This is a genomic window from Bradyrhizobium sp. AZCC 2230 (genome assembly GCF_036924495.1).
Taxonomy (GTDB): domain Bacteria; phylum Pseudomonadota; class Alphaproteobacteria; order Rhizobiales; family Xanthobacteraceae; genus Bradyrhizobium; species Bradyrhizobium rifense.
Genome location: NZ_JAZHRS010000001.1, coordinates 2,049,396 through 2,274,669, shown reverse-complemented (window position 1 = coordinate 2,274,669; position 225,274 = coordinate 2,049,396). Strand labels below are relative to the sequence as shown.

Here is a 225,274-nt window from a genome sequence, read left to right as displayed (position 1 = left end):
ACCGAGGGACAGCCTGTGCCGACAGGAGAGTCGGGACGACTCCTGGTTCGCGGCGCCCAGATGTTCAAGGGGTACTACAAGCGGCCCGAGTTGCCGACGTTCGACGGCGATGGCTGGTTCGATTCCGGCGATCTCGCCTACATGGACAAGGACGGCTACATCCGTATCTCCGGCCGCGTGAAGGACATTCTGGTACGGGGCGGGGAGAACGTGCCCGTCGTCGAGATCGAGAACCTGCTCTACAAGCATCCGGCCGTGTCCGCGGTCGCCGTCGTCGGCTTTCCGGATGCCCGGCTCGGCGAGCGCGGCTGTGCCTTCATCGTTCCGCGCGCGGGAAGCACGATCGACCTGGCAGCGGTGCAGAGCTATCTCAGCGAGGCCAGGATGGCCAAGCAGTTCTGGCCCGAGCGGATCGAAATCGTGGCCGAGTTGCCGCGCACGGCGAGTGGCAAGATCCAGAAGTTCAAATTGCGCGAGTTCGCCGCCGCGTTTACCGACGCCAAATAGTCATTGATCGAAATAGGTCGGATCCCGCCGCTCGCGAAACGCGGCGACGGCCTCCGCGTGGTCATGGGTCTCCAGCAGGATAACCTGCTGCCGGTCTTCGATCATCAGTGCCGCATCGAGGCTCGGCGCGTCGATCAGCGTGTTGAGCGCCTGCTTCGTCATGCGAAGCCCCATCGGGGAGACGCCTAGCATGTCTTCGGCGAACGCAATTCCCTTCGCCAGAAGCTCATCAGCCGGCGTGATGTCGCTGACCAGTCCGATCGCTTTGGCGCGTTCGGCCTTGATGAAGCGCCCCGTGAGCAGAAACTCCGAGGCCACGGACAGTCCAACGAGACGGGGCAGAAGATAGCCCGAGCCCATGTCGCAGCCGCCGACGCCGATGCGGATATAGGCGGCATTCATGCGCGCGTCCGGTGCTGCGAACCGGACGTCGCAGGCGAGCAGGAAGGAAAAGCCCGCGCCGCAGGCTGCACCATGCACGAGCCCGACGATCGGCTGGGGACACGACCGCATCAGCCGGATCACGCCGGAGTAGCTTTGCTGCATCTTGAGTTGCCGCTGCGGCCGCCCCTTGCCGGGTGCAGCAAACGCATCCGATCCAAGTTCGGCGCCCGCGGAAAATTGAGGCCCGTTGCCGCGCAGGACCACAACGCGCGTGGTCGGCCGATCGTGCAGGTCGGAGAAGTAGGCGGTCAGTTCCGCGATCATGTCCGGGGAGACGGCGTTGAGCTGGGCCGGGCGGTTCAATGTCAGGATATCGATCGCGCCGCGGCTCTCGATCGTGATGGTGTTCGGTTGCGTCACGTTCGCGCTCCCATCGTTCATTGCCCTTGATGGCATATAGTAATATAGTGTACGATCATCGAGCGCAATGCTCGTAAAGCTCCGACCGATCGGGGCTGCGGCTTCGCCAATAATCTTCAGGGAGCCGAGAATGCCATATCAATCAGTGTTCAGGCCGGATCTGTTCAAGGGCCAGACGATCATCGTCACCGGCGGCGGCAGCGGGATCGGGCGCTGCACCGCTCATGAACTCGCCGCCCTCGGCGCCAACGTGGCGATCCTCGGCCGGACCGTGGAGAAGCTCGTCGAGGTGCAGCGCGAGATCGAGGAGGATGGCGGGCAGGCGATGAGCCATGCCTGCGATATCCGCGATGAGACCATGGTGGTCGGCGCCGTCGACGCGGTGCTGGCGCGCTATGGCCGTATCGATGGCCTGATCAACAATGCGGGCGGACAGTTTCGGGCGCCCTTGAAGGCGATCTCGACCAAGGGATTCGAGGCGGTGGTGCGCAACAATCTGACCGGCGGCTTCATCTTCATGCGCGAGGTCTATAACCGCTGGATGGAGGCCAATGGCGGGGCGATCGTCAACATCATCGCCGACATCTGGCACGGCTGGCCCGAGTTCGGCCACTCGGCCGCCGCCCGCGGCGGCATGCTGACCCTGACCGAGACGGCCGCCTGCGAATGGTCGGCTTCGGGTGTTCGCGTCAACGCAGTCGCGCCCGGCGGCATCGTGTCGAGCGGCTTCGATACCTACACGCCGGAGATGCAGAAGAAGCTGCATGACTTCACCGAGCGCGTGCCGCTGCAGCGGTTTGGAACGGAAGCCGAGATATCGGCCGCTATCACCTACCTGCTGTCGCCGGCAGCGGCCTATATCACGGGTTCCTGTCTTCGCGTCGACGGCGGTACACCCAACGCGCGCACGACCTGGAAGCTCGAGCCGCACAGCCGCAGCGCGCCGTTCGAGGGATTCCATCGCGCGAAGCTGCCGGAGGTGATGAAGCATAAGGCCAGCGCGTAGCTGGCTGATGCCTAGTCGACCGCGATGATCAGCTTGCCGTGGTTCTCACCACGGTAAAGTTGCGCGATGGCGCCGGGCGCGTGTTCGAGACCCGGCAGGATCTCTTCGTCGTGGACGATCTTGCCGGCCAGCGCCAGTTCGGCGAGGCGGGCCGCGGCCGCCTCGAACTCGGCGAGATGATCGAAGATGATAAAGCCGGACCAGCGCAGACGGCGGGTGAGAATTTCGCGCTCGGGACGCGGACCGGTGGGGACGGGGGTCCAGGACGCATTGGCGGCGGTGCCGCACTGGATCACGCGCCCGCGCAGCCGCATGGTGCGGATGGCGGCGTCGGCGATCGCTCCGCCGGTGTTGTCGAAGAAGATGTCGTTGCCGTCAGGACATGCCGCGCGGATGGCCGCGCCGAGATCAGTCGCCTCGCGGTAATTGATCATGTCCTGATAGCCGTAGCGCGCTTTTGCGTGCGCCGCCTTGTCGTCCGAGCTGGTCAGCCCGACCGCGCGGCAGCCTGCGATATGCGCTAGCTGACCGACAAAGCTTCCGACGCTGCCGGCCGCGGTCGATACCAGCACATGCTCGCCCGGCTTGGGATCGCCCAGGCCATGAAAGGCGAGATAGGCCGTGACGCCGTTCATGCCGAGCACGCTCAGATTGGCGCTGAGCGGCAGGCTGGACGGCACGACGCGGCGCAGCACCGATTCCGGCGCCGTGACGCAATAGCGCTGCCAGCCAAACCATCCGTAGACGTGCTCACCGGGGCGATATTCCGGCACGTTGCTCTCGAGGATTTCGCCGACCGCAAGTGCACGCATCGGCGTGTCGAGCGGCACGGGTGCGCTATAGTTCCCCTCATCATTGGCCCATCCGCGTTGCGCCGGATCGACCGAGAGGTAGCGATTTGCAATCAGCATCTCGCCCTTGCCGGGCGTGGCGGCCGGTTCCGTGACCAGCGAAAAGTGCTCGCCTTGCGGGATCCCGCGCGGCCGGGTCACGAGCCGCACCTGCCGATTTTCACGAAGGGCCATGAGCGATCCTCATAGTTAGTACGCTTGTGTACGATATGACTATACGGTAGAAATCGGGCGGGAGACAAGGACGTCCCGGCCGGCTGAAAGCCTCGGGATCCCGGCAAGACACAAAGAGGAAAGCAAAATGGCGGGGCTCTATTTCGAGCAATTTTCGGTCGGGCAAACCTTTGTCCATGAAATCCGGCGCACCGTGACCGACATGGACAACATCCTGTTCTCGTCGCTGACCTACAATCCGGCGGCGGTGCATATCGACCACGACTATGCCAAGGGGACCGAGTTCGGAAAGCCCCTGATGAATTCGATCTTCACGCTCGGCCTGATCATCGGTCTGTCGGTCCAGGACACGACGCAGGGCACCACCGTCGGCAATCTCGGCATGGAAGACACGCGATTCCCGCGCCCGGTGTTTGCCGGCGACACGCTGCGCGCCGAGACCAAGGTCGTCGCGGTCAGGGACAGCAAGTCGCGTCCGACGCAGGGCATCGTCACTTTCGAACATCGCGGCTTCAATCAGCGCGACGAAGAGGTGGTCTACTGCCGCAGGAATGGATTGATGATGCGGAGGCCGGCATGAAACTACGCTCGCTCCTGTTCGTACCGGCCGACAGCGAACGCAAATTCGCCAAGGCAGGCGGCGTCGGTGCCGATGCACTGATCCTCGATCTCGAGGACTCCGTTGCGCCCGGCCGCAAGGCCTTTGCCCGTGACGCCGTCAAGGCGTTGCTGGGCGGCGGGACGCGCAATTGGTCCTTCCTGGTCCGCATCAACCCGTTTGGCACGGGATTGCCGCTGGAAGATCTGGCCGCCGTGGTTCGTCCGGGTCTCGACGGCATCCTGATTCCCAAGGTCAACGGCATCGAGGATGTCGATCTCGTCTCGCATTATGTTGATGTGCTGGAGGTCGCGGCCGGCGTTGCGCCCGGTCACGTCAAGCTGCTGGTCGTGGCAACCGAGACGCCGGCCGCGATGATCGGCTTCAATGGCTATGCGCGCAAGAACAAGCGCCTGGTGGCGATGACCTGGGGCGGCGAAGATCTGAGTGCAGCGCTCGGCGCGCTGACGCCGCGGGAAGCCGATGGAAGCTGGACCTTTCCCTATCAGGTGGCGCGTGCGCAATGCCTGTTTGCCGCCGGCGCTGCCGATGCTGCGGCGCTCGAAACCCTGTACGTCGACTTCAGGGATCAGCAGGGGCTGGCCGAAAGCTGCAAGATCGCGCGGCGGGACGGATTTGTCGGCCGAATCGCGATCCACCCTGATCAGGTCGCAACCATCAATGCCTGCTTCACGCCGTCGGACGCCGATATCGAACATGCACGCCAAGTCGTGGCTGCGTTCGCGGCGAATCCGGATGTCGGGACCGTCGGCATCGACGGCAAGATGTACGACATGCCGCATCTGATTGCAGCACGAAGAACCTTGGCGTCGATCGGGGAGGGCATCTCTCATGGATAGGTCGTTTGCCAACCAGCTCGATGTGCCGGACGATCATGCCGCGATCCGTGAAGGCGTTCGTGCCGTCGTCTCGCGTTTCGACGACGAGTACTGGCTTGCCCGCGACGAGGACGGCGAGTTTCCGCGCGCGTTCCACCGCGCCATGGCCGATGCCGGCTGGCTCGGCATCACCATGCCGGAGGAATATGGCGGCTCCGGTCTGGGCGTCACCGAGGCGGCGATCATGATGCACGAGGTGGCGAGCCATGGCGGCGGCATGACGTCGGCATCCGCCGTGCATATCAACCTGTTCGGACCGCACCCGATCGTGGTGAAGGGAACGGACGACCAGAAGCGGCGCTGGGTGCCACGGCTGGTCGCTGGCGACGACCAGTGCTGCTTCGGTTTCACCGAGCCGGACGCCGGGCTGAACACCACGCGCATCAAGACGTTTGCCGAGAAGGTGCCGGGCGGATATCTCGTCCACGGGCAGAAGGTCTGGACGTCGACGGCGCAGATCGCCAACAAGATCATGCTGCTGACCCGCACCACCAAATTCGAGGATTGCAGGCGGCCGACCGACGGTATCACCATCTTCTACACCGATCTCGACCGTTCGAAGATCGAGGTGCGCCGGATCCCGAAGATGGGACGCAAGGCGGTCGATTCCAACGCCATCTTCATCGACGGTCTATTCATTCCCGAGGCCGACCGGATCGGCGAGGAAGGCAAGGGCTTTTCCTACATCCTGCACAGCCTCAATCCGGAACGTATCCTGATCGCGGCCGAAGCCATCGGCATCGGTCAGGACGCCCTGCGCCGGGCGACGCGCTATGCCAGGGAGCGCGTGGTGTTCGACCGTCCGATCGGCCAAAATCAGTCGATCCAGCATCCTCTCGCCGAGAACTGGATGTATCTGGAGTCGGCGTGGCTGATGGCGATGCGTGCCGCCTGGCTGTACGATTCGGACAAGCCGTGCGGCGCCGAAGCCAACAGCGCCAAATTGCTCGGCGCGCGCGCCGGCCACGACGCGGCCTGGCAGGCCATCATGACCCATGGCGGCTTCGGCTATGCCAAGGAGTATCATGTCGAACGGCTGTTCCGCGAAGTCTCGATCACGCGGCTCGCGCCGATCACGGAGCAACTCATCCTGAGTTTCATCGCCGAGAAGGTGCTCGATCTGCCGAAGAGCTATTGAGCCAGGCTGCGGCGTGCGTCAGAGGTTGCGCGAGATCAGCTCTCGCATGATCTCCGACGTGCCGCCATAGATGCGCAGCACGCGCGCATCGGCAAACAACCGGCAGATCTCGTACTCGCGCATGAAGCCGTAGCCGCCGAAGAATTGCAGGCACTGGTCGACGAGACGCCCGTGCATTTCGGTGACCCAGAGCTTTGCCGTCGATGCGGCATAAGTGCCGAGTTCGCCGCGGACGTGCTGGCTCAGGCACTGATCGACATAGGCCCAGCCGACCTGGAGGTCCGACTTGAGATCAGCCAGCTTGAAGCGCGTGTTCTGATAGGTTCCGATCGCCTGTCCAAACGCCTTGCGCTCGAGCACATAGGCCTTGGTGATGTCGAACGCCTTTTGTGCCGACGCGATCGAGTGAAGCGCGATCGTCAGGCGCTCCTGCGGCAACTCGCTCATCAGCGCGCCCATCGCGCCACCTTCGGACCCCAGCAGATTGCTCACGGGAACGCGGACCTGATCGAAGAACAGCTCCGAGGTGTCGGAGGAGAGATGGCCGAGCTTGTCGAGGTTGCGGCCGTGCCGGAAACCCGTGCGCTCGGTCTCGACCAGGATCAGGCTCATGCCGCGTGAGCCGCCGTCCGGGTTGGTGCGGGTGACCGCGATGACGAGATCGCACATCTGGCCGTTCGAGATGAAGGTCTTCTGACCGGAGATGACGTAGTCCTCGCCGTCCCGAACCGCGCGCGTGCGAATGCCTTGCAGGTCGCTGCCGGTGCCGGCCTCGGTCATCGCGATCGCGCAGACGATCTCGCCCGAGACCATGCGCGGCAGCCACTTTGTCTTCTGCTCCTCGGTCCCGTAACTCAGGAGATAGCCGCAGCAGACGTCGTTATGGACCGAGAAGTCGGTCGCCGGCCCTGCAAAGCCGGAATAGGCCAGCTCCTCGATGACGACGGCGTTGTGGCGGAAGTCGCCGCCGATGCCACCATATTGTTCGGGCACTTGCGGGCAGAGCAGGCCGGCATCGCCCGCCGCCGGCCACAGCGCGCGATCGATGATCCCGGCCTTCTCCCACTCCTGGAAGTGCGGCGCGATCTTCGCCGCGGCGAAGCGGCGGACGCTTTCGCGCAGGAGTGCGTGTTCTTCGTCGTAGACCGGGCGATGTGGCAACATGTTTGTCGAGCCGTCGGTTGAGCCCTAGAAGGCGACCTTGTCGCCGCCCTTGAGCTGGAGGATCTCGCGTGCTTCGTCCGGGCTCGCGATCTCGAGCCCGAGGCCTTCGATGATCTTGCGGACCTGCGTCACTTGCGCCGCATTGGTTTCGGCGAGACGGCCGGAGCCGATCCACAAACTGTCTTCCAGACCGACACGGACGTTGCCGCCCATCGCCGCCGCCATGGCCGCGACCTGCATCTGGGCGCGGCCGGCGCCGAGCACTGACCAGCGGTAGTTGTCGCCGAACAGCCGATCGGCGGTCCGCTTCATGTGCATGACATCGTCCGGATGGGAGCCGATGCCGCCGAGCAATCCAAAACAGGTCTGGATGAACAGCGGCGCCTTCACCAGGCCCTCGGTCCAGAAATAATGCAGATTATAGAGATGGCTGGTGTCGTAGCATTCGAACTCGTATCGGGCGCCGGAGCTGTTCAGCGTTTCCAGCGCATAACGGATATCCTTGAACGAGTTGCGAAAGACGAGGTCGTGGGAGCCTTCGAGCATCTGCGGCTCCCAGTTATGCTTGAACGATTTGTAGCGCTTCAGCATGGGGAACAGGCCGAAATTCATCGAGCCCATGTTGAGGCTTGCGACCTCCGGCTTCCAGGTCGCCGCCGGGCGCACGCGCTCTTCCACCGTCATGTAGGGCGAGCCGCCGGTCGTCAGGTTCACGACGACGTTGGAGCTCTGCTTGATTACGCGCAGGAAGGGCTCGAAGGCCTCCGGCGATTGATCCGGCCTGCCGTCGACCGGATTGCGGGCGTGCAGATGCACGATCGCGGCTCCCGCCGCCGCGGCGCCGAGCGCGGACTCGGCGATCTCCGCCGATGTCACCGGCAAATGCGGTGACATCGAGGGCGTGTGGATCGATCCCGTGACCGCGCAGGAGATGATGACCTTGTGGGGCGCCATGGCCGCTCCCTCAGATTGCTATCACTGTCGGCACATGGGCCATCATGTGAACTTGTGGAAGTCCGGATCGCGCTTCTCGTTGAAGGCCGCGACGCCTTCCTTCGACTCCGCCGTGTCGTAGAACATCTTGACGGCGTGCAGCGCGAAATTGCTGATACCGCGGATGTTGTCGGAATCGGCGTTGAATGATCGCTTCGCGAGCGCGATCGCGGTCGGCGATCGCTGCGCGAGCTTGTCGGTCCAGTCCTTCACGGCGGCGTCAAGCTGCGCCATGGGCACGACCTTGTTGACGAGGCCCATCTCGCGCGCCTGCTCGGCCGTATAGCGCTCGTTGAGGAACCAGATCTCGCGGGCCTTCTTGTCGCCGACGTGACGGGCCAGAAAGGCCGTTCCCCAGCCGGCGTCGACTGAGCCGACTTTGGGGCCGACTTGACCGAATTGGGCATGATCCGCAGCAATGGTGAGATCGCAAAGTGTCGCGAGCACGTTGCCGCCGCCGATCGCAAAGCCGTTGACCCGGGCGATCACCGGTTTCGGCACGTCGCGGATCAAGCCCTGGATTTCGTCGATCGGCAGTCCGACCACGCCGCGGCCGTCATACTGGCCCTCATGTGCAGACTGATCGCCGCCGGTGCAGAAGGCTTTTTCGCCGGCGCCGGTCAGGACGATGCTTGCGACCTGTCGATCATTGGCAGCGAGATGGAAGGCCTGGATGAGCTCCTCGAGCGTCTGGCCGCGGAAGGCGTTGTAGACCTTGGGCCGGTTGATGATGATCCACGCGGCGCGGTCGCGGACTTCATAGATGACGTCGGTGAATTGCTTGGGGTCGGTCATGACGTTTCCTTGGCGTTTCCTTGGCGTTTCCTGGCGCGATTTAGATCATGTTCATTCCGCCGGAGACGGAAATGGTTTGCCCGGTGATGAATTTGCCGTCGTCGGAAGCGAGCATCGCGACGATCCCGCCGTAGTCATCCGGCTCGCCCATCCGCTTCAGCGGAATGCCCCGGACCATGGCGTCCTTCCATTTCACGGCGTGCTCGCCTTCGCCAAGGACCGACGCCATCATCGGCGTGTTGGTCGGACCGGGGCAGACGGCGTTGAGCAGCACGTTCTTGCGTGCCAGCTCGCGCGCCAGCGACTTGGTGAAGGAGATCAACCCGCCCTTGCAGGCGGAATAGACCGCCTCGTCGCTGGTGCCGACGCGCGCGGCGTCGGAGGCGATATTGACGATGCGGCCGCCGCCGCGCTCGGCCATCAAGGGCGCAATCGCCTTGTGGGTGTTGAGCGGTCCATAGAGATTGATCCGGATGATCTTGTCCCAAAGCTCCTTGTCGGTCTTCAGGAACGGCATTGGGCGGTCCCAGCCGGCATTGTTGACCAGGAGCCAGATCGGGCCGAGCTCGGCTTCGACCTTGCCGACGGCCGCCTCGACGGAAGCGGCATCCCCCACGTCGACCGCGTAGGTTTTGATGACAGCCTGCGGCGCGAGCTTTGCGGTTTCTTCGCCGCCCTGCGGATTGATGTCGAAGATCGCGATCTTGCAGCCTTCTTCGGCAAGCCGCAGTGTCAATCCTCGTCCGATGCCCTGTCCGCCGCCGGTCACGACGGCTACTTTTCCAGATAGGCCCTTCAACGCTGATCTCCCTTGTCGTTTGTATTTTTGCCGGCGACCTTCGATGCCCTCGAAGGAGATGGGAAGGCTTATGAGGCCGACCCGTTTCTCTGAATGTCGTATCCGCGCTGCGAGTACATCTGCCGCGCGATGATCGTCTTCATGATCTCGATCGACCCGCCGGCGATCTTCACCACGCGCGCATCGGCATAGGCCCTGGCGATCGGATATTCCCACATATAGCCCCAGCCGCCGAAGAGCTGCAGACATTCATCGACGGTCTCGCAGTGCAGCTCCGAGGTGAACATCTTGGCCATGGCGGCATCGACGGGATCGAGCTTGCCCTCCATGAACAGGGCAATGCACTTGTCGGTGAAGACGCGGGCGACTGTCGCCTTGGTCTTGAGCTCGGCGAGCTTGAACTGGGTGTTCTGGAAATCGGCGAGCTTCTGGCCGAACGCGCTGCGTTCGGAGGTATATTGCAGCGTCCAGTCGATCACGGTCTCGGTGACGGTCGCCGAGCGAATGGCCTGCGCCAGGCGCTCCTGCGACAGTTTGGTCATCATCTGCGCAAAGCCCCTGCCTTCCGCACCCAGCATGTTGCTGGCGGGAATGCGGACATTGTCGAAGAACAGCTCGGACGTATCTTGCGCCCTCATGCCGAGCTTCTCCAGATTCCGGCCGCGCTTGAAGCCGTCCCGGTTGCTCTCGACGATGAACAGCGTCACGCCCTTGGCGCCAGCCTGGCTGTCGGTCTTGGTCGCCAGCACGATGAAGTCGCAAAGCTGGCCGTTGGAAATGAAGACCTTCTGGCCGTTGATCACGAAGTCATCGCCGTCACGCGAAGCGCGAGTCCGGATCGCCTTGAGATCGCTGCCGGCATGGGGCTCGGTCATGCCGAGCGAGCCGATGGCTTCGCCCGACACCATCCTGGGCAGCCATTTGCGCTTTTGCGCCTCGCTGCCGAACGACAGCAGATAGGTCGCGACGAGGTCGGTATGGATGAGAAAGCCGGGGCCGCTCGCGCCCGCGCGCCAGAGTTCCTCGAACACGACCACGTCGAAGAGATAGTCGAGGCCCATGCCGCCATATTCCTCGGGCACGGTGCAGCACAAGAGGCCGGCGGCGCCAGCCTTCAGCCAGAGGTCCCGCGGAACAATGCCGTCCTCTTCCCATTGGGCGTGGAAGGGCACGATCTCGCGGTCGACGAAGCGACGTACCGTCTGCCGGAAAATCTCATGTTCTTCGCGAAAGATCGTGCGCTCGATCATTGTCAAAAAGCGTCCCGTCTGATTTAGTTTGCTAGTGTACAGTATTCGGTTTGGGTATACAACCTGAAAACCGCCGAAGGCAAGTACGATCGTACACCAATGAACTGTTACGGGAGGAAGGAGCAATGGTGATCGGAGCGCAGCTGAAGCAATTTCGAATCGAGATGTCGACGAACCGCGTCCTGCACCTGATCTTCGACATGCCCGGCCGCTCGATGAACGTGTTCTCGAACGCCGCGATCGACGAAATTGGTCTGTTCGCAGACTGGCTCAAGCAAAGCGATGTGACCGGCGTCGTCATCAGCTCCGGCAAGCCCACGGCGTTCTGCGCAGGCGCGGATCTCGCCGAGCTGGAGACTGCCTATGACATGATCATGGAAGCGCCATCCGCCGAACGCGATCGTCTCGCTTTTGATCATTTCTTCCGGCTGAGCCACGGTCTGCGCCGGCTCGAGACCGCCGGCAAGCCGGTTGCGGTGGCGGTTGCCGGCCTTGCCCTCGGAGGCGGCTGCGAGTTCGCTCTTGCCGCGCATCATCGGGTGATCGCCGATCACCCGCAGGCGACCTTCGGTCTTCCGGAGTCGCTGGTCGGCTTGCTGCCGGGCGGTGGCGGAACCCAGCGGCTGCCGCGCCTGATCGGGATTGAGGCTGCGCTGCCGGTGTTGCTCGACGGCGCACGCATCGGCGGGCAGGCGGCTATTGCAGCCGGACTTGCTGATGAATTGGTGGGACCGGGCGAAGAGGTGGCCACCGCCGAGTGCTGGGTCCTGTCGCAACCAGCGGCCACACAGCCGTGGGACCGGCCGGACTGGCGTGCGGCTGACAGGTCGCGCGTCGCGGCAATCATCGGCGCAAGCCGGAGCAAGATGTTGGCAGAGACGCTCGGCCACTATCCGGCACCGTCGTCCATTCTCGACTGCGTCGAGCAAGGCATTCCGCAAGACTTTGATGGCGCGATCCGGACCGAGATGCAGATCTTCGCAAGACTGATCCAGCGGCGCGAGCCACGCAACATGATCCGGACGCTGTTTCTCGGAAGGCTCGATTATGAGCGGCTGAAGAAGAAGGGCATGAATCCCCGGATCACGGAAGCTGTCGCCGCGATCTCGAACGTGCTTGGTGCTCATTCCGAGCGCGGCAAGGAACTCTCCGACGCCTTCGCGCGGGCAGGTTTTCGCGTCGAGCAGCCGCGCCGTGCCGACTTGGACGGCCGTGTCACCAATGCGGTGTATTGGCACGACGACGAGCCGCGAACGTGGGGCAAGGACCTCTTGCGCGCGCGGCTGGCGGACGCCGAAGCCGCAGCCGCGGGCTGGCGCACGCAGCTTGACGAGGCGGAGCGGCGGGCCGCCGACTATGTCCTGGTCACGCAGGCAGGCTTTCCCGCCTATCTCGGCGGATTGTTCGCCGCCGGACTGAATTAGTCGAGCCTTCGGCAAGGAGAGAAATCGTGCCAAAACCTCTTGACGGTATCAAGGTTCTCGATCTTTCGAAGGTGCTCGCAGGTCCACTCTGCGCGCAATATCTCGGCGATCTCGGCGCCGAAGTCATCAAGGTCGAAGCGGTGGGGCAGGGAGATGAGACGCGCGGCTGGCCGCCCTTTCCCGCGCCCGGCCTCGGCACGGTGTTCCTGAGTGCCAATCGCAACAAGCGAAGCATTGCGATCAATATGAAGTCGGACAAGGGGCGGAAGCTCGTGCACGAACTCGCGCGATCCTCCGACGTCGCCATTGAAAGCTTCGGCACCGGCGTTGCCGAGCGGCTGGGCATCGATGCCGCAAGCCTTTGCGCGCTCAACGACCGGCTGGTCCATTGCAGCATCTCCGGATTCGGCCGGACCGGACCTCTGAAAAATTCGCCCGGGTACGATGTGATCCTGCAGGCCTTCGGCGGCATCATGTCGATGACCGGCGACGAGGGCGGCGGTTATATCCGTAGCCCCATTTCCCCGATCGATCAGATGACAGGCGTGCACGCTTTCAGCGGCATACTCGCCAGCCTGTTTGCGCGTGAGAAGTCGGGCAAGGGCGCGGCGATCCAGGTGTCGCTGTTCGATACTGCGCTTGGGATTCTGGGCTACAATCTCCAGACCTTCTGGGAGCGGGGGACGCAACCCGCCAAGTGTGGCTCCAGCCATGAGTCCCTGTGCCCATACCAGGCGTTTGAGGCTTCGGACGGACCGATCATGATCGGGGTGGCCAACGACAATCTCTGGCGCAAGTTCTGCGGGGTCGCCGGCCTGAATGCCATCGTGGATGAGCCGAAATTCCGGACCAATGCGGAGCGGGTCAAGCATCGCGCGGAGACGCTTCAGCATGTGCAATCGGTGATCGCCACCGACACCGTTGCGCACTGGAATGAGGTGCTGAATGAGGTCGGCATTCCCTGTTCACCGATCAATACGCTTGCCCAACTCCTGGACCATCCGCATACGAAGGCGGACAAGCTGATCATGCAGTATGATCATCCCGCGGCTGGCCGCCTGAATTGCGTCGGCCATCCCGTGACATTCGTCGGAGAGGAGCGCGCTCCCGGGCTGCCGCCGCCTACCCTTGGGCAACACACCGATGATGTCCTGAAGGAAATGGGCATCTCCGACGCGAGCATCGCCGAATTGCGCCGGGACGAGATCGTCAGTTGATGATCCATGTGCCGCGGCGGTGCTTCCTGGTGTCAGACGGGTGTGAAGAACGGCAGCGGCGCGCCGTCGGTCGGCTTGAACACCAGCTTCACCTTCTGGCCGATCTTCAGCTTCTCCAGATCGCAATCGACGAAATTGGTCTGGAGTGACGGGCCTTCCTTCAGCGTGACGTAGCCGATCGCATAGGGCCCGGTCGGCGACTTCCGCATCAGGCTCCAGGTGTAGATCGTGGCCTCGCCCGAACTTTCCTCCCACACCGTCTTGTCCGAATAGCAGAACGGGCAGATCGCGCGCGGGAAGTAGTGCGCTTCGCCGCACGCCGTGCAGCGCTTGATCATGAACTTGCCCTGCTTCGCGGCGTCCCAGAACGCAGCAGTCTCCGGATTGGTTACGGGAGCCGGATATTTCTTCGCTTCACTCATTACAGGCGCTCCAGAATGGCGGTCGAGGCAGCGTGGCGGACGCCCAAAAGGCCGCCGGTGCCATGGGCGACGGCGAGATCGCAATTCTTGACCTGCACCTTCGGATGCGCCTCGCCGCGCAGCTGCCGCACGGCCTCGATGATCTTGGTCATGCCGCCGCGATTGACCGGATGGTTGCTGCACAGCCCGCCGCCGTCGGTGTTGAACGGCAGCTTGCCGACGCCCGAGATCAGATTGCCGTCGGCGACGAACTTGCCGCCCTCGCCCTTCTTGCAGAAGCCGAGATCCTCGAGCTGCATCAACACCGTGATGGTGAAGCTGTCGTAGATCGAGGCGTATTTGATGTCCTTCGGCGTCACGCCGGCCTCCTCGAAGGCGCGTGGGCCGGACCAGATGCCGGCGGAATAGGTCAGATCGAGATCCTTGCCGCCGTTCGGCCCTTTCATCGCTTCGCCGTGACCGATCAACCGGACCAGCGGCTTCTTCAGGCTTCGGGCGATGTCTGGAGAGGTGACGATCAATGCGCCCCCGCCATCGGTGACGACGCAGCAATCGAGCCGGTGCAAGGGATCGGAAATCATCGGCGAGTTCACGACGTCTTCGACGGTGACGACGTCTTTCAGCATCGCATGCGGATTGTATTGGGCGTGATGCGAGGCCGCGACCTTGATCCAGGCGAGCTGCTCTGAGGTGGTGCCATAATCGTGCATGTGACGCATCGCGCACATGCCATAGGCATTGTGGGTGGTCGCGCCATAGGCCGTCTCGAAATCGGCCTCGGCGCCAGGTGCGCGTGGTGGGGTGTGGCTGGTGCGCGGCTTGCCCGCGAGCGTGATCAGGGCAACCGAGCATTTGCCCGCGGCAATGGCTTCGGCCGCATGGCCGAGCTGGATAATGTAGGAGGAGCCGCCGGTATCGGTGCTGTCGATATGGCGGAGTTTCTTGGTGTTGAGGCCGAGATAATCGACCATCGGCCAGGCGCCGCCCGGTGCGTCGCCGGACAGAAAATACCCGTCAATGTCGTCCTTGCTCAGCCCGGCGTCCTCGATCGCGCCCTTGGTGACCTCGGCATGGAGCTGGGCGGTGGATTTGTCCGGCGCATGCCGGGTCGGGTGTTCAAAAATTCCGGCAATGTAGGCCTTGCCCTTGATGCTCAACTCGCTCTCCGCTGGCGTTTGCTGCTCGGTTGGACCTGCCGGGCGATGCCCGACAGGCCAGGAATTGGTCCCGACGCTACTCTTCGAGCAGCTTCCAGGACGTCTTTTCGAAGATCGCCATGCGCAGGGTGCGGTAGGGCGCGTAGTTCTCCTTCGAATTGGTGAGCTCAATCCCCGGAAGCAGCATGCCGACGCGCTCCTTGTTGGAACTCGTTGCCTGGGCGAGCAGGTTCTCACGTGTCAGATTGTCTCCGCACCGCTCGAGGCCCTTTGCGATTGCCTGCGCGTTGATGTAGCCGGACAGTGCGATGAAATCGTTCGGGCTGTCGTTCGGCACCCATTTCTTCATGAAGGCGACGTAGTCCTTCACGTCCGGGTCGTCGGCCCAGGCCGGATCGCCGGCTTGCTTGGTGAACTGGGTGGTGTAGGCACCCTGGACGTTCTCGAGTCCGGCGGGGGTGAGAACGCCCTGGATCGAGTTGACTGGGCTGGCCAGGAACTGAGCCGGCTTCCAGTTCAGCTCATTGGCTTTCTTGATCGCCTGCGCCGCGAATTTTGGCGTTGCGAAATAGACGATCGTATCGGCGCCGGCGGCCTTGAGCTTGAGGACTTCGGAATCGACGGTCGGATAGCTCAGCTCATAGGATGCCTCTGCGACGATCTTCGCCGTGCTGTCGAGGCCGAGGCCAGCCTTGAAGCCGGTAAGGTAGTCCTTGCCGTAGTCGTCATTCTGATAGAGCACCGCGATCTTTGCGTTCGGTATCGTCTTGACGATGAACTTGCCGAATGTGGCGCCCTCCATCTCGAACGCCGGATAGAACGGGACGGTCCAGGGGAAATTGTGCGGGTCGTTGAAGCGCCGGCCGCCGGCTGAAATGAAGATCTGCGGCACCTTGTTCTGGTTGAGGTACTTCTGGACGGCGATGTTGGGGACGGTGCCGACCGTTCCCACTTCGGCAAGAACACCGTCGTCGTCGACCAGCTTGCGGGTCTGTTCGATCGCCTTTGGCGGGCTGAACGCATTGTCCTGCGAGATCAGGTTAACCTTCCTGCCGTTGATGCCGCCCTTCTCGTTCAACATCTGAAAATAGCCGGTCATGACGCGGCCATAGCTGGAAAATGCCGAGGCCGGCCCACTGTAGGGGATGGTCTGGCCGATCTTGATTTCCGTGTCGGTGACACCCGGGCCATACTGTTTTTCACCGGCGCGAGCGCCGAAGACGCTGAGGACAAGGGCCGACACGCCGGCCAGTATCGCGATCCTCATGTTTTCTCCCATGTCGTTCTTTTTGGTGCAGGCCGCACGCAGGCGCGCAATACGTACACTTGTATATCATATCGTATGAAACGAAAATAGGCGGGCGCCGAAAATCAGCGACCCTGCGCCGCCGCATTGCTGAATTGCCGCGCACGAAGACCAACGTGCCGTCTTGAACCCGGGCTCGATTGTGCTATAGATCGTACATAAGTGTACTAATTATCGGCTGCGCCTCATTCGAGACTGGCTGCCGCCGGCGAAGGGAGGAACCATGGCTGCTTCGGGCGCAACGGCGCTGGCCGCGCTGAAGATCGGCGGACGCGTTGCCTTTGAGCGGCTGGTCCGGCCGAAGGCGCGCCGGCTCGAGGATGTTCCATGCTCGCCCGACGCCATCACGCCCGAGTGGCTGACGGCCGTGCTCTGCCAGAAGGTCCCTGAAGCCGTCGTGACGGGTGTCGTCGTCAAGCCGGCCAGCGCGGGGACGCACGAACGCCATCAATTGCTTGTCAGTTACAACGAGGCCGGCCAGCGTGCAGGCCTGCCGAAGTCGATGTTCACCAAATCGCTGCCGAGCGTCGTCACGCGCATGATCGGCGGGTTCAACGGCACCGCACGGGTCGAAGGCCGGTTCTACATGCAGCTGCGGCCGCAGCTCGAGATCGAGGCGCCGATCGGCTATCACGCCGCGTCGGACCGCCAGACGTTTGCCTCGATCCTTCTTCTTGAAGACATGGTCGCAACAAAATCGGCGACGTTCTGCAATTACCGGACCTACGTCTCTCGCGAGACGGCGGAGGATATGGTCGACGTTCTTGCCTCACTGCACGCGCGTTTCCACGGCGATGCTGAGCTCGCGACGCAATACCGCTTTGTCGCGAGCTATCCGCGCTGGTTCACGATCGGTGCGGAAAAGATGAGCCTCGAATACTATACGCGCAAGGCGTTCGACGCCGCGTCTCACGTCATTCCCGAAAGTATCCTGGCGCAGCGCGATGCAGTCTGGCCGGCTGCCGTGCAGGCTCTGGCCGTGCACGACAGCGAGCCGCAGGGATTGATCCACTCCGATGTGCATATCGGCAACTGGTACCGCACTGGAGCGGGGAAGATGGGTCTGTGCGACTGGCAATGCCTTGCGCGCGGCCATTGGTCGCGAGACTTTGCCTATGCCGTGACTGCGGCGCTCACCCCCAACGACCGCCGCAAGTGGGAGAAGGATCTGCTGCTTCGCTATCTCGACCGGTTTGCCACATTGACCGGCACCGGGCCGGACTTTGATCGGAGTTTCCTGCATTATCGGCAGCAGATGGTGCACGCGCTGTTGATGTGGACCATCACCCTATGTCACTCCCCGCTATTGCCGAACATGCAATCGGAAGAGACGACGCTGGCGATGATGGAGCGGATCTCGACCGCGATGGCTGACCTGGATTCGCTTCGCAGCTGATGTGCTCCTTAAGCCGGCGCGACGCTTCAGGTTGTCGCAAGCCGGCATTCGCCGCGATCGAGCACCATCACTTGCCGCTCGACCGCCCACGCTCTGAAGCGAACGGTTTCGCCGTCCTCGAACAGCTCGACCCGAATGGTGTCGCCGGGGAAGGCGGGCGAGACAAACCGCACCGCCATTGCGATTATCCGCTCCGGATGTCCCGGCGCGTAGCGCTTCAGGATCGCGCGGCAGGCCAGGCCCATCGTGTTCAAGCCGTGCGAGATCGGCCGGTCGAAGCCGGCTTCGCGGGCCACGATGGGGTCGGCGTGGATCGGCATGTAATCCCTGCTGACAAGTCGATACAGCAGCGCCGCCTGCTGTGGCGTGCGGTACGTGATCGCGGCGCTCGGCCTTGCATCGGCGCGGATTCCGGTGATTTCGTCAGGCGACGTGCCGTAGCTGCCGCAGCCACCGTCGCCACGCAGGAACTCCGTCGCGCGCAGGCTGGCCAATCGTTCGCCGCTAACCGCGTCAAGCAGCTCGGTATCAAAATAGACCAGCGCGCCGCGTCCCGGCCCCTTGTCATCGATGGCGCTGACCCGATGCTCGGCTCGGACAGATCCGCCGGCGGGGAGGGGGCGATGCAGCGTGAATCGTTGCTCCCCGTGCAGCGCCTTGGTCCAGGCGATCCCGGTCTGCGGTTCAGCGATCCAGAGCGGCGGCCAGCCAAGCGTCACGCACATGCTGGGCACCGCCCGCTGATCGCGGCCCTCGTAGACGTAAGCCAGTTCGTCCTCGTCCAGGGGATCGTCGCCGATGCCGAGCCCGAGCGCATACAGGGCGCAGTCGCGCCAATCGTAGGATTGATGGATCGGCGCGAAGCGCCGCGAGACGACGTGATCCAGATTCATGGCAGGTGCTCCCGACATTGCCCGGTACGGCGCGTAAGCGGCCGCGTCCGCCGAAGGTCTGAAATATCGTTGCGGTGCGTACGAGTTTCGTCAAGGCGATCATGGGGGCGGGATGCCCGGAGGCGCGCGATGCCGCAGCATGCCAGTTCGATTAGGGTTTGCGGCGAACATCAGTATATGATAAGCCAGTGTACTAATCGGGCGTCGAACCCGAAATCGTCCGGCAGGACGGGGAAATGCTGAAGGCCGGCGTTGCGCCCGATTTGAATATCGGCGGCGGACGCCGGGCAATGGCGGGAGGGCCGTTTGCGAGGTCAGGCGCGCGGATTGGCGGTGCACCGGAGGGCTGCGTGCCGTCGTGCGATGCAACGTGACAGGGGAGCGCTAACGTGATCGCGCTGCTGATCGCGAATTCGCTGGCACTCGCCTCGCTGCTGATCATGCTGTCGAGCGGACTCGCTCTGATCTACGGCCTGCGCGACGTCATCAATTTCGGCCACGGCGCGATCTATATGTTTGGCGCCTATCTCGGCTACACCATTGCCCTCGTCGGCGGGTTCTGGCTGGCGCTGCTCGTCGTTCCGATCCTCCTCGCGCTTCTCGGCATCGCATTCGAATATTTGGCGCTGCGGCCGCTGCAGAGAAGGTCGCACATCGAGGTGGCGCTGGTCACCCTGGGCTTGGGCATCATCCTCGGGCAGGTCATCATCTATCTCTACGGCGGCGAGGCGCGCAGCGTGGATGCGCCGAACATCCTCTCCGGCTCGATCACCGTCCTGAACCTCTCTTACCCCGTCTATCGCCTCTTTCTGATCGTGATGGGGCTTGGCTCGTGCGCGCTGCTTGCACTCTGGCTCCGGTATACGCCGTCCGGACTGTATGTCCGCGCCGTGAGCCAGGATCCGTCGGTGGCGCGGATGATGGGCATCGATGCCGATCGTCTGAGCCTGCTCGTCACGAGCCTCAGCACGGCCTTCGCCGGCATCGCCGGTGTGTTGGCCGGGCCTTATCTGTCGATCGATCCGGGGATGGACGTCGCGATGATCGTGAACTGCCTGATCATCGTAGTCATCGGCGGTACCGGCAGCATCGGGGGCGCGATCGTCGCGGCGTTGCTGTTCGGCTTCGTTCAGGTGGCGGGATCGGTCTTCCTGCCGAACCTTGCGGCGCTCGTTCCCTACATCCTGCTGATGGTCGTGCTGCTCGTCGCGCCCGGCGGCATCGGACGCGGGAGGGTTCTGAGTTGAGCAATGGCACGATGACCGGTGACTTGCACGGGATTGCGACCGGGATGTTCGGCCGCCATATCTCGCGCATGTCGTTCGCGATTGTCGCCGGCGCAATCGGGCTCGGGGCCGGTGCTGTTGTCCCGACATACCTCGCCAGCGACTTCGTGCTTCGCCTCGGCAGTGAAGGTTTGCTGCTGGGTATGCTGGCGCTCAGCGTCGCCTTCCTGATGAGCCAGGCGGGGCTGGTCGCGCTCGGCGCGGCCAGCATCTATGGCGGCGCCGGATATCTGTTTGCGATCGGCATCAGCGAGTGGGACCTGACACCGACCATGGCGTTGTGCGCCGCGTTCCTGATCATCATCGCTTACGCGACCATCCTGGGCGTATTGATCGTGCGGACCAATCCGCTCGCCTTCATGATGCTGACGCTCGCAGCCGGCGAAATGCTCAGCCATGCCGTCCTGCTCGAGGGATTGCGCGACTATACCGGGGGCGCTGACGGGCTGGTTGTCCGCATGAAGGGTTCGATCCTGGGCATCGACGTCGCCGCGTTTGCCGATCCGGCGCGGTTCTGGACAATGGCCTGGATCGTGGCAGTCCTTGTCGGCGTGGCGTTCTGGGTCATCGGGCGCTCCCGTCTCGGTGCGATCCTCCGTGCGGTACGGGAGAACGACGAGCGCATGCGCTTCTCCGGTTTCAACACCTTCGTGCCGCGGCTGATCGGCTATGTGCTTGTCAATGTCGTGGCTGCGGTCGCCGGCTTCCTGCATGTGCTCAACGCCGGTTTCGTCTCACCCGAGAGCCTGGGCCTTTCGGTCAGCACCAACGCTTTGGTCGCAGCGTTGATGGGCGGCATTTCAGGGGCGCTCGGACCGATCCTGGGTGGGCTGATCTTCTCCTTTGCGCAGGATGAATTCGGGGCACGCGGGCTGACGCAGCTTCTGACCGGTATCGCCATCGTCGTGTTCATCGTTGTGTTTCCGCGCGGCGTCGTCGGCGGGCTGTCGAGCGCGTTACGGCTGCTCGGCTGGCGCGGGGAGGCCCCCTGACATGCTCAGGATCGAGAAGCTTTCGGTGAGCTATGGCTCGGTGCGGGCGCTGACAGACGTCGATCTCGATGTGCGCGGCGATGGCGTGCTTCACGGCGTCATTGGGCCCAATGGTGCGGGGAAGTCCACGCTGCTCGATGCGATCTGCGGCCGCCGGCGTCCGACCGCGGGAAGCGTTCGCTACTGCGGCGAGGATATCACGCGACGTTCGATCAGCTGGCGCCGTCGGCAGGGTATGGCGCGATCGTTCCAGCGCACCAGCATCTTCCAGGACCTCACCGTCCATGAACAGCTCCAGTTGGTTGCGCGGCATCTCGGCGACGACAGGCTCGACGACGTGATCGAGGTCATGGACCTCGGCGGCTATCTTGGCCAGAAGGCGGGGCGCATTGCCTACGGCGTGCAACGGCGGGTCGATGTGGCACTGGCCTTGATCGGGCGGCCACGGCTTCTGTTGATGGACGAGCCGGGCGCGGGCCTGTCTGCCACGGAGACGCTGCGCCTGTTCGAGCATGTGCGCGACCTCGTGCGCGAGCGCAGGATCTCGGCCATCGTGGTCGAGCACGATGTCGACGCGGTGTTCGCCTGTTGCGGCATGGTCACCGTGCTCGATCTCGGCCGGCATCTCGCGACAGGCGCGCCCGAAGCCATCCGGGCCGATCATCGGGTCATCGCGGCGTATCTGGGGACCGCAGCATGAGCGCATTGCGGATCGAATCCCTGTTTGCCGGCTATGGCGCATCGACCGTGCTGCGCGGCATCGACCTCACGGTCGAAGAGGGGGAATCGGTTGCCCTGGTCGGCCGTAACGGCGCCGGCAAGTCGACGTTGCTGCTGTCGGTCTTTCGCGAGACCAACATCATCTCGGGTGCCATCTGGGTGCATGACCGTCGGATCGATGGCCTGCCCGGCTACATGGCCGCCAAGCTGGGCCTATCCATTGCGCCGCAGGGTCGCCGCATCCTGCCGAATCTCACAGTCAAGGAGAACCTGCTGCTCGGCAGGGCGACCGGCAGGGCAGGGCACTGGAGTCTGAAGACAATCTTCGATCTTTTCCCGGTGCTGGAGGAGCGTGCCGACCGGCTCGGCACCATGCTCAGCGGCGGTCAGCAGCAGATGCTGGCGATCGGCCGTGCCTTGATGGCCAACCCCAGTCTCATTCTTCTCGATGAGCCGTCGGAAGGTCTTTCGCCGGTGCTGATCGATGGGCTGGTCGAAACGCTCAACCGCATCCGCGGTGCAGGCACCGGCGTGCTCGTGGTCGAGCAGCACTTGAGTCTCGTGAAGCGTGCGACGGATCGATTCGTGATCCTGGCGAAGGGAGAAGTCGTCGGGGCAGGCGCAATCGGCTCCATCGGTGAGCCGGAGAACCAGGCCTTGATGGCCGTATAGCCGAGCATCAGAAAAAAGCGGAGGGGAGTGAGAAATGAAGATATCGTCCATCGGTCCAGCATTAGGCGCGTTGTGCGCGGTGACGATCGGCGCCGCAATGTCTATTGCAGTTACGACGGCGGCTTTGGCGGAGGACACCGTCAAGATTGGTGTTCTGCTGATCGACAGTGGACCGCTCGCCGGGCTGAAGGACACCCAGGTCAAGGCGGTCAACCTTGCGATCGAACAGATCAACGCCGCCGGCGGGGCGGCGGGCAAGAAGCTGGAGGCGACCTTCATTTCCTATCCGGGCACGCCCGACACCGCCGTCGACGGCGCTACCCGTGCGGTCCAGAAGGATGGCGCGATGTTCATCACCGGCATGGACACGTCGGCTGTGACGCCGGCTCTGCAAGCCAAGCTTCCCGCGCTGAAAGTCCTGATGCTGGAGGTGATGGCCAACGCCGACGGTCTGACCGGAAAGAACTGTTCGCCAAACTTCTTCCGGGTCAATGCAAATGACTCGATGATCATGGGCGCCTTCAGGGAGTTCCTGAAGGATCAGGGCATCAAGAAGTGGGACATCCTTGCCGTCGACTATGCCGCCGGGAGAGACTCCGCAGACAAGTTCAAGGGGTTGGTGACCTCCCAGGGCGGCACCGTCGGCAAGGTGCTGTTTTCTCCGTCTGGCACGCCTGACTTCGGTGCCAAGATTTCGGAACTGGGGGCAGACCCCGCTGACGGTTTATTCGTGACGATCTTCGGCAGCGACGCCATCAATCTCGCTAAGCAGCAGCAGCAATTCGGCCTGTTCAAGAAGTACAAGATGGTGCTGGGCAATTCCTTCGTGATCCCGCAAACGCTGCCCGCGCAAGGCGAGACGGTCCTGGGCGTCTATCAGAACATCGGCTTCGTCGCCGGTTTTCCCGGCGCTGAAGCCGAAGCTTTCGTGAAAGCCTACAAGGAAAAATACAACGGCGAACTGCCGCCTTACACCAGTGCTGACCAATACGCGGCGATCGAGCTCATGGCTGCCGCGCTTCGGAAGGCCAATTCGACCGATATCAACGCGGTGCGCGCCGCGCTGTCAGGCCTCAAGACTGAAACGGTTCTCGGCGATGTCGAAGTCCGGGCGGGCGATCATCAGACCGCGCGGCGGATGGCGATCAGTCAGATCGCAATCGGGCCGGACGGAAAGCCTGGTTACCAGATCAAAAAGCTTGAGCCAGGGCAGGACATCATTCCTCCGGTGGATCCCGCCTGCAAGATGTGACCGTCTCGGCGCCGTTGCCGATCCTGTTTCCGCGCGGCGCCGAACGCTCGAGTGGCATAGAGACTCGGTGCGATGGGGCTAGGCCACGAGCGACACTTTGCCGAACTGTGCGCCGGAGGCGAGGCGCGCGAGGGCAGAGCTGACATCGGCCATTGCAAACGATGAATCGATCACGGGCTTGGTCAGGCCGCGATTGAATATATCGAGCAGCTGCCGGAATTCGCTGACGCTGCCGCCGGTCGAGCCATAGATTTCGAGCTGGCGAATGAATACGCGTTGCAGATCGGCTGGCGGATTGGAGCCGGTCGTGGCACCACAGGTGACAAGCCGCCCGCCACGGCGCAACGAGCGCAAGGATTCGCCCCAGCTCGCTTCGCCGACGCTGTCGATCACCATGTCGACACCGCCGCCACTCATCTCCTGGACGGTAGCGGAAACCCGATCGCGTCGGTAATTGACGCCGCCGTCTGCGCCCAACGCCTTCGCCCTGGCGATTTTCTCGTCGCTGGAGGAGGTGACGAAGACACGGGCACCCGCGATTTTCGCCAATTGGAGGCAGGCGACTGCCACCCCTCCGCCAATGCCGACGATCAGGACGCTTTCGCCGGGTTGGAGCGCCCGCTTGCCGAACAACATCCGCCAGGCGGTGAGGTGGCCCGTCATCAAGGCGCCCGCCGTCACAAGGTCGGCATCATCGGGAAGAGGAAAGAAGCAGGTGCTGGGCATTGCGATGTAATCGGCAAACCCGCCATGCCGATGCTCGCCCATGATCTTCACATTCTCGCAGAGCGGCTGGTCGCCCGCCAGGCAGTAGCGGCATTTGCCGCAATAGGCCTCGGAGAAGAGAACAGCCTTCATGCCAGGTTTCAGTCCGGTACCGGGGGCGGCCTCGACGATCTCGCCGGCGGCTTCGACCCCCATCACCTGTGGCAACGCATGGGTGATCCCGTTGCCGTTGTCGCGCATGTAGAGATCGACGCGATTGACAGAGGAGGCGGCGACCTTGAGTACGGACTCTCCCGGAGCGGGCGCGGGATCCCGAAAATCGCGCCAGGTCACGCCGTCTGGGCCACGTCGTTCCAGAACTGCCGCCTTCATTGCCGTCCCCCCCTGCTGGTGCTGGCCGGTCCTCATGCCGCGTTGTCTGAACTAATGCACTAGCACACGAAACATGACCCAGACCGTCCGTGGAACGCATAGAAGATCGTCAATTTTAGTATTGAAGTCCATTTCAAATATAATACACTAGTGCACGAACACGCCATCAAGTGCGCGATCAAACGTCATGGAGGCGACGTCATGAGCGAGAATCGTTTCGATCCCGTGGCGCATGCGCGCGCGATGCGTGCGACCGGATTCTGGGTCGACAAGAGCTTCGACGAGTTCCTGCAACAAACGATTGCCGCGACGCCCGAAAAGCTGGCGCTCATGGCGGACCGCGCCGACCGGGCCGAGCCGAAGCGTCTGACCTACGCGGAACTCGGCGATCTGATTTCGCGTGCGGCAGCCGCCCTGCGCCGTCTCAATGTCGGCCCAGGGGACGTCGTATCGGTCCAGTTGCCGAACTGGTGGGAGTTTGCGGTCATCGCGCTCGCGGCCTTCCGCGTTGGCGCGGTCGTCAATCCGCTGATGCCGATCTTCCGCGAGCACGAACTCACCTACATGCTTGGCTTCGCCGAAACGAAGCTGCTTGTCGTTCCGAAACTGTTCCGCGGTTTCGATCACGAGGTCATGGCCCGCTCGCTGCAGCCCGGGCTGCTGAGGCTCAAGCATATCATCGTCGTCGACGGCGAGGGACCCGCGAGCTTCGATCAGGCGCTGCTGTCCGGTGATGAGCGTCTCGGTCCGCCGCCGGTCGGCGAGATCGGCGCGCTTCCCGCCGATCAAATGGCCGTGCTGATGTTCACCTCGGGAACGACGGGCTCGCCCAAGGGCGTCATGCATTGCCTGAATACGCTGATGGGCTGTTGCATCGGGCTCGCGGGACGATTTGGCCTCGACGCAAGCGACACGATGCTTGTTTGCTCGCCGCTGGGCCATATGACCGGGTTTGCCGCTGGAATGCTGCTCGGCCTGAAAATTGGCGCGACCGTGATCTTTCAGGACATCTGGGAGCCCAAGCGCGGCGTTTCGATCATGGCCAAGGAAGGCGTCACCTATTCCGCCGGCGCGGCGACGTTCCTCGCCGACATGTGCGAGGCCGTCGCAGCCGGTGTGCCCCAGCCGGCCGAACTGCGCAAGTTCCTCTGCGCAGGCGCGCCGATTCCGCCGGCGCTAATCGATCGCGCCTATCGCGAGCTCGACCTCAAAGTATGCTCGCTGTGGGGCATGACGGAATCGCTGTCGAGCACGCTGACCGAGCCAGAGCGGGCGCTGGAGAAATCGTCGAAGACGGACGGGCGTCCGGTGGAAGGCGTGGCAGTCAAGGTGGTGCGCATGGACGGATCGCCGGCTCCGGTTGGAGAGAAGGGCCTGCTCAAGGTCCGCGGCGCGCAGATGTTCCTTGGCTACTACCAGCGCGAGGACATGGAGCCGTTTGACGCGGACGGGTGGTTCGACACCGGCGACATGGCCTACATGGACGATGAGGGCTACATCCGGATCGACGGTCGCATCAAGGACATCATCATCCGTGGTGGTGAGAACGTTCCCGTCTTCGATATCGAGAATCTGCTGTTCAAGCATCCGGCCGTGCTGTCCGTCGCGATCGTCGGTTATCCGGATCCACGGCTCGGAGAGCGGGCCTGTGCCTTCATCATGCTGCGCCCCGGCGAGAAGCTCGATCTGGCGGCCGTGCAGGCCCACCTGGCTGATCACAAGGTCGCCAAGCAATACTGGCCGGAACGCGTCGAGATCGTCACCGACCTGCCAAAGACCCCGGCCGGCAAGGTCCAGAAGTATCAACTGCGCGAGATTGCCAAGGCATTCGCCGAACCGCCACACAAGGCGAGCGCATGACCCCCCGTCTCAAGGATCGCGTCTGCGTCGTCACAGGCGCGGCGCGTGGGATCGGTCTTTCGATCGCAGAGCGCTTCGGCCAGGAGGGCGGGCGCCTTGCCTGTGTCGATGTCAGCGCGCGACGGCTGGAGCCTGCGGTCAGCCAGCTGAAGGATATGGGGTTCGAGGCGAGAGGATACGAGGTCGATATCGGCAAGCGCGATGAGGTTCACGGGCTGTTTGAACGCGTCGAGCATGAATTCGACGTACCCGTGGCCGTACTCGTCAACAATGCCGTGTGGGCGCGCTTTGAACCGTTGCAGCAGATCGAGGTGGGCACGGTCGAGCGGATGTTCGCGGTCGGCGTGCACGGCTTGATCTGGGCGACGCAGGCGGCGGCCCCGCAGATGGAGCGGCGGGGCGGCGGATCGATCGTGAATCTCAGCTCGGTGTCGGCGTTTCACCCCGCCAAGGACTCGATCGCCTATTCCGCGCTGAAGGCTGGCGTCGTCGGTCTCTCGCGGGCGTCTTCCATCGAGCTCGCCGCGAAGAAGATCCGCGTCAACGTGATCGCGCCAGGCATGATCGGAACACCTGCCTCCATCGCGCAGTTCGATGAAGCGACCATTGCGGCGCGGCAGGCCGAGATGCCGGCCGGTCGTTTCGGCGCTCCGGAAGAGATAGCCGCGCTCGCAGCGTTCCTTGCGAGCGATGACGCGAGTTACATCCAGGGCGCGGTCATCACCGCCGACGGCGGTTGGACGATTCCTGCCAGATAGGAGAAGGCGCATGAAGCGGCTCGAGGGCAAGCGCGCGGTCGTCACCGGCGGCGGAAGCGGCATCGGTCGCGCCAGCGCCATTCGTTTCGCGCGCGAGGGTGCGGCTGTCCTGGTCGTCGGCCGGGCCGGCAATGCCGAGGAGACCGCCGCGGCCATCAGGGGCGAGGGTGGGGTGGCATCCGCCCTGATCACGGACGCCTCAATCGAAGAGAACGTAGCGGTGATCGTGTCACGATGCCTCTCGGAGTTCGGGGGGATGGAGATATTCTTCGCCAATATCGGCGTCACCGGAACCAACACGCCGTTGCTGGAACAGACCGTAGAAGAATGGTCCGAAGTCTACCGGATCAACACAATAAGCTACTTTCTCGCCGTCAAATATGCCGGCCGTCACATGACGGCACAGGGTTATGGCTCCATCATCCTGACCTCATCGGCCGCATCACTGCGCGCCAACGCCGGTGCGATCTCCTACAGCGCAAGCAAGGCGGCCGTAAACAATCTGGCGCAGACGGCGGCCAACGCCTTTGCCGGGACCGGAGTGCGCGTCAATGCAGTGCTGCCGGGACTCGTCGAGACGCAACTGACTCGCAAGGTGTTCGAGGACGCCCGCGCCCGCGGCGTCGAATCCAAGCTCGGGCACGTAACGCCGCTGAAGCGTCCGGGGCGTCCCGAGGAGATCGCGGCTGCCGCGGCATTCCTGGCCAGCGACGATTCCTCATACGTGGATGGTCAATTGCTGTCCGTCGATGGCGGCGTCAGCAGCACCCATCCCTATGGCCGGATCGCGCTCTAGCAATGCCAGCTGCCCAACCAATAAGAACAGAACAGGAGAGGCGCCGTGGATTTCGAACTGCCAAAGGACGTCACCAACAAGCTCGCCGAACTCGACGCCTTCATCGAGGCGGAGATCAAGCCGCTCGAGCGCGACAATAAGAAGTTCTTCGACCATCGTCGTGAGAACGCCCGCACCGACTGGGACAACGACGGCCGCCCCCGCGACGAATGGCGGGCCCTGATCAGCGAAATGGAGCGCCTTGCCGACAAGGCCGGGCATCTGCGCTACGGCCTGCCCAAATCGTGCGGCGGGCAGGGCGCCTCGAACCTCGCGATCGCCGCGATCCGCGAGCATCTGGCCGCCCGGGGACTGGGGCTGCACAACGACCTCCAGGACGAATCCTCCATCGTCGGCAATTTTCCGATCATCCCGGCGCTTGCCGACTACGGGACGGAGGAGCAGAAGACCTACATCGAGGGCATCATCACCGGCAAGAAGCACCTCTCCTTTGGTCTGACCGAACCGGGGCATGGCAGCGACGCGACCTGGCTCGAGACCACCGGCGTGCGCGATGGCGGCCATTGGGTCATCAACGGCCGCAAGCGCTGGAACAGCCAGGTCGCACGCGCGCATGCCAATCTGGTGTTTGCCCGCACCTCGGGCAAGCCGGGCGAGGCCAAGGGCATCACGGCCTTCATCGTCCCGACCGACACGCCCGGCCACAACGTGCTCTACAATCACTGGACCTTCAACATGCCCAGCGATCATGCAGAGACGGAGCTGTTGAATGTGCGCGTGCCCGATAGCGCGATCCTGCACCGGGAAGGCGAGGGCCTCGTCGTCGCGCAACGTTTCGTGCACGAGAACCGCGTCCGGCAGGCAGCGGCCAGCGCCGGGGCGGCGCGCTATTGCATCCAGGATGCGGTCAAATACGCGAAATCGCGTGTTGCCTTCGGCGAGCCGCTGGCCAAGAAGCAGGCCGTTCAGTTTCCCCTGGTCGAGCTCTGGGCGGAGTACCAGATGCTGCGCAATTTCATCTTTCGGACCGCCTGGCAGATGGATCGCCGGAATCCGCTCGAGATCAGCGACATGGTGTCGATCTGTAATTTCCGGGCCAACCGGCTGTGCTGCGAGGCAGCCGATCGTGCGATGCAGGTGCATGGCGGCATGGGCTACAGCCGCGCATTGCCGTTCGAGCACATCTACCGCCATCACCGCCGTTACCGCATCACCGAAGGAACCGAAGAGGTGCAGATGCGGCGTGTCGCGCAATATCTGTTCGGCTTTAGTGGCAAGAGCGCGAGCTGAGCGCGATGAGCATGCGGACGAGCGACGGCGATCTGGATTTCGACCTTCGTCGGCTCGAAGCATACCTGAAAGAATGGCTGGGCGGGACCGCGGAAGCGCGGGTCACGCGCACCAGCGGCGGCATGTCCAATCCCACTTACTTCGTGACACGGGGCGGTTGGCGCGCCGTGCTGCGCAAGCAACCGAACAGCGTGCTGATGCCGTCAGCGCACGCGATCGACCGTGAATATCGGGTGCTCACGGCCCTTGAGGCAAGCGACGTCCCGACGCCCAGGCCTTACCGCTATTGTGAGGATCGGGAGGTCCTTGGCACACCCTTCTATCTGATGGAATGGCTGGAGGGCCGCGTCGTCTATGACTACGCCCTGCCGGGCTTTGCCTGCGAGGAGCGCGCCGCTTGCTATCGCTCGATGTGCGCGACGCTCGCCGCAATCCACAAGCTCGATTACACGAAAATCGGACTCGGTGACTACGGCAAGCCGGGAAACTATTTTGCACGCCAGCTCAATCGCTGGTCCAGGCTGTGGGGCGAGTATCGCCGGGGTGATGACGATAACCCCGCACTCGACAGAATGGTGCGCTGGCTGGCGGAACGCGTGCCCGCGAGCGAGACACTTGTCCTTTGCCATGGCGATTTCCGCATGGCGAATGTGGTATTTCATCTGACCGAACCGCGTGTGATTGGTGTGCTCGACTGGGAATTGTCGACACTGGGCCATCCGCTGGTCGACCTCGCGTTCAACAGCCAGGCCTGGCGCATGGGGCCCGACGAGAACGGCGGGCTCCGTGGCCTGCCGCTTGACGAGATGGGGATTCCGAGTGAGCAGGATTATCTTGATCGCTACTATGAATGCGCGGGGGCAACCGAGCGCCTGACAGTCTTCCACCGGGTCTTTGCGATGTTTAGGGGCGCCGTCGGAAGCGCCGGCGTAGCGGCGCGTGGCGATCTCGGCAACAATGTGTTGCCAGACGCGGCAAATGTGGGCCGACGGCTCGCGCGTGCCTATGCGACGCGCGGCATGGCATTGATCGAGAGCGAGCCATGAGCCTCGTGGAGCGACCTATGATCAATGTCGACCAAGCGATCCGCCTCCGGCGGTCCGTGCGCGGGTTCCTTCCGCGCGAGGTTCCCGAGGCGACGCTGCACGAAGTTTTCGCGCTCGCACAATACGCGCCGTCCAACTGCAACGTGCAGCCATGGACCCCGCACGTCGTGTCAGGCGAGAAGCTCAAGCGACTGCGTGAGGCGCTCGTGGGGGCGGGGATGCGTGATGATCCGATCAAGCCGGACTGGCCGGCCGACGGCAAGTTCACCGGAATCTATCGGGAACGCCAGGTCGGCGCAGCGCAGGCGCTCTATGGGGCCATGGGGGTTGCGCGCAGCGACGCGGTCGGACGCAAGCTCGCCTATATCCGCAACCATGCGTTCTTCGATGCGCCGCATGCCGTATTGATCTTCATGCCGGAGCCGTTCGATACGCGCGAAGCGGCCGACATCGGCATGTATGCGCAAACCCTCATGCTTGTGCTGACCTCGCGTGGAATCGCTTCCTGCGCGCAGGGCGCGCTCGGGCTGTTTCCAGATATCGTTCGAGAGCAGCTCGATGTGCCCGGCAATTACAAGCTGCTGTTCGGCATCTCGTTTGGCTATGAGGACCACGACGTCAGGGCCAATGCGGCACGTGTCGGCCGGGCCAAGATCGATGACGTCGTGCCCTTTCATCGCTGAGGGCGATCGGGCAGCGAACTTCATCGTCACACGTCGCGATCCCACCGATGTCCGAGAAGAGGAGAGTTCCATCGTGACCGGCCCCCTGCAAGGCTTTCGCGTCGTGGAAATGGGCGGGATCGGCCCGGCGCCATTTGCGGGCGCGTTGCTCGGCGATCTCGGCGCCGACGTACTGCGCGTCGATCGCATCCCGAAACCCGGTGTCGAGCCGGATCTGCCCGCGCAGTTCGACTTCTACAATCGCAACAAGCGCTCGGTCGCGCTCGATCTCAAGCAGCCGCAGGCCATTGCAACGGTCTTAAAACTGCTGGTGCAGGCGGATGCGCTGATCGAAGGGTTTCGTCCCTCGGTGATGGAGCGGCTCGGACTTGGTCCCGATGCCTGCCATGCCGTCAATCCGCGTCTGGTCTATGCGCGCATGACGGGATGGGGGCAGGAGGGACCCATGTCGCAGGAAGCGGGACACGACATCAATTACCTGGCACTGACCGGTGCGCTGCATTGTCTGGGCGATACCGATCGCCCGCCGCCGCCGCCGCTCAATCTTGTCGCCGATCTGGGCGGTGGAGCACTCTACCTGACCGTCGGCCTGCTTTCGGCGGCGATGGAGGCGCAGCGATCGGGGAAGGGACAGACGATCGACGTCGCCATGATCGACGGCGTGACGCATCTGATGTCGGCCTTTCAGGCCTTCCGGCAGCAAGGAAGCTGGACGGAACGACGTGCGGAGAACGTCGTCGACGGCGGCGCGCCGTTTTATCGCAGCTATGCGACGAAGGACGGCAGATTTATTGCCGTCGGGGCGATTGAGCCGCATTTCTACGCCAACTTGCTGAAGGTAATGGGCCTCAGCGACGATCGGCTGCCGGATCAGAACGACCGCGTTGCGTGGCCGCAGATGCGTGAGCGCTTCGCGAACATCTTCGCCGGGCGTACGCGTGATGAGTGGGTGGCCGCCGCCACGGGGCACGACGCCTGCCTCGCGCCGGTCCTGACGATCGACGAGGCGCCGTCGCATCCGCAGATGCAGGCACGAAGCGTCTATGCGATGTTCGACGGGGTGCGGCACCCGGGCCCGGCTCCAAGGTTTTCGCGCACACCATCCGAACTGCGCACGCCGCCGCCATCGCCGGGGCGGGACAGCCGACAGGCGCTCGCTGATTGGGGCGTCCTGCCGGATCACATCGATGCGCTCGAGACGGCCGGCGCAATGGCGGCGGAGTGATGCTACCTGTGAGGCGAGGTGCTAAGAGAGCTTCCTAGTCGGCCGATACCGGATCGCCCGACAGCGTCCAGCTCGTTCCGTCGAATCTCGCAATGCGCAGGATCTTGAAGGGCGTGTAGTCCCCGGGCGCCGTGCTGATCGAGATGCCCGGAAGCATCAAGGGCATCCGCTCGCCACGGAGCGAGGTGGCCTGGCGGATCAGGTTCTCCCGCGTCAGCTCGTCTCCGCATTTCCTCAGCACGGTCGTGAGCGCATTCACATTCATGTAGGCGACCAGGACCGAATAGTCGTCCGGATTGGCCGAGGGTGCGTACTTCTTGAGGAAGCCGTGGTAGGCCTTGACCTCCTCGTCGTTGGCCCAGGCGGGATCGCCGGGCTGCTTGAGGAATAGCGTGGTCACGAGTCCCTTTGATGCCTCGAGCCCGGCGGGCCTCAGCACGGTCTCGACGGACGCGGTCGATCCGCCGATGACGTGCAGGGGATTCCAGTTGAGCTCGCGCACCTTGCGAATGGATTGCGCGGCCGCCTTTGCGGAGGACTGCTCGACCAGTGTATCGGCGCCGGCGGCCTTGAGCTGGACGATCTGGGAGTCGATGGTCGGATCGGCCAGCTCATAGGAGGCCTCGGCGATGATTTGCGATGCCTTCGGCCCGAGGCCCGCGCGCAGTCCCTTCATGTAGTCCCGGCCGAAATCGTCATTCTGGAACAGGATGCCGATCTTGGCGTCCGGCCTGGCGTTCAGGATGTAGTGAGCGATGACGCGGCCCTCGGTTTCGAAGTCCGGATAGAGCGGCACGGTCCAGGGGAAGGTTTTTGGGTCGTTGAAGCGGCGTCCGCCGGCGGTGATGAGAAGTTGCGGCACCTGCTTGCCGTTGAGATATTTCTGGATGGCGACGTTTGGAACCGTGCCGATGGTGCCGACCTCGGCGAGCACGCCGATATCCTCGACCAGCTTGCGCGATTGCTCGACCGCCTTTGGTGCACTGTAGGCATTGTCGAGCTGCGTGAAGTTGATCTTACGGCCGTTGATGCCGCCCTGTTCGTTGATCATCTCGAAATAGCCGACGACGGCGCGTCCCGCTCCCGCACCGAAGGCCGATGCCGGCCCGCTGAGCGGCGTCGATTGCCCGAGCTTGATCTCCGTATCGCTGGCGCCCGGACCATAGGCCTTTTGTGCATGCAGCGGCGCAGTGGCAAGCGCGGCGGATACGGCCACAGCGCCCAGAGTCCGGCTTATGATGGTGTTCAAGACGTGTCCTCCCGGTATCGTTTAATTTTTGCAGTCTTATCGGAGAAGCTCGCGAGCAATGACCATGCGTTGGATCTGGTTGGTGCCCTCGAAAATCTGCGTCAATTTGGCGTCGCGCATCATGCGTTCGACCGGGTAGTCCATCGTGTAGCCATAACCGCCGAAGATCTGCACGGCGTCGGTCGTCACCTTCATGGCCATGTCGCTACCGACGCATTTGGCCATGCTGGCGAGGACGTTCAGGCGTTTCCAGTCGCCGGCATCGCCGGCGCGCGCGCATTCATAGACGAGGGCGCGGGCCGCCTCGATCTGCATCGCCATATCGGCCAGCATGAACTGGACGCCCTGGAATTCGGAGATCGACTTATTGAACTGCTTGCGTTCCTTCGCATAGGCGATGCAGGCGTCGAGCGCGCCCTGGGCCAGTCCGACGGATTGAGCGCCGATGGTCGGGCGATTGAGGTCGAGGGCGCGCATCGACGCCCGAAATCCCTTGCCCTCCTCGCCGACGAGATTCTCGACAGGCACCCGAACGTTGTCGAAGAAGATCGGCGTGTTCGGCGCGCCGCGAAAGCCCATCTTGCGTTCGTGCCGGCCGAAGGTGATGCCCGGCATCGTCTTCGGCTCGACGATGAAGGAGCTGATGCCATCCGCTCCCGGACCGTCGCCCGTCCGCGCCATCACCACGATGAAATCCGCCGCAACGCCATAGCTGCACCATTGCTTGCGGCCGTTGAGGACATAGCAGTCGCCGTCCTTCCTGGCGCGGGTGTTGATCGCGGTGACATCGGAGCCGGCCTGCGGCTCGGAGATCGCGATCGCGGTCACGACGCCGCCTTTGGCGATGATCGGGAGGTACTTCTTGCGCTGTTCCTCCGAGCCGAAATGCAGGAGGGGTATGATGAACATGGTGTTGAGTGCGGCAATCGAGGCGCAGGCGGGTGAGATCTTCGAGATTTCCTCGCGCGCGATGCAGGCCAGGGTCAGGTTGCCGTTCGGCCCGCCATATTGCTCGGGGACCCAGAGCTGCATCAGCCCCATTTCCCCGAACAGCTTGACGATCTCGAGAGGGAAGCGATCGGTCTCGTCGATCTCGGCCGCGATCGGCGCCACATGCTTTGCGGCCATCTTCCGGACGTTATCGCGGAACGCGATCTGCTCTTCCGAGAAGCTCATGGACATCCCCGTTTGCTTTTTTGTCAGAAGGCCCAAAAAGGGGCTTCCATTGAATGGGTGATCCATTTAATAATTCACCTCATGTCGAGCAAGTCAAGCCCCCGCCGTTCTGCCAGTCCGCGCCCGGCCTCGCCCACGCGGCGCGACCGGACCTCCGATCACCGTGCGGCCGGCGCGCCGGCATCGCCGACGTTTCGGCCCATTCACACCCGCCGTGCCTTCGAGGAAATCTGCGCGCGAATTCGCGAGCAGTTGGCGCTCGGGGTCCTCAGGCCCGGCGACAAGCTGCCTCCGGAGCGCGACCTCGCGCAGCAGCTCGGCGTCAGCCGCAACGTCCTGAGGGAGGCTCTGCGCAGTCTTGAAATGGCCGGGGTGCTTCGGCTGCAAAAGGGCGTCAAAGGCGGCGCCTTCGTTCAGGCCGGCGACACCAGCCGCATGAACGTCGTGATGCGCGACATGTTGAGCCTGGGCACGATCTCGGTCAGCGAATTGTCGGAGGCCCGGGTCCATGTTCTGGATCTCGGGGTGAGGCTGGCGTGCGCGAACGCGCGCCAATCCGATTTCGAGGCGCTGGAGGCGAATGTCGAGCGCACTGACCTCGCCACGCGCGAGGGGCGACTGCTCGATCGGGTCGAATGCGCCAGGGAATTCTACAAGCTGCTGGCCGAGGCGAGCGGCAACAAGGTGATCGCCATGATCATGGATTCGGTCACCGAGATTCATATGCGGTTTGTCTATGCCAAGGTGGCGTCGAGCGGAGTTGCGATGGCGCGACTGGTCGAGCGGCGCCGGCAGTTCCTGTCGGCGCTGCGAGAGCGGAACGTGTTGTCCGCGACGCGGCTGATGCGCAGTCACCTGGCGGCGGTGCAGCGGATGCTGGAGCAGGATCCCGGCGCCATGTCGCTTCAGGTCGCGCTCGCCGAGATGCAGCCGGGCATGAGACGGTGAGAGGTCGTCCGGCGACAAAAGAGATCGTGCGTAAACAAGAAGATAAATGGAGGAAGTCGTGTCCCAATACGCAAAATATGAGTGCCTGAAGGTGGACGTCGCGGACAAGGTCGCGACCGTCACGTTGAACCGGCCACATGCGCGCAATGCGATCAATCAAAAGCTGATCCGCGAACTGCGGACGATCTGGGACGATCTGGCCGACGATCACGCCGTCAACGTCGTCGTGCTGACGGGGGCAGGGGAGTTCTTCAGCGTGGGCGGCGACGTCAAGGCGATGTCCGAGCGCCCGGGTGGTGACGTCCTCGAAGAGGGCGAAGTGCACGATCCCATGATCAGCCGGCGCGGCGTCACCCGCCAGCTCGAGCTCGACAAGCCGATTATTGCCGCCATCAATGGCGACGCTATCGGCCTTGCGGCGACGCATGCACTTCTGTGCGATATCACGGTGATGGCCGAGGACGCGCGCATTGGCGACACCCATGTGTCGCGCGTCGGGCTCGTCGCCGGCGATGGAGGCACCGTGATCTGGCCGCTGCTTGTCGGCATCAACAAGGCCAAGGAATTCCTCATCCGCGGAACGCTGCTGAAGGGCAATGAGGCGGAGCGGATCGGTCTGGTCAATCATATCGCACCGCGCGCGGAGGTGCTGGCAAAGGCCCGGGAAATCGCAATCGAGCTCGCCAACGGTCCGACCTGGGCCATTCGCTGGACTAAGCTGTCGATCAACCAGATCATCAAGGACCGCGTGAACATGATGCTGGAAGCCTCGATGGCGCTCGAGCAGGTGACATTCGGAACCGCCGACCACAAGGAAGCGACGATGTCGTTCAAGGAAAAGCGCAAGCCGAGGTTCGGTCAGGCCTAGTACCTCCCATGGATGCAGCAGAGCTTCCAGGCGAAGACATCAGGGAGATGCTCCGGGGTTCCCTGCGCGGGTTTCTCGGCGAGCAGTGGAACGCCGATTGCGTCAGACACGGACCGGCCCCGCACGACATCGTGGCGATGTGGAGCGGGCTCGTCACGCAGGGGGTCGCAAATCTCGGCTGCAATCGCGCTGAAGGCGGGCTCCGAGAGGTCGCTGTCGTGCTCGCAGAGCTCGGCCGCGCGGCCTGTCCCGCCCCGATGTGGTCCGCCGCGCTTGCCAATTTTGCGCTCTCCACCTCGCAATCCGGAGCGGCTGTTGATCTTCTCAAAGGGCTGCACGCGGGCGCGGCCCGGGTCGCGTTCTCCTTTGGGGCGCTCGACCCAGATCAGGGCACCGGCTCGATCCAGGTCAGGGATGAACGTGGGCGCGGATTGCTTCGTTTTGTGGAGGCGGCGGGGAGTTGCACGCATCTGCTCGTCGCAATCGACCGGACAGTCCTGGGACTTGTCGCGCTGGATGCGGCAGGCGTCGAGGTCATCCCGACCCGTGCCATGGGCGCCTGGGGTTTTTATGAGGTCCGGCTGAATGCGACGCCAGTCACTCTTATTGCGCTGGACGATGGTCTTTTCGACGATCTCCTGCTCAAGGGCAAGCTGGGGCTGACGGCGCGGGCGCATGGCGCTGCCCGACGCGCTTTCGAGCTGGTGACGGACTACGTCAAGCAGCGTCACCAGTTCGGCCAGCCGATCGGAAGATTCCAGGCGATCCAGCACAAGCTCGCCAATGGCCTCATTGCCCTCGAAGGCGTCCGTCTGGTTCTCGACCATGCGACGAAGCTGCACGATCTGGACGACGGCGATTGGCGCTACTTCGCCAGTTGCGCCGTCGTGTTCGCAAGTGACGCGTTGCGGCGGGTTTCGCTCGAGACCCACCACGCGTTCGGTGCCATCGGCTACGCCGACGAACATGACGCGCCGCTGCATTTCAAGCGGGTCCACCTTGATACGATCGCGCTGGGTGGATCGCTGCACGCGAAGCGCCTCCTGGCGTCGTCCTTGCTGGATCCCGCTAGTTCCGGACTGCCTGAATACGATCTCGGTCCCGCCGGCAATGCGCTGCGCGAACAGGTTCGGCAATGGCTCGAGGAAAGCTGGTCGGGCGACCGGAAGGCCGAATTCGGTCGCAGGCCGTTCTCCAAACGGGAGTTCGATGCCGACTTCGCGCGCGATATCGGCAAGACCGGTTGGATCGGGCTCGGCTGGCCCAGCGAGTTTGGCGGCCAGGCGCGGTCGCCGCTCGAACAGATCGCCTTCATGGAGACGATGGAGCGGGGCGAGGCGCCGCGGATCGGAGCGGCGATCCAGGCCAATGCGTTGATGATGTTCGGGACGCCCGAGCAGCAGCAGAGGTATCTGCCAGAGATCCTCCGTGGCGAGGCCATGCATGGCATGGGATACAGCGAGCCGCAGGCCGGCTCCGACCTCGCGGCGCTGCGCACCAGCGCGGTGCGCGACGGCGATCACTGGGTGATCAACGGCCAGAAGATCTGGACCACGACGTGGTGGGGCAAATACATGTTCCTCGCTGCGCGAACGGACAGGGATGCGAAGCCGCCCCACGCCGGCATCAGCATGTTCATCGTACCGATGAATGCGGAGGGGGTCACGGTTCGGCCGGCCACCACGATGTATGACGGCTCCTTCGCCAACATCTTCTATGACGACGTCCGTATTCCTCAGGAGAACATCGTCGGCGAGGTCAACGGCGGATGGAAGGTACTGACCGGAGCGCTCGCCTTCGAGCGCGGGCTGGTCGGCGGCGGTATCGTTCTGAAGGTTGCCCATGCCTTCGAGGAACTGCGCAGCCATGTCATCGCGAAAGATGATGGCGGCGCGGCGCTGGGCGATGATCCCATGGTCCGCGACAAGATGGCGACGCTTGCCGCCGAGATTGAAGTCGGGCGCCAGTTGATGATGCGATGCGCAGAGCTTGCCGTCGACGGCGTGACGCCGCCGGAATATGGCGCCATCAGCAAAGTCTTCTCCGGCGAATTGATGGAGCGTTTCGGCGAGGCAGCGCTCGACATCCTCGGCATGCGCGCGGCGCTGTCCGAACAGATGCCGGGTACGATCGACAATGGCCGGTTCGAGCAGAACCTGCGCCATTCGCTGATGTGGGTCATCAGCATTGGCACCAATGAAATCCAGCGCAGCCTGATCGCGCAACGGGCGCTCGGGCTGCCCAGATAAAGGAGTATCGCATGCAAGAGCGGCAAACGGCGAGCCTGCCTCTCGAAGGTGTACGCGTGCTCGACTTTTCGATCATGCTCGCGGGTCCCTATTGCGCACGTCTGCTCGCCGATGTTGGTGCCGAGGTGATCAAGATCGAGCCGCCGGAAGGCGACGACATGCGGCTCCGGACGCCGCTCCGCGACGGCCACAGTGCCTATTTCGGCCAGCTCAATGCTGGAAAGCATAGCCTTGCCCTCGACCTGAAGAGCGCCGATGCCATCGAGCTGGTGCACCAGCTGGTCAAGGAAACCGACATTCTGGTCGAAAATTTCCGGCCCGGCGTCATGGACCGTCTTGGCCTCGGCCACGAGGCGCTTCGCGCGATCAATCCGCGCCTGATCTATTGCTCGATTTCCGGCTATGGGCAGTCCGGCCCCGCCGCGGAGCGCGCGGCTTATGCCATGATCGTTCATGCCGAAAGCGGCTTCGATCGCTCCTTGATGCGATATGCAGGCGATCGGGATCGGCCGGCGGCCGGCGCCGTCTTCGTTGCGGACGTCCTCGGTGGTATCTTCGGTTACTCTGCAATCCAGACGGCACTGGTTCAGCGCACGCGGACCGGGGTGGGGCAGCGGATCGACGTTGCGTTGATGGACTGTATGCTGAACCTGCTCGTCTACGAATTGCAGGAAGCGCAGTTCCCGATCAGCTCGCCGCGCGCGGCCTACGGTCCGGTGCGGGCCCTCGATGGCGACGTTCTGATCGCGCCGATTACGCCGAGAAACTTTACCGCGCTCTGCGAGGTGACGGGGCAGAGCGAGCTCGCCGATGATGCGCGATTCAAGACCGTGCCGGCGCGGGGCGCAAATTGGACTGCGATGATGCAGATCGTCGAGAAGTGGACCGAGCAGCATACGGTGCGCGAGTGCATGGCCGCACTCGACAAGGCCGGCGTTCCCAGCGCCGAGTATCGCGACCCGGGTGCGACGTTGACCGACCCGCATCTCCTGCAGCGCGGTGCCTTTGCCACCATCGCGGACGGAGCGGGAGAGTTCACGGGCGTGAACGCGCCCTGGAAGATGTCGGGCGCGCCGACATCCATGCAGCGCGACATTCCCGCGATCGGCGCGCATCGCGATGAATTGCTGTCGCGGGTGCTGGGCCTGTCTGGCGAGGCGATCTCTCGCCTCGCCGAAGCGGGAGCGTTCGGAAGCCGCGGCGATCGAAAAAGCGGGCGGCAGACATAATTCGAAGTCGGCTCGACGGTGATACCGCTCGGGGAGCGCGTCTTGTCTCCGCCCGTCGTAGTGCGAGCGTGGTGGGCGGCAGCGCCGTGCTGCTGATACAGGCGCTACCCCCATCGCTTTACGGATTTCCCTAGAGCTGCAAAACGGGTTTGACTGCGACCATGGGGCTCGCAGCTGCCATTCTGACAACGAGAAATTCTGTAACGATCTCAATGGGCCAAAACTGCCGAAAATGTCAGAACGGCCTTTGAAAACACTGCAGTTTTTCGAGCCTTCCAAGCTGAATACGAGGGTTCGATTCCCTTCACCCGCTCCACGATTTTGTGCGCCACGATACGATCTAGTGCGATTTGGCACGCCTTTATGCGCGCGTCCCCTCGCCGTCGATCCGGCGCGCCGATTGAGATCAACCTCTCCTAGAAACTTATCCCGCTGTCCGCTTCGCCTTCCACGGCGGGAATAAGGTTCGCGGCGAGAAAGTCCACGAAAGCTCTGAGCTTGGGAGCGAGATGCCGGCTCGACGGCCACAGCACCCGAAGCGGTCCGGAGCGGTCGGTGTAGTCGTCGAGCACCGTGACGAGCAGGCCTTCACGAAGTTGCCGGCCGATGGCGAAGTCAGGCAAATAGGCGATGCCCAGGCCTTGCTCGGCCATATAGATCAGCGGCTCAAGCGTGCTTGCGACCGCCGTTTTCGGCAGCTCAATCTCGACGCCGGCCTGCTCAGGCGGCAAGGGCCATTGCTCGAACCTTCTGCTGGTCGGAAACCTGTGGTGCAGACAGGCATGAGCCTTGAGGTCATCGGGGGTTTTGGGAACACCTTTGGCCGCGAGATAAGCCGGGGCCGCCACCAGGCGCCGGCGATAGGTGCCCAAGGCCCGCGACATCAAGCGCGTGTCGCCGGCGTCGGCGAAGCGCACCACGGCGTCAAAACCCTCCTCGATCACATCGATGATCCGATCGCTGAAATCGAGATCCAGCATGATCTCGGGATAGGTCCGCATGAACGCCGCGAGCGTCGGTATCATCAGCATGCCGACCAATGGCAGACCGACACGCAGCGTGCCGCGCGGGGCCTCGTGTGTCTGCGACAGCTCAAGCTCCGCTGCTTCGATTTCAGAAAAGATGCGCCGGCACCGATCGAGGAACAGGGCGCCTTCCGCGGTGAGTGTGATGCTGCGCGTGCTGCGATGGAAGAGGCGCACGCCGAGCCGTTCCTCCATCCGCGCCACGGCCTTGCCGATCGCCGATGACGACACGCCAAGCTGCCGTCCCGCAACCGTGAAGCTTCGGGTTTCGGCGGCCCGAACGAACGCATTGAGCGATCCCAGACTGTCCATCCGCGAACTCCATATCGGACACCTATGTCCGATATGTTTGGAATTATGGCCTGTTTTTCAATTGGTCGAGAACGCTCATCTTGGGGCCAACGCCGCAACCGACCCCTCTCACAACACCCGGTTGGATACGGCGGCCAGAGAAATCTTTTCTTATCAAGGAGATAAATCATGCCATCATCAGTCGTTCTCATCACTGGGGCCCTCACGGGCATCGGCCGCGCTGCGGCGGTCTCGTTCGCGAAAGCGGGCAATCGCGTTGTTGTTTCTGGGCGCAAGCCGGATGCCGGCGAGGCACTGGTTCGCGAGCTCCGTTCGTTCGGTGCCGAAGCCGAATTCGTCCAGGCCGATGTGCGCAAGGAAGACGATGTCCGTCGTCTCGTCGACCGCACCGTCGAGCGCTTCGGGCGCCTCGATATCGCGGTCAATAATGCCGGCACCGAAGGTAAACCCGGCCCGATCACGGAGCAGACCGCGGAAAGCTATTCCGCGACGTTCGACACCAATGTTCTCGGCGTACTCCTGAGCATGAAGCACGAAGCGCGCGTCATGCAGGGACAGCGCAGCGGGACCATCATCAACATCTCCTCGACCTATGGGCACGAGGGCGCGGCGGGGGCCCCGATCTATGTCGGCAGCAAGCACGCGGTCGAAGGCATTACCAAGTCGGTGGCGCTCGAGCTCGCGAAATCAGGGATACGTGTCAATGCGGTGGCGCCTGGCCCGATCGACACCGGCATGTTGACCCGCTTCACGGGCACGCCGGAGAACAAGGCGGCGCTGACGGCGACCGTTCCGATGGCGCGTCTCGGCCTCTCGGAAGAAATCGCCAACGCGATCGTCTTCATCGCGTCGGAGGGAGCCTCCTACATCACCGGCCATGTCCTCCACGTCGATGGTGGCAAGAGCCACTGACTCTAAGGGCTTTCTCGTTCGCGCTTCATCGATCGGGCTTGGTCACGGTAGTCGATTGTTGCGACCAAACCCGATTGGCGCGCAACGCATTTCAAATAGTGGGAGGAGCCCGATGGGCAACGTAGTGACGAAGCACAGCATTTCTTCCGAACTGGCACAGAAGATGATCGATCAAGCGGTGGCAAAAGCCAGACAAATGGGGGTCGCCGAGAACGTCGCGATCCTCGATGACGGCGGCAATCTCAAGGCCTTTGGCCGGATGGATGGGGCCCCGATCCTTTCCATCGAGATTGCGCAGAACAAGGCGTACACAGCTCTGTTCGGCGTCTCCACCCAGGACTTTTTCGACTTTATCCAGCGCGACCCGTCGCTTCTGGCTGGGATCCCCACGCTTGCGCGTGTGGCGGCGTACGGAGGAGGTTTTCCTATCAAGGTGGACGGAGAAGTCGTCGGGGCAATCGGTGTGAGTGGGGCTCCCACGGTGCAGCACGACGTCGATTGCGCGAAAGCAGCCCTTGCGCTCGTGGCCGATGTGATGCGAGCCGAATAATTGGAGCTCAGATCACGATGATTCACGGCCGTCCAGAAGAACAAGCCCTATGAGCACACCTTCGGAGAGCGCGATAGTGACCACCCGCACCTGCCAACACGGAGACAAGTCATGACTGACAAGCCAGTGAAGATTCCGGGGCCGGACCACCCGATTTCGATCGAGGCGAACCCGTCTCGCATCGTGGTCAAGGTCGGCGGAAAAATCATCGCCGACACAAGCGCTGCGTTGACACTTCGCGAGGCGTCGTATCCGCCCGTTCAGTATATCCCCCGTCGGGACGTCGATATGGCCGCGCTTATGCGCAGCGAACACACTTCGTATTGCCCCTACAAAGGCGACGCTTCCTACTACAGCATTCCTGCTGGCGGTGCTCGCTCACGCAACGCGGTGTGGACTTATGAGGCTCCTTTTGAAGCGATGGCGCAGATCAAGGATTATGTCGCCTTCTACCCGGACCGGATCGACGAGATAAGTTAACCGGCGAGAGGAAGGAGCATAAGAGATGGCGTCGATGGAAGAAAGGAACAGGCGCTTGTCCTCGAAGCATTCAATACACTCTTCAACAAACGGGATTATGCGTACAGGAACCGACCAGAGGCCGGTCTCGACATCTTCAGCTAAGCGATAAACAATGGTTCGTCGGGCCCAGCTGCGTCCAATGAAACGTCCAAACAAAGCGTCCAACACAAAAACTGGCTGCGCGTCTAAGCTTATGGTATGCAATTGAAAATCCGATCGGATAATTCGAGTTGGCGCGCTTCACGCGCTCCAGCCGTTTCAAAGAGAGGGTCGGATTTTCATTCTGACCAATGGACTGCTTTACACGTTCTGATGCTCGCCTTCCGATCGCATGTTTCACGTGTCTCTTAATACGCTGTCGTATTTCCCGCACTGCTCTGCTTCTTCGCTGATCACTATTGCGCAGTGAGGCTGCGCGGAGGCTGGAACCTGGTCTGTCCGGGGTTCGTCGTCTGGGTAAGTGCTCAGACCTTTCCATGTTAGCGTCATCAAGTTCTTCTGATCAGACATTTCGATTTGCGCTTCAATGTGCCAGGTCGGAGTCGGGCGCTCTTTCTTGCGGGAAGGTGGTGACGCCGTTCTGCACTAGCGGATCGCTGGGAATAACATGCCCGCCGGAATGCCTCAGCATAAGGGGGGCCTTGAAGAAACCCGCAAGATGTTCGGAATGGCTGCTCGGGACTATCAAGTCCGATTTGCCGATGATGTGAACCGAGGGCAAATCGTATTGCGATTTCCGTTGATATAGATCTGCGTGACTGCCGTCGTTGCTGGCAAACCCGCCGACCATGATTGCGAAATCGAACGAGATCCCGCCTTCCGCACGGTGATTTCTTAAACCGACAAGAAGCGACGTGAGCGTAGCTCCCTGGCTAAAACCGAACACGCCGTCGAACGGACCGCTTTGCTCAAACAGCGAAATCATCCAATCTTTCGTTTCGGTCCACCCTTCGTATCGCCTCGCCGATCCGACAACGCCGACGTGCTTCCGATTACGATCCTCGGTCGAAACAGCGTGCCACCAGCCGAAGCGCCCGGTCGAGAGGGACGGCGCGTCTACGCAGACGAACTCGGCGGACAGCTCCAATCCTTTCGTAAGGGGTGCCATCTGCGTCTGAAGCATTTTGGCATGCCCGTGATATCCGTGAAGGCAGAGAATCCGAAGCCTGCGCATATGAGTCCGGAAAGTCAGTTATGGCGTCAATACTTGCGCAATAGATTTGACGGCATTTACTACATGTCATCGATTACAGGAATCACAAGTTTTACATCGCAGATGAAGATATCGGACCGGGCGGTGACGGTTCGCTCGTTGCCATCGGATGGGCGCGTCTCTCGACGACCTCATCCCGGTGGAACGCTGCAACTCGTTCCGCCGTTGCCTGCCAAAGTGCTTGCAGCGCTTGGGGATCGTCGCCTGGCGCCACAGCGGCGAGCCGTGACGCGTCACTGACGGAAAAGTAGCCGCCTGTCACACCAGCGAAGGCGGGATCGCTGGCGAGGCTGACGATGATTCCCGCGCCGCGTTCGGGATTGCCGACCTTTAGCCAAGTCAATAAACGCTCGAGTGGTGCTGCGAACCAAAGTTCGCGCCCGAGATCCGTCACGTTGAATCCGGGACAGAGGCAGTTTACCGCTACTCCGGTCCCCGTCAGCCTGCGCGCCAGTTCCATCGAGAACATGATATCCAACAACTTGGTCTGACCGTAGATCACCGAGGAGCCTCGAGCGGAGAACTGGCGTTTGTCGACGAGGGCGGCGAGTGGGTCAAAGCCGGCGCCTTGCCGGGAGGCTTCCGATGCGACGGTCACGATGCGTGAGGGCGCTGACCTGACAACTGTCTCAAGCAGGATATTCGTGAAAAGCCAGGGCGCTAGATAATTGACCGCGACCATCTCCGGATAGCCGTCCTTAGTGACGCGGGGTTTGAACGCATGAATCCCGGCATTGTTGATCAGCACATCGATCCGGCTGTGGCGTGAGGCGATCTCGCGTCCGAGTGCGGCAACCGAGGCCAGATCGCCGAAATCACCGTAGTGTATATCGACCTTTGTTCCGGGCGCGGCGCGTTCGATGATCTCTATTGTGGAGTCGGCCCTGGTTTTGCTGCGGGCAGTGAGAACCAGATCTGCGCCTTTCTCCGCAAGCGCAACCGCGGTGCGTTGGCCGATGCCGCTGGTTCCGCCGGTTAGCACGACGGTGGGACGAGGCGGCGACATAGGCGCTCCTATTTTGGTGGATATATATCCACTATGTAATGATGGTGGCTATTTGTCAACTAATCTGGCAATGATTAGGGAACCGATAGGCAGGCGTGGAATCATGATTTCGCATTCGAGCAAAGCACCACGGGATGGAGGCAGGCGAGAAGAGCGCATTCGGGGGCTGGGTGCCGTATTGAACGCGCTGGTGAGCCAGTCCCGTGCTCTGACGGCACAGGCGTCGGAAACATTTTCCGCCGGGCTGCAGCCGGCAGCGTTCCATATCGCGCTCTGGCTCAAGTCGTACGGCCCGGCCAAGCCGAGTGCCGTAGCGGAGGCAGTGGGCATGGACCGCAGCGCGGCAAGCCGCCTTACTCGCGAGTTGGTGCGCTTGGGGTTGGCTGCGACGTCGACTGACCCCTCCGATCGAAGAAGCATTGTGCTGTCGTTGACCGCCGATGGCCGTCGGCGGATGGAACTCGCGACGCAGGCCAAAGGCGCTGCGTTCCGGACGAGGGTCGCATCCTGGAGCGAGGAAGACCTGCTGCTGTGTACTGATCTACTGCGAAGGTTGCTCGACGTGCCAGCAAACGCGGGTGGCGAGTCGAGATGAGGTTCAACGGTCGGCGACGAAGGAGACTGCCAAAATGGACGACACGACACTGGGCGCCTATAATCGGGATGCCAAGGCTTTCGCGGATGATTGGGCCGCCCAACCGGCACCGATCGATCTGCACAACGTGGTGGTTCGGTTTTTCATCCCCGGTCCCACTGCGGATGTCGGTTGCGGCAGCGGTCGTGACGCCGCCTGGCTCGGCGCTCGAGGCTATCCGACCGTGGGCTTCGATGCGTCTGACGGACTTCTGGCCGAAGCGCGAAGCCGCCATCCGCAGATCGAGTTCAAACGGGCAGTCCTTCCAGCTCTTGATGGGATTCCGGAGGCAAGCTTCACCAACGTCCTCTGCGAGACCGTCATCATGCATCTCGAGCCCGAAGCCATTGCGCCAGCGGTCGAGAGGCTTCTGGCCATCCTTGTCCCAGGTGGCGTGCTCTACCTAAGCTGGCGAGTGACCGAGGGGGCCGACAGGCGGGACGAGCACGGGCGCCTTTACGCTGCTTTTGATCCGGAGCGCGTGCTTCGTGCGTTGGAGACGACGCAGATATTGCTGGACGAACAAGTAGGCAGCGTCTCGTCGGGGAAGTTGATTAGGCGCATCGTGGCGGCAAAGAGCAGCGTGCATTCTTGACCGGATTCGACGGTTCGAGATCCGTTTCCCCTTCATTTCGGACCGATTGTCGTCAAGGACCGGTCGGAGATAGCCAGTCAAGGAGATAGCCAGTCAATAGGGGAGGTGAAAAGGACGTACATGGGCTCGCAGCCGCCATTCTGAGAAGGAGAAATTCTGTAACGATCTCAATGGGCCAAAAACGCCGAAAATGTCAGAACAGCCTTTGAAAACACTAGAAGATTTCCCGACTTCCAAGCTGAATACGAGGGTTGGATTCCCTTCATCCGCTCCACGATTTTGTGCGCCAATCTACGATTTTGTACGATGTGGCAAGCCTTTTAGCGACGTCCTGGTGCCCAGAATTGGTTTCGAGGCATGCGCGGGGTCAAAGGACTTCGCGTCGCAGACGCATCGATCATGCCACGCCTGGTCTCCGGGAATACCAACGCGCCGACGATGATGATCGGCGAGCGGGCCGTTTCATTTTGGGCAAGGAAACCGTCTTAGCCCAATGCGGCAGGTTGGCGGTTCAAGAGGGACTCCTCCGCGGCGGGCGCGTGCTGTCACGCAGCATCAGCGTGGCGGGAAGCTTGATGTCCTTCCGCGGCCCCACTCTGCCGTTCGTCATCAGCGAGATCAGTTCGGCCGCGGCGGTGGCTCCGAGGTCGCGACGGGGCTGGACGATGGTCGTCAAGGTCGGCTCGCAATAGTCGGCATAGGCAATGCCATCGAAGCCCACGACGGAGAGATCGTCCGGGATCTGGAGGCCGGCGGTGTGCACCGCCTTGATCAGGCCGATTGCCATTTCGTCATTGGCCGCAAACAGCGCGGTGGGACGCGCTACGGGCTCGAGCGCCAGCAGCGCCCGGCCGGCCTCGACGCCGGCGCGGAAGGTGAAATCGCCGCGCAGAATCAATCCCGCATCGGCCGCAATCCCCGCCTCGCGCAAGGCCTCCCGATAGCCTTCGAGACGCTGCTGCTCGAGGATGTTGGATTTGGGCCCGGACAGATAGGCGATATTTGTGTGGCCCAGTTTGATGAGGTGTTCCACCGCCTCGCGCGCAGTGTCGACGTTGTCGATCGTGACCTGCGGGAACTTTTCGCCAGGAATATACTCGCAGGCCGCAACCAGCGGCACGCGCGCATCGCGCAAGTCGCGGGCGGGGCTGCGCATCACATGGCCGCACAACAGCAGCACGCCGTCGGCCTGACCGGCGCAGACCAGATCGACGTAGCGTGCCTCCTTCTCGGGCGAGCCGGCCAGATTGGCGATGATGAGTCCGTAGTCGGCGGCCGATAGGGTATCGTCGATGCCCTGGAGAACCTCGGCAAAGAACGGGTTGGCGATGTCCGGCACCGCCACCAGCACGACCATGGTCTTCCGGACGCGCAGGTTCCTTGCGGAAATGTTCGGCATGTAGCCGGTATCACGCACCGCAGCGAGCACGCGCAGGCGGGTTTCCTCAATCACGACTTCGGGGCGGGCAAGCGTCCGGCTGACGGTCGCAACCGAGACTCCTGCCAGCTGTGCAACGTCCGCGATCCTGGCCGCCTTTTGGCGTGTCACTCTGGTTCGCTTGGCCATATCGAGGTTCGCGATTTCGGCGTCATGACGGGACTTGCAAAATCTCGACGTTCTGCTAGCGTGACGATGTAATCGATTACATGCGGCATGTAAAGCCGTAGCGAGCCCATAAGGGCCGTAAGACGAATTGCACAGGTCTGCAAAAGGCCAATCCGGGAGGGAATGATGAAGCGCACGTTGTTCGCATCGGTAGCGATTGTCGCCACGGCCTGGGCCTCGGCGCCAGTTTCCGCAGAAGAGATGAAGGCGGAGGTCATCCACTGGTGGACCTCCGGCGGCGAGGCGGCCGCCGTGAAGGTGTTTGCCGATCAGTTCACCAAGGCCGGCGGCACCTGGATCGACAGCGCGGTCGCCGGCGCTGCGAATGCGCGAAACGCCGCGATCAGCCGCACCGTCGCCGGCAATCCGCCGACCGCCATGCAGCTCAACACCGGCAAGCAGTTCGACGAGTTGGTGGAGGGCGATCTGCTCGCCGATGTCGATGCGATTGCAACCGAAGGCAACTGGAAAGGCGTGATGCCCGCCGCAATCATTGCCGCGGCGACCCGCAAGGGCAAGATGTATGCGGTGCCGATCAACATCCATGGTCAGAATTGGCTCTGGTACAACAAGGCTGTGCTTGCCTCCGTCGGCGCCGACGAGCCGAAGACCTGGAATGACGCGATTACCATTCTCGACAAGCTCAAGGCCGAGGGCAAGGTGATCCCGCTGGCCTTCTCAGGCCAGAAGAACTGGGAACAGAATCTGTTCAACGCGGTCATGATCGGCGCTGGTGGCGCGCAGATGTGGACCGGCATCCTCGGCAAGCGCGACACCTCGCTGGCGCAGAGCGCCGAGTTCAAGGCGGTCGCCGTCACTTACAAGAAGCTCAAGGACTATGTCGATGCCGGCGCGCCCGGCCGCAACTGGAATGACGCGACTAACCTCGTCATCCAGGGCAAGGCCGGAATGCAGATCATGGGCGACTGGGCCAAGGGCGAATTCATCGCGGCGGGCAAGGTCGCCGACAAGGACTATGGCTGCACGGTGCTGTCCAATGGCAGCGGCGGCTATGTGATGGGCGGCGACGTGTTCGTATTCCCGAAGGCGAAGGACCCGTCTACCACCAAGGCGCAGATGACGTTGGCGAGACTGATGCTGACGCCCGAGACCCAGATCCAGTTCGCGCTGAAGAAGGGCTCGATCCCGGTGCGTAGCGACGTCGATACGTCCGCACTCGACGCTTGTGCCCAGAAGGGCATGCGCTATGTCGCAGACAAGGCCCAGCAAATGCCGTCCGGCGACATGCTGGCGCCGCCGGCGCTGATCGGCGCGCTGCAGGATGCGATCTCGCAATATTGGAACACCAGTATGAGCGCCGATGAATTCTCCGCCAAGGTCGCTGCGGTGCTGAAGTCCCAGGAGTGATGCATCACAATAAGGGCGGCCGACGAACTGCGGCCGCCTTTCGTGCCCGTCGACCTCTCCTCAATCCGGCGATGCGATGCGTCTTTCGCTGAACTCCCGACTTTCCGCGATCTCCGCGCTCCTGCCGGCGCTGCTGGTGATGCTCGTCGTCTATATGGGCGCCACCAGTTGGACCGTGTGGATATCGCTGACCAATTCGCGCATGCTGCCGAACAACAATTTCATCGGGCTCCGGCAGTACGAGACGTTGTTCAACAACGATCGCTGGATCACCTCGGTCCACAACATCGTCATCTACGGTGTGCTGTTCGTTTCGCTCGCGCTTCTGATCGGCTTCCTGCTGGCCGTTGCGATCGATCAGCGGGTGCGCGCCGAGGACACGATCCGTTCGATCTATCTTTATCCCTATTCGATGTCCTTCGTCGTAACAGGCCTCGTCTGGCAGTGGCTCCTCAATCCGACGCTCGGCATCCAGCATGTGTTGCGCAGCTGGGGCTTCGAAGGCGCGACGTTCGACTGGATCGTGCGGCCGGAGACCGCGATCTATTGCCTGGTCATCGCGGGCGTCTGGCAGGCTTCCGGCCTCGTGATGGCGATCATGCTCGCTGGCTTGCGTGGCGTCGACGAGGAGATATGGAAGGCCGCGCGGGTCGACGGCCTGCCGAAATGGCGTGTCTATGTGTCGATCATCATTCCGATGATGGGCGCAAGCTTTGCGACCGCCGCGGTGCTGCTGTCGACCGGCGTGGTGCGCCTCTACGACCTCTCGGTCGCGATGACCAATGGCGGGCCAGGCATCGCCTCGGAGGTACCCGCCAAATTCGTCATGGATCATTTGTTCGAACGCGCCAATATCGGGCTTGCGACGGCGGCGGCCACCACCATGCTGATCACGGTGATCGCGGTGGTCGCGCCCTATCTCTACTGGCGCGCGCGCAAGGGAGAGCTGCGATGACCGCGGTGGCGCAGCTCTTGCCCGCCTCTCGCCGGCCGAAGCGCATGACCCCGGCGCGCTGGGGCCTCTATGCCTTCATCTTCATTACCGCGCTCTACTTCCTGCTGCCGCTGTATGTGATGGTCGTCACCTCGCTGAAGCCGATGGCAGAGATCCGGCAGGGCAATCTGTTGGCCTTGCCGGCGGCTCCCAGCATCGACGCATGGGTCAAGGCCTGGACGTCGGCGTGTACCGGCCTGACTTGCCAGGGCATCAAGATCGGCTTTTTCAACTCGCTGCGCATCCTGGTGCCGTCGGTCGGCATCTCCATTCTGATCGGCTCGCTCACCGGCTATGCGCTATCGCTATGGCGTCTGCCCGGCGCCAACATCCTGTTCGGCGCGATGATGGTGGTCGCCTTCATCCCCTATCAAGTGTTCATCTATCCGTTGGTGCGCGTGTTCTCCTTCACCGGGCTCGGGCAGTCGCTCCTCACCATCGTGATCATCCACACGATCTTCGGCCTTCCGACCATGACGCTGCTGTTCCGCAATTATTTCGCGTCGCTGCCGGTCGAGTTGTTCAAGGCGGCCCGCGTCGACGGCGCCGGCTTCTACCAGATCTATGCGCTCATCATGATGCCAATGGCCACGCCCATGATCGTGGTCGCGGTGATCCTGCAGACCACCGGCATCTGGAATGACTTCATCCTGGGGCTCATCTTCGCCGGCCGCGACAATTTGCCGATGACGGTGCAGCTCAACAACATCGTCAATTCGACGCAGGGTGAGCGCGCCTACAATGTCGACATGGCGGCGACGCTGTTGACCGCGCTGTTGCCGCTCGTCGTCTATTTCGGCTCCGGGCGTTGGTTCGTGCGCGGCATTGCCGCCGGCGCCGTGAAAGGCTGACGCACCATGCAGAAATCGAGCGTCGATATCAGGAGCCTGCAGATCGGCTTTGGCGGCCTGAAGGTGCTGGAAAATCTCGATCTCCACGTTGGTGCGTCCGAGTTCCTCGTGCTGCTTGGGCCGTCCGGCTGTGGCAAGTCGACTTTGCTCAACGCCATCGCCGGGCTGATCGACGTCAAGGGCGGCGAGATCCATATCGGCGGTCGCGATGTCACCTGGGCAGAACCGAAGGATCGCGGCATTGCAATGGTGTTCCAGAGCTACGCGCTCTATCCGCGCATGAGTGTACGGCGGAACATGTCGTTCGGGCTGAAGGTCGCGGGCACGCCGCAGGGCGAGATCGAGCGCCGCGTCGGCGAGGCCGCGCAGATGCTGCGTCTCACCAGTCTCCTCGAGCGCCGTCCCAGCGAGCTCTCCGGCGGCCAGCGTCAGCGTGTCGCAATCGGACGGGCGCTGGTGCGTCATGCCGGTGTCTATCTGTTCGACGAGCCGCTATCCAATCTGGATGCCCAGTTGCGCGCGGAGCTCAGGGTAGAGATCAAGCGGCTGCATGCACGGCTCGGCGCCACCATGATCTACGTGACGCACGACCAGATCGAGGCGCTGACGCTCGCAGATCGCATCGCTGTCATGCAGGGTGGCGTGATCCAGCAACTCGATACGCCAAAGAAGATCTATCGCGAACCGGTGAACCGCTTCGTCGCTTCCTTCGTCGGCTCGCCCGCGATGAACTTCATTCCCGGCAGGCTCGAGCGCGGCGGCGAAATGGGGTTCGTCGCCGGCGTAAACCGGCTTGGCCTGAACGGCTACGTCTTTCGGAGCCAGCCCACCGACGCACCGGTCGTTCTTGGCATCCGCCCCGAGCATATCGAGATGACGGGGGCCGACGATCCATCCTCGGTGCCTGCCCGTGTCGAGATGGTCGAGCCGATGGGGGCCGACACGCTCATCTGGTGTCGTCTTGCCGACGGCACCGCCTTTTCCTTCCGCCGCGACGCCGACGCGCAGGTGCGTGCAGGCGACGCGCTCGCCGTCCGATTCCCTGCCGACGCCCTGTCGCTGTTCGACGAGGCAAGCGGACAACGCCTCTAAATCCTCCACGCAGCCGAAAGCGAGACATGACCACACCGATCGACCGATTTTCCATCCAGCTCTATTCCGCCCGCTCCATTAACCCGCTCGAGGCACAATTCGCGCTGCTGTCCAGCCTCGGCTACACAATGGTGGAGCCCTGGGGCGGACTGTTCAACGATCCCGAGACGCTGAAGAAGCTCCTCGATGTCCACGGGATGACTGCGCCGAGCGCCCACGTCGGCCTCGACCGGCTGCGTGAGGATACGGTCGGTACGGCGAGGATGTGCAAGCAGCTGGGGATCGAGACCGTCTTCGCGCCGGCCCCGCCATTGGGTGAGCGTGAGGGTGGCGAAAAGGAATGGCGCGGGATCGGGCGCCAGCTTGCGGAGATCGGCAAGGCGGTGACCGGCGAGGGGCTCAAGTTCGGCTGGCACAATCATCATTGGGAATATGGCCGCACCGGAAGCGGCCAGACCTATCTCGAATGTCTTTTCGAGGAGGCTCCCGACCTCGTCTGGGAGGCTGATCTCGCATGGATCGTGCGCGGCGGTGGCGATCCGGTCGCCGAGATCAAGAAGCATGCGCAGCGCCTGGTCGCCTGCCACATCAAGGATCTCGCACCATCGGGACAATGCGCCGATGAGGACGGCTGGGCAGATCCAGGCCACGGCATCATGAATTGGGTTGCGCTGCTCGCGGCGATGAAGGAGGCCGGGGTCTCCCTGTTCGTCGCTGAACACGACAAGCCTAACGACGTCGCCCGTTTCGCGCGCCGGGCGCGCGAGACCGTGTCGTCATGGACGTGACGGGGGATCGGATCATGGGTAAGCTCGGTGTCGGCATCGTCGGATGCGGCAACATCTCGACGATCTACATGCACAACATGCCGAAATTCCGCGATCTCAAGCTGGTCGCCTGTGCCGATCTGCGGCCGGAGGCGGCACAAGCTCAGGCAGCGCAGTTCGGCATCGAGGCGTTGTCGATCGAGGCGCTGCTGGCGCGTCCCGACATCCAGATCATCGTCAATCTCACCACGCCGAGTGCGCACCACGGCGTGAGCCACGCAGCGCTCGGCGCCGGCAAGCACGTGTTCGGCGAAAAGCCGATTACGGTGGAGGCCAACGACGCCGTGACCTTGGTCGCGGAGGCGTCGCGCCGCGACCTGAAGCTCGGCTGCGCACCGGATACTTTCCTTGGCGGCGGCGGACGGACGGCACGCCAGTTCGTCGATACGGGTCGGATCGGCAAAGTGCTCTATGGCACCTGCTTCCTGATGTCGCATGGCATGGAGCATTGGCATCCCGATCCAACCTTCTTCTTCAATCCGGGCGGCGGGCCGATCCTTGACATGGGGCCGTATTACCTTGCGGCCCTCATCAACCTGTTAGGGCCGGTTGCTTCGGTGCAGGGACGTGCGAGCGCAGGTTTCGCCAATCGGCTCGTTACCTCGAAGGGGCCGATGAACGGCAAGACCATCGCGGTGGAAACGCCAACGACAGTGATGTCGCTGCTGCATTTCGAGTCTGGCGCCGACATCATCTTTGCGATGAGCTGGGACGTCTGGAAACACGGACATCCGCCGATCGAACTTTACGGCACCGAGGGCTCGCTGCGCGTGCCGGATCCCAACTTCTTTGGGGGCGCGGTGCAGTACACCGAGAAAGGCGGCGACTGGATCTCGGTCCCAGCCGACGACCGGCCGTTCGGCAAGCCCAACTGGCGCTCGCCGAATTGGGCCGATCATATACCGAACCAGGCGAACTATCGTTGCCTCGGCATCGCCGAACTCGCAAGTGCGGTGCTGCGCGGCACGCCACACCGCTCCTCCGGCGCGTTGGCGAGTCACGCGCTGGAGGTGAAGCATGCGATCCTTAAGGCCGGTGCCGAAGGCGGGGAGATCGCAGTGCGTTCGCGCGTCGAGCGACCGGCGCCGCTGTCCGACGTCGACGCGATGGCGTTGTGGGGCGAGGAGACGTTCTGAATCGCGTCAGTCCCTCAGATGATTGCCCGGCGACAGACATTGGGTGAAATGCCCGCTCTGTCTCCTGGAACCAGCGAGGGGAGGCGGGTTTTGGTGGAATATCGAGCTCGGCGGGCGCGTGCTGCCGGAGCGTCGACGGCAGAAGGAAGCATTCGATGAAGATGATCAAGGGACCAGCGATATTCCTCGCTCAGTTCGCCGCCGACGCGGCGCCGTTCAACTCCTTCGACTCGATCTGCGGATGGGCCGCCTCGCTCGGCTACAAGGGGGTTCAGATTCCGAGCTGGGATGGGCGGCTCATCGATCTAAAGAAGGCCTCGGAGTCGCAGACTTATGCCGACGAGCTGAAAGGAATCGCAGCCCGCCACGGCCTTTCCATCACCGAGCTCTCGACCCACCTCCAGGGTCAACTCGTCGCCGTCCATCCGGCTTATGACGCGGCGTTTGACGGCTTCGCTGCACCTGAAGTCCGCGGCAATCCCAAGGCGCGTACCGAGTGGGCCGTCGATCAGGTCAAGCGCGCGATCGTTGCCTCCAAGCGTCTCGGGCTCACCGTGCACGCGACCTTCTCTGGCGCGCTTGCCTGGCCCTACATCTATCCATGGCCGCAGCGTCCGGCCGGCCTCGTCGAGGCCGCCTTCGACGAGCTCGCAAAGCGTTGGCGACCGATCCTTGACCATGCCGACGAGCACGGCGTTGATCTCGCCTACGAAATCCATCCGGGTGAGGATTTGCACGACGGTGTTTCCTACGAAATGTTCCTCGAACGTGTGAATGATCACAAGCGCGCGAACCTGCTCTACGACCCGTCGCATTTCGTGCTGCAGCAGCTCGACTACCTCGACTACATCGACATCTACCACGCGCGTATCAAAGCCTTCCATGTCAAGGACGCCGAGTTCAATCCGACCGGCCGCCAAGGTGTTTACGGCGGGTTCCAAAGTTGGGTCGACCGTGCCGGCCGCTTCCGCTCGCTGGGCGATGGACAAGTCGATTTCGGCGCCATCTTCTCGAAGTTGACACAGTATGACTACGGGAGCTGGGCGGTGCTCGAATGGGAATGCGCGCTGAAGCATCCTGAGCAAGGTGCGCGCGAGGGCGCGGAGTTCATCAATAACCATATCATCCGCGTCACCGAAAAAGCGTTCGACGATTTCGCAGGTTCCGGTGCGGACCAGCAGGCGAACCGCAAGATGCTGGGCATCTCCTGAGCGAGGGGAACAATATGGCTATCGAAGCAAGCAATGAGGCTGGCGGTCATCGTCGTATCCGGCTCGGCATGGTCGGTGGCGGCCAAGGAGCCTTTATCGGCGCTGTGCACCGCATCGCGGCGCGTATCGACGACCAGTTCGAGCTCGTTGCGGGCGCGCTTGCTTCCGATCCGGTTCGGGCCAAGGCCTCGGCGAAGGAACTCGGCATTGCCGACGATCGCGCCTATGGCTCCTTCGAAGAGATGGCGAGGGTCGAAGCCGCGCGAGCGGACGGCATCGAGGCGGTCTCGATCGTAACTCCAAACCACATGCACAGCCCGGTCGCGAAGAGCTTCCTTGAAGCCGGAATCCACGTGATCTGCGACAAGCCGCTGACGACGACCGTCGCGGAGGCCGAAGAGCTGGTGGCGCTCGTCAAGAAGAGTGGCAAGGTGTTCGTGGTGACGCACAACTATACGGGCTATCCCATGGTCCGGCAGGCCCGCGCCATGGTCGCGAATGGCGACCTCGGGGAGATTCGGCTGGTCCATGCCGAATATCTCCAGGATTGGCTGACCGAGCGATTGGAGGCGAGCAGCCATAAACAGGCGGCGTGGCGCACGGATCCGGCCCGGTCCGGCGCCGGCGGATGCATCGGCGACATCGGCACCCACGCCTACAATCTCGCCTGCTTCGTCACCGGGCTCGAGCTCGACGAATTGCTCGCGCAACTGTCGACTTTCGTCGAGGGGCGGCGCCTCGATGACGATGTCCAGATCCTCCTCAGGTGGAAAGGCGGCGCCAAGGGCATGCTCTGGGCGAGCCAGGTCGCCGTCGGCAACGAGAACGGTCTGACGTTGCGTGTTTACGGCAGCAAAGGCGGCCTCGAATGGGCGCAGGAGAATCCGAACCAGCTCTGGTTCACGCCTTACGGCCGGCCGAAGCAGCTCCTGACCCGGGGCGGCGCCGGCGTCTTGGGCGACGCGGGTCGGGTCACCCGCATCCCCTCTGGCCACCCTGAGGGTTACCTTGAAGGTTTCGCGACCATCTATGCTGAGGCGGCGCGCGCCATCTACGCGGCGGAGACCGGCGAAAAGCCGGATCCCGACGTGATCTTCCCAACTATTGAGGACGGCCTGGAAGGCGTGAAGTTCATCGAAGCTGCCGTGAAGTCCGCGACAGGCAAAGGCGCTTGGGTTCGGATGACGTAACTTCCGCCATTAGACTGTTCCCCGCACGTCTCGAACTCAGGCACCGGCAACAGCATTGGCGTGGCAACGCAATCAGCAAAGACAGCACCATCACCGCATTCCGGCTCAACTAGAGCACCGTTCAAGCGTCGTGTGGCCTCGGCTTACCGGCCAGCGCATGGATATTTTCAGCGTCAAGCAGCGCCGGTACCTTACCGTGGTCGCGGTAGAGGACGGCCAGCGGCCCAACCCTCCGACAATTATCGACGGTGCATGCACGCCTGCACATACTCTCTGATGGCGGGATCAATGTTGCTCCTACTAAGACCCATAGCGCGGGCCTCGTCTTTGCACCTTTCCAATTTGGCTGCGAACGCTGGATTGTTCGCGACCGCGCACTGACGGCGCTCCGGACCGGGGGGATATTGCTTGCAGTTTTGCGCATGAGCACTTGAGCTGCCGAGAACCAGTGAGACGGCAATCAGCGTTCGGAGCAGCACCATGTCATTTCTCCTCGGCGGTTTTCCACTAGGCAGAGGCTCCAATAACGGCAGAGCGCGCGCAAGCGCGTTCAGTTGCTCGGCCTCGTTCTCCAACCATATTCCTGATGCGGAATCGTTGCGGTGATATCGACGTCTTTGTCGGCAGACTGGCGCCACGCTGCCACCCCGAGACATACGGTCAACGTCAAGGCCGTCGCCAACAGCAGTACGGATAAGAACTGGCTCACGCGCACCCCCGATAGGATCGCGGCGCGACAGCCGCGCATGGCAAGTCGATTCGGAAAATGCAGGCGCGCTGACCTAAGGTACGTTTTCCCCAGGTTGAAATTCGTTGGCCGCGCCATTGACCCGCCGCGACTCAGGCAGAACTAGCTTTCGCCATTTTGGATGCCCGAGTGTTCGAGTGATTTTGATTTCATTACGTTCAGGCGGACTAGCGCGAGCGCAAGGGTCAAAAGGTGGTTCAATCTTGCCTGCCATCCCCAGGAGCAATACTGTGCCTTTGCGAGAGATGGCACATATCTCCATGGACGATTCGCCTATGTTCATTCCGCCGCGAATTCCCATCGAAGAATTGGCCGAGGCCGACCAAGAGCAGGCGAGGCACGTCGACCGTCTGCTCATGATGTTAGGCGCCTACGTGGATCGATTCAGCGCCGCGCTTGAGTTGATCGATTCCAGTGCGGAGCACCGCAAGATTGCCAAGCAAAAGCGCGATCTGGATCGAAAAGATCCGGAACTCATCAAGCGCGATCCTAACACGCCCGAGAAAGTTCAGGACGCCTATAAAGCAAAGGACAATCTTCTCAGTACGTGGCAATCGATCGACCAACGCGACGCCATCATGACGATCTGGGACTTTGCCAAAACGGTTTACGAAATTCGTCGATCCCTCGAACGCTGTAAAAGCCTCGACGACAAGGTCAGTAAGCCACAACTAGAAAAGGTCATGGCTGGCCTATCCAAACACTTTCCAGATCGGAAGGAGGCGCGAGATACAGCAGCGCATCCGGCCGACTTCACTAGCGAGAATCCAAATGCGATTGAGAAGCACAAGCTAAAGACTGATTTTACAGCGCCGGGCCTAAGCACTGTGGCCGGTACCTTCCTGTTCGGAGCAACCTTTGAAGATGGCTCGGTCGTGTTCTCGCACGAGGGCTCAACGGTGCAGGCCAAAGTCAACAGGGAGAGTCTGGACGCACTTACGTCCCTCCGGGACGAAATGTACGCTTGCTTCAAGGAGGCTGCAGAGCCGGCCGTTGTTAAGAACCTGAAGGCCATGACGGGCCGGGACCAAGACGAGAGCCATCGTCGCTAACCCGCCCGCGACTCAGGAGCCGGCTCCTCGGTAGGAGTGGCGACCAACTAAGGGCCGCGAGCAAGACAGGCTCTTGACCGCCGTCATCAACGTCAACATCGTGTATCCGGCGAGCTAGGACCGGTGGATCGTGACACCGCGGCGGCGAATGAAACGTGCCCTTCCGAGCTAGAAAAATCTTCTCGATTTTAGCAGAACGATTGGCTTGCTTGGATCAAAGAGCAAGGTCGGCTCCGCGTCTACTTCTAGGAAGGTCAAGATATAGAGAGGGATCTGTTGTGCGCTTGAGGTATTGTCCGGTGTCACAACGTTGACGTTCAAGCAAATCAAGACTTGGTCCCCGACCTTGGCAGAGAACACGCTCTTCGGAATGCGAAAGGGCGCTCCGCGGCGATCCTTTTTACTTGCCATTGTTGGAGTGGTGACGACAATTTCGCTGGGCTTCAGGACGAATGGCTGCGCGTCTAAAATTATCGGAAACTCCTGAAATTGCAGGGGGCTTGCGCATGTCTTGTTCGCAGCAGGGTTCAATCTTCTAGATAGGCCGGACACGGTGGTAACCGCTGCGCTGCGATTTCCGGAATTGATGAAGGAAAATTGTTGGCCTCCTTCTATCAGCGTATCGCCATTTGTGTCCGTTGAGACGTACGGAGGATCGCCAATCATGACTCTAACGTCATCAACCTGAAGCAGTGCATTGATGTAAAATGTGACCAGCGAGACGGCCAGCGAAATTACGGAAATACCAACCGGCAGCCAATCGCGACCAGCCGGCTTCACCGGTTCAAGTCGGGATTTATTTTTTTGAAAGCGTCCAGCAGACGGTCGCGGTCTGCGCTCATGGAGTGTCTGACGGCATGTTTTTTTGCCCGTGAGCTTGATGGTGTTATTGACCAGCGCTGGGGGCGATCTGCAAGATTGTTAGAGCGTCCCCGGTCTGGATCAGGATCTTCCTTTCAGGCGCAGGAACGGCCATTCCGATTGTGTCGCGAGTGACGATGCGAAACCCATGAGAGCCGAGGTACGATCCAAACTGATCAGTGACGGCCTGATCGCTTACTGATCCTATCCCGCGAAGCACTATCGGTTTGCCCTTGGGAAGCTGCTGCGCCAACTGTTCGGCAGTTGTCTCTGAGAAAACGAGGCGCTGAGGTCCATTGAACACGTTGTTGATGGTGCCGCTGTTCACCGCAGCACCGCCGGGGCCGACAGAAACCGGGCCGTTGACGCAGTCGGTCGATGCGGCGCTCGCCTTCCAACGCCACAGCGCCGCCGGTCCGATGAGAGGCCAGCGGCGGATTCCGGCTGCATCGTCAACTTTCGAACGGGGCTGCGTGGATGATGTCGCATACGTTCGGAATCTCAAGACCATGCACGAGACGCCGCCCGATGTCGGCCAGGCCAGTACCAATCGCCGTATGCGGCTTCTTTCTCGCGACTTCGGCCAACGCTTCCGTGAACGCTGCTTTCATTCCGATCCGCGGATAGAGAGCGAGGGTGTCGTCGATCAGGGATGGTGTGATTTCCTCCATACGAAGTCCCATGACGTCGACATGGGCGCCGAAATGGACGAGCGCGACTTCCGATTGCTTGCGGTCGGCGATGTCGGCGAGGGCGTGGAGTGCGATGGCATCCCAGACGATCTCGGCTTTCGCCTTCGGGCAATCGTTCGCAAGCAGGAAACGGGTTGCGGCGTCAGCACCATCCACTTCAAATCGCTTGTCGGCGGCGTGCGACGCCGAAAGGCCGAGGTCATGGAGCAGCGAGGCGATGTAGAGAAGCTCGCGATCGTACTTCATCTCTCTTTTTTGGCCGAGGAACTCGGCAAACCACCACGTCCGATGCACATGATTGAGCAGCACCTGGGAATGGGCCTGCTTTGCCAGCGCAGCGGCTTTGCGAGCGAGATCTGAATCCGGAGCGATAATCCCTCCGATGGCGACAGGTTTACTCATATATCCTCCTTAAGATTTAAGCCTCACAGGTTTGCAAGCCGGCTCAGGTTCGCTGATGGGCCGGCTGCTTGGTTTTGCCGTCCGTCCGGTTCGGCTCGTCTGCGACCTGTGTGGCGAATGCGTCGATCAGATCGCCAAGCTCCTGCGGAGACTCCAGCGGCGAGAGATGGCCGGTACCCGGCAAGACGTGGAGCACGGCGTGCGGAACGCGCGACAGCAGCTCCACTTTGAGCAAATCCACACTGTCGACCCGGTCGAGTTCGCCCGCGATGACGAGCGTGGACACATCGATGGCAGCGACATCGCGGGTGATGTCCTCCAGGCTGGTGGACCGCGGCCACGCCGCCTTTGCTTGTGGGGCGCCACGCAGGCTGTCTTCGATCACCTGCTCTCGGTCCTTCGGGTTGAGAACCTTGGCAGTCAGCATTTGGTCGATCGCCGCGCCGATGCTCTCGCGTGTCGCATAGACACTTGCCATCGCCTCACGTGCCTCGGGGGGCATAGCCATGGGCTGAGGAGGCGAGGGGGCGACGAGAACGAGACCAGCCAAGCCATTTGGACGGCGCGAAGCCATAAGCTGAGCGACCTTGCCGCCCATCGAATGGCCGATGAGGACGTATCGATTGAGCTCCAACGCCTCGATCACGCCCTGCGCGTCGCCGGCGAGATCGGCCAAGCCATAGCCGCTGGCAGGAGCGTCGGATTCGCCCCAGCCGCGATGGTCCGTCGCAAAGGTGCGGTGCGACTTCGGTAAAGCCGCAATGACTTTGCCCCAGGTGCGCGACGAGCCTCCATAATAGTGAAGAAACACGAGGGCGACGTCGCCACTGCCCTGCTCCTCAACGTGAATCCGAATGCCGTTCGCGGCGATTTTCATGGCGATCTCCTTGACCTTCGCAGGGCCGGCGGGTGTCCGGTCGGGCTTAAAGGCGAAGGTAGATCGCGTGGCTTTGGTCGATAATCTTCATATTTCTACCAGGATATGATAACCTGATTATCGAATGGAGGAACCATGGATCGCTTCACCAGCATGGCCGTGTTCGTTGTCGCCGCCGAGGAGGGCAGCCTGATCGGAGCCGCACGGCGCTTCGGCCTGTCGGCCTCCATGGCCGGCAAGCATGTCTCCGCGATCGAAGCCGACCTTGGCATCCGGCTGATGCAGCGGAGCACCCGTCAGCTCAGCCTGACCGATGCGGGCCGTGCCTATTACACGCGCTGCAAACGTATCCTTGAGGAAGTCGACGATGCGAACCGCGAGGCCAGCGATGCGCAACAGGTCGTTCGCGGCGTGCTGCGTGTCGCTGTGCCCTTGACCTTCGGCGCTATGCATCTGGGCGGCGTCCTGGCCCGCTATCTCGAGCAGCATCCTTCAGTCGCTGTCGAAGTCATGCTCAGCGATCGCTACGTCGACCTTCTCGGCGAGGGGATCGACGTCGCGATCCGGATCGGCCGGCTGCTCGACTCCGATCTCGTCGCCAGACGCCTGGCGCCTTGCCGCATGGTGTTCTGTGCATCGCCCGATTTTCTCAATCGATACGGCACCCCGAGGAACGTTGAAGAGCTGCGCCGAGCGCCTCGGCTGGCTTTCAGCGAAGCCGTCTCGGCGGGCGATTGGATGCTGACGGACCCTGAGGGCCAGTCTCATCTGATTGACGGACCGGTTCGCATGGCCGCGAATAACACGCAAATGCTTCTTGCAGCTGCCCTCGCCGGAGCCGGTCTCGCCTATGGCCCGACCTTCGTCTTCGGGGAGCAAATTGCGGACGGAGACCTGATCGCTTTGCTGCCTGACCATCGCACGTCCGAGCTGGCGATCCACGCGCTGTATCCGTCCGCGCGCAATATCTCGCTGAAAGCGCGCCGCTTCATCGACCACCTGATCGCGAGCTTCGGAGCTGATCCGCCCTGGGATCGTGCGTCAGCAACGTCAGGCCGGACCAGGGTCTAGATGGCCGCCACGGCTGTGGATTGCCAACACTGTTCGTCTAAGGGTTGCGATCTCGGTTCGGCGAAGCGGGACGCTGCAGGTGAGATCCGCAGGAGTCCCGGACAATGAGCGAGGTCTGGAGCCGCGTCGTGCTCGGTGGCTTGTCCGGATCCTTGATGCGCTCGAGCAGCAGATTGGCTGCGACCCGGCCGATATCGAGGCAGGGCTGGGCGACGACCGTCAGCCGCGGCTCGAAGCTGTCGGCCCAATCGAAGTCGTCGAAGCCGACAAGCGCGACGTCGCGCGGCACCGCGAACCCGCCGCGACGCAGGCCCCGCATCACCCCGATGGTCGCGAGGTTGTTGCCCGCGAGAATGGCCGTCGGCCGGTGCGCGACCCGCATCAGACCTTCGGCCGAGTCCGCGGCCGAGTCGATGTCGATCGAGCCGGGCGCGATCAGATCATCCTCGGCGTCGATGCCGTGCCGGGCGACCGCCGAACGGTAGCCGGCAATGCGTTCGAGGGTCGTGGCGAAGCCCGGCTGGCCCGGCACCATTCCGATCCGCCGATGCCCCAAACCGACGAGATGATCGACGAGCCGCTCGACCGATTCCGCGTTGTACACGCCGACCTGATCGAATTCCGCCGACACGAGTCGGTCGACGAGCACGGCCGGTATCTTGTTCTCCCTGAGGTAGGTGACGGAGCGTTCGCTCGACGTCGTCGACGGCGCGAGGATGATGCCGTCGACGCGGTGCTGATGCAGCGCCTGCACGACCTGCAGCTCCCGTTCCGGAATGTCGTGGGTGTCGGCAACGCGCGGCTCCGCGCTGACCGAGGCTGGTGTCACGTTCCGCGACCACGCTGCCCGGGTCTGCGCCGAAATCGATGTCGCGCGGGAGACGATCCTGCCCGCAGGAGACCTGCGCGGTCGCCTTCGTATCGCAGCGCCGCTGACCTTCGGCCCGACGCTGTTGGCGCCGGTGTTTGCTGAGCTGGCGCGGCGCCATCCGCTGCTCCAAGTCCATGCGAGCTACAGCGATCGCTTTGTTGACCTTGTCGGGGAGGGCTTCGACTGTGCGGTGCGCGTTGGCTATCTCGGCGATTCAAATCTGGTGGCGCGGCGCGTCGGGCCGATCCATGGCGCCCTCGTGGCAAGCCCGGATTATGTCAGGGAGCATGGAGCGCCCGAGACGCCGGACGATCTCCTCGCGCATCAGGCGCTCATGCAGGGTACGGAAACCTGGCAGTTCATCGACGGGAAGAAGACAATCTCCATTCATCCGCAGGGGCGCTTCAAGGCGGACAATGGCACCGCTCTTGCCGTTGCCGCGGTCGCAGGGCTCGGAATCGCCTGGCTTCCGCACTGCCTCGTCGAGGATCCTTTGGCTTCTGGCGCTCTCGTGCCGGTGATGACACACTATCCTCCTCCGACAGCCGGATTGTTTGTCGTCCGGCCACCGGGACAACACCCCGCGCGAAAAGTCCGCGTTCTCACTGAACTGCTGATCGAGCATTTCGGATAGTTGAGGGTTATTCAGCTGCGATCTGCGACCGCCATGGGCTGCGGCGCGTTCAGACGATCACTGCAAAATGACCGGGTTGGCCAATCCGGCAAATGGATTTGTGGATCGCAATCCTTGATTGAAGTTGATTGATACCATAATACCGTCATCGGCGGAAGCGATGCATGTGGTGGGCTGGTGAAGACGATCATTGCTGACGATCACGCCGTGGTTCGGGAAGGTCTGAAGCAGCTTCTGTCGACCGTAGATCAGCTTACAATCGGTGGAGAGGCCGCGGACGGTGAAGCCGTTCACCGGTTGCTGAACGAGAACGCGGCCGATCTTCTCATCCTCGATCTCGGCATGCCGGGCGTGGGCGGGTTTCAGTTCATCGCGAAGCTGAAAGCCGAATGGCCGGAGCTGCGCATTCTCGTTCTCACCGCCAATGTTGAGCCACGTTCGGTTCGGGCCGCGTTTTCCGCTGGCGCGAACGGCTATTTGACCAAGAGCGGCGATCCATCCGAACTCATCGCTGCAATCGATGCTATCAGAAAAGGCAACCTCTATGTGGCGGAGGAGGTTCGCTTTGCGGTGGACCAGCATGACAACCTGAAGGAAACCCCGGAGCCCACGACCGCGATCATATCTCCGGTCACGCTGACAAGGCGTGAGCGGCAAATCCTGGGGATGATCCCTCACGGCGCCACCAGTCGCGACATCGCCAACCGTCTCGGCATTAGCCCGCTGACCGCGCGGAAACATCGCGAGAATCTGATGCGGAAGCTTGATCTGCACAGTGGTGCTGAGTTGACGGCTTACGCAATTCGTCTCGGCCTTCCAGCAGGCTAGCAACGGCAACTCGCGAACGAAGCCGCCGCACGCAACCGGCGTGCGGAGAGGTTTCGATGCAGGAAGACAAGATCCGCGAGGCGCTCGTCGAGCTCCTGTATCGCAATTCCTATGGCGTCGTGGTCGCCAACATTCTCATCTCCCTGGCGGCAGCTTACGTTCTGAGGAGCACTGTATCGGCGAGCTGGCTGGTCGGATGGCTCGGCGCATTGTATCTGCTCACCGCCATTCGCGTCCTGGCGGCGCGCCGGTTCTTCAGCCGAGAGAGAGAGCCTGCGTCCGCGTCGCGATGGGCCTGGCTTGCGGCGGCGTTTTCCTGCGTGTCCGGCCTGCTGTGGGGAGCGCTCGGCTGGGTTGGCTTCCTTCCTCAGGAGCCCGTTCTTTTTTCATTCACGGTCATTGTCTTGACCGGTCTGATCTGCGGCACGGTTCCGTCGCTCTCGGCCTTTCCGCCTGCGCTCGTTGGCTCGATCATCGCGACGGTGCTGCCGATCACGGTGCGCTCGATCACCAATGGAGGTGATATCTCCGGCGCATATCTCGCCTTGCTGGCGGGGCTCGTGGCGATCAATCTCTATTACTGCCGCACAACCTACCAGATGCTGCGTGAGACCATCAGGTTGCGCCTGGAAAATGTCGAGCTGGTTGGCCACCTGGAGCAAGAACGCGACCGCGCGCAAGCCGCCGATCGTGCGAAAACGCGTTTCCTTGCGGCCGCCAGTCATGACCTGCGCCAGCCGATCCATGCCTTGAGCCTGCTGATCGCCACGCTCGCGGCGCTGGGACACCGCGGCGCTGTCCGATCCGACGATGCACGCGACTTGGCCGGCAGGGCAAAATCCATCATCGGCAACCTCGGTGCCCTTCTGAATGGACTGCTCGACATCTCCCGGCTTGATGCCGGCGTCGTCACTGTCGCGAGGGAGACGGTGAATCTCTCCCAGCTTCTCAACCAGCTCAGCAGCGAATTCGCGCCAGCGGCGAAGGAGCGGGGCCTTGATTGGCGTGTTGTTGAAAGCTCTCTCCAGGTGGACAGCGATCCCATGATGCTGAAACGGGTCCTGGGAAATCTGCTGTCGAACGCCTTTCGATACACGACATCCGGAGGCGTTCTGCTCGGCTGCCGCAGGCGCGGCGCTGCCGTGGAAATCCAGATATGGGATACCGGCCCCGGTATCCCCGCGGATCAGCAGGCCGCGGTCTTCGAGGAGTTCGTGCAATTGCAGAACCCGGCGAGGGACCGCACGCAAGGGCTTGGCCTCGGCCTCGCTATCGTTCGCCGCGCTGCCGTACTGCTTCAACATCCCCTGAAACTGGCCTCCGTCCCCGGGCGCGGTTCGATGTTTTCCGTGACAGTCCCGCAAGCCAGTGCGGTCGCGACTGCCTTGCCCGATCACAAGGCATCACCCGCAGGCATCGCCGTCAGCATCATGGTCGTGGAAGACGAGAGGGATGTTCTCGATGTCATGGTGCAGTTGCTGACGCTCCAGGGGCATCGCGTTTATGCCGGCCGTTCCGCCGCCGAGGTGCAGCAAATACATGCAGCGGCAATGATGGCCGGCGATGCACCGGTGGATATGATCATCGCCGACTACCGACTCGGAGATGGTGCGACCGGCCTGGAGGCAATCGAAGCGCTTTGCGCCCACATCGGCCGCTCGGTCCCTGCACTTATCGTGACCGGCGATACCTCGCCGTCGCGCATCAAGGAAGCCACCGCCAGCGGTCACCGCCTTCTGCACAAGCCGATCACCGGCGAGGAATTGCACGAGGCGATCGTTGCCGCCTGTGTTGACGGCAGGGAATCGATCATTCGCTAAAGGCGTTCGGCGCTGATCTCCCACTGCGCGATCAGCCTGCGATGACGCAGGGCGTTTCGATGAGCCGCCTGACTGGCGACGAAATACGACATCTGCCGTATCGCTCGCGCATGAGCCCGACGATATCTATCACCCCGAACAGGACGCGCTTGAACGGCAGCCGGTTGGTCAGTTCGACCGGCGTGGTCTCCGATTGGCGCGCTCCCATCTCTGTTTGGAAGCGCAGTTGGGTCTGCGGGCTGGAAAAAAATTGCCGACAAGAACCACTTCCGACCCGAAAGCGCGCCGGCGCGGTTTGCTCGGAAGCACCGCGCTTGTCGGCGCAATCGTCTCCGCCTCCCTTGTTGTTGGCTTCGCCCCGGTTTTCGCCGCGGGTGGTGACGGCGGCGGCAATCCCGCTTCCGGCGGGGCGGATAGTACCACGACCGCGGGTGACCCTGGCTTGCCGGCTGCTCCGGGACTGGGCGGCGGCGGCGGCGGCGCGGGCCTAGGCCCCGCACCTGCCGGCGCCGGCATAGGTGGCGGCGTTGGCGGAAACGGCGGCAATGGCGCAGCCGGCGGTGCGGCAGGCACCGATGGTACGGCGGGCGGCAATGGCGACGCCGGCGCGGCGGCCGGCGATGGCGGCGGTGGCGGCGGCGGCGGAGGCCTCACGTTTGGAGTCTCCGGGACTTTTAGCGGGCCCAGTTTTACGGCGAGCGCGGGCGGAGCGGGCGGTGCTGGGAACGGGACTGGCGCCGGCGGCGGCGGCGGCGCCGGCGGCGCCAATATCATCGGAAACGGTGCAATCACATTTGACTTCAACCCCGGCAGTCAGCGTTTCGGCGGCGCTGGCGGCGCGGGCGGTGCGAGTGCGGCTGGGCTAGGCGGGTCGGGCGGCTCTGGCGGTGCTGGTTTTATTTTTCCCTCATTCGGCCCAGCCAACAGTGTGACGGTGGACACCGGCTCCCTGCTCAGCGGAGGGGCCGGCGGCGCAGGCGGTGTCGGCGGCGCAGGAACCGGTGCCGGTGGGGCCGGTGGGGTCGGTATTTCGACGGCCAACACCACGATCAACAATATCGGCGGCGCGATCGCCGGTGGCAATGGCGGCGCGGGCTCGACCAACGGCGCTGGTGGCGCCGGCATCATCGGCTCCGACCTCACCATCACCAACAGCGGCGCGATCGCCGGCGGCCTCGCCGGCGATGGTGTGACGCGCGCCAACGCCATCACCTTCACCGGTGGCTCCAATACGCTGGAGCTGCGGGCAGGATCGACCATTACTGGCAACGTGGTGGCGTTCAGCGGTGCCGATACGTTCCGGCTCGGCGGCGGCACGAATGCGACGTTTGACGTGTCCACCATAGGCGCGGCGGCCCAATATCGCGGCTTCGGCATTTTCGAGAAAGCGGGCTCCAGTACCTGGACGCTGACCGGCACGAACGTCTTTAGCGGCACGACGGTCGTCAATCGTGGGACACTGCTAGCCGGCAATGCCGGCGCGTTCAGCGCCACCAGCGCGATGACGATCATCAGCGGCGGCGCCGTCAACCTCAACGGCTTTTCGCAGACGATCAATACGGTGGCGCTGGCGGGCGGCACGCTAACCAACGGGTTCTTGACCGGTGCGGTGACCTCGATCGGCGGCACGCTGAACAATCTTGGCGGCAGCATGAGCCTGACGACGAATAGCACCAACACCAGCTTGTTAGGCGCTAACACCTATACGGGCGCCACGACCATCAACGGCGGAACGCTGTCGGGTGGTAGCGCCAATTCGTTCAGCGCCGCCAGCGCGATGACGATCAATGGCGGCACCGTCAATCTCGGTGGCACGGCGCAGACCATCAACAACGTGGCGCTGGCGGGCGGCGTGCTGAAGAACGGTTCCCTGACCGGCACAGTCACCTCGACTGGCGGCGGGGTCGGCGGTCTCGGCGGCAGCATGAGCCTGGTCGCGAATGGCGGCACTACGGTCGTCAACCCCGGCAACACCTATGCCGGCACAACCACGGTCAAGAACGGTGCCCTTCTGTTCGTCCCTGGCGACAATGCGTTCAGCGCGGCCAGCGCGGTGACGATCAACAGCGGCGGCACCTTCCTTCTCTCCGGCTCCGCGCAGACCATCAACATGGTGGCACTGGCAGGCGGATCGCTGGAGTCGGGCAACCTGACCGGCGCGGTGACCTCGACGGGTGGCACGCTGATCAACATGTTCGGCAGCATGAGCCTGACCGCGAACGGCGGCATCACCACCGTGGGCGGCTTCAGTAGCGGCTATACCGGTGCGACCACGGTCAACAACGGCGCAACCCTGCTCGGCGGCGTCGCCAACGGGTTGAGTGCCGACAGCGCGACGACGATCAACTCCGGCGGTACGGTCGATCTCGGCGGCTTCGCGCAAACCATCAATAATGTGGCGCTGGCGGGCGGCGGGCTGAGCCACGGCTTGTTGACCGGTGCGGTGACCTCCACCGGCGGAGCGATCGCCAGCGTCGGGGGCAGCATGAGCCTGACCGCGAATGGCGGCCTAACGGCGTTCTTGTTCGGCAACACCTATACCGGCGCCACCACGGTCAACAACGGCGCCACCCTGTTCAGCATCGTCGACAATTCGTTCAGCGCCGCCAGCGCGATGACGATCAACACCGGCGGCACCGTCAATCTCGGCGGCACTGCGCAGACCATCAATGCGGTGGCGCTGGCAGGCGGGACGCTGAAGAGTGGCTTGTTGAACGGCACGGTGACCTCGACCGGCGGCACGCTGGACGGCCTCAGCGGGGGCATGAGCCTGACGACGACTGGCGGCCACACCACGGTGACCAGCCCCAATGCCTATACCGGCGCCACCACCGTGAATGGCGGCGTGTTGTCGGTCAACGGTTCGATCACCAGCGACGTGACCGTCAATGCCGGCGGAACGCTCGGCGGCAACGGCACCGTCGGCAACACCACCATCAATGGCGGGGCGTTGGCGCCCGGCGATTCGATCGGCCTGCTCACGGTGCAAGGCAACCTCGTCTTCACCGTGGCTGCGAGCTACATGGTGGAAGTTTCGCCGGTCAGCGCCGACCGCACCAACGTCACGGGGACGGCAACGCTTGGCGACGCGACCGTGAATGCGAGCTTTGCGCCGGGCACCTATGTCGCGAAGCAATACACCATCGTCAATGCGAGCAGCGGGGTGCACGGCAAATTTTCGGCGCTGGTCAATACCGATCTGCCGTCGGGCTTCACGGCAAGTCTCAGCTACGGCACCGACGATGCGTATCTCGATCTCGCGCTCAGCTTCGTTCCACCGCCGGGCACGGGTCTCAAGGCCAACCAGCAGAACGTCGGCAATGCCCTCGTCAACTTCTTTAACTCGACAGGTGGCATCCCGATGGTGTTTGGCGCGCTGACGCCGGCAGGACTGACGCAGCTTTCCGGCGAGGCCGGCACCGGCTCGCAGCAAGCCACCTTCAACGCGATGAACCAGTTCATGGGCGCGATGACCGATCCGTTCGTCGCAGGCCGCGGCGATGGTCTCCCGGCTGTCGGCATGGCTGCCGGTTACGCCGACGAGGAAGCGTTGGCCTACACGCAAAAGCGCCGTCCGGACGACGCGCTTGCTGCGATCACCACCAAGGCGCCGCCGATCGTGCCGAGCTTCCAGCAGCGCTGGAGCGTGTGGGCGGCGGGCTTTGGCGGGTCGCAGACCACCGACGGCAATGCGGCACTCGGCTCGAACAGCGCCACGAGCAGCCTCTATGGCACGGCGGTCGGCGCCGACTATCGCGTATCGCCGGATACGCTCGTCGGTTTTGCGCTCGCCGGTGGCGGCACCAATTTCTCGGTTGCAAATAACCTCGGCGGCGGTCGCTCGGATCTGTTCCAGGCCGGCGCGTTCATGCGTCACAGCGCCGGCGCGGCGTACCTCTCCGCTGCTCTGGCTTATGGCTGGCAGGACATCACCACCGATCGCACGGTCACGGTCGCCGGCACCGACCGCCTGCGCGCCGAGTTCAAGGCAAATGCCTGGTCGGGTCGGCTTGAGGGTGGCTACCGCTTCGTCGGCCACGGATTTGGCCTCACGCCTTATGCCGCCGGCCAGTTCACGACCTTCGATCTGCCCGCCTACGCCGAAGCGGCCATCGCCGGCAGCAACATCTTTGCGCTGGCCTACAATTCGAAAAGCGTCACCGATACCCGCAGCGAGCTCGGCCTGCGCACCGACAAATCCTTCGCTTTACGGGGCGGTGTGCTGACCCTGCGCGGCCGCGCGGCGTGGGCACATGATTTCAATCCGGACCGCAGCATCAGTGCGACCTTCCAGACGCTGCCCGGCGCGAGCTTCGTCGTCAACGGCGCCGCGCAGGCCTCCAACTCCGCGCTTGTCACCGGCGCGGCCGAGATGAAATGGCTCAACGGCTGGTCCACCGCGGCGACCTTCGAGGGTGAATTCTCCAATGTGACCCGCTCCTGCGCCGGCAAAGGTGTCGCGCGATATCAGTGGTGAGCAGCGCCTTGCCGGGCCAAACCGACAAGAAGGTGATTTGAACATGGCAATTTTCGATAGCTCCCGCGTCCGCCGACCAGCGCCACCCCTCAAGGCGTGGACATTCGCTGTCCTGGCTGGCTTCGGCATTTTGCATGTCGTCGGAGCATACATGCTGCATCACGCGCCGAGTATCCGACCCATCGAAACAGCAACTATAGCGGCCGACGGCGACTAGGTAGATTGGCTCTGTTGTCACTTGCGTGAGTTCGGATGGCCCCGCGCTGTCCGGCTATTGACGGCGGTCACCATTTTCAAGGAAGCGATACCATGTCAGACATTGCGGTCTATCTGGTGCTGAGTGCGGCGGTTTTTGCCGGCGCGTTCGTGTCGGGCCTTTCCGGATTCGCTTTCTCGGCGGTCGCCGGCGCCATCCTGCTACACGTTTTTCCGCCCATGGAAGCTGTGCCGTTGATGATGGCTTGCAGCATCACCGTACAAGCGGCCAATCTGTTTGCGCTACGGAAAAGCATGCAATGGAAGACCAGCCTCGTTTTCATCGCTGGTGGACTCTTGGGCATTCCGATTGCGATCTATCTCCTCCAGAATGTGGATATCGGGATCTTCAGACTGGGCTTTGGACTTCTCGTATCGCTTTACGCTGCTTATGCCTTGTTGCGGCCAACGGCTGCCTATTTGCGTCAGATGGACAGCCGGAGCAGCAACGCGCTGGTGGGATTTGGTGGCGGGCTGGTCGGTGGGTTGACGGCGATGCCCGGCGCACTTCCTGCGATCTGGTGCGATATCCATGGTCTCCCGAAAACCCAGCAGCGCGGCCTGGTTCAGCCCTACATCGGCGTCATGCAGCTTTTCGCCCTCGCTCTCATGCTTTCGCACCACAGCCTGTCGTTGAAGGTCTTGATCGACTTCGGCATTTCCTTGCCCGCCTTGGCTGCCGGAACGGCTGTTGGGATCGTCCTGTTCGGACGGATCAACGAAGCCGCCTTCAAACGGATCATCCTGGGCTTGTTGCTGTTTTCGGGACTCTGCCTTGTGATCTAGAGCGGCGCGTCATGGTAAGCGAACGCAGTCTCTTGCGGGACTAGGCATGCAGCTCCCTTGACCCGATCAGGCTTCTTGGATTGATTGGACGATCCGACGCCGCGGCGCCGTCAGCAGACCGACGTCAGCAATTGTAAGCAGCCATGTATCTCGGCATCGATCTCGGCACCTCGGCGGTCAAGACCGTTCTCGTCGACGGCGCGCAGCGCGTGATTGCGAGCGAGAGCCGGGCCTTGACGATTGCATCGCCGCAGCCGGGCTATTTCGAGCAGGATCCCGCGCAGTGGCTCGAGGCGACCTTTGCGACGCTGGACGCCCTGAAGGCGTCGCACGGAAAAGAGCTGGCAGCGGTCGAAGGCATCGGGCTGTCCGGCCAGATGCATGGCGCCACGCTGCTTGATGCGAGCGAAAAGCCGTTGCGGCCTTGCATTCTCTGGAACGACGGACGCTCCGCCGCGGAGTGCCGCATCCTGGAGCAGCGCTGGCCCGAATTGCGTGCGATCACGGGTAACAAGGCGATGCCCGGATTCACCGCGCCAAAACTGCTCTGGATCGCCGCGCACGAGCCCGAGATTTTTGCGGCGACGACCCGCGTCCTGATGCCGAAGGCCTATCTGCGGCTGGTACTATCAGGCGAGGCGATCGAGGATGTCTCGGACGCGTCGGGATCGCTGTGGCTCGACGCGGCGGGCCGGGACTGGTCGGATGCGGCGCTGGCTGCGACCGGCCTGTCGCGCGCGCACATGCCGCGCCTGGTCGAGGGGTGCGCGCCGGCAGTCACATTGCGCAGCGAACTGGCGCAGCGCTGGGGCATGCCGAGGTGCCCGATGATCGCGGGCGGCGCTGGCGACAATCCGGCGGGTGCCATCGGCATCGGCGCAATCAGGCCCGGAACCGCGTTCATCTCGCTGGGAACCTCAGGCGCCTTGCTGGCGCCGACCAGCCACATCGCCGCCAACCCGGATCGCGTGGTCCACACGTTCTGCCATGCCATCCCTGGAATGTGGATCCAGGCCGGCGCGATCCTCTCGGCGGCCTCGTGTCTGGCCTGGGCCGCGCGGCTGTTCGGCGTCCCTGAAACCGAGCTGCTGGCGCCACTGGGGGCGCGCCCGCAGGCGCCGTCTCCCGTGAGCTTCCTGCCTTATCTCGCCGGCGAGCGGACACCGCATGACGACCCCGTCGTGCGCGGCATGCTCGATGGCTTGAGCCACGGCACCGACCGCGCGGCGATCGTGCAGGCCGTGCTCGAGGGCGTCGCCTTCGCGCTCGCCGATTGCCGGGACGCGCTCGCTGATGCCGGCATTGCGGTGACCGAAGCCGATGTCATCGGCGGCGGTTCGCGGTCCCGGTTCTGGCTGTCGGTGCTGGCCAATGTTCTCAATGTTCCGATCCATCGCTTTGCCGACGGTGAAACCGGCGCGGCGTTCGGTGCGGCGAGATTGGGGCGGCTTGCTGTCACCGGCGAGGCAATCGAAACCGTCTGCACGCCTCCGCAACGCGTCGAGACTTTCGAACCCGATCGCGCGCTGGTCGAATCCTATGCCGAGCGGCTTCCCGCCTGGCGCCAACTGTATCGGCCGCGCCACTAACTTCGCGTCTGGTCCGCATTTCTGCCTGTTCGCTGTTGCCCTGCGCGACGGCCTTTTGTTTAATGGGTGAACCGCGCTTACAAAACGAGATGCGGACAGAAAACGCATTGTGCGCCGGGAGGCACGATGAACGATCCGATCCTCGAGATGCGGGGAGTTTCAAAATCCTTCTTCGGCATCAAGGCGCTGCGCACGGTCGACCTGACCGTCTACGCCGGCGAAATCCATGCCTTGATGGGCGAGAACGGTGCCGGCAAATCGACCCTGATGAAAATCCTGTCGGGTGCCTACCGGCCCGATCCCGGCGGCGAGATCCGCATCGAGGGCAAGCCGGCGCGCATCGAAGGCCCGCTTGGCGGCCGTGCCGCGGGCATCTCGATCATCTATCAGGAACTGTCTTTGGCCCCCAATCTGAGCGTTGCGGAGAATATTTATCTCGGCCGCGAGATCTCGCGTTCAGGTTTGCTGGCGCGCGGCACCATGCGCGAGGGCGTCGGCCCGATCCTGGAGCGGCTGGGGGCGGACTTCCTGCCGTCGACATTGGTCGCGCATCTCTCCATGGGACAGCGCCAGCTGGTCGAGATCGCGCGTGCGCTGCACGCGCGCTCGAAAATCCTGATCATGGACGAGCCGACCACCGCGCTGTCAGCCGGCGAAAGCGAGCGGCTGTTTGCGCTGATCCGTCAGCTCCGTGCCGAGGGGCTTGCCATCATTTACATCTCGCACCGCATGGACGAGGTCTATGCGCTTGGTGACCGTGTCACCGTGCTGCGCGACGGCCGCCTGGTCGGCTCGCTCGACAAGCAGGACATCCGCGCCGACGCCATCGTTCGCATGATGGTCGGGCGCGACGTCTCCTCCTTCTACAAGAAGGATCATGATCCCGAGGCCGGGAAGGGGCACCCCGTGCTCAGCGCTAGCGACATGGCCGACGGGCTGCGCGTCAAGGGTTGCTCGCTTACCGTGCATGCGGGCGAGGTGGTGGGGCTTGCCGGCCTGATCGGCGCTGGCCGGACCGAGCTTGCGCATCTCATCATCGGCGCGGCGCCCAAAATTTCGGGCCGTCTCGAGCTCGAAGGCCAGCCAGTCGACATCCGCACGCCCGGCGAAGCGCTCGAGGCCGGCATCGCCTATCTGACGGAAGACAGGAAGGCGCTTGGCCTGTTCCTGGACATGTCGTGTCTGGACAACATCAATCTCGCCGTGCTCGGACGCGATGCCAAGCTCGGCTGTTTCCTGGATCGCGACAAGGCGCGCGAGCGTGCCGACAGGGCCTTCACGGGGCTCAGCATCCGCGCCGCTAATGTTGGTGTCCCCGCGGGTGGCTTGTCCGGCGGCAACCAGCAAAAGGTGCTGTTGTCGCGGCTGCTCGCCATTGCGCCGAAGGTGCTGATCCTCGACGAGCCGACGCGCGGCGTTGACGTCGGCGCCAAGTCGGAGATCTATTCCATCATCGACAATCTCGCCAAGACCGGCACCGCGATCCTCGTCATTTCGTCCGATCTGCCTGAAATCATCGGTATCTGTGATCGCGTCCTCGTGATGCGGTCGGGGCATATCGCGGGCGAGGTCAGGCGAACCGAGACGGCGCCTTTGACTCAGGAAGACATCATGGCCCTCGCCACGGGGACGGAGCATCTCGATGCCTGACAACGGATCGACACCGGCGAGGGCCGCCACGGCAAACGGCCTGGCCGCCGCGCAGGAGACCAAGCGACAGCGCATCAGGCTTCTGATCCGCGCAGCCGGCATGCTGCCGGTACTGCTGCTGCTCTGCGTCGGCTTTCACTATTTGTCGGAGGGCCGATTCTTCACCGGCCAAAATCTCGGCATCGTCCTGCAACAGGCCGCCGTCAATACCGTGCTGGCCGCTGGCATGACCTTCGTCATTCTCACCGGCGGCATCGATCTCTCGGTCGGCTCGATCCTGGCGGCATCGGCGATGGCGGGCCTGACGATGTCCAAACTGCCCGAGCTGAGCGCACTGTGGCTGCCGGCCGCGGTTCTCACCGGCCTCGGCTTCGGAATCGTCAATGGCGCGCTGATCGCGCTGCTGCGCTTGCCACCCTTCATCGTCACGCTGGGCTCGCTGACTGCCGTGCGCGGTCTGGCGCGGCTGCTCGGCGCCGACACGACGGTGTTCAATCCATCCATTCCCTACGCGTTCATCGGCAACGGATCGCTGACGCTCGTGCCCGGCGTGGCGTCGATCCCATGGCTCTCGGTGATCGCTCTGCTCGTCATCCTGGCGTCGTGGCTCGTGCTGCGCCGGACCGTGCTCGGCGTGCATATCTATGCGGTGGGCGGCAATGAGAGTGCGGCACGGCTTGCCGGCATCAAGGTCTGGGCCGTCGTGATCTTCGTCTATGGCGTGTCGGGATTGTTGGCCGGGTTGGGCGGCGCCATGCAGGCAGCGAGGCTCTACGCGGCAAACGGTCTGCAGCTCGGGCAAAGCTACGAGCTCGACGCCATCACCGCAGTCATTCTCGGCGGTACGTCCTTTGTCGGCGGCATCGGCTCGATCTGGGGGACGCTGGTCGGCGCGCTGATCATCGCCGTGCTCTCGAATGGCCTGATCCTCACGGGCGTCTCCGACATCTGGCAATATGTGATCAAGGGTCTGGTGATCATCGGCGCCGTCGCGCTGGATCGCTATCGGCTGCAAGGCTCTGCGAGAACCTAAAAGGCTCCGAGCGCACATGAATGCGCGCTGCGTGATACGAGATTCCGTTACGGCAACTGGTCTGCCGTGCCGGATTAAGGACAGACCAGGGAGGAAGCCAATGTTGAAGATGACCATGCTCGCCGGCGCCGCGATGGCGCTTGCCCTGACCACCGCGCCGTCCTCTGCCAAGGAGCTCAAGTCGATCGGCGTTTCGCTCGGTTCGATGGGCAACCCGTTCTTCGTCGCGCTGTCGAAGGGCGCCGAGTTCGAGGCCAAGAAGGCCAACCCCAATGTGAAGATCACCACCGTCGGCTTCGAATACGACCTCGGCAAGCAGGTTACCCAGATCGACAATTTCATCGCCGCCGGCGTCGACCTGATCCTGTTGAACCCCGGCGATCCCAAGGCGATCGGGCCGGCGATCAAGAAGGCGCAGGCGGCGGGTATCGTCGTCGTCGCGGTCGACACCGCGGCCGAAGGCGCCGATGCCACCGTGACCACGAACAACGTCCAGGCCGGCGAGATTTCCTGCCAGTACATCGTCGACAAGCTGGGCGGCAAGGGCGATGTCATCATCGAGAATGGGCCGCAGGTCTCCGCCGTGATCGACCGCGTCACCGGCTGCAAGAACGTCTTCTCGAAGAATGCGGGGATCAAGGTGTTGTCCAGCGACCAGGACGCGAAGGGCTCGCGCGAGGGCGGCCTCACGGTCGCGCAAGGTTATCTGACGCGCTTCCCCAAGATCGACGCCATCTTCGCCATCAACGATCCGCAAGCGATCGGCACCGACCTTGCGGCGCGCCAGCAGAACCGCAGCGGCATCATCATCACCGCTGTCGACGGCGCGCCGGATATCGAGGCATCGCTGAAGGATCCGGCGTCGCCGCAGATTCAGGCGTCAGCGTCGCAGGACCCGTTCTTCATGGCGCGGCGCGCCGTGCAGCTCGGCGTCGGCATTCTCAACGGGCAGAAGCCGGCCTCGACCGTCGAGCTGCTGCCGTCGAAGCTCGTGACCCGCGACAATATCGCGGAGTACAAGGGCTGGACCTCGGACCGCTCGCAGTAGCACGGGCTGCAAGGGGCGGTGATCTTCTGGCAAGATCGCCGCCCACTTACCCTCGCTGGCCCGCGATCTTCGGCACCGTCAGCGCCATTGGCACCGCAACGGCGAAAATCGCGGCGCCCATGAGCCACACGAGCCCGGTCCAGCCTGGCCGCGACAGGGCGTAAATCCCGCCGAAGACGAGCGGGCCGAAGATGGCGGCGAGGCTGACGAAGCTTGCGACAACGCCTTGCAATTGGCCCTGGCGTTCGCCATCGACGGCCCTCGACTGGAGCGCGCGCAGTGCGGGCGCGCTGATGCCGCCGAACGCGATCAGCGGGATCAGCGCGAACGCGATCCAGCTCGCTTGCGCGAAGGCGAGCACGACGAGGGCGATGGCCTCGCAGGAGATGCCGAGAAGCAGCGTGCCGCGTTCGCCGAGCCATCCTGTCAGCGGCGCAATGGCGAAGGCCTGCACCAGGGCGACCAGTGCGCCGAAGATGCCGAGCGAAATGCCGATATCGGTCGCGGTCCAGTGGAAGCGATCCGTGACGAAGAGCACCCAGACCGTGCTGTAGGTCTGGCCGACGAGACTGACGAGAAGAAACACGAGCAGCAGCGGGATCAGGGTGCGAAAGGTCATCGCCCAGCGCAGCGGGGCGAACGGGTCCAGCGTCCGCCATTCGAACGGCTTGCGCTCGGTCCGGTGCGTCTCCGGGAGAACGAACAGCGCAATCAGGACGTTCGCGCTGCTCAGCGCGGCAGCGGCAAGAAACGGGGCGCGCAGCGAGATGTCGCCGAGCATGCCGCCGATGACAGGACCGATGACGAAGCCGGCGCCGAAGCAGGCGTGGAACAGGCCGAAGCGGCGGGCGCGCATCGCCTCCGGCGTGATGTCCGCGATGGTCGCGGTGATCATCGCCACGCCGGCTGCCGTCAGACCGGCGATGGTGCGGCTGACGAACAGGAGCCACAAATAGGGCGTGAAGGCCATGACCAGATAGTCGATGGTCGAGCCGGCAACGGCGAGCAGCAGCACCGGCCGGCGGCCGAGCCGGTCCGACAGGACGCCGAGCACCGGCGTGACGACGAATTGCGTGAGTGCGTGCAGCGCCAGCAGCGTCCCGTAGAGCGCCGACACGTTGTCGGTGCTGGCCATGGCGCGCAGCAGATTTGGCAGCGTCGGAAAGATCAGCGCAATGCCTGATGCCTCGAGGGCGGCGCAGGCGAGGATGGCGACCAGCGGCCGGCTCATGGGATTCTACGGCCCGTCAGTCAGCCGATACACCTTCCGTGAGAGCGGACGATGCAAGCGGTGGAGCCTCTGTCCAGCGGATGGCATCGGCAATATCAGATGCCGCCCATTTGGCGTGCGCTGCTTCCACCGCCCGAGCGACGGCCTCGTCATCTTCAGGCGCCATCGCGGTCAGGAGATCCGGGCGCTGGCGCTGCGCGATCGCGAGATAGGGATCATTGGGGATCGGGTGCCAGAGCCAATAGGCCGCGGGCTGCTCTGCTGTGAAGCCATCGACGTGGGTCGCGATCTCTTGTGTGAACTCGGACGCGGCCGCCTGCGCGGGCATCCAGGTCCGGTACTCGATCGGAGCGAGGATGTTCATCGAAAAGCCTGCGGCGTCGCGGCGTGAGGCAAAGCCGGGCAGAACCAGCGTGCCGGTCCGGGCATAGCGCGCCGGTCCGGGTGGATAGCGGAAGTCGGAATCGTGGGTCTTGACGGTGATGCCGGCGTATTTGGCGCTGGGGTAGACGTCCACCACCATGAAGACGACGCCGTTGTTCTGAAGCACCCTGGAGATCTCGGCTCCGGTGTTGCGTCTTGCAAACGCAATCGGCGTGGCCGCGGTCGCGCTCCGCCCCGCTGAGATCCAGCGTTCGGTCGGCGTTGGCTGGCGTCCGATCGAATAGACGAAGCCGACGTTGAAGCCGCGATCCCTGAGGTGGGCCGCGAACAGTTCGAGACTGCCGATGTGGGGCACGGCAATGATGCAGCCATTGCGGGATTTCGAAAGCGCCCGCGCGAGACGATTGAGCGCCTTTTTCGGGATCCTGGCCTCACAGCCAATCGCCCTGTCGCGATCCTGCTGCAGATTGGCAAGGTCGAACAGGACGGTGACCCAGGCCGCCAATCCGTCGATCACATGATCGGTCGTCGCGGTGCCGCGGCGAATGATGCTCTGGCGCAGAAACATGTTGTTACCCATCGTGCTCGGGAGGCGCGCGATCACGCTTGCGATCTCGCGCGCGACATCCACCTGACGCGCGACGGGGACGATGGGGGCCAGACCGTCGACGAGGTTCACGACCGCGGCCTGGATATCTCCGTGCTCACGGGAAAAGGGGCGCGGACTGGACTCGCGCCGTTCGGTGCCTGCTGCTGTTTCCCGGAACGTCACCTGAACCTCAAAACCCGTCAAATCATGCGGGAAAATCTCACCACACAAGTGTTACCAGCTTCTCAAGGTCTCCCTTGAATCGGCGGCCGTGTCCTCGGTCCCCCGAGCCAAAATCCTCGAAAAAAGAACGGTGTAGCGCGGTAGTGGGTTGACCCCGGCGAACGATATGTCAGAGAGAGGGACGGGTTTCGGACTGAGCTGGAAGCCGGCGTCCCGCCGGGGCATTTTGGGAGCAGTTGCGGATATGGCTGAGCGGGTCGCTCTCATCACCGGCGTGACCGGCCAGGACGGCGCCTATCTTGCCGAACATCTGCTGTCGCTCGGCTATGTCGTGCACGGCATCAAGCGGCGCTCGTCCTCCTTCAACACCGCACGCGTCGACCATCTCTACCAGGATCCGCATGTCGGCAACGTGCCGTTCCTGATGCATTACGGCGACATGACGGATTCGACCAATCTGATCCGCCTGGTGCAGCAGATCCGGCCGACCGAGATCTACAATCTTGCCGCCCAAAGCCACGTCGCCGTCAGCTTCGAAAGCCCCGAATACACCGCCAACGCCGACGCCATCGGCGTGCTGCGCCTCCTGGAAGCGATCCGCATCCTCGGCATGGAGAAGGAGACGCGGTTCTACCAGGCCTCGACGTCCGAGCTCTACGGCCTGGTGCAGGAGATCCCGCAGAAGGAGACGACGCCGTTCTATCCGCGCTCGCCTTACGGGGTCGCAAAGCTCTACGGCTACTGGATCACCGTGAACTACCGCGAAGCCTACGGCATGTTTGCCTCGAACGGCATCCTGTTCAATCATGAGAGCCCGATCCGCGGCGAGACCTTCGTCACGCGCAAGATCACGCGCGGCGTGGCGCGCATCGAAGTCGGTCTCGAGGAGACGCTCTATCTCGGCAATCTCGAGGCCAAGCGCGACTGGGGCCACGCCAGGGATTATATCGAAGGCATGCACATGATCCTGCAGGCCGACAAGCCCGACGATTTCGTGCTCGCCACCGGCGAGACGCGCTCGGTGCGCGAGATGGTCGAGCTGTCCTTTGCGCAGGTCGGCCGTCGCGTCGAATGGCGCGGCGCAGGCGTCGACGAGACCGGCATCGATGCCAAGAGCGGCAAGACGGTGGTGAAGATCGATCCGACCTACTTCCGTCCGACCGAGGTCGATCTGCTCATCGGCGACGCCAGCAAGGCGCTAAAAGTGCTCGGCTGGAAACCGAAGCGGACCTTTGCGCAGCTCGTCGAGGAGATGGTGGCCAGCGATCTGGCCGAGGCCAAACGGGACATTGCAAATGGCAAGCGCACCGTTTGAGCTGAAGGGCAAAAGCGTCTACGTCGCCGGCCATCGCGGCATGGTCGGTGCCGCGCTAGTACGCCGGCTGGCGCGCGAGGATGTCAAGCTTGTCACGGTGGACCGGCGTGAGGTCGATCTCTGCAACCAGGCCGCGGTGTTCGACTGGTTCGCGAAGGTGCGGCCGCAGGTGATCTTCCTCGCCGCAGCAAAAGTCGGCGGCATCGTCGCCAACAACACGCTGCGTGCCGAATTCATCTACGACAACATCGCGATCGCCGCGAACGTGATTCAGGCCGCCCATCAAAACCACGCTGAAAAGCTGATGTTCCTCGGCTCGTCCTGCATCTATCCGAGGCTCGCACCGCAGCCTCTGCGCGAGGATTCCGTGCTGACCGGCGCGCTGGAGCTGACCAACGAGCCTTACGCCATTGCCAAGATCGCCGGCATCAAGATGGCGGAGGCCTATCGCAGCCAGTATGGCTCTGACTTCATCAGCGTGATGCCGACCAATCTCTACGGCCCCGGCGATAATTATCACCCCGAGCTGAGCCACGTCGTCGCCGCGCTGATCCGCCGCTTTCACGAGGCGAAAGTAGCGGGCGCGAAGAGCGTCGTGGTCTGGGGCACCGGCACGCCGCGGCGCGAGTTCCTCTATGTCGACGACATGGCGGACGCTTGCGTGCATCTGATGAAGTCATATTCCGGCGCGGACCTGATCAACATCGGCACCGGCGAGGACATCGCGATCTCCGAGTTCGCCCGCGTGGTCGCCGAGATCGTCGGCTATCGCGGCGAGATCACTTACGACACCTCGCGCCCCGACGGCACGCCGCGCAAGCTGCTCGATATCGGCCGTCTGGAAAAGCTCGGCTGGCGCGCGACGACGTCGCTTCACGATGGCTTGAAGAAAGCCTATGCGGCGTACCAGGCCGCCATGATCATCCCCGCGCAATCGTAGGAACCATCGCTCCCAGCACGAGTTGGCCGATCGGGTGGGTAACACACGAGGTCAACCGTGCAAGAAGCTGTGCGCGTGCGCTCCACCGCGCAAATCGCGGGCCATCCCATTCATCCGATGCTGGTGCCGATCCCGATCGCGTGCTTCATCGGGGCGCTGCTGACCGACATCGCCTATCTCGTTTCCGCCGAGATCATGTGGGCGAATTTCTCCGCCTGGCTTCTGGTTGTCGGCGTCATCTTCGGCGTGCTGGCCGCGATCGCGGGCCTCACCGACTTTCTCGGCAATCGCTTGATCCGCTCGCAAGCACCTGCCTGGCCTCATCTGATCGGCAACGTCGTGGCGATGATTCTCGCGATCATTAATGCGGCTATCCACACCCGTGATGCCTGGACCTCGGTGTGGCCGTGGGGCCTTGTTCTTTCTGTGCTCACCGTTCTGATCCTGCCGGTGACCGGCTGGCTCGGCTGGGCAATGGTCTATCGCCACGGCGTAGGAGTTGCGCGATGATGTCCAAGCTTACCCGCGCGCTGTTGTGCTGTTCGCTTTTGTGTCTCGCCGGCTGTGATGACGGCAGCGGCGATCCCAAGGCGCAGATCGGCGCCAATCCGAAGCTGCCCGATATCCAGCAATACCTGCTGCCGCCCATGCACATCGCCCGCATTGTCGGCTGGAAGAAGGACGAGACGCCGACAGTCGCGCAGGGTCTGCAGGCCAAGGCGTTCGCAACCGGCTTGCAGCACCCGCGCTCGCTTTATGTGTTGCCCAATGGCGACGTGCTGGTGGTGGAATCCAAGGCGCCGAAGGCCGCCGCGATCAAGCGACCCAAGGAGATCGTGATGGGCTTCATCGAGTCCTGGGCGACCTCCGGCGGCGATACCGGCGAGAGCAACCGCATTACGCTGTTGCGCGACACCAACGGTGATGGCGTGCCGGATACGCAGAGCGTCTTCCTCGACCATCTCAACTCGCCGTTCGGCGTCGCACTGGTCGGCAACGATCTCTATGTCGCCAATACCGATGCGATCGTCAGATATCCTTATACGGAGGGTGACACCAAGATCACCGCGCCAGGCACGGAGCTGACGCCGCTGCCGGGCGGCCCGATCGATCATCACTGGACCAAAAGCCTGGTCGCAAGCCCGGATGGCTCGAAGCTCTATGCCGGCGTCGGCTCCAACAGCAATATCACCGAGAACGGAATGGAGGCCGAGCACAATCGCGCCAACATTCTCGAGGTCGATCGCGCCAGTGGCCGCTGGCGCATTTTTGCCAGTGGCCTGCGCAATCCGAACGGCCTCAGTTTCGAGCCGCAGAGCGGCGCGCTGTGGACCGTGGTGAACGAGCGCGACGAGCTTGGGCCCGATCTCGTGCCCGACTACATGACCTCGGTGAAGGACGGCGCCTTCTACGGCTGGCCTTACAGCTACTACGGCCAGCACGTCGATCCCCGCGTCAAGCCGCAGCGGCCGGATTTGGTCGCCAAGGCGATCGCGCCCGACTATGCGTTGAGCTCTCATGTCGCGCCGCTCGGAATGGCCTTCTCCACCGGTACCAGCCTGCCGAGTGATTATCGCAAGGGCGCCTTTGTCGGCGAGCACGGCAGCTGGAATCGGCAGGTGCTCAACGGCTACAAGGTGGTGTTTGTGCCCTTCAACGAGGGCAAGCCGAGCGGGCCGGCACAGGACGTCGTCACCGGCTTCCTCAACAGTGACAACCAGGCACGCGGACGCCCGGTCGGCGTCGCCGTCGACAAGACCGGCGCGCTGCTGGTCGCCGACGACAGCGGCAACACGGTGTGGCGGGTGACGGCGGCGCATCCGCAAGTGACGCAACGATAGGAGAGGGATGATGGGCCTTGCCCAATACGCGATCGTACCGGTCCAGGACGAGTGGGGCGTGCTGCACGACGGCAACGTCAACGGCAAATACGCCACCAAGGAATCGGCATTTGAATCGGCGGTCGCAGCCGCCTCGCTGGCACTTCGCCAGGGACATGAGGTGCATGTCAGCGTGCCCGGCCGCGAAGCGGGAGAGAATGCGCTAGGCAGCTAGCACCATCCATTCGATCAACCTGCCCCGACGTACTGCGATTGATTCTCCGCGGTGGGGTGCGGGAGCCAAAGGTCTGCGCGCATAATGGCTGCCCGGAGTGCCGCTCCGGCTAAAATAACATCATGTTAGGTTTATCGCATAACTGGGTAATTGTGTTAGCCCGGCGAAAGCCTACTGTCGCGTCCAACCAGACAGTGATCGGCAGTGACAGACGCTTGCGGAGAGTCCGCAGAGCGCGCGAAAAATGCTGCCCAATTTCTCCAAGAAGCCCGCCAAGGGACCCCAAAAATCAATGTGGAGGAATTTTGAGATGACCGCGATCCATCAGATGAGTCAGTCCAGGAAGGCCGCTGCGAGCGGCTGGATCGGGTCGGCTCTCGAATATTATGACTTCTTCATCTACGCGACCGCCGCGTCGCTGATCTTCCCGCAGATCTTCTTCCCGTCGGAGAATCCTACCGTCGCCATCGTCGCTTCTCTTGCGACCTATGGCGTCGGCTATGTGGCTCGTCCGATCGGCGCCTTCGTCCTCGGACATTGGGGCGACACCCACGGCCGCAAGACCGTTCTCATCGTCTGCATGTTCCTGATGGGCATCTCGACCATGGCGGTGGGAATCCTGCCGACCTATCAGCAGGTCGGCATCCTCGCGCCGATCCTGCTGGTCATCCTGCGTCTCATCCAGGGATTTGCCGTGGCCGGCGAAATCTCCGGCGCAAGCTCGATGATTTTGGAGCACGCGCCGTTCGGTCGGCGCGGCTTCTATGCGAGCTTCGCCCTTCAGGGTGTGCAGGCTGGGCAAATTCTCGCGGCAGCCGTCTTCCTGCCGCTGGCGGCCTATATGCCGAACGAGGCCTTCAATAGCTGGGGCTGGCGGATTCCCTTCCTGCTCAGCTTCTTCGTCATTGTCGCCGGCTACATCATTCGTCGCGAAGTCGACGAGACGCCTGCCTTTGCCCGCGAAGGCGAGCGCGGTGAAACGCCGCGCGCGCCCATTGTTCAGGCCATCAAGCTGAGCTGGCGCGACATGGTCAGGGTCATCTGCATGGCGCTGATGAACGTCATTCCGGTCGTTGCGACCATCTTCGGCGCGGCCTATGCGGTGCAGCCGGCCTACGGCATCGGCTTTGCCAAGGACGTCTATCTCTGGATCCCGGTGCTGGGAAACATGCTGGCCGTGTTCGTCATTCCCTTCGTCGGCAATCTCTCCGACAAGGTCGGCCGCAAGCCTCCGATCATCGTGGGCGCGTTGCTCTCCGGTCTGCTCGCGTTCGGCTATCTCTATGCCATCAGCATCAAGAACGTGCCGCTGGCGATCCTGCTGTCGCTGTTGATGTGGGGCGTGGTCTATCAGGGCTACAACGCGATCTTCCCGAGCTTCTATCCGGAGCTGTTTCCGACACGCACCCGTGTGTCGGCAATGGCGATCTCGCAGAACATTGGCACGACCATCACCGCGTTGCTCCCGGCCCTGTTTGCGACCGTGGCGCCTCCCGGCTCCGCCAACATTCCCTTGACGGTCGGGGCGATCGCCTTCGGCATCACGGTGATTGCGGCGCTGGCGGCCGTCACGGCTCGTGAGACCTATCGGGTCAGTATCGACGATCTCGGCAATCCCAAGGCCGTTCCAATGGCGCGGGCCGATTACGATCGGCAGCGCGCGGAGGCGGCGAGGGGTGCGGCCGCGATTCCGACCTGATAGAAACGACTGAAGGCAATGCCGCTGCAATCGATCGTGTTTGCAGCGGCAGGGCTTCACGCTTTATGTACTTGTTCGAACTTTGTGCGCGCGAGCGCGATCATCATGAGGTCAAGGGATGAACCCCGTCGTCGTTGCTGTCGCTATCACCGGCTCCGTTCCGCGCAAGAAGGACAATCCGGCGGTGCCGATCCTGCCGTCCGAACAGATTGAATCGACGCAACAAGCCTTCGAATCCGGCGCCACGCTTGCGCACATCCATGTTCGAAACGATGATGAGACGCCGTCCTCCGATCCCGAGCGCTTTGCCCTGGTGCAGCAGGGGATCAGGAAGCATTGTCCTGGCATGATCGTGCAGTTCTCGACCGGCGGGCGCGGCCGCGACCCTTCGGCGCGTGGATCGTCGCTCTATCTGAAGCCGGACATGGCCTCGCTCTCCACGGGATCGGTGAATTTTCCGACGATCGTCTATGAGAACAGCGCGGCGCTGGTCGAGACTCTTGCCACTGGCATGAAGACGAATGGGATCCGCCCGGAGATCGAGATCTTCGATCTGTCGCATCTGCATGGCGCGCGCCGCCTGATCGAGGCGGGGCTGATGGACGCGCGTCCGCACGTGCAATTCGTCATGGGCGTCAAGAACGCGATGCCAGCCGACGAGCATGTCCTCGACATCCTCCTGGGCGAGCTCAGGCGGCTGATCCCGCAGGCGACCTGGACCGCGGCCGGCATCGGACGCCATCAGGCAGAGGTCATGGACTGGGCACTCAAGCGTGGCGCCGACGCGGCTCGCACCGGGCTCGAGGACAATATCAGGGTCGACAAGACGCGCCTGGCCGCCAGCAACGCGGAGCTCGTGGCTATCGCCGCCGAGGCTGTCACGCGCCACGGCCGGCGCGTTGCGACCGCGGCCGAGGCGCGGTCCCTGCTCGGGCTCGCGGGATAGGGCTACTGCCTCTTCCTGACATGCTTCTGGCTGCCTTCTGCCATTCGGAACCGACATTCCCGTCAGCTGAGTCTCCGGGTAAGACAAAGCTCCAGGCGTGATCGGCGCCTGCCGGGCAGGCGACGAGTGGAATGCGGTTCTTGAAATCTGACAGCAGGCTCATCGGAGTCCTGCTGGTGCTGGCAATCACCCAACTCATAGGATGGGGTACGATCGGCCTTCCGGCCGTGGTCGGTCGCGACCTCGGGGCCGATCTCGGCCTGAGCCTGCCCGCGGTGTTTGCGGGCAGCTCGGTCCTCTATGTCACCATGGGCCTGTGCGCGCCCTGGCTCGCCAAGGCCTTTGCGCGGCACGGCGCCCGCAAGGTGATGATGGTGGGCACTGTTGTCTCCGTGCCGGGCTACATCGTCCTGTTCTTCGCGCGGGACCCGGTGCTCTATTTCGCCGGCTGGGTCGTTCTCGGCATGGGCGGCAGCGCCACCTTGTCGACCGGCGCCTATATCATGCTGAACGAGGTCGCCGGACGGGGCGCCAAGAACGCGATCGGCGGGCTGATGCTGGTGACGGGTCTCTCCAGCAGCATCTTCTGGCCGACCACGTCGTTCCTCAGCGCCTGGCTCGGCTGGCGCGGGACCTGTCTCGTCTATGCGGCGATGCTGCTCGCCATCAACCTTCCGCTCTATGCGTTTGTCGCACCGCGCCGGAAAATTGCGACGGACGATGGTGGCGAGGCCGTCAGGGCTACGCCGCCGCCCGCGATTCCAAGAAGCACCTTCGGTCTCGTCGTCTGCGTGATCACGATGAATGCCTTCGTCAATTTCGGCATCGGTGCCATCCTGATCGAGCTGTTGCGGGCGGAGGGCCTTGCGCCGGCGCAGGCGCTCGCATTTGGCTCGATGCTCGGCGTGATCCAGGTCAGCGCCCGCGGCCTCGATTTCCTCGGCGGTGGCCGGTGGGACGGCATCACGACCGGGCTGGTCGCCGGCACCGCGCTGCCCGTCGCCATGGCGCTGCTGATGCTGAGCGAGGGGGCGACCTGGGCGGTCGCGACCTTCATTCTGCTCTATGGTGCCGGCAGCGGCGCGATGGCGGTAGCGCGGGCGACGATCCCGCTGGTCTTCTACGATCAGGCCGAATTCGCCAAGGCAATGTCGATGATCGCACTGCCGCTCAATCTGGCGTCCGCGATCTCGCCGCCGCTGCTGGCCGGCCTGCTCACCCAGTTCGGCAGCCGCGGCGCGCTCGGGCTCACTTTGGCCTTTTCCTGCGCGACGGTGCTGATCCTGATCCTGCTGGGCCGACGACGCCCGCACTTGGCAGCGGCAGCCGCGACCTGAGGCCGACCGGATAATATTCGCAACGCGGAATTGGGCGTCGCGGGCTACCTCTGCTGCGGGGCGGGGGATAGCCGTATGCCTTGAGCGCAGTGCTCGGGGCGCCAAAATGGTGTATCCGCAGGGAGCGCGGCCCGCGCTCTCGCCGCTGCGCCAATACCAGTTCCCCGGAGGACATCGACATGTCGGCCTTGCCGCTCTCAGGCATCAAGATCCTTGACCTCACGCGTGTGCTCGCCGGGCCCTTGTCGGCCCAGATGCTGGGCGATCTCGGCGCCGACGTGATCAAGATCGAGCGGCCCGGCACCGGCGACGACGCGCGCGCCTTCGGCCCGCCTTACCTGACCGATCCCGAGGGCAAGGCCAACAACAACAATTCGTTCTATCTCTGCGCCAACCGCAACAAGAAGTCGGTCACCGTCAACATCGCCAAGCCCGAGGGGCAGGCGATCATCCGCGAGCTTGCGAAAGACGTCGACGTCTTCATGGAGAATTACAAGGTCGGCGATCTCAAGCGCTACGGCCTCGACTACGAGACGATCAAGGCGATCAACCCCAGGATCATTTATTGCTCGGTGACCGGCTTCGGCCAGACCGGGCCCTATGCGCCACGCGCCGGCTATGACGCGATTCTGCAGGCGATGGGCGGCCTGATGAGCGTCACCGGCCACATCGACGGTGAGCCCGGCGAAGGCCCGATGAAGGTCGGCCCGTCGATCGTCGACTACATGACCGGCATGAACACCTCGATCGGGCTTCTGTCGGCGCTCTACCATCGCGACGCCAATGGCGGGCAGGGACAGCACATCGACGTCTGCCTGTTCGACACCGTCATCGCCTCGCTGTCGCACTGGCTGCAGATCTACCTCGTCAACGGCAAGACGCCGCCGCGCCGCGGCACCTGGGGCAATGGCGGCATGCCGGCCGGCGTGTTCCGCTGCACCGACGGCGAATTGATGCTGGTGGTCGGCAATGACGGCCAGTTCCAGCGCACCTGCGCCGTGCTCGGCCAGCCCGATCTCGCCAACGACAAGCGCTTCGTCAAGAACAACGACCGCGTCGTGCACGGCAAGGAGATCATGGCGATCTTCGCCGGCCTGTTCCTGACCAAGCCGGTGGCCTATTGGCTGGACAAGCTCGAGGAGGCCGGCGTGCCGTCCGGGCCGATCAACAATTTCGAGCAGGTGTTTTCCGATCCGCACGTTCAGTCGCGCGGCATGCGCGTGAAGGTCGACCATCCCTTCGAGCCAAATCTGTCGCTGATCCGCAACGCGCTGACCTTCTCGGAGACCCCGATCGAGACGTATCGCGCCCCGCCGCTGCTCGGCGAGCACACCCAGGAGGTGCTTGGTGGCAAGCTCGGCTACGACGCGGGGAAGATTGAGGAGCTGAAGAAGCAGGGGATTATCTGATCTCATGACCGGCAAAACCATCATCACCTGCGCGATCACGGGTAACCTGACAAAACCGGAGCAATCGCCGTATCTGCCCATCACGCCCGAGCAGATCGCGACATCCGCGCTGGAGGCCGCCGAAGCTGGTGCCGCCATCGCTCACATCCATGTGCGCGATCCCGCCACGGGGCGGCCGTCGATGTCGATCGATCTCTACCGCGATGTCGTGGAGCGCATCCGTGCCCGCAACAAGAGCCTGGTCATCAACCTCACGACCGGGCCCGGCGGTCGCTTCGTGCCCTCGATCGAGGATCCCCGCGTCGCCGGTCCCGGCACCACGCTGCTTCCTCCCGAAAAGCGCGTCGAGCATATCGAGCTGCTCAAGCCCGACATCTGCACGCTCGACCTCAACACCATGAATTCCGGCGGCGAGGTCGTGATCAACACGCCGCGCAATGTCCGCATCATGGCCGAGCGGATGAAGGCGGTCGGCGTGCTGCCGGAGATCGAGCTGTTCGATTCCGGCGACTGTCATCTAGCGCGCGACATGTTGGCCGACGGCTCGCTGAAGGGGCCCGGCCTGTTCTCGCTCGTGCTCGGCGTGAAGTACGGCTTTTCCGCCACGCCTGAGACGATGTTCTATGCCCGCAGCCTGTTGCCGCCGGGCGCGATCTGGTCCGGCTTCGGCATCGGCCGCGCCGAATTCCCGATGGTGGCGCAGGCCTGGCTGCTCGGCGGCCATGTCCGCGTCGGCATGGAGGACAATCTCTATATGTCCAAGGGCGTGCTGGCGAAGACCAATGCCGAACTGGTCACGCATGCGGCCGGTATTCTGAAGAGCCTTGGCTCCAGTATCGCGACCGCACAGGACGCGCGCGCGATGCTCGGGCTGGCGTAGAGGCCCCGCTGTCGTCGATCAATTATTGACGGAAGCATGACGATGGCGTGGCCTTACGCGAGGCTTGTGCGCAATCCCCAGATAAACCCGGTCCGTAGTACAACCGGCTTCCGCTTCGCGCGCGACTCAGATTCGATCTCTCCCACTGGGTTCGGGAGGGAAGTGCATGTCCTACACCATCGGGTTCCAGGCGAAGAACCAGAAGGCAATTCTGGCGACCGAGGCTTCAACGGCCAACCAGGCTGTCGCGATCATTGCCGCGCTGCGGCAAAGCGCCGAAGAAATAAAATTCATCCGCTCGCCGCAGGAAGGCGAGATGGGTATCGAGATGCTGCTGCTGCTCGCCAAGGAAGAGGCCGAGGAGATGCCGCAGCGGGCCTAACCCGCAACCACACTTCGATCAGAAGCGAAACATGCCGGCTGCAATATAATGTAGTCAGGCACCGTCTCGCTTGAACCGAAGGTGGTGGCCCATGAAACGCGAAGCGCTCCGCGTCGAACCGATCTCGTCCTTTCTCGATCGCGTGAAGGCACCGACCTCGCCCGTGACGCGCGCCGGCAACATGATCTTCGTCGCTGGTCTTCCGCCGTTCGCCCCCGAGACGGGCGAGATCGGCGGGATGGGAATCGAGCGGCAGAGCGAGATCATCATGGGGCAGATGAAGCTCTGCCTGGAGACGGCCGGCGCGTCGCTGGACAACGTCATGAAGTGCAACGTCTATTGCACATCGACAAAACATTTCGCCGCGTTCAACGCTGTCTATGCCCGATACTTCCCGGTCGATCCGCCCGCGCGGATCTTCGTCTGCACGCCGGAATGGTTCGGCCCATTCGACGTCGAGATCGACTGCATCGCAATGATGTGAGCGACTGGCCTTGCTTCACCTCGCCCCGCTTGCGGGGAGAGGTCGGATTGCATCGAAGATGCAATCCGGGTGAGTGAGGGGGTACAGATCCCTCGGCAATCTCACGTGCGGAGAGAGGCCCCTCACCCCAACCCTCTCCCCGTAAGAACGGGGCGAGGGAGCGTAGCGCCGGCGTGGCTACGGTCTTCGCTACCGCGCGGCGATCCGCGACGGCGTCTTTGTCTCCGCACGTCCCATCGTCAGCGCCATCGTCGCCACGCTAACGACGCGCGACACCACGTCCTCGACGTCGTCGAGATCGCATTTTCCTTCCGACAGCTTCGTCAGGCGCTCGCTCTCGCGGATGGTGTGATGCGCCATCGCCAGAGCAAAATTCAGGCCCCAATAGATATCGACGTCGCTGCGGTCGGGCAGGGACCTTCGCATCGCGCCGGCGAATTTCCGCAAATGGTCGATCTCGCGGTTCTTGATGCGGCGGATCGGGGGCACGGATTCGATCGAGGCGCGGATCATGAAGCGCGCCGCGCTGGAGCGCTGGTTCTCCGGGCCTAAGCAGCCGCGCAAGGTCGGCCCGACCAGCGCGCGCAAGATCACCTCGATCGGCGCGCGGCCGCCGCCTTGCTCTTCCGCCGCCTTCAACTCGCGCAGGCGCTCGCGGTTGGTGGCGATCGAGCGGGTGACAAACAATTCCGCGATCAGCTCGTCCTTCGAGCCGAAATGATAGTTCACCGCGGCCAGATTGACATTGGCCTCCGCGACGATGTCGCGCAGCGTGACGTCGCCAAAGCCGCGATCGGCATAGAGCCGTTCGGCGGCGGCGAGAATGGCGGACCTTGTATGATCGCTGGGCATGGCGCTCTCCCCGAGGGAGTTGCATTTCAAACAGTTGTATGAAACTATCGTTTGAAGGCCGGGAAAAGTCAAGAAAAGTCAATCCGCATGATGGAATTGCGCCGCAGCAAAGTGGCGCGGGTTCCAGGGCCCGCGATCCGCCGAATGGCGCTTGCGGGCCGCGCATTGCGGGAGGACAGTCCGGCGCAAAACAGGCTTTCAAAGCGAGACCGAGGAGCGTCCCATGGATTTCGATCTGTCCACCAAGCAGAAGGAATGGCTCGACCGCGTGCAGTCCTTCATGACCAAGCACGTGCGTCCGGCGGTGCCGATCTATAACGAGCAGGACAAGAGCGGCGAGCGCTGGAAGGTGATCCCGGTCCTGGAAGACCTCAAGAAGAAGGCGAAGGCCGAAGGCCTCTGGAACATGTTCATGCCGCCGAACGAGCATGAGGATGACGAATTCCGCGGCGCGGGATTGACCAATCTGGAATACGCGCTGCTCTCCGAGCAGATGGGCCACATCTCCTGGGCTTCGGAAGTCTTCAACTGCTCCGCGCCGGACACCGGCAACATGGAAGTGTTCATGCGCTACGGCTCCAGGGAGCAGAAGCGCAAATGGCTGCGCCCGCTGATGGATGGCGAGATCCGCTCCGCCTTCCTGATGACGGAACCCGCAGTTGCCTCGTCGGACGCCACCAATATCGAGACCAGCATCGCGCGCGACGGCGACCACTACGTCATCAACGGCCGCAAATGGTGGTCGTCCGGCGTCGGCGATCCCCGCTGCAAGATCGCGATCCTGATGGGCAAGACCGATTTCAACGCTGCAAAACATCAGCAGCAGTCGCAGATCCTGGTTCCGCTCGACACTCCCGGCATCAAGGTCGAGAAGATGCTCCCCGTGTTCGGCTTCGACGACGCGCCGCACGGCCACGCCCAGGTGCTGCTCGAGAACGTGCGCGTGCCGAAGGAGAACATCCTGCTCGGCGAGGGCCGCGGCTTCGAGATCGCGCAGGGCCGCCTCGGACCGGGTCGTATTCACCACTGCATGCGCACCATCGGCAAGGCCGAGGAAGCGCTGGAGAAGATGGTGAAGCGTCTGATGTCGCGCACCGCCTTCGGCAAGAAGATCGTCGAGCACAGTGTGTGGGAGCAGCGCATCGGCGAGGCCCGCACCAACATCGAGATGACGCGTCTTCTGTGCCTCAAGGCCGCCGACATGATGGACAAGGTCGGCAACAAGACCGCGCAGGCCGAGATCGCCATGATCAAGGTCGCAGCGCCCAACATGGCGTTGAAGATCATCGACGAGGCGATCCAGGCCTTCGGCGGTGCGGGCGTTTCCGACGAAGCGGGTCTTGCCAAGGACTACGCCGGCATCCGCACGCTGCGGCTCGCCGACGGTCCGGACGAGGTGCACAATCGCGCCATTGCAAGGTTAGAGGTTCGGAAGTATGCCAATTCTCCCAAGCATTAAACGGGAGAGCCAAGCGGCGCTCCTGATTTAAAGAAACGACAAGAACGTGATCCGCATTCGGTGACCGCTTGACGCAAGTGCGTCAGCGGTTACCGACTAGGATCATGTTCGGACTGAAGAGGGAGCGTCACCGTGGCTGACGGCGTCAGGAAAGACGAAGAGTTCTCGGGCACCAAGCCGGTCGAGGAGCGTCATCGCTTCGACGAGATGCGGCTCGAGGCCTGGCTGCGCGACAACGTCGAAGGCTATGAAGGCCCGCTGGTCGTCCTGCAGTTCAAGGGCGGCCAGTCCAATCCGACCTACCGGCTCAACACGCCGAAGCGCTCCTACGTGATGCGCAGAAAACCGTTCGGCAAATTGCTGCCGTCGGCGCATGCGGTCGATCGCGAATATCGCGTCATCGCGGCCCTTGGAAAGCAGGGTTTTCCGGTCGCGCACGCCTACGCGCTGTGCCAGGACGACAGCATCATCGGCGCCGCTTTCTACATCATGTCGATGGAAGACGGCCGCGTGTTCTGGGATCCGACGCTGCCGAGCCAGGACAACGATGCGCGCCGAAAGATATTCACCAGCAAGATCGAGACGCTGGCAAAGCTCCACATGTACGATCCCGTCGCGATCGGCCTCGGCGATTTCGGCAAGCCCGGCAATTATTTTGCGCGCCAGATCGACCGCTGGACCAAGCAGTATCGCGCCTCCGAGACCCAGCACATTGCTGAGTTCGAGAAGGTCGCCGAATGGCTGCCGAAGACCGTGCCGGAGCAGGCGCGCGTCTCCATCGTCCACGGCGACTATCGCCTCGACAACATGATTTTCCACCCGACGGAACCGCGCGTGCAGGCCGTGCTGGACTGGGAGCTGTCGACGCTCGGCGATCCCATGGCCGACTTCACCTATCTGCTGATGCAATGGGTCATGCCGGGCCTGCACGGCGCCGACCTCAAGGCGCTCAACATCCCGAGCGTGGAAGAAGCCGCGCAGATCTATTGCAACGTCACCAGGATGACGGTGCCGGATCTCAACTGGTACTTTTCCTACAATCTGTTCCGCCTCGCCGGCATCACCCAAGGCATCGCCGGCCGCGTCCGCGACGGCACTGCGGCGAATGCCAAGGCGCTGGAATCCGCCAAGCGCACCGTGCCGCTGTCGAAGGCCTCGTGGGACTACGCGCAGAAGGCAGGCGCGGTGTAGGAGAGACGAGGGCGCGGCTGGTGGTTGCGCCCTTCTTTGGTGCGTCGCTGTCTCCACAGTCTCCGTCATTGCGAGCAAAGCGAAGCAATCCAGACTATCTCCGCGGCGGCAGTCTGGATTGCTTCGTCGCAAGAGCTCCTCGCAATGACGGGGAGGTGGGTCACGTGCCCCTCAAGGAGACCGTTCATGATCCAGCAACTGCGCATCTACGAAATCTTCGAAAAGAACAAGGCCGCCTTCCACGCCCGGTTTCGCGACCACGCCGCGCGCATCATGCGAACCAGATACGGCTTTCACATCGTCGCGATGTGGGAGACGAAATTCGGCGATCGCACCGAGTTCGCCTATCTTCTGGAATGGCCGGACGAGGCGGCCAAGATTTCGGCGTGGGCGGCGTTCATGGCCGATGCCGAGTGGGCCGAGATCAAGCGTGTAACTCATGCCGAGCACGGCCTGATGGTTGGCCAGATCGAGGACCGCCTGCTCGTGCCGGTGGACTATTCGCCGTCGCGGAGCCTGCTGCATTAGCCGTGCGATAGCTCCCGTAGGGTGGGCAAAAGCGCGTAGCGCTGTGCCCACCATCTGTCCGCACTCGTGGTGAAATGGTGGGCACGCTTCGCTTTGCCCACCCTACGGCACCGGCGTCATCAGCCCTTCGCACAATGCGCGATCAGCTTCTCCACGAACCCCGCGCATTTCTCCAGCTCGGCCATCGCCACGAACTCATCCGGTGTATGCGCCTGCGCGATCGCGCCGGGGCCGATCACCACCGACGGGATATCGGCCATGCTGGTAAACAAACTCGCTTCGGTGCCGAAGGCGACCTTGGCGTGGTCGTTGCGGCCGGCAAGCTGCTTGGCCAGCGTGACGATGGCGGCGTCAGCCTTGGTGTCGAGAGCGGGGTAATCGAGGATCTCCTCGAAATCGATGCCGCATTCGGGGTTCTTTGCCTTCATCGCGGGCTCGAGCTCGGCCTTGGCCCAGGCGACGATCGCATCCGTCACCTCTTTGGACTCGGTCATGCCGATGCCGCGGCATTCGAAATCCACGGTGCAGGTATCGGGCACGATGTTCAGCGCCGCGCCGCCATGCACGATGCTGGTCAGCAGCGTCGAATGCGGCACGTCGTAGAGACTGTTGCGCTCGACTTCGGCCGCGAGCTTCACCGCGCGGCGGCGGATCTCGATGATCAGCTCGGCGGCGTATTCGATGGCATTGACGCCGTCCGGCGCGATCGAGGAGTGGCGGGCAAGACCGTGGCACGTCGCGCGCACGCCGTGCTTGCCCTTGTGGCCGATGATGACTTTCATCTCGGTCGGCTCCCCGATGAAGGCGCCGAGCGGCCTGACCTTCTTCTTGGCGACATCGCCAAGCATCGGCCGCACGCCGACGCAGCCGATCTCCTCGTCATAGGAGATCGCAAGATGGATCGGCGTCGTCAGCTTCGCTTCCAGCATCTCCGGCACCATCGCGAGGCACACCGCGATAAATCCCTTCATGTCGGTGGTGCCGCGGCCGTAGAGCTTGCCGTCGCGTTCGATCAGCTTGAACGGATCATGGCTCCAGTCCTGGCCCACGACCGGTACGACGTCGGTATGGCCCGACAGCACGAAGCCCGGCCGGTCCTCCGGCCCGATCGTGACCCAGAGCGAAGCCTTCTGTCCGGTTTCGTCGGTGATCCGTTCGCCCTTGACGCCAAGGAAGGCGAGATAGCTTTCGATATGCGCGATCAGGGGGAGGTTGGTGCGATCGCTGATCGTATCAAAGCCGACGAGGTCGGCCAGCACGTTGCGGATGCGATCGGGGCGTGAGCTCGGGAAGATCGGGTTGGGCATTTCTGGTTTACTCGATGGGTTTGGAGAACGTACTTTCCGGCTGTTCGGTCCGGATGAAGTTGGCGAGTGAACGCGCCGCCGGCGTCAGCGATCCCCGCGCGGGAACCACGACGGCGGTTTCGAGCGACATCTTCAGGTCCAGCGGACGGAACATCATGGACTTCTCGGGACGCAGCTCGAGCGGGAAGGGATTGAGGATCGTGATCCCGAGCCCGGCGCGGACCATCTCGACCAGGAAGGTCGAGGTCGAGGCTTCCGCGACGACCAGGGGTTCGGCGCGGACCGCGGCAAAGGCGGCATCGAGCTTGTTGCGCAGGGGAAAGCGGCGGCTCAGCGCGATCATGCGCTCACCGGCGAGATCGCCGATCGCAAGCTCGGAGCGCGCAGCCAAGGGGTGCCGTTTCGGCAAGAGTACGTGCGGGCGGGCCTGCCGGAAGATTTCCAGCCGCACGCCATCGTGCGAGGCGGCCTGGTCGACCAGACCAAGGTCGGCGCTGCCGTCGGCAACGGCGCCGAGGCAGTCGGTCGATTTGCCGATCTCGACGTGAACGCGCATGCCCGGCTCGCGCGCGATGAAGCGTGCCAAGAGCGGCGCGAGGAAGAAATTAGCAAGCGTCGGCGGCGCCGCGACGCGGATCGTGGTCGCGCCATCGCTGCGCGGCGAGGCGAGCTGATCGAGCAAATCGAACACGACGGCGGCGCGCGCCTCCAGCGCCAGCGCCTCGGCGGTCGGCGCGAGGCGGCCATTGCGGCGCGCGAACAGCGGCTGACCAAGCCGCGCCTCCAGGCTCGCAATCGCGCGCGACACTGACGGCTGCGACGTGCCGAGTTGGCGCGCGGCTTGCGTTGTCTTGCCGGTCGCGATCATCGCGCGCAGTGCCTCGATCTCGCGCAGCGAGGGACGAAGCTTGCCGCCATCAGTGATTTCGGCGGTGTTGGTTTTTCTATTCATAGATCGCATAGAAATTGGAAAAGGAAATAAATATTTGCATAGGCTGATCCTGCGTGCAAGCTTTTTGCCCCACAAGCAACCGAGGCCGCACGGCGCGGCTACGGAAATTGCAGAGCGAACCGGGGGACAGCGTGAGCGCAATTGCAGAACGTGGGATGACGAGTGAGCGCCAGTCGGTCGGCCGCGCGGCCGTTGCCGCAACCATCGGCAACATGCTCGAATGGTACGACTTCACGATCTATGCCGCGTTCGCGGTGCCGATTTCGAAGGCATTCTTTCCCGCTGACAGCGAGGTGGTGTCGCTGCTGCTCGGCTTCGTCACCTTCGGCATCGGTTTTGTCGCGCGCCCGTTCGGTGCGATCGTGCTCGGCGGCCTTGCCGACCGGCGCGGCCGCCGCGACGCGCTGAGCCTGACCATCCTGTTGATGGCACTCGGCACCGGCATCATCGCGCTGTGCCCGGGCTATGACCGCATCGGGATTGCGGCGCCGATCATCATCCTGCTCGCCCGCATCATCCAGGGCTTTTCGGCGGGCGGCGAGATCGGCGGCGCGGTGTCGACGCTGGTCGAGCACGCGCCGCCATCGCGACGCGGCTTCTTCGCCTCGTTCCAGCAGATGTCGCAGGGCGGCTCGACCATGTTGTCCGGTCTCGTCGCGCTGATCATCTCGCTGGCGCTGCCGGCGTCCGCCGTCACCGAATGGGGCTGGCGGCTCGCCTTCGTTGTCGGCCTCCTGATCGCACCGGTCGGGCTCTACATCCGTCGCGAGCTCGAGGACGCGCCGCTGTTCAAGGCGACCGATCACGGCGGGGAAGCGCCGATCCGTACCGTTCTGCGCGACCATTGGCGCACGGTGCTGACCGGCATGCTGGTGGTGATGCTGTGGACGGTGGCGCAATATATCGCGAACTACTTTCCGACCTTTGCCGCGCGCGAGCTGAAGATGTCGCTGTCGCAATCCTATCTCGGCCCGGTGACGGTCGGCACGGTCCTGCTGTTCTGTCCGCTGATAGGCGCGCTCGCCGATCGCTTCCGCCGTCAGCGCATCATGGTCGTCGGCGCAGCCGGCCTTGCGATCGTCGCCTATCCGGCGTTTGCCTATCTGATCGCATCGCCGACGCCGGAGCGTCTGGTTGCGAGCCAGATCGCGGTCGCGATCTTCATGCTGATCTATACGGCGCCGGCCTCGGCGGTGCTGGCCGAGCTGTTCCCGACAAAAGTGCGCGCCACCGGCATCTCGCTGACCTACAGCCTCGGCGTCGCCATCTTCGGCGGCTTCACGCCGGCGATCATCACGGCGTTGATCAACTGGACGGGGCGGCCGATCGCGGTGGCGTTCTATCTGGTGGTCGCGGCGTTGATCAGCCTGATGACGGTGCTGACGCTGAAGGACCGCACCGGGGAGGCGCTGTCATAGGCCGTCTCAGCGCAGCGCGGAGAGATCCGCGGGCAGCATGCGCTTGAACAGGTCGAGCACCCGGCGTGCGTCCGCTGTTGGCAGCGAGATCGCATGCCGGACTGCGGCCGCGATCTGGATCATCGCCAGTTGCGAGAACGCGGTGAGGGCGGTGGTTGACTGCTTCGGTGCGACGCGATGCAGCGCGTCGCGCAACAGGCCGGCGAGAAAGGCGACGTCTTCCTCGTCGATGGCCTGAAGCGTCCGGTCGCCTTGCGTCGCCTGCCAGATGTGATGCATCACCGGGTGATCACGGAACGTCTGGTAATAGCCGTCGGTGATGCGGCACAGCGCCACGTGCAGGTCGGACAGCTTTTTCATCTCGGCGAGGTCGCGCCGGACGCAGTCGCGGCCGATGGCGTTGCAACGCTCGGCGAGCGTCCCGATCACGGCGCTCTTGTCCGGAAAATATTGATAGAGCGAGCCAAAGGCGATGCCGGTGCGCTCGACGATGTCGCTCATCCGGAAGGCGTCGCTGCCCTTCTCGGCTAGAATCTCGCTCGCTGCGGTCAGGATGCGATCGAAACGCTCCCGGCTGCGGTCCTGCGTCGGCACCAGCGGCGTGCGGCGTCCGGCCGCCTGCGTCGCTTTGCCTGTCCTGATCTTCGGTTCCGGCATCCTGATTCCCGCCATCCGCGCTTGACGCCATAAATAAGAGAGTTTATCGCCTTTATCAAATACGAGAGTTTATCGTGTTTAAGGAGGTGTAGCATGCGGCAGGTTTTGACGAGCGGATTGCTCTGGTTTTCGGCCATGGGCTGCGGCCTCATGGCCGGCGTCTATTTCGCCTTCTCGACCTTCATCATGACTGCGCTGGGCAGGCTGGATCAGGCCGCCGGCATTGCGGCGATGAACGCGATCAATGTCGACATCGTGCGCTCGCTGTTCATGCCGCTGTTCCTCGGTACCACCGTGGCGGGCGCCGCGCTGGTGGTGATGGGGGTATTGCGCTTCAATGAGCCGGGCGCAGCGAGCACGATCGCCGGCGGAGGCCTCTACGTCATCGGCATGTTCTTGGTGACAATGGTGTTCAACGTGCCGCTGAACAATGCGCTCGCCGCGGTGCAGCCGTCAGCACCGGAGGCGGGCGTGGTGTGGGCGAGTTATCTGAAGGATTGGGTGTTCTGGAATCACGTGCGGACGGTGGCGTCGGTGGGAGCGAGTGCGTTGTTTATCGTTGTGCTCGCCGCGTAACCCATCCTACGCATCAATCCCTTGCGTTGCCCGACGGGAAAAACACGCCATCCATTGGTCGATGCCGGTCGTCAAAAATATTCCACTTTACCGAAATTCGGAAACGACGTATGTGTCGTCCAACTCCGGCCCAAGGAAGAGGGGCGTATCGCGATCGTCACGAACGCGGGCCGGGCGGCGGTGGACGCAAGTCACATCGGCGCGAAGGGTTTTGCAGGGCGGGCAACCGTGAGCGAAGACCTCGCGCACACGACCGGTGTGATCTGCGTACGGCGAAATCGTGTGGTCCTGGCGCCCGGGGTCTGTGCGCCAAGTGTTGCGGTGATGCGTGGTGTCCAACCGGACATGCGTATCAGTCATCCGCGAGGCGACGGGGGCAATAGTGCATCGCTCCCCGGGGAGAGCGCGACATAAGCCGTTCCAACCATCCGCGCAGGGAAGGCCGGGATGCCTCCGGCTGCCCTGTTACCCGCTGTGCAGTGTAGCGCAATCTACTCATGGCATAGCGGTCAATGGGAGCCAGCCGGCTCCAGGCCTTCCCTGCGCCCTCTTTCAATGGAGGGTTAAGGCGACCAAGCAAAGCTCGGGCGAAATGCGCCGCGAGAGGGCGGAAGTGTGTCTGCAATGAAGATGCGAATTGATCGAGCGACCGTGCTACCCCACACTCCGTCATTGCGAGCGCAGCGAAGCAATCCAGACTGCCACCGCGGAGGGATTCTGGATTGCTTCGCTGCGCTCGCAATGACGACGTTGATGCAGATGTGCGCTCACACCACGCTCTCGTTCCCCGGACGCAGCGTACCGCGTCCGGGACGCGAGGCCCTTGCTAAACCGGCTTCCCCGTATACGGCATCGACGCGGTGAGGCCGCCGTCCACCGGGAACGCCTGGCCGTTGACATACGACGCTTCGTCGCTGGCCAGGAACAATCCCATCGCGGCGAGCTCGTGCGGCTGGCCGGGGCGCTTCAGCGGATTGAGCTGGCCGATCTTGTCAGCGGTGCCGCGCTCCTTGGCGCGGTCGAAGATCGGCTTGGTCATGCCGGTTTCGATCAGGCCCGGGCACACTGCGTTGATGCGCACGCCGGTGCCGGTGAGCGAATAGGCGGTGGTCTGCACCAGGGAGATCACGCCGGCCTTGCTCGCGGCATAGGGATGTCCGCTCGCGCCGGCCTTGAGGCCTGCAACCGATGCGGTGAGCACGATTGCACCGGACTGCTGCTTCACCATGTGCGGCATCGCATGCTTCACCGCGAGGAACGGCCCGATCAGATTGATACGCAACACTTCCTGCCACTGTTCCACGGTCTGCTCGCCGAGCGGAACGAGCCCGCCGGAGACGCCGGCATTGGCCCAGATCACGTCGAGCCTTCCGTGCGTCTTCACCGCCTTGTCGATAACGGCGATGACGTCCTGCTCGGAGCCGGCGTCGGCGATCATTGCCTCCGCAACACCGCCGGCCTTCCTCACCTCGTCGACGGTCTCCTTGACCGCCTCGGTGCGATCGACCGCGATCAGTTTTGCACCTTCCCTGGTGAACAGCAGCGCAGCGGCGCGGCCGATGCCGCTGCCGGCGCCGGTGATGATGACGGATTTGCCTTGCAGACGGCCCATGCGTTTCTCCCTTTGGTATGCCGCGTGACGCTTGCCGCGCGACGGAATTTCAAACAGAATTTCAAACGGTAAAGTGTCTTGAGACACGTTCGCACCTGACGTACAGCGACATCACACGGGATGGAAGGGCTTCAATGGCAACCGCAGACAAGCCGAATGTGGTCACGACACGCTGGTGGTGGGTTCGTCATGCGCCGGTGCGCAATGACGGCGGCAACATCTACGGGCAAAGCGACCTCGCCTGCGACACCAGCGACACCTACGTGTTCAACGCTGTTGCCAAGGTGCTGCCACGCAAGGCGGTCTGGTATTCGAGCAATCTGATGCGCACGCATCAAACGGCCGAAGCGATCTGGGAGGCGGGCTACCCGCGGCCTGCGTCGATGACATGGGAAGCGGATCTCGCCGAGCAGAATCTCGGCCGCTGGCAGGGCATGAACCGCGCCGAGTTCATTGCCAGCCGTCCCGTCGGCTCGAGCTGGTTCGCCGACATCAACGAGCCCGCGCCCGGCGGCGAAAGTTTTATGGATCTCTACAACCGCACGCGCCGAACCGTCGAGCGCATCAACAACGAGGCGGCCGGGCAGGACGTGATCGCGGTCGCGCATGGCGGCACCATCAAGGCGGCGATCGGCCTCGCGCTCGACGGCCAGGTAGAGAAGGCGCTGTCGTTCGACATCGACAATGTCTCGATCACACGGCTTGATTATTTCGCAAGCCCCGAGCGCTCGGTCTGGCGGCTGCCGATGGTCAACCAGCAGCCCTGGATCGCCGATGACGCGCATGCCGAAATGCATCAGCCGGCGGGACCGGAAGTCAAGAAGCTCGCCTGAGGCTGTGTCCGTTCGCGGGGACGCGGCGTAAGCTTCAAGCAAATCAAATCATACTCTGCAAATCACACTTCGGGAGAGAAACATGACCTTGTTCGACATGAAGGGCAAAGTTGCCGTCATCACCGGCTCGACGCGCGGCATCGGGCTTGCGATCGCCGAGCGTATGGCCGAGCACGGCGCCAAGGTCGTGATCTCGTCGCGCAAGGCTGATGTCTGCGAGCAGGTGGCGAAGGACATCAACGACAAGTTCGGCAAGGGCACCGCGGTCGCGGTCGCCGCCAACATCTCGTCGAAGGAAAATCTGCAAAACCTGGTCGACGAGAGCAACCGCGCCTTCGGCAAGATCGACGTGCTGGTCTGCAACGCCGCGTCGAACCCGTATTACGGTCCGCTCGCCGGCATCTCCGACGATCAGTTCCGCAAAATTCTCGACAACAACATCGTCGCCAACAACTGGCTGATCTCGATGGTGGTGCCGCAGATGATCGAGCGCAAGGACGGCTCGGTCATCATCGTCTCCTCGATCGGCGGCCTCAAGGGCTCGACCATTCTCGGCGCCTACGCGATCTCCAAGGCCGCCGACATGCAGCTCGCGCGCAACCTGGCTTGCGAATACGGCAAGCACAACATCCGCGTGAACTGCATTGCGCCCGGCCTGATCAAGACCGATTTCGCCAAGGCGCTGTGGGACAATCCGGAGAACCTGAAAGCCTCGACCGCGCGCTCGCCGCTGCTGCGCATCGGCATCCCCGATGAGATCGCGGGCGCCGCGGTGTTCCTGGGATCTGCGGCCGGCGACTTCATGACCGGCCAGACCATGGTGATCGACGGCGGCGCGACGATTAGTTGAGCGTCTCGTGTCCCGGACGCGGTGCGGCACGCTGTGCCGCTCCGCAGAGCCGGGACCCAGCCTCAATCCACCGCCGCGTAAACCAGATCCCGCACCAGCGTCCGCGTAAAATCACGTTGTCCCGGGCCCTGGCTCATGAACACCGCGAACAGGTCTTCCTTCGGATCGATCCAGAAGAACGTGCCGGCAATGCCGCTCCAGAAATACTGGCCGACGCTGCCGGGGAAGGGCGCGATGCCGGCCTCGCGGCGCACGGCGAAGCCGAGACCGAAGCCGTGTCCGGGCGAGAGCAGGGTGCCGTTGGTCACAACGTGCGGCCCGAGGTGATCGGACGCCATCAGCTCCAGCGTCTTGCGGCCGATGATCCTGTTGCCGTCGAGCGTACCGCCATTGCGCAGCATCAGCGCGAAGCGGGCGTAGTCCATCGTGGTCGACACGAGACCGCCGCCGCCTGACTCCATGACCGGCTGCTCCAGTATGTTGAACAGCGCGACCTTGTCGCCGGTCCAGGGATCGGCTTCGAACGGCTGGGCGAGCCGGCCGGCGTTGGCCTCAGAGGTGGAGAAACCGGTCTCGGTCATCTGCAGCGGCGCGAGGATGCGCTCGGCGAGGTACGTGCCGAGTGACTTGCCGCTGACGACCTCGATGATGCGGCCGAGGATGTCGGTGGAACGGCTGTAGTTGAACTCGTCGCCGGGGTGGCAGACCAGCGGGAAGCTCGCCACAAGTGCTGCGTGTTCGGCATTGGTGATCTTGCGGCTGCGGACGCGCGACTCCTGGTAGAGCTTGTGCACGGGGCCGTCGCCCTGGTGCTCATAGGTCAAACCAGACGTGTGGCGGAGCAGGTCCTGCACCGTCATCGGCCGCTTCGGCGGAACCAGTTCCAGCCTGCCGCCGCTGACCACGCCGACCTTCTGGTCGGCAAACTCGGGGATGAATTTGGCGACGGGATCGCCGAGGAGCAGGTGGCCATCCTCGACCAGCGCCATGATGCCGACCGACACGATCGGCTTGGTCATCGAGAAGATCCGGAAGATCGAATCAAGCGTCATCGTCGGGCCGGCCGGGCTCTGCCTGCCGAGCGCCTCGAACCAGCCGACCTGGCCGCGCCGGGCCACCAGCACGGTCACGCCGGGCACGGTTCCCTTGTCGATCTCGCGCTTGAAAGCGTCCGACATCGCCTGGAGGCGGGGGCGCGAAAGGCCCAGCGTTTCCGGTTTAGCTTCGGGCAAAGGCGGGGTTTTCGGCGTGATCGCGGCTTGGGTGGCGGTGGCAGTCATGGGCACTCCCGGTTGTTCTTGATTATCGGGAGCGGAGAGTGGCCCAGAAGCAGCGGCACAAACAAGCGAAGCCGGCGCGCTTCACCCTTGCAATCCGTCCTTGCAAACCAGCCGCCCCCTGTGCTTGAAAGCGGCCCTGATCCGCGTGGCGACGCGAGGGTCCGTAGGAGTGTAGCTCAATTGGTAGAGCACCGGTCTCCAAAACCGGGGGTCGCAGGTTCGAGCCCTGCCACTCCTGCCAGCTAATCCCGACGATCAGGATCGACAGGCAGGATGGCGGCGGGCCGAAAAGCTCGGACCGTGGATCATGCGGGGCCCATAAGCCCTTGATCCGCATCGCCTCCGTCAGCAGGGCTCGCGCGCATTCCGCCCCGCCCACACCTTGACCTTTGGCCCCATCCGCAGTAGATACCCGGCACTCGCAGCCGGCCCGTTAAACGCGGATTTCCGGCGCGGCTTTGAAATCCCCCGAACAATCGAGCCCGGTTTTCCGGCTCATCCTTCGAGACAGAGGGCTGGGCCACAGGCGGCTGTTCGGATCCCTGAAATTCTTAATGGCGTCTCAAACGATGGCAGTCAGCCCGTTCAAGTTCTTGCAGGAAGTGCGCTCGGAGACCAACAAGGTCACCTGGCCCACCCGTCGTGAGACCACGATCACCACCATCATGGTGTTCGTGATGGTCGCCGTGGCTTCGATCTTCTTCTTCGCCGCCGACCAGATCATCCGTTACCTCATCACCTTCCTTTTGGGCATTCACTGATGGCAACAGCCGCCGCAACCCAATCGTCCGACAAGCGCTGGTACATCGTCCACGCCTATTCGAACTTCGAGAAGAAGGTCGCCGAATCGATCCGCGAGCAGGCCAAGCAGCGCGGGCTCGAGGATCTGTTCGAGCTGGTGCTGGTTCCGACCGAGAAGGTCACGGAAGTGCGCCGCGGCCGCAAGATCGACGCCGAGCGCAAGTTCTTCCCGGGCTACGTGCTGGTGAAGATGAAGCTGACCGACGAGGCGTTTCATCTGATCAAGAACACGCCGAAGGTCACGGGCTTCCTCGGCGCCGAGAACAAGCCGATGCCGATCTCGGAGAACGAGGCGATGCGCATCTTGCACCAGGTGCAGGAGGGCGTGGAACGGCCGAAGGCGTCGGTCTCGTTCGAGATCGGCGAGAACGTGCGCGTGGCCGATGGCCCGTTCGCCTCGTTCTCGGGTGTGGTCGAGGAAATCGACGAGGCGCGCTCGCGCGTGAAGGTCGCGGTGTCGATCTTCGGCCGCGCCACGCCGGTGGAACTGGAATTCGGTCAGGTCGAGAAGGTCTGATCGGGTCACGCGGGACGTCGTCAAGGCGTCACGCAAAGAGAGGCCGTGGGAGGGAGAGGGCGGTTGCCAGCCGCATCCGACCCAGACCACGAACCTGAAACCGCCGGCCTAAGCCGGCACAACAGGAGTGATACATGGCAAAGAAAGTGACCGGATACCTGAAGCTTCAGGTCCCGGCCGGTGCGGCGAATCCCTCGCCCCCGATCGGTCCCGCGCTCGGTCAGCGCGGTCTCAACATCATGGAGTTCTGCAAGGCGTTCAACGCCCAGACCCAGAAGGAAGAGAAGAACACCCCGATCCCGGTGATCATCACCATCTATGCGGACCGTTCCTTCACCTTCGAGATGAAGACGCCGCCGATGTCCTTCTTCCTCAAGCAGGCTGCCAAGATCCAGTCCGGCTCGAAGGCGCCGGGCCGTGACAAGGCGGGCAAGGTGACACGCGCGCAGGTGCGCGAGATCGCCGAGAAGAAGATGAAGGATCTCAATTGCGACACCATCGAATCGGCCATGAAGATGGTCGAGGGCTCTGCCCGTTCGATGGGTCTGGAAGTGGCGGGGTAAGGGCTCATGGCAATCGGAAAGCGTTTGAACAAAGCCCGCGAAGGTGTTGACCGCGAAAAGCTTTACCCGCTCGCGGACGCCATCAAGATGGTCAAGGAACGCGCGAAAGCGAAGTTCGACGAGACCATCGAGGTCGCGATCAATCTCGGCGTCGATCCGCGCCACGCTGACCAGATGGTCCGCGGCGTCGTGACCCTGCCGAACGGCACCGGCCGTACGCTCCGCGTCGGCGTGTTCGCCCGTGGCGCCAAGGCTGACGAAGCCAAGGCCGCAGGTGCCGACGTCGTCGGCGCCGAAGACCTGGTCGAGAAGGTGCAGAACGGTTCGATCGATTTCGACCGCTGTATCGCCACCCCCGACATGATGCCGCTGGTCGGCCGTCTCGGTAAGGTGCTCGGCCCGCGCGGCCTGATGCCGAACCCGAAGATCGGCACCGTGACCATGGACGTCACCGGTGCGGTGAAGGGTGCCAAGGGCGGCTCGGTCGAGTTCCGCGTCGAGAAGGCCGGCATCCTGCAGGCCGGCGTCGGCAAGGCCTCGTTCTCCGAGGAGAAGCTGGTCGAGAACATCAAGGCTCTCGCCGATGCTGTTTCGAAGGCGAAGCCGGCTGGCTCCAAGGGCACCTACATCCAGCGCGTTGCGGTGTCCTCGACGATGGGCCCGGGCGTGAAGGTCGAGCCGGGCACGATTCTCGGCTGAGGATTGCCTCGGCTAGAGGTTTGGAAATTGCATGAGGTGAGGGGCGGAATCGGGCGACCGATTCCGCCCCTTTCCATTTTCGACGGCATTCACCGGAAACAAGAACAATGGCTGACAAGGTCCTGATCTACTCGCGCTTTCCCAAGACGATGATGGCGCGCTTCGCCGAGCGGTTCGAGCTGCTCGACACCGGTGGCAAGCCCGCGCGGGAGGTGTTTTCGGCCGATGAGCTCGGCGGCATCCGCGCGATGTTGACGGCCGGCGGCTCGCCGCTCGGCGCCGAGGCGATGGACCTGTTTCCAAAACTCGGCGCCATCGTCTGCTACGGCACCGGCTATGACGGCGTCGACCTGAAGGCGGCTGCCACTCGCAACATCGCGGTCGGCCACAGCCCGGGCGCCAATGCCGCCTCGGTCGCCGATATCGCGATGACCCTGATGCTGGCGACGACGCGGCGGATCCTGGTCGCCGACCAATATGTCCGCAGCGGCGATTGGGCGGGCTCGAAGCAGTCGCCGATGATGCGCCCCCAGGCCGGCATGCCCGGCCGCCGGATCGGCGTCTACGGCATGGGCGAAATCGGCCGCAAGATCGCCGCGCGCTGCGCCGCTTTCGAGAGCGAGGTCGGCTATTTCAGCCGCAGCAAATGCGATCTGCCCTATCAATATTTCCCGACGCTGGAGGCGCTGGCCGACTGGTGCAGCGTGCTGATGATCGCGGTCCGGGCCGGGGCCGAGACCCAGCATGTGGTCAACGCCGGCATCCTCAAGCGCCTCGGCGCGGACGGCTATGTCGTCAATATCTCCCGCGGCTCGGTCATCGACCAGCAGGCCCTGGTCGCGGCGCTCTCCGACAAGACCATCGCCGGCGCCGGCCTCGACGTCTTCGAGAAGGAACCGCACGCTCCCGACGCCCTGACCGCGCTCCCCAACGTGGTGTTCGCCCCGCATATCGGCGGCCACACCCTCGAATCGCACGTCGCCATGCAGAACTGCGTGCTGGCGAACCTGAGCGGGTTCTTCGCCGGCCAGGGGCTGCCATACGCGATCAAAACGGCTTGAATCAAGCCTTGTCGGCCCGGGTCAAGCCCGGCCGGCAACGGATTGGAACTGGTGTGAATTTTGCTCTTGGCAAGCCGGCAGAGAGCGGTTAAGAACCGCTTCCGGACGTGTCGGCCTTGGCTGACGCGTTCGTGCACGCATTCCGAAAACCCGACACGGTAGGAGATCATTCCTTTTCAGGACGTCCGCAAGGATTTGCCCGAAAAGGAAGGAAAATCCATCGGTTGGTGGGGATGCGGGCAGAGGTCAGGCGGTTCGCCGGCTGGCCTTGTCCTGTCCAAGACTGCAGGCGCCTGCGGGAAATTTCGATTTCTCAACGGCTTAATCGCATGGCCTGCATAGACGGGTGAAGACCGGATTTCACTTCGCATCCCACCTTGAGGTGGTCGCGGAAGGAGTTTGGTTCGGACCTCGACACGCCGTGGGCTCCAACGAGCTCCCGGAGGGCAGGCTTTGAATTGTCGTCTCGCCCGGCGCGTGTCCGATGGGTTTTGACCCTGAGGTTCATGTTTTGGGTGGGACGATGGGTGCAACCCGGCGGTCCCGCTTTTGCGATGACCGCCAACCGGAAAGAGCTTGCTGTGGAACGAGCGGCAAAAAAGGAAGCGGTCGAACAGCTCAATGGGGTCTTCAAGACCACGAGCGTCGCGGTCGTTGCCCAATATTCCGGCCTGACCGTTGCCCAGATGCAGAAGCTGCGTACGCAGATGAAGCAGGCTGGCGCCTCGGTGAAGGTCTCGAAGAACCGTCTCGCCAAAATTGCTCTTGAAGGCACTGACGTCGTTGCCATCGGCCCCATGCTGAAGGGACCGACCGTGATCGCCACTTCGAACGATCCGGTAGCGGCGCCAAAGGTCGCCATCGAATTCGCCAAGGCGAACGAAAAGTTCGTCATCATCGGCGGCTCGATGGGAAAGACCGTCCTGAATGTCGACGGCGTGAAGGCGCTTGCCTCGCTGCCGTCGCTTGACGAACTGCGCGCAAAGATCGTCGGCCTGCTTGTGGCCCCGGCGACCAAGATCGCTCAGCTCGCCAATGCGCCCGCGGGCAAGCTCGCGCGCGTCATCCAGGCTCATGCCTCAAAGGGCGAAGCGGCCTGACGCCCTTCGCAAAACTCAAACCCGAACCAGACTTACATTCAAGGAAACTGAACAATGGCTGACTTGCAGAAGATCGTTGACGACCTCTCGAGCCTCACCGTGCTCGAAGCTGCCGAACTCGCGAAGCTCCTCGAAGAGAAGTGGGGCGTTTCAGCTGCCGCGGCTGTTGCCGTGGCCGGCCCGGCTGGTGGTGGCGCTGCCGCCGCTCCGGCGGAAGAGAAGACCGAGTTCACGGTCGTTCTGGCCGCCGCCGGCGACAAGAAGATCGAGGTCATCAAGGAAGTCCGCGCCATCACCGGCCTGGGCCTGAAGGAAGCAAAGGACCTCGTCGAGGGCGCGCCGAAGCCTGTCAAGGAAGGCGTGAACAAGGACGAAGCCGAGAAGATCAAGGCCCAGCTCGAGAAGGCTGGCGCGAAGGTCGAGCTCAAGTAAGCAACGCTTGCTGGCCGGGTCCCGGGCCAAGGCTCGGGACCTTGGTCCATCCCTCAAAAGGGTGGGCCGGATGCAAAAGGCGTGCGACGGATCGTCCCGACGCAGGTCGAACACGAAAATGTGTGGGGATTTGAGGGGATACCCCTCGAATCTCCACTATTGTCGCCCCATATCGGGTCGGCAGCACGAAAGCGCGGTGGGCAGGGATGCCGGATTTCCCTGTAAGCCGTTGGGAGAGCAAGCTATTTCGGGCTTTTGCAGTCCGTGAAGACAATCGTTGTGACGGGCGGGCGTGCCTATGCGCCCCGCGCGTCGTTTTGCGTTTTGAAGGTCTGAAGAACAGATTCAGGACATGACGGCCTGAAACTGGATTTTCGGTCCCCAAAGCGGGTTCGAAAAATTCAACCCGGGGAGCGGCGGCAGCCGAGTCCTGGACGGCGCGCCCAGAGCGGGCGACGAAATGAGAGGCCACGATGGCGCAGCAGACATTCACCGGTCGCAAACGCGTTCGCAAGTTCTTCGGACACATCAAGGAAGTCGCCGAGATGCCGAACCTCATCGAGGTTCAGAAGGCGTCCTATGATCAGTTCCTGATGGTCGATGAACCCGCGGGCGGTCGCCTCGACGAGGGCCTGCAGGCCGTGTTCCGCTCGGTGTTCCCGATCTCGGACTTCTCGGGCACCTCGATGCTGGAATTCGTCCGTTACGAGTTCGAGCAGCCCAAATATGACGTCGACGAGTGCCGCCAGCGCGGCATGACCTTTGCGGCTCCCCTCAAGGTGACGCTGCGCCTCATCGTATTCGATATCGACGAGGAAACCGGTGCGAAGTCGGTCAAGGACATCAAGGAGCAGGACGTCTACATGGGCGACATTCCGCTCATGACGATGAACGGCACCTTCATCGTGAACGGCACCGAGCGCGTCATCGTCTCGCAGATGCACCGTTCGCCGGGCGTGTTCTTCGATCACGACAAGGGCAAGACCCATTCGTCGGGCAAGCTGCTGTTCGCCGCCCGCGTGATCCCGTATCGCGGCTCCTGGCTCGACATCGAGTTCGACGCCAAGGACATCGTCTATGCGCGTATCGACCGTCGCCGCAAGATTCCGGTGACGTCGCTGATGTTCGCCCTCGGCCTCGACGGCGAGGCGATCCTGTCCACGTTCTACAAGAAGATTCTCTACAAGCGGACCAAGGAAGGCTGGCGCGTTCCGTTCGACGCCAACCGTTTCCGCGGTTACTCGACCATCAACGACCTGATCGACGCCGATACCGGCAAGGTCGTGCTCGAGGCCGGCAAGAAGCTCACCGTGCGCGGTGCGCGTCAGATGCAGGAGAAGGGACTGAAGGCGCTGCGCCTCTCGGATGAGGAACTCGTCGGCAACTACCTCGCCGAGGATCTCGTCAACCCGAAGACGGGTGAGATCCACGCCGAAGCCGGTGAGGAAATCACCGACAAGTCGATGAAGGTCCTCAACGAGCACGGCTACAAGGAACTGCCGCTGCTCGACATCGACCACGTCAATGTCGGCGCCTACATCCGCAACACGCTCTCGGCCGACAAGAACATGACGCGTGAAGACGCGCTGTTCGACATCTACCGCGTGATGCGTCCCGGCGAGCCGCCGACGCTGGATTCGGCACAGGCGATGTTCCAGTCGCTGTTCTTCGACGCCGAGCGTTACGACCTCTCCGCGGTCGGCCGCGTCAAGATGAACATGCGCCTCGACCTCGATGCGCCCGACACCCAGCGCACGCTGCGCAAGGAAGACATCCTCTGCGTCATCAAGACGCTGGTGGATTTGCGCGACGGCAAGGGCGAGATCGACGACATCGACCATCTCGGCAACCGTCGTGTGCGTTCGGTCGGCGAGCTCATGGAGAACCAGTACCGCATCGGCCTCCTGCGCATGGAGCGCGCGATCAAGGAGCGCATGTCCTCGGTCGACATCGACACGGTCATGCCGCAGGACCTGATCAACGCGAAGCCGGCGGCTGCCGCCGTGCGCGAGTTCTTCGGCTCCTCGCAGCTCTCGCAGTTCATGGACCAGACCAATCCGCTGTCGGAGATCACCCACAAGCGCCGTCTCTCGGCGCTTGGGCCGGGCGGTCTGACCCGCGAGCGCGCCGGCTTCGAGGTGCGCGACGTGCATCCGACGCATTACGGCCGTATCTGCCCGATCGAGACGCCGGAAGGTCCGAACATCGGTCTGATCAACTCGCTCGCGACCTTCGCGCGCGTGAACAAGTACGGCTTCGTCGAGACCCCGTATCGCAAGGTCAAGGACGGTCGCGTCACCGACGAGGTCGTCTACCTCTCGGCGATGGAGGAAGGCCGCTATTCCGTCGCGCAGGCCAACGTGCCGATCGACGCCAAGGGCCGCTTCACTGAAGACCTGGTGGTCTGCCGCGCGAGCGGCACCCGCGACGTCGTGCCGATGACGCCGGACAAGGTCGACTACATGGACGTGTCGCCGAAGCAGCTCGTTTCGGTTGCCGCGGCGCTGATCCCGTTCCTCGAGAACGACGACGCCAACCGCGCGCTGATGGGCTCGAACATGCAGCGCCAGGCGGTGCCGCTGGTTCGCGCCGAGGCGCCGTTCGTCGGTACCGGCATGGAAGGCGTGGTTGCGCGTGACTCGGGTGCCGCGATCGCGGCGCGCCGTTCGGGCGTGATCGACCAGATCGACGCCACCCGCGTCGTCATCCGCGCCACCGAAGATCTCGATCCGACCAAGTCGGGCGTCGATATCTATCGTCTGATGAAGTACCAGCGCTCCAACCAGTCGACCTGCATCAACCAGCGTCCGCTGGTGAAGGTCGGTGACATCGTCAGGAAGGGCGACATCATCGCTGACGGTCCGTCGACCGATCTCGGCGAGCTCGCGCTCGGCCGCAACGTGCTCGTCGCGTTCATGCCGTGGAACGGCTACAACTTCGAAGACTCGATCCTGCTTTCCGAGCGGATCGTGAAGGAAGACGTCTTCACCTCGATCCACATCGAGGAGTTCGAAGTGATGGCCCGCGACACCAAGCTCGGACCTGAGGAAATCACCCGCGACATTCCGAACGTTTCGGAAGAAGCGCTGAAGAACCTCGACGAAGCCGGTATCGTCTACATCGGTGCGGAAGTGCGCGCCGGCGACATCCTGGTCGGCAAGATCACGCCGAAGGGCGAAAGCCCGATGACGCCGGAAGAAAAGCTTCTGCGCGCCATCTTCGGCGAAAAGGCCTCCGACGTTCGCGACACCTCGCTGCGCGTTCCCCCGGGCGTGCAGGGCACGATCGTGGAAGTCCGCGTGTTCAACCGTCACGGCGTCGACAAGGACGAGCGTGCGCTGGCGATCGAGCGGGAAGAGATCGAGCGTCTGGCCAAGGACCGCGACGACGAGCAGGCGATCCTGGACCGCAACGTCTACAACCGTCTTGCCGAGCTCCTCGAGGGGCGGCAGGGCATTGCGGGCCCGAAGGGCTTCAAGAAGGACACCAAGATCACCCGTGCGGTGCTCGAGGAGTACCCGAAGTCGCAGTGGTGGCTATTCGCCTCGCCGAACGACAAGCTGATGGCCGAGATCGAGGCCATGCGGAAGCAGTACGACGAGTCGAAGAAGGGGCTCGAGCAGCGCTTCCTCGACAAGGTCGAAAAGCTTCAGCGCGGTGACGAATTGCCGCCCGGCGTGATGAAGATGGTCAAGGTCTTCGTGGCGGTGAAGCGCAAGATCCAGCCCGGCGACAAGATGGCCGGCCGTCACGGCAACAAGGGCGTGGTGTCGAAGATCGTGCCGATCGAGGACATGCCGTTCCTCGAAGACGGTACGCATGCCGACATCGTGCTCAATCCGCTGGGCGTGCCTTCGCGCATGAACGTCGGACAGATCCTCGAGACCCATCTCGGCTGGGCCTGCGCCGGCCTCGGCAAGCGTATCGGCCAGACGGTCGATGCCTATTTGTCGAAGCAGGACATCAAGCCGCTGAAGGAAACCTTGAAGAAGGTCTACGGTGAGGACGAGACCATCAAGTCGCTCAACGACAACGAGCTGCTTGAACTCGGCCATAACCTCAGCCGCGGCGTGCCGATTGCGACGCCGGTGTTCGACGGTGCCAAGGAAGCCGACATCGAGGAGATGCTGAAGCTTGCCGGTCTGGACGCTTCGGGTCAGTCGACCGTCTATGACGGCCGCACCGGCGATGCCTTCGATCGCAAGGTGACGGTGGGCTACATCTACATGCTCAAGCTGCACCATCTCGTCGACGACAAGATCCATGCGCGTTCGATCGGTCCGTACTCGCTCGTCACCCAGCAACCGCTGGGCGGCAAGGCGCAGTTCGGCGGCCAGCGTTTCGGCGAAATGGAGGTGTGGGCGCTCGAAGCTTACGGCGCGGCCTACACGCTCCAGGAAATGCTGACCGTGAAGTCGGACGACGTCGCCGGCCGTACCAAGGTGTACGAGGCGATCGTGCGTGGCGACGACACCTTCGAGGCCGGTATTCCGGAATCGTTCAACGTGCTGGTCAAGGAAATGCGCTCGCTCGGCCTCAATGTCGACCTGCACAATTCCAAGGTGGGACCGGCGTCGACGTCGGAAGCAGCCGAGTAATACGACCTTTCATGCCCGGCCTTCGCGGCCGGGCATTGGCGCCCCTCCCGATGCCTTGAGGGCAGGGCGCCTCGCTTGAGTGATTTTCGAATTTGCGGCCGGAGGCGACCGGCACGCGAGGAGAAGACGATGAACCAAGAAATTATGAATCTCTTCAACCCGACGACGCCGGCTCAGGTCTTCGACCAGATCCGGATCTCGATCGCGTCTCCAGAGAAGATTCTGTCCTGGTCCTACGGCGAGATCAAGAAGCCGGAGACCATCAACTACCGTACCTTCAAGCCCGAGCGCGACGGCCTGTTCTGCGCCCGCATCTTCGGGCCGATCAAGGACTACGAGTGCTTGTGCGGCAAGTACAAGCGCATGAAGTACAAGGGCATCATCTGTGAGAAGTGCTCGGTCGAGGTCACGCTGTCGCGCGTCCGGCGCGAGCGCATGGGCCATATCGAGCTCGCGGCTCCCGTCGCCCACATCTGGTTCCTGAAGTCGCTGCCGTCGCGCATCGGCCTGCTGCTCGACATGACGCTGAAGGATCTCGAGCGGATCCTCTACTTCGAATATTATGTCGTGCTGGAGCCGGGCCTTACCGCGCTGAAGGACCGTCAGCTGCTGTCGGAAGACGAGTATCTGAGGGCGCAGGACGAGTACGGCCAGGATTCCTTCACCGCCATGATCGGCGCAGAAGCGATCCGCGAGCTGCTCAAGGGCATGGATCTCGAGAAGCTCGAGCTGACCTTGCGCGCGGAGATGCAGGAGACCGACTCCGACATCAAGCACAAGAAGCTCGCCAAGCGCCTGAAGATCGTCGAGGCCTTCCGCCACTCCGGCAACAAGCCGGAATGGATGATCCTGACTGTCGTTCCCGTGATTCCGCCGGACCTGCGTCCGCTGGTGCCGCTGGACGGCGGCCGCTTCGCGACCTCCGACCTCAACGACCTCTACCGCCGCGTCATCAACCGCAACAACCGCTTGAAGCGGCTGATGGAGCTGCGCGCGCCGGACATCATCATCCGCAACGAGAAGCGCATGCTTCAGGAAGCGGTCGATGCGCTGTTCGACAACGGCCGCCGCGGCCGCGTCATCACGGGTGCCAACAAGCGCCCGCTGAAGTCGCTCGCCGACATGCTGAAGGGCAAGCAGGGCCGCTTCCGCCAGAACCTGCTCGGCAAGCGCGTCGACTATTCCGGTCGTTCGGTGATCGTGGTCGGTCCCGAGCTGCGCCTGCATCAGTGCGGCCTGCCGAAGAAGATGGCGCTCGAGCTGTTCAAGCCGTTCATCTACTCGCGGCTTGACGCCAAGGGCCTGTCCACCACCGTGAAGCAGGCGAAGAAGCTGGTCGAGAAGGAGCGGCCCGAGGTCTGGGACATCCTGGACGAGGTGATCCGCGAGCATCCCGTGCTGCTCAACCGCGCGCCGACGCTGCATCGCCTGGGCATCCAGGCGTTCGAGCCGGTGCTGATCGAGGGCAAGGCGATCCAGCTTCACCCGCTGGTCTGCTCCGCGTTCAACGCCGACTTCGACGGCGACCAGATGGCCGTGCACGTTCCGCTGTCACTCGAAGCGCAGCTGGAAGCGCGCGTGCTGATGATGTCGACCAACAACATCCTGCATCCGGCGAACGGCCAGCCGATCATCGTGCCGTCGCAGGACATCGTGCTCGGTCTCTACTACGTCTCGATCATGCGCGAAGGCCTGCCCGGTGAGGGCAAGCTGTTCGGCGACATGGCCGAGCTCGAGCACGCGCTGCATGCGAAGGTCATCCACCTCCACACCAAGATCAAGTATCGGTGGCAGGGCGTGGATGAGACCGGCAAGGTCTCGACGCGCTGGATCGAGACCACCGCAGGTCGCGTCATGCTCGGCAATCTGTTGCCGAAGAACCCGCGGATTTCGTACGAGATCATCAACAAGTTGATGACCAAGCGCGAGATCTCGGGCGTCATCGACCAAGTCTACCGCCACTGCGGTCAGAAGGAGACGGTGATCTTCTGCGACCGCATCATGGCGCTCGGCTTCTACAACGCGTTCAAGGCCGGCATCTCGTTCGGCAAGGACGACATGGTCGTGCCGCACTCCAAGTGGAAGATCGTCGACACCACCCGTACGCTGGCGAAGGATTTCGAGCAGCAGTACAACGACGGCCTGATCACCCATGGCGAGAAGTACAACAAGGTCGTCGACGCCTGGTCGAAGGCGACCGAAGAAATCGCCAAGGCGATGATGAAGGAGATCTCCTCCACCAAGAAGACGGCGAGTGGAGCCGATGCCGACATCAACTCGATCTACATGATGGCTCACTCCGGTGCCCGCGGTTCGCCGGCCCAGATGCGCCAGCTCGCCGGCATGCGCGGCCTGATGGCCAAGCCGTCGGGTGAGATCATCGAGACGCCGATCATCTCGAACTTCAAGGAAGGTCTCTCGGTTCTCGAGTACTTCAACTCGACCCACGGCGCCCGTAAGGGCCTCGCGGACACCGCGTTGAAGACCGCGAACTCGGGCTACCTGACCCGTCGTCTGGTCGACGTCGCGCAGGATTGCATCATCACGCAGTCCGATTGCGGCACCAGGCTCGGCATCAAGATGCGCGCCATCGTCGATGCCGGCACCGTGGTTGCTTCGCTCGGTTCGCGCATCCTCGGACGCACGGCCTGCGAAGACATCCGTGACAGCTCCGGCAAGGTGATCATCAAGCGCGATACGCTGATGGAAGAGAGCCATCTGGACGCCATCCAGCAGGGTGGTGTGCAGGAGGTGAAGATCCGCTCGGCGCTGACCTGCGAGCTCGTCAACGGCATCTGCGGCATGTGCTATGGCCGCGACCTCGCCCGCGGCACGCCGGTCAACCATGGCGAAGCGGTCGGCGTCATCGCGGCGCAGTCGATCGGCGAGCCGGGTACCCAGCTCACCATGCGCACCTTCCACATCGGTGGTGCGGCGCAGCTCAACGAGCAGTCGTTCGTCGAAGCCAACTTCGACGGCAAGATCGTGATCAGGAACAAGGCCATCGCCCGCAACAGCGAAGGTCACCTGGTCGCAATGGTCCGCAACATGGTGGTGGCGATCGTCGATGCCGACGGCACCGAGCGTGCGACGCACCGTATCCAGTACGGCGCGCGCCTGCACATCGACGAAGGCGATATGGTCAAGCGTGGCCAGCGCATCGTCGAATGGGATCCCTATACTCGTCCGCTTCTCACCGAGGTCGAAGGAACGATCGGCTTCGAGGATCTGGTGGAAGGGCAGTCGATCTCGGAAACGCTCGACGAGGCCACCGGTATCGCCAAGCGCGTGGTCATCGACTGGCGCTCGACCCGCGGCGGCGCGGATCTGCGTCCGGCCATCGTGGTCAAGGGCAAGGACGGCAAGGTGCTCAAGCTCGCCCGTGGCGGCGATGCCCGCTACATGCTGTCGGTCGACGGCATTCTGTCGGTCGACGTTGGTGCCAAGGTCAACCCGGGTGACATCCTCGCCCGTGTCTCGACTGAAAGCGCCAAGACGCGTGACATCACCGGCGGTCTGCCGCGGGTGGCGGAACTGTTCGAGGCACGGCGTCCGAAGGATGCGGCGATCATCGCCGAAATCGCGGGCACCATCCGGTTCGGGCGCGACTACAAGAACAAGCGTCGCATCTCGATCGAGCCGATGGACAAGACCGACGAGGCGCGCGAGTACCTGATCCCGAAGGGCAAGCACATCCACCTTCAGGACGGCGACGTCGTCGAAAAGGGCGACTTCATCGTGGAAGGCAACCCGGCACCGCACGACATCCTTGCGGTCAAGGGCATCGAGGAGCTCGCGGCCTATCTGGTCAACGAGATCCAGGAGGTCTACCGGCTCCAGGGCGTGCTCATCAACGACAAGCACATCGAGGTGATTGTCCGTCAGATGCTCCAGAAGGTGGAAGTCACCGACCAGGGCGACACGGACATGATCTCCGGCGAGCAGGTCGATAAGATCGAGTTCGACGCGCTCAACGAGAAGGCCAAGGAAGAGGGCAAGAAGATCGCCACGGGAACGCCGGTTCTGCTCGGCATCACCAAGGCGAGCCTCCAGACCCGCTCCTTCTTCTCGGCGGCCTCGTTCCAGGAGACCACCCGCGTCCTCACGGAAGCGGCGGTCAACGGCAAGGTCGATCCGCTCGAAGGCCTCAAGGAGAACGTCATCGTCGGCCGGTTGATCCCGGCGGGCACCGGTGCCTCCATGGCCAAGATTCGCGAAGTCGCCGTGAAGCGCGACAAGCTGATCCTGGACGAGCGCGAGAAGCAGACGGCCGTCGTGTCGCCCGCGCCGGAAGCGGAGCTTCCTGCGCTGCCGCCCGCGGAATGATGGTTCATCCGTAAGAATACCGAGGACAATGAAAAGGCCGGCGAAAGCCGGCCTTTTTGCTGCTTTGTTTGCTTGTTGCGGTGCAGGATCAACCTTTGTTCATCTTCCCTTCAGTCAGAAAAGCGCTTCTGCTAGGGGAGCTTAGACCGGTGGTCCCGTGACGGGGGCAGGGCCGGAGACCACGGAACTGACATGCTTGATCTCGCAATCGTAGGCGGCGGCCCCGGCGGGCTGATGAGTGCCTGGTACCTGAAGCGTAAGCTTGGCGACCTCTGCCGCATCACCATCTACGAAGCCTCCGACCGGCTCGGCGGCAAGATCGTCACGCGCAAATTCGATTCCGCGCCGGCGATGTACGAGGCCGGCGTCGCCGAGATCTACGACTACTCGATGACGGGTCCCGATCCGCTGCGCGAGCTGATCCAGCATTTCGGCCTGCAGACCATTCCGATGGATGCCGAGCAGGTGCAGTTCGGCGGAGAGCTGCTCAACGACGTCGCCGGCATGCGCCGCAAATACGGCGCCAAGACTGCGGCTGCGATCGAGTCGTTTCGCAACCGCTGCGCCGACCAGATGTCGCCGATCGAATATTACGAGGGCGTCGGCGCCCACGACAACGAGAACCCCTGGGCCTACAAGACCGCCGAGCAGGTGCTCGACGAGGAGGTCGAGGACGAGATCGCAAAGCGCTTCTTCAAGGTGATGGCGCGCTCCGATATCGCGACCGAGAGCCACAACACCAACGGCCTCAACGCGCTCAAGAACTATCTGATGGATGTCGATGGCTATATCGGCCTCTATTCCATCCAGAACGGCAACGAGCAGCTGATCGAATGCCTGCAGTCGGAGGTTAACGCCGACATCCAGCTCAATCATCGCGTGCTCACCGTCGGCAAGGCGCCGACCGGCCGCTATCAGCTCAAGATGATGAATGGCAAGGGACCGGAGACGCGCGACTTCGATCTCGTGCTGGTCTGCCTGCCGCATTCCTGGCTCTCCACGATGGGGTGGGAAGGCGAGCAGCTGCGCAAATCGATGGTCAAGCACGTCTCTTATTTCGACCGTCCCGCGCATTACCTGCGCGTCTCGATCCTGTTTGATTCCCCGTTCTGGGGAGACAAGATTGCCGGCGCCTGGTTCATGTCGGAAGCCTTCGGCGGCTGTTGCGTCTACAACGAGGGCGCGCGCCACGACGTCGGCAAGCACGGCGTCCTGAACTGGCTGATTCCCGGCTCCGATGCGCTGGCCTTCGCCAATCTGTCGGATCAGGAGCTGATCGACGCCGCGCTGAAATCGCTGCCGGCTTCGCTAGGCGATGCGCGTGCGCATTTGATGGAAGGCAAGATCCACCGCTGGCTGTCGTCGGTGAACGCTATACCCGGCGGTCTGCCCGTGCGCGACGTCATGACGAATCACCGGCCCGAGCCGAAGGAGCATCCCGGCATCGTCGTGGTCGGCGACTATCTGTTCGACTCCACGCTGAACGGCCTGCTCGACTCCTCGGACGCGGCGACCGACATCATCCTGACCGAGATGATGCGGCTGCGCCGCGAGCACGCCCAGGACGGCAAGCCTGTCTCCGACAAGATCGACCGCGATTATTTCGAGAACTATCGCGGCGTCGGCCCTTATAGCGAGGCGTGGAGCCACTTCACCGATCCCGACTATTTGACGAAACTGATCGGCATCGTCTGGGGCAAGGCCAAGGGCGCCAAGCTGCTGGTCGCGGGCTCCGCCAGCGGCGAACTCGTCGGCGCGCTGCGCGATCGCGGCATCGATGCCTGGGGCATCGAAAACAACCGCGCGATCCACGCCAAGACGCCGAAGGCGCTGAAAAAGTACAACAAGCTGGGATCGATCCTGGACATGCCGTTCAAGGACGGCGCATTCGACCTCGTGTTCGAGACCAGCCTCTGCCACGTTGCCCCGAAGCAGGTGGTCCGCGCGATCCGCGACTTGAATCGCGTGGTCAAGACCGGCCTCGTGTTCGGCTCGATCACCTCGGACATGGCCTCAGTCGTGGTCGACCGCTACGACCTGTTGCGTGGGGTCAAGAAGCTCGGCACCTGGTGGGAATGGTCTGAACTGTTCTTCGGCAACGGCTTCGATCTCGCGATGCACCGCAAGGACTGCACCGACGCGCTCTGGGCGGCGACGCTCGCCGCCAACAAGGGCCCGGGGCAGTGGTATGCCGACGCCGATAGCTTGCGCTATTCCTTCTTCGACAAGGTCGAGGACGAAGACGACGACTAGCATCACAGGACGGATGAGTTCGCCAATTGTTTTGCCGAATTCATCCTGATCGCATAGAATCGGTGGACGTAGCGGCGTTCCGCTATTTCCCTGCTTTCTCTGCGGTCATGCCGGCCGTCAGCATCGGTTGGTTTCATGGCGTCCAAGCCTCTCTCGCCCGACAAACAGAAGCTCGCCCCGCAAGAGGCGGCCGAACTCGAGGATAAGCTCGCCACCGGTGCCGAGCCGGAGCTGGAAGACGACGAGGACGACGAAGACGACGACGAGCTTGAGCTCGACAACGATGATGACGAGGACCTCGTCGTCTTTACCGCCCGTGAAGCCGCCGGCGCGCTCGCGACCATCCTAGGCTTCGTCAAGCCGTTCCTGTACAACTACAAGCGCATCCTGGGCTATGTGGCGTTCGGCGTTCTGGTCGAGACGCTGTTCAACGTCATCATGCCGCTCAGCCTGAAATATCTGATCGACGACGCGCTCGGCGAGGAGGATTTCCAGGCACTCTACAAGATCCTCGGCGTTCTCGCGGTTGCCGGTATCTTCACCTCGATCGTCGCGGTCTGGTACGAGCGCTGGGATGCGCGGCTCGCCGCCTGCATCATCTCCGACGTCCGCAAGCGCCTGTTCGAGCACGTCCAGGACCTGCCGGCGGCCTATTTCGGCCGAACCAAGCGCGGCGAGATCCTGTCGCGCTTCTCGGTCGACCAGGCTGCCTTCGAGGGCTCGGTCAAAACCTTCGCCAACAGCGCGGCATTGCCGTTCCTGGAGTTGATCGCCGGCTGCATCCTCATGGTGTTCCTGAACTGGCAGCTCGCGGTGGTCGCGTTGCTGGTGTTCCCGATCACGCTGATTGGGCCGCGCATGCTCACCCCGAAAGCGGTGCAGGCCAATTACGAGCAGAAGCTCAACGAAAGCGCGCTGCTCGGCATGGTGCAGGAGAACGTCGCGGCGCAGGCCGTGATCAAGGCGTTCAGCCTGCAACGCAGGATGTTCGGCTTCTTCAATTTCCGCAACGACGAGACCCGCCACAGGATTGCGTCCGCCGCGTTTCTGTCGACCATGGTGGAGCGGACGGTCACCATCTCGGTGCTGCTGTTGCACCTCGTCGTGCTCGCGATTGGCGCTTATCTGGCGACCAAGGGCCAGATCACCATCGGCACCTTCGTCACCTTCGAGAGCGCGTTCTGGGAAGTCTCCTACAACATCGCCCACGTGATGCATTTCATCCCGGTGTCGATCTCCTCGGCCGCCGCGATTCGTCACATCCAGGAGTTGCTCGACGAGCCCACGCGCGGCGCCGATCGTCCGGGTGCGCCCGATCTGCCGCGCATCACCCACGACATCACCTTCGACCGCGTGACGTTCCAGTACGACGGCGGCCAGACGCCGGTGCTGGACAATCTCAGCCTCAAGCTCGATGTCGGCAAGAGCATCGCCATCGTCGGCCCTTCCGGCTCAGGCAAGAGCACGCTGCTCAATCTGATCCTGCGGCTCTACGTGCCGGACGAGGGGCGGGTCACCATCGACGGTGTCGACGTGCGCAAGGTGACGCTGGATTCGTTGCGCCGGAGCATGGCGGTGGTGTTCCAGGAGAACATGCTGTTCAACATGTCGATCCGCGAGAACATCCGGCTCGGCAAGGAAGGCGCGACCGACGAGGAGGTGGAGGAGGCCGCCAAGAAGGCCGAGATTCACCGCTACATCATGAGCCTGCCGAAGCGCTACGACACCCCGGTCGGCGAGCGGGGCGACACCTTGTCGGGCGGCCAGCGCCAGCGCATCGCGATCGCGCGCGCCATCATCCGCAATCCGTCCGTGCTGCTGCTCGACGAAGCCACCTCGGCGCTCGACCAGACCACGGAGGCTGCGATCAACCGCACATTGCTGAAGGTCGCCAAGGGCCGCACCATGATCTGGTCGACGCACCGCCTCTCCTCGGTGGTCGAGATGGACGAGATCATCGTGATTTCAGGGGGCAGGGCGATCGAGCGCGGTTCCCATGCCGAGCTGCTCGCCAAGAACGGCACCTATCGCAAGCTGTGGAACGACCAGACCCATCAGCCGCATAGCGCAGCGGCTCAGGCCGACGACGACAGCGATGACGACGAAGACGACGAGGATGAGGACGACCTCGACGAGGATGATGAGGGCGAGGACGATGAGGAGGAGTGACCGAGGAAGTTCGGCTCCAGATGGACCACGCCTCCCAGTCGCCGCAATAATCCCTGGCTCGACCACGCCATGAAGCGCGCCCAGCGCTGCGCGGTCCAGTACGGGCTCGTCGCAATCGACACCGAGCGGAAGTCGAAGGCTTTCGCCGCCGACCATTCGTCGCAGGCCCGCTTGACCGGGTCGGCGTAGAAGGCGGCGATCTTGTCCGCATCCATCCCGTCGGACGCCAACCATTGCGGGATGTGGACGTTGCAGAGCCGCTCGACATCGGTGAATACCCTGTCGCAACCGGTGCCCGCGACCGGGCAGGAGGTGGCGAAGGCATCGCCCACCAGCGCCACGCCGGGCTGATGGCTGGCATCGTTCACATAGAGATCGACCGGGCGGATCTTCAGCTCGCCCAAAATGTCGAAGGCGCCGGTGATGCGTTTGAGCCGCGGCAGGGCGGCGTCCAGCGTCGCGGCCGGCGCGCGGCGCAGCTCGCGCAGCCAGGGATCGTCGAAGCCGCGGTACACGAACAGGTTGGCGCGCATCCGCGTGCCGATCGGAAACAGCGTGATGTAGGGGATGCGGTCGCTCGGCCGCTCCGAGAAATAGGTCAGGGCCGGGAAGTCGAACGAATTCCGCCCGGCCGGCACGACGTCGAATCCGATCGAGATCGAATGGCAGGCGCTGATGATGTTTCGCGTGATGCCAAGCTGGTGGCGCAGGCCGACATTCAGGCCGTTGGCGAGCACGACCAGGCGGGTCGAGATCGTCTCGTCATTGGCGAGCGCGATTCTCGACCGCTCCGCGCTGGTCTCGACCGACACCGCCTTGGTCCAGATTCGCGCGACGGTTTCGGGAATCTCGTCGCGGATCGCGTTAACCAGGGAATCGTAGGGGATGTTGAACTGCCGGCTCGGCGCCTTGTCGAGGAGATGCCCGAACCGCGCGATCCAGTTCTCGCCGGAGAAGGTCGCGCGGCGCAGCACCGAGTCGGCGATTCCCGTCCGCTCGAATCGCTCGACCTGTCCGTGACCGCTGAGTTTTTCGACGCGAAAATCGGCCGGATAGGTCTCATGCGGGTCGATCAGCACCGCCGAAATGCCGGCACGCCCGAGCATCGCGGCGGCGGTCGAGCCGGCAAGTCCCCCGCCAATGATGGCAATATCGGTGTACCGCATGGCGCTTGTCTCTGCCGAAGAGGGCAGATTGACGCATCAAGAGGAAAAAAAGCCTTAGCGCGGGTTATAAAAGTATATTTCTTCCGGGTATAATTGCCGCCGGGACTGGCGGAACCGGGACTTCGATCCCATATCGGGGAGGCGCGAGAAGAGGGCGAACAGCCTTTCTTCAGGCGCGATAAGCGCTTTCCGATGGTCATTTCACCTTGACTTGACCGATTCTCACTTATAGAAAGCGCCTCACTTGACGACAGGCGGTGAGCATAGCCAACGTCGGAACGGGCCACCCGTTTGATCCCTCTGGGGTCGCAGAACGGGCACCAACCTCGACGAATGCCGCTCAAACGCTGTCGATTATAGCTAGGCAATGCCAGTGCGATTCTAGATCTCTTGAGCTCGCTCTCTAGAGATCGAATTCGGATGCATGACCTCGGTGCGCAGGCCGTAGCTCTACGCTGATCGGCCTGAAGACTGCGGTCCTCTGTGGCGTCGTAACGCTTTCCGCTCAGTGATTGAGCGGTTGGCGCGATTTCGCTTTGTGCGGATTGTTCCGTGCGAGGCGGGCCCCGTCGGGCGGGTAGCGCGACAAGAATTTGCGGTCCCGGTAACGGGCCGCGGCAAGACAGCGGACCCGCAAGGGACTGCGATAACAAAGGGTAAGGCCAGGATGCCGACGATCAACCAGCTGATCGCTCAACCGCGTGAAGTGCAGAAGTCGCGCAAGAAGGTGCCGGCGCTGCAGCAGTCGCCGCAGAAGCGTGGTGTTTGCACCCGCGTCTACACCACGACCCCGAAGAAGCCGAACTCGGCGCTTCGTAAGGTTGCCAAGGTGCGCCTGACCAACGGCTTCGAGGTGATCGGCTACATCCCGGGTGAAGGCCATAACCTCCAGGAGCACTCGGTGGTCATGATCCGCGGCGGTCGCGTCAAGGACTTGCCCGGCGTGCGCTACCACATCCTCCGCGGCGTTCTGGATACCCAGGGCGTCAAGAACCGTAAGCAGCGTCGTTCGAAGTACGGCGCCAAGCGTCCGAAGTAAGCGGGAACCAACTCAATGTCTCGTCGCCACTCAGCGGAAAAGCGCGAAGTTCTTCCCGATCCGAAGTTCGGGAACATCATCGTCACGAAGTTCATGAACTCGGTGATGTACGCCGGCAAGAAGTCGGTCGCCGAAGGCATCGTCTATGGTGCATTCGGTCTCATCGAATCCAAGACCAAGCAGAACCCGCTCGGCGTGTTCGAGCAGGCACTCGAGAACGTCATGCCGACGATCGAAGTGCGCTCCCGCCGCGTCGGCGGCGCGACGTATCAGGTTCCGGTGGAAGTTCGCTCGGTGCGCCGTCAGGCGCTGGGCATTCGCTGGCTGATCTCGGCTGCGCGCGAGCGCAACGAGAAGACGATGACCGAACGGCTCTCGGCTGAGCTCCTGGACGCGTCGAACAACCGTGGCAACGCCGTCAAGAAGCGTGAAGACGTGCACCGGATGGCGGAAGCCAACCGTGCCTTCTCGCACTATCGCTGGTAACGGCGAAACAAACGGACTCGCAAGGAACAGCCCATGCCCCGCCAACATGCCATCGAAGACTACCGTAACTTCGGTATCATGGCGCATATCGACGCCGGCAAGACCACGACGACCGAGCGCATCCTCTATTACACCGGCAAGAGCCACAAAATCGGCGAGGTGCACGAAGGTGCCGCGACGATGGACTGGATGGAGCAGGAGCAGGAGCGTGGCATCACGATCACCTCGGCTGCGACCACCGCGTTCTGGGCCGGCAAGCGCCTGAACATCATCGACACCCCCGGCCACGTCGACTTCACCATCGAAGTCGAGCGTTCGCTGCGCGTGCTCGACGGCGCCGTCTGCGTGCTCGACTCGAACCAGGGCGTTGAGCCCCAGACCGAGACCGTCTGGCGTCAGGGCGACAAGTACAAGGTTCCGCGCATCGTCTTCGCCAACAAGATGGACAAGACCGGCGCCGACTTCTTCAAGTGCCTGGCCGATATCGTTGACCGCCTCGGCGCCAAGCCGATCGCGATCCAGCTTCCGATCGGTGCCGAGAACAACTTCAAGGGTCTCGTCGACCTCGTGAAGATGAAGGGCATCGTCTGGAACGACGAGTCGCTCGGCGCGAAGTTCGACTATGTCGACATTCCGGAAGATCTGGTCGAGCAGGCCAAGGAATACCGCGAGAAGATGGTGGAAGCCGCCGTCGAGCTCGACGACGATGCTTTGGCTGCCTTCCTCGACGGCAACGAGCCGGACGAAGCAACGCTGAAGCGGCTGATCCGCAAGGCGGTGCTGACCGGCGCGTTCTACCCCGTGCTGTGTGGCTCGGCCTTCAAGAACAAGGGCGTGCAGCCGCTGCTCGACGCCGTCGTCGACTATCTGCCGTCACCGATCGACGTGCCCGCGATCAAGGGCACCGACGATCGCGGCAACGAGGTCCTTCGCAAGGCCGACGACAAGGAGCCGCTCGCGCTGCTCGCGTTCAAGATCATGGACGACCCGTTCGTCGGCACCATCACCTTCTGCCGCATCTACTCCGGCGTTCTCCAGAGCGGCACCGGCGTCGTGAACTCGACCCGCGAGAAGAAGGAGCGCATCGGGCGCATGCTGTTGATGCATGCGAACAACCGCGAAGACATCAAGGAAGCCTATGCCGGCGACATCGTCGCCCTGGCCGGTCTGAAGGAAGCGCGCACCGGTGACACGCTGTGCGATCCCGACAAGCAGGTGATCCTGGAAAAGATGGAATTCCCCGAGCCGGTCATCGAGATCGCGATCGAGCCGAAGTCCAAGGCCGACCAGGAAAAGCTGGGCGTGGCGCTGGCGAAGCTCGCTGCGGAGGATCCGTCCTTCCGCGTGTCGACCGACCAGGAGTCCGGCCAGACCATCCTCAAGGGCATGGGCGAACTCCATCTCGACATCAAGGTCGACATCCTTCGCCGCACCTACAAGGTCGACGCGAACATCGGCGCGCCGCAGGTGGCGTTCCGTGAGCGCGTGACCAAGAAGGCCGAGGTCAAGTACACCCACAAGAAGCAGACCGGTGGTACCGGTCAGTTCGCCGAAGTGTCGATCGTCGTCGAGCCGAACGAGCCCGGCAAGGGTTACGAGTTCGAGTCGAAGATCGTCGGCGGTGCGGTGCCGAAGGAATACATCCCCGGCGTCGAAAAGGGCCTCAACAGCGTGATGGGCGCTGGCGTGGTCGCGGGCTTCCCCGTGGTCGACGTCAAGGTTCAGCTCGTCGACGGCAAGTATCACGACGTCGACTCGTCGGCGCTCGCCTTCGAAATCGCATCGCGCGCGGCTTTCCGCGAAGCGCTGCAGAAGGGCAAGTCCGTCCTGCTCGAGCCGATCATGAAGGTCGAAGTGGTGACCCCGGAAGACTACACCGGCTCGGTCATCGGCGACCTGAATTCCCGGCGCGGTCAGATCCAGGGGCAGGACATGCGCGGCAACGCCAACGTCATCAACGCGATGGTGCCGCTCATGAACATGTTCGGTTACGTGAATAACCTGCGCTCGATGAGCCAGGGTCGCGCAACCTTCACCATGCAGTTCGACCACTACGCAGAAGCGCCGGCCAACGTGTCGGCAGAAGTCCAGAAGAAGTTTGCCTGATTGTCGTCGGTCTCGAACTGACGATTGAACGGAGAGTCAAATGGCCAAAGCAAAGTTTGAACGTAACAAGCCCCACTGCAACATCGGCACCATTGGTCACGTCGACCATGGCAAGACCTCGCTGACCGCGGCGATCACCAAGATCCTCGCTGAAACCGGTGGTGCGACGTTCACGGCGTACGACCAGATCGACAAGGCGCCGGAAGAGAAGGCGCGCGGCATCACGATCTCGACCGCGCACGTCGAGTACGAGACCAAGAACCGCCACTACGCCCACGTCGACTGTCCCGGCCACGCCGACTACGTCAAGAACATGATCACCGGCGCCGCCCAGATGGACGGTGCGATTCTGGTCGTGTCGGCCGCTGACGGCCCGATGCCGCAGACCCGCGAGCACATCCTGCTCGCCCGCCAGGTCGGCGTTCCCGCGCTCGTCGTGTTCCTCAACAAGTGCGACATGGTCGACGATCCGGAACTGCTCGAGCTCGTCGAGCTCGAAGTCCGCGAGCTGCTCTCGAAGTACGACTTCCCGGGCGACAAGATCCCGATCATCAAGGGTTCGGCGCTTGCCGCTCTCGAAGATTCCGACAAGAAGCTCGGCCACGACGCCATCCTCGAGCTGATGAAGAACGTCGACGAGTACATCCCGCAGCCGGAGCGTCCGATCGACCAGCCGTTCCTGATGCCGGTTGAAGACGTGTTCTCGATCTCGGGCCGCGGCACCGTCGTGACCGGCCGTGTCGAGCGCGGCATCGTCAAGGTCGGCGAGGAAATCGAGATCGTCGGTCTCCGTGCGACCCAGAAGACCACCGTCACCGGCGTCGAAATGTTCCGCAAGCTGCTCGATCAGGGCCAGGCCGGCGACAACATCGGTGCGCTGCTCCGCGGCACCAAGCGCGAAGACGTCGAGCGCGGCCAGGTGCTGTGCAAGCCGGGTTCGGTCAAGCCGCACACCAAGTTCAAGGCTGAGGCTTACATCCTCACCAAGGAAGAGGGCGGTCGCCACACCCCGTTCTTTACCAACTACCGTCCGCAGTTCTACTTCCGCACCACCGACGTGACCGGTGTCGTGCATCTGCCGGAAGGTACCGAGATGGTGATGCCGGGCGACAACATCGCGATGGAAGTGCACCTGATCGTGCCGATCGCGATGGAAGAGAAGCTCCGCTTCGCGATCCGCGAAGGTGGCCGCACCGTCGGCGCCGGCGTCGTCGCTTCGATCATCGAGTAATTACGAGAATAGGGATCGGCGAGTAGCGGATGGTGACATTCGCTATTCGCTATTCGCCACCCAACGAAGAGAGACCACGGCAATGAACGGCCAAAATATTCGTATCCGTCTCAAGGCGTTCGACCATCGTATCCTCGATACGTCGACCCGCGAGATCGTGAACACGGCGAAGCGCACCGGTGCGCAGGTTCGCGGACCCATTCCGCTGCCCACCCGCATCGAAAAGTTCACCGTCAACCGTTCGCCCCACGTCGACAAGAAGAGCCGTGAACAGTTCGAGATGCGCACTCACAAGCGTCTGCTCGACATCGTCGATCCGACCCCGCAGACCGTCGATGCTTTGATGAAGCTCGACCTGGCCGCCGGTGTCGACGTCGAGATCAAGCTCTAAGATTTTTGGATCACGTTCGCCACTAGCGGACAGAAAGAACAGGAAGCACGCCGATGCGCTCCGGAGTGATCGCACAAAAGGTCGGGATGACGCGGGTCTTTACAGAGGCCGGCGAACATATCCCCGTGACCGTGCTGAAGCTCGGCAATTGCCAGGTCGTAGGCCACCGCACTGAAGAGAAGAACGGTTATGTCGCGCTCCAGCTTGGTTCTGGCAGCCGCAAGACCGTGTACATGCCCAAGGCAGAGCGCGGCCAGTTCGCGGTCGCCAAGGTCGAGCCGAAGCGGCAGGTCGAGGAATTCCGCGTTTCCGCGGATGCCATGATCCCCGTGGGCGCCGAGATCCTCGCCGACCACTTCGTCGTCGGCCAGTTCGTCGACGTCACCGGCACCTCGGTCGGTAAGGGCTTCGCCGGCGGCATGAAGCGCTGGAACTTCGGCGGTCTGCGCGCCACGCACGGCGTGTCGGTCTCGCATCGCTCGATCGGTTCGACCGGTGGTCGTCAGGATCCCGGCAAGACCTGGAAGAACAAGAAGATGCCCGGCCACATGGGTGTCGATCGCATCACCACGCTCAACCTCCGCGTTGTTCAGCTCGACGTCGAGCGTGGCCTGATCCTCGTCGAAGGCGCCGTTCCCGGCTCCAAGGGCGGCTGGATCCGCGTGCGCGACGCCGTCAAGAAGCCGCTGCCGAAGGAAGCTCCGAAGCCCGGCAAGTTCAAGGTTGCAGGCGGCGAAGCGGAAGCCTCGGCCCAGCAAGAGGGTGCGTGAGATGGAATTGAAGGTCACCACCCTCGAAGGTAAGGAAGCCGGCTCGGTCCAGCTTTCCGACGCCATTTTCGGCCTCGAGCCGCGCCAGGACATCATTGCGCGTTGCGTGCAGTGGCAGCTCAACAAGCGCCAGGCCGGAACTCACAAGGCCAAAGGCCGCGCCGAGATCTGGCGCACCGGCAAGAAGATGTACAAGCAGAAGGGCACCGGCGGTGCTCGTCACGGCTCTGCCCGCGTGCCGCAGTTCCGCGGCGGCGGTCGTGCCTTCGGTCCGGTCGTGCGTTCGCACGCCACCGACCTGCCGAAGAAGGTCCGTGCGCTCGCTCTCAAGCATGCGCTCTCGGCCAAGGCCAAGGACGGCGATCTGCTCGTGATCGACAAGGCCGCGCTGGAAGCCGCCAAGACCAAGGCGCTGCTCGGTCACTTCTCGGGTCTCGGCCTGACTAACGCGCTGATCATCGACGGTGCCGAGCTCAACAACGGCTTTGCCGCTGCGGCCCGCAACATCCCGAACATGGACGTGCTGCCGATCCAGGGCATCAACGTCTATGACATCCTGCGCCGTCAGAAGCTCGTTCTGACCAAGGCCGCCATCGATGCGCTGGAGGCGCGCTTCAAATGACGAAGAACATCGAGGCTCGCCATTACGACGTGATCGTCGCCCCGGTCGTCACCGAAAAGGCGACGCTGGCGTCCGAGCACAACAAGGTTCTGTTCAAGGTGGCCGCGAAGGCGACCAAGCCGCAGATCAAGGAAGCGATCGAGAAGCTGTTTGACGTCAAGGTCAAGAGCGTCAACACGCTGGTCCGCAAGGGCAAGACCAAGGTCTTCCGCGGCAATCTCGGCTCGCAGTCGAACACCAAGCGCGCGATCGTGACCCTCGAAGAGGGTCATCGGATCGACGTGACCACCGGTCTGTAAGGTCGCACGACGATGGCACTGAAGAAATTCAACCCCACGACACCGGGCCAGCGCCAGCTGGTGATGGTCGATCGTTCTGCCCTCTACAAGGGCAAGCCGGTCAAGGCGCTCACCGAAGGCAAGCACTCCTCGGGCGGTCGCAACAACACCGGTCGCATCACCGTGCGCTTCCGCGGCGGCGGTCACAAGCAGACGCTGCGCATCGTCGACTTCAAGCGCGACAAGGTCGATGCGCCCGCGACCGTCGAGCGGCTGGAATACGATCCGAACCGCACCGCGTTCATCGCGCTGGTCAAGTACGAAGACGGCACCCAGGCCTATATCCTGGCGCCGCAGCGCCTGGCGGTCGGCGATTCCGTGGTCGCCGGCAACTATGTCGACGTGAAGCCGGGCAACGTCATGCCGCTCGGCAACATGCCGGTCGGCACGATCATCCATAACATCGAGGTCAAGATCGGGAAGGGCGGCCAGCTCGCCCGTTCCGCCGGCACCTACGCCCAGCTCGTCGGTCGCGACCATGACTACGTCATCATCCGCCTGAACTCGGGTGAGCAGCGCCTGGTGCACGGCCGTTGCCGCGGCACGATCGGCGCGGTGTCGAACCCGGACCACATGAACACCTCGATCGGCAAGGCCGGCCGGAATCGTTGGCTGGGCCGCAAGCCGCATAACCGCGGTGTTTCGATGAACCCGATCGACCATCCGCACGGCGGTGGTGAAGGTCGTACCTCGGGCGGTCGCCACCCGGTCACCCCGTGGGGCAAGCCGACCAAGGGCAAGAAGACCCGCAGCAACAAGTCGACCAACAAATTCATTCTCCTAAGCCGCCACAAGCGGAAGAAGTAAGGAACGCCGGACATGGTTCGTTCAGTCTGGAAAGGCCCGTTCGTCGAGGGTTCTCTGCTCAAGAAGGCAGATGCCGCGCGCGCGTCCGGCCGTCACGACGTCATCAAGATCTGGAGCCGTCGCTCGACGATCCTGCCGCAATTCGTCGGCCTGACCTTCGGTGTTTACAACGGTCAGAAGCACGTGCCGGTGGCCGTCAACGAGGAAATGGTCGGTCACAAGTTCGGTGAGTTTTCGCCGACCCGGACCTTCCATGGCCACTCCGGTGACAAGAAAGCCAAGAAGGCTTGAGGATTAAACGATGAGCAAACCTAAGCGCGAACGGAGCCTCGCCGAGAACGAGGCCAAGGCGGTCGCCCGGATGCTGCGGGTGAGCCCGCAGAAGCTCAACCTGGTCGCCCAGCTCATTCGCGGCCGGAAGGCTTCCGCTGCGCTCGCCGACCTGCAGTTTTCGCGCAAGCGGATCGCGGTTGACGTGAAGAAGTGCCTGGAATCGGCTATCGCCAATGCCGAGAACAACCACGACCTCGACGTTGACGATCTCGTCGTGGCGCAGGCCTTCGTCGGCAACGGCCTCGTGATGAAGCGCTTTGCCGCCCGCGGCCGTGGCCGCTCGGGCCGTGTCTACAAACCATTTTCGCAGCTGACGATCATTGTTCGTCAGGTCGAAGCCGAAGCAGCAGCGGCTTAAGGGTCGCAGGAGAAAACGATGGGTCAAAAGATCAATCCGATCGGTCTGCGTCTCGGCATCAACCGGACCTGGGATTCCCGCTGGTTCGCCGGCAAGCAGGAATACGGCAAGCTTCTGCATGAGGACGTCAAGATCCGCGAGATCCTGCACAAGGAGCTCAAGCAGGCGGCCGTCGCCCGCATCGTGATCGAGCGTCCGCACAAGAAGTGCCGCGTCACCATCCACTCGGCTCGTCCGGGCGTGGTGATCGGCAAGAAGGGCGCCGACATCGACAAGCTGCGCAAGAAGGTCGCGGACATCACCTCGTCTGACGTCGTCATCAACATCGTCGAAATCCGCAAGCCGGAGCTCGATGCGACGCTGGTGGCCGAGTCGATCGCGCAGCAGCTGGAGCGCCGCGTGGCGTTCCGCCGCGCCATGAAGCGCGCCGTTCAGTCGGCGATGCGTCTCGGCGCGGAAGGCATCCGTATCAACTGCTCGGGTCGTCTGGGCGGTGCGGAAATCGCGCGCATGGAGTGGTACCGCGAAGGTCGCGTGCCGCTGCACACGCTGCGCGCCGACATCGACTACGGCGTTGCGACCGCGTTCACGACCTTCGGCACCTGCGGCGTCAAGGTCTGGATCTTCAAGGGTGAGATCCTCGAGCACGATCCGATGGCCCAGGACAAGAGAATGGCCGAAGGCGAGACGGGCGGCAGTGGTGATCGTGGTGGCCGTGGGCGCCGCGACAACGCTGCGGCCTGACGCCAGCACAGAGAATTTGAGGGCTTAAAGCCATGATGCAACCTAAGAAAACGAAGTTCCGGAAGGCGCATAAGGGCCGGATTCACGGCGTTGCGACTTCGGGCGCGACGTTGGCGTTCGGTCAGTTCGGCCTGAAGGCGACCGAGCCTGAGCGCGTCACCGCGCGCCAGATCGAGGCCGCCCGCCGCGCGCTGACCCGCCACATGAAGCGTGCCGGTCGCGTCTGGATCCGCGTGTTCCCCGACGTTCCGGTGTCGAAGAAGCCGGCCGAAGTCCGCATGGGCTCCGGCAAGGGTGCGCCGGAACTGTGGGTCGCGCGGGTCAAACCGGGCCGGGTGCTGTTCGAGATCGACGGCGTCAACACCCAGACCGCCAAGGAAGCGCTGACGCTGGCGGCCGCCAAGCTGCCGATCAAGACGCGCTTCGTCGAGCGCATTGCGGAGTAATGGCCATGGCACAGATGAAGATCGAAGACATCCGCGCGTTGAGCCCCGACCAGCAGGACGACGCCGTCCTGAACCTGAAGAAGGAGCGCTTCAACTTGCGCTTCCAGCGTGCCACCGGGCAGCTCGAGAACACCTCGCGCCTGCGCGAGGCTCGTCGCGACATCGCCCGGATCAAGACCGTCGCCGCGCAGCAGCGCGCGAAGAAGAAGTAAGAGGCCTACGAAGATGCCGAAACGTACTTTGCAAGGCGTGGTCGTTAGCGACAAGACAGCCAAGACCGTCGTGGTGCGCGTCGACCGCCGCTTCACGCACCCGATCTACAAGAAGACGATCCGCCGTTCGAAGAACTACCACGCGCACGACGAGAACAACGAGTTCAAGCCGGGCGACATGGTGTGGATCGAGGAATCGAAGCCGATTTCGAAGTTGAAGTCCTGGATCGTGATCCGGGGCGAGCACAAGAAAAGCGCCTGATCTGTTGGCCCTGGCCGACTGACTTCAGGGAAATGTTGAGCGCCGGCTAGGCTGGCGCAAAGAGAAGAGGACGAGGTGCATCAATGATTCAGATGCAGACCAACCTCGACGTGGCCGATAATTCCGGCGCACGCCGTGTCATGTGTATCAAGGTGCTCGGGGGCTCCAAGCGCCGCTACGCCACGATCGGCGACATCATTGTCGTCTCGATCAAGGAAGCCATTCCGCGTGGCAAGGTGAAGAAGGGCGACGTGATGAAGGCCGTCGTGGTGCGTGTCCGCAAGGACATCCGCCGCGCCGACGGTTCGGTCATCCGCTTCGACCGCAATGCCGCCGTCCTGATCAACAACCAGTCCGAGCCGATCGGCACCCGCATCTTCGGGCCCGTGCCGCGCGAGCTGCGTGGCAAGAACCACATGAAGATCATCTCGCTCGCGCCGGAGGTGCTGTGATGGCTGCGAAGATCCGCAAGGGCGACAAGGTCGTCATGCTGACCGGCCGCGACAAGGGTCGCACCGGCGAAGTGTTCGAAGTGCGTCCCGACGCCGGCACGGCGCTGGTGCGCGGCATCAACATGGTCAAGCGTCACCAGAAGCAGACGCAGGCCCAGGAGGGCGGCATCATCTCGAAAGAGGCGCCGGTCCAACTGTCCAACATCGCGTATGTCGGCAAGGATGGAAAGCCGACCCGCGTCGGATTCAAGATTCTGGCGGACGGCAAGAAGGTCCGCATCGCCAAGCGCTCGGGAGCTGAGATCGATGGCTGAGGCCGCTTACACCCCGCGCCTGCGCGCGGAATACGACGCGAAGATCCGCACGGCCATGACCGAGAAGTTCGGTTATGAGAACGTGATGCAGGTTCCGCGCCTGGACAAGATCGTGCTGAACATGGGCGTTGGCGATTCCGTCAACGACCGCAAGAAGGCCGAGACCGCCGCTGCCGAACTGACCCAGATCGCCGGCCAGAAGGCAATCGTGACCTACTCGCGTATCGCGATCGCGACCTTCAAGCTGCGTGAAAACCAGCCGATCGGCTGCAAGGTCACGCTGCGCAAGGCTCGCATGTACGAGTTCATCGATCGCCTGGTGACGGTCGCGCTACCGCGTGTCCGCGACTTCCGCGGCCTGAATCCGAAGAGCTTTGACGGCCGCGGCAACTACTCGCTCGGCATCAAGGAACACATCATTTTCCCCGAGATCGACTTCGACAAGGTCACGGAAGCCCGCGGTATGGACATCACCGTCTGCACCACGGCCAAGACCGACGAAGAGGCGAGGGCCTTGTTGACCGCTTTCAATTTCCCGTTCCGGCAGTGAGACGCTGACCTAAAGCCTCTCAAACGCGGATACCCAGGAGCCAAGCATGGCAAAGAAGAGTTCAATCGAGAAGAACAACCGGCGCAAGCGGATGGTGAAGAACGCCGCCCCGAAGCGCGAGCGGTTGAAGGCGATCATCGCCGACAAGACGCTGCCGATGGAAGAGCGGTTCGCCGCGACCCTGAAGCTTGCGGAAATGCCGCGCAATTCGTCGGCCACCCGCGTTCGCCTGCGTTGCGAGCTGTCGGGCCGTCCGCGCTCGAACTATCGCAAGAACAAGCTGTCCCGTATCGCGCTGCGCGACCTTGGCTCCAAGGGCATGGTCCCGGGCCTCGTGAAGTCGAGCTGGTAAGGAGGGTCGTTTAGATGTCTACGCACGATCCAATCAGCGATCTGATCACCCGCATCCGCAACGCGCAGATGCGCGCCAAGAGCAAGGTCTCCACGCCTGGCTCGAAGATGCGCGAGAACGTCCTCGAAGTGCTCAAGAGCGAGGGCTACATCCGCGGTTACGCTACCCTCGAGCATTCCTCGGGCCGCAGCGAGATCGAGATCGAGCTGAAGTATTTCGACGGCGAGCCCGTCATCCGCGAGATCGAACGTGTCTCCAAGCCCGGGCGCCGTGTCTACGCCTCGGTGAAGGCTCTGCCGCGGGTCAATAACGGACTCGGTATTTCGGTGTTGTCGACGCCGAAGGGGATCATGGCCGACCACAGTGCGCGCGAAGCGAACGTGGGCGGTGAAGTTCTCTTCACGGTGTTCTGAGAAGGATTTTTGATCCATGTCACGTGTTGGCAAAAGGCCGGTTGCGGTGCCGTCGGGTGTGACCGCGACCGTCGACGGGCAGACCGTCAAGATGAAGGGGCCGAAGGGCCAGCTTCAATTCGTCGTCCATGACGACGTCGAGGTGAAGCTCGAGAACGGCCAGGTCAAGGTGAACCCTCGGGTCGAGACCAATCGCGCGCGTGCCTTGTACGGCACCGCTCGCGCCCAGGTCGCGAATCTGGTCGAAGGCGTCACCAAGGGCTTCGAGAAGAAGCTCGAAATCACCGGCGTGGGTTACCGCGCCGCGATGCAGGGCAAGAACCTGCAGCTCGCGCTCGGCTACAGCCACGACGTGGTCTACGCGATCCCGGAAGGGATCACGATCACCGTGCCGAAGCCGACCGAGATCACGGTGACGGGCAGCGACATCCAGCGCGTCGGCCAGGTCGCCGCCGAGATTCGCTCCTATCGTCCGCCGGAGCCCTACAAGGGCAAGGGCGTGAAGTATGTTGGCGAATTCATCTTCCGCAAGGAAGGCAAGAAGAAGTAACGGAGCCGGTCATGTCGAAAGCCAAGGTTACGAATGCCCGGCGCAAGCGGAGTGTGCGGCTGAAGCTGCGCCGCTCCGGTGCTGGCCGTCCGCGTCTGTCCGTGTTCCGCTCGTCGAAGCACATCTACGCCCAGGTCATCGACGACCTGAAGGGCGAGACGCTGGCCTCTGCCTCGTCGCTCGAGAAGTCGATGCGCGACGGCGGCAAGACCGGCGCCGACATCGATGCGGCGAAGGCGGTCGGCAAGCTGCTGGCCGAGCGCGCCGCCGAGAAGGGCGTCAAGGAAGTCGTGTTCGATCGCGGCAGCTACCTCTACCACGGGCGCGTCAAGGCACTGGCCGACGCGGCGCGTGAGAGCGGGCTGAGCTTCTAACAGAATTTGAGGATTGAGGCGCAAGCCTCTGAAGGATTGGAAAAATGGCAGAACGCGAACAACGTGGTGGACGCGATCAACGCGGCGGCGGACGTGACCGCAAGGAGCGCGAGGAGCGCGACAGCGAGTTCGTCGACAAGCTCGTCCACATCAATCGCGTGGCCAAGGTCGTCAAGGGCGGCAAGCGCTTCGGTTTCGCCGCGCTGGTCGTGATCGGCGACCAGAAGGGCCGCGCCGGCTTCGGTCACGGCAAGGCGCGCGAAGTGCCTGAGGCGATCCGCAAGGCCACCGAGTCCGCCAAGCGCAACCTGACCCGCGTGTCGCTGCGCGAGGGCCGTACGCTGCATCACGACATCGCCGGCCGTCATGGCGCGGGCCGTGTCTACCTGCGTGCTGCTCCGGCCGGTACCGGCATCATCGCCGGCGGTCCGATGCGCGCCGTGTTCGAGACGCTCGGCGTCCAGGACGTCGTGGCGAAGTCGATCGGCTCGTCGAACCCGTACAACATGGTTCGCGCGACTTTCGATGCGCTGAAGCACCAGGACAGCCCGCGTTCGGTCGCGGCGCGCCGCAACATCAAGGTGTCCACCCTTCAGGGTCGTCGCGTCGGCGGCGATGCCGAGGCGGCTGCGGACTAACGAACGCTTTTCGGAGTAGACCACGATGGCCAAGGCCGCAAAGACGATCAAGCTTGAGCAGACCGGCAGCGCGATCCGCCGCCATCACTCGCAGCGTTCGACGCTGATCGGGCTCAAGCTCAACAAGATCGGCCGCACCAGCGAATTGCCGGACACCCCGGCGATCCGCGGCATGATCGAAAAGGTTCACCATCTCGTTCGCATTGTCGACGAGAAGTAAAGGAGCAGGGCGATGAAGCTCAGCGATATCGCCGACAACGCCGGCTCGCGCAAGAAGCGCATGCGCGTTGGCCGTGGCATTGGTTCGGGCAAGGGCAAGCAGTCCGGCCGCGGCGGCAAGGGCCAGACCGCGCGTTCGGGCGTGCGCATCAAGGGTTTCGAAGGCGGCCAGATGCCGTTGCATCGCCGTCTGCCCAAGCGCGGCTTCAACAACATCTTCCGTGTCGAGTTCGCCGAGATCAATCTCGACCGGCTCCAGGATGCGGTCGATGCCAAGAAGCTCGACACCGGCAGCGTCGTCAACGTCGAGGCTCTGGTGAAGGCCGGCGTGCTGCGCCGCGCCAAAGCCGGCCTGCGGCTGCTCGGCCGCGGCGAGCTCAAGGCCAAGCTCAACATTGAAGTGCACGGCGCCACCAAAACCGCGATCGAAGCGGTCGAGAAGGCCGGCGGTTCGGTGAAGATCCTCGCCCCTGCCAAGGAAGAAGGCGAGGCGGCGTAACAACTGCGTCATTGGCCCGCGCCTCGCGGGCCTTTACGCATGCGGGACGATGGACTTATCGAAGCCGAAGCCCCAGATAATGTCCGGCGTCCGCTAAATTAGCCCGGCCGCGGGTATGACGGCGCAAAAGGCGGCGGGAGAAAGTCCAATATGGCCTCAGCAGCGGAACAACTGGCAGCCAACCTCAATTTCGGCGCGTTTGCCAAGGCCGACGAGCTGAAGAAGCGCATCTGGTTCACCCTGGGCGCGCTGCTCGTTTATCGGCTCGGGACCTATATCCCGCTGCCCGGCATCGATCCCAACATCTGGGAGCAGGTGTTCAAGTCGCAGGCCGGCGGCATCCTCGGCATGTTCAACATGTTCGCCGGCGGTGGCATCCACCGCATGGCGATCTTCGCGCTGAACATCATGCCGTACATCTCGGCCTCGATCATCATCCAGCTTCTGACCACCGTCTCGCCGCAGCTCGAGGCGCTGAAGAAGGAAGGTGAGGCGGGCCGCAAGACGCTGAACCAGTACACCCGCTACCTCACGGTGATCCTGGCCGCTTTCCAGTCCTACGGCATCGCGGTCGGCCTCGAAGGCGCCGGCAATGTCGTCAGCGACCCCGGCATGTTCTTCCGTCTCTCCACCGCGATCACGCTGACCGGCGGCACCATGTTCCTGATGTGGCTGGGTGAGCAGATCACCTCGCGCGGCATCGGCAACGGCATCTCGCTGATCATCCTCTCCGGCATCGTCGCCGAGCTGCCGGCAGCGCTCGCCAACATGCTCGAGCTCGGCCGTCAGGGCGCGATGTCGACCGGCCTGATCCTGGTCGTGATCGTGATGGCGGTCGCCGTGATCGCCTTCATCGTGTTCATGGAGCGCGCCCAGCGCCGGCTCCTGATCCAGTATCCGAAGCGCCAGGTCGGCAACAAGATGTTCGAGGGCCAGTCCTCGCATCTGCCGCTCAAGCTCAACACCTCCGGCGTGATCCCGCCGATCTTCGCGTCCTCGCTGCTGCTCTTGCCGACCACGGTTGCGAACTTCAACGCGGGCTCGGGGCCGGAATGGTTCCAGTGGATCACGACCCAGCTCGGCCACGGCCGTCCGCTGTTCCTGATTCTCTATCTCGCGCTGATCGTGTTCTTCGCCTTCTTCTACACCGCGATCGTGTTCAACCCGACCGAAACCGCGGACAACCTGAAGAAGCATGGCGGCTTCATCCCCGGCATCCGTCCGGGTGAGCGCACCGCGGAATACATCGACTACGTGCTGTCGCGCATCACCGTGCTCGGCGCGATCTATCTGGCGATCGTCTGCTTGATCCCGGAAATCCTGATCTCCTACGCCTCGGTGCCGTTCTACTTCGGCGGCACCTCGCTGCTGATCGTCGTCAGCGTCACCATGGACACGGTTGCGCAGGTGCAGGGCTATCTGCTGGCCCATCAGTATGAAGGCCTGATCCGCAAGTCGAAGCTGCGGGGCCGCCGCCGCTAAGACGCGGCGCCCTCTCGAGGCGGCGCGCCTATGCCGCCGATTCGCCGCGCGCGTGTCGCGCGGCGCCCGCAGAGGCGATCAGCCGGTCATTCGGTCGCATCGGCAGAGCTGCTCTCACTGCAGCGCAATCACTGATTTCAAAGGCCTTCTTGGCGTTCGGGCATTTGCTCCCCTATGATATGGGTAGCGGTGCGTCGCCGATTATGGTTTGCACTGTTGTCAAACTTCAAACACAGGTGCGCGAAATATCGCTCACCAATCGGGGGGCGTACGCCGATGAGAATTATCCTTCTGGGACCGCCGGGATCGGGCAAGGGGACCCAGGCGCAGCTGCTGATTCAGCGCTATGGCATCGTCCAGCTCTCGACCGGCGAGATGTTGCGTGCAGCCGTCGCGGCTGGAACGCCGGTCGGGCTGAAGGCCAAGGAGATCATGTCCAGCGGCGGGCTCGTGCCCGACGAGGTTGTGGTGGGAATCATCTCCGACCGCATCGATCAGCCGGACGCGAAGAACGGTTTCATCCTCGACGGTTTCCCGCGGACCGTGCCGCAGGCCGAGGCGCTGGATGATCTGCTCCGGCACAAGCATCTCAAGCTCGACGCCGTGATCGAGCTTCGCGTCAACGAGAGCGCGCTGCTGAGTCGCGTCGAGACCCGTGTTGCCCAGATGCGGGAGCGCGGGGAGGAGGTCCGGGTCGACGACACGCCCGAGGTCCTGACCAAGCGGTTAGCCAGCTACCGCAGCCAGACGGAACCGCTGATTCACTACTATTCCGAGCGCCGGAAGCTCTCCACCATCGACGGCATGATGGCCATCGACGAGGTCACCCGCGCTATCCACCGCCAGCTGCTGGCGCTCGGCGCGGTCGAACCCAAGAGCCATGCGCGTAGCGTGGCCAAGGCGGGGCCGGCAAAAAAGGCGAAGGCAACGAAGAAAACGGCCAAAAAGCCGGCGAAAACGGCCAAAAAGGCTGCCAAATCGGCTGGATCCGCCAAAAAGGCCGTGAAGGGCGCCAAAAAGGCGGCCAAGAAAGCAGCCAAGAAAGCGGTCAAAAAGACCGCCAAAAAGGCCGTCAAAAAAGGTTCGAAGAAGAGTCCAAAAAAGGTCACGAAAAAGCGAGCTAAGCGCTAGCAGCGGTTGACGAAAGCCCCCTGAATCCCTTAATAAGCCCCGCATCCAAGTCGGATAGTTTCAAACGATGCCGGGCCCCAGGAAGACTAGGGGTGGGCGTCGTGTTCGCGTTTGTGAACACCTGCCCGAGAAACACAAGCACTTAAAGACCGATTCCTGAGGAGGGATCGGCAACAGGAGAAGGCCGTGGCCCGTATTGCCGGCGTGAACATTCCGACCAACAAGCGCGTGCTGATCGCGCTCCAGTACATCCATGGCATCGGCCAGAAGATCGCTGGTGAGATCCTCGAAAAGGTGAAGATCACCGAGGATCGTCGTGTCAATCAGCTTAGCGACGCTGAAGTGCTCCAGATCCGCGAAGTCATCGACCGCGACTATCTCGTCGAGGGCGACCTGCGTCGCGAAGTCGGCATCAACATCAAGCGTCTGATGGACCTCGGCTGCTATCGCGGCCTGCGTCATCGTCGCGGTCTGCCGGTGCGCGGTCAGCGGACCCACACCAATGCGCGTACGCGCAAGGGCCCGGCCAAGGCCATCGCCGGCAAGAAGAAGTAAACTGGCGAATAGGGAATGGCGAATGGCGGGTAGGGATATTCCCTATTCGCCATTCGCTACTCGCCATTCGCTTCCACAGGTGTAGCCGCTGGCATTACGGCGGCGTTTGAGATCTCCAGGAAAGGTAGTCTATGGGCAAGGAAGCCACCCGCGTTCGTCGTCGTGAGCGCAAGAACATCGCCTCCGGCGTCGCGCACGTGAACTCGTCGTTCAACAACACGACCATCACCATCACCGACGCCCAGGGCAACACGATTGCCTGGTCCTCCGCCGGCACGATGGGCTTCAAGGGCTCGCGCAAGTCGACACCGTATGCCGCGCAGGTCGCAGCCGAAGACGTGTCCAAGAAGGCGCAGGAACACGGCATGCGCACGCTGGAAGTCGAAGTCGCCGGTCCCGGTTCGGGCCGTGAGTCGGCGCTCCGCGCGCTGCAGGCCGCGGGCTTCACCGTCACCTCGATCCGCGACGTGACCACGATCCCGCACAACGGCTGCCGTCCGCGCAAGCGTCGGCGCGTCTGATACGAAGTTGCGGGCGCATCATCGCCCGCGATGCTTTTTTTAAGAAGCCGCGGGTTTGATCTGCGGCCTTTCTCCAACGCCAGTATTTGAATTTTCAAATCGACTGGCCTGTATGGGTGAAACAGTGACGATCCAGAAAAATTGGCAAGAACTGATTCGGCCGAACAAGCTCCAGGTGCAGCCCGGCAGCGATTCGACCCGCTTTGCGACCATCGTTGCCGAGCCGCTCGAGCGCGGCTTCGGCCAGACACTCGGCAACGCGCTGCGCCGCATCCTGCTCTCCTCGCTCCAGGGCGCGGCGGTGCAGTCGGTGCATATCGACGGCGTGCTGCACGAGTTCTCCTCGATCGCTGGCGTCCGTGAGGACGTCACCGACATCGTGCTGAACATCAAGGACATCGCGATCAAGATGCAGGGCGAAGGCCCCAAGCGCATGGTCGTGAAGAAGCAGGGCCCGGGCGCTGTCACTGCCGGCGACATCCAGACCGTCGGCGACGTCGTCGTGCTCAACCCGGACCTGCAGATCTGCACGCTCGACGAGGGCGCCGAGATCCGCATGGAGTTCACGGTCGCAACCGGCAAGGGCTACGTGCCCGCCGAGCGCAACCGTCCCGAGGACGCGCCGATCGGCCTGATCCCGGTCGACAGCCTGTACTCGCCGGTCCGCAAGGTCTCCTATAAGGTCGAGAACACCCGCGAGGGTCAGATCCTCGACTACGACAAGCTGACCATGACGATCGAGACCAACGGCGCGCTGACGCCGGATGACTCGGTGGCTTATGCCGCCCGCATCCTGCAGGATCAGCTCAACGTGTTCGTCAACTTCGAAGAGCCGCGCAAGGAAGTCGCCCAGGAGATCATCCCGGACCTCGCCTTCAACCCGGCCTTCCTCAAGAAGGTGGACGAGCTCGAGCTGTCGGTGCGTTCGGCCAACTGCTTGAAGAACGACAACATCGTCTACATCGGCGACCTCGTGCAGAAGTCGGAAGCGGAAATGCTCCGTACCCCGAACTTCGGCCGCAAGTCGCTGAACGAGATCAAGGAAGTGCTGGCCCAGATGGGTCTGCACCTCGGCATGGAAGTGCCGGGCTGGCCGCCGGAGAACATCGACGAGCTCGCCAAGCGCTTCGAGGATCACTACTGAGTTAGGCGAATAGGGAGTGGCGAATAGCGAATAACAACTCGCTACTCGCCATTCGCTTCTCGCCATCTGGGCGAACGCAGGCAGCCCACCTGAGCAACTGATCCGACGAACCATCGCGGCAGTTCATACGTAAGGAATAGACATATGCGTCACGGCAAGGTTCATCGGAAGCTCAACCGCACGGCCGAGCATCGCCGCGCGATGTTCGCCAACATGGCGGCCGCGCTGATCAAGCACGAGCAGATCGTCACCACGCTGCCCAAGGCCAAGGAGCTTCGTCCGATCGTCGAGAAGCTTGTGACCCTCGGCAAGAAGGGCGGACTGTCCCTGCGCCGCCAGGCCATCTCCGAGATGCGCGACAAGGACCAGGTCAGGAAGCTGTTCGACGTGCTGGCGCCCCGCTACAAGGATCGCCAGGGCGGCTACACCCGCATCATCAAGGCGGGCTTCCGCTACGGCGACAACGCCGCGATGGCCGTGATCGAGTTCGTCGACCGCGACGTCGATGCCAAGGGCCAGGACTCCGGTCCGGTGCAGGCGAAGGAAGCCGAGGCGGCGTAAGCCGGCCGGCATAGAGTTTTCGGAAAGCGGCGCCCTCGGGTGCCGCTTTTTTGTATGGCGCGGCGGTATCTCATGCCGCGCATCGTTGTGGTGAAACGCGATTCTGGCCGGGGGGCTCTCATGAGGATTGTGTTTGGGATTGCGCTGGCGCTGCTGGTATCGCCGGCTGCCGCCGAGACGCTGGTCGAGCGCGGCGCCTATCTCGTCAACAGCGTGATGGTCTGCAACAACTGCCACACGCCGCGCGGGCCACAGGGCCTGGATATGGCGCGTGCGCTCTCGGGCGGGCAGACCTTTGACGAGCCCGCCTTCAAGGTCACCGCCTCCAACATCACGCCGGACAAGGACACCGGAATCGGCAACTGGAGCGATGCTGAGCTGAAGCATTTCCTCGTCAGCGGCATCAGGCCGAATGGATCGGCCGTTGCGCCGATCATGCCGACCGTCTTCTACACGGTGCTCACGGCGCGCGATCTCGATGCACTCACGGTTTACTTGCGCTCCGTGCCGTCCGTGCGCCATGAGACGCCGGCGCCGGAATACAAAATCACGCTGAAGCCGGAGATGCCGACCTATGCCGGCAAGCAGGCAAATGAGGCGGACCTGTCCGACCAGATCGCCCGCGGCCGCTATCTCCTGACCATCGCCCATTGCCTGGAATGCCACACGCCGGAGGGGCCGTCCGCGGTGCACGATTTCGCGGGCGCCAGCGGCAAGGGTGGCCGGACCTTCAGGGGGCCATGGGGTGAGTCCGTCTCTCCCAATATCACCGCGGATCCCGTGGCGGGCCTCGGACAGTGGAGCGACGACGAAATCAAACGTGCGATTACGCAAGGCATCGCACGTGACGGTCACAAGCTCAAGCCGCCGATGGCCTATGCTGGCTACGCCACCATGTCGCCGCAGGATCTCGATGCCATCGTCGCATTCGTCCGGACGCTGCCGCCGAAATCGTAGGGTGGGCAAAGGCGCGCTCTTCGCACGGCGTGCCCACCATTCTATCCGTATCCCGCGCTGACATGGTGGGCACGCTACGCTTTGCCCACCCTACGAGTCCGTCGTTGTGGCGATAGATCCTCACGCGTCGGTGAGCGGCGATTGCACCTGCCTGCGCAGCGCACGATATCCGCTCTGACATCAATGGAGATGATTCATGAAGATCGACCTTTCCGGAAAGACCGCCCTCGTGACCGGCTCGACCGCCGGCATCGGCCACGCCATCGCAAAAGGCCTCGCCGGCTCGGGCGCGAGCGTGGTGATCAACGGGCGCGGTCAGGACAAGGTCGATGCGGCCGTGCGCAAGCTGGAAGGGACGGGCGCCAGGGTGCGCGGCATCGCCGCCGACGTCTCGACCGCTTCAGGCTGCAAGGCGCTGGTGGCTGATCTGCCCGAGGTCGACATCCTCATCAACAATGCCGGCATCTTCGAACCAAAGGACTTCTTCGAGATTCCGGACGAGGACTGGAGCCGCTTCTTCGAGGTCAACGTGATGAGCGGCGTGCGGCTGTCGCGCGCGTATATGAAGGGCATGCTGAAGCGCAACTGGGGCCGCATCGTCTTCATCTCCTCGGAGTCCGGGCTCAACATTCCCGTCGAGATGATTCACTACGGCATGAGCAAGACGGCCCAGCTCGCGGTCGCGCGCGGGCTGGCGCAGCTCACCCGGGGCAGCGGCGTCACCGTGAACTCGGTGCTGCCCGGCCCGACCATGTCCGAGGGCGTCGAGACTTTTGTGAAGGATCTCGCCAAGCAGAACGGCCAGTCGGTCGACGAGGCCGCAGCCAATTTCGTCAAGCAGCATCGCCCAAGCTCGCTGATCCAGCGCTTCGCCAGCGTCGACGAGATCGCCAACATGGTCGTCTACGTCGCCTCGAAGGAGGCGTCCGCAACCAACGGCGCGGCGCTGCGTGCGGAAGGCGGCATCATCAATACGATTGCCTGAGCATGATCCGGACCCGAAGGGCCGCGTTGGCGCAAAGTGTGACGCGGTTTTCCGATAAGATCATGCTCAAAACAAAGAGTGCGCGCGCATGAAAGCTTATGTGATCTCCGAAGTCGAGATGCGCGATCCCGATGGTTTCGAGGCCTATCGCGCGCTCGCCGCGAAGACGATCGCGCAATATGGCGGGCATTATCTCGTCCGCGGCGGCAAGACGGAGCTGGCGGAAGGCAACCTTCCGCCGAAGGCCATCGTGATCGTCGAATTTCCGTCGATGGCGAGGCTGAAGGAATGGTACACCTCGCCGGAATATGCCGAGGCGTTGAAGATCCGCGCCGGCGCGCTGAAGCGGCGGCTGCTGTTCGTCGAGGGCGTGGTTCCGGCCTAGCTGGTCTGCCCACTTGCCGCTTCAATTCGGAGGGTGACCAGTTAAAACAGGGGTTCCATGCTCTGGCCCCTCTCGACCCGCCACAAACGCCTGTTCAGGCTGACATCCGCGCGATGGCAGCGGCGGGCGATCTTTCTGCTCGGCGGGATCGCGGTCGGCGCTGCGGCGGTGGCGCTGGCGCAGCTCGCCGATCTCGCGCAGCAGGCCTTTTTGCTCCTTTTGGCCAAGTCGCGTTACGCCGTGCTGGCGGTGACGCCGCTCGGCTTCATGCTGTCGGCCTATCTGACGATCCGCCTGTTCCCGAACGCGCAAGGCAGCGGCATTCCGCAGGCGATCGCCGCGCGGCATCTGAGCGATCAGGCGGCGCGCGAGAGCCTGGTTTCGATCCGGATCGCGATCGGCAAGATGATCCTCACTCTGTTCGGGCTCCTCTGCGGCGGCTCGGTCGGGCGGGAAGGGCCGACCGTTCAGGTCGGCGCCTCCATCATGTTCGCGCTTGGCCGCGTCTCGCCACGCCGTCAGCCCGGGCTGATTCTGGCCGGTGCCGCCGCCGGCGTTGCCGCGGCCTTCAACACGCCGCTTGCGGGAATCGTCTTCGGCATCGAGGAGATGAGCCGCGCTTTCGAGACCCGCACATCCAGCCTCATCATTGCTGCCGTCATCGCGGCCGGCCTGACGTCGCTCGCGCTGGCTGGCAATTACGCCTATTTCGGCAGCAGCGCGATGTCGCTGGTGCGTGGCGCCGACTGGCTGGCCGTTCCGCTTTGTGGTGTGGTCGGTGGCCTCGCAGGCGGGCTGTTCAGCCGCGCTGTCATCGCCATGGCGCGCGGCTTCAAGAATCCGCTCGGACACGCGATCAAGGGTCATCCGCTCTGGTTCGCATTTGCCTGCGGCCTCGCCGTCGCGATTTGCGGCCTGATATCCGGCGACACGATCTATGGCACGGGTTATGTGCAGGTGAAGGAGGCGCTGGATCACGGCACGCCGCTGCCGCGAGACTTCGGCGTTCTCAAGCTCCTGGCCACCACCTTTGCTGCGATCAGCGGCATACCGGGCGGCATCTTCTCGCCGTCGCTGGCCGTCGGGGCCGGGATCGGCAGCAATATCGCGGCGTTGTTCCACGACGCGCCGCTCGGTGCGGTCATGCTGCTCGGCATGGTCTCGTATTTCGCCGGGGTCGTGCAGGCGCCGATTACCGCCTTCGTGATCGTGACCGAGATGACCGACAATCACGGCATGGTCGTGCCGTTGATGGCAGCCGCGCTGATCGCGCATTTCGTCTCGCGGATGATCTGCGAGGAGGGTATTTATCACGCGCTCGCAAAAGGCTTCGTCGAGCGGGCGACGCGTCCGCGTGAGGGGGAGGGAAGATGAGCCGTTTCTGGAGCAGCTTGACGCATGATTTGAAGCCCTACGTGCCGGGCGAGCAGCCTCGTATGGCGGACCTGGTCAAGCTGAACACCAATGAGAACCCGCTCGGTCCGTCTCCGCGTGCGCTGGACGCGATCCGCGGCGCGGCAGCCGACACGCTGCGTCTTTATCCGGACCCGCAGGCGACCGCGCTGCGGGCCGCCCTGGCCGCCTATCACGGCGTGAGACCCGAGCAGGTGTTCGTCGGCAATGGCTCGGACGAGGTGCTGGCGCATGCCTTCGTCGCGCTGCTGAAGCACGATGCACCGCTGCTCTTTCCCGACATCACCTACAGTTTCTACCCCGTCTATTGCGGTCTGTTCGGCATCGCCTACGAGACCGTGCCGCTCGATCAGGCCATGCAGATCCGCGTCGCCGATTATCGCCGGCCGGCCGGCGCGATCATCGTCCCCAATCCGAACGCACCGACGGGGATCGCGCTGTCTCGCGCCGAGATCACGACGCTGCTGGAAGAGCGCCCGGACGTGCCTGTGGTCGTCGACGAGGCCTATGTCGATTTCGGCGCCGAGACCGCGATTCCGCTGGTGGCGTCGCATCGGAATCTCCTGGTCGTGCAGACCATGTCCAAGTCGCGCGCCCTGGCCGGGCTGCGGGTCGGATACGCGATCGGCGATGTCGATCTGATCGATGCGCTGACGCGCGTGAAGGACAGTTTCAATTCATATCCGCTCGGCCGGCCCGCCCAGGCCGGCGCGATCGCCACCCTGGAGGACGAATCCTATTTCCAGCAGAGCCGTGTGCGCGTGATCGAGGGCAGGGAGCGGCTGACCCGCGGACTGAAGGCTGCCGGTTTCCAGGTGCTGCCGTCCCTGGCCAACTTCGTGTTCGCGCGCCATCCCGCCCATGAGGGGGCAGCGCTTGCGGCGGCGCTGCGGGAGCAGGCGGTGATCGTCCGCCACTTTTCCGCGGCTCGCATCTCGGACTATCTGCGGATCACCGTGGGTACGGATGAGCAGATCGACAGGCTGTTGTCGGCGTTGTCGCGGATCTTGAAATAACGACAGATGGTGGGCGTCCCCGTCGCTGTCGCTAGACTACAACTGCCGTAGGGTGGGCAAAGCGGAGCGTGCCCACGTCTTGCCGTCGCATCGGGGAGATGGTGGGCACGGCGCAAGTGCGCCTTTGCCCACCCTACGAGACCTACTACGACGCTTACGTCTACCACCCCTCCAGCACGATCTTCCCGCGCGACTTGCCGCTCTCGAGCAGCGCGTGTGCGCGCTTGAGGTTGGCTGCGTTGATCGTGCCAAGGGTCTGGTCGAGCGTGGTGCGCAGCACGCCCTTGTCGATGAGGTCGGCGACGTCGTTGAGCAGATAATGCTGCGCGATCATGTCGGTCGTCCCAAACGAGGAGCGCGTGAACATCGATTCCCAATGCACCGAGATCGCCTTGCCCTTGAATGCGCTCACGTTGAATTCCGGGGGATCGTCGATCAGGCCGAAGCGGCCCTGCGGCGCCATGAATTCGGCAATGCTCTTGTAGTGCTGGTCGGTGAAGGTGAGGCTCGCCACCAGCGCGACCGGCGGCAGCTTCAGCATCTCGATCTGCTCCTTCATCGGCTTGCCGTGATCGATTACCGCATGCGCGCCGAGATCGAGGCACCATTTCTGCGACTCCGGCCGCGTCGCGGTCGCAACCACGGTGAGGCCGGTGAGGCGGCGCGCGAGCTGGATCAGGATCGAGCCGACACCGCCGGCGCCGCCGGTGATGAGCAGCGTGCGCGGATCGACGCTCTTGCCGGGGACTGCGCCGAGACGGTCGAACAGTAATTCCCAGGCGGTGATGGAGGTGAGGGGGAGGGCGGCTCCTTGCGCGAACGACAGCGACTTCGGCTTGTTGCCGACGATGCGCTCGTCGACCAGGTGGAATTCGGAGTTGGTGCCCGGGCGCTGGATCGAGCCCGCGTAAAACACCTCGTCGCCCGGCTTGAACAAGGTGACCTCGGGCCCGACGGCGTCGACCACGCCGGCTGCGTCATAGCCCAAAATCTTGGTCTCGCCTTCGGGCGGGGCGGCGCGCTTGCGCACCTTGTAATCGACCGCGGTTGGCCGAGATCGCCTTCACGGCGACGCGGATGTCGCGTCCCTTGGGCTCGGGTTTGGTGGTCTCGAAATCAATCAGCGCGTCCTGATCTTCGATCGGAAGCGATTTTTTGTAGCCGACGGCCTTCATGGCTTGTCTCCATCAGATGGCGTGTTCGCCTGCCGCTCTAACTGTCGCCATGGCTCCCATTTGGCAAGTACTGCGAATTCGGGGACATAGTACCCGTTTGGATACCATTGCCGGGAGCGGCACGTGCCACTCCCGGCGCTTTTTGTCAGAATGCGACGTCAGGTCAGAACGCGACCTGGGTACGCATCGCGATCGCATTGAACGTCGAGCCCGTATTCACCGCGGAGACGGCGCTCGCCTGCTTGGAGATGTCGCCATGCAGATAGTCGAGCATGAAGCGGACGTTGTTGTTGACGTACCAGTTCAGCGCGGCGGTATAGATGGTCTGGCGTCCACCCGCGATGCCGGCCGCAGTCGCGAGCTGATCGTTCAGATTCATCGTGCTCACGCGTCCGGCGATTTCCCAGGCACCCCAGCCGCCGCCGGTGAGGGAGAAGGGATTTGCCGGCTTGACGCCGCCGTACGAGGCGCTCGCCGCGTTGTAGGCACGGCCCTCGCCGGTCAGCACGTAACCGACCTGCGCGTAGCCACCATCGAATTTCAGGCTCGACGCGCCGAACGGCGGCAGGCCTGTGTTGGCTGTGCGATCGACGTTGAACCAGTAGTATTCGCCCTGCGCGATGAACGCGCCATAGGTCGCCGCCGCCTCGACGCCGTAGACCTGTGCTCCGGAGACGTTGGCGATCGCGCCGGTCGATATCAGCGTCGTCGGATCGATCCGCAGCTCCCCCCGGTCGCTGAGCGTGAGTGTCTGCGCCTGCGTTATCAGATTACGCGGCGGCTGGATCAGCCATTCCGCGTCCGCGCCGATATGCACCGAGTAGCCGTTGCCGCTGATCGGATTGCCGGCGACGCGAACGACCGCGCCATATTGCTCGCTGGTGCCGGGCGGAGAGACGCTGGACGCAGAGTGGATCTGGCCCGTGGTCGGTCCGGTGACATAGGCGCCCATCCAGAGCTGGTCATTCCACCAGCGGGTGCCGACGGCCGAGCGGAAGTCGCCGGCCGCGATGTTTTGCGCGATGATGCCGGCCGAGGCGCGCTCCATGAACATGATGTCGTTGGAGCTGGTGGATTCGTCGAGCGTCCAGGCGATGTCCATGACGCCGGCTTCGATCGCCATCTTGCCGCCGAATGGCTTGAGGCCGGTGTAGCTGAGAAAGGCATTCTCGATGCCCGACGTCCCGCCGCCCGGCAGGAAGCCGACAGGGGTGGCGCCGGCCGCGCCGGTGCCGCCAAACCCGTCAGCCGTGCCGCCGAAGTCGTAGATCAGGGAGTAATTCCAGTCGCCGAAGAACTTGCCGACGATGCCGATACGCGCACGGCGGACGTTCTCGCCGCTGTCGAGCTGTTGCGGCACAGTCGCTGCCGTGTTGGGACGATAATTGTAACCGCCGACATCCCAGTGCACGCGGCTGGTGATGGCGACGCAGTTCTGCTCGTCTGCGGTGCAGATGGTCGGCCGGTTGTTTGGCATCGTCACCACGACGCCGGATGGTGCGACCGGCCCCTTGACCGGAATGGCGGCGTTGGCGTTGGCGACCACGGCCTTCGCCTCCGAGCGCGCCTCGGCTTTCGCTTCTGCCTTCGTCTTTGCCGCGGCCGCCGTGTTCGCGGCAGTCTGGTTCTGAAGCTTGTCGAGCTTCTGCTCCAGCATCTTCAACTGCTGTTTCAGCAGTGCAATCTCCTGATCGCTGCTTGCTGATTGTGCCTGGGCCTGCGATGCCACCAGCACCCCGGCGAGCCCAATCGCCGTGGCTGTTATTCTTGTCCTGCTCACGTCACCACTCCATCGGTTCGACCAACTTCCCCAAGTCGTAACGGGAGAGCCTAAGAATGATCGATGACTGTCCCGCGACAGCGCGCTACGGCTGCAATGGTTCCACCTGATGCAAATTCGCCGCAGCCGAATCCGCCACTCCGCAGCATGCAATATGACGCGCATCATGCCAATGTGCAGCGCCTCCCAAATTGTCATTTTGTACGCGGAGCTGGCATGCCGGCCACACTGGAAGGGGCCCGAATATTGCCGCCCGGCGCCCTTCTATTGGGGGGCGAACGCGCCTATATTCCGGCCTCTTTTCCAAGAGGTAGGAATGTTTCGAGCGAACTGGACCGCCATCGTCACGGCATTGTGCATAGGCTTTTCGGCCCACTTCAATCCGGCGGCGGCGCAGGACCGTCGTGTCCCGTCGTCGCCGGCCGAGCTGCGGCTGTCCTATGCGCCGATCGTGCAGCGGGTGCAGCCGGCGGTCGTCAACGTCTATGCCGCCAAGGTGGTGCAGAACCGCAATCCGCTGCTGGACGACCCGATCTTCCGCCGTTTCTTCGGCGGCGGCCAGCAGCAGGAGCAGGTGCAGCGGTCGCTGGGTTCGGGCGTGATCGTCGATTCCTCCGGGCTCGTCGTCACCAACGTCCATGTCATCGAGGGCGCCGACCAGGTGAAGGTGTCGCTGTCGGACAAGCGCGAGTTCGAGGCTGAGATCGTGCTGAAGGACTCCCGCAGCGATCTCGCGGTGCTGCGTCTGAAGGATACCAAGGAGAAGTTTCCGGCGCTCGAATTCACCAATTCGGATGAGCTGATGGTCGGCGACGTCGTGATGGCGATCGGCAACCCTTTCGGCGTCGGCCAGACCGTGACCCACGGCATCATCTCGGCGCTCGCGCGCACGCAGGTCGGCATCACCGACTACCAGTTCTTCATCCAGACTGATGCTGCGATCAATCCCGGCAATTCCGGCGGCGCGCTGGTCGACATGAACGGCCGGCTTGCCGGCATCAACACCGCGATCTACTCGCGCTCCGGCGGCTCGCAGGGCATCGGCTTTGCGATCCCCGCCAACATGGTGCGCGTCGTCGTCGCCTCCGCCAAGGGCGGCGGCAAGGCGGTGAAGCGGCCATGGCTAGGGGCGAAGCTGCAGGCGGTGACGCCCGAGATCGCCGAGAGCCTCGGCCTGCGCTCGCCTAGCGGTGCGCTGGTCGCAAGCGTCGTCCCCAACGGGCCCGCCGCGAAGGCGGGATTGAAATCCTCCGACCTCATCACCGGGATCGATGGCCAGACCGTGGACGATCCCAACGCGTTCGACTACCGCTTCGCCACCCGTCCGCTCGGCGGTACGGCGCAGATCGACGTACAGCGCGGCGGCAAGCCGACGAAGCTGGCTGTGGCACTGGAGACTGCGCCGGATACGGGGCGTAACGAGCTCGTCGTCACCGCGCGCTCGCCGTTCCAGGGCGCGAAGGTCTCCAGCATCACGCCTGCGGTGGCCGACGAGCTGCATCTCGACGCCGATACCGAAGGTGTCGTCATCACCGAGCTCGGTGATGACTCGCCGGCCGCTCAGGTCGGTTTCCAGAAGGGCGACATCATTGTGACCGTCAACAACCAGAAGATCGGCAAGACCGGCGACCTCGAGAAGGCGGCGGGCGTAAGCCAGCGGCTCTGGCGCATCACGCTGGTGCGCGGCGGCCAGCAGATCAACGTCACGCTGGGCGGATGAGTCCGAAACGACCACAGGAGACGCCGACGCTCTTTGCCGCGGCGGGGCTCGATCAAGAAGCCCCGCACCCGCTGCCGGATCGCTTACGGCCGCGTGCACTGTCGGAGGTCGTCGGCCAGGATCACATCCTCGGCCCCGACGGCGCGCTGACGCGCATGCTGGAGACCCGCACGCTCGGTTCGCTGGTGTTCTGGGGGCCGCCCGGCACCGGCAAGACCACGGTGGCGCGGCTGCTCGCGGATGCGACCGATCTGCATTTCGAGCAGATCTCCGCGGTGTTCTCCGGCGTCGCTGATTTGAAGAAAGCATTCGATGCCGCGCGCGCCCGCCGCGAGATGGGCAAGGGCACGCTGCTGTTCGTCGACGAGGTGCATCGTTTCAACCGCGCCCAGCAGGATTCGTTTCTGCCGGTGATGGAGGACGGCACCGTCGTCATGGTCGGCGCCACCACCGAAAACCCGTCCTTCGAGCTCAACGCGGCGCTTCTGTCTCGCGCGCGCGTGCTGGTGTTTCGCTCGCTCGACGCCGCCGCGATCGAAAAACTGTTCGCGCATGCCGAGGAGGTCGAGGGCCGCAAGCTGCCGCTCGATGAAGAGGCGCGCGCCGTGCTGGTGCGCATGGCCGATGGTGACGGCCGTGCCTCGCTGACTCTTGCCGAAGAGGTCTGGCGTTCGGCGCGGGCGGATGAGATTTTCAACGCCGCGCAGTTGCAGGACATTTTGCAACGCCGCGCCCCGATCTACGACAAGTCGGCCGACGGCCATTACAATCTGATCTCGGCGCTGCATAAATCGGTGCGTGGCTCCGATCCGGACGCCGCACTCTACTATCTCGCACGCATGTTGGACGCCGGCGAGGACCCGCTGTTCCTGGCGCGTCGCGTCGTGCGCATGGCGGTCGAGGACATCGGCCTTGCCGATCCGCAGGCGCTCGTCATCGCCAATGCGGCGAAGGACGCCTTCGACTTCCTCGGCCATCCCGAGGGCGAGCTCGCGATCGCGCAGGCCGTGGTCTATCTCGCCACTGCGCCGAAATCGAACGCGGTCTATATGGCCTTCGGCACGGCGATGCAGGTCGCCAAACAGGCCGGCTCGCTGCTGCCGCCAAAGCACATCCTGAACTCGCCGACCAAGCTGATGAAGTCGGAGGGCTACGGCGCAGCTTACGAGTACGACCACGACACGCCCGACGCCTTCTCCGGCCAGGACTACTTCCCGGAAGCCCTGGGCCGCCAGACCTTCTACGACCCGCCCGAGCGCGGTTTCGAGCGGGAGATCCGCAAGCGGCTGGATTACTGGGCCAAGCTGCGCAAGGAGCGGGGCGAGAAATAGCCAAACAGCTCTTGCGGAAAACACGATTCTGTGTAATACACATATTAGTGTTAATGAGGCATGGTGGTGGTCAAAAACCGCATTGCGCACCTGCGGAAAGCTCGCGGGCTGACGCAGCAGGCGTTGGCCAAATTGGCTGGCACTAGCCAGCAGCAAGTTCAACGGATTGAGGCCGGTGTTCAGGGCGCGCAGCTAGAACTGGCCTTAAAAATATCTGCTGCACTCGGCGCTGAACTTCCTGACGTGTTTCCCTCTCTCGACCCTAAGCCCAAGAAGGGACTTAGGGACTCTCGCTATTTCATAGATAGCGCGAAGCTGAGAGAGGCAGGTCTCGATCCTGATCCCAAAAGCTGGACGGTTAAATTCTTCGCTTTCGATGGACGTGTCTTTGAGTACGTGGTCCCTAGTGACGAGAAGGATCGTCTGGAGAAGATATTCAGTAGAACTGGCGAGGGCATAGTTGTCTTCTCCGCCCGCACCCACTGGGTCGCGATCAATCAAAATAGGATTGCCGCGACTCAGTTTCTCTTCGATCTCGGCGTTTCGTTCGAAGACGAGAAGGAAGAGAAGCTAGAGCTTCGGCTGCATTTGATTAGCGCCGAGCAACCAATTGTATTTGGCATCGAGCCCGACACTCTCCTCCTAGAGGAGGATGACGATGGTAGCGCATCCCAGATGCAAAACCTATTTAGCCAGCTCGAGACGGGCTTCGTCAATGAGATGGTCGATTTTTATGATGAAGATAGAGAACGCGTCTATCTCATGCCCACACAAATGCTTGTCGTTGAGGTTCCTGTAGTCTGTTGCGAGCCTGCACTTTGGAATGCGGAGGTAGAAGAGTCGCTAGAAGGGCAGAGGGGCTCAGCGCAATCAAGGGACGATCGGAAATGACTGCTATCTTCGCGGTCAACTGGACTTTGGCAGTCTTATCTTTTGCCGCGGCAGCTATCTTCTTTTGGCGCAGAGACAGGATTGCAGGGCTATGCTTTGTCATTGTATTTATCGTACTTCTTGGCGGGATTTTCGAGAAGCGCCTCGTTCTGACCAGCGCAATGCTCAACATTACATTTGAGCAGGACCATGGGACGCAGGAAGTGCCCGTGCATCAATAATTACAGTTTACGTAAACCGTAAATCATGCTAGGGAATAGTATGATCGTCAACTACAGCGACAAGCGCACCGAGCGATTTGCCGCTGGCCAGCACGTCAAGGAATTCTCGGGATTTGTCCGCCAGGCAGAGACGCGGCTGGATCGATTGGATGCGGCGACCAGTCTGGCTGATTTGGCGGCATTGCCCGGTAATCGACTTGAAGCTTTGAAGGGCGATCGCGCAGGACAATTCTCGATCCGGGTCAACGATCAATGGCGGATCTGCTTTAGTTGGCCGGAGGGATCGCCCGGTCCGATCGATGTTGAGATCGTCGATTACCACTGAAGGAAGCCTATGCCTCGCACGCCCATTCATCCCGGAGAGCAGCTCGCCGAAGAGCTGCGCGAACTCGGCATCACCGCCGCGGAGTTGTCGCGTCAGATCGATGTGCCGGTCAATCGCATCACCGGCATTATCAACGGACAGCGCGGCATTACCGCCGATACGGCCCTGCGCCTTGGTCATTGGTTTGGCACGAGTCCGCAATTCTGGATGAACCTGCAACAGCAATATGAGCTGCGGCTGGCGGAGAGAGAGGTAGGCGCCCAGGTTGCGTCGCTGCCTCGCCGCGCCAACGCGCAGTCGACACGAAAGCTTGGAAAGACAGCATGAGCCGCCGCATCAAGAGAATGAACCCGAAGCCTCGCGAGCGCGATGAGCGCAAGGAGGCGCGTCCGTTCAAGCCGGGTGGTGCGAAGAAGGCCGGGCCGCGTCCGGGGGCTAAGCCAGGGACCAAGCAGCCGCGCTTTGCAGCAGAGCGCACCGAACGGCGTGCGCCCAAGGTTGCAATGGAAGAGCCGGCTGCGGCAAAGCCAGTGGAGGTGCTGCTGCCGACCAAGGTGCAGACCGTCAAGGTGACGGCCGACGAGAACAATATGCGCGTCGACCGTTTCCTCGAAGCGCGCTTTCCCGGCCTGTCGTTCTCCCACATCCAGCGCGTCGTCCGTAAAGGCGAGCTGCGCGTCGACGGCAAGCGGGTCGACAGCAAGGACCGCCTGGAGGAGGGGCAGAGCGTCCGCATTCCGCCGCTGAAGCTCGACACGCCGAAGGCGGTGGGCGAACTGTCGGAAGGCGCACAGAAGACGCTTGCCGCGTTGAAGGAGATGACGATCTACGAGGACGACGACGTTCTCGTGCTGAACAAGCCGTTCGGGCTTGCGGTGCAGGGCGGCTCCGGCACGACGCGACACATCGATCAGATGCTGGAGGTGATGCGCGATTCCAAGGGCCAGAAGCCACGGCTTGTGCACCGGATCGACAAGGACACGTCGGGCTGCCTGCTGATCGCCAAGACACGCTTTGCCGCCTCGCATCTGACCGGCGCGTTCCGCTCGCGCTCGGCGCGAAAGACCTATTGGGCGCTGGTGCCGGGCCTGCCGAAGCCGAAGCAGGGCCGCATCTCGACCTTCCTCGCCAAGGAGGAGAGCGAGGACGACACCATCATGCGCATCGCGCAGCATGGCGACGAGGGCGCGAGCCACGCGGTGACGTACTACGCGGTGGTCGAGACCGCCGGCAACAAGCTGACCTGGGTGTCGCTGAAGCCGGTGACGGGGCGCACCCATCAGCTGCGCGCCCACATGGAGCATATCGGCCATCCCATCGTCGGCGATCCCAAATATTTCAACATCGAGAACTGGCAGTTGCCGGGCGGCCTGCAAAACCGACTGCATCTGCTGGCGCGGCGTATCGTCATCCCGCATCCGCGCGGCGGCGTCATCGATGCCACCGCGCAGCTGCCGCAGCACATGCAGCAGTCGTGGAATCTGCTCGGGCTGGACGCGAGCCGGTTCGACCCGATCGAGAACGCGCCGGAGGAGTAGGGAGCTGCTCGCCACGCACTCAGTGTCATCGCCCGCGAAGGCGGGCGATCCAGTATTCCAGCGGCCAGCGTTAGAGAGCTCGCTCTTACCACATCCGGCGCGGCGTACTGGATGCCCCGCCTTCGCGGGGCATGACAGCGGTGATTGTGGCTACGAAAAGCCACCCCCTCAATTCCGAAACTGCTCCAGAAACATCCGCAAACTATCATGCGGGCTCTCGACATCTGCAATCAGCCAGCCCTCCGGACCGTTGACCAGGATGAAGTTCAGCGCGACCTTCCGGCCGTGATTGTCGAAATTCGCTGCAACATAAGTCTTGTCGTATTGCCTGCGGATGATCGCGATCGCGACCGGGCCGAGCTTCCAGCTCGGGCTCTGCACCAGGAAATCGTAGGGCTCGGTCCGTGGGCCGCTCCACGCCTTGCGCAAGGAGGGGTCGAAGAATTGCCGGGTGGTCGCATCATCCCGCGGCAGGCCCCTGGATAGCTCCGGCGCGCCCTCGCCATAATAGGCATAGACGTTGCGGACGAGCGATTCCGGGGTGCGGAAGCCGGCTTCGGCCGCTGCCAGCCAAAGCCCGGCGAACAGGGCTGCAATGCCCGCAAGTTCCCTCATGCCCGCTCGCTTTATCGGCCGCCGATCTTACCTTAAAAGCCGATCTTACTTCAAAAGCCTGCATTTAGCGGCGGAGACCGAAAACTCACATGCGCGAATTGTTCGAAGAAGCTGCCGGCCAGCCCCCGCGGGATCCGCGGGAATCATCGCGTGCGTCCGCGCGCGCGCCGCTGCGCAAGCGCTTCTATAAGGAGGTGGGCGTAGCGGAAGCCGAGGGCGGCTTCGCCATCACGCTCGACGGCAAGCCGATCCGGACGCCATCCAGCCGCCAGGTGGTTATCCCCGCGCGGGCGTTGGCGGATGCCGTGGCCGCGGAATGGGCAGCCCAAGGCGAGGCGCTCGATCCCGTGACCATGCCGCTGACGCGGATCGCCAACAGCGTGGTCGAGGGCGTGGTCGACCGCGTCGAACTCGTCACCGATGACCTCGCAAAATACCTCGAGACCGACCTGCTGTTCTATCGCGCCGGCCATCCCGAAGGGCTGGTCGCCCGCGAGGCCGCGCAGTGGGACCCCGTGCTGTTCTGGGCGGCGGAGGCGCTAGGGGCGCATTTCATCCTCTCTGAAGGCATCATGCATGTGAAGCAGCCGGACGGGGCGCTGCGTGCCGCCCGCGCGGCGCTGCCGGGGGATGCCTGGTCGGTCGCGGCGCTCCATGTGGTGACGACCCTGACCGGCTCGGCGCTGCTGGCGCTGGCGCTGGCCCATGGCGTACGCGACGCCGGCGAGGTCTGGGCTGCCGCCCATGTCGACGAGGACTGGAACATCGACCAGTGGGGCGTGGACGAGGAGGCGGCCGCCCGCCGGGCCACCCGCTTGCGGGATTTCGACGCTGCCGTGGCGGTATTGGCGGCCGTGAATCCGCTCGCGGCCAAAGGTCCTTAACGAGAGGTTTACGACGGGGCCCTAGGGTGGGATTCGTGCTCCCTGGGCCGCCCTAAGATGCCGACGCCGATAAGCTCGATCGTTCCCGTCAGTGCCGCCAGCTCTGTTGCTGATGCGGCGACGCCCGATCTTGTGCTGCAGGCCGGCAGCGTCGTCGACGCCAAGGTCGTCAGCGTGCTCGCCGACAATCTGGTGCGGATCGCGATCGCCAATCTATCGATGGATGTGATGTCCGAGGTGGCGCTGACCCCTGGACAAAATCTTCAGCTCGCGGTGTCGCAGAACGACGGCACGATTCGTCTCGCTGTGGTCAACGGGGCAGGCGAGGCGAGCGCCGATCAGGTCACGCTGACGCCGACGGCGGCCTCGCTGGTCGAGAGCCCGTCGCTTGCGCCATCCGCGACCGCAGGCCGCAATCCCTTGACGCCGACCGAGCAGGTCGCCGTCACCGCAGCCTCGACCGAAGCCGCGACGAAACAGGGCAGCCAGGCGCCGCTGTTTGCCAATCTGGCTTCCGTCGTGACCGGCAGCGATCTGCCGGCCGGCCTGAAGCAGGCCGTGCTGGATGTGTTGGCGCAACAGACGCCGCTCAACACTGCGCTTGATGGCGGCGATATCGAATCCGCCTTTCAGAAGTCCGGCCTGTTTCTCGAGGCCTCGCTTGCCGCAGGCACGACGCCGCCGTCGGGCGCGGTGCCCGACCTGAAGGCGGCGCTCCTAGTGCTGCGCCAGACGCTGGCCGCGACATCAGGAACGCTCGAGACTGCCGCGCCACCGACACAGGCCGTTGCGGTTGCGACCAACGCCGTCGCCTCGGGGCAGGCCGCAAGCTCGCCGCCTCAAGCTGCGGGCGAGGCTGTACAAGTACCGCTGCCTGACGCAGAGATAGTCCAATCGCCGCAAATGCAGCGCAACGCCAATGTCGTGGCCGCCGTGCTTGCCGACATGGTCGACGCACCGCAGGCAGCGTTGCCGCGGACGATCTCCGCAGGCCTTGCCGCGAGCCTGCTGCAAGAGGTCACGCAAAACCTGCCGCGCCTGACCGGGAATGTGCCGGGCGCCACCAAGGCCGTGCCCGATGGTCACGCGTTCGAAGCGGCCGCGCGTACGACCACGCCACCGCCGTTTCGCGGCGCGCTGCCGTCGCCGCAAGCGGTCGCCTCGCCATCGCTGACACCAGACACGCCGCTCGCCGCGGCCGTGCATCGCCTGCTCGACGACACCGATGCCGCGATCGCGCGGCAGACGCTGCTGCAGGTCGCTTCGCTGCCCGACCGCCTCGATGCCAGCGGTCATCGCACCGATCCAACCGTGCCGCAGTGGAATTTCGAGATTCCGTTTGCGACGCCGCAGGGCACCGCGATGGCGCAGTTCGAGATCTCGCGCGACGGCGGCAACGAGCAGGCCGATCCCGCCAAGCGCGCCTGGCGCGCGCGCTTCACGCTCAATGTCGAGCCGAGTGGACCCGTGCACGCGCTGATCACGCTCAACGGCGACAAGACTTTTGTGCGGATGTGGGCCGAGCGACCGGCGACGGCGCAGCAGCTCCGCGCCGGGATCGGCGAGCTCAATCAGGCGCTGACCAAAGCCGAGCTCAAGCCCGGCGACATCGTCGTGCGCGACGGCACGCCGCCGCAAGCAGCGCCCGCGCGCGCCGGGCATTTCCTGGATCGCGCCACATGAGCGACCCATCCAAGCTCGCCATTGCGCTGCATTACGAGAAGGGCACCAATGCGCCCGTCGTCGTCGCCAAGGGCAAAGGCGCGATCGGCGCCAAGATCATCGAGATCGCCAAGGCCAACGACATCCCGATCGAAGAGAACGAGATTTTGGCCGGCGCGCTCTCCAAGGTCGAGCTGGGCGAGGAGATTCCGCCCGATCTCTACAAGGCCGTGGCTGAGGTGCTGGTGTTCGTGCTGCGGCTGTCGGGGCGGGCGCGATAGCTACGCGGGCGCCTCAGAATGTGGTCTTGCCACGCGGGGACACCCGTAGGGTGGGCAAAGGCGCGCAGCGCCGTGCCCACCATCTCTCCGTGGGCACGCTTCGCTTTGCCCACCCTACGGCACCTGCGCCCGCAATGACGGAGTGCGCCTATCCCAGCTTGAACAACGCCTGCAAGAAATCCACCACGGCTTTCCGCGACTCCGCGGCCGTGGCGGGATTGCCGCCGACATGCGGGTTGAGCTCGACGCAAGTGTCCTTGTAGGTGAAGGGCGCGTTGGTATCGCCGTTCATCAGCACGCCGCCGTCGCCCTCCTTGATCTTGCAATTGCGCACGGTCTGCGCGTTGGCCGACACGGTGACCGTGTTGGCGCCGAGCAGGCCGCTGTCAAAACCGTGGGCGCTGTCGGGATATTCGGTCAGCACCACATCGCGCCCGGCGGCCTTGAGCCGCTCGACGAAGGCCTTGCAGCTCTTGACGGGATTATAATCGTCCGGCGTGCCGTGGAAGATGCGGATCGGGCGCGCCGCGACTTCGGTGTCGGTCTGGTACGTCGTCGAGCAATCCGGATAGAACGGAATGTAGGCCGCGAACTGCACGCCGGACTTGTTCCAGAGCTTGTTGAAGCGGTCGAGGCTCGCATACAGAGCCGCCTGTCCGCCGCGTGAAAAACCCATCAGCACGATGCGGTCAGGATCGACGCGGGGATGCTTCACCAGGATGTCCAGCGAGTGATAGATGTCGATGATCAGATTGAGCCGGCCGAGCAGGGCCTGGTTCGGCCCCGTCACCGTCAACCCGCGGCCGGTAAAACCGTCGATCACGAATGTCGAGATGCCCATGGCGTTGAATTCGTGCACCCAGGCGTCCGTGGTGGCGCCGACGCCGCTCGAGCCGTGCATCAGCACCACGACCGGTATCTTGCCGGTGCCCTGCGCCACGCGGAATTCGCCGGCGACCGTGACCGGCTTGCCGGCCGCGGCATCGCCGCTGAGGAACTGCCGGTCGGAGAGGGTGAGGGACGGGATCGGGAAGATCTCGGTCCGGGCCGGAGCATCCTTGGGAAGCGATTGCGCGCCGACGAGCCCGGCTGAAGCGCAGAGCGCGATGATGGCCGCAGCGACGCGGAATGCCGTCGGCATCGGATCCTCCCTTATGATTTTTGGCAAGTAGATCAACCGGCGTGCGCGCTGTCAATTTGCGCGCGGGCGCATCAGGCCTTGTCGGCCGTCTTCTTCGCCGTCAGCGCCTGGTCGATGGCAAAGCCGCCGATCTCGCTCATGGCCTGCGAGATCACGTCGCCCTTCCGCTCAAAACCCCGCGAGAGATAGTCGAACTGCGTCCGCGCCAGCCGCAGCACCTCGATCGGCACGGAGACGGCGGTCTCGTTGAAACTGTCGACGGAGGCGCGCAGCGTATCGAGCTCGGTGGTGAGCTTGCCGATGTGGCTTTCCGCATGCTGCATCAGGCCGAGCAGCTTGTCGCGTTCGGTGTCGAACGCGGCCCGGTCGGCGGCCGCGGCCGCAGTCACTTCGGCGAGCTGCACCCGCATGGCGGCGATCTGGTTGACCATGGCGTCGGAGGCAAGCTCGGCTGCCTCGTGCCGTTCGGCATGGCGCTTGCTCTCTTCCTGCTGTTCATGAAATAGCCGTTCGGCCGACATCGCCCGCTGTGTCAGCGATTCAATCAGGCTTGCCGCGCGCAGCAGCATCTCGCCGTTCCGTCCCGACACCATGCTGGCCATCCGCCGCAGGAAATCGGTGGTCTCGGACGCGCTGTTCGGAGGCAGGGGAACGACCGTGGCGGACATAAGGTGATGCTTGCAGCCGGACGTGATGACCGCCGCCGTACCGACTGAGCTCACGCAACATTCGGCGCCTGATCGTAAGCCTTGAGCAAGCCTGAATCGGCAGGCCCGGTCAACCGGCGGGAGCTGACAAAATGGCGGCCATCCCGCCGCCCGTGCGGGACGTCAGGCGTCCTTCTGCCGGCCGATCCGCCCCAGATGGGTGAAGCCGAATCCTGCCGAATATTTCAGGCCATAGCCCAGCGCCCGGTCGATGCCGATATGGGCGAGCCAGATCAACGCGATGGACAGAGTGAGGGGCGAGGCGAAGCCCAGGCCCAGTGTCATCAGCGTCACCGGCGCCATGTAGCTGTGGGCGGCGTTGTAGACCAGCGCGCCGAATTTGGCGTCCGACAGGTACGCCAGGAAGCTCAGATCCGGGACCAGGAAGAGCAACAGATAGATCGTCCAGGAGCCGCCCCAGGCCGCATAAAGCGCCGTCATGCCGGCGAACAGGGCGAGCCCCTCGAGCCGCAGCAGGATCCTGACGCCGCCGGTCACGGAGCCAGCGTCAGCAGCTCTCTCGTCCATCGTCGCCTCCCAGGCAAAACTTTGTAATTCCTTGCGCTTTCACGCTGCGGCAAGGCAGCCCTGCGGCGCCGAAAGGCGCTTCCCGGCCCGCAAAATGCCGTGTTAGAACGCCCATCACTTAAGGCTTGAGACCTGGCGGGAGCAAATGAAGAATATTTTGGACGCCCTTGAAGATCGTCGTGCCGGCGCAAAGCTCGGCGGCGGCGAGAAGCGCATCGAGGCGCAGCACGCCCGCGGCAAGCTGACCGCGCGCGAGCGCATCGAGCTGCTGCTCGACAAGGGATCGTTCGAGGAATTCGACATGTTCGTCGAGCACCGCTCCACCGAGTTCGGCATGGAGAAGAACAAGATCCCCGGCGACGGTGTCGTCACCGGCTGGGGCACCGTCAACGGCCGCAAGACGTTTGTCTTTGCCAAAGACTTCACCGTATTCGGCGGCTCGCTGTCCGAGACCCATGCGCTGAAGATCACAAAACTTCAGGACATGGCGATGAAGGCGAGGGCGCCCATCATCGGCCTCTATGACGCGGGCGGCGCGCGCATCCAGGAAGGCGTCGCCGCGCTCGCCGGCTATTCCTACGTGTTCCGCCGCAACGTGCTCGCCTCGGGCGTGATCCCGCAGATCTCGGTCATCATGGGCCCCTGCGCCGGCGGCGACGTCTATTCGCCGGCCATGACCGACTTCATCTTCATGGTGAAGAACACCAGCTACATGTTCGTCACCGGCCCGGACGTGGTGAAGACCGTGACCAACGAGGTCGTCACCGCCGAAGAGCTCGGTGGCGCCTCGGTGCACGCCACGCGCTCCTCCATCGCCGACGGCGCCTTCGAGAACGACGTCGAGACGCTGCTGCAGATGCGCCGTCTGATCGATTTCCTGCCGTCCAACAACACCGACGGCGTGCCGGAATGGCCGAGCTTCGACGACATCGGCCGGGTCGACATGTCGCTGGACACGCTGATCCCCGACAATCCGAACAAGCCCTACGACATGAAGGAGCTGATCCTGAAGGTCGTGGACGAGGGCGACTTCTTCGAGATCGCGGACGCCTTTGCGAAAAACATCGTCACCGGCTTCGGCCGCATCGCCGGCCGCACCGTCGGCTTCGTCGCCAACCAGCCGATGGTGCTGGCCGGCGTGCTCGACTCTGACGCGTCACGCAAGGCCGCGCGCTTTGTGCGCTTTTGTGACGCCTTCAACATCCCGATCGTCACCTTCGTCGACGTGCCGGGCTTCCTGCCGGGCACCGCGCAGGAATATGGCGGCCTGATCAAGCACGGCGCCAAACTCCTGTTCGCCTATTCGCAGTGCACCGTGCCGCTGATCACCATCATCACCCGTAAGGCCTATGGCGGCGCCTTCGACGTCATGGCGTCGAAGGAAATCGGCGCCGACATGAACTACGCCTGGCCGACCGCCCAGATCGCGGTGATGGGCGCCAAGGGCGCGGTCGAGATCATCTTCCGCAGTGACATCGGCGACCCCGACAAGATCGCCGCCCGCACCCAGGAATACGAAGACCGCTTCCTGTCCCCGTTCATTGCGGCCGAGCGTGGCTACATCGACGACGTCATCATGCCCCACTCGACGCGGAAACGCATCGCAAGGGCGCTGGCGATGCTGAAGGACAAGAAGGTGGAGACGCCGGCGAAGAAGCACGACAATTTGCCGTTGTGAGGGACGTAGGGCGGATTAGTTAGCGAAGCGTAATCCGCCAATCTTTTCGACAATGCATGCGGCGGATTACGGCTGCGCCTAATCCGCCCTACAATCGGTTTGCTCAATCCGATGACCGAAGACGATCCGACCGACGAAATCTCCGACATCGAAGATCGGATCGAGCGGCTCGCCGAGATCGCCGAGCGGTGCCGGAAGTACATCCTGGCGTCGAAGATCGCGATCGGCAGCGGTGCGGTGCTGCTCTTGGTCACCATCCTCGGACTGTTTGGTTTTGGTCAGACCGCCGCGCTCGGCTCGATCGCGCTGGTGCTCGGCGGCATCGTCTCGCTCGGCTCGAACATCAGCACGTTGCGGCAGACGGACGACGCGATCGGTGTTGCCGAGGCGCGCCGGTCGGCGTTGATCGGCAGGATCGACCTGCGTGTGGTCGCCGATACGCCGATGAAACTGATGTGACGCGCTGCCTTACGCGGCAGTCTTGAAAGACAGAACCTGCACTTCCGCGCGACATTGCGCAGCGAAGGCTTGAAGCCGTTCCGCGGTTTGCTGGTCGAGGATCGCCTTCGCCAGACGCTCGGCGCGGGCTACTTGCTCTCTGAGAAAGTCGATGCGGGCCATGTCTCACCTTCCGCCGGGATAATTTGAGGCAAATTGCTTCGTTCCAGTGGCCCGTGAGCCTATGGCTAACACCGGGTTAATGATGTGCGGTGGGTCACGCTCCGCGCGCCGCATCCCCAGCCGCGAAATGCGCCATCTGGTCTGCGTGCGCCTTTGCGAAGGCCGGACGGCCCGTGGCGCGCGCGACATAGGCGCGGCAGGCAGGGCTGTCGGCGAGCCCGTCGAAACGTTCGACGATGCGCAGCACGTCCGCCATCAGGATGTCGGCGACGGAGAAGGAACCGGCCAGCCATTCGCGGTCGGCCAGCACCGTTTCCATGCGCTTCAAGCGAAGCTCGATGAAGTTGTCGAAGAATTTCGATCCCGGCTCGCCCATGAACTTCAGCATCGTCCACGGCAGGCTCGCCATCTCCACCGAATTGAGCGCGCCGAACACCCATTCCGTCGCCTCAACGCGGCCGCGCGGATCGGCCGGCAGCAGCGCGTCGCTGAGCCCGCCGAGATGCAGCAGAATTGCGCCGGTCTCGAAGATCGAGAGATCGCCATCGGTCAGCCATGGCGCCTGGCCGAACGGCTGGTGCGCCAGATGCGCAGGTCCGCGGTCGTCGAATGGCGTGCTGGCGACGCGATAGGGCAAGGCAGCCTCTTCGAGTGCCCAGCGCACACGGAGGTCGCGGACATAGCCGCGCGGCGGCGGGGGAACCCAGTCGTAGGTGATCAGGGTGAGGTCTGGCATGCGGTGTCTCCGTGCTGTCTCAAGCATAGGACGGACGGAGGCGGCGCGTTCCGACATGGGGGCGACGTTTTTTCTCCGAAGGCAGAGACCGTAGGGTGGGCAAAGGCGCATTTGCGCCGTGCCCACCATCTCTTTGCCGGCGACGGAAAACGTGGGCACGCTCCGCTTTGCCCACCCTACGGGAGCTCGGCCTTTCTTACAGCCCGAGCTTCGCGAGCTTGCCTTGCTTCGCGGCCTCCACTGCGCGCTCCGCATCCTCCGGCAGCAATATCCGCTCCGCCACCTGCCGCGCCGCCTCGCGCTTCACCGCGGCCACATAGGCTCCATCATCGGCGTATCGTTCCGCGATCGATAGCCTGGGATCATGCACTTCCTTCCGCGCGGCCTCCGTCGGCGCGAACGGCACCACCGCGCCTTGCAGCGGATAGAGCGCGGTCGGCCCAAATCCCGTCGCGCGCGGATTCCATGCGGTGTAAGTCGCGCGCGGCACGGCGAGCGCGAGCTGGCGGATGCCTGCGATGGCCATGCCGTCATCGTCCGCCTTCGGCACGAACACGGGGTAACGGCCGATCTCCTTGGGCGGCAGCACGCTCTGGTCGGAGAAGGCGGCGAGCGTGTGGATGCCGGCATAGGGCAGGCCGGGGATGTCGGTCGGCACCGCGCCTTGCGCCGCGACCAGCGTGCCGTGCGCGCGCATGGGGACGCGGCTTGCCGGCGGTTTTGTCCCGTCGCTGATCCAGGCGTTGAGGTCGGTGAGCAGCGCGCGCATCGGCCCGCCCGCATGCATCGGGTTCTGCGGCAGCGACATCGCCGGCAGGCCCTTCTTCATCACATCGGAGGCTTCCGCGAAATGCGGCGTGCCCGCGATCATGTAGGCGCGGACGTTGTCGGGGAGGTCGAGGTGATTGCCGGCGAGGTCGGTCACCAGCAGCGAAGCGTGCGAGGCCCACCATTCATGCTCGCTGTCGGTCTGCATCACCTTGGGGCAGGTGACCGAGAGCGAACAGCGACGCAGCACGCCATCAGTCTTGCCGGAATAGGGATCGCTCAGCGTCGCATAGGTGAAGGGGAAGAGGTCGGCCTGCCACGCCGGGTCCTGCATGTGGCGCGGGTTGCGACCGGGCTGGCCGAAGCGGACATTGGTCGCCATCCGCCGCGTGCCGGCGACATGCGGCATCAAGCCGTCGAACACCATGCGGCCCTGGAGATCCTCGTTAAAGCCGAGATAGAGGAAGTCGCGCAGGAAGCGGCCGGATTGCGAGACACCGAAGCCGATGGCGCGGCTGACCGACGGATGCAGGCCGTCGAGCAGCGGGTTGGCCTGTGTCTCGTCATGGCGGAGGAAGCTGACGACGTCGCGCACGGCGGCATAGCCCATGCCGAGCGGGACCGGATCGCGCGCGGTGTAGGTGATCTCGTAGAGCGCGCCGGCGTCAAAGCCGTCGGGCCGGGTGATCTCCACCGTCGAGGGATCGACGAGCTTTGCGGCGAGGCCGGGCGGCGTCTGACGCGGATCGGCCCAGGCGGCACGCACGGTGACGTTGACGTTGGCGGCATCCGCAGCGGGCCAGGTCAGCGTCGCACGCGCAGGGCTGGTGGTGGTGTCGAATACGAATTCTTCGCGCGCGGGGCCGGTGATCGTCTTGATCACCGGTGCGGTCATCGCGAGCTGCCCCGGCTTGGAGGGGATGTCGCCCTGCCAGCCGACCCAGACCATCGTAAAGCCTTGCCGGTGCAGGAAGCCGATGCCGGCGTCCTCGGCCTTGTCGGCATTGTTGGCGCCGGGCTGGGCGGAATCGTCGAACAATTGCGGCGCGAGCTTTCTGCCGCGATTGGGCACGTCCAGCAGCAGCGTGCCGTTGCCATGGGTGGGATCGTTGGGCCGCAGGATCACGACATCGGCCGTGGCCTCGACCTTGCCGTCGGCATTGCGCGGCGCCAGCGCGAGATCGGTGATGATGGCGTTGCGGTCGTCGGCCGGGTTCAGCGCGAAGGTCGCGCGCGCGGTGATGCGCTCATAGGTGCCGACAGTGCCAAAACTGCGGCCGGTGAAGGCGGGCACGCGCTCCGTGATATCGAAGCGGACGATCTCGGCGCGCGAGGCGAGGGGGACAAGGCTGGCGATCGCGATGATGCCCGTGATGATCCTGCGCATGGCCGGCCCTTCCCTGATGTCGCGCGATCGTCATGTTCTGTCGCGCGGGCTTTTTGTGGCCGGCACTATAACCAGCTATGCTGCGGCCAAACAACAGGAGGAAATCCGATGCCCGCCGCCTACTTCGTCGTCCGCGCCATCGTCACCGATGCCGAAAAGCGCGCCGCTGGTGCAGGAATTTAGCGGCTAGGCACGGTCCTGTAGCCCGGATGGAGCGCAGCGAAATCCGGGGTCTTCGCTGCGGCACGAATCCCGGATTGCGCTTCGCTCCATCCGGGCTACGAAGCTGTCAGCTTTGCAATGAATCTGAACGCGTGATTCAGCGGCAGTTCATGTCGCCACCGCGACACTTCCTCTGCATCACCTAACCGATCAGAGCAGAGGATATGCCATGGAGCGCCGAAACTTTTTGAAACTTGCATGCGGTGTCGCGGCGGGAGCCGCCGCGTTCACCGCTGCCGCACAGGCCGCGCCATTGGCGCCGCAACCGCTCGGCAATGGCGCCATGCCGCTCGCCAATCCGGACGCTCATCCCGCTGTCACCAGCAGTGAGGAGATCGCCCAGATGAAGCCAGAGCAGGTGCGGTGGCATGGCCACTGGCATCACCGTCACTGGGGCTGGCGCCATCGCCATTGGCATCGTCGCTGGCACCGCCACTGGCGTCGCTGGTAACGGTGCAGCCGGAATGAAAAAGGGGATCGCGATTGTGATCCCCTTTTTGCTTTGCCTCAGGCTCTCAACGAAAATGGCAGCGCAGCTTTCGCCGCGCGGCCATTTCGCAAGTGCAAAAGATCAGAACGGACGGCAGCGGCCGGCGTACCAGCGGAAGCCATAGGGGCACACGCGCGGACGAACGACGACGACTGGCGGAGCGACCACGACCGGGCCGGGGGCCACGACGACCGCACGGCCCATCGGACGGCAGCCGCCATAGGGGCCGCGGAACCAGCCCGGGCCGCAACCACCGGCGGCGCTGGCCGCCTCGCTGAAACCAACGACCGCGCTGGCGAGCATCACGGCGGCAAACAGATATTTCATTTGATCTTCCTTCTCGTCCTTGGGGCAAATCTTTGGGGGAGACTCTTGGGGGCTTGGCGCTTGCGGCGCACAATGAATCAAAAGACACGATTCGACACGTTAAATTTGGACCGATACGTGCCGACACGTTGCGATCCAAATCTGCCAATCATGAGCTGAATACGCCATGAACATTTCGCGCATACGGCCTCAGGCGACAGCGATGGCGTCAGAGCCCCGCCCCGATGAATCGGAGCGGGGCTCTGGATTTTTGTTTGACGCGTTTTCTTGACGCGAACCGGTACCCACTTCGCTCGAAAACGCTTTAGCGGCCGAGAAAGCCCAGCACCAACTCCTTGTACTTCTCCGGCGCCTCCAGGAAGACGAGGTGGCCCGTGTCCGGAATGACTTCCGCCCGCGCATTCGGCATCTTCGCCGCGAACGCTTTTGCCAGCTCGGCGTTCTGCCCCATTTTTGCGCGCAGCGCCTCCGGCGCATTCGGCCGGCCCGGCGCGTTGTGGTCGTCGGCGCCCATGATGAACAGCGTCGGCTCGGTGATGAGGGGAATCTCGTGCGCGACCGGCTCGCGATAGATCATCTGGCCGGATGAGACGAAGGCGCGCAGCCAGCGCGGATAATCGGGGCTGCCCTTGATGTTGAAGCGGGCATCGATGAACGGCGTGATCGCCTCAGGCGGCAGCTTGATTGCGTAATTGGCCTGGAGCTGCTTTCGGTAGCCGTCGGCGGTGAGCTTGTCCTCGCTCTCGATGATCTTCTCGGTCGGCGTCGGCGGCACGTAGAGGCGATAGTCTTCCAGGCCGATCGGCGCGGTCAGCACCAGATGCGCGACGCGATCAGGGTAGGCGCGGGCGATGCGCACGCCCAGCATGCCGCCGAGCGAATGCGCGACGACATCTGCCTTGTCGATCTTGAGATGATCGAGCAGCGCGATGGTGTTGCGCGCCAGCGTGTCGAAATGCAGTTCGCCGACGGGTTTCGACGATTTGCCGAAGCCGATCTGGTCCGGCACCACGACACGATAACCGGCCTCGTTGAGCATCTTGATGACAGGCGCCCAGTAGCTCGACGGAAAATTGCGTCCATGCAGCAGCACCACGGTGCGGCCGTTCGGCTGCGCCGGTGCTGCGTCCATATAGGCCATGCTGAGCTGCTCGCCGTCATTGACGACCGGCAGCAGGTGCACGGGATAGGGATAGGCAAAGCCTTCGAGCGCGATGCCGTAGGGCTCGCGTTGGGGTGTGTCGGCGGCGTGGGCGGCGAGTGGGGAAGCGAGCAGGGCGGCGGCGAGGGCGGCCGGGAGGATGCGGATCATGGAGCTCTCTGACGGTCACGGAATGACCGTTCGCATAATCGCGTGGATGGCCGGGTCAAGCCCGGCCATGACGAGAGTCCATATTCACACGTAAACGTGTGATCAGTCCTTCCCATTCCCGAACAGCGCCGCAAACTGCTTCTCGCCGGTGCGGGTGAAATTCACCACGCGGCTGCCGGGCGTGGCGTCGCGCGCGGCCCATTTCAGCTCGGCGAAACGCTGCATCATCGCGGCGCCAAGCGTGCCGGCGAGGTGGTGGCGCCGCTCGCTCCAGTCGAGGCAGGCCTTGCAGACCGGGCGGCGCGGATGGCTGAGCATATCGGGCGAGATCTGCAGATGCTTGGCGAGGAAGCGCTCGCCGTCGGCGGTCAGCTCGATGTCCTGCTTCTTCTGCCTGACCAGGTTTCGCGTGCGCAAGCTATCCAGCATCTGCACGCCGAGATCGCCGGCGAGGTGGTCGTAGCAGATCCGCGCGCGCCGCAGCGCCGGATCCTTCGGGCCGGTGCGCACGCGCATATGGCCGGTGCGCGCGGCAAGGCCGGCAAGGCCTTCGAGCACGCCGGCGACGTCGTCGTCGGTGAGGCGGTAATAGCGGTGACGGCCCTGCTTCTCCGGCTCGAGCAGTCCGCCGGCCTCGAGTTTTGCCAAATGCGAGCTCGCAGTCTGCGGCGTAATGCCGGCTTCCTGTGCGAGCTCACTCGCGGTCAGCGCGCGGCCGTTCATCAGCGCGGTGAGCATGTTGGCGCGGGCGGGGTCGCCGACCAGCGCGGCGACCATGGCGATGTCAGGTCCTGATTTCATGCTTCGATGATAGCCGAAGCATTGTGGTCGGGCAAGGGCATAGGTTCTCACTACGTTGTCATTGCGAGAAGCCGTAGGGTGGGCAAAGGAGCGTAGCGACGTGCCCACCAATCTTCGTTGCGAAGAAACAACGTGGGCACGCTTCGCTTTGCCCACCCTATGAGACCTGCGCTCGCAATGACGGAGGAACACCAGGAGAGCCCAAAATGTCCGTCACCGTCTTCATCCGCTACCAGCTCGATCCCTTCAAACGCCCACAGTTCGAGGACTATTCAAAACGCTGGCTCACCATCATCCCGAAATGCGGCGGCGACCTGATCGGCTATTTCATGCCGCATGAGGGCACCAACAACATCGCGTTCGCGCTGATCACCTTCGAAAGCCTCGCCGCCTACGAGGCCTACCGCGCGCGGCTGCGCCAGGATGCCGAAGGCATGGCGAACTTCCATTTTGCCGAGGACAACAAATTCATCCTCGCGGAAGAGCGCACCTTTTTACGCAAGGTGGTAGTGTAAGCCATCAACGATTGAGGAGCCGCCCATGATCGCCGTGATCTTTGAAGTCTGGCCCAAGCCGGAACATCGCCAGGACTACTTCGACCTTGCGGCCGATCTGAAGCCGATCCTGCAGACCATCGACGGTTTCATCTCGGTCGAGCGTTTCGAAAGCCTGACCGAGAAGGGCAAGCTCCTGTCGTTGTCGTTCTGGCGGGATGAGGCCGCCGTCCAGGCCTGGCGCAACACGATGGAGCACCGTCGCACGCAGGCCAAGGGCAGGGCAAAAATATTTGCCGACTATCATCTGCGCATCGCCAGCGTCGTCAGGGACTACGGAATGAATGATCGCGACGAGGCGCCGAAGGACAGCCGCGCCGTGCACGACGCGCACTAGCGCTCGCGGGCGCGTGTGCCTATGTCTGCGCGGCCAACAAGCGCGGCCAACAAGGGAGAGAAACATGCATGTGACAACTGCTGACAAGCGCGCGACGTTCAGGACAATGCACGAGAGCGGCTGCTTCATCCTGCCCAATCCGGTCGATGTCGGCGGCGCCAAGGCGTTGCAGCATCTCGGGTTCAAGGCGCTGGCATCGTCGAGCGCCGGCTTTGCCTGGACCATCGGCAAGGCCGACAACCGCGTCACCGTCGAGGACGTCTGTCAGCATCTGGCAGCACTGAGCTCGTCCGTCGACATTCCCGTGAATGCGGATTTCGAGGGTGGTTTCGCGGTCGAGCCGGACAAGGTCGCTGACAATGTCGAGCGCGGCGTGCGCACCGGCGTCGCGGGCCTCTCGATCGAGGATTCCACCGGCGACAAGGACAAGCCGATCTACGAGCGCGCGCTCGCTGTCGAGCGCATCAAGGCCTCGCGCAAGGCGATCGGCGACAGCGGCACGCTATTGGTCGGCCGCTGCGAAGCATTCCTCTGGGGCGTGACCGACCTCAAGCTCGTCATCGACCGGCTCACCGCTTACGCGGATGCCGGCGCTGATTGTCTCTACGCGCCCGGTCTGAAGACGCGCGAGGACATCGCCGCAGTGGTGAAGGCTGTTGCACCAAAACCGTTCAACCTGCTGATCGGCGGCTCCGGCCTGTCGTTGAAGGAAGCCGAAGATCTCGGCGTGCGCCGGATCAGCGTCGGTGGCTCGCTCGCCCGCGCCGCCTGGGGCGGCTTCATGCGCGCGGCAAAGGAGATGGCGGAGACGGGAACGTTTGGCGAGTTGGCCGGCGGCTATCCCGGCGGCGAGCTCAACAAGATGTTCAGCTAGATCCAGAACGAAAGCGGCGGGACCTTTCGATCCCGCCGCTGTCGCATATTGTTGTAAATCGTTACTTCGCGCCGTCGGACGGCGTCTGCGTATCCGGTGCCGGCTTTGCAGCAGGCATATCCGGCGCGGCCGGCTTGCTCGGCGCAGCACCCGTCGTCATTCCGGGCGCGGTGTTGTTGCGCGGCGTCACGTCACGCATGCCGGGAGGCGCGGCCGGATTGGCCGGAGCCGTCTGCTGAGCGGTCTGCGCTGTCGGCGTATTGCTCGCCTGATTGCCCGTGCTGGAGTTGTTCAAGCCATAGAACACGGCGCCCAGCACCAGGGCGATTGCCACGGCGAACAGCGCGACCTTGCCGCTGGAGGCGGGGCCTTCACCCAGCTCGGGATCGGCCTGAAGGTCGCCGTCCCGGCGCGCCGCGCGAAGGTACTCATCGTCGGCGAGGTTCGGGCGATACGGATCGTTGGGAAAACGGTCGTCAGCCATCATTGGTCTCCTCGTTTATTGCGCCCTGACAACCCGGAGATGCGAGATTCTGTTCCGCGCGCGTTATGCTTTCGTCTCATGTTGCCTCGCGCGAGGAATCGGGAACCTGTTCATCCGGGAACCGCGGACGTAAGTTCCAGGGCGGGAATGAGGGAACAAAGCGATGTGGAGCCTGCCGCCGAGCGATAGCGTGCTGCATCTTCTGGCGCTGGTCGCCTTGACCGCGCAGGGCATGACGGCGGCGCTCGCCGCGGGCCGCCGCAGCATGGATTACGTCGGCGTTTGCCTGCTCGGCAGCATCACCGCGCTCGGTGGTGGCACGCTGCGCGACTTGTTTCTCGGTCACTATCCGCTGGCCTGGGTCGCGAACCCGATCTATCTCGTCCTGCCGGGCGCAGCGGCGCTGGTGACGATCCTGTTCGCACACCTCGTGCACCGGCTTCGACTAGCCTTCATCGTGCTCGACGCCATCGGCCTCGTCGTCTTCACCATGACCGGCTGCGACGTTGCCTGGCAGATGGATGCCACGCTGCCCATCGTCATCGTCTCCGGCATGGTGACGGGCTGCGCCGGCGGCGTCCTGCGCGACGTGCTCTGCAACGACGTGCCGCTGCTATTCCGCTCCGAGCTCTATGCCAGCGTCTCGGTGGTGACGGGATTGTTCTATGCCACCGCCTTCGGTCTCAATCTCAACGCCGAGCTTTGGACCATTTTGACCTTTATCCTCGGCATCAGCTTCCGCTTGCTCGCGGTGCGCTACAAATGGGAGATGCCGAAGTTTGTATTCACGGGAGATGAGGAGCGGTGAGCGCTGTCGCGCGCGAATGGCGAATAGCGAATAGATCTGGCCATTCGCTACTCACTACTCGCCATTCGCCCCTCGCTTCCTTGCCTTCGCCACCTGCGCGGGCGTCACCAGCGGGCCGGCATTGCCCCAGGAATTGCGGATGTAGTTCGTCACCGCGGCGATCTCGTCATCGGACAATTGCTTGGCATAGGGCGGCATCTCGCCGGTGTTCGGCGCCCGCGGCGTCGTCACGGTGTGCGCGCCGTCGAGAATGATGCGCAAGGTGGAGGACGGGTTGATCGATTGCAGCAGCGCATTCCCCGGCAGCGGCGGGTAGATCCGCGGCGCGCCGGAGCCGTCGGCTTCGTGACAGGCGATGCAGAGCTTTGCGTAGACGGCCTGACCCGTCTTCATCTCGGCCTCGTCAGGCGGCGTCACCTTCGACTCGCGCCGTACCGGCGGCATGTCTTTCAGATACGCTGCCATCGCACGCACATCGGCATCGCTCATCTTCGAGGTCGAGTTGACGATCACCTCGGCCATCGGCCCGCCGGCATGGCTCCTGGCGTTGCGGCCGCTCTGCAGATATTCGGTGATGTCGTCGGCACTCCACGACTGCAGCCCGGTGCGCGCGGCGCCATCGAGGCGCGGCGCATACCAGCCGCCGAGGTCGCCGCCCGACAGCGCCTGCGCGGTCTTGTCCGCACCGAAATAGTTCTTCGGCGTGTGGCAAGCGCCGCAATGGCCGAGCCCGGTGACGAGATAGCCGCCTCTGTTCCACGCCGCGCTCTTGCTCTGGTCCGGCTCGAACAGGCCGGGCGTGAAGAACAGCAAGTTCCAGGCCCGCATCAAGCCGCGATAACCGAACGGCCAGCGCAGCTCCGGCGGCTTGTTGCGGCTCATGACCGGCGCGAGCGTGCCGAGATAGGCGCGGATCGCCAGCGTGTCGTCCTTGGTCATCCGGGTGAAGTAAGGGTAGGGGAAGGCCGGGTAATAGAGCGAGCCATCCGGTGCGGTGCCGTAGCGCACCGCGCGGGTGAAATCGGCATCCTGCCAGGCGCCGATTCCGGTGTCGCGGTCCGGCGTCAGGTTCGGCGCATAGATCGCGCCGAACGGCGTGTCGATGCGCTTGCCGCCGGCAAAGGGTTTGGCGGGATCGGCGGTGTGGCAGCCCGCGCAGTCGCCGGCCTCGACCAGCGTCTTGCCGTAGGCGATCAGCTCGGGCGACGGCTCGGCAGCGAGCGCCGCACTCGTAACCGCACTGCACAAGACCAAACCTACCAGAGCCTGGCCAGCCAGAATCCTCCGCATCGTCGACCCCTTGCTGCGACTCATCTGCCCCCGTCGCATCATACGGGCGTCACGTCGTTTCGCGACGCAGGGCTATGGTGACACAAAGTGAAAATCGCCCATGCCTTTCCCGCCACGAAATTGCGTTTTTTTCCCGTCGCCGCGGAAGCGCCAGATTTGTGATGCGCCGCGTTAAATATCCGACATAGAGTGGCGCAGGTGGTCGGCGCGCCCTAGCTAAAAACAATGGGCAGGCAACGGCTTAAGCAGCCAAACGCTCAAAAGGGCGGAAGAGGACGACATGGGCATCAACCAGGGTCCGATCAGTCTCGATCAAAAATACACCCAGGACACCGGCCATATCTTCACGACGGGCATTCAGGCGCTGGTCCGCCTGCCCATGGCCCAGATTCGCCGCGACCGTGCCGCAGGCCTGAACACCGCAGGCTTCATCTCCGGCTATCGCGGCTCGCCGCTCGGCGGTTACGACCAGCAGCTTTTTGCCGCGCGAAAGCATCTCGAGCAGTACAACATCAAGTTCCAGCCCGGCGTGAACGAGGATCTGGCGGCGACCGCCATCTGGGGTTCGCAGCAGCTCAACCTCTCGCCCGGCGCCAAATACGATGGTGTGGTCGGCATCTGGTACGGCAAGGGCCCCGGCGTCGACCGCTGCGGCGACGTCTTCCGCCACGGCAATGCCGCCGGCTCTGCCAAGAACGGCGGCGTGCTGTGTCTTGCCGGCGATGACCATGGCGCAAAATCCTCGACCGTCCCGCATCAGTCCGACCACGCCTTCATCTCGGCGCTGATGCCGTATCTCTATCCCTCGAGCATCCACGAGATGATCGAGATGGGCCTGCTCGGCATCGCGATGTCGCGCTATTCCGGCTGCTGGGTCGGCATGAAGGTGATCACGGAGACGGTGGAGACCACCGCCGAGATCGACCTCACCGACGAGATGAAGCCCTTCATCATCCCGCCTGATTTCGAGCTGCCGCCCGGCGGGCTCAATCTGCGCTGGCCCGACGACCGTTTCGAGCAGGACCGGCGCTTGCAGGACTACAAGGGCTTTGCCGCGATCGCTTTTGCCCGCGCCAACAAGGTCAACCGCGTCACGATGGATTCGCCGAACGCCCGCTTCGGCATCATGGCCTCGGGCAAGAGCTATGAGGACGTTCGCCAGGCGCTGCGCGAGCTCGGGATCACCGAGCAGGTCGCCGCCAGGATCGGCCTTCGGCTCTACAAGATCGGCATGCCCTGGCCGCTGGAGCCGGAAGGCGTGCGCCAGTTCGCGGTCGGCCTCGAGGAGATATTCATCGTCGAGGAACGCCGCGAGATCGTCGAGAACCAGGTCAAGCAGGAGCTGTTCAACTGGCGCGACGACGTCCGCCCGCGCATCGTCGGCAAGATGGACGAGCACGACAAGCGCTTCCTGACCTTCGCCGCCGAGCTGAGCGTGGCGTCACTGGCGACCTCGCTGACCGAGCGTCTCCTTCGACTTGATCTCAATCCCGAGATCGCGGAGATGCTCCGCGCCAAGGCCGACTGGTTCAACGGCCGCCAGGCGTCCCAGATGATCCCCACGGCGCCTGTCTCCCGCACCCCGTATTTCTGCTCCGGCTGTCCCCACAACACATCGACAAAGGTCCCCGAAGGCAGCCGCGCGCTGGCCGGCATCGGCTGCCATTTCATGGCGCTGTGGATGGACCGCTCGACCGAGACCTTTACGCATATGGGCGGCGAGGGCGTGCCGTGGGTCGGCATCGCGCCCTTCACCAACGAGAACCACATTTTTGCGAACCTCGGTGACGGCACCTATTTCCACTCGGGCATTCTTGCCATCCGCCAGGCGATCGCCTCCAAGGCGAACATCACCTACAAGATCCTCTACAACGACGCGGTCGCCATGACCGGCGGCCAGCGTCATGACGGCGATCTCTCGCCGCAGAAGATCATGGCCCAGCTTCACGCCGAGGGCATCAGCGAGATCTACCTCGTCTCCGAAGCGCCCGACGCCTATCCGGCCGATACCATCGCTCCCGGCGTGAAGAAGTATCACCGCGACGAGCTCGACAACGTCATGAAGATGTGCCGCGAGTACAAGGGCACCTCGGCCATCGTCTTCGTGCAGACCTGCGCCGCCGAAAAGCGCCGCCGCCGAAAGCGTGGCCTGATGGAGGATCCGGCGCGCCGCGTCATGATCAACCCGGCCGTCTGCGAGGGCTGTGGCGACTGCTCGGTGCAGTCGAACTGCATCTCGGTCGAGCCGCTGGAGACCGAGTTCGGCCGCAAGCGCGCCATCAACCAGTCGTCCTGCAACAAGGACTATTCCTGCGTGAAGGGCTTCTGCCCGTCCTTCGTCACCGTCGACGGCGGGGCGCCGCGCCACCGCGCGCCGGCCGATCTCGGCGATATCGGTGCGATTCCCGAGCCCGCCTCGCGCCCGACGCTGGACAAGCCGTACAACATCGCGGTCGGCGGTGTCGGCGGCACCGGCGTGCTCACCATCGGCGCGCTGCTTGGCATGGCTGCGCATATCGAGGGCAAGGCCTCGATGATCCTCGACATGTCCGGCCTCGCGCAGAAGGGCGGCGCGGTGCTCAGCCACGTCCGGCTATCAGATCATCCGGCCGAGGTGACCTGCTCGCGCATCGTCACCGGCACCGCCGATGTCGTGCTCGCCGCCGACGAGGTCGTCGCGGTCGCCAAGGACACGATCTCGCTCTGCGACACCACCCGTACCCGCGGCATCATCAACAGCCACGTCATCCCGACCGCCGATTTCGTCCTCAACCGCGACTTCAACTTCCAGACCCGCAAGCTGAACGGGCTTTTGGAGACGGCACTGCACAAGGACTCGGTGTTCTTCGACTTCACCAAGCCGGCCGAGCAGCTGCTCGGCGACAGCATCGCTACCAACATGATGATGATGGGATTTGCCTATCAGAAGGGCCTGCTGCCGCTGTCGGCAGAGGCGATCGAGCAGGCGATCGAAGTCAACGGCGTCTCGATCAAGATGAACAAGGAGGCCTTCCGCCTCGGCCGTCTCGCGGTCGCAGACCCCGCACGTCTCGCCGATATGCTGAAGGGGACAGACGAGGTCGCCGCACCCAAGACGCTGGACGCCATGACGCTCGACGAAGTCATCGAGCACCGTGCCAAGCATCTCACCGCCTATCAGAACGGTCGCTTGGCAAAGCGTTATCGCAAGCTGGTCGACCAGGTCCGCGATGCCGCGGCGAAGGGCGCCTATGGCGAAGCGCTGCCGCGCGCGGTCGCGATCAACTACGCAAAGCTGCTCGCCTACAAGGACGAGTACGAGGTCGCGCGCCTCTTCACCGACGGCGCCTTCGAAAGGCAGCTCCGCGACCAGTTCGAGGGCGACTTCAAGTTCAGCTTCAACCTGGCCCCGCCGATTCTCAGCCGAGGCGTCGATGCGCTGGGCCGCCCGAAGAAGCGCGCCTTCGGCCCGTGGATGCTGAAAGCGTTCGGCGTGCTCGCAAAATTCAAATTCCTGCGCGGCACCCCGCTCGACATCTTCGGCCGCAGCGCCGACCGCAAGCTCGAGCGCGATCTGATCGTCGGCTATGAGAAGGATGTCGCGACCGTGCTCGGCCTGTTGTCGCCCGTCACGATCGACACGTCGGTCGAATTGCTCTCGCTTCCCGACCGCATCCGCGGCTACGGCCCGGTCAAGGAGAAGGCAGTCGCGGACGCCAAGACCCGCTACGCCCAGCTCGCGGCTGATTTGGCGAGCCCGCCGCCCGCGCCAAGGCAGATCGCAGCCGAGTAGGACGGTCCTGTAGGGTGGGCAAAGGCGCAACGCGCCGTGCCCACCATATCGCCGAAACGGGCGCGAGACGTGGGCACGCTTCGCTTTGCCCACCCTACGATTTCTTCTTTGAAATCAACCACCGTTCTACTGTGCATGGGGTTGTTTTCGATAAATCCGGTTGTTCCGATAAAGCGAAAAATCGCTTGTGCCGTCGGGCAAAACACCTTTACGGTTCTTCCCGTCATTGCGAGCGCAGCGAAGCAATCCAGAAATGCATCCGCGGAAAAACTCCTGGATTGCTTCGCTGCGCTCGCAATGACCATGGGGAAGCAGACGGGCGCTCCATGACGGCCCCACTTGCGCCAACCCGCTACCCTCTCGCCCGACGGAATATTTCCGCGCTTGCCAATCAGGCCACTGCGGTTCAGAAAAAAGAGCCAAGAAGAAACGCGAACGGAGACCTCTGTTTTGACCATCAAGGGCAAGGCCTACATTGCCGGGATCTACGAACACCCGACCCGGCATGCGCCGGACAAATCCACCGCCCAGCTGCACGCCGAGGTCGCGAAGGGCGCGATCGAGGATGCCGGGCTCTCCAAGGACGACGTCGACGGCTATTTCTGCGCGGGCGACGCGCCCGGCGGTGCCTGGCCGATGGTCGATTATCTCGGGCTGAACACCAAAAAGCTCCGTCACGTCGATTCCACCGAGACCGGCGGTTGTTCCTACATCATCCATCTCGGCCACGCGGCTGAAGCGATCGCGGCAGGCAAGTGCTCGATCGCGCTGATTACGCTGGCCGGCAAGCCGCGCACCGGCGTGATGCCGCCGCGCGCGGCCGGCGCGGAAGCCGATTTCGAGTCCGCTTACGGCGCGACCACTCACAATGCCTATGGCATGTGTGCCATGCGCCATATGCACGACTATGGCACCACGTCCGAGCAGCTCGCCTGGATCAAGGTCGCGGCTTCGCATCACGCGCAATACAATCCGCATGCGATGCTCAAGGACGTCGTCACCGTCGAGGACGTCTTGAACTCGCCGATGATCTCCGATCCGCTGCATCGCATGGATTGCTGCGTCGTCTCCGATGGCGGCGGCGCGCTGATCGTGACGACGCCGGAGATCGCGAAGAGCCTGAAGAAGCCGCTGGTCAAGTTGATCGGCCACGGCGAGGCGATGAAGGGCCCGCGCGGCGGCAAGGATCTCGATCTCACTTACTCCGCCGGAATCTGGTCCGGACCGCGCGCGTTCGAGGAAGCCGGCATCACGCCGAAGGACATCAAATACGCCTCGATCTATGACAGCTTCACCATCACCGTCTTGATGCAGCTCGAAGACCTCGGCTTCTGCAAGAAGGGCGAGGGCGGCAAGTTCGTCGCCGACGGCAATCTGATCTCGGGCGTCGGCAAGCTGCCGTTCAACACCGACGGCGGTGGGCTCTGCAGCAACCATCCCGTCAACCGCGGCGGCATGACCAAGATCATCGAGGCCGTCAGGCAGCTGCGCGGCGAGGCGCATCCGAAGGTGCAGGTCAAGAATTGCGATCTCGCCATCGCTCACGGCACCGGCGGCCTGTTGGGCGTGCGCCATGCCGCCTCGACGGCCATTCTGGAGCGCGTGTGATGAGTGAAGCCAAGAAATATCCCGCCCCGGTCACGAACCCCGAGACCGCCGCATTCTGGGACGCGGCCAAGCAGGGCAAGTTCATGATCAAGCGCTGCACCGCCTGCGGCGAAGCGCATTACTTCCCGCGCTCGATCTGCCCGTTCTGCTACTCCGACAAGACAGTGTGGGAAGAGGCTTCGGGCGAGGGCACGATCTACACCTGGAGCCTGATGCGGAAGTCGCCGACCGGTCCCTACGCGATCGGCTACGTCACGCTGAAGGAGGGGCCGTCAGTGCAGACCAATTTCGTCGACTGCGATCTCGAGAAGCTGAAGATCGGCCAGAAGGTGAAGCTGGTGTTCAAGCCGACCGACGGCGCGCCGCTGCCGTTCTTCACACCCGTCTGAGACGAGGTGCTTACCCTTCTCCCCTCATGTCCGCCGAAGCCTTTGGCGAAGGCGGATGTGGGGGAAGGTGGCGTGAAGCGCCGGATGAGGGGTATCGCTCCGCGGAGAGAGTTCTTGATGCGGAAGCTACCCCTCACCCAAACGAATATGTGGCCGGCACCGTGCAGCCCTCTCCCGCAAGGGGAGAGGGCACATCAATGAGCGCCGCAACCCGCTGAAAGAAATTCGGGAAGGAAGCAAAAATGTCCGCCAGATACGAAGAACTCAAAGGCCTGAAAAACATCGGCCAGAAATATTCCTACAGCGATCGCGAAGTCATGCTCTACGCCTACGGCATTGGCCTTGGCGCCGATCCCATGGACGAGAACGAGCTCGCCTTCGTCAACGAGGGAGCGTTCACGCCACGGCCGCTGAAGGTGGTGCCGACCTTCGCTTCCGTTGCGGCGTGGGGTTCGGGCCCTGGCGAGATGAACCTCAACCGCGTCATGGTGGTCGACGGCGAGCGCGACATCACCTTTCATCAGCCGCTGCCAGTCGCAGCCCACATCACCGCCGACTCCTCCGTTGTCGAGGTCTACGACAAGGGCAAGGACAAGGGCGTCGTCATCAGCCACCAGACCGTGCTCAAGAACGAGAAGGGCGAGAAGCTCGCCACGCTCGTCGCCTCGCGCTTCGCCCGCGGCGATGGTGGCTTTGGCGGGCCGAACCTGACCCAGCCCGATCCGCATCAGATTCCGTCGCGCGCGCCCGACAGAACCATCGACATCGCCACGCGCCCGGACCAGGCGCTGGTCTATCGCCTCTGCGGCGACCGCAATCCACTGCACTCCGATCCGGAGTTCGCCAAGAAGGCCGGCTTCCCGCGTCCGATCCTGCACGGCATGTGCACCTACGGCATCACCTGCCGCGGCGTGCTCCAGACCTACGCCGACTACGATGCAAGCGCGTTCCGCCAGCACATCGCGCGGTTCTCCTCGCCGGTCTATCCCGGCGAGACCGTGACCATGGACCTCTGGAAGGACGGCAGCGTGGTCTCGTTCGAAGCCAAGGTGAAGTCGCGCGGCGTCACCGTGATCAAGAACGGCAAGACGGTGCTGGGTTAGCAACGCGCGACGGCCGTTGTCTCCCTCGCCCCGCTCTTGCGGGGCGAGGTAAAGAGAAAACAAAAACAGGGAGAAGCCACCATGGGACTACTCGACGGCAAGGTTGCGCTGATCACCGGCGCGGGCGGCGGGCTCGGTGAGGCCTACGCAAAGCTGTTCGCGCGGGAAGGGGCCTCGATCGTGGTCAACGATCTCGGTGGGCCCCGCGACGGCTCCGGCGCCGACAAGTCGATGGCGCAGCTTGTGGTGGACGCGATCAAGGCGGAGGGCGGCAAGGCGGTCGCCAATGGCGCCGACATCTCGACCATGGAAGGCGGCCAGTCGGTGTTCGACGACGCCATCAAGCACTTTGGCCGCGCCGACATCCTCGTCAACAATGCCGGCATCCTGCGCGATCAGACCTTCGCCAAGGCGACCGAATCCGATTGGGACAAGGTCATCAAGGTGCATCTGAAGGGCACCTTTTGTTGCACCATGCCGGTATTTCGCTGGATGCGGGAAAATGGCGGCGGCGTCATCGTCAACACCTCCTCGACCTCGGGCCTGATCGGCAATTTCGGCCAGACCAATTACGGCGCGGCCAAGGGCGGCATCTGGGGCCTGTCCAACGTGCTGGCGATCGAGGGCCGCAAGTACAACATCCGGATCTGGACGCTCGCCCCGGGCGCCCTGACCCGCATGACCGCAGACCTGCCCCGCTATAAGGAGAACCCCTCGGCGGCGCTGGGGCCGGACGGCATCGCGCCGGCCGTGCTATACATGGTCAGCGACTTGTCGGGCGACCAGACCGGCAAGGTGCTGGGCGTGTCCGGGCCTCGCGGCGTGCGCGAAATGCGGATGATGGAAATGGAAGGCTGGAAACCGCCGCACACGGGCTGGAACGCCCGGGACATCGCCGATCATGCCAAGGAGATCTTCTTCTCCGAGGAGCAGATCAAGATGGGCGCGCGGCGGTTTTAGCCACGACAGACGATAGGACAAGAGACCCGATGAAACTCACCGCCGACGCCAAGGGCACCTTCGCAATCGCGCCGACGCCGTTCCACGATGACGGAAGGATCGACGAGCGCTCGATCGACCGCCTGACCGATTTCTACGAGGAGGTCGGCTGCGACGGCGTCACAGTGCTCGGCATTCTCGGTGAGGCGCCGAAGCTCGACGCCGCCGAGGCCGAGCAGGTGGCGGTGCGCTTCGTCAAGCGCGCCAAGAAGATGCAGGTGATCGTCGGCGTCTCCGCGCCGGGCTTTGCCACCATGCGCTCGCTGGCGAAGGCTTCGATGGACGCAGGCGCTGCCGGCGTCATGATCGCGCCGCCGCCCTCGCTCCGCACCGACGACCAGATCGTCGGCTATTACAAGCAGGCGGCCGAAGCGATCGGCCCTGATGTGCCCTGGGTGCTTCAGGATTATCCGCTGACGCTCTCGGTGATCTTCACGCCCGCGGTGATCCGCAAGATCGTCACCGACAATGCGAACTGCGTGATGCTCAAGCACGAGGATTGGCCGGGGCTCGAAAAGATCTCGACGCTGCGCAACTTCCAGAAGGACGGCTCGCTCCGTCCGCTCTCGATCCTCTGCGGCAATGGCGGGCTCTTTTTGGACTTCGAAATGGAGCGCGGCGCCGACGGTGCCATGACCGGCTACGCCTTCCCCGAGCTATTGATCGACGTCGTGAACCTCTCCAAGGCCGGCAAGCGCGATGCCGCCCATGATCTGTTCGACGCCCATCTGCCGTTGATCCGCTACGAGCAGCAGCCGGGCGCCGGCCTTGCCGTGCGCAAGCACGTGCTGCAAAAGCGCGGCATCATCGCCTCCAGCGCCCAGCGCAAGCCCGCTGCGACCATCACGCCGGCGGCGAAGGCGGAGGTCGACTATCTGCTGTCGCGCGTCGCCCGCGTCGACAAGCGCGCCAATCTCGGCCCGCAATCGAGTGCCGCAGGCTAGTTGAATGCCCGAGACATCAGCATCACGCCCGGCCTCGACGATCCTCCTGCTGCGCGATGGCGCAGCAAAGGAAGTCGAGATCTTCATGATGGTCCGCCATCATCAGATCGAGTTCAACTCGGGCGCGCTGGTGTTTCCCGGCGGCAGTGTCGATGCCGGCGATCAGGAGATCGTCAAGCGGTCCGACCTCTATTCGGGCGGCGAGGGCCTCAGCGAAGCCGACCGTGGCTTCCGCATCGCTGCGATCCGCGAGACGTTTGAGGAAAGCGGCATCCTGCTGGCGCGTTCGAAGGGCTCGAACACGCCGATCGATGCAAAGCGCGCCGGCGAGATCGCCGACGCGCATCGCGTTGCGCTCAACGAGCACAAGATCAGCTTCCTCAGCATCCTCGCCGACAACGGCCTCCAACTCGCGCTCGACACGCTCGTGCCCTACGCACACTGGATCACGCCGGAGGGCATGCCGAAGCGCTTCGACACCTGGTTCTTCCTGGCCGCAGCGCCGCCCGACCAGCTCGGCGCGCATGACGGGCGGGAGTCGACCGACTCGATCTGGGTGTCGGCACGCGAGGCAGTGGAGGGTGGTGACAGCGGCCGCTTCAAGCTGCCGTTCCCGACCACGCGCAACCTGATCCGGCTGGCGAAGCAGCCGACCGTGAAGTCTGCGCTCGATCATGCCAAGGGCATGTCCATCGTCACGGTGATGCCTGTGATGACCAAGACCGACACTGGCCGTCAGCTCCGGATTCCCCGCGAAGCCGGCTATGACGGCGAGGTGTTCGAGGTCGGGGCGGTCGGCTAGGACACTTCGACACCGAGCGAAGTATTGGCGGCCGCAGACGCGCTAGGTTCCGTCCATCGCGAATGGACGGGATGCATCCGATGGACAACCGGCAGGATACCAACATCGCCGTCGAGCTGGCGCTGCTGGTCGCGCTCGCAACGCTCTGGGGCGGATCCTACACCTTCATCAAGCTCGGCGTCGCCACCATCCCGCCGGTCACGCTGATCGCCGCGCGCACGACGATTGCAGGCCTGCTGCTGCTCGCGATCATGTGGGCGAGGGGCGTCAGGATGCCGACGGACGGGCCGACCTGGCAGCGCTTCGCCTTCCAGGCCGTGCTCAACAGCGTGATCCCCTGGACCCTGATCGCCTGGGGCGAACGTCATGTCGATGCATCGCTGGCCACCATCCTCAACTCGGCCGGACCGATCTTCACCTTCCTGCTCACCGCAATCGTCACCCGCCATGAGGCCACGACGGCGCGAAAACTGTTCGGCGTGGTCACCGGTATGGCCGGCATCCTGCTGATCGTCGGCGTCGATGCGTTCCGTGACATCGGCAGCGGCCTCGTCGCGGAAGCCGCGATCGTTGCTGCTACCATCTGCTACGCCTGCGCCGCAATCTTCGGCCGGAGCTTCAAGGGCCTCGATCCCTTGGCGCCCGCGGCCGGCTCGTTGCTGGCGGGCGCGGCCGTGCTGATCCCGGGCTCGCTCGTGCTCGAACAGCCCTGGACGCTGTCGCCGTCGCTGAGCTCGGTCCTGGCGCTGCTTGCGCTGGCGGTGTTCTCGACCGCGGCGGCGTTCGCGATCTACTTCCGCCTGATCCAGACGCTCGGCTCGGTCGGCACCACCGCCCAGGCCTATCTCCGTGTCCCGATCGGGGTCGCCATCAGCGTCGCCTTTTTGGGGGAAACCCTGAGCCAGACCGCCTGGATTGGCCTGGCCTGCGTCGTCCTCGGCGTTGCCGCCATGACGATCCCGGTCCGGCGCCCGGCCGTCGCTAAACCATCATGAAAAACAGCCCGTTCCGGCCGGCGGAGGCATGTTCCCCCGGAGGGGCGATACAGCGTATATTGGGGGTGTATGGAGTCCGGTTCCGCCCCAATGCCCGTCGAAACGCCACCGAATCCGCCGCCGAAGCGATCGTTTTCGCTGTCGATCGGCCAGATGACGTTCGGCAGTTTCATCCTGGTGCTGGCGGTGATCATCGTCACCTCGACCGCCAGCGTGATCGCGATCCGGCATATCGACGCCACCTTCGCCGAGCTGCAGCGGCTCCAGAGCGTCGGCGATCTCGCCGAAGATATCGACCGCCGCATGAACGATTTGCGGCTCGCCGCGCGTGACTTCGTCACCGATGCCGGCGCCGGCATCCAGTTCCAGCAGGTGGGCGAGGCCGCCTCGACCCTGAGCGACATCCTCAAGAAGACCCGTATCGATCTTGCCCCCGAGCAGCAGGACATGATCGACGGCGTCTCCGAGCGGCTTGCGACTTACCGCAGCGGGCTGCAGCGGATCTCGACCCTGATCGATCGCCGTTCGCAATTGCTCGCCGGGCTGCCGCCGCTGCGCGATCAGTTCGACGCGGCGGTCTCCGAAAGTGGGGACCGGGATCTCGCCGCCCGCCTGTCGGAGGCGCAGAGCCGGATCGCGCTTGGGCTGCTTGCACGCAATCCCTCGGCTGCCGAACAGGCCGCGCAGGGCATGCGGGCGATGGATATCACCGATGCTCGACTGAAGTCGGCCGTGAACAATTACGCCGATGCCCTCGTCGCGGTCGCCGTCCGCGAACGGCAGATCGCCGATATCGACCGCGAGGTGCTGGGAACCGAGGGCCGTTTGATCGGCCGCGTCACCGAATTGCTTCGTGACGTCAGTGACCGCCGCGGCCATGTGCTGTCGCGCGATTTTGCCCGGACGCTTGCCGAGGCGCGCTGGCAGAGCATCGTGCTCGGCAGCATGGGTGTGTTGATCGGCATCCTCGCCGCCGGCTTCGTGGTGCGTCGGACGGTGCGTCCGCTGGCCCAGATCGCGCGCTCGATCCGGGCACTCGCGGCCGGTGAGAAAAGGACCTCGATCCCGTCGGCCGATCTCGACAACGAGATCGGCGACATCGCGCGCGCGGCCGAAGTGTTCCGCCGTGCGCTGGAGGAGGCCGACACGGCGCGCGAGGCGGCGGTGCGGGCGCTCACCGAGCAGCGGCTGGCCGAGGAAAGCTATCGCAAACTGTTCGAGGGCTCGGTCGACGGCATCTACGTGACGACACCGGCCGGCGATCTCCTCAACGCCAATCCGGCGCTGGCGCGGATGATGGGCTATGACAGCCCGCAGCACCTGATCGACAGCATCAACGACATCGCCCGCACCATCTACGTCGATCCCGCGGCACGCGAGGAGTACCAGCGGCTGATGCACCGCGACGGCATGGTGCGTGAGTTCGAATATCAGGTGCGCCAGCGCAGCGGCGACATCCTCTGGCTTTCCGACAGCGCGACCGGCGTGCGGGACGAGCAGGGCAGGATCGTCCGCTACGAGGGCACGCTGCGCGACATCACCGACCAGAAGCGGGCGGAAGACGCCATCGCCGAAGGCCGCCGCCTGCTCCAGCAGGTCATCGACACTGTGCCGGCCGTCATCAACGTCAAGGACCGCGACCTCCGTTACGTGCTGATGAACCGCTATATGGCCGGCATCTTCGGCATCGAGCCCGGCGACGCGCTCGGCCGCACCACCGCCGATCTGATGTCGCGCTACGGCGCGGCCAAGACCGACGAGAACGACAAGCGCGTGCTGAACTTGAGAAAGGGTCTTGGCTTCTACGAGGAGGAGTACAAGGACGCGTCCGGCAACATGCGGCAATGGCTGGTCAACAAGCTGCCGCTGCTGGATGCCGAGGGCGAGATCGAGCGGATCGTCACCGTGGCGCTCGATATCGGCGAGCGCAAGCGCGGCGAGCAGGAGATGCGGAAGGCCAAGGACTCCGCCGAGACGGCGCTGCGCAATCTGCGCGAGACCCAGGCTTCGCTGATCGAGGCGGAAAAGCTCGCAGCCCTCGGACGCCTGGTTGCCGGTGTCGCGCACGAGGTCAACAATCCCGTCGGCATCAGCCTCACGGTCGCCTCTGCGCTGGAGCGCAAGACGGCGATATTCAGCGCCGAGGTCGAGCGCGGCGAGCTTCGCCGCTCGACGCTCAACGATTACCTCAACACCAGCCGCGACGCGTCCTCGCAGCTCGTCTCCAATCTCAACCGCGCAGCCGAGCTGATCCAGTCGTTCAAGCAGGTCGCGGCCGACCGCAACTATTCGGACCAGCGCAGCTTCGACCTCGCCGACCTCACCGAGCAGGTGGTGATGAGCCTGCGTCCGGGCCTGCGCAAGCAGAACCTGACGCTCAACGTCGAGTGCCAGCCCAACCTGACCATGAACAGCTATCCCGGTCCGTACGGCCAGGTGCTGACCAATCTGTTCCTGAATTCGGTGGCGCACGCTTTCCCGGACGGACGTCCGGGGATCATCGACATCAGGGTGCGCGAGTCCGGCAAGGACAATGTCGAGATCATCGTCGCCGACAACGGCTGCGGCATGAGCCTCGACGTGCGCCGGCGCGCCTTCGATCCGTTCTTCACGACGCGGCGCGATCAGGGCGGTACTGGTCTCGGGCTGCACATCGTCTATAGCATCGTGACCAACCGGCTCGGCGGGCGGCTCGACCTCGATTCCGAGCCGGGCGAGGGGACGCGCATCCAGATGATTCTGCCGCGCACGGCGCCGCTGGAGCAGGCCGCCGAATAGCATCTATTGTTTGAGCATGATCTTGTCGGAAAACCGCTACACACTTTTCCGGATCATGCTCTAGTCGGCCTCTGCGAGCTTGTGCAGCGTGGCGCCGAAAATCAGGCTGGCCTTGCCGACCAGCGCCGTTCCCGTCATCTCCGCGCGGGTCTCCGTGTAGGTCCCGCCTGACGCCGATGCCGACCGGGGCTGGGCCGCCGAACAGCGGGTTGTCATCGCCCCGCGGCGAGGTGTGCCGCTGCACCAGCACTTCGCCTTTGAAGGTGTGGTCGTCCTTCACGACGTAGCTGCCGGTGTAATAGAGGTAGGCATCGCCGCCCAGGATCTTGCCGTCGCGAAAAAGAATCACGCCGCTGCCCTTGCCGACTCGACCATCGAGCAGGCTCACGTGAATCGAATAGAGGCCGTTCTTCATAACGCCCCGTCGGCCGGCCGCCATCGCCCAACGGCGTAACCGGTGAAGCTTTTATGCCAAAGCGCAACCCCTCGCGCAACGCGGCAGTTTCGCCGGCGGTGGTGTCCCATGCCGGCACGCGAACCGTAATTGTCCCAGCTTGTGTGTGACGCGGTTATGACGGTCTCATCATGTTGCGAGGCCAGTCGTTGCGAATCAGAGTTGGCCCGCGAAATGCATAAACCATTGTTGCACTGGCCGCGGGGTGCTGGAGCAAGACGAACGTGAGCAACTGGATCGAATCCGGCGGCGATGAGCCGCGTCTGTACAGTGCGCGTCCCACGAGTTGCGAAACACAACGACGGCGGATCGGCCGTCCCATACGGTGGCGAAGCGCGGCAAGTCTTGCTTGTGCGCTGGCGCTGATCGCGCTGGTTGCCCCGGTCGGGCACGCACGCGACCGCGGCCAGTTCGTCAACACCAGTACGGAGCTGAAAGCCTGGTTCGACGGCTTGCGCAGCGCCAAGGGGCCATGCTGTTCCGATGCCGACGGCTCGGCGATCTCGGACTCCGATTGGGAGAGCAAGGACGGGCACTATCGTGTCCGCATCCCGCGCCTGGGCTACGTGATCGAGGGCCGGGAGCAAGAGCTCGTCTGGGTCGACGTGCCCGAGGAGGCCGTGATCTCGGAGCCGAACCGGGTCGGACGCACCATGGTCTGGCCGATCTACGGCTACATGGGCGTCACGATCCGATGCTTTATGCCCGGCAGCATGACTTAGCCGGGCAAGAGCACGCCCGGCTTCGATATCGGATGCGGCGCTCCGTCAGGTATATTTCTTGTCGCGCTCGAGGAGCTCGATGGAGATGCCTTCGGGGCCGCGGATGAAGCAGATGCGGACGCCGGGCCGGATCGTGGTCGGCTCGCGGGTGAACGTCACGCCCTTGGCCTTGATCTCGGCGGCGACGGCGTCGATGTCTTTCACCGTGAGCCCGAAATGGTCGAGGCCCTGATGGGGATGTGGGGGCGGCGCGCTGACGGTGCTCTCGCCTTCCAGCGGCGCGATGAAGATTCTTGCGCCGCCGAGGTTCACGTCGATGCGTCCCGGCGCGCGCACGATCTCGCCGCCGAGGATGTCGCGCAGCCAGGCCGCGGTCGTTTCCGGATCGGGGCTGCGCAGATGGATGTGATCCCAGGTGACGACGACTGGCATTTCAATTCCTCCCGATAGGGTCTTCGCGATGTTGCCGCGCATGTTAGCGATCCCGACCGACGATCGCCACCGTGGCTCCTATCCGTGATTCGCGCCGTTGCGGGAACCTTAGTCCGTCTCACGGATTGAGGAAGGAGGCGAGTGACGCACCCATGAACGCAGGGTTTGGCCGGACCGGACTGGGAAGCTTCGCTGGGAATGGCGAGGGCCCGCCACGGCTCCAGACTACAAGCGTCTGGCTCAAGCGAGGCCTGTTGTGGCTGCTGGCGGCGCTCGTGGTTGGCGGTGCCGTCTGGCTGCTGATGCCGCCCTCCGAAGGCAATGTCGCGCAAACCGAGCCTACGAATTTGGCGCTGGCGAGCATCGATCCAGCTCCCCCGACAAGCGCCTCAGATACCTCCGCTGGGGAGGCCGCCGGGCTCGACCGGTTGAAGATCTCATCGCAGACTTGGCGGCGCGGCGGGCTCGGCTCGAAGGCGCTGGTGACCTTTACCGTGCGAAATGACAATGACTATGCCGTAAAGGATGTCGAGATCGTCTGCGCCTTCACGCGGCGCGACGGCAGCCATCTGACCGACCGCAGCCGCGTGCTGGCCGATATTGTCGGCACGAAGAGTCGCAAGACCTTTGCGCGCGTCCCGGTCGGATTCGTCAATGTGAATGCCGATCAGGTGATGTGTTCGCTGGTCACCGCGCGGCGCGCCTAAAGGGCCACGCGTTCCGCTAGCGAAAAAGTTACCGTCCTTGCCCCTTGGCCAAAAATCTTGGCGTTGCCATTTGAACCAAACGGCTGGGCCCAGGAACCAATTATAGGATCGCCTGTTAAGGCGGATAGCCCTTGCGGGGATGCGGGGGGCGGAGCGCGGCCAATGCCCATCTTTCGTTATTTCATGTTCGTCGGTGGGGCGCTGCTCGCCCTGTTGTTCGCGGCCGATTTCGTTTGGCCGCCGTCGCCGGTTGCGCAGTCCGTTGCGACCGCGGGTTATGACCAGCCGCTGATCCGGATCCGATCCGATCGTCATCTGCCTGATCGCGTGGTGCTTGACACCAGCCAGCCGACTATTGCCGCGCCGGTGACGAAGACGGCTGCCGTCGCGGCGCCTCAGCCGACCGCGCAAGCGGACCCATTGGCTGACATGTCGGCAAAGGCGCGGGTGCGCGAGACCTTCGCCCAGTTCACGCCCAAGACCCAGGCTCCGCAGGCTCAGGCCCCGGTTCAGTCCAAGCGCAAGGTGGTTCGGGCGCGCCCGGCGCCGCAGCGCGGCCAGCCGATGATGCTGGTGGCACAGCAGCCGCATTTCGGACTTTTCAACACGACCTGGTAGCAGCGCGCCTTTGCCCCGCCTCGATAAAGGCGGGGAGGGCTTTTTATTGTCCGACCTCTCTGCTAATTCGAACCAATCCGAACGTCGCAGGTCAGCTGGCCCGCCAGCCTGTGTCCGCGGCGCTTCGGTCGTGGCCCAATACCAGGGGTCATCAGGGCGCTCGTAGCTCAGCTGGATAGAGCATCGGATTTCGATTCCGAGGGTCGGAGGTTCGAATCCTTCCGAGCGCGCCATTTGTCAGGCCAGAGCCTTCAGGTCTGACCGCTTCAATCCGCAAATCTCGCCTACTTGCCCTGGATCTTCAGTCCGTTGGGGCCAACGTTGATCTGGAGGCCGTCAGGCTGCTTCTTCGCCTGATAGAGATTGTAGCCAAGTACCCCCGCCGTCACGACCAACGCGCCAATAATCAGAAACAACAAATTGCGGCTGATGGACATGCGTTTCCTTTGAACCAAGGTTGCCGACAGTGAATAAAACCCGCGCAGCGTGTGCGCGGGGGCTTCAAAACTGTCCGGCACTGGCAACGTGGTTCATGAGCACTTGTTCCGGAGCAACCGTATGCGAGCGAGCCCGCGCCAGAGTGTCCGAGGGCGTTTCGTGGAAGGTCGCGCGGTAAGCCGCGGCAAACTCGCCGAGGTGATGAAAGCCCTGAGCGCGCGCGCACGACGCGACCGATGCGCCACCGCTCCTGAGAAGCTGCGTGCGGGTGGCCCACAACCGCTTCAGGCGGATGTATTGATGCAGGCTCATGCCGCGCACCTTGGCTACTGCACCGCCGAGAGTCCGGATCGAGACGCCGAACTCGCCAGCGAGATCGGCCGTATAGATTGGGGCGGTCGGATAGGCCGCGACGTAATCGTCGATCCGCTGCACGAGCCTGGCAGATCGCGCGCCTGCATTCGCGGCGCTACGCTCCCACAACGGGTTCGTTCGAAACAGGTCATCGAAGGCGAGCAGCAGGCCCTCCTGGAGATGGGCGGCGGCTTCCGTGGTCGCGAACATGCGCGGCGCGATCGATGCGGTCCTGAGGATGTCTTGCACAAGCTGTCGCGCGTAGAGGTGAGCGACGGGGTCTGCGATGCGAACCCACAACGCGTCGGCGCGATCGAACCAGCCGCGATCCCTGAGCGTGGGCGAGAACATGATCAGCGCATGATGATTGATCTGGGGCTCGACGAAATGGCAGTCGTGGTTGCCGCGCAAGGCAATGAAGAAGCGCGAGTCGAGGTCCATTCCGCTCGAGCTGGCGCGCAGATCATTGCTCATCGGCAGGATCACCATGCCGCCCGGCGCGCGGTAGGCGGTGTCAAGGATGCGGGCAAACGATCTTGCGACGATGATCCTGCATGCCGGCAGGTTCACGACCGCCCGCGCGGCTGCGAAATTGGCGACGTCGAGCGGAATGCTGCGGGCGTCTTCCAGCGACTCAGCCGGTCGAAACGCGTCGACGTCGGTAAACCGGATCAACTGGAGTGCGGAGGACGGGGCGAGAGCGTCGAAGAACATGCGTCTGGCCGGATGCTGCAATGTGACAATAAAATGAACGTCGGTACATGGCCATCAATGGCGAAACACGACGATTCAGTAAACAGGATTCAGTGCCGTAATATTGCGGACATCATGCCACGAGGGGCGATCAGATCGATGTCACCATCAACGGTCTTTGCTCATCGGCTGACCGGTGGCGAGGTCAATGAAATGGAGCCTCGTGCAGGCAGGGCAGGCGAAGGACTCGCAGCTTCGCCCCTCGTGTCCCTGCTGCTTCTCGAGATGGGTTTGCACGTTCATGCCCGTCTGCGGGCACCGGAAAACAATCAGATCGGCCATCGGTGCAGCATGACGGCACGACGAATTTCATCTTTGATCTAGATCAGTTTTGGAGTCGCTTCAGTGTAGGCGCGATCGTGCATCGACAAGCCATGGCCTCGCAAAAGCGAAGGGGCCCTCGAGGGCCCCTTCGAAATCACCAGCGGCGATAGCGTGGCCCGTAGTAGCGGGGGCCATAATAGCGCGGCCCATACCCATAATATCGGGGTCCGTAATAGGGCGCCGGCGCGCCGTAATAGCCATAATAGTTCGGCCGCCAGAAACAGCGTCCCCAGGCGTCGCAGACCATACGGACCTGCTCGACGTCCGAGACCTGCGGTGCCACAGGTGCAGGCCCGATGGGCATGGCGGACGCCGCCGGCGATGCCATGAGGGCACCGAACAAGGATGCGGCGACGAGGCCAATCTTTGGATTCATGATGTCTTCCTCTGCTTACGCGATACAGATATCGAAGTTGTTCTGATCAAATTGTGGCAGAACCGAAATGTAATGCTGATGAATAAATCTTCAGCCCGCCCGCCGCAGGCCTGACCCCAACTCCGCAAGATTATCGTAGGTTCTCGCGTGTGACCAATGCTGCGACGGCCCCGCAGGACATCGCTGGTATTCTTGATTCTGCGCAATTTGCCGGCGCGGCATCGTCCGTAATCTTGTCATCGTGGACGATCCTTCGCTAAATTCGAAGAGCGAGCAGTGCAATGAACAAAGACGAGGATCGGCAAGGGCGACTGGCTCGTCGTGTGCGACGAACGCAGATCGCTCCGGGGCGAGGTCGGCAAGGACCTCGCGAAGCTGCCGGTCTATGAGATCGAGAAGCAGGTGCTGCCGTCGGGGCCGTCGGTTAGGCCGCCCGCCGCAGGAGCACGCCGCGGCGCCCTCAGTAGCAGGGGTGCCGCCGGCCGTCCTGGCCGACATAGGCGGCCGCGCTCTGGTAGCAGTGGTTGGTCGACGGGCCATCGTAGAATGCGAAGGTGCCGGGAGTGATGCCCGGGCCGTAATTGTGCAGATAGCTGATCGGGTAGGGCAGCGGGTTGGCGTGGTAACGGTGGTACCGATGATGTCCCCGTGCCTCCGCAAGGCCAGGGGCTAGGATTGCGGCCGACAGGGCAGCAACCGCGGCTACAAGCTTCAACTTGCTCATCTCGATTCTCCGGAACCCGCGCAAATAAGTCTGCTATCTATAACCACTTCGGGCCGCCGGGGCACCCGTCCGGGGCCCGGAAATCGGGGCCAATCCAGCCGATTCCCGGGTGGGTGTGACAGAATTGCCGGAACTGCGGTCGAAGCCTGCCCATTTTTAGCCTTTTCGGGATGCTTAACGAATTCCCCACACAAGTATGGCCAAAGAGAATCCGGTCAAAGATTCCTTCCGCCGGCCCCTTGGGGTTTTTTTGGGGGCTCTTCGAGGCCAGTCCGTTCCTGCAAGGTTTTCGCCGTCACGCTGCCATGCGCATCACGCTCCTCAGCCTGCTGTTGCTCTTCGTCGCTGCCGCCACGCCGGCGCGCGCGGAGCTGCACATCACCCGTGACCATGGCGGTTACGTCGAGGAGTACAAGGTCAAGTACAAGCGCGTCCGCGACAAGGGCGAGCGGGTCATCATCGACGGCATCTGCAACTCGGCCTGCACGCTGGTGCTCGGCATCGTGCCGATGAACAAGATCTGCGTGACGCCGCGCGCGAGCCTCGGCTTCCATCAGGCCTATTACGACAAGGCCTTCACCTTCGGCATGAAGATCACCAGCGCGGAAGGGACGTCCGACCTGATGTCGTACTATCCTGATACGGTGAAGGACTGGATCCGCCGCAATGGCGGGCTCACCACCGACATGAAGAAGATCAAGAACGGGGTCGATCTCTGGAAGATCATCGATCCCTGTCCGGAAGAATGGTGATCGGCTGATCTGAGCCGCGTCTTCCTCGCAGCGCAGCATCCGAAATTCGCATTGCCGCACCGCCGCCGCTCGGGCAATGAGAGCGGCAATGAATCAAAACCAGGAAAATCTGGACCAGGAAAATCTGGCCGCGCGGGCGGCGCCGGTGCTGTTCGTGCTGCTCTGGAGCACCGGCTTCATCGGCACCAAATACGTCATCAACAACGCCGATCCCTTGACCTATCTTGCCATCCGCATGGCGGTGGTGGTCGGCTTGATGACCATCATTGCAGGCGTTGCCCGCCCGAAATGGCCTGACCGCATCGGCATCGCCCACAGCGCAGTCGCCGGTATTCTCGTTCACGGCTTCTATCTCGGCGGCACCGCGATTGCGATCGCGCATTCGATTCCGGCGGGACTCTCCGCGCTCATTCCAGGCCTGCAGCCGATCCTGACCTCGACCATCGCCAACCGCTGGCTTGGCGAGAAGGTGACACCGGTGCAGTGGGGCGGTCTGCTGCTCGGTCTAGGCGGCGTGGCGCTGATCCTGCACAATCGCCCCATGACCGGCGAGGCCGGACTCGGCTGGCTCGCCTCGGTGGTCTCGCTGATCAGCATCACGCTCGGCACGCTCTATCAGCGCCGCTACTGCAACCACATCGACTGGCGCGCCGGCAATCTCGTTCAATATGTGGCCGTCACGATCTTCTTCACGGCCGGCGCGTTCCTGTTCGAGGACCGTGTCGTGCACTGGACGCGGGAGTTCGTGCTAGCGCTCGGCTGGCTTGCGGTCGCGCTCTCGATCGGATCGATCGGCCTCTTGTACTGGTTGATCCGCCACGCGGCGGCGACGTCGGTGGCGAGCCTGTTCTATCTGGTGCCTGCGGTGACCGCGCTGATGGCCTATCTGCTGTTCGGCGAGAAGCTCGATGCGCTGGCGATCGCCGGCATGGCGATGTGTGCGGCCGCCGTGTTCGTAGTCAACCGGCGCTTCGGCACCTAGGCCCCGCCGCCGGAATACATCCCTGACGTGCGGGGGGCGCCGTGTTAGGCTGACCGCATTTCAGCGGCCCTTTCACACGGTGATTTCCATGAAGAAGGCAAAGCGCGCACTGCTCGGCAGGTCCCTGAAGCCGGTTCGGATCGCCTGCATCAACTACGCCAGAAAGACGATCAGGGACCGCGAGATGAGCCAGCTCACCGCGGCGCTCCAGAAGTGCTACGACAAGCATTTTCTGCCGGTGTGGGGCTATCCGGTCGACCTCTACGTCACGCGCAAGCCGAAGGCGACCGACTGGCAGCTGGTCTATTTCGACGATGCCTTGCACAAGAACATGCTCGGGCGCCATGAGCTGACGCATCGCGGCCAGCCGATCTCGAAGATCTTCGTCAAGGCACTGGGCGAGGAGCCGGTCAGCGTGGCGGCCTCGCACGAGCTCTTCGAGATGGTGCTCGACCCCATGGCCAATCTCTGGGCCGACCAGAATCGGAATACCCAATATGCCTATGAGGTCTGCGACGCCGTGGAGGAGGACTCCTTCGACGTCGACGGCCTGCCGATGTCGAACTTCGTCTATCCGTCATGGTTCGAGCCCTTCAAACATCCCCGCGGCACCAAGTTCGACCACAAGGGAACGCTGAAGGCGCCGTTCTCGATGACCGAGGGTGGCTACGTCATCAAGAAGGTCAACGGGAGGAAGGTGATCAAGGCATTCGGCTCACCCGCAAAGCGTCGGCGCTTCAACGCCGAAGACCGGCGCGGCCATCGCAGCGAGTTTCGCGATCCGAAGGGAAAGCACCACCCGGGCCGGCGCGCGTCGAAGCGGAGAGGGTAGGGCCTGTCGAGGAGACATCTCCGGGCGCGACCGCACCCGGAGACTCGCGCTCGCGCTGCGATCAGCGCTTGGCCTTCTTTTTCTTCTTGGCTGCCTTCTTCGCCGTTTTCTTGGCGGCTTTTTTCGCAGTTTTCTTGGCGGCCTTCTTCACGGACTTCTTGGCTGCCTTCTTCGACGACTTCTTGGCGGCCTTTTTGGCCTTCTTCTTGGAAGCCTTCTTTGCCTTCTTCGGCGCGACTTTCTTCGCGACCTTCTTGGCGGCCTTCTTCACCTTCTTCACGGCGGTGATCGCGGCGTCCTTGGTCGTTTCCACGGCGCTGGTGATCGTCTCCATCGCCTGCTCGGTGATCGGCTTATCGTCGTCCATATCGTGTCCCCCACGGTTTGAATGGAGCGATGACGATAGCGGGTTTCATAATAGTGTCAAAGCAACGCTCAACCTTTGCGGATCTTTGCGTAGGCGGCGAGCGCGCGCTCGCGTCCCTTGGCGTGATCGACGATCGGTTGCGGATAGGTCTTGCCGAGCGTGACGCCGGCACTCGCAAGCTCGATCGGCGTCGCCTGCCAGGGCTGATGGATCAGCTTCGCCGGCACATCCCTCAGCTCCGGCACCCAGCTCCGGACATAGGTTCCGTCAGGATCGAACTTCTCGCCCTGGAGCGTCGGGTTGAACACGCGGAAGTACGGCGCGGCGTCGGCGCCGCAGCCGGCCACCCATTGCCAGTTGGCCGGATTGCTGCCGGCATCCGCGTCGACCAGCGTGTCCCAGAACCAGGATTCACCGTCGCGCCAGTCGATCAGGAGGTGATCGCCGGATTCTCCGCAGCGGCAAAGCGCGCGGCGTGCCAGACTTGGCGCGGGCTGAGCTCGGCGAACCTCAGGTGCGCAGAGAGGCCTGAGGTGCCTTCGCGATCGGGGCGGTCGCGGTCGCCGACATAGGTGCGTGCGGTGTGCTTGAGGAAGTCTCGCAGCCGGGCTCTTGCCGAAGCTTCACCAGGCGTCCAGGTTTCGCGTAGGCCACTGGCCCAGTCGGGCGTGGTCGGCTCAAGCTTCCAGCTCTCCAGTCTTCGGACTCGGGCGCAGCTCCTTCGGCGCTGGCAGGGGCTTTGGCGGATCGCCGAGCGACAGCACCCGCCGCCAGAACGGCGTGAACACGCGCAGGCCCCGGCCTTCCTTGTTGCGGACCGCCGAGGGCGGAACCAACAGGTCGCCGGGAAAACTTTGCGAGTCCACGCCGAGCTTTGCCAGCGCTGCTTCGAGCTGTTTCTCGACCGCCTCATGCGGGGCCTGAGCGATCCCATTCCAATAGACCGCACGGGCGCCGCTCTCTCGCGCCACCTCCGGGATCGCCCTGGCCGCCGGTCCTATGCACAGAACCAGCGATCCGCCGCGCGCAGCGATGTCGGCGCCGAGTGCGCGCAGCGATTGCGCCAGCCACCAGCGTGCCGCGCCGCCGTGCGCCCGTCCGGCTGCGTCGTCCAGCACATAGAGGCAGATCACCGGCGCGCCCGTCTTGGCGGCGGCGTGGAGGGCTGGGTGATCGGACAGACGGAGGTCGTCGCGGAACCAGACGATAACAGGCGGGGGACTCGGCGTGGTCAGGGAATGTCCTCGTTTACGATTTGGAAAGGATGCCGCGTTTGGCGCTGTGAACCAGCGTTAATGAGGTCGTAAGCGGATTGCATGAATATGCAGGAATTACGGGGGTAGTTCCATTCATGACCAGGTCATTAACGGCGAAGTTCGTGCCGCAATTCAAGCTGGGTACCAAGGCCGTCCTGTGCGCGGTGCTGCTGATTGCGATGAACACTGCATTGGTGGTCGGCGCCGGCTATTGGTCGCTCAACTCCGAATTCAACGATCGCGCGCTGCGCGACATCGAGGTCAGCCTGCGCACGCTGGCCCTGGCCTTCGCCGAAATCGTTCCCGACGCCAGGATCACCATGCGGGATGGCGCGGTGGCGCGTGCCGAGATCGCCAAGATGCCGGACTTCAGAGATCACGCCATCGTCGATCGGGCAGTGTCCTATGTCGGCGGCAATGCCACCCTGTTCGTGTTTGACGATGCGAGCGGGCAGTTCGTCCGCCGTTCGACCAATGTGAAGAAGGAGAATGGCGACCGCGCCGTCGGCACCCAGCTTGCTGCTGACCATCCGGCGCAAGCCGTGTTGCGACGTGGCGAAGCTTATAAGGGGCCGGCCACGCTGTTCGGCAAGTCCTTCATGACCGCTTATTTCCCGATCGCGGATGCAACCGGCAAGGTCGTCGGCATTCTCTATGTCGGCATCCCCATGGCACAGTTCGAGGCCATGCTGGCCCAGGCGATTGAGAGCATAACGGTTGCGGCCGGCATCGCCGCGCTACTGGTCCTCGTGCTCACCATGCTGGTCGTCCGCCGCGTCACCCGGCCGCTCACCTCGGTCACACGCTCGCTGACGGCGCTCGCCAACGGCCAGAACGACGTCGCGATCGATTGCGACGACCGTGCCGACGAGATCGGCGAGATCGCCCGTACGGTCGCGGTGTTCAAGAGCAATTCGCTGGAGCGGGCGCGCATGCGCAGCGAGCAGGCGGAAGCCGCGGCTGCGGCGGCCGAGCAGCGCAAGGCCGATCTGCGCAACTTCGTCGGTGAGTTCCGCAGCGGCGTCGGCGGCATTCTCGACAAGGTGCTGCACTCCTCCGGAGAGTTCGAGCGTGTGGCCCGGCAATTGACCGATACCGCGCGGTCCACCGCCGACCTGTCGGCGAAATCGGCCGGCGCGTCGGAAGAGGCCTCCGACCACGTCCGTTCGGCGGCGTCAGCCTCCGACGAGCTGTCTCAATCGATCTCCGAGATCACCCGAAGGGTGCGGGAATCCAACGCGATCTCCGCCGAGGCGGTGCAGCAGGCCGAGGCCACCGACCAGCGCATCGCGCAGCTCTCGGCAGCAGGCTCCCGCATCGGCGACGTCGTCAAGCTGATCACCTCGATCGCCGAGCAGACCAATCTGCTGGCGCTGAACGCCACCATCGAGGCCGCGCGTGCGGGTGATGCTGGGCGCGGCTTTGCGGTGGTGGCTCAGGAGGTCAAGACGCTCGCCGGCCAGACCGCCAAGGCGACCGACGAGATCTCGACCCAGATCGCGAGCATGCAGCTTGCGACCGAGGAGTCGGTGACCGCCATCAAGGCGATCACTGGGACCATCGAGCGCATCAGCGGCATCGCGAGCTCGATTTCGGCTGCGGTCGAGCAGCAGCGCAGCGCAACCCACAACATCGCCGCCAGCGTTCGCGCTGCGGCCACGGGCACCGCCGATGTTGCCGTCAATGTCCGTCATGCGGCCGAGGGCGCCAGCGAGACCGGCGAGACCTCGAGCCGCATGTTTGCCTCCGCCCAGGCGCTGTCGAGCGAGAGCCTGCATCTGAAGGCCGAGGTCGACAGCTTCCTCGATCGCGTGCAGGCGGCTTGATCCGGGAATTGCGGACTGAAACCATCGGCCCGCCGTGACGTAACTGACGGTGACTGCCCACTGATCTGAGGGCAGGGAGGCCGCCAGTGAACCGCATCGCCGTACTTTATGTCGCAACCCTGATCGTCCTGACCGGGCTGGATTTCGTGTTCCTCGGGCTGGTCGCCAAGGGCTTCTTCACCGCGCAGGTTGGCGACATGCTGGGCGAGCTGAAGCCGGTGCCGGCGATCCTGTTCTATTTGCTCTATGTCGGCGGCGTTTTGATCTTCGTCAGCGGTTCAGCCGGCGCGACATGGCAGTCGACGCTGCTCTATGGCGCGCTGTTCGGGCTGTTCTGCTATGCAACGTTCGATCTCACCGCGCTGGCGCTGCTCAAGCACTGGAGCTGGCCGGTCGCGTTCGTCGACGTCGGCTGGGGCGCGGCGGTGACCGCGGTCTCGTCGACCGCGGGTCTGTTGGTGGCGGATCGTGTGACCGGCTAAGCCATCACTTCGGCTGCGGCACGATCCGGATGTAGGGCTTCGGCTCTTTCCAGCCCTGCGGATAGATCGTCTTGGCCTCGTCGTTCGAGACGGAACCTGCGATGATCACGTCCTCGCCCTGCGACCAGTCGGCCGGCGTCGCGACGCGGTGCTTGGCGGTGAGCTGGAGCGAGTCGATCACGCGCAGGATCTCCTGGAAATTCCGGCCCGTGGTCATCGGATAGACCAGCACCAGCTTGATCTTCTTGTCCGGCCCGATGATGAAGACGTTGCGGACGGTCTGGTTGTCGGCCGGCGTGCGGGTGAGGGGATCGCCCGAGGTCGAGGCCGGCAGCATGCCGTAGAGTTTCGAGACGTTGAAATCGGTGTCGCCGATCATCGGGTAGTTCGGGGCGGCACCTTGGGTCTCCTTGATGTCCTCCGACCACTTCGAATGGCGGTCGACCGGGTCGACCGAGAGGCCCATCAACTTGACGCCGCGCTTGTCGAACTCCGGCTTCAACTTGGCGAGAGCGCCGAGTTCGGTCGTACAAACCGGCGTGAAGTCCTTGGGGTGCGAGAACAGCAGCGCCCAGCTGTTGCCGATCCAGTCGTGGAACTTGATCTTCCCTTCGGTGGTCTCGGCTTCGAAGTCGGGGGCGGTCGTGCCGATCGGAAGTGTCATGGCTCTACCTCATCGCATTGAATTTGCTTGGGAATTACTGTCTGGCCGTCAACATCAGTATAGGGTCTTCGCGAGGCCAAGTGAACGTCAACTGAACCGCTTCAAGTAAAATGTGAATTCCTTCTCTGAAGGGCCGATTTCCTAGCACCTTTCTGTTACAGGGGCACCTGCGGCGAAACATCTCCACCGGGCCGACCGGGCTGGATTGCCCCGATAAAGCCTTTTATGACCCGCATCACGCTCGCCCGACGCTCTCCGGAACCGAAACGGTCCTCATAGCGACTAATCGGCAACCATTGAGAAAAGTCGCGATCCCCATATCGAATCGTTAACCACCCCTTTACGCCCGCATGAAAATGCTGGTCGATCAGAAGAAATCTGGAAGTGAACTATGTCCGCCGCTGCGCCTAAATCAGTTGAGTCGCCGTCCCTCGAACCGTCCTGCCGCGATACCGCGGCTCATGCCCTCTCCGTCGTGCGCGACGGCGTGATCACGGGCGAAGGCCCGACCACCAAGGGCCGGGTGCACTTTTCCCGCTCGCTCGATGCCGATGACACCGCCTGGTGCGCCCGGATCCTGACCGCCACCGCGGTCAACGACCAGCCGGTGAGCCGCGCCGAAGCCGAGGCGCTGTTCGAAATCAACGAGGCCGCGACCGAGCGCACCGATGGTGGCCGGTTCGACGATTTGCTGGCCAAGGCCGTGGCTCATTACGCTGCGAGCGCCTCCGGCCTGAAAGTGCCGCCGCGCAACGTCGCGCTGGCGCAGGACATCGAGAGCTGGGCGCCGTCCTACGCCTCGAAGGTCAACAGCGAGATGCTGGAATGGATCGCCGGCCAGATGCGCGGCAAGCGCCAGAACAATCGTCGCCTCATGGCGATGGTGGCGACCTTCCTGGGCGCCACCGCGCTGCCTCTGGCGGGCCAGTTGCCGAACGTGTTCGACATTGGAATGTAAAAGACTGGGAATGTAAAAGACTGGGAATGTAAGAACCAGTAGAGATCTGTCGCGCCCCTTGCGAGGCGCGACAGGAAGCGGCAGGGTTATTTCCCCGCCGTTTTTTGTTTGCCGGCGTCCGGCTCCAGGCCCAGCGTGCGGCCGGGGAAGCCGGCGGCATCGAAATAGCGCTGGCTGCCGACGCGCTGGACGTTGAGCACGGTCTCGAGACCGTTCTCGGACTTCTTCTTCGACTTCTCCACGGCCTTGAACGCCTTCGGCACGACGCCGTTGGGCAGCGCCTCCGACATCACGCGGCCGACCAGACCGCCATTCTCCGAGCCGCGCAGGCCGAGGAGCTGGGCCGCGGTCATGCCGACATCGGCATTGCTGACTGGCAGTTCGTCGACGAATCCGGCTTTGAAGTCCGGTCCGATCGCAGCCATGAAGTTGTAGGTGTCGCCGCGGCTGAAGCTGCCATGCATGCCCTGGCCCTGGCGCAGCACGGTGTCGGCCACCTGCACCGAACAGTTGGTCGGCGCCTCGCCGCACTCGCTGGCATAGGAACGGAAGTTGACGACGATCGCCGGCGTCGGCGTCGCCGCCTTGCCGCGCAGATTGATGCTCGACAGCGGCAGGGTGCCGGGGAAACGCCCGAGCTGGTCGTCGACGAACAGGCCGGAGACGTAGTCCTGCTCCATCAAGGCCTTGATGGTCTTGGCCGCGAGCGTCTTGTCCTTGTTCGGCAGGTAGATCAGGTCCGAGCCGCCGTTGGTGGCGACGACGAGGTCGGGCTTGGTCGGATCCTTGCCGAGCACGCCGTTGCCGGCCTTCGGATGGGCGTTGCCGGTGACGGCCGCGTTCTTGTCGTTGGGGTCGAACAGCGGCAGGTCGAGCGCTTTCGCAAGGTCGATCGCCAGGAAGCCCATCGGCAAAAAGTCCTTCGGCGTGTCGTCATAGCTGACCTTGGCCGAGGGGCTGGTCTTGCTCTCCTTGGAGATGGTCGAGAAGCCGTGGTCGGCCTGGATCATGATGTTGGTGTTGGCGGCGAGGCCGAGCTCGTCGAGTGCCTTGCGGAGCTGGGCGAGGTTGTTGTCGACGTTCTTGATGCTCGCCATCGTGCTCGGGCCGTTGATGCCCGGCAGGATCTGGTTGAGGCTGTCGCCCTGGTTATGCTGGGTGCCGTCAGGATCGCGCGACCAGAACACCAGCACGAACGGCCTGTTGCGCGCCTTGAACATCGGGAGCACCACCTTGGTGGCGACGTCGGCGAAATAAGCCTGCTGCACCACGTTGGCCGTGGTGGTGCCGGGTGTCTTGGCATCGCCCGCCTTGCCGTTGTCGCCGCGGCCGGGAGCGGTGAGGGCGAGACCGGCCTTGGTCAGCGCATCCTTCATCTCGTCAGACAGCGCCACGCCGGCCTTGCTGCCGGTGGCATCGTCGATGACGATCGAGTGCTTGCCTGGCTTCTCCGGATGATCGGTGTGGTCCCACTGATAGGTCGGGCCGACCTTGCCGATCGCCGCCGTGCTCAGGCCTTTGTCGCGGGCCATTTTCAACACGGTCTCTTCGTTGAGATAGTCGCCCTTGAAATGCTCGTCGATGTCGCCGAGCACGGCGTCGTTCTCGATGAAGGGAACCACGGTGTCGCCGGCGGGGACCGAGGTGTAGTTGGTCCAGATCGTGTTGGAGAACACGCCGGTGTCGCCGAGATAATGACCGGTCGACATCGCCGAGCCATTGGCCATGGTGAAGGTCGGGAACAGCGAATGCGAGTTCTTGAAGTTGACGCCCTTGTCGCGGACCTCGGCCATCGCCGGCGCGGTCTCGGGCGTGATCTTCAGCGCACGCAGCCCGTCGGGGATGAACAGGATCAGGTTGCGGGGCGTGTTATTCTCAGCGGAGGCAAATCCGGTGGACAGCACTGTCAGCCCGGCTGACAGCAACACCAGTGAACGGCGCATCAAAAATCTCCTAGCGGTGAGGCGGCTTGGCCGCCGAACCGCGGCCCCGGCATTCGTTTAGTTTTGCTGCATGACAGTTTTGTTACAAGATCTGCTGTGCGTGCAAGAGGGTTGGAGAGGGTGGCATCATTGTCACGGACTCGTCATTGCGAGCGCAGCGAAGCAATCCAGAATCCCTCCGCTGGGGCAGCTCGTAGCTCGTAGGATGGGTAGAGCGAAGCGAAACCCATCACGCTTTTGTTGGCCTGGAAACATGATGGGTTTCGCAAGTGCTCTACCCATCCTACGACGCCCGCAGACACACCTTCGCATCCTCGCGGCTCATCTCGCCCGAGCTTTGCTTGGTCGCCTTAACCCTCCATTGAAAGAGGGCGCAGGGAAGGCCGGGAGCCGGCTGGCTCCCATTGACCGCTATGCCATGAGTAGATTGCGCTACACTGCACAGCGGGTAACAGGGCAGCCGGAGGCATCCCGGCCTTCCCTGCGCAGGGGTTGGAACGGCTTATGTCGTGCTCTCCCCGGGGAGCGATGCACTATTGCCCCCGTCGCCTCGCGGATGACTGATACGCATGTCCGGTTGGACACCACGCATCACCGCAACACTTGGCGCACAGACCCCGGGCGCCAGGACCACACGATTTTGCCGTACGCAGATCACACCGGTCGTGCGCGCGACGTTCTTGCTCACGGTTGCCCGCCCTGCAAAATTCTTCGCGCCGATGCGACCTGCGTCCACCGCCGCCCGGCCCGCGTTCGTGACGATCGCGATACGCCCCTCTTCCTTGGGCCGGAGTGACTAATCTCTAACAAAATTCCGAATTCGAATAAAGAGAAATATTTTGCTGCTGCACTCTTGACCCAGTGCTCCGGTGTTTTGCCCGACGGGTGACGCAAGGTGTTGTGGCCGGGACGGTCATTCCGGGACGGTCGGCACTTGGGGATTTTGTGCGAGCACCTGTACCGGCTTGACCTCTGCCGGGCTGGCTCCGCTCCTGATCGGATCGCGCCGTGGCGAAAGCGGGGCTGCCTTCAGGGCATAGACGATCGCGATCTGCGTTCGATTATGAAGGCGGTACTTGCGCATGATGTTGCCGATATGCGCCCGCACCGTGTTCTCCGAGATCTTGAGCTCGTAGGCGATGTTCTTGTTCTGCAGTCCGCGCGCGATGAGCATCATCAGCTCGCGCTCACGCGGCGTCGGCGTAATCGAATCTTTCGTATCCGGGCTCATGACTTGCTCCTCCCTGGCCTCTGGTTTGATGTCGTGGCCAACCCAGCATGTTCTCACTCCGTCTTGAGCGCCTCGATTGGACTGAGCTTGGACGCCTTGTGTGCAGGATAGAAACCAAAGATGAGGCCGGTCGCGATTGAAAAGGCGAGGGCCAGGGCAATCGCTTCGCTGTCGATCGAGGTGATCCAGCCGGCCATGCGCGCGACCGTCATCGACAGCGTGACGCCGCCGAGGACGCCGATGGCGCCGCCGAGAAGGCAGAGCACGAGCGCTTCGCAGAGAAACTGGAGACGGATATCCCGCATCCGCCCGCCGAGCGCGCGGCGGATGCCGATTTCGCGGGTGCGCTCGGTCACTGACACGATCATGACGTTCATGATGCTGATGCCGCCGACGAGCAGCGAGACCGAGGCGATGGCGACGAGCAGGAGCGCGACGGTGCGGATCGCTCCCTGCTGTGCTTCCATGGCGGCGGCCGGATCCTGGACCTTGAAGTCGTCCTCCTGACCGGCCGGGACGCGATGCCGCTGCCGCAACAGGCTTTCGATTTCGGATCGCGCCCCCGCCATCTGGCCGTCGGCGGCCACCTTCGCAATGATGTAGGCGACCGAATCCCGGTTGATGTTGCTGGCGCTGCCGAGGAACCGGAGCTTGGCCGTGGTGAGGGGGACGAAGGCGACATCGTCCTGCGCGGGGTCCTTGCGATCGAGCACGCCGACCACTTCGAGCGGGACCTTCATGATCCTGATCTGCGCGCCGATGGGATCGTCGCCTGGCGCGAACAGCTCGCGCGCAACGGTGCTTCCGAGGATCACGACCTTTCCGGCGGCGGCCTCCTCGGCGTTGGAAAAGTAGCGTCCCGAGGAAAGCTGCCAGTCGCGCACCATGAAATGGCCGGTCGTCGTGCCGTTGATCGTCGTGTTCCAGTTCTTGCCTTCATGGATGACCTGCGCCGTTCCGGCGATCGAGCCGGCCGCCGCCTGGATTTCCGGGATCTGCTCGAGGATGGCCTGCACATCGCTTTCGGTCATCGTCAGCTTGCTGCCGTCCTTGAGGCGCACGCCGCCCTGGTAGACTGCGCCGGGCATAATCATCAGCACGTTGGCGCCGATCGAGCGGATCTGCTCCTGGAGCCGCAACTGCGCGCCGGCGCCGATCGCGAAAACCGTCACGATCGATGCAACGCCGATCACGATGCCGAGCATGGTGAGGAAGCTGCGCAGCGGGTTGAGGCGCAAGGCGTGCAGAGCGATCCGGAATCCCTGAAGCATCGTCATGACCCAATGCTCCGTCTGGGTAGCAACGGCGCTATCGTCTCGTCGCTGACGAGCTCGCCGTCATGCAGGCGGATGGTGCGCCGGCACTGCATCGCGATGCGCGGATCGTGCGTGATCATCACAACGGTCTGGCCGCGCTGGTTGAGTGCGGCAAACAGCGCCAGGATCTCGGCGCCGGTGCGGCTGTCGAGCGCGCCGGTCGGTTCGTCTGCGAGGATGATCAGCGGAGAGGCGATCAGCGCGCGCGCAATGGCGACGCGCTGCTGCTCGCCGCCCGACAATTGCCGCGGAAAATGATGCGCCCGGTGCAGCATGCCAACGGCTTCCAGGCTCTGCTCGGCGCGGCCAAGGCGTTCCTTGTGGCCCACGCCGCAATAGACCAGCGGCAGGGCGACGTTCTCGATCGCGTTGTGGCGCGCGAGCAGATTGTAGGACTGGAACACGAAACCGATGCTGCGGGCGCGCAAGGTCGATCTGCGGTCTTCCGAGAGGTCGGCGACGTTGGTCCCCTCGAGATAGATCGCACCCTCGCTCGGGAGGTCGAGCAATCCGATCATGTTCATCAGCGTGGACTTGCCGGAACCCGATGGCCCCATCACGGCGAGGATCTCGCCCTGATCGACGTCGAAGCTGACATTGCGCACCGCCGTGACCGCGATCCCGTCGGTGCGGTAGGTCCTGCCGACGGATCGGAGACTGATGAGGGGCAGGGTCGCTGTCATGATCCGAACCTGATGCCGAGAATTTCCATGCCGGCCGGCCGGATCGCCTGTCCGATGGCGACCTGGCTGCCCTCGACAAGCTCTCCGCTCTTGAGTGCCACTTGTTCCGTACCCGCCGCGCCGACGGTCACGGGGACGCGCTGAAGTGCGCCGTTGGCGGCGCGCAGCCAGACCCCGCTGCGTCCGGGAGCTGTGTCCGCCCGCGCGCCCGAAGGCTGGAACCGCAGCGCCGCCAGCGGCACCTTCAGCACGTTGTCCTGCTGCTCGATCACGATCTTGACCAGGGCGGTCATTCCCGGGAGCAGCGCGCCGTCGAGATTGGAGGTCGACAGGACGACCGTGTAGGTGACCACGTGCTGCTGGTTTTGCGGCGCCTTGCGCACCTGCCGTACCGCTGCTTCGAAACGCCGGTCGGGATAGGCATCGACCGTGAAGTGGGAGCGCTGGCCCGGCGCGATGCGCCCGATATCGGCTTCGTCGACCTGCGCGTGGATCTCCATGTCCTCCAGGCGGTGGGCGACCACGAAGGTCGTGCGGGATTCGAGGCCGACCGCCAGCGTCTGGCCTTCATTGACGAACCGGCCGACTACGACGCCGTCGATTGGCGAGCGGATCACGGTGCGGTCGAGATCGGCCTGGGCCGCCGCAAGGACGGCGGCCTTCTCCGGCACCGCCATTCGGGCCTGGTCCAGCTCGGCCTCGATCCGGCGGACGTCGGCCTGCGCACCGTCGACGGCGTAGGCATTCAGGGACATGAGGACCTCGGCCTCGCGCTCCTGGGCCACGCGCGCGGTGAATTCCGTCTGCGCGTCGTCGACGGTGGACGTTGCCACGACATTTTGCGACTGGAGCGCCAGCTTGCGTTGCAAGGTCTTCTGCGCCGAGGCCTTGACCGCCTGGGCGCTGTCGAGCTTGGCGACGAGCACGTCCCGGCTGCCCTTGGCGTTTTGCAGATCGATTCTGGCGCGATCGAGCTTGGCTCGCTCGATGTCCACGAAGGAGTCGGCGACCGCCAGCGCCGCCTTGGCCTCGTCGACCTTGGCCGCGAAGCTGCGGGGATCGATCAAGGCAAGCGGCTGGTCCTTGCTGACGGTGTCGTTGAAGTCGACATAGACGCGGGCGAGCTGCCCGGACAATTGCGAGCCGACCTCGATCGTCTTGACCGGTTGCAGCGCGCCCGTGACGGTGACGGTCTGCTCGATGCTGCCGCGCTGGATCGCGGCATAACGGAACACGGGGGCGTCCGATCCGAAGGTCGGGGTTTCGCTTGTCGCGGGCACCAGGAGGCGCTTCGTCGAGTCATAGGCGCGCGCGGCCTTGTCAGCCGCGCTGCCGGCGGCGCCGGCGATGGCGGCCGGCCCTGTGGCGTATGTCGCGGCGAGGCCGCATGCAGTTCCGAGCAAGGCAATAATTGGCACAAATCGCATATCAAAAACCCGCCTTCTTGAAATGGCTTTGTTGGCGGCAAATTCGAACATCGCGCTATGGTTGCAAATCATCCGAGGCGATATCGATCGTCAATATGTCGTCGCGGCAGGGCCGACGGTCGGGCGTGATTCACGATCCAGAAGTAAAGCCCGGGGGGCGCGACCTTTCGTGACTTGCCGCGAATCCATACGGGGCGTATCGATATGAGGCGCGCGGTATCGAACTCGATTGACTGACTGAACCTCCCGTATGATCTGGCCGAAGCGGCCAGCGAGCGGCGTTCAAGTCGGCGCATGGGTGGCGACGCCATGACGCAGTCGGCGATACCGCGGCCACGATGCAGGATTGCCGCATTCTCTATGCCGCATCTCGCCGCGATGCCGCCGCCGGCGCGATCGCAGCTTTCCCATCACGAAGCCCGATATGTGAACGCCTTCACTCGTCTTCAGGGCGTGATGGCCCTAAGACATCGAACCGGTGGACCGACGCTGTTCGCGCGATCCCTGCGAATTCATCCAAGCACCTTGTTATCGCTTGCAAGAAGAATGGATGGCTCGTTGCTTGCTCATCGAGCCCCAAGCCGGGGAGTCCGTTGCCATGAGTTCGGCTCAAGCCACAGTTTATATCGTTGACGACGAAGTTCAGATTCGAAATGCGATTGGAAGTCTCTGCGAGGAAACCGGACACCAGGTCAAATTGTTTGCCTCGACAGACGAGTTTCTAGCAGAGACTCTTTCCGACGGTCCTTCATGTCTCGTGCTCGACGTCCGCTTTCCCGGCACGTCGCCCACCGGCCTCGAGCTTCAGCGCCGGCTGGCCGAGACGGGCGTACGCATTCCGATCGTCTTCATCAGCGGTCATTCCGACGTCCGCGTCTCGGTCGAGGCCATGAAGCGCGGTGCAGTCGAGTTTCTGCCGAAACCCTTTCGCGAGCAGGAAATCCTCGATGCGATCAGGCACGGCATCGAGCGCGATCGCAGGCGAATGGAGCGCGAAGATGCCGTGCGCGATGCAAGGCAGCGCGTCGAGATGCTGACGAATCGGGAGCGCGAAATCATGCTGTTGATGGCCGAGGGGCTCGTCGCCAAGCAGATCGCGGCAAGACTTGGCGTAAGCGAAGTGACAGCGAAAGTTCATCGCGCCAGGATGATGCGCAAGCTGGAATTGCGTTCGCCGATCGAAGTGGTGCGGCTGGTCGACAGCATGGAGCGCGACGTTGCGGCACGCGCTGCTGCGGGACAACCGCGCAACTAGGGTTTCGAGCGGCGACTTGTCGCACGACGTCTAGTCCTTACCGATTAGCATGAACTGCAGTCTGTCGCGCGGAGCACGATCGGTTCAGAGTGATCCCACGATGTCGGCCTCCTCCAAGACGGCATCCGAACCCAGTCAGACAACTCGGCTAGAAAGGGATTTCCTATGCGCAAATTGTTTTTTGCTTCCGTTGCCATGCTCGCTCTGTCGTCCGCGGCTCAGGCTGCCAATACCGCGACCACCGTTCAAATCGGTATCGCAAACGGCTCCACCGTGAATCAGCAGGGCCACGTGAATGACTCCTCGACCACGTCCCAGCTCGGCTTCGTGAACAGCGCGAGCACCATGCAGGGCACGACCTCTCCGTCGCTCAACAATGCCAGCTCGGTCACCCAGATTGGCGTCTTGGGCAACTCGGCCACCACTGGGCAGGTTGCCACCGGCAACAACACCAGCGGGATCAGCCAGACCACGCTCTTCGGCCTCCCGCCGAATAACTCCGCTGCCGTCGGGCAGCTCGGTGGCGGACTCAACCTCAGCACCATCACGCAGCACTAACCAGCCCCGTACCTCTGGGTGCGCGCGTGCCGCGTACCCAGAGTTATGTTTCAACGGCTACGACCAGACTTCTTGGTGGAGCGGCGGATCGAAAAGCTGCTCCTAGCGGAGGAACTCACATGCGGATCAACTATCTACTCGCGACGGCAGTCATGTTCAGCGCGTTGGCTTCTGTCGATGCCCAAGCCGCCAACTCGGTTAGCGTGCTGCAGTTCGGTGCGACAAATCTCTCGTCCACAGCGCAGACCGGCCCGGTGAACAACACTGCGACGACGCTGCAATTCGGGGCCTTCAACCAGGCATCGAGCGTGCAACTCGGTTCATCTTCGTCGGTCAATTCAGTGACGATTGGACAAGGCGGCACGACGCCCACCGCGACCAATATCGCTACGGCTGGCCAAGTCGGAGGCGCCAACACGAGCTTGATTGGCCAGATTGGTTTGAACAACGCCGCCGGGGTGTCCCAGCTTGGCATTCTGAACGGCTCCACGATTTTGCAGCAGGCTCCGTGACCTGAGATCGTGTGGTGACTCGGCAAATATTGTGGAGGCATATGATGAACAAGCATCTTCTGGTCGTTGCGACGGTGGTTCTCGTCTCCTGTTTCGCCGCGGACGGCCCCGCGCGGGCGCAGGGCGCTGACATCAAGACGATCGTCTCGGTCAACGGGCCGCCCGTCGTCGTGAACCAGAGCAGCTCGCTCAACATGGTCGGCATATTCCAGGTTGGCGGCAACACCGGCGCGACCGTCACCCAGAACGGAAGCAACAATGCGGTCGGCGTCCTGCAATTCGGCGGGACGACATCGGCTTCGGTCGGCCAGACGGGCATGAACAATTTTGCCTTTGTCGGCCAGGCCGGTCAGTCGGCGACGAGCCTCGTGTCGCAGCTCGGTGCCATGAATACGGGGGCGATCGCGCAATTCGGTGCGGTCAACTCATCGACGGTGATCCAGACCAGTCCGTGAGCTGATGGGGCGAGGCGATGAGATACGGTCAAAGGCTCCTGGCATTGGCGGCGTTGCTCGTCGCCATCAGCGTTGCGTCCGAGGCGTCCGCAGGATCCAGGCCATTGCCGGCCATTGGTGGGCCCGGCTCCTCCTGGAGCAACAGGAGCGTGAGTATCGAGACGATCGTGGAGTTCGGCAATAACCCGCAGCCGGTCACGATCGTGGAGAACAGCAGCATCAATATTGCGCGCGTGATCGAAATCGGGACGGGGACCGTCGATGCCACGATTGTCCAGAACGGGACGCGCAACTATGTCAACGTGATTCAGGTCGGCAATACGACCAACGCGTTGATCGGACAGTCGGGCGTCAGCAACATCGCCGACATCACCCAGGTTGGCAATACGACCAATGCGCTCCTGCTTCAGATCGGCGACATGAACACGGGAGCCGTCAGGCAGTTCGGGCGTTTCAACTGGCTGTCGATCTTTCAGTTTGGACGATGATCGAGATGAAGAGGTGTGACATGAAGTTCCTCCTGCTCGCATCCGGAATGACCCTCATGACCGCAGTTGCGATGGCGCCAGCCGGCGCCGGCGAGAGCGGTGATGGTCACACCACCGTGGTCCAGGACGAAAACGGAACCGCAATCATCACGCAAAGCGGCGATCCGGCGCAGGCCGAGGTCAAGCTCGACAAGGAACTCGGCCGCACCACGGTCTATCGCCGCAGCGGCGGCAACACCGCCATCGTGTCGCAGGGCACCGGAAACGCGCAGGACATGCTGGACTGGCTGCGCAAGCAGCAGGGCCGCTGACGCGGCATTCCCGGGAACGAGTCCCCTAAGCCAGGCGAAATTCCGGGCGTTCTGCCGCACCGGGTTCCCTGTTAATCCCGTGCCTTAACCAACAATTAATTATACGTTTGCGGGTGGGCGACAGCCCGGCCTAGCGTGCGGTGGGGAGCCGCTATCTGCGAAGCCAAACGAGTTGGTGCGTATCATGATGTCCAGATCAAATGGGGCGTTGCTCGCCTCGCTCAGCGCAGCCGCGCTGCTCCTTAGCTCCAGCGACAGTTTTGCACGACCGGGCGGCGGCGCCCCGCATGGCATGGTGACCGCTGCCGCACCGCCGGCCGCAGTACGTCCGCCGATCGCGCCGGGCGCGCGGTTCCGCGGCCGCAACAATCGTTTCGTCTATTGGCCGGGCGGCGGCGGGTTCTTCAACGACGGCGCGGCGTACAGCGAGCCTTTCGCCGATGCCGGACAGCCCGTCACCAACGACGTTCGCTATACCTACACCTACGACGTTCCCTGGGACTGGGCGCATCGCTTCCCGCCGAACGTCGTGCCGTCCGACCGGCCCTATGTGCCGAGCTGTCCGACGGAATCCGTGACGGTGCCCGGCCGCGGCGGCGGCGAGCACACCGTCAACATCATGCGCTGCTACTGAGCGGCCTACGGCATCACTGAATGCGTTAGAGGATTCCTGCCGCAGTCGCTTGGTCGCGGTCGGACTGCTTCCGCCTGACATTCGCGAGTTCGCGGCTGCAAGCCACAAACGGGGTCGTTCCCGGGCGCAGCCCGAACCGACCGCAGACATCTCGATCCTCATCCGCAATGACGCGCGCCAGCTCCGCCTCGGCGGCCTGGCGCAGCGCTGGCGCCGAGACGAGCGCGTGCAGCCCAAAGGCCGTCACAACGGCAAGCACCAGCGCAGCCGCGACTGTGGGGCGTTGCATCTGGTCGGCCGTGTCATGAGAAGGGCGTGCCTTGCTTCTGGCTTCGGTCATGAAATCCTCTCTCGAATGAAACATCGATGGTCAGAAAAATGATCGTCGAGCCGCCCGACAAAATCGCCGGATACAACCACCAATACCCGCGGTGTCGGAACGGGAACGTGAAACAGATTACAAATTTCAAGCCGGCGGATTGAGAGTCGGTACTAGCCCAGTTCAAAACTGGTTACGCCGAACACGCGGTCGAGCCGCAGTGACGGGACTGCTCCAGTGTACATTCGTGCCGTTTCGAATGTCGGCTTCAGGCCAAGGGATTCCGCGAGCGCCATAGCATCGCGGTTCACCGCGGGGATGTCGAGCACAATCTCGCTGCTTCCGCTGTCCGCCAGCAAAGCCTGTAGGATGGCGTCCGCCGCGGCGCGGTCATCGGCTACCAGCGGGCCGATCTTGTGGCCTGTCCTGCAGGGGCGGATCACCCCCCATGCGGCGAGCTTGCCGTCGCGCAGCAGTGCGCGGCCGACATGGCCGGGCGTGCTGATCCAGGCGCGCAGGAAGGCCGCGCGCGGGGCAGGGAAGACGGTTGTATCGTCGGCTTCCACGAGCGCAAACGGGATCGTGTCGAGCGCAACGACATCGGCCCGCGCTTTCGGCGGTGCGGCGATGGTGCCGCCATAGCGGATATTGGCGTAGGCCAGCTGGAAGCCGGATTTTCTGTAATTGTCCTGCTGTGCCACGACGCCGTCGAGGCCGATCACGCGCGAGCCCGCATGCGCGATCGCGGCATTCCAGATGCGCAGGCCGTGACCTCCGCCACGAAAGCCTGCGCGCACGATGTAGAAGCCAAGGAAGGCGAAGCGGTCGTCGTAATTGACGCAGGAGACAGCCGCGACAGGCTCGCCGTCGATCTCGCCGACGAAGAAACCGCTCGCGTCCGGGATTGCGAAGCAAGCGGCGTCGCGCAGGCCGGGATTCCACCCCTCCGCCGCGGCCCAGTCGATCGCGATGGAGATCTCATCTGGACGCAGATTGCGGATCTGCAAATCGCTCATGTCGTGGTGCCTCGTGGCGATGGATCTGCTAGCAAGTCTGGTTTGCGGGCAAGTCTGGCTGTAGAAGGCCTGATAACAGGCCAACCTTCGGTTCGCCTCAACGCTATCACAGGGATGATCGGTCATGGCAGCAGAGAAGGTCGCACTCGTCACCGCAGGCGGCAGTGGCATGGGGGCAGCGGCTGCGCGGCGGCTCGCGGCCGACGGCTTTCGTGTCGCGATCCTGTCGTCCTCCGGCAAGGGCGAGGCGCTCGCGGCCGAACTCGGCGGGTTCGGCGTGACCGGCTCCAACACATCCAATGACGATCTGAAGCGCCTCGTCGACGGCGCGCTGGCAAAGTGGGGACGCATCGACGTGCTCGTCAACAGCGCCGGCCACGGCCCGCGTGCGTCGATCACCGAGATTACCGACGAGCAGTGGCACCTCGGCCTCGACACGTATTTGCTGAACGTGATCCGTCCGACCCGGCTGGTGATGGCGGCGATGCAGGCGCAGAAGGGCGGCGCCATCATCAACATCTCGACCGCCTGGGCGTTCGAGCCGAGCGCGATGTTTCCGACCTCGGCGGTGTTCCGCGCCGGGCTCGCGGCCTTCACCAAGATCTTCACCGATACCCATGCGGCCGACAACATCCGCATGAACAACGTGCTGCCGGGCTGGATCGACAGCCTGCCGCAAACCGATGCGCGCCGCGACAGCGTGCCGATGAAGCGTTACGGCAAGGTCGAGGAGATCGCCGCGACGGTCTCGTTCCTGGCATCCGACGGCGCCGCCTACATCACCGGCCAGAACATCCGCGTCGACGGCGGGCTGACGCGCTCGGTCTGAGGCGGGCTCGTTCGAGTCGCGTTCTCTCGATCTTGGCGTGGCGCGACACGGCCCTGCATCGTGCGTCGCCTACGAAAGATGGGGCGTGGCCCTTGGGTCACACCCGTCATCCATCTGTACGAACTCCGGCGCACACTACGTCACAGTCCATGCGAACTTCGCGGCAGCCCAAGACGCTGCGCGGTGTGCCCGCCTATGCCTAGCCCGTGCCGGAAACACCCGGCCGGTGCATTCGGAAAACGCGCGGTTCGATCGCGTGGGGCAAGGAGACTGGAATGACGAAGTTTTTGCTGGCGGCAGCGATGGCTATTTTGGGCACCGCGTCCGTGCAGGCCGCCGACCTCGCGGCACACTACACCAAGGCGCCGATGATGGCGGCGGCCTACAACTGGACGGGTTTCTACGTCGGCGGCAATGTCGGCGGGCAGTGGGGTAGCGCCGATCCGAGCACTTCGACCGTGTTCTCTCCGACGGGCTACTTCGCGGCCAGCAGCGTTCCTGCCATCGCCGCGGTCGGCGCCCAGGGCGTCAACAGCTCCAGCGTGACCGGCGGCTTCACGGCCGGCTACAACTGGCAGGTCGATCGCGCGGTGCTCGGCCTCGAAGGCGACATCAACTATTTCGGCTTCAAGGGCAGTGCGTCGGGCTCGGCGCTCTATCCCTGCTGCGCGCCGACCGGCTTCACCGTGTCATCGCAGGTATCGGCCGACTGGCTCGCCACCATCCGCGGCCGCATCGGCGTCCTGGCGGCTCCGACCTGGCTGCTCTACGCCACGGGCGGCGCGGCGATCGCAGAAGTGAAGGGCAATTTCAACTTCACCGACACGTTCGCTGCGGCAACCGAGTCAAGCACGATCCGGGACACGCGGGTCGGCTGGACCGCGGGCGTCGGCACCGAATACGCGTTCGGGGGCGGCTGGTCGCTCAAGGCCGAATATCTCTATGTCGATCTCGGCCGAGCCAGCACAACCAGCACGAACCTCGCCGCGTTCGTCCCGGCTATCTCGTTCCCGGCCAACGCTTACACCCACTCGTTCGACATCAAGTCGAACATTGTCCGCGTCGGCGTGAACTACAAGTTCGGCGGACCGGTCGTCGCCAGATACTGATCGGCATCCCGTTCCGGTTTTCGCGTGGAAAGCCCTGGCTTAGCCGGGGCTTTCTGCTTTGACGCTCAACCGCCGTGCGCGACCACGAGATGCGCCAGCGCGGGCAGGATCCTGTAGCGTGCAATCTCGTGCGGATATTCGCCGCGATTGGCGAGCAGCACGATGCCGATCCGGTGCGCCGGCACCAGGCCGATATACCCGGAGGCGTTGTTGAGGCCGCCCGGCTTGTCGACGACGGTGACGCCGGGAAGGTGCACGGTCTCCCAGGCCATGGCCTGGCCGAACGTGGCCTGGCCGAACCTTTGGTCGACGTGGAAACTCTCGCGCTGTGTCATGCGCAACGCTTCGCGCAGCTGCGGATCGATCGAACGGCCGTCGACGGCGGCCGCAACGAAGGCTGCAAGATCCCGCGCGGACGAGAACATCTGGCCGGCGCCGGGGAAGTCGAAATAGCTCTGCTGATCGCCGATCGGTCCGATCGCGGTGCCCTGGTCGGAATAGCCCAGCACGACGCGCTGCATCGCGTCGTCGTCCATGATCGCGCGGTTGTCAGGTCCGCGTTCGGGAATGGAGGTCGCATGCATGCCGAGCGGCGCGAGGATACGGCTCTCGATCAGTCTTGCGACCGGCGTGCGATAGCAGCGCTCGAGCACGAGCTGGAGCAGGACGTAGCCGGCATGACTGTAGATGCGCTGCTTGCCGGGCGCGACGCCCGCGGGCGGCGTCCAGGCGTTGAGCATCGCGATGAATTGCACCTGGGAGTAGGAATCATTCGGCCAGGGTGGGTGATCGGTCGGCAGCAGCAGTCCCGAGGTGTGCGAGGCGAGCTCGCCGACGGTGACGTGGCGGATGTAGTCGCCGTCGAGCTCCGGCAGATATTTGGGCACGGGATCGTCGAGCCGCAGCTCGCCGCGGAGCGTGCCGAGTGCCACCAGCGCCGCCTCGAACGGTTTTCTCAAAGAAGCGAGGTTGAACAGCGTGTCCGGCGTCACTGGCCGCTTGGTAGCGTCGTCTGCGAAGCCGTAGGTGAAGAATTCGACATGGCGGCCGGCATAGAGCGCAGCCGCAAGGCCGCCCGGATGCTCCGGCGTCGCGGTCGGTGCGAGCTCGGCGGCGACGATGTCGCGCATCTGCGCGATCATGTCCGAATCCGCCGATGCGCGGCGTGGCCCGGCCAGCGCGGCCGCGAAGGGAACAAGCGCGGCGCGGGCGAGGGATCGCCTTGTGATTTGCGGTGACGAGATGACAACAGGCGGCACGTGATCCGGTGAATCATACGATGCGCCCCCGGAGACCAGTTTAGCGGGGGCATGCTGGCGTCCAATTCACGATTGCGCGTGCGGGTTCCGTACCGGTGGTCCAAAAAAATACTTAGCTTGTGAGCTAACAATCATTGACGCCGTCTCGCGGCGGGCTTATAGTTAGCTACATGGCTAACCAATTACCCCAGCTCGACCAGGTTTTCGCAGCGCTCGCCGATCCCACGCGGCGGGCGATCGTGATGCGGCTGTGCGCCGGCGAGGCCTCGGTCGGCGAGCTCGCCGAGCCCTTCGAGATGGCGCTGCCGAGCTTCATGAAGCACATCCACGTGCTGGAGGTGAGCGGGCTCGTGCAGTCGGAGAAGTCCGGCCGCGTGCGCACCTGCCGCCTCAGTCCGGATGCGCTCGTCGGTGCGGAAGACTGGTTCCAGCACCAGCGCGCGATCTGGGAGACGCGGCTCGACCGGTTCGAGGCTTACGTGATGAAGCTCAAGAAGGAGAGGGCGGCCGCCAAGCGGCCGTCGAAAACGACCGACAAGACCACCAACAAGCCAAGCAAACGGAAAGGTACCGCGTGATGACGAATGCTGCCAACGCTGCCCTGTCGCAATGGTCGATCGACCGCGAGATCGTGATGTCGCGCGTGATCGACGCGCCGCGCGATCTGGTGTTCGAGGCGTGGTCCGACCCAAAGCATCTGCCGCAATGGTTCGGGCCTAAGGGATTCAAGATCGAGACCTTCGAGATCGACGTGCGCGTCGGTGGCGTCTGGCGCTTCAACATGATCGGTCCCGACGGCACCGTCTATTCGAACCGCATGCGCTTCCGCCGCATCGAACGGCCGTCCTTCATGGAGATGGACCACGGCGCCGACCAGGACGATGACCCCGGCATGTTCCGCTTCACCATCACCTTTGCCGAGCAGAGCAACGGCAAGACCGTGCTGATGATGCGGCAATTGGCAGCGAGCACCGAGCAGCGCGACGGCATGATCGGCTTCGGCGCCGTTGAATACGGCTACCAGACGCTGGATAAGCTCGCTGCGTATGTCGGTGGACTGAAGAAATAAGTCCCCGCGTGATTCGGGGGCGCCCTCGGAAGTGGCGCCCCCGGAATAAGCCTGGAAACGCCGTCGCCTTCGCAATTATGACAACGCGCCGGCCAATTATGACAGCGCCGTCACGCAGATTTTTGTCGCGCCGTGCTGCTGATTTATGACAGAATTACTACCGTTGGATGTCATATTGACTACGGCGGAGCGATTCATGTTGCAGTGGCAGGCACGGTCAAATCCCCTCGCGTGGTGGTGGGGGTCCCTGACGCTTGTCAGTGCGGCGAACATCCTCGTCTGGTTCATGCTGTACCGCGAGTTCTATCCGACCGTCGCGGGCAGCGTCGGCGGCGGTTCGGATATCGGGCTGATGTTCCTGCTCTGCGCGGGCTATGTGTTCGGCTGCGCCTTCCGCTCGGTGCTGCCGCGCGCCGACGTGCAGCGCATCTGTCTGTTCGACACCTGGCTGTCGAGCGTCTTCGTCGGCCGCACAGTCGCAACCATCGCCGAGGTCTGCTTCGCCGCGCAATGGGCGATCATCCTGCATCAGCTTGGTCACATGACCGGCGCCGAGACCGTGGTGAACATCGCGCTGGTGATCGTGCCGATCATCATCATCGCGGAGTGTTTTTCCTGGTACGCGGTGGTGACGACCAACTTCCTCTTCAACGCGGTCGAGAACTCGCTGTGGGCGGTGACCTTCTTCCTCGCCGGCATCGCGCTGTGCCGCTTGATGCCGGAATTCCAGGGCCCGGTGCGCTGGGCGCTGATCGCCGGCATCATCGGCATCGCCTGCTTCCTCGCCTTCCTCGTCACCGTCGACGTTCCGATGTATCTCAGCCGCTGGCGAGCAGGGCACGAAGAGGGCGGCAGGTTCCTCGGCTTCCTCGAAGGCCTGCATGACGTCTCGACGCGCTGGGTGGTGACCCACGACATCGCGCATTGGAAGGGCGAGCTGACCTGGATGTTCCTGTATTTCAGCGCCGCCGTCTGGTCGAGCCTCGCGCTCTGCGCGCTCTACGCCATGGAAGGCTATCTCACGCGCTATCTCGCCTGATATTCAGGCATCGCCAAGATCGAGCTGCGTCAAAATTCCCTGGCGCAGCGCCAGCCGGACCAGCTCGATGTCGGAGCCGACGCCGAGCTTGTCCTTGATCAGCGAATGCAAATTCGCGACCGTCTTCGGGCTGACATGCAGCGTCTCGGCGATCTCCTACGTCGTGTTTTCGGCGAGCAGCAGCCGCAGCACCTCGAACTCGCGTGGCGTGAGCACGTCGGCGGCCGAGCTCTCGCCGCTGATCCGGCTCAGCGCAAGCTCGTGGTCGATATCGGGACTGATCGCGATCTTGCCGGCGAGCACGTCCATCACCGCGCTCACCAGCGTCTCCGGCGGACTGGTCTTGGTGACGTAACCCCTCGCGCCGGCGCGGATGGCCTGCACGGCGAAGCCGGCATTCTCATGCATGGTGAAGACGAGGATCTTGGCAGCCTTGTCCCATTGCCTGATGCGCCTGACGGCCTCGACGCCGCCAATCCCGGGCATGCTGAGATCCATGATGACGAGGTCGGGCGCCTCGGATTTGAACAGCCGATAGGCCTCCGCGCCGTCGCCGGCTTCGGCGATGACGCGCAGACCCGGCTGCTTCTCGAGCACGGAGCGATAGCCCTCGCGGACGACTGAATGGTCGTCGACCAGCAGAATAGTCGCGGTCATGCCGCGTGCTCCAGCACTTGAGGATTGGCGGCTGCAAGCGGAATGACGACGCGCAGCGCGGAGCCACCGTTGAGGCCGGCCTCAAAAGTCAGACGGCCGCGCAGTGCCGCGACGCGCTCACGCATGCCGAGCAGGCCCATGCCGGATTTCGCTGCGGGATCGGTCGAGCGTCCGTCATCGTCGATGGCGAGTGCGATCGCATCGGTCTGCATCGTCAATTCCAGGTTGACCTTGGTGGCGCCGGCATGCTTGGCGGCATTGGTGAGCGCTTCCTGCACGATCCGGTAGAGGCTGGCGCTGATCGTGGCCGGCAGGGTCTCGAACGTGCCGTCGAAACGGATCGCAAAACGGGTCTCACCGCGGCTGCGTCCATTCCAGCCCGCGACGAGGCCTTCGAGGCTGGCGACGAGTCCCAGTTCCTCCACGTCAGGCGGGCGCAGCCGGAACAGTGTGCCGCGCAGCGTCTCCATCATGCCGGTTGCGGTCCGCGCGATGCCGTCGCACTCGCCGAGCAGAGAGGGGCAGTCCTGCGCTGCGGTCTGGCGGGCGGAGGAGGCGAGCGCGCGGATGGCGGCGAGCGACTGGCCGAACTCGTCGTGCAGCTCGCGGGCGAGATGGCGGCGCTCCTCGTCCTGGAGCGCGATCAGTTTTCGCGTCAGCTCGGCGCGCTCGGCAAGCGCCGTGTCGAGGCTCTCGGCGAGATGGTTGAAGACGTCGCGAACCGCGGACAGCTCGGCGAGATCGAATTGCGGTAGCCGCGCGGTGAGGTCGTTGGCGGCAATCCGCTCGAGGCCGGCACGGATCATGCGGGTGGGGCGCAGGGCGCGGGCCAGTGCGGCATAGACCAGGACGCATAACAGCGGCAGCGCGATCGCGAGTGCGAGCATCAGGCGGCCGGCCTCGTGCCAGGCCTCGGCCGTCTGCACGGCCGGATCGACCACGACCACGGCTTCGCCAAGCTTCGTTCCGCGCAGGATCACGGGTCGCGCGGCCTCGCGGCCGGGGTCGAACAGGCTGTGGTAGAACGCCGTGAAGATCTGCGGCGGCGGGTCCTCCGGGATCGGAGCGCCGCTACAGAAGCGCTGGAGCATCTCACCGCTCGTGCCGCGGAAGGCCAGGCACAGGCCCGGCGTCATCACATAGGCCGAAACGGGGTCGAGGTTGGGAAAGTCGGAGCGCGGGCTCGCCGCCCACAGGACCTTGCCCTGTTGCAGTTCCAGCGTCTTCGCCACGATGGCCGCGATGCCGTCGATGCGCGCATGAGCCGCGCGATCGGCCGTGATCAGGAAATAGGCGGAGATCGCGGCGAAGCAGGCGGCCGATATGGCGGCGACGCGCAAGGTCAGGCGGACCTTGAGATCGAATCTCGGGCGGTTCCACATCGGCGGGCACCTGGCGCGAACGGAATTGTCGCCCCCATTAAAGGGCAGAACGTGACCGGCGCAAAGCGACACCCTTACTGCGGTGCAACGTGGTGAAATTTTCCCGGAACTGGTCGGGAGCCTCCCGGCTGCGGCGCAGGAAACGTCCGCCTAGCTTGCGGCCTTTCACTCATGCGAGGTTCGCGATGCGCCGTACCCTGTCGTTGCTGTCTTTCCTTGTTCTTCTCAGCGTTGGGCTCGATGGGTGGGCTGTAGCGGCTGAGGCCACCGCCATTGCGCTCGACGATTTCAGCTATACCGATACGTCGGCCGAGCCGGCCGACCAGAGCGGCGCCCACGAAAAGCGGCTGCAGGCATTCATGGTCGCGCTTCGACGGGACATCGCCGCCGACCCGCGCTACCGGCTTGCGCCGTCCGTGCAGGCAGGGGCGGCGTTCAAGGTCATCGGTGGCATCCAGAAGACGAGCACGCTGGTGCAATGGGCCAAGGTCGCGGTGATCGATGTTGGCGCAAAAAAGGTCGTAATGGACAAGCTCTACACCTTCCGCGGCGACAACGATGAATCGTGGGAGCGTGCCGAGATCTTCGTCTCCCGCGAGGTCATGGCCGCGTTGGCACAGTCCTAGAAGGTGAGTTGCACCTTCATCGACTGCGAACGGTCGCTGGCGAGTTCAAACGCGGCGACCGCGTTCTCGAACGGCATGGTCACCGTGATCAGCGGCTTCACGTCGATCAGACCTTCGCCCATCAGCCGCACCGCGAGCTCGAACTCGGGATCGAAGCGGAAGGTGCCGCGGAGCTGCAATTCCTTGGCAACGATGGAGTTGATCGGCAGCGTCATTTCGCCACCGAGGCCGAGCTGAACCAGCGTCGCGCCGGGGCGGAGCACGTCGAGCGCGGTGCGGAGCGCGGCCTGATTGCCGGAGGCTTCGAACAGCGTGTCGAACACGCCCTTGCCGGCGCGCCAGGGATCGAGCGCGGTGGCATTGGTTGCGACGTTGATCGCATGCGTGGCGCCGAGCTTTTTGGCGACTGCGAGCGGGGCGTCGGCAACATCGGTGACGACGATCTCGGACGCGCCGCCGAAGCGCGAGACAAGAATCATCAGCGCGCCGATCGGGCCGCAGCCGGTGATCAGCACGCGCTTGCCGAGGAGGGGGCCGGCCTGCTTGCCGGCGTGGAGACACACCGCGAGCGGCTCGGCGACCGCGGCTTCCGCCAGCGACAGCTTGTCGGAGATCGGCACCGCCTGCGTTGCATCGACC

The 225,274-nt window shown here is 63.5% G+C and carries 225 protein-coding genes, 2 tRNA genes and 8 pseudogenes (2 of these 235 only partly in view); 168 read left to right on the top strand and 67 right to left on the bottom strand.

Annotated features, from left to right (window positions below):
* Positions 1-507, top strand: the end of a protein-coding gene (locus V1280_RS11090) for an AMP-binding protein (RefSeq protein WP_334523031.1). The gene continues 1,119 nt to the left of window position 1, outside the view; 507 of the gene's 1,626 nt are visible here — the last part of the coding sequence; the start codon falls outside the window, past its left edge; its stop codon occupies positions 505-507.
* Here the strand turns inward: V1280_RS11090 and V1280_RS11085 are convergent, their stop codons facing one another.
* On the bottom strand, positions 508-1,311 hold the full coding sequence (locus V1280_RS11085; protein ID WP_334523028.1) for an enoyl-CoA hydratase/isomerase family protein: 804 nt from the start codon (positions 1,309-1,311) through the stop codon (positions 508-510).
* A gap of 130 nt (positions 1,312-1,441) precedes the next feature.
* On the opposite strand from V1280_RS11085, the gene V1280_RS11080 reads away from it, so the two are divergent.
* Positions 1,442-2,317, top strand: a complete 876-nt coding sequence (locus tag V1280_RS11080; RefSeq protein WP_334523025.1) for an SDR family oxidoreductase — start codon at positions 1,442-1,444, stop codon at positions 2,315-2,317.
* An 11-nt stretch (positions 2,318-2,328) separates the two neighbouring features.
* On the opposite strand, the gene V1280_RS11075 is transcribed toward V1280_RS11080, so the two are convergent.
* Entirely contained in the window at positions 2,329-3,342 is a 1,014-nt protein-coding gene (locus tag V1280_RS11075) for an NADP-dependent oxidoreductase (protein ID WP_334523022.1), read from the bottom strand.
* A 97-nt stretch (positions 3,343-3,439) separates the two neighbouring features.
* Here V1280_RS11075 and V1280_RS11070 point away from each other — a divergent pair, with 97 nt between their 5' ends.
* From V1280_RS11070 to V1280_RS11060, 3 genes are read left to right on the top strand one after another with little or no spacing between them, the layout of a single operon-like run.
* Positions 3,440-3,922: a MaoC family dehydratase gene (locus tag V1280_RS11070; protein WP_334538262.1), complete on the top strand. Its 483-nt coding sequence runs from the start codon at positions 3,440-3,442 to the stop codon at positions 3,920-3,922.
* Entirely contained in the window at positions 3,919-4,800 is an 882-nt protein-coding gene (locus V1280_RS11065) for an HpcH/HpaI aldolase/citrate lyase family protein (RefSeq protein WP_334523019.1), read from the top strand. Before V1280_RS11070 ends, V1280_RS11065 begins: the two co-directional genes overlap by 4 nt.
* On the top strand, positions 4,793-5,977 hold the full coding sequence (locus tag V1280_RS11060; RefSeq protein WP_334523016.1) for an acyl-CoA dehydrogenase family protein: 1,185 nt from the start codon (positions 4,793-4,795) through the stop codon (positions 5,975-5,977). The genes V1280_RS11065 and V1280_RS11060 overlap by 8 nt, the downstream gene beginning before the upstream one ends.
* A gap of 18 nt (positions 5,978-5,995) precedes the next feature.
* Here V1280_RS11060 and V1280_RS11055 read toward each other — a convergent pair whose 3' ends face one another.
* The 5 genes from V1280_RS11055 to V1280_RS11035 form a co-directional block, all read right to left on the bottom strand.
* Positions 5,996-7,141: an acyl-CoA dehydrogenase family protein gene (locus V1280_RS11055; protein ID WP_334523014.1), complete on the bottom strand. Its 1,146-nt coding sequence runs from the start codon at positions 7,139-7,141 to the stop codon at positions 5,996-5,998.
* A 24-nt stretch (positions 7,142-7,165) separates the two neighbouring features.
* Positions 7,166-8,095 (bottom strand): 3-keto-5-aminohexanoate cleavage protein, encoded by a 930-nt coding sequence (locus tag V1280_RS11050; protein ID WP_334523011.1) that lies wholly within the window; start codon positions 8,093-8,095, stop codon positions 7,166-7,168.
* 42 nt (positions 8,096-8,137) lie between these two features.
* Complete coding sequence (locus V1280_RS11045; RefSeq protein ID WP_247383121.1) at positions 8,138-8,929, bottom strand: enoyl-CoA hydratase-related protein; 792 nt, start codon at positions 8,927-8,929, stop codon at positions 8,138-8,140.
* Positions 8,930-8,969: 40 nt separating this feature from the next.
* On the bottom strand, positions 8,970-9,728 hold the full coding sequence (locus V1280_RS11040) for an SDR family oxidoreductase (protein ID WP_247448133.1): 759 nt from the start codon (positions 9,726-9,728) through the stop codon (positions 8,970-8,972).
* Positions 9,729-9,796: 68 nt separating this feature from the next.
* Positions 9,797-10,978, bottom strand: coding sequence for an acyl-CoA dehydrogenase family protein (locus tag V1280_RS11035; RefSeq protein WP_334523000.1), 1,182 nt, complete (start codon positions 10,976-10,978; stop codon positions 9,797-9,799).
* Positions 10,979-11,103: 125 nt separating this feature from the next.
* Between V1280_RS11035 and V1280_RS11030 the strand changes: the two genes are divergently transcribed.
* Both V1280_RS11030 and V1280_RS11025 read left to right on the top strand, forming a co-directional pair.
* Positions 11,104-12,402 carry an enoyl-CoA hydratase-related protein gene (locus V1280_RS11030; protein WP_334522997.1) on the top strand — a complete coding sequence of 433 codons (1,299 nt, stop codon included), beginning with the start codon at positions 11,104-11,106 and terminating at the stop codon, positions 12,400-12,402.
* 26 nt (positions 12,403-12,428) lie between these two features.
* The gene (locus V1280_RS11025) at positions 12,429-13,619 is read left to right on the top strand and encodes a CaiB/BaiF CoA transferase family protein (RefSeq protein WP_334522994.1); all 1,191 of its coding nucleotides are present in this window, start codon (positions 12,429-12,431) and stop codon (positions 13,617-13,619) included.
* 32 nt (positions 13,620-13,651) lie between these two features.
* Here the strand turns inward: V1280_RS11025 and V1280_RS11020 are convergent, their stop codons facing one another.
* The 3 genes from V1280_RS11020 to V1280_RS11010 all read right to left on the bottom strand — a co-directional run bounded on the left by V1280_RS11020 (position 13,652) and on the right by V1280_RS11010 (position 16,465).
* Entirely contained in the window at positions 13,652-14,041 is a 390-nt protein-coding gene (locus V1280_RS11020) for a Zn-ribbon domain-containing OB-fold protein (protein WP_334522991.1), read from the bottom strand.
* Positions 14,041-15,198: a thiolase domain-containing protein gene (locus V1280_RS11015; protein ID WP_334522988.1), complete on the bottom strand. Its 1,158-nt coding sequence runs from the start codon at positions 15,196-15,198 to the stop codon at positions 14,041-14,043. The genes V1280_RS11020 and V1280_RS11015 overlap by 1 nt, the downstream gene beginning before the upstream one ends.
* A gap of 76 nt (positions 15,199-15,274) precedes the next feature.
* Positions 15,275-16,465 (bottom strand): ABC transporter substrate-binding protein, encoded by a 1,191-nt coding sequence (locus tag V1280_RS11010; RefSeq protein WP_334522985.1) that lies wholly within the window; start codon positions 16,463-16,465, stop codon positions 15,275-15,277.
* A gap of 262 nt (positions 16,466-16,727) precedes the next feature.
* Between V1280_RS11010 and V1280_RS11005 the strand changes: the two genes are divergently transcribed.
* Complete coding sequence (locus tag V1280_RS11005) at positions 16,728-17,900, top strand: phosphotransferase (protein WP_334522982.1); 1,173 nt, start codon at positions 16,728-16,730, stop codon at positions 17,898-17,900.
* 26 nt (positions 17,901-17,926) lie between these two features.
* Here V1280_RS11005 and V1280_RS11000 read toward each other — a convergent pair whose 3' ends face one another.
* On the bottom strand, positions 17,927-18,793 hold the full coding sequence (locus tag V1280_RS11000; RefSeq protein WP_334522979.1) for a MaoC/PaaZ C-terminal domain-containing protein: 867 nt from the start codon (positions 18,791-18,793) through the stop codon (positions 17,927-17,929).
* Between the two features lie 389 nt (positions 18,794-19,182).
* Here V1280_RS11000 and V1280_RS10995 point away from each other — a divergent pair, with 389 nt between their 5' ends.
* From V1280_RS10995 to V1280_RS10975, 5 genes are read left to right on the top strand one after another with little or no spacing between them, the layout of a single operon-like run.
* Positions 19,183-20,040 (top strand): branched-chain amino acid ABC transporter permease, encoded by an 858-nt coding sequence (locus V1280_RS10995; RefSeq protein ID WP_334522976.1) that lies wholly within the window; start codon positions 19,183-19,185, stop codon positions 20,038-20,040.
* Positions 20,037-21,071 (top strand): branched-chain amino acid ABC transporter permease, encoded by a 1,035-nt coding sequence (locus V1280_RS10990; RefSeq protein WP_334522973.1) that lies wholly within the window; start codon positions 20,037-20,039, stop codon positions 21,069-21,071. Before V1280_RS10995 ends, V1280_RS10990 begins: the two co-directional genes overlap by 4 nt.
* Before the next feature lies 1 nt (position 21,072).
* Positions 21,073-21,771 (top strand): ABC transporter ATP-binding protein, encoded by a 699-nt coding sequence (locus tag V1280_RS10985; RefSeq protein ID WP_334522970.1) that lies wholly within the window; start codon positions 21,073-21,075, stop codon positions 21,769-21,771.
* On the top strand, positions 21,768-22,463 hold the full coding sequence (locus V1280_RS10980) for an ABC transporter ATP-binding protein (RefSeq protein ID WP_334522967.1): 696 nt from the start codon (positions 21,768-21,770) through the stop codon (positions 22,461-22,463). Before V1280_RS10985 ends, V1280_RS10980 begins: the two co-directional genes overlap by 4 nt.
* A gap of 34 nt (positions 22,464-22,497) precedes the next feature.
* Positions 22,498-23,715, top strand: coding sequence for an ABC transporter substrate-binding protein (locus V1280_RS10975; protein ID WP_334522964.1), 1,218 nt, complete (start codon positions 22,498-22,500; stop codon positions 23,713-23,715).
* 78 nt (positions 23,716-23,793) lie between these two features.
* Here the strand turns inward: V1280_RS10975 and V1280_RS10970 are convergent, their stop codons facing one another.
* Positions 23,794-24,813 (bottom strand): zinc-binding dehydrogenase, encoded by a 1,020-nt coding sequence (locus V1280_RS10970; RefSeq protein WP_334522961.1) that lies wholly within the window; start codon positions 24,811-24,813, stop codon positions 23,794-23,796.
* A gap of 201 nt (positions 24,814-25,014) precedes the next feature.
* On the opposite strand from V1280_RS10970, the gene V1280_RS10965 reads away from it, so the two are divergent.
* The 7 genes from V1280_RS10965 to V1280_RS10935 are packed head-to-tail and all read left to right on the top strand — an operon-like array spanning position 25,015 to position 32,471.
* The gene (locus V1280_RS10965; RefSeq protein ID WP_334522958.1) at positions 25,015-26,673 is read left to right on the top strand and encodes an AMP-binding protein; all 1,659 of its coding nucleotides are present in this window, start codon (positions 25,015-25,017) and stop codon (positions 26,671-26,673) included.
* A complete protein-coding gene (locus V1280_RS10960; RefSeq protein ID WP_334522955.1) occupies positions 26,670-27,431 on the top strand; it encodes an SDR family NAD(P)-dependent oxidoreductase in 762 nt (253 codons plus the stop codon). Before V1280_RS10965 ends, V1280_RS10960 begins: the two co-directional genes overlap by 4 nt.
* 10 nt (positions 27,432-27,441) lie before the next feature.
* Complete coding sequence (locus tag V1280_RS10955) at positions 27,442-28,227, top strand: SDR family NAD(P)-dependent oxidoreductase (RefSeq protein ID WP_334522952.1); 786 nt, start codon at positions 27,442-27,444, stop codon at positions 28,225-28,227.
* Positions 28,228-28,272: 45 nt separating this feature from the next.
* A complete protein-coding gene (locus tag V1280_RS10950; RefSeq protein ID WP_334522949.1) occupies positions 28,273-29,517 on the top strand; it encodes an acyl-CoA dehydrogenase family protein in 1,245 nt (414 codons plus the stop codon).
* A gap of 5 nt (positions 29,518-29,522) precedes the next feature.
* Entirely contained in the window at positions 29,523-30,563 is a 1,041-nt protein-coding gene (locus V1280_RS10945) for a phosphotransferase family protein (protein ID WP_334522946.1), read from the top strand.
* A gap of 17 nt (positions 30,564-30,580) precedes the next feature.
* Positions 30,581-31,246 carry a nitroreductase gene (locus V1280_RS10940; RefSeq protein WP_334522944.1) on the top strand — a complete coding sequence of 222 codons (666 nt, stop codon included), beginning with the start codon at positions 30,581-30,583 and terminating at the stop codon, positions 31,244-31,246.
* Entirely contained in the window at positions 31,221-32,471 is a 1,251-nt protein-coding gene (locus tag V1280_RS10935) for a CaiB/BaiF CoA transferase family protein (RefSeq protein WP_442895120.1), read from the top strand. The genes V1280_RS10940 and V1280_RS10935 overlap by 26 nt, the downstream gene beginning before the upstream one ends.
* Positions 32,472-32,505: 34 nt before the next feature.
* Here the strand turns inward: V1280_RS10935 and V1280_RS10930 are convergent, their stop codons facing one another.
* On the bottom strand, positions 32,506-33,711 hold the full coding sequence (locus V1280_RS10930) for an ABC transporter substrate-binding protein (protein ID WP_334538261.1): 1,206 nt from the start codon (positions 33,709-33,711) through the stop codon (positions 32,506-32,508).
* A gap of 45 nt (positions 33,712-33,756) precedes the next feature.
* The gene (locus V1280_RS10925) at positions 33,757-34,896 is read right to left on the bottom strand and encodes an acyl-CoA dehydrogenase family protein (RefSeq protein ID WP_334522938.1); all 1,140 of its coding nucleotides are present in this window, start codon (positions 34,894-34,896) and stop codon (positions 33,757-33,759) included.
* An 81-nt stretch (positions 34,897-34,977) separates the two neighbouring features.
* Here V1280_RS10925 and V1280_RS10920 point away from each other — a divergent pair, with 81 nt between their 5' ends.
* From V1280_RS10920 to V1280_RS10905, 4 genes are read left to right on the top strand one after another with little or no spacing between them, the layout of a single operon-like run.
* Positions 34,978-35,844: a FadR/GntR family transcriptional regulator gene (locus tag V1280_RS10920; RefSeq protein ID WP_334522935.1), complete on the top strand. Its 867-nt coding sequence runs from the start codon at positions 34,978-34,980 to the stop codon at positions 35,842-35,844.
* Between the two features lie 58 nt (positions 35,845-35,902).
* The gene (locus V1280_RS10915; RefSeq protein ID WP_334522932.1) at positions 35,903-36,712 is read left to right on the top strand and encodes an enoyl-CoA hydratase/isomerase family protein; all 810 of its coding nucleotides are present in this window, start codon (positions 35,903-35,905) and stop codon (positions 36,710-36,712) included.
* A gap of 47 nt (positions 36,713-36,759) precedes the next feature.
* Positions 36,760-38,961 carry an acyl-CoA dehydrogenase family protein gene (locus tag V1280_RS10910; RefSeq protein WP_334522929.1) on the top strand — a complete coding sequence of 734 codons (2,202 nt, stop codon included), beginning with the start codon at positions 36,760-36,762 and terminating at the stop codon, positions 38,959-38,961.
* 11 nt (positions 38,962-38,972) lie between these two features.
* Positions 38,973-40,190 carry a CaiB/BaiF CoA transferase family protein gene (locus tag V1280_RS10905; RefSeq protein ID WP_334522926.1) on the top strand — a complete coding sequence of 406 codons (1,218 nt, stop codon included), beginning with the start codon at positions 38,973-38,975 and terminating at the stop codon, positions 40,188-40,190.
* Between the two features lie 416 nt (positions 40,191-40,606).
* Here the strand turns inward: V1280_RS10905 and V1280_RS10900 are convergent, their stop codons facing one another.
* On the bottom strand, positions 40,607-41,527 hold the full coding sequence (locus tag V1280_RS10900) for a LysR family transcriptional regulator (protein WP_334522923.1): 921 nt from the start codon (positions 41,525-41,527) through the stop codon (positions 40,607-40,609).
* A gap of 168 nt (positions 41,528-41,695) precedes the next feature.
* On the opposite strand from V1280_RS10900, the gene V1280_RS10895 reads away from it, so the two are divergent.
* The 3 genes from V1280_RS10895 to V1280_RS10885 all read left to right on the top strand — a co-directional run bounded on the left by V1280_RS10895 (position 41,696) and on the right by V1280_RS10885 (position 43,469).
* Complete coding sequence (locus V1280_RS10895; RefSeq protein ID WP_334522920.1) at positions 41,696-42,439, top strand: SDR family NAD(P)-dependent oxidoreductase; 744 nt, start codon at positions 41,696-41,698, stop codon at positions 42,437-42,439.
* A 112-nt stretch (positions 42,440-42,551) separates the two neighbouring features.
* On the top strand, positions 42,552-42,989 hold the full coding sequence (locus V1280_RS10890; RefSeq protein ID WP_334522917.1) for a GlcG/HbpS family heme-binding protein: 438 nt from the start codon (positions 42,552-42,554) through the stop codon (positions 42,987-42,989).
* Between the two features lie 111 nt (positions 42,990-43,100).
* Complete coding sequence (locus tag V1280_RS10885; RefSeq protein ID WP_334522914.1) at positions 43,101-43,469, top strand: DUF427 domain-containing protein; 369 nt, start codon at positions 43,101-43,103, stop codon at positions 43,467-43,469.
* A 565-nt stretch (positions 43,470-44,034) separates the two neighbouring features.
* Here V1280_RS10885 and V1280_RS10880 read toward each other — a convergent pair.
* Positions 44,035-44,685: a hypothetical protein gene (locus V1280_RS10880; protein WP_334522911.1), complete on the bottom strand. Its 651-nt coding sequence runs from the start codon at positions 44,683-44,685 to the stop codon at positions 44,035-44,037.
* 91 nt (positions 44,686-44,776) lie between these two features.
* Positions 44,777-45,730 (bottom strand): SDR family NAD(P)-dependent oxidoreductase, encoded by a 954-nt coding sequence (locus V1280_RS10875; RefSeq protein WP_334522908.1) that lies wholly within the window; start codon positions 45,728-45,730, stop codon positions 44,777-44,779.
* 103 nt (positions 45,731-45,833) lie between these two features.
* Here V1280_RS10875 and V1280_RS10870 point away from each other — a divergent pair, with 103 nt between their 5' ends.
* The 3 genes and pseudogenes from V1280_RS10870 to V1280_RS10860 all read left to right on the top strand — a co-directional run.
* Complete coding sequence (locus V1280_RS10870) at positions 45,834-46,325, top strand: MarR family winged helix-turn-helix transcriptional regulator (RefSeq protein WP_334522905.1); 492 nt, start codon at positions 45,834-45,836, stop codon at positions 46,323-46,325.
* Between the two features lie 34 nt (positions 46,326-46,359).
* A complete protein-coding gene (locus tag V1280_RS10865) occupies positions 46,360-46,959 on the top strand; it encodes a class I SAM-dependent methyltransferase (protein WP_334522901.1) in 600 nt (199 codons plus the stop codon).
* 357 nt (positions 46,960-47,316) lie between these two features.
* A pseudogene (locus tag V1280_RS10860) lies at positions 47,317-47,448 on the top strand (GMC oxidoreductase); the annotation flags it as partial.
* Positions 47,449-47,470: 22 nt separating this feature from the next.
* On the opposite strand, the gene V1280_RS10855 reads toward V1280_RS10860, so the two are convergent.
* On the bottom strand, positions 47,471-48,508 hold the full coding sequence (locus V1280_RS10855) for a LacI family DNA-binding transcriptional regulator (protein WP_334522898.1): 1,038 nt from the start codon (positions 48,506-48,508) through the stop codon (positions 47,471-47,473).
* Positions 48,509-48,691: 183 nt separating this feature from the next.
* On the opposite strand from V1280_RS10855, the gene V1280_RS10850 reads away from it, so the two are divergent.
* The 9 genes from V1280_RS10850 to V1280_RS10810 all read left to right on the top strand — a co-directional run bounded on the left by V1280_RS10850 (position 48,692) and on the right by V1280_RS10810 (position 59,034).
* Positions 48,692-49,933 carry an ABC transporter substrate-binding protein gene (locus V1280_RS10850; RefSeq protein ID WP_334522895.1) on the top strand — a complete coding sequence of 414 codons (1,242 nt, stop codon included), beginning with the start codon at positions 48,692-48,694 and terminating at the stop codon, positions 49,931-49,933.
* Between the two features lie 76 nt (positions 49,934-50,009).
* Positions 50,010-50,888: a carbohydrate ABC transporter permease gene (locus V1280_RS10845; protein WP_334522892.1), complete on the top strand. Its 879-nt coding sequence runs from the start codon at positions 50,010-50,012 to the stop codon at positions 50,886-50,888.
* The gene (locus tag V1280_RS10840) at positions 50,885-51,778 is read left to right on the top strand and encodes a carbohydrate ABC transporter permease (protein ID WP_334522888.1); all 894 of its coding nucleotides are present in this window, start codon (positions 50,885-50,887) and stop codon (positions 51,776-51,778) included. The genes V1280_RS10845 and V1280_RS10840 overlap by 4 nt, the downstream gene beginning before the upstream one ends.
* A 6-nt stretch (positions 51,779-51,784) precedes the next feature.
* Positions 51,785-52,870: an ABC transporter ATP-binding protein gene (locus tag V1280_RS10835; protein WP_334522885.1), complete on the top strand. Its 1,086-nt coding sequence runs from the start codon at positions 51,785-51,787 to the stop codon at positions 52,868-52,870.
* 26 nt (positions 52,871-52,896) lie between these two features.
* Positions 52,897-53,658 (top strand): sugar phosphate isomerase/epimerase family protein, encoded by a 762-nt coding sequence (locus V1280_RS10830; RefSeq protein WP_334522880.1) that lies wholly within the window; start codon positions 52,897-52,899, stop codon positions 53,656-53,658.
* Between the two features lie 14 nt (positions 53,659-53,672).
* Positions 53,673-54,833: a Gfo/Idh/MocA family protein gene (locus V1280_RS10825; protein ID WP_334522877.1), complete on the top strand. Its 1,161-nt coding sequence runs from the start codon at positions 53,673-53,675 to the stop codon at positions 54,831-54,833.
* A gap of 155 nt (positions 54,834-54,988) precedes the next feature.
* Entirely contained in the window at positions 54,989-56,044 is a 1,056-nt protein-coding gene (locus V1280_RS10820) for a sugar phosphate isomerase/epimerase family protein (RefSeq protein ID WP_334522874.1), read from the top strand.
* Positions 56,045-56,058: 14 nt separating this feature from the next.
* Positions 56,059-57,234 carry a Gfo/Idh/MocA family protein gene (locus V1280_RS10815; RefSeq protein ID WP_334522871.1) on the top strand — a complete coding sequence of 392 codons (1,176 nt, stop codon included), beginning with the start codon at positions 56,059-56,061 and terminating at the stop codon, positions 57,232-57,234.
* 1,008 nt (positions 57,235-58,242) lie between these two features.
* A complete protein-coding gene (locus V1280_RS10810) occupies positions 58,243-59,034 on the top strand; it encodes a hypothetical protein (protein ID WP_334522869.1) in 792 nt (263 codons plus the stop codon).
* 168 nt (positions 59,035-59,202) lie between these two features.
* Here the strand turns inward: V1280_RS10810 and V1280_RS10805 are convergent, their stop codons facing one another.
* From V1280_RS10805 to V1280_RS10795, 4 genes are all read right to left on the bottom strand, one after another.
* Complete coding sequence (locus V1280_RS10805) at positions 59,203-59,814, bottom strand: hypothetical protein (RefSeq protein WP_334522866.1); 612 nt, start codon at positions 59,812-59,814, stop codon at positions 59,203-59,205.
* Positions 59,815-59,920: 106 nt separating this feature from the next.
* The gene (locus V1280_RS46755; protein WP_442895119.1) at positions 59,921-60,223 is read right to left on the bottom strand and encodes a hypothetical protein; all 303 of its coding nucleotides are present in this window, start codon (positions 60,221-60,223) and stop codon (positions 59,921-59,923) included.
* 124 nt (positions 60,224-60,347) lie between these two features.
* Entirely contained in the window at positions 60,348-60,833 is a 486-nt protein-coding gene (locus V1280_RS46750; protein ID WP_442895224.1) for an HD domain-containing protein, read from the bottom strand.
* A gap of 199 nt (positions 60,834-61,032) precedes the next feature.
* Positions 61,033-61,866, bottom strand: a complete 834-nt coding sequence (locus V1280_RS10795; RefSeq protein ID WP_334522860.1) for an alpha/beta fold hydrolase — start codon at positions 61,864-61,866, stop codon at positions 61,033-61,035.
* Between the two features lie 135 nt (positions 61,867-62,001).
* Between V1280_RS10795 and V1280_RS10790 the strand changes: the two genes are divergently transcribed.
* The gene (locus V1280_RS10790; protein WP_334522857.1) at positions 62,002-62,937 is read left to right on the top strand and encodes a LysR family transcriptional regulator; all 936 of its coding nucleotides are present in this window, start codon (positions 62,002-62,004) and stop codon (positions 62,935-62,937) included.
* A 37-nt stretch (positions 62,938-62,974) separates the two neighbouring features.
* On the opposite strand, the gene V1280_RS10785 is transcribed toward V1280_RS10790, so the two are convergent.
* The gene (locus V1280_RS10785) at positions 62,975-63,766 is read right to left on the bottom strand and encodes a substrate-binding domain-containing protein (protein ID WP_442895118.1); all 792 of its coding nucleotides are present in this window, start codon (positions 63,764-63,766) and stop codon (positions 62,975-62,977) included.
* Between V1280_RS10785 and V1280_RS10780 the strand changes: the two genes are divergently transcribed.
* The 9 genes from V1280_RS10780 (at position 63,723) to V1280_RS10740 (ending at position 77,928) form a co-directional block, all read left to right on the top strand.
* Positions 63,723-64,442: a LysR family transcriptional regulator gene (locus tag V1280_RS10780; protein WP_334522850.1), complete on the top strand. Its 720-nt coding sequence runs from the start codon at positions 63,723-63,725 to the stop codon at positions 64,440-64,442. The genes V1280_RS10785 and V1280_RS10780 overlap by 44 nt on opposite strands.
* Positions 64,443-64,619: 177 nt before the next feature.
* Positions 64,620-65,270 carry a response regulator transcription factor gene (locus V1280_RS10775; protein ID WP_334522847.1) on the top strand — a complete coding sequence of 217 codons (651 nt, stop codon included), beginning with the start codon at positions 64,620-64,622 and terminating at the stop codon, positions 65,268-65,270.
* 209 nt (positions 65,271-65,479) lie between these two features.
* Complete coding sequence (locus V1280_RS10770; RefSeq protein WP_334522844.1) at positions 65,480-67,090, top strand: hybrid sensor histidine kinase/response regulator; 1,611 nt, start codon at positions 65,480-65,482, stop codon at positions 67,088-67,090.
* 442 nt (positions 67,091-67,532) lie between these two features.
* Positions 67,533-71,567, top strand: coding sequence for an autotransporter domain-containing protein (locus V1280_RS10765; RefSeq protein WP_334522842.1), 4,035 nt, complete (start codon positions 67,533-67,535; stop codon positions 71,565-71,567).
* Between the two features lie 309 nt (positions 71,568-71,876).
* Entirely contained in the window at positions 71,877-72,608 is a 732-nt protein-coding gene (locus V1280_RS10760; protein WP_334522839.1) for a sulfite exporter TauE/SafE family protein, read from the top strand.
* Positions 72,609-72,751: 143 nt separating this feature from the next.
* Positions 72,752-74,197: a xylulokinase gene (xylB, locus tag V1280_RS10755; RefSeq protein ID WP_334522836.1), complete on the top strand. Its 1,446-nt coding sequence runs from the start codon at positions 72,752-72,754 to the stop codon at positions 74,195-74,197.
* 126 nt (positions 74,198-74,323) lie between these two features.
* Complete coding sequence (locus V1280_RS10750; protein WP_334522833.1) at positions 74,324-75,847, top strand: sugar ABC transporter ATP-binding protein; 1,524 nt, start codon at positions 74,324-74,326, stop codon at positions 75,845-75,847.
* Complete coding sequence (locus V1280_RS10745; protein WP_334522830.1) at positions 75,840-76,880, top strand: ABC transporter permease subunit; 1,041 nt, start codon at positions 75,840-75,842, stop codon at positions 76,878-76,880. The genes V1280_RS10750 and V1280_RS10745 overlap by 8 nt, the downstream gene beginning before the upstream one ends.
* A gap of 100 nt (positions 76,881-76,980) precedes the next feature.
* The gene (locus V1280_RS10740; RefSeq protein ID WP_334522827.1) at positions 76,981-77,928 is read left to right on the top strand and encodes an ABC transporter substrate-binding protein; all 948 of its coding nucleotides are present in this window, start codon (positions 76,981-76,983) and stop codon (positions 77,926-77,928) included.
* Between the two features lie 46 nt (positions 77,929-77,974).
* Here the strand turns inward: V1280_RS10740 and V1280_RS10735 are convergent, their stop codons facing one another.
* Both V1280_RS10735 and V1280_RS10730 read right to left on the bottom strand, forming a co-directional pair.
* Complete coding sequence (locus V1280_RS10735) at positions 77,975-79,159, bottom strand: TCR/Tet family MFS transporter (protein ID WP_334522824.1); 1,185 nt, start codon at positions 79,157-79,159, stop codon at positions 77,975-77,977.
* Positions 79,160-79,175: 16 nt separating this feature from the next.
* Positions 79,176-80,222 carry a lysophospholipid acyltransferase family protein gene (locus V1280_RS10730; RefSeq protein ID WP_334522821.1) on the bottom strand — a complete coding sequence of 349 codons (1,047 nt, stop codon included), beginning with the start codon at positions 80,220-80,222 and terminating at the stop codon, positions 79,176-79,178.
* A gap of 337 nt (positions 80,223-80,559) precedes the next feature.
* On the opposite strand from V1280_RS10730, the gene gmd reads away from it, so the two are divergent.
* The 12 genes from gmd to V1280_RS10670 all read left to right on the top strand — a co-directional run bounded on the left by gmd (position 80,560) and on the right by V1280_RS10670 (position 91,762).
* Positions 80,560-81,630 carry a GDP-mannose 4,6-dehydratase gene (gmd, locus tag V1280_RS10725; protein WP_334522818.1) on the top strand — a complete coding sequence of 357 codons (1,071 nt, stop codon included), beginning with the start codon at positions 80,560-80,562 and terminating at the stop codon, positions 81,628-81,630.
* Positions 81,611-82,570 (top strand): GDP-L-fucose synthase, encoded by a 960-nt coding sequence (gene fcl, locus V1280_RS10720; protein WP_334522815.1) that lies wholly within the window; start codon positions 81,611-81,613, stop codon positions 82,568-82,570. Before gmd ends, fcl begins: the two co-directional genes overlap by 20 nt.
* A gap of 57 nt (positions 82,571-82,627) precedes the next feature.
* Entirely contained in the window at positions 82,628-83,080 is a 453-nt protein-coding gene (locus V1280_RS10715; RefSeq protein WP_334522812.1) for a DUF2231 domain-containing protein, read from the top strand.
* A complete protein-coding gene (locus V1280_RS10710; RefSeq protein WP_334522809.1) occupies positions 83,077-84,411 on the top strand; it encodes a PQQ-dependent sugar dehydrogenase in 1,335 nt (444 codons plus the stop codon). Before V1280_RS10715 ends, V1280_RS10710 begins: the two co-directional genes overlap by 4 nt.
* 10 nt (positions 84,412-84,421) lie before the next feature.
* On the top strand, positions 84,422-84,625 hold the full coding sequence (locus V1280_RS10705; RefSeq protein ID WP_041748230.1) for a hypothetical protein: 204 nt from the start codon (positions 84,422-84,424) through the stop codon (positions 84,623-84,625).
* A 310-nt stretch (positions 84,626-84,935) separates the two neighbouring features.
* Positions 84,936-86,324, top strand: a complete 1,389-nt coding sequence (locus V1280_RS10700; RefSeq protein WP_334522806.1) for an MFS transporter — start codon at positions 84,936-84,938, stop codon at positions 86,322-86,324.
* Between the two features lie 118 nt (positions 86,325-86,442).
* Positions 86,443-87,270, top strand: a complete 828-nt coding sequence (locus V1280_RS10695) for a 3-keto-5-aminohexanoate cleavage protein (RefSeq protein ID WP_334522803.1) — start codon at positions 86,443-86,445, stop codon at positions 87,268-87,270.
* Between the two features lie 131 nt (positions 87,271-87,401).
* Positions 87,402-88,607, top strand: a complete 1,206-nt coding sequence (locus V1280_RS10690) for an MFS transporter (RefSeq protein WP_334522800.1) — start codon at positions 87,402-87,404, stop codon at positions 88,605-88,607.
* 179 nt (positions 88,608-88,786) lie between these two features.
* Positions 88,787-90,016 carry a CaiB/BaiF CoA transferase family protein gene (locus V1280_RS10685; RefSeq protein ID WP_334522798.1) on the top strand — a complete coding sequence of 410 codons (1,230 nt, stop codon included), beginning with the start codon at positions 88,787-88,789 and terminating at the stop codon, positions 90,014-90,016.
* A 4-nt stretch (positions 90,017-90,020) separates the two neighbouring features.
* A complete protein-coding gene (locus tag V1280_RS10680; protein WP_334522795.1) occupies positions 90,021-90,896 on the top strand; it encodes a 3-keto-5-aminohexanoate cleavage protein in 876 nt (291 codons plus the stop codon).
* A gap of 166 nt (positions 90,897-91,062) precedes the next feature.
* Positions 91,063-91,278, top strand: coding sequence for a hypothetical protein (locus tag V1280_RS10675; RefSeq protein ID WP_334522792.1), 216 nt, complete (start codon positions 91,063-91,065; stop codon positions 91,276-91,278).
* A 91-nt stretch (positions 91,279-91,369) separates the two neighbouring features.
* Positions 91,370-91,762, top strand: a complete 393-nt coding sequence (locus V1280_RS10670; RefSeq protein WP_334522789.1) for a RidA family protein — start codon at positions 91,370-91,372, stop codon at positions 91,760-91,762.
* Between the two features lie 189 nt (positions 91,763-91,951).
* On the opposite strand, the gene V1280_RS10665 is transcribed toward V1280_RS10670, so the two are convergent.
* Positions 91,952-92,614 carry a TetR/AcrR family transcriptional regulator gene (locus tag V1280_RS10665; protein ID WP_334522786.1) on the bottom strand — a complete coding sequence of 221 codons (663 nt, stop codon included), beginning with the start codon at positions 92,612-92,614 and terminating at the stop codon, positions 91,952-91,954.
* Positions 92,615-92,837: 223 nt separating this feature from the next.
* Between V1280_RS10665 and V1280_RS10660 the strand changes: the two genes are divergently transcribed.
* The 3 genes from V1280_RS10660 (at position 92,838) to V1280_RS10650 (ending at position 95,792) form a co-directional block, all read left to right on the top strand.
* A complete protein-coding gene (locus V1280_RS10660; protein WP_334522783.1) occupies positions 92,838-94,073 on the top strand; it encodes an acyl-CoA dehydrogenase family protein in 1,236 nt (411 codons plus the stop codon).
* Positions 94,074-94,205: 132 nt separating this feature from the next.
* A complete protein-coding gene (locus V1280_RS10655; protein WP_334522780.1) occupies positions 94,206-95,264 on the top strand; it encodes a phosphotransferase family protein in 1,059 nt (352 codons plus the stop codon).
* Between the two features lie 186 nt (positions 95,265-95,450).
* A complete protein-coding gene (locus V1280_RS10650; protein WP_334522777.1) occupies positions 95,451-95,792 on the top strand; it encodes an NIPSNAP family protein in 342 nt (113 codons plus the stop codon).
* A gap of 119 nt (positions 95,793-95,911) precedes the next feature.
* Here V1280_RS10650 and argE read toward each other — a convergent pair whose 3' ends face one another.
* Both argE and V1280_RS10640 read right to left on the bottom strand, forming a co-directional pair.
* Positions 95,912-97,099, bottom strand: a complete 1,188-nt coding sequence (argE, locus tag V1280_RS10645; RefSeq protein ID WP_334522774.1) for an acetylornithine deacetylase — start codon at positions 97,097-97,099, stop codon at positions 95,912-95,914.
* Between the two features lie 7 nt (positions 97,100-97,106).
* The gene (locus V1280_RS10640) at positions 97,107-98,051 is read right to left on the bottom strand and encodes a LysR family transcriptional regulator (RefSeq protein ID WP_334522771.1); all 945 of its coding nucleotides are present in this window, start codon (positions 98,049-98,051) and stop codon (positions 97,107-97,109) included.
* Positions 98,052-98,206: 155 nt separating this feature from the next.
* On the opposite strand from V1280_RS10640, the gene V1280_RS10635 reads away from it, so the two are divergent.
* Positions 98,207-99,469, top strand: a complete 1,263-nt coding sequence (locus V1280_RS10635) for an MFS transporter (protein WP_334522768.1) — start codon at positions 98,207-98,209, stop codon at positions 99,467-99,469.
* 6 nt (positions 99,470-99,475) lie between these two features.
* Here V1280_RS10635 and V1280_RS10630 read toward each other — a convergent pair whose 3' ends face one another.
* The gene (locus V1280_RS10630; RefSeq protein WP_334522765.1) at positions 99,476-100,126 is read right to left on the bottom strand and encodes a TetR/AcrR family transcriptional regulator; all 651 of its coding nucleotides are present in this window, start codon (positions 100,124-100,126) and stop codon (positions 99,476-99,478) included.
* A 93-nt stretch (positions 100,127-100,219) separates the two neighbouring features.
* Here V1280_RS10630 and V1280_RS10625 point away from each other — a divergent pair, with 93 nt between their 5' ends.
* Entirely contained in the window at positions 100,220-100,702 is a 483-nt protein-coding gene (locus tag V1280_RS10625; RefSeq protein WP_334522762.1) for an anthrone oxygenase family protein, read from the top strand.
* A gap of 826 nt (positions 100,703-101,528) precedes the next feature.
* Here the strand turns inward: V1280_RS10625 and V1280_RS10620 are convergent.
* Positions 101,529-102,314, bottom strand: coding sequence for an SDR family NAD(P)-dependent oxidoreductase (locus V1280_RS10620; protein WP_334522759.1), 786 nt, complete (start codon positions 102,312-102,314; stop codon positions 101,529-101,531).
* Positions 102,315-102,448: 134 nt separating this feature from the next.
* Here V1280_RS10620 and V1280_RS10615 point away from each other — a divergent pair, with 134 nt between their 5' ends.
* Together V1280_RS10615 and V1280_RS10610 are read left to right on the top strand one after the other, a co-directional pair.
* A complete protein-coding gene (locus V1280_RS10615; protein WP_334522756.1) occupies positions 102,449-103,147 on the top strand; it encodes a histidine phosphatase family protein in 699 nt (232 codons plus the stop codon).
* An 82-nt stretch (positions 103,148-103,229) separates the two neighbouring features.
* Positions 103,230-103,997, top strand: a complete 768-nt coding sequence (locus V1280_RS10610) for an SDR family NAD(P)-dependent oxidoreductase (RefSeq protein ID WP_334522753.1) — start codon at positions 103,230-103,232, stop codon at positions 103,995-103,997.
* A 62-nt stretch (positions 103,998-104,059) separates the two neighbouring features.
* Here the strand turns inward: V1280_RS10610 and V1280_RS10605 are convergent, their stop codons facing one another.
* Entirely contained in the window at positions 104,060-105,277 is a 1,218-nt protein-coding gene (locus tag V1280_RS10605; protein ID WP_334522750.1) for a serine hydrolase domain-containing protein, read from the bottom strand.
* A 165-nt stretch (positions 105,278-105,442) separates the two neighbouring features.
* Here V1280_RS10605 and V1280_RS10600 point away from each other — a divergent pair.
* From V1280_RS10600 to V1280_RS10545, 12 genes are all read left to right on the top strand, one after another.
* Positions 105,443-105,518, top strand: a tRNA-Trp gene (locus V1280_RS10600).
* A gap of 328 nt (positions 105,519-105,846) precedes the next feature.
* Complete coding sequence (gene secE, locus V1280_RS10595) at positions 105,847-106,038, top strand: preprotein translocase subunit SecE (protein ID WP_334522747.1); 192 nt, start codon at positions 105,847-105,849, stop codon at positions 106,036-106,038.
* Positions 106,038-106,595, top strand: a complete 558-nt coding sequence (gene nusG, locus V1280_RS10590; protein ID WP_128966840.1) for a transcription termination/antitermination protein NusG — start codon at positions 106,038-106,040, stop codon at positions 106,593-106,595. The genes secE and nusG overlap by 1 nt, the downstream gene beginning before the upstream one ends.
* 134 nt (positions 106,596-106,729) lie before the next feature.
* On the top strand, positions 106,730-107,158 hold the full coding sequence (rplK, locus tag V1280_RS10585) for a 50S ribosomal protein L11 (RefSeq protein ID WP_334522739.1): 429 nt from the start codon (positions 106,730-106,732) through the stop codon (positions 107,156-107,158).
* A 6-nt stretch (positions 107,159-107,164) separates the two neighbouring features.
* Positions 107,165-107,857, top strand: a complete 693-nt coding sequence (rplA, locus tag V1280_RS10580; protein WP_014494487.1) for a 50S ribosomal protein L1 — start codon at positions 107,165-107,167, stop codon at positions 107,855-107,857.
* 107 nt (positions 107,858-107,964) lie between these two features.
* Entirely contained in the window at positions 107,965-108,918 is a 954-nt protein-coding gene (locus V1280_RS10575) for a 2-hydroxyacid dehydrogenase (RefSeq protein WP_334522733.1), read from the top strand.
* Positions 108,919-109,499: 581 nt separating this feature from the next.
* A complete protein-coding gene (gene rplJ / locus V1280_RS10570) occupies positions 109,500-110,018 on the top strand; it encodes a 50S ribosomal protein L10 (RefSeq protein WP_246916917.1) in 519 nt (172 codons plus the stop codon).
* Between the two features lie 54 nt (positions 110,019-110,072).
* Entirely contained in the window at positions 110,073-110,450 is a 378-nt protein-coding gene (gene rplL, locus V1280_RS10565) for a 50S ribosomal protein L7/L12 (RefSeq protein WP_148770516.1), read from the top strand.
* A gap of 473 nt (positions 110,451-110,923) precedes the next feature.
* Positions 110,924-115,048: a DNA-directed RNA polymerase subunit beta gene (rpoB, locus tag V1280_RS10560; RefSeq protein ID WP_334522726.1), complete on the top strand. Its 4,125-nt coding sequence runs from the start codon at positions 110,924-110,926 to the stop codon at positions 115,046-115,048.
* A gap of 129 nt (positions 115,049-115,177) precedes the next feature.
* The gene (gene rpoC, locus V1280_RS10555) at positions 115,178-119,374 is read left to right on the top strand and encodes a DNA-directed RNA polymerase subunit beta' (protein WP_334522723.1); all 4,197 of its coding nucleotides are present in this window, start codon (positions 115,178-115,180) and stop codon (positions 119,372-119,374) included.
* Positions 119,375-119,566: 192 nt separating this feature from the next.
* Positions 119,567-121,627, top strand: a complete 2,061-nt coding sequence (locus V1280_RS10550; RefSeq protein WP_334522720.1) for an FAD-dependent oxidoreductase — start codon at positions 119,567-119,569, stop codon at positions 121,625-121,627.
* 135 nt (positions 121,628-121,762) lie between these two features.
* Complete coding sequence (locus V1280_RS10545; protein ID WP_334522717.1) at positions 121,763-123,796, top strand: ABC transporter ATP-binding protein; 2,034 nt, start codon at positions 121,763-121,765, stop codon at positions 123,794-123,796.
* Here V1280_RS10545 and V1280_RS10540 read toward each other — a convergent pair.
* The gene (locus V1280_RS10540) at positions 123,703-124,962 is read right to left on the bottom strand and encodes an FAD-dependent oxidoreductase (protein WP_334522714.1); all 1,260 of its coding nucleotides are present in this window, start codon (positions 124,960-124,962) and stop codon (positions 123,703-123,705) included. The genes V1280_RS10545 and V1280_RS10540 overlap by 94 nt on opposite strands.
* 667 nt (positions 124,963-125,629) lie before the next feature.
* On the opposite strand from V1280_RS10540, the gene rpsL reads away from it, so the two are divergent.
* The 36 genes from rpsL (at position 125,630) to hisC (ending at position 149,618) form a co-directional block, all read left to right on the top strand.
* Positions 125,630-126,001 (top strand): 30S ribosomal protein S12, encoded by a 372-nt coding sequence (gene rpsL / locus V1280_RS10535; RefSeq protein WP_007603006.1) that lies wholly within the window; start codon positions 125,630-125,632, stop codon positions 125,999-126,001.
* A gap of 15 nt (positions 126,002-126,016) precedes the next feature.
* Positions 126,017-126,487: a 30S ribosomal protein S7 gene (gene rpsG, locus V1280_RS10530; RefSeq protein WP_148750332.1), complete on the top strand. Its 471-nt coding sequence runs from the start codon at positions 126,017-126,019 to the stop codon at positions 126,485-126,487.
* 33 nt (positions 126,488-126,520) lie between these two features.
* Positions 126,521-128,593, top strand: coding sequence for an elongation factor G (gene fusA / locus V1280_RS10525; RefSeq protein WP_148770522.1), 2,073 nt, complete (start codon positions 126,521-126,523; stop codon positions 128,591-128,593).
* Positions 128,594-128,633: 40 nt separating this feature from the next.
* Positions 128,634-129,824 carry an elongation factor Tu gene (gene tuf, locus V1280_RS10520; protein WP_148770523.1) on the top strand — a complete coding sequence of 397 codons (1,191 nt, stop codon included), beginning with the start codon at positions 128,634-128,636 and terminating at the stop codon, positions 129,822-129,824.
* A gap of 82 nt (positions 129,825-129,906) precedes the next feature.
* Complete coding sequence (rpsJ, locus tag V1280_RS10515) at positions 129,907-130,215, top strand: 30S ribosomal protein S10 (RefSeq protein ID WP_002712302.1); 309 nt, start codon at positions 129,907-129,909, stop codon at positions 130,213-130,215.
* A gap of 53 nt (positions 130,216-130,268) precedes the next feature.
* Positions 130,269-130,985 (top strand): 50S ribosomal protein L3, encoded by a 717-nt coding sequence (rplC, locus tag V1280_RS10510; RefSeq protein WP_148770524.1) that lies wholly within the window; start codon positions 130,269-130,271, stop codon positions 130,983-130,985.
* Position 130,986: 1 nt separating this feature from the next.
* On the top strand, positions 130,987-131,607 hold the full coding sequence (gene rplD / locus V1280_RS10505) for a 50S ribosomal protein L4 (protein ID WP_011088150.1): 621 nt from the start codon (positions 130,987-130,989) through the stop codon (positions 131,605-131,607).
* On the top strand, positions 131,604-131,906 hold the full coding sequence (locus V1280_RS10500; RefSeq protein WP_027535292.1) for a 50S ribosomal protein L23: 303 nt from the start codon (positions 131,604-131,606) through the stop codon (positions 131,904-131,906). The genes rplD and V1280_RS10500 overlap by 4 nt, the downstream gene beginning before the upstream one ends.
* A gap of 12 nt (positions 131,907-131,918) precedes the next feature.
* Positions 131,919-132,752, top strand: a complete 834-nt coding sequence (rplB, locus tag V1280_RS10495; RefSeq protein ID WP_028152985.1) for a 50S ribosomal protein L2 — start codon at positions 131,919-131,921, stop codon at positions 132,750-132,752.
* A gap of 12 nt (positions 132,753-132,764) precedes the next feature.
* Positions 132,765-133,043 carry a 30S ribosomal protein S19 gene (rpsS, locus tag V1280_RS10490; protein ID WP_008136357.1) on the top strand — a complete coding sequence of 93 codons (279 nt, stop codon included), beginning with the start codon at positions 132,765-132,767 and terminating at the stop codon, positions 133,041-133,043.
* Positions 133,044-133,053: 10 nt separating this feature from the next.
* Complete coding sequence (rplV, locus tag V1280_RS10485; protein ID WP_057745488.1) at positions 133,054-133,443, top strand: 50S ribosomal protein L22; 390 nt, start codon at positions 133,054-133,056, stop codon at positions 133,441-133,443.
* A gap of 18 nt (positions 133,444-133,461) precedes the next feature.
* Positions 133,462-134,187, top strand: a complete 726-nt coding sequence (gene rpsC, locus V1280_RS10480) for a 30S ribosomal protein S3 (RefSeq protein WP_128951223.1) — start codon at positions 133,462-133,464, stop codon at positions 134,185-134,187.
* Between the two features lie 32 nt (positions 134,188-134,219).
* Entirely contained in the window at positions 134,220-134,633 is a 414-nt protein-coding gene (gene rplP / locus V1280_RS10475) for a 50S ribosomal protein L16 (RefSeq protein WP_148770525.1), read from the top strand.
* A 5-nt stretch (positions 134,634-134,638) separates the two neighbouring features.
* Positions 134,639-134,845 (top strand): 50S ribosomal protein L29, encoded by a 207-nt coding sequence (gene rpmC / locus V1280_RS10470; RefSeq protein ID WP_045008782.1) that lies wholly within the window; start codon positions 134,639-134,641, stop codon positions 134,843-134,845.
* Positions 134,846-134,858: 13 nt separating this feature from the next.
* Positions 134,859-135,107, top strand: a complete 249-nt coding sequence (rpsQ, locus tag V1280_RS10465; RefSeq protein ID WP_027535298.1) for a 30S ribosomal protein S17 — start codon at positions 134,859-134,861, stop codon at positions 135,105-135,107.
* Positions 135,108-135,190: 83 nt separating this feature from the next.
* Complete coding sequence (gene rplN / locus V1280_RS10460) at positions 135,191-135,559, top strand: 50S ribosomal protein L14 (RefSeq protein WP_027535299.1); 369 nt, start codon at positions 135,191-135,193, stop codon at positions 135,557-135,559.
* Positions 135,559-135,873, top strand: a complete 315-nt coding sequence (gene rplX, locus V1280_RS10455) for a 50S ribosomal protein L24 (protein WP_027535300.1) — start codon at positions 135,559-135,561, stop codon at positions 135,871-135,873. Before rplN ends, rplX begins: the two co-directional genes overlap by 1 nt.
* Positions 135,866-136,423 carry a 50S ribosomal protein L5 gene (rplE, locus tag V1280_RS10450; RefSeq protein WP_234678973.1) on the top strand — a complete coding sequence of 186 codons (558 nt, stop codon included), beginning with the start codon at positions 135,866-135,868 and terminating at the stop codon, positions 136,421-136,423. Before rplX ends, rplE begins: the two co-directional genes overlap by 8 nt.
* A gap of 46 nt (positions 136,424-136,469) precedes the next feature.
* A complete protein-coding gene (gene rpsN, locus V1280_RS10445) occupies positions 136,470-136,775 on the top strand; it encodes a 30S ribosomal protein S14 (RefSeq protein WP_334522672.1) in 306 nt (101 codons plus the stop codon).
* A gap of 14 nt (positions 136,776-136,789) precedes the next feature.
* Complete coding sequence (gene rpsH, locus V1280_RS10440; RefSeq protein ID WP_334522670.1) at positions 136,790-137,188, top strand: 30S ribosomal protein S8; 399 nt, start codon at positions 136,790-136,792, stop codon at positions 137,186-137,188.
* 16 nt (positions 137,189-137,204) lie between these two features.
* Positions 137,205-137,738 (top strand): 50S ribosomal protein L6, encoded by a 534-nt coding sequence (rplF, locus tag V1280_RS10435; protein ID WP_027549201.1) that lies wholly within the window; start codon positions 137,205-137,207, stop codon positions 137,736-137,738.
* Positions 137,739-137,749: 11 nt separating this feature from the next.
* Positions 137,750-138,112, top strand: coding sequence for a 50S ribosomal protein L18 (gene rplR, locus V1280_RS10430; RefSeq protein WP_027535305.1), 363 nt, complete (start codon positions 137,750-137,752; stop codon positions 138,110-138,112).
* Positions 138,113-138,156: 44 nt separating this feature from the next.
* A complete protein-coding gene (gene rpsE / locus V1280_RS10425; RefSeq protein WP_200293120.1) occupies positions 138,157-138,750 on the top strand; it encodes a 30S ribosomal protein S5 in 594 nt (197 codons plus the stop codon).
* 25 nt (positions 138,751-138,775) lie between these two features.
* Positions 138,776-138,970, top strand: coding sequence for a 50S ribosomal protein L30 (gene rpmD, locus V1280_RS10420; protein WP_148770529.1), 195 nt, complete (start codon positions 138,776-138,778; stop codon positions 138,968-138,970).
* Positions 138,971-138,982: 12 nt separating this feature from the next.
* Positions 138,983-139,468: a 50S ribosomal protein L15 gene (gene rplO, locus V1280_RS10415; RefSeq protein WP_148770530.1), complete on the top strand. Its 486-nt coding sequence runs from the start codon at positions 138,983-138,985 to the stop codon at positions 139,466-139,468.
* Between the two features lie 150 nt (positions 139,469-139,618).
* Positions 139,619-140,950 (top strand): preprotein translocase subunit SecY, encoded by a 1,332-nt coding sequence (gene secY, locus V1280_RS10410; RefSeq protein WP_254132179.1) that lies wholly within the window; start codon positions 139,619-139,621, stop codon positions 140,948-140,950.
* A 276-nt stretch (positions 140,951-141,226) separates the two neighbouring features.
* On the top strand, positions 141,227-142,081 hold the full coding sequence (locus tag V1280_RS10405; protein WP_334538258.1) for an adenylate kinase: 855 nt from the start codon (positions 141,227-141,229) through the stop codon (positions 142,079-142,081).
* 186 nt (positions 142,082-142,267) lie between these two features.
* Positions 142,268-142,636: a 30S ribosomal protein S13 gene (gene rpsM, locus V1280_RS10400; protein ID WP_129268084.1), complete on the top strand. Its 369-nt coding sequence runs from the start codon at positions 142,268-142,270 to the stop codon at positions 142,634-142,636.
* Between the two features lie 131 nt (positions 142,637-142,767).
* Positions 142,768-143,157 carry a 30S ribosomal protein S11 gene (rpsK, locus tag V1280_RS10395; RefSeq protein ID WP_007603045.1) on the top strand — a complete coding sequence of 130 codons (390 nt, stop codon included), beginning with the start codon at positions 142,768-142,770 and terminating at the stop codon, positions 143,155-143,157.
* Between the two features lie 112 nt (positions 143,158-143,269).
* Positions 143,270-144,301: a DNA-directed RNA polymerase subunit alpha gene (locus V1280_RS10390; protein ID WP_148770534.1), complete on the top strand. Its 1,032-nt coding sequence runs from the start codon at positions 143,270-143,272 to the stop codon at positions 144,299-144,301.
* A 144-nt stretch (positions 144,302-144,445) separates the two neighbouring features.
* Entirely contained in the window at positions 144,446-144,862 is a 417-nt protein-coding gene (gene rplQ, locus V1280_RS10385; protein WP_148770535.1) for a 50S ribosomal protein L17, read from the top strand.
* A 120-nt stretch (positions 144,863-144,982) separates the two neighbouring features.
* Positions 144,983-145,819 (top strand): c-type cytochrome, encoded by an 837-nt coding sequence (locus tag V1280_RS10380; protein WP_334522640.1) that lies wholly within the window; start codon positions 144,983-144,985, stop codon positions 145,817-145,819.
* A gap of 196 nt (positions 145,820-146,015) precedes the next feature.
* A complete protein-coding gene (locus V1280_RS10375) occupies positions 146,016-146,804 on the top strand; it encodes an SDR family NAD(P)-dependent oxidoreductase (RefSeq protein WP_334522637.1) in 789 nt (262 codons plus the stop codon).
* Positions 146,805-146,892: 88 nt separating this feature from the next.
* Positions 146,893-147,189, top strand: a complete 297-nt coding sequence (locus tag V1280_RS10370) for a DUF1330 domain-containing protein (RefSeq protein WP_334522634.1) — start codon at positions 146,893-146,895, stop codon at positions 147,187-147,189.
* A gap of 57 nt (positions 147,190-147,246) precedes the next feature.
* Positions 147,247-148,563: a chloride channel protein gene (locus V1280_RS10365; protein WP_334522631.1), complete on the top strand. Its 1,317-nt coding sequence runs from the start codon at positions 147,247-147,249 to the stop codon at positions 148,561-148,563.
* Positions 148,560-149,618, top strand: coding sequence for a histidinol-phosphate transaminase (gene hisC / locus V1280_RS10360; protein ID WP_334522628.1), 1,059 nt, complete (start codon positions 148,560-148,562; stop codon positions 149,616-149,618). The genes V1280_RS10365 and hisC overlap by 4 nt, the downstream gene beginning before the upstream one ends.
* Positions 149,619-149,778: 160 nt before the next feature.
* On the opposite strand, the pseudogene V1280_RS10355 reads toward hisC, so the two are convergent.
* Together V1280_RS10355 and V1280_RS10350 are read right to left on the bottom strand one after the other, a co-directional pair.
* A pseudogene (locus V1280_RS10355) lies at positions 149,779-150,793 on the bottom strand (zinc-binding alcohol dehydrogenase family protein).
* 163 nt (positions 150,794-150,956) lie between these two features.
* On the bottom strand, positions 150,957-152,573 hold the full coding sequence (locus V1280_RS10350) for an OprO/OprP family phosphate-selective porin (protein ID WP_334522625.1): 1,617 nt from the start codon (positions 152,571-152,573) through the stop codon (positions 150,957-150,959).
* Positions 152,574-152,889: 316 nt separating this feature from the next.
* Between V1280_RS10350 and V1280_RS10345 the strand changes: the two genes are divergently transcribed.
* From V1280_RS10345 to V1280_RS10315, 7 genes are read left to right on the top strand one after another with little or no spacing between them, the layout of a single operon-like run.
* Positions 152,890-154,293, top strand: a complete 1,404-nt coding sequence (locus V1280_RS10345; protein WP_334522622.1) for a DegQ family serine endoprotease — start codon at positions 152,890-152,892, stop codon at positions 154,291-154,293.
* Entirely contained in the window at positions 154,290-155,624 is a 1,335-nt protein-coding gene (locus tag V1280_RS10340) for a replication-associated recombination protein A (protein ID WP_334522618.1), read from the top strand. Before V1280_RS10345 ends, V1280_RS10340 begins: the two co-directional genes overlap by 4 nt.
* Positions 155,625-155,684: 60 nt before the next feature.
* Positions 155,685-156,515 carry a helix-turn-helix transcriptional regulator gene (locus V1280_RS10335; RefSeq protein ID WP_334522615.1) on the top strand — a complete coding sequence of 277 codons (831 nt, stop codon included), beginning with the start codon at positions 155,685-155,687 and terminating at the stop codon, positions 156,513-156,515.
* Positions 156,512-156,736, top strand: a complete 225-nt coding sequence (locus tag V1280_RS10330) for a hypothetical protein (protein WP_334522612.1) — start codon at positions 156,512-156,514, stop codon at positions 156,734-156,736. The genes V1280_RS10335 and V1280_RS10330 overlap by 4 nt, the downstream gene beginning before the upstream one ends.
* A 40-nt stretch (positions 156,737-156,776) precedes the next feature.
* A complete protein-coding gene (locus tag V1280_RS10325) occupies positions 156,777-157,061 on the top strand; it encodes a type II toxin-antitoxin system RelE/ParE family toxin (protein ID WP_334522610.1) in 285 nt (94 codons plus the stop codon).
* Between the two features lie 9 nt (positions 157,062-157,070).
* Positions 157,071-157,388 carry a HigA family addiction module antitoxin gene (locus tag V1280_RS10320; RefSeq protein WP_334522607.1) on the top strand — a complete coding sequence of 106 codons (318 nt, stop codon included), beginning with the start codon at positions 157,071-157,073 and terminating at the stop codon, positions 157,386-157,388.
* The gene (locus V1280_RS10315) at positions 157,385-158,599 is read left to right on the top strand and encodes an RluA family pseudouridine synthase (RefSeq protein ID WP_334522603.1); all 1,215 of its coding nucleotides are present in this window, start codon (positions 157,385-157,387) and stop codon (positions 158,597-158,599) included. The genes V1280_RS10320 and V1280_RS10315 overlap by 4 nt, the downstream gene beginning before the upstream one ends.
* Before the next feature lie 168 nt (positions 158,600-158,767).
* Here V1280_RS10315 and V1280_RS10310 read toward each other — a convergent pair whose 3' ends face one another.
* A complete protein-coding gene (locus V1280_RS10310; protein WP_334522600.1) occupies positions 158,768-159,214 on the bottom strand; it encodes a hypothetical protein in 447 nt (148 codons plus the stop codon).
* Between the two features lie 89 nt (positions 159,215-159,303).
* Here V1280_RS10310 and V1280_RS10305 point away from each other — a divergent pair, with 89 nt between their 5' ends.
* The 3 genes and pseudogenes from V1280_RS10305 (at position 159,304) to V1280_RS10295 (ending at position 162,041) form a co-directional block, all read left to right on the top strand.
* Complete coding sequence (locus V1280_RS10305) at positions 159,304-160,098, top strand: ATP12 family chaperone protein (RefSeq protein ID WP_334522596.1); 795 nt, start codon at positions 159,304-159,306, stop codon at positions 160,096-160,098.
* A gap of 57 nt (positions 160,099-160,155) precedes the next feature.
* A pseudogene (fliK, locus tag V1280_RS10300) lies at positions 160,156-161,727 on the top strand (flagellar hook-length control protein FliK); the annotation flags it as partial.
* The gene (locus tag V1280_RS10295) at positions 161,613-162,041 is read left to right on the top strand and encodes an EscU/YscU/HrcU family type III secretion system export apparatus switch protein (RefSeq protein ID WP_334522594.1); all 429 of its coding nucleotides are present in this window, start codon (positions 161,613-161,615) and stop codon (positions 162,039-162,041) included. The pseudogene fliK and the gene V1280_RS10295, both read left to right, overlap by 115 nt.
* Before the next feature lie 148 nt (positions 162,042-162,189).
* Here V1280_RS10295 and V1280_RS10290 read toward each other — a convergent pair whose 3' ends face one another.
* The 3 genes from V1280_RS10290 to V1280_RS10280 all read right to left on the bottom strand — a co-directional run bounded on the left by V1280_RS10290 (position 162,190) and on the right by V1280_RS10280 (position 164,417).
* Entirely contained in the window at positions 162,190-163,182 is a 993-nt protein-coding gene (locus V1280_RS10290; protein WP_334522591.1) for a dienelactone hydrolase family protein, read from the bottom strand.
* Positions 163,183-163,253: 71 nt separating this feature from the next.
* Complete coding sequence (locus tag V1280_RS10285) at positions 163,254-163,850, bottom strand: hypothetical protein (RefSeq protein ID WP_334538256.1); 597 nt, start codon at positions 163,848-163,850, stop codon at positions 163,254-163,256.
* A gap of 162 nt (positions 163,851-164,012) precedes the next feature.
* Positions 164,013-164,417 carry a DUF4260 domain-containing protein gene (locus V1280_RS10280; RefSeq protein WP_334522588.1) on the bottom strand — a complete coding sequence of 135 codons (405 nt, stop codon included), beginning with the start codon at positions 164,415-164,417 and terminating at the stop codon, positions 164,013-164,015.
* Between the two features lie 145 nt (positions 164,418-164,562).
* On the opposite strand from V1280_RS10280, the gene V1280_RS10275 reads away from it, so the two are divergent.
* Together V1280_RS10275 and V1280_RS10270 are read left to right on the top strand one after the other, a co-directional pair.
* Positions 164,563-166,095, top strand: coding sequence for an acyl-CoA carboxylase subunit beta (locus V1280_RS10275; RefSeq protein ID WP_334522585.1), 1,533 nt, complete (start codon positions 164,563-164,565; stop codon positions 166,093-166,095).
* A 111-nt stretch (positions 166,096-166,206) separates the two neighbouring features.
* A complete protein-coding gene (locus tag V1280_RS10270; protein WP_334522582.1) occupies positions 166,207-166,554 on the top strand; it encodes a hypothetical protein in 348 nt (115 codons plus the stop codon).
* A 9-nt stretch (positions 166,555-166,563) separates the two neighbouring features.
* Here the strand turns inward: V1280_RS10270 and V1280_RS10265 are convergent, their stop codons facing one another.
* The 3 genes from V1280_RS10265 to V1280_RS10255 all read right to left on the bottom strand — a co-directional run bounded on the left by V1280_RS10265 (position 166,564) and on the right by V1280_RS10255 (position 169,607).
* Entirely contained in the window at positions 166,564-166,716 is a 153-nt protein-coding gene (locus V1280_RS10265; RefSeq protein ID WP_334522579.1) for a hypothetical protein, read from the bottom strand.
* Between the two features lie 94 nt (positions 166,717-166,810).
* A complete protein-coding gene (locus V1280_RS10260) occupies positions 166,811-167,452 on the bottom strand; it encodes a glutathione S-transferase family protein (RefSeq protein ID WP_334522576.1) in 642 nt (213 codons plus the stop codon).
* Positions 167,453-167,648: 196 nt separating this feature from the next.
* On the bottom strand, positions 167,649-169,607 hold the full coding sequence (locus tag V1280_RS10255) for an alpha/beta hydrolase domain-containing protein (RefSeq protein WP_334522573.1): 1,959 nt from the start codon (positions 169,605-169,607) through the stop codon (positions 167,649-167,651).
* On the opposite strand from V1280_RS10255, the gene V1280_RS10250 reads away from it, so the two are divergent.
* Complete coding sequence (locus tag V1280_RS10250; protein WP_334522570.1) at positions 169,594-169,797, top strand: hypothetical protein; 204 nt, start codon at positions 169,594-169,596, stop codon at positions 169,795-169,797. The two genes, V1280_RS10255 and V1280_RS10250, sit on opposite strands and share 14 nt — an antisense overlap.
* A gap of 201 nt (positions 169,798-169,998) precedes the next feature.
* On the top strand, positions 169,999-170,280 hold the full coding sequence (locus V1280_RS10245; RefSeq protein ID WP_334522567.1) for a twin-arginine translocation signal domain-containing protein: 282 nt from the start codon (positions 169,999-170,001) through the stop codon (positions 170,278-170,280).
* A gap of 120 nt (positions 170,281-170,400) precedes the next feature.
* On the opposite strand, the gene V1280_RS10240 is transcribed toward V1280_RS10245, so the two are convergent.
* The 3 genes from V1280_RS10240 to V1280_RS10230 form a co-directional block, all read right to left on the bottom strand.
* Positions 170,401-170,646: a GCG_CRPN prefix-to-repeats domain-containing protein gene (locus V1280_RS10240; RefSeq protein WP_334522564.1), complete on the bottom strand. Its 246-nt coding sequence runs from the start codon at positions 170,644-170,646 to the stop codon at positions 170,401-170,403.
* A 304-nt stretch (positions 170,647-170,950) separates the two neighbouring features.
* Entirely contained in the window at positions 170,951-171,958 is a 1,008-nt protein-coding gene (locus V1280_RS10235) for an alpha/beta fold hydrolase (protein ID WP_334522561.1), read from the bottom strand.
* A 102-nt stretch (positions 171,959-172,060) separates the two neighbouring features.
* Entirely contained in the window at positions 172,061-172,759 is a 699-nt protein-coding gene (locus V1280_RS10230; protein ID WP_334522559.1) for an ArsR/SmtB family transcription factor, read from the bottom strand.
* 206 nt (positions 172,760-172,965) lie between these two features.
* On the opposite strand from V1280_RS10230, the gene V1280_RS10225 reads away from it, so the two are divergent.
* The 3 genes from V1280_RS10225 (at position 172,966) to V1280_RS10215 (ending at position 174,524) form a co-directional block, all read left to right on the top strand.
* Positions 172,966-173,274 (top strand): NIPSNAP family protein, encoded by a 309-nt coding sequence (locus V1280_RS10225; RefSeq protein WP_334522557.1) that lies wholly within the window; start codon positions 172,966-172,968, stop codon positions 173,272-173,274.
* A 25-nt stretch (positions 173,275-173,299) separates the two neighbouring features.
* Positions 173,300-173,650 carry an antibiotic biosynthesis monooxygenase family protein gene (locus tag V1280_RS10220; RefSeq protein ID WP_334522554.1) on the top strand — a complete coding sequence of 117 codons (351 nt, stop codon included), beginning with the start codon at positions 173,300-173,302 and terminating at the stop codon, positions 173,648-173,650.
* A gap of 64 nt (positions 173,651-173,714) precedes the next feature.
* Positions 173,715-174,524: an isocitrate lyase/PEP mutase family protein gene (locus V1280_RS10215; protein WP_334522551.1), complete on the top strand. Its 810-nt coding sequence runs from the start codon at positions 173,715-173,717 to the stop codon at positions 174,522-174,524.
* A gap of 61 nt (positions 174,525-174,585) precedes the next feature.
* Here V1280_RS10215 and V1280_RS10210 read toward each other — a convergent pair whose 3' ends face one another.
* Positions 174,586-175,008, bottom strand: coding sequence for a hypothetical protein (locus tag V1280_RS10210; protein WP_334522548.1), 423 nt, complete (start codon positions 175,006-175,008; stop codon positions 174,586-174,588).
* 163 nt (positions 175,009-175,171) lie between these two features.
* Here V1280_RS10210 and V1280_RS10205 point away from each other — a divergent pair, with 163 nt between their 5' ends.
* Positions 175,172-175,816, top strand: coding sequence for a trimeric intracellular cation channel family protein (locus tag V1280_RS10205; protein WP_334522545.1), 645 nt, complete (start codon positions 175,172-175,174; stop codon positions 175,814-175,816).
* Between the two features lie 54 nt (positions 175,817-175,870).
* Here V1280_RS10205 and V1280_RS10200 read toward each other — a convergent pair whose 3' ends face one another.
* On the bottom strand, positions 175,871-177,106 hold the full coding sequence (locus tag V1280_RS10200; protein ID WP_334522542.1) for a c-type cytochrome: 1,236 nt from the start codon (positions 177,104-177,106) through the stop codon (positions 175,871-175,873).
* A gap of 280 nt (positions 177,107-177,386) precedes the next feature.
* On the opposite strand from V1280_RS10200, the gene V1280_RS10195 reads away from it, so the two are divergent.
* Positions 177,387-180,878 carry an indolepyruvate ferredoxin oxidoreductase family protein gene (locus tag V1280_RS10195; RefSeq protein ID WP_334522539.1) on the top strand — a complete coding sequence of 1,164 codons (3,492 nt, stop codon included), beginning with the start codon at positions 177,387-177,389 and terminating at the stop codon, positions 180,876-180,878.
* Here the strand turns inward: V1280_RS10195 and V1280_RS10190 are convergent.
* Complete coding sequence (locus tag V1280_RS10190) at positions 180,812-181,339, bottom strand: hypothetical protein (RefSeq protein ID WP_334522536.1); 528 nt, start codon at positions 181,337-181,339, stop codon at positions 180,812-180,814. The two genes, V1280_RS10195 and V1280_RS10190, sit on opposite strands and share 67 nt — an antisense overlap.
* On the opposite strand from V1280_RS10190, the gene V1280_RS10185 reads away from it, so the two are divergent.
* From V1280_RS10185 to V1280_RS10150, 8 genes are all read left to right on the top strand, one after another.
* Complete coding sequence (locus V1280_RS10185; protein WP_253571758.1) at positions 181,329-182,486, top strand: thiolase domain-containing protein; 1,158 nt, start codon at positions 181,329-181,331, stop codon at positions 182,484-182,486. The genes V1280_RS10190 and V1280_RS10185 overlap by 11 nt on opposite strands.
* Positions 182,486-182,875 (top strand): Zn-ribbon domain-containing OB-fold protein, encoded by a 390-nt coding sequence (locus tag V1280_RS10180; RefSeq protein WP_334522531.1) that lies wholly within the window; start codon positions 182,486-182,488, stop codon positions 182,873-182,875. The genes V1280_RS10185 and V1280_RS10180 overlap by 1 nt, the downstream gene beginning before the upstream one ends.
* A 242-nt stretch (positions 182,876-183,117) precedes the next feature.
* Positions 183,118-183,978: a MaoC family dehydratase gene (locus tag V1280_RS10175; protein WP_334522527.1), complete on the top strand. Its 861-nt coding sequence runs from the start codon at positions 183,118-183,120 to the stop codon at positions 183,976-183,978.
* A gap of 81 nt (positions 183,979-184,059) precedes the next feature.
* Entirely contained in the window at positions 184,060-184,938 is an 879-nt protein-coding gene (locus V1280_RS10170; RefSeq protein ID WP_334522524.1) for an SDR family oxidoreductase, read from the top strand.
* A gap of 29 nt (positions 184,939-184,967) precedes the next feature.
* Complete coding sequence (locus V1280_RS10165) at positions 184,968-185,921, top strand: dihydrodipicolinate synthase family protein (RefSeq protein ID WP_334522521.1); 954 nt, start codon at positions 184,968-184,970, stop codon at positions 185,919-185,921.
* A 4-nt stretch (positions 185,922-185,925) separates the two neighbouring features.
* Positions 185,926-186,723 carry an NUDIX hydrolase gene (locus V1280_RS10160; protein WP_334522518.1) on the top strand — a complete coding sequence of 266 codons (798 nt, stop codon included), beginning with the start codon at positions 185,926-185,928 and terminating at the stop codon, positions 186,721-186,723.
* Positions 186,724-186,803: 80 nt separating this feature from the next.
* Entirely contained in the window at positions 186,804-187,718 is a 915-nt protein-coding gene (locus V1280_RS10155) for a DMT family transporter (RefSeq protein WP_334522515.1), read from the top strand.
* Between the two features lie 90 nt (positions 187,719-187,808).
* A complete protein-coding gene (locus V1280_RS10150; RefSeq protein WP_334522512.1) occupies positions 187,809-190,496 on the top strand; it encodes a PAS domain S-box protein in 2,688 nt (895 codons plus the stop codon).
* Positions 190,497-190,556: 60 nt separating this feature from the next.
* Here the strand turns inward: V1280_RS10150 and V1280_RS10145 are convergent.
* Positions 190,557-190,911, bottom strand: a pseudogene (locus V1280_RS10145) (GrlR family regulatory protein).
* A 263-nt stretch (positions 190,912-191,174) separates the two neighbouring features.
* Between V1280_RS10145 and V1280_RS10140 the strand changes: the two are divergent.
* Positions 191,175-191,672, top strand: a complete 498-nt coding sequence (locus tag V1280_RS10140; RefSeq protein ID WP_334522509.1) for a hypothetical protein — start codon at positions 191,175-191,177, stop codon at positions 191,670-191,672.
* Between the two features lie 45 nt (positions 191,673-191,717).
* Here the strand turns inward: V1280_RS10140 and V1280_RS10135 are convergent, their stop codons facing one another.
* Positions 191,718-192,104, bottom strand: a complete 387-nt coding sequence (locus tag V1280_RS10135) for a VOC family protein (RefSeq protein ID WP_334522506.1) — start codon at positions 192,102-192,104, stop codon at positions 191,718-191,720.
* A gap of 152 nt (positions 192,105-192,256) precedes the next feature.
* Here V1280_RS10135 and V1280_RS10130 point away from each other — a divergent pair, with 152 nt between their 5' ends.
* The 3 genes from V1280_RS10130 (at position 192,257) to V1280_RS10120 (ending at position 193,662) form a co-directional block, all read left to right on the top strand.
* Positions 192,257-192,811, top strand: coding sequence for a hypothetical protein (locus V1280_RS10130; protein WP_334522504.1), 555 nt, complete (start codon positions 192,257-192,259; stop codon positions 192,809-192,811).
* A 162-nt stretch (positions 192,812-192,973) separates the two neighbouring features.
* Complete coding sequence (locus V1280_RS10125; protein WP_334522501.1) at positions 192,974-193,429, top strand: hypothetical protein; 456 nt, start codon at positions 192,974-192,976, stop codon at positions 193,427-193,429.
* Positions 193,430-193,585: 156 nt separating this feature from the next.
* Positions 193,586-193,662 (top strand) — tRNA-Arg (locus tag V1280_RS10120).
* 51 nt (positions 193,663-193,713) lie between these two features.
* On the opposite strand, the gene V1280_RS10115 is transcribed toward V1280_RS10120, so the two are convergent.
* Positions 193,714-193,866 carry a hypothetical protein gene (locus tag V1280_RS10115; protein WP_187437379.1) on the bottom strand — a complete coding sequence of 51 codons (153 nt, stop codon included), beginning with the start codon at positions 193,864-193,866 and terminating at the stop codon, positions 193,714-193,716.
* A gap of 64 nt (positions 193,867-193,930) precedes the next feature.
* Complete coding sequence (locus tag V1280_RS10110; RefSeq protein WP_334522497.1) at positions 193,931-194,935, bottom strand: AraC family transcriptional regulator; 1,005 nt, start codon at positions 194,933-194,935, stop codon at positions 193,931-193,933.
* A 33-nt stretch (positions 194,936-194,968) separates the two neighbouring features.
* On the opposite strand from V1280_RS10110, the gene V1280_RS10105 reads away from it, so the two are divergent.
* A complete protein-coding gene (locus tag V1280_RS10105) occupies positions 194,969-195,298 on the top strand; it encodes a hypothetical protein (protein ID WP_334538639.1) in 330 nt (109 codons plus the stop codon).
* A 94-nt stretch (positions 195,299-195,392) separates the two neighbouring features.
* Here the strand turns inward: V1280_RS10105 and V1280_RS10100 are convergent, their stop codons facing one another.
* Positions 195,393-195,674: a hypothetical protein gene (locus tag V1280_RS10100; protein ID WP_334522494.1), complete on the bottom strand. Its 282-nt coding sequence runs from the start codon at positions 195,672-195,674 to the stop codon at positions 195,393-195,395.
* 333 nt (positions 195,675-196,007) lie between these two features.
* Here V1280_RS10100 and V1280_RS10095 point away from each other — a divergent pair.
* Positions 196,008-196,091: pseudogene (locus V1280_RS10095) on the top strand (host attachment protein); the annotation flags it as partial.
* 43 nt (positions 196,092-196,134) lie between these two features.
* On the opposite strand, the gene V1280_RS10090 reads toward V1280_RS10095, so the two are convergent.
* Positions 196,135-196,398 carry a hypothetical protein gene (locus V1280_RS10090; protein ID WP_148776994.1) on the bottom strand — a complete coding sequence of 88 codons (264 nt, stop codon included), beginning with the start codon at positions 196,396-196,398 and terminating at the stop codon, positions 196,135-196,137.
* Between the two features lie 305 nt (positions 196,399-196,703).
* Here V1280_RS10090 and V1280_RS10085 point away from each other — a divergent pair, with 305 nt between their 5' ends.
* The 3 genes from V1280_RS10085 (at position 196,704) to V1280_RS10075 (ending at position 198,964) form a co-directional block, all read left to right on the top strand.
* Positions 196,704-197,150, top strand: a complete 447-nt coding sequence (locus V1280_RS10085) for a hypothetical protein (RefSeq protein ID WP_148776995.1) — start codon at positions 196,704-196,706, stop codon at positions 197,148-197,150.
* Between the two features lie 88 nt (positions 197,151-197,238).
* Positions 197,239-198,132 (top strand): DMT family transporter, encoded by an 894-nt coding sequence (locus tag V1280_RS10080; protein WP_334522486.1) that lies wholly within the window; start codon positions 197,239-197,241, stop codon positions 198,130-198,132.
* A gap of 88 nt (positions 198,133-198,220) precedes the next feature.
* Positions 198,221-198,964, top strand: coding sequence for a hypothetical protein (locus tag V1280_RS10075; RefSeq protein ID WP_334522483.1), 744 nt, complete (start codon positions 198,221-198,223; stop codon positions 198,962-198,964).
* A gap of 61 nt (positions 198,965-199,025) precedes the next feature.
* On the opposite strand, the gene V1280_RS10070 is transcribed toward V1280_RS10075, so the two are convergent.
* Positions 199,026-199,331 (bottom strand): histone, encoded by a 306-nt coding sequence (locus tag V1280_RS10070; RefSeq protein ID WP_334522480.1) that lies wholly within the window; start codon positions 199,329-199,331, stop codon positions 199,026-199,028.
* A gap of 68 nt (positions 199,332-199,399) precedes the next feature.
* A pseudogene (locus V1280_RS10065) lies at positions 199,400-200,512 on the bottom strand (cryptochrome/photolyase family protein).
* A gap of 170 nt (positions 200,513-200,682) precedes the next feature.
* Between V1280_RS10065 and V1280_RS10060 the strand changes: the two are divergent.
* Positions 200,683-202,413 (top strand): methyl-accepting chemotaxis protein, encoded by a 1,731-nt coding sequence (locus V1280_RS10060; RefSeq protein ID WP_334522477.1) that lies wholly within the window; start codon positions 200,683-200,685, stop codon positions 202,411-202,413.
* An 86-nt stretch (positions 202,414-202,499) separates the two neighbouring features.
* A complete protein-coding gene (locus V1280_RS10055; RefSeq protein WP_334522474.1) occupies positions 202,500-202,895 on the top strand; it encodes a DUF2177 family protein in 396 nt (131 codons plus the stop codon).
* 4 nt (positions 202,896-202,899) lie between these two features.
* Here V1280_RS10055 and V1280_RS10050 read toward each other — a convergent pair whose 3' ends face one another.
* On the bottom strand, positions 202,900-203,559 hold the full coding sequence (locus V1280_RS10050) for a peroxiredoxin (RefSeq protein ID WP_148777002.1): 660 nt from the start codon (positions 203,557-203,559) through the stop codon (positions 202,900-202,902).
* A 391-nt stretch (positions 203,560-203,950) separates the two neighbouring features.
* On the opposite strand from V1280_RS10050, the gene V1280_RS10045 reads away from it, so the two are divergent.
* Positions 203,951-204,517: a hypothetical protein gene (locus V1280_RS10045; protein WP_148777003.1), complete on the top strand. Its 567-nt coding sequence runs from the start codon at positions 203,951-203,953 to the stop codon at positions 204,515-204,517.
* 86 nt (positions 204,518-204,603) lie between these two features.
* Here V1280_RS10045 and V1280_RS10040 read toward each other — a convergent pair whose 3' ends face one another.
* The 5 genes from V1280_RS10040 to V1280_RS10020 all read right to left on the bottom strand — a co-directional run bounded on the left by V1280_RS10040 (position 204,604) and on the right by V1280_RS10020 (position 211,117).
* A complete protein-coding gene (locus V1280_RS10040; protein WP_334522465.1) occupies positions 204,604-206,460 on the bottom strand; it encodes an alkaline phosphatase family protein in 1,857 nt (618 codons plus the stop codon).
* 913 nt (positions 206,461-207,373) lie between these two features.
* A complete protein-coding gene (locus V1280_RS10035; protein WP_334522462.1) occupies positions 207,374-207,691 on the bottom strand; it encodes a response regulator transcription factor in 318 nt (105 codons plus the stop codon).
* 53 nt (positions 207,692-207,744) lie between these two features.
* Positions 207,745-208,968 carry an ABC transporter permease gene (locus tag V1280_RS10030; protein WP_334522459.1) on the bottom strand — a complete coding sequence of 408 codons (1,224 nt, stop codon included), beginning with the start codon at positions 208,966-208,968 and terminating at the stop codon, positions 207,745-207,747.
* A complete protein-coding gene (locus V1280_RS10025; RefSeq protein WP_334522456.1) occupies positions 208,965-209,690 on the bottom strand; it encodes an ABC transporter ATP-binding protein in 726 nt (241 codons plus the stop codon). Before V1280_RS10025 ends, V1280_RS10030 begins: the two co-directional genes overlap by 4 nt.
* Positions 209,687-211,117, bottom strand: coding sequence for an efflux RND transporter periplasmic adaptor subunit (locus V1280_RS10020; protein WP_334522452.1), 1,431 nt, complete (start codon positions 211,115-211,117; stop codon positions 209,687-209,689). Before V1280_RS10020 ends, V1280_RS10025 begins: the two co-directional genes overlap by 4 nt.
* Before the next feature lie 598 nt (positions 211,118-211,715).
* Here V1280_RS10020 and V1280_RS10015 point away from each other — a divergent pair.
* The 7 genes from V1280_RS10015 to V1280_RS09985 all read left to right on the top strand — a co-directional run bounded on the left by V1280_RS10015 (position 211,716) and on the right by V1280_RS09985 (position 215,330).
* Complete coding sequence (locus V1280_RS10015) at positions 211,716-212,372, top strand: response regulator transcription factor (protein ID WP_334522450.1); 657 nt, start codon at positions 211,716-211,718, stop codon at positions 212,370-212,372.
* Positions 212,373-212,537: 165 nt separating this feature from the next.
* Complete coding sequence (locus V1280_RS10010; RefSeq protein ID WP_334522447.1) at positions 212,538-212,930, top strand: curlin subunit CsgB; 393 nt, start codon at positions 212,538-212,540, stop codon at positions 212,928-212,930.
* A 119-nt stretch (positions 212,931-213,049) separates the two neighbouring features.
* Positions 213,050-213,442, top strand: coding sequence for a curlin (locus V1280_RS10005; protein WP_334522444.1), 393 nt, complete (start codon positions 213,050-213,052; stop codon positions 213,440-213,442).
* Positions 213,443-213,486: 44 nt separating this feature from the next.
* Positions 213,487-213,897, top strand: a complete 411-nt coding sequence (locus V1280_RS10000; RefSeq protein WP_334522441.1) for a curlin — start codon at positions 213,487-213,489, stop codon at positions 213,895-213,897.
* Positions 213,898-214,046: 149 nt separating this feature from the next.
* The gene (locus V1280_RS09995) at positions 214,047-214,385 is read left to right on the top strand and encodes a curlin (protein ID WP_334522438.1); all 339 of its coding nucleotides are present in this window, start codon (positions 214,047-214,049) and stop codon (positions 214,383-214,385) included.
* Positions 214,386-214,405: 20 nt separating this feature from the next.
* Entirely contained in the window at positions 214,406-214,696 is a 291-nt protein-coding gene (locus tag V1280_RS09990) for a hypothetical protein (protein ID WP_334522435.1), read from the top strand.
* Between the two features lie 184 nt (positions 214,697-214,880).
* Complete coding sequence (locus V1280_RS09985) at positions 214,881-215,330, top strand: hypothetical protein (RefSeq protein ID WP_334522432.1); 450 nt, start codon at positions 214,881-214,883, stop codon at positions 215,328-215,330.
* 25 nt (positions 215,331-215,355) lie between these two features.
* Here V1280_RS09985 and V1280_RS09980 read toward each other — a convergent pair whose 3' ends face one another.
* Together V1280_RS09980 and V1280_RS09975 are read right to left on the bottom strand one after the other, a co-directional pair.
* Positions 215,356-215,670: a hypothetical protein gene (locus tag V1280_RS09980; RefSeq protein WP_334522429.1), complete on the bottom strand. Its 315-nt coding sequence runs from the start codon at positions 215,668-215,670 to the stop codon at positions 215,356-215,358.
* A gap of 152 nt (positions 215,671-215,822) precedes the next feature.
* The gene (locus V1280_RS09975; RefSeq protein WP_334522427.1) at positions 215,823-216,665 is read right to left on the bottom strand and encodes a GNAT family N-acetyltransferase; all 843 of its coding nucleotides are present in this window, start codon (positions 216,663-216,665) and stop codon (positions 215,823-215,825) included.
* Between the two features lie 124 nt (positions 216,666-216,789).
* Here V1280_RS09975 and V1280_RS09970 point away from each other — a divergent pair, with 124 nt between their 5' ends.
* Entirely contained in the window at positions 216,790-217,494 is a 705-nt protein-coding gene (locus V1280_RS09970; RefSeq protein WP_334522424.1) for an SDR family oxidoreductase, read from the top strand.
* Positions 217,495-217,769: 275 nt separating this feature from the next.
* Positions 217,770-218,603: an outer membrane protein gene (locus tag V1280_RS09965; protein ID WP_334522421.1), complete on the top strand. Its 834-nt coding sequence runs from the start codon at positions 217,770-217,772 to the stop codon at positions 218,601-218,603.
* A gap of 65 nt (positions 218,604-218,668) precedes the next feature.
* On the opposite strand, the gene V1280_RS09960 is transcribed toward V1280_RS09965, so the two are convergent.
* Entirely contained in the window at positions 218,669-219,745 is a 1,077-nt protein-coding gene (locus tag V1280_RS09960; protein ID WP_334522418.1) for a serine hydrolase, read from the bottom strand.
* 287 nt (positions 219,746-220,032) lie between these two features.
* On the opposite strand from V1280_RS09960, the gene V1280_RS09955 reads away from it, so the two are divergent.
* The 3 genes from V1280_RS09955 to V1280_RS09945 all read left to right on the top strand — a co-directional run bounded on the left by V1280_RS09955 (position 220,033) and on the right by V1280_RS09945 (position 221,970).
* Positions 220,033-220,440, top strand: coding sequence for an ArsR/SmtB family transcription factor (locus V1280_RS09955; protein ID WP_334522415.1), 408 nt, complete (start codon positions 220,033-220,035; stop codon positions 220,438-220,440).
* A complete protein-coding gene (locus tag V1280_RS09950) occupies positions 220,440-220,931 on the top strand; it encodes an SRPBCC family protein (protein ID WP_334522413.1) in 492 nt (163 codons plus the stop codon). Before V1280_RS09955 ends, V1280_RS09950 begins: the two co-directional genes overlap by 1 nt.
* A 196-nt stretch (positions 220,932-221,127) precedes the next feature.
* On the top strand, positions 221,128-221,970 hold the full coding sequence (locus V1280_RS09945) for a hypothetical protein (protein WP_334522411.1): 843 nt from the start codon (positions 221,128-221,130) through the stop codon (positions 221,968-221,970).
* Between the two features lie 3 nt (positions 221,971-221,973).
* Here the strand turns inward: V1280_RS09945 and V1280_RS09940 are convergent.
* Positions 221,974-222,627: pseudogene (locus V1280_RS09940) on the bottom strand (response regulator).
* A complete protein-coding gene (locus V1280_RS09935; protein ID WP_334522409.1) occupies positions 222,624-224,009 on the bottom strand; it encodes a sensor histidine kinase in 1,386 nt (461 codons plus the stop codon). The pseudogene V1280_RS09940 and the gene V1280_RS09935 overlap by 4 nt, the downstream one beginning before the upstream one ends.
* Before the next feature lie 185 nt (positions 224,010-224,194).
* On the opposite strand from V1280_RS09935, the pseudogene V1280_RS09930 reads away from it, so the two are divergent.
* Positions 224,195-224,626: pseudogene (locus V1280_RS09930) on the top strand (DUF2380 domain-containing protein); the annotation flags it as partial.
* A gap of 5 nt (positions 224,627-224,631) precedes the next feature.
* Here the strand turns inward: V1280_RS09930 and V1280_RS09925 are convergent.
* Positions 224,632-225,274, bottom strand: the 3' portion of a protein-coding gene (locus tag V1280_RS09925) for an L-idonate 5-dehydrogenase (protein WP_334522404.1). Its footprint extends 389 nt past the window's final position; only the last 643 of its 1,032 coding nucleotides appear in the window; its start codon lies beyond the right edge, outside the window — the gene reads right to left on this strand; the stop codon is at positions 224,632-224,634.

Excerpts from the sequence above, each read along its gene's own strand:
- V1280_RS11080 (WP_334523025.1), top strand. The coding sequence starts at position 1,442 with ATGCCATATCAATCAGTGTTCAGGCCGGATCTGTTCAAGGGCCAGACG.
- V1280_RS11075 (WP_334523022.1), bottom strand. The coding sequence starts at position 3,342 with ATGGCCCTTCGTGAAAATCGGCAGGTGCGGCTCGTGACCCGGCCGCGC.
- V1280_RS11065 (WP_334523019.1), top strand. The coding sequence starts at position 3,919 with ATGAAACTACGCTCGCTCCTGTTCGTACCGGCCGACAGCGAACGCAAA.
- V1280_RS11060 (WP_334523016.1), top strand. The coding sequence starts at position 4,793 with ATGGATAGGTCGTTTGCCAACCAGCTCGATGTGCCGGACGATCATGCC.
- V1280_RS11055 (WP_334523014.1), bottom strand. The coding sequence starts at position 7,141 with ATGTTGCCACATCGCCCGGTCTACGACGAAGAACACGCACTCCTGCGC.
- V1280_RS11050 (WP_334523011.1), bottom strand. The coding sequence starts at position 8,095 with ATGGCGCCCCACAAGGTCATCATCTCCTGCGCGGTCACGGGATCGATC.
- V1280_RS11045 (WP_247383121.1), bottom strand. The coding sequence starts at position 8,929 with ATGACCGACCCCAAGCAATTCACCGACGTCATCTATGAAGTCCGCGAC.
- V1280_RS11035 (WP_334523000.1), bottom strand. The coding sequence starts at position 10,978 with ATGATCGAGCGCACGATCTTTCGCGAAGAACATGAGATTTTCCGGCAG.
- V1280_RS11030 (WP_334522997.1), top strand. The coding sequence starts at position 11,104 with ATGGTGATCGGAGCGCAGCTGAAGCAATTTCGAATCGAGATGTCGACG.
- V1280_RS11020 (WP_334522991.1), bottom strand. The coding sequence starts at position 14,041 with ATGAGTGAAGCGAAGAAATATCCGGCTCCCGTAACCAATCCGGAGACT.
- V1280_RS11010 (WP_334522985.1), bottom strand. The coding sequence starts at position 16,465 with ATGAGGATCGCGATACTGGCCGGCGTGTCGGCCCTTGTCCTCAGCGTC.
- V1280_RS11005 (WP_334522982.1), top strand. The coding sequence starts at position 16,728 with ATGGCTGCTTCGGGCGCAACGGCGCTGGCCGCGCTGAAGATCGGCGGA.
- V1280_RS11000 (WP_334522979.1), bottom strand. The coding sequence starts at position 18,793 with ATGAATCTGGATCACGTCGTCTCGCGGCGCTTCGCGCCGATCCATCAA.
- V1280_RS10985 (WP_334522970.1), top strand. The coding sequence starts at position 21,073 with ATGCTCAGGATCGAGAAGCTTTCGGTGAGCTATGGCTCGGTGCGGGCG.
- V1280_RS10980 (WP_334522967.1), top strand. The coding sequence starts at position 21,768 with ATGAGCGCATTGCGGATCGAATCCCTGTTTGCCGGCTATGGCGCATCG.
- V1280_RS10975 (WP_334522964.1), top strand. The coding sequence starts at position 22,498 with ATGAAGATATCGTCCATCGGTCCAGCATTAGGCGCGTTGTGCGCGGTG.
- V1280_RS10970 (WP_334522961.1), bottom strand. The coding sequence starts at position 24,813 with ATGAAGGCGGCAGTTCTGGAACGACGTGGCCCAGACGGCGTGACCTGG.
- V1280_RS10965 (WP_334522958.1), top strand. The coding sequence starts at position 25,015 with ATGAGCGAGAATCGTTTCGATCCCGTGGCGCATGCGCGCGCGATGCGT.
- V1280_RS10960 (WP_334522955.1), top strand. The coding sequence starts at position 26,670 with ATGACCCCCCGTCTCAAGGATCGCGTCTGCGTCGTCACAGGCGCGGCG.
- V1280_RS10955 (WP_334522952.1), top strand. The coding sequence starts at position 27,442 with ATGAAGCGGCTCGAGGGCAAGCGCGCGGTCGTCACCGGCGGCGGAAGC.
- V1280_RS10945 (WP_334522946.1), top strand. The coding sequence starts at position 29,523 with ATGAGCATGCGGACGAGCGACGGCGATCTGGATTTCGACCTTCGTCGG.
- V1280_RS10940 (WP_334522944.1), top strand. The coding sequence starts at position 30,581 with ATGATCAATGTCGACCAAGCGATCCGCCTCCGGCGGTCCGTGCGCGGG.
- V1280_RS10935 (WP_442895120.1), top strand. The coding sequence starts at position 31,221 with ATGACGTCGTGCCCTTTCATCGCTGAGGGCGATCGGGCAGCGAACTTC.
- V1280_RS10925 (WP_334522938.1), bottom strand. The coding sequence starts at position 34,896 with ATGAGCTTCTCGGAAGAGCAGATCGCGTTCCGCGATAACGTCCGGAAG.
- V1280_RS10920 (WP_334522935.1), top strand. The coding sequence starts at position 34,978 with ATGTCGAGCAAGTCAAGCCCCCGCCGTTCTGCCAGTCCGCGCCCGGCC.
- V1280_RS10910 (WP_334522929.1), top strand. The coding sequence starts at position 36,760 with ATGCTCCGGGGTTCCCTGCGCGGGTTTCTCGGCGAGCAGTGGAACGCC.
- V1280_RS10905 (WP_334522926.1), top strand. The coding sequence starts at position 38,973 with ATGCAAGAGCGGCAAACGGCGAGCCTGCCTCTCGAAGGTGTACGCGTG.
- V1280_RS10900 (WP_334522923.1), bottom strand. The coding sequence starts at position 41,527 with ATGGACAGTCTGGGATCGCTCAATGCGTTCGTTCGGGCCGCCGAAACC.
- V1280_RS10895 (WP_334522920.1), top strand. The coding sequence starts at position 41,696 with ATGCCATCATCAGTCGTTCTCATCACTGGGGCCCTCACGGGCATCGGC.
- V1280_RS10890 (WP_334522917.1), top strand. The coding sequence starts at position 42,552 with ATGGGCAACGTAGTGACGAAGCACAGCATTTCTTCCGAACTGGCACAG.
- V1280_RS10885 (WP_334522914.1), top strand. The coding sequence starts at position 43,101 with ATGACTGACAAGCCAGTGAAGATTCCGGGGCCGGACCACCCGATTTCG.
- V1280_RS10880 (WP_334522911.1), bottom strand. The coding sequence starts at position 44,685 with ATGCGCAGGCTTCGGATTCTCTGCCTTCACGGATATCACGGGCATGCC.
- V1280_RS10875 (WP_334522908.1), bottom strand. The coding sequence starts at position 45,730 with ATGTCGCCGCCTCGTCCCACCGTCGTGCTAACCGGCGGAACCAGCGGC.
- V1280_RS10870 (WP_334522905.1), top strand. The coding sequence starts at position 45,834 with ATGATTTCGCATTCGAGCAAAGCACCACGGGATGGAGGCAGGCGAGAA.
- V1280_RS10865 (WP_334522901.1), top strand. The coding sequence starts at position 46,360 with ATGGACGACACGACACTGGGCGCCTATAATCGGGATGCCAAGGCTTTC.
- V1280_RS10850 (WP_334522895.1), top strand. The coding sequence starts at position 48,692 with ATGAAGCGCACGTTGTTCGCATCGGTAGCGATTGTCGCCACGGCCTGG.
- V1280_RS10845 (WP_334522892.1), top strand. The coding sequence starts at position 50,010 with ATGCGTCTTTCGCTGAACTCCCGACTTTCCGCGATCTCCGCGCTCCTG.
- V1280_RS10840 (WP_334522888.1), top strand. The coding sequence starts at position 50,885 with ATGACCGCGGTGGCGCAGCTCTTGCCCGCCTCTCGCCGGCCGAAGCGC.
- V1280_RS10835 (WP_334522885.1), top strand. The coding sequence starts at position 51,785 with ATGCAGAAATCGAGCGTCGATATCAGGAGCCTGCAGATCGGCTTTGGC.
- V1280_RS10830 (WP_334522880.1), top strand. The coding sequence starts at position 52,897 with ATGACCACACCGATCGACCGATTTTCCATCCAGCTCTATTCCGCCCGC.
- V1280_RS10825 (WP_334522877.1), top strand. The coding sequence starts at position 53,673 with ATGGGTAAGCTCGGTGTCGGCATCGTCGGATGCGGCAACATCTCGACG.
- V1280_RS10820 (WP_334522874.1), top strand. The coding sequence starts at position 54,989 with ATGAAGATGATCAAGGGACCAGCGATATTCCTCGCTCAGTTCGCCGCC.
- V1280_RS10815 (WP_334522871.1), top strand. The coding sequence starts at position 56,059 with ATGGCTATCGAAGCAAGCAATGAGGCTGGCGGTCATCGTCGTATCCGG.
- V1280_RS10810 (WP_334522869.1), top strand. The coding sequence starts at position 58,243 with ATGGACGATTCGCCTATGTTCATTCCGCCGCGAATTCCCATCGAAGAA.
- V1280_RS46750 (WP_442895224.1), bottom strand. The coding sequence starts at position 60,833 with ATGAAGTACGATCGCGAGCTTCTCTACATCGCCTCGCTGCTCCATGAC.
- V1280_RS10795 (WP_334522860.1), bottom strand. The coding sequence starts at position 61,866 with ATGAAAATCGCCGCGAACGGCATTCGGATTCACGTTGAGGAGCAGGGC.
- V1280_RS10790 (WP_334522857.1), top strand. The coding sequence starts at position 62,002 with ATGGATCGCTTCACCAGCATGGCCGTGTTCGTTGTCGCCGCCGAGGAG.
- V1280_RS10760 (WP_334522839.1), top strand. The coding sequence starts at position 71,877 with ATGTCAGACATTGCGGTCTATCTGGTGCTGAGTGCGGCGGTTTTTGCC.
- xylB (WP_334522836.1), top strand. The coding sequence starts at position 72,752 with ATGTATCTCGGCATCGATCTCGGCACCTCGGCGGTCAAGACCGTTCTC.
- V1280_RS10750 (WP_334522833.1), top strand. The coding sequence starts at position 74,324 with ATGAACGATCCGATCCTCGAGATGCGGGGAGTTTCAAAATCCTTCTTC.
- V1280_RS10745 (WP_334522830.1), top strand. The coding sequence starts at position 75,840 with ATGCCTGACAACGGATCGACACCGGCGAGGGCCGCCACGGCAAACGGC.
- V1280_RS10740 (WP_334522827.1), top strand. The coding sequence starts at position 76,981 with ATGTTGAAGATGACCATGCTCGCCGGCGCCGCGATGGCGCTTGCCCTG.
- V1280_RS10735 (WP_334522824.1), bottom strand. The coding sequence starts at position 79,159 with ATGAGCCGGCCGCTGGTCGCCATCCTCGCCTGCGCCGCCCTCGAGGCA.
- gmd (WP_334522818.1), top strand. The coding sequence starts at position 80,560 with ATGGCTGAGCGGGTCGCTCTCATCACCGGCGTGACCGGCCAGGACGGC.
- fcl (WP_334522815.1), top strand. The coding sequence starts at position 81,611 with ATGGCAAGCGCACCGTTTGAGCTGAAGGGCAAAAGCGTCTACGTCGCC.
- V1280_RS10710 (WP_334522809.1), top strand. The coding sequence starts at position 83,077 with ATGATGTCCAAGCTTACCCGCGCGCTGTTGTGCTGTTCGCTTTTGTGT.
- V1280_RS10705 (WP_041748230.1), top strand. The coding sequence starts at position 84,422 with ATGGGCCTTGCCCAATACGCGATCGTACCGGTCCAGGACGAGTGGGGC.
- V1280_RS10700 (WP_334522806.1), top strand. The coding sequence starts at position 84,936 with ATGACCGCGATCCATCAGATGAGTCAGTCCAGGAAGGCCGCTGCGAGC.
- V1280_RS10695 (WP_334522803.1), top strand. The coding sequence starts at position 86,443 with ATGAACCCCGTCGTCGTTGCTGTCGCTATCACCGGCTCCGTTCCGCGC.
- V1280_RS10690 (WP_334522800.1), top strand. The coding sequence starts at position 87,402 with ATGCGGTTCTTGAAATCTGACAGCAGGCTCATCGGAGTCCTGCTGGTG.
- V1280_RS10685 (WP_334522798.1), top strand. The coding sequence starts at position 88,787 with ATGTCGGCCTTGCCGCTCTCAGGCATCAAGATCCTTGACCTCACGCGT.
- V1280_RS10680 (WP_334522795.1), top strand. The coding sequence starts at position 90,021 with ATGACCGGCAAAACCATCATCACCTGCGCGATCACGGGTAACCTGACA.
- V1280_RS10675 (WP_334522792.1), top strand. The coding sequence starts at position 91,063 with ATGTCCTACACCATCGGGTTCCAGGCGAAGAACCAGAAGGCAATTCTG.
- V1280_RS10670 (WP_334522789.1), top strand. The coding sequence starts at position 91,370 with ATGAAACGCGAAGCGCTCCGCGTCGAACCGATCTCGTCCTTTCTCGAT.
- V1280_RS10665 (WP_334522786.1), bottom strand. The coding sequence starts at position 92,614 with ATGCCCAGCGATCATACAAGGTCCGCCATTCTCGCCGCCGCCGAACGG.
- V1280_RS10660 (WP_334522783.1), top strand. The coding sequence starts at position 92,838 with ATGGATTTCGATCTGTCCACCAAGCAGAAGGAATGGCTCGACCGCGTG.
- V1280_RS10650 (WP_334522777.1), top strand. The coding sequence starts at position 95,451 with ATGATCCAGCAACTGCGCATCTACGAAATCTTCGAAAAGAACAAGGCC.
- argE (WP_334522774.1), bottom strand. The coding sequence starts at position 97,099 with ATGCCCAACCCGATCTTCCCGAGCTCACGCCCCGATCGCATCCGCAAC.
- V1280_RS10640 (WP_334522771.1), bottom strand. The coding sequence starts at position 98,051 with ATGAATAGAAAAACCAACACCGCCGAAATCACTGATGGCGGCAAGCTT.
- V1280_RS10635 (WP_334522768.1), top strand. The coding sequence starts at position 98,207 with ATGACGAGTGAGCGCCAGTCGGTCGGCCGCGCGGCCGTTGCCGCAACC.
- V1280_RS10630 (WP_334522765.1), bottom strand. The coding sequence starts at position 100,126 with ATGCCGGAACCGAAGATCAGGACAGGCAAAGCGACGCAGGCGGCCGGA.
- V1280_RS10625 (WP_334522762.1), top strand. The coding sequence starts at position 100,220 with ATGCGGCAGGTTTTGACGAGCGGATTGCTCTGGTTTTCGGCCATGGGC.
- V1280_RS10620 (WP_334522759.1), bottom strand. The coding sequence starts at position 102,314 with ATGGGCCGTCTGCAAGGCAAATCCGTCATCATCACCGGCGCCGGCAGC.
- V1280_RS10615 (WP_334522756.1), top strand. The coding sequence starts at position 102,449 with ATGGCAACCGCAGACAAGCCGAATGTGGTCACGACACGCTGGTGGTGG.
- V1280_RS10610 (WP_334522753.1), top strand. The coding sequence starts at position 103,230 with ATGACCTTGTTCGACATGAAGGGCAAAGTTGCCGTCATCACCGGCTCG.
- V1280_RS10605 (WP_334522750.1), bottom strand. The coding sequence starts at position 105,277 with ATGACTGCCACCGCCACCCAAGCCGCGATCACGCCGAAAACCCCGCCT.
- secE (WP_334522747.1), top strand. The coding sequence starts at position 105,847 with ATGGCAGTCAGCCCGTTCAAGTTCTTGCAGGAAGTGCGCTCGGAGACC.
- nusG (WP_128966840.1), top strand. The coding sequence starts at position 106,038 with ATGGCAACAGCCGCCGCAACCCAATCGTCCGACAAGCGCTGGTACATC.
- rplK (WP_334522739.1), top strand. The coding sequence starts at position 106,730 with ATGGCAAAGAAAGTGACCGGATACCTGAAGCTTCAGGTCCCGGCCGGT.
- rplA (WP_014494487.1), top strand. The coding sequence starts at position 107,165 with ATGGCAATCGGAAAGCGTTTGAACAAAGCCCGCGAAGGTGTTGACCGC.
- V1280_RS10575 (WP_334522733.1), top strand. The coding sequence starts at position 107,965 with ATGGCTGACAAGGTCCTGATCTACTCGCGCTTTCCCAAGACGATGATG.
- rplL (WP_148770516.1), top strand. The coding sequence starts at position 110,073 with ATGGCTGACTTGCAGAAGATCGTTGACGACCTCTCGAGCCTCACCGTG.
- rpoB (WP_334522726.1), top strand. The coding sequence starts at position 110,924 with ATGGCGCAGCAGACATTCACCGGTCGCAAACGCGTTCGCAAGTTCTTC.
- rpoC (WP_334522723.1), top strand. The coding sequence starts at position 115,178 with ATGAACCAAGAAATTATGAATCTCTTCAACCCGACGACGCCGGCTCAG.
- V1280_RS10550 (WP_334522720.1), top strand. The coding sequence starts at position 119,567 with ATGCTTGATCTCGCAATCGTAGGCGGCGGCCCCGGCGGGCTGATGAGT.
- V1280_RS10545 (WP_334522717.1), top strand. The coding sequence starts at position 121,763 with ATGGCGTCCAAGCCTCTCTCGCCCGACAAACAGAAGCTCGCCCCGCAA.
- V1280_RS10540 (WP_334522714.1), bottom strand. The coding sequence starts at position 124,962 with ATGCGGTACACCGATATTGCCATCATTGGCGGGGGACTTGCCGGCTCG.
- rpsL (WP_007603006.1), top strand. The coding sequence starts at position 125,630 with ATGCCGACGATCAACCAGCTGATCGCTCAACCGCGTGAAGTGCAGAAG.
- rpsG (WP_148750332.1), top strand. The coding sequence starts at position 126,017 with ATGTCTCGTCGCCACTCAGCGGAAAAGCGCGAAGTTCTTCCCGATCCG.
- fusA (WP_148770522.1), top strand. The coding sequence starts at position 126,521 with ATGCCCCGCCAACATGCCATCGAAGACTACCGTAACTTCGGTATCATG.
- tuf (WP_148770523.1), top strand. The coding sequence starts at position 128,634 with ATGGCCAAAGCAAAGTTTGAACGTAACAAGCCCCACTGCAACATCGGC.
- rpsJ (WP_002712302.1), top strand. The coding sequence starts at position 129,907 with ATGAACGGCCAAAATATTCGTATCCGTCTCAAGGCGTTCGACCATCGT.
- rplC (WP_148770524.1), top strand. The coding sequence starts at position 130,269 with ATGCGCTCCGGAGTGATCGCACAAAAGGTCGGGATGACGCGGGTCTTT.
- rplD (WP_011088150.1), top strand. The coding sequence starts at position 130,987 with ATGGAATTGAAGGTCACCACCCTCGAAGGTAAGGAAGCCGGCTCGGTC.
- V1280_RS10500 (WP_027535292.1), top strand. The coding sequence starts at position 131,604 with ATGACGAAGAACATCGAGGCTCGCCATTACGACGTGATCGTCGCCCCG.
- rplB (WP_028152985.1), top strand. The coding sequence starts at position 131,919 with ATGGCACTGAAGAAATTCAACCCCACGACACCGGGCCAGCGCCAGCTG.
- rpsS (WP_008136357.1), top strand. The coding sequence starts at position 132,765 with ATGGTTCGTTCAGTCTGGAAAGGCCCGTTCGTCGAGGGTTCTCTGCTC.
- rplV (WP_057745488.1), top strand. The coding sequence starts at position 133,054 with ATGAGCAAACCTAAGCGCGAACGGAGCCTCGCCGAGAACGAGGCCAAG.
- rpsC (WP_128951223.1), top strand. The coding sequence starts at position 133,462 with ATGGGTCAAAAGATCAATCCGATCGGTCTGCGTCTCGGCATCAACCGG.
- rplP (WP_148770525.1), top strand. The coding sequence starts at position 134,220 with ATGATGCAACCTAAGAAAACGAAGTTCCGGAAGGCGCATAAGGGCCGG.
- rpmC (WP_045008782.1), top strand. The coding sequence starts at position 134,639 with ATGGCACAGATGAAGATCGAAGACATCCGCGCGTTGAGCCCCGACCAG.
- rpsQ (WP_027535298.1), top strand. The coding sequence starts at position 134,859 with ATGCCGAAACGTACTTTGCAAGGCGTGGTCGTTAGCGACAAGACAGCC.
- rplN (WP_027535299.1), top strand. The coding sequence starts at position 135,191 with ATGATTCAGATGCAGACCAACCTCGACGTGGCCGATAATTCCGGCGCA.
- rplX (WP_027535300.1), top strand. The coding sequence starts at position 135,559 with ATGGCTGCGAAGATCCGCAAGGGCGACAAGGTCGTCATGCTGACCGGC.
- rplE (WP_234678973.1), top strand. The coding sequence starts at position 135,866 with ATGGCTGAGGCCGCTTACACCCCGCGCCTGCGCGCGGAATACGACGCG.
- rpsN (WP_334522672.1), top strand. The coding sequence starts at position 136,470 with ATGGCAAAGAAGAGTTCAATCGAGAAGAACAACCGGCGCAAGCGGATG.
- rpsH (WP_334522670.1), top strand. The coding sequence starts at position 136,790 with ATGTCTACGCACGATCCAATCAGCGATCTGATCACCCGCATCCGCAAC.
- rplF (WP_027549201.1), top strand. The coding sequence starts at position 137,205 with ATGTCACGTGTTGGCAAAAGGCCGGTTGCGGTGCCGTCGGGTGTGACC.
- rplR (WP_027535305.1), top strand. The coding sequence starts at position 137,750 with ATGTCGAAAGCCAAGGTTACGAATGCCCGGCGCAAGCGGAGTGTGCGG.
- rpsE (WP_200293120.1), top strand. The coding sequence starts at position 138,157 with ATGGCAGAACGCGAACAACGTGGTGGACGCGATCAACGCGGCGGCGGA.
- rpmD (WP_148770529.1), top strand. The coding sequence starts at position 138,776 with ATGGCCAAGGCCGCAAAGACGATCAAGCTTGAGCAGACCGGCAGCGCG.
- rplO (WP_148770530.1), top strand. The coding sequence starts at position 138,983 with ATGAAGCTCAGCGATATCGCCGACAACGCCGGCTCGCGCAAGAAGCGC.
- secY (WP_254132179.1), top strand. The coding sequence starts at position 139,619 with ATGGCCTCAGCAGCGGAACAACTGGCAGCCAACCTCAATTTCGGCGCG.
- V1280_RS10405 (WP_334538258.1), top strand. The coding sequence starts at position 141,227 with ATGAGAATTATCCTTCTGGGACCGCCGGGATCGGGCAAGGGGACCCAG.
- rpsK (WP_007603045.1), top strand. The coding sequence starts at position 142,768 with ATGGGCAAGGAAGCCACCCGCGTTCGTCGTCGTGAGCGCAAGAACATC.
- V1280_RS10390 (WP_148770534.1), top strand. The coding sequence starts at position 143,270 with ATGGGTGAAACAGTGACGATCCAGAAAAATTGGCAAGAACTGATTCGG.
- rplQ (WP_148770535.1), top strand. The coding sequence starts at position 144,446 with ATGCGTCACGGCAAGGTTCATCGGAAGCTCAACCGCACGGCCGAGCAT.
- V1280_RS10380 (WP_334522640.1), top strand. The coding sequence starts at position 144,983 with ATGAGGATTGTGTTTGGGATTGCGCTGGCGCTGCTGGTATCGCCGGCT.
- V1280_RS10375 (WP_334522637.1), top strand. The coding sequence starts at position 146,016 with ATGAAGATCGACCTTTCCGGAAAGACCGCCCTCGTGACCGGCTCGACC.
- V1280_RS10370 (WP_334522634.1), top strand. The coding sequence starts at position 146,893 with ATGAAAGCTTATGTGATCTCCGAAGTCGAGATGCGCGATCCCGATGGT.
- V1280_RS10365 (WP_334522631.1), top strand. The coding sequence starts at position 147,247 with ATGCTCTGGCCCCTCTCGACCCGCCACAAACGCCTGTTCAGGCTGACA.
- hisC (WP_334522628.1), top strand. The coding sequence starts at position 148,560 with ATGAGCCGTTTCTGGAGCAGCTTGACGCATGATTTGAAGCCCTACGTG.
- V1280_RS10345 (WP_334522622.1), top strand. The coding sequence starts at position 152,890 with ATGTTTCGAGCGAACTGGACCGCCATCGTCACGGCATTGTGCATAGGC.
- V1280_RS10340 (WP_334522618.1), top strand. The coding sequence starts at position 154,290 with ATGAGTCCGAAACGACCACAGGAGACGCCGACGCTCTTTGCCGCGGCG.
- V1280_RS10335 (WP_334522615.1), top strand. The coding sequence starts at position 155,685 with ATGGTGGTGGTCAAAAACCGCATTGCGCACCTGCGGAAAGCTCGCGGG.
- V1280_RS10330 (WP_334522612.1), top strand. The coding sequence starts at position 156,512 with ATGACTGCTATCTTCGCGGTCAACTGGACTTTGGCAGTCTTATCTTTT.
- V1280_RS10325 (WP_334522610.1), top strand. The coding sequence starts at position 156,777 with ATGATCGTCAACTACAGCGACAAGCGCACCGAGCGATTTGCCGCTGGC.
- V1280_RS10320 (WP_334522607.1), top strand. The coding sequence starts at position 157,071 with ATGCCTCGCACGCCCATTCATCCCGGAGAGCAGCTCGCCGAAGAGCTG.
- V1280_RS10315 (WP_334522603.1), top strand. The coding sequence starts at position 157,385 with ATGAGCCGCCGCATCAAGAGAATGAACCCGAAGCCTCGCGAGCGCGAT.
- V1280_RS10310 (WP_334522600.1), bottom strand. The coding sequence starts at position 159,214 with ATGAGGGAACTTGCGGGCATTGCAGCCCTGTTCGCCGGGCTTTGGCTG.
- V1280_RS10305 (WP_334522596.1), top strand. The coding sequence starts at position 159,304 with ATGCGCGAATTGTTCGAAGAAGCTGCCGGCCAGCCCCCGCGGGATCCG.
- V1280_RS10290 (WP_334522591.1), bottom strand. The coding sequence starts at position 163,182 with ATGCCGACGGCATTCCGCGTCGCTGCGGCCATCATCGCGCTCTGCGCT.
- V1280_RS10285 (WP_334538256.1), bottom strand. The coding sequence starts at position 163,850 with ATGTCCGCCACGGTCGTTCCCCTGCCTCCGAACAGCGCGTCCGAGACC.
- V1280_RS10280 (WP_334522588.1), bottom strand. The coding sequence starts at position 164,417 with ATGGACGAGAGAGCTGCTGACGCTGGCTCCGTGACCGGCGGCGTCAGG.
- V1280_RS10275 (WP_334522585.1), top strand. The coding sequence starts at position 164,563 with ATGAAGAATATTTTGGACGCCCTTGAAGATCGTCGTGCCGGCGCAAAG.
- V1280_RS10270 (WP_334522582.1), top strand. The coding sequence starts at position 166,207 with ATGACCGAAGACGATCCGACCGACGAAATCTCCGACATCGAAGATCGG.
- V1280_RS10265 (WP_334522579.1), bottom strand. The coding sequence starts at position 166,716 with ATGGCCCGCATCGACTTTCTCAGAGAGCAAGTAGCCCGCGCCGAGCGT.
- V1280_RS10260 (WP_334522576.1), bottom strand. The coding sequence starts at position 167,452 with ATGCCAGACCTCACCCTGATCACCTACGACTGGGTTCCCCCGCCGCCG.
- V1280_RS10250 (WP_334522570.1), top strand. The coding sequence starts at position 169,594 with ATGATCCTGCGCATGGCCGGCCCTTCCCTGATGTCGCGCGATCGTCAT.
- V1280_RS10255 (WP_334522573.1), bottom strand. The coding sequence starts at position 169,607 with ATGCGCAGGATCATCACGGGCATCATCGCGATCGCCAGCCTTGTCCCC.
- V1280_RS10245 (WP_334522567.1), top strand. The coding sequence starts at position 169,999 with ATGGAGCGCCGAAACTTTTTGAAACTTGCATGCGGTGTCGCGGCGGGA.
- V1280_RS10240 (WP_334522564.1), bottom strand. The coding sequence starts at position 170,646 with ATGAAATATCTGTTTGCCGCCGTGATGCTCGCCAGCGCGGTCGTTGGT.
- V1280_RS10235 (WP_334522561.1), bottom strand. The coding sequence starts at position 171,958 with ATGATCCGCATCCTCCCGGCCGCCCTCGCCGCCGCCCTGCTCGCTTCC.
- V1280_RS10230 (WP_334522559.1), bottom strand. The coding sequence starts at position 172,759 with ATGAAATCAGGACCTGACATCGCCATGGTCGCCGCGCTGGTCGGCGAC.
- V1280_RS10225 (WP_334522557.1), top strand. The coding sequence starts at position 172,966 with ATGTCCGTCACCGTCTTCATCCGCTACCAGCTCGATCCCTTCAAACGC.
- V1280_RS10220 (WP_334522554.1), top strand. The coding sequence starts at position 173,300 with ATGATCGCCGTGATCTTTGAAGTCTGGCCCAAGCCGGAACATCGCCAG.
- V1280_RS10215 (WP_334522551.1), top strand. The coding sequence starts at position 173,715 with ATGCATGTGACAACTGCTGACAAGCGCGCGACGTTCAGGACAATGCAC.
- V1280_RS10210 (WP_334522548.1), bottom strand. The coding sequence starts at position 175,008 with ATGGCTGACGACCGTTTTCCCAACGATCCGTATCGCCCGAACCTCGCC.
- V1280_RS10205 (WP_334522545.1), top strand. The coding sequence starts at position 175,172 with ATGTGGAGCCTGCCGCCGAGCGATAGCGTGCTGCATCTTCTGGCGCTG.
- V1280_RS10200 (WP_334522542.1), bottom strand. The coding sequence starts at position 177,106 with ATGCGGAGGATTCTGGCTGGCCAGGCTCTGGTAGGTTTGGTCTTGTGC.
- V1280_RS10195 (WP_334522539.1), top strand. The coding sequence starts at position 177,387 with ATGGGCATCAACCAGGGTCCGATCAGTCTCGATCAAAAATACACCCAG.
- V1280_RS10180 (WP_334522531.1), top strand. The coding sequence starts at position 182,486 with ATGAGTGAAGCCAAGAAATATCCCGCCCCGGTCACGAACCCCGAGACC.
- V1280_RS10175 (WP_334522527.1), top strand. The coding sequence starts at position 183,118 with ATGTCCGCCAGATACGAAGAACTCAAAGGCCTGAAAAACATCGGCCAG.
- V1280_RS10170 (WP_334522524.1), top strand. The coding sequence starts at position 184,060 with ATGGGACTACTCGACGGCAAGGTTGCGCTGATCACCGGCGCGGGCGGC.
- V1280_RS10165 (WP_334522521.1), top strand. The coding sequence starts at position 184,968 with ATGAAACTCACCGCCGACGCCAAGGGCACCTTCGCAATCGCGCCGACG.
- V1280_RS10160 (WP_334522518.1), top strand. The coding sequence starts at position 185,926 with ATGCCCGAGACATCAGCATCACGCCCGGCCTCGACGATCCTCCTGCTG.
- V1280_RS10155 (WP_334522515.1), top strand. The coding sequence starts at position 186,804 with ATGGACAACCGGCAGGATACCAACATCGCCGTCGAGCTGGCGCTGCTG.
- V1280_RS10150 (WP_334522512.1), top strand. The coding sequence starts at position 187,809 with ATGCCCGTCGAAACGCCACCGAATCCGCCGCCGAAGCGATCGTTTTCG.
- V1280_RS10135 (WP_334522506.1), bottom strand. The coding sequence starts at position 192,104 with ATGCCAGTCGTCGTCACCTGGGATCACATCCATCTGCGCAGCCCCGAT.
- V1280_RS10130 (WP_334522504.1), top strand. The coding sequence starts at position 192,257 with ATGAACGCAGGGTTTGGCCGGACCGGACTGGGAAGCTTCGCTGGGAAT.
- V1280_RS10125 (WP_334522501.1), top strand. The coding sequence starts at position 192,974 with ATGCCCATCTTTCGTTATTTCATGTTCGTCGGTGGGGCGCTGCTCGCC.
- V1280_RS10115 (WP_187437379.1), bottom strand. The coding sequence starts at position 193,866 with ATGTCCATCAGCCGCAATTTGTTGTTTCTGATTATTGGCGCGTTGGTC.
- V1280_RS10110 (WP_334522497.1), bottom strand. The coding sequence starts at position 194,935 with ATGTTCTTCGACGCTCTCGCCCCGTCCTCCGCACTCCAGTTGATCCGG.
- V1280_RS10105 (WP_334538639.1), top strand. The coding sequence starts at position 194,969 with ATGAACGTCGGTACATGGCCATCAATGGCGAAACACGACGATTCAGTA.
- V1280_RS10100 (WP_334522494.1), bottom strand. The coding sequence starts at position 195,674 with ATGAATCCAAAGATTGGCCTCGTCGCCGCATCCTTGTTCGGTGCCCTC.
- V1280_RS10090 (WP_148776994.1), bottom strand. The coding sequence starts at position 196,398 with ATGAGCAAGTTGAAGCTTGTAGCCGCGGTTGCTGCCCTGTCGGCCGCA.
- V1280_RS10085 (WP_148776995.1), top strand. The coding sequence starts at position 196,704 with ATGCGCATCACGCTCCTCAGCCTGCTGTTGCTCTTCGTCGCTGCCGCC.
- V1280_RS10080 (WP_334522486.1), top strand. The coding sequence starts at position 197,239 with ATGAATCAAAACCAGGAAAATCTGGACCAGGAAAATCTGGCCGCGCGG.
- V1280_RS10075 (WP_334522483.1), top strand. The coding sequence starts at position 198,221 with ATGAAGAAGGCAAAGCGCGCACTGCTCGGCAGGTCCCTGAAGCCGGTT.
- V1280_RS10070 (WP_334522480.1), bottom strand. The coding sequence starts at position 199,331 with ATGGACGACGATAAGCCGATCACCGAGCAGGCGATGGAGACGATCACC.
- V1280_RS10060 (WP_334522477.1), top strand. The coding sequence starts at position 200,683 with ATGACCAGGTCATTAACGGCGAAGTTCGTGCCGCAATTCAAGCTGGGT.
- V1280_RS10050 (WP_148777002.1), bottom strand. The coding sequence starts at position 203,559 with ATGACACTTCCGATCGGCACGACCGCCCCCGACTTCGAAGCCGAGACC.
- V1280_RS10045 (WP_148777003.1), top strand. The coding sequence starts at position 203,951 with ATGTCCGCCGCTGCGCCTAAATCAGTTGAGTCGCCGTCCCTCGAACCG.
- V1280_RS10040 (WP_334522465.1), bottom strand. The coding sequence starts at position 206,460 with ATGCGCCGTTCACTGGTGTTGCTGTCAGCCGGGCTGACAGTGCTGTCC.
- V1280_RS10035 (WP_334522462.1), bottom strand. The coding sequence starts at position 207,691 with ATGAGCCCGGATACGAAAGATTCGATTACGCCGACGCCGCGTGAGCGC.
- V1280_RS10030 (WP_334522459.1), bottom strand. The coding sequence starts at position 208,968 with ATGACGATGCTTCAGGGATTCCGGATCGCTCTGCACGCCTTGCGCCTC.
- V1280_RS10025 (WP_334522456.1), bottom strand. The coding sequence starts at position 209,690 with ATGACAGCGACCCTGCCCCTCATCAGTCTCCGATCCGTCGGCAGGACC.
- V1280_RS10020 (WP_334522452.1), bottom strand. The coding sequence starts at position 211,117 with ATGCGATTTGTGCCAATTATTGCCTTGCTCGGAACTGCATGCGGCCTC.
- V1280_RS10015 (WP_334522450.1), top strand. The coding sequence starts at position 211,716 with ATGAGTTCGGCTCAAGCCACAGTTTATATCGTTGACGACGAAGTTCAG.
- V1280_RS10010 (WP_334522447.1), top strand. The coding sequence starts at position 212,538 with ATGCGCAAATTGTTTTTTGCTTCCGTTGCCATGCTCGCTCTGTCGTCC.
- V1280_RS10005 (WP_334522444.1), top strand. The coding sequence starts at position 213,050 with ATGCGGATCAACTATCTACTCGCGACGGCAGTCATGTTCAGCGCGTTG.
- V1280_RS10000 (WP_334522441.1), top strand. The coding sequence starts at position 213,487 with ATGAACAAGCATCTTCTGGTCGTTGCGACGGTGGTTCTCGTCTCCTGT.
- V1280_RS09990 (WP_334522435.1), top strand. The coding sequence starts at position 214,406 with ATGAAGTTCCTCCTGCTCGCATCCGGAATGACCCTCATGACCGCAGTT.
- V1280_RS09985 (WP_334522432.1), top strand. The coding sequence starts at position 214,881 with ATGATGTCCAGATCAAATGGGGCGTTGCTCGCCTCGCTCAGCGCAGCC.
- V1280_RS09980 (WP_334522429.1), bottom strand. The coding sequence starts at position 215,670 with ATGACCGAAGCCAGAAGCAAGGCACGCCCTTCTCATGACACGGCCGAC.
- V1280_RS09975 (WP_334522427.1), bottom strand. The coding sequence starts at position 216,665 with ATGAGCGATTTGCAGATCCGCAATCTGCGTCCAGATGAGATCTCCATC.
- V1280_RS09970 (WP_334522424.1), top strand. The coding sequence starts at position 216,790 with ATGGCAGCAGAGAAGGTCGCACTCGTCACCGCAGGCGGCAGTGGCATG.
- V1280_RS09965 (WP_334522421.1), top strand. The coding sequence starts at position 217,770 with ATGACGAAGTTTTTGCTGGCGGCAGCGATGGCTATTTTGGGCACCGCG.
- V1280_RS09960 (WP_334522418.1), bottom strand. The coding sequence starts at position 219,745 with ATGATCGCGCAGATGCGCGACATCGTCGCCGCCGAGCTCGCACCGACC.
- V1280_RS09955 (WP_334522415.1), top strand. The coding sequence starts at position 220,033 with ATGGCTAACCAATTACCCCAGCTCGACCAGGTTTTCGCAGCGCTCGCC.
- V1280_RS09950 (WP_334522413.1), top strand. The coding sequence starts at position 220,440 with ATGACGAATGCTGCCAACGCTGCCCTGTCGCAATGGTCGATCGACCGC.
- V1280_RS09945 (WP_334522411.1), top strand. The coding sequence starts at position 221,128 with ATGTTGCAGTGGCAGGCACGGTCAAATCCCCTCGCGTGGTGGTGGGGG.
- V1280_RS09935 (WP_334522409.1), bottom strand. The coding sequence starts at position 224,009 with ATGTGGAACCGCCCGAGATTCGATCTCAAGGTCCGCCTGACCTTGCGC.